The sequence below is a fragment of the Pseudooceanicola batsensis HTCC2597 genome, from assembly GCF_000152725.1.
Taxonomy (GTDB): Bacteria; Pseudomonadota; Alphaproteobacteria; order Rhodobacterales; family Rhodobacteraceae; genus Pseudooceanicola; species Pseudooceanicola batsensis.
Genome location: NZ_AAMO01000008.1, coordinates 57,672 through 284,268 on the forward strand (window position 1 = coordinate 57,672; position 226,597 = coordinate 284,268).

Annotated in this window: 201 protein-coding genes (1 of these 201 running past the window's edge); 115 read left to right on the forward strand and 86 right to left on the reverse strand. The window is 67.2% G+C overall.

From position 1 onward, the window contains the following. The 7 genes in view from OB2597_RS01645 to OB2597_RS01675 are tightly spaced (at most 27 nt apart) and all read left to right on the forward strand, a layout consistent with a single transcriptional unit that may run on beyond the window. Positions 1–1,197 carry the 3' portion of an FAD-dependent oxidoreductase gene (locus tag OB2597_RS01645; protein WP_009803763.1) on the forward strand. The gene continues 9 nt to the left of window position 1, outside the view, so the window shows 1,197 of its 1,206 coding nt (coding positions 10–1,206); the start codon falls outside the window, past its left edge; the stop codon is at positions 1,195–1,197. A gap of 27 nt (positions 1,198–1,224) precedes the next feature. Continuing rightward, positions 1,225–1,971, forward strand: coding sequence for a maleate cis-trans isomerase family protein (locus tag OB2597_RS01650; protein ID WP_009803764.1), 747 nt, complete (start codon positions 1,225–1,227; stop codon positions 1,969–1,971). Positions 1,972–1,981: 10 nt separating this feature from the next. Then, a complete protein-coding gene (locus OB2597_RS01655) occupies positions 1,982–2,893 on the forward strand; it encodes a polysaccharide deacetylase family protein (RefSeq protein WP_009803765.1) in 912 nt (303 codons plus the stop codon). After that, the gene (locus tag OB2597_RS01660) at positions 2,893–3,615 is read left to right on the forward strand and encodes a GntR family transcriptional regulator (RefSeq protein WP_009803766.1); all 723 of its coding nucleotides are present in this window, start codon (positions 2,893–2,895) and stop codon (positions 3,613–3,615) included. Before OB2597_RS01655 ends, OB2597_RS01660 begins: the two co-directional genes overlap by 1 nt. 4 nt (positions 3,616–3,619) lie before the next feature. Next, positions 3,620–5,128: an aldehyde dehydrogenase gene (locus tag OB2597_RS01665; RefSeq protein WP_009803767.1), complete on the forward strand. Its 1,509-nt coding sequence runs from the start codon at positions 3,620–3,622 to the stop codon at positions 5,126–5,128. Further along, on the forward strand, positions 5,125–5,940 hold the full coding sequence (locus OB2597_RS01670) for an SDR family NAD(P)-dependent oxidoreductase (protein ID WP_009803768.1): 816 nt from the start codon (positions 5,125–5,127) through the stop codon (positions 5,938–5,940). The genes OB2597_RS01665 and OB2597_RS01670 overlap by 4 nt, the downstream gene beginning before the upstream one ends. 8 nt (positions 5,941–5,948) lie before the next feature. Then, positions 5,949–6,824 carry an MBL fold metallo-hydrolase gene (locus tag OB2597_RS01675; protein WP_040608915.1) on the forward strand — a complete coding sequence of 292 codons (876 nt, stop codon included), beginning with the start codon at positions 5,949–5,951 and terminating at the stop codon, positions 6,822–6,824. Positions 6,825–6,834: 10 nt separating this feature from the next. On the opposite strand, the gene OB2597_RS01680 is transcribed toward OB2597_RS01675, so the two are convergent. Further along, on the reverse strand, positions 6,835–7,614 hold the full coding sequence (locus OB2597_RS01680; protein WP_202944564.1) for a GntR family transcriptional regulator: 780 nt from the start codon (positions 7,612–7,614) through the stop codon (positions 6,835–6,837). Positions 7,615–7,795: 181 nt separating this feature from the next. Between OB2597_RS01680 and OB2597_RS01685 the strand changes: the two genes are divergently transcribed. The 4 genes from OB2597_RS01685 to OB2597_RS01700 are packed head-to-tail and all read left to right on the forward strand — an operon-like array spanning position 7,796 to position 10,802. Beyond that, positions 7,796–8,530: a maleate cis-trans isomerase family protein gene (locus OB2597_RS01685; RefSeq protein WP_009803771.1), complete on the forward strand. Its 735-nt coding sequence runs from the start codon at positions 7,796–7,798 to the stop codon at positions 8,528–8,530. Positions 8,531–8,551: 21 nt separating this feature from the next. Then, a complete protein-coding gene (locus OB2597_RS01690; protein ID WP_009803772.1) occupies positions 8,552–9,412 on the forward strand; it encodes an isocitrate lyase/PEP mutase family protein in 861 nt (286 codons plus the stop codon). A gap of 17 nt (positions 9,413–9,429) precedes the next feature. Further along, entirely contained in the window at positions 9,430–10,083 is a 654-nt protein-coding gene (locus OB2597_RS01695) for an isochorismatase family protein (protein WP_009803773.1), read from the forward strand. Continuing rightward, a complete protein-coding gene (locus OB2597_RS01700) occupies positions 10,080–10,802 on the forward strand; it encodes an SDR family NAD(P)-dependent oxidoreductase (RefSeq protein ID WP_009803774.1) in 723 nt (240 codons plus the stop codon). The genes OB2597_RS01695 and OB2597_RS01700 overlap by 4 nt, the downstream gene beginning before the upstream one ends. Positions 10,803–10,905: 103 nt before the next feature. Here the strand turns inward: OB2597_RS01700 and OB2597_RS01705 are convergent, their stop codons facing one another. The 9 genes from OB2597_RS01705 to OB2597_RS01745 all read right to left on the reverse strand — a co-directional run bounded on the left by OB2597_RS01705 (position 10,906) and on the right by OB2597_RS01745 (position 29,573). Next, the gene (locus tag OB2597_RS01705; RefSeq protein WP_009803775.1) at positions 10,906–12,663 is read right to left on the reverse strand and encodes an AMP-binding protein; all 1,758 of its coding nucleotides are present in this window, start codon (positions 12,661–12,663) and stop codon (positions 10,906–10,908) included. A gap of 22 nt (positions 12,664–12,685) precedes the next feature. Beyond that, positions 12,686–15,061, reverse strand: coding sequence for an amidase (locus OB2597_RS01710; RefSeq protein WP_009803776.1), 2,376 nt, complete (start codon positions 15,059–15,061; stop codon positions 12,686–12,688). Next, the gene (locus OB2597_RS01715; protein WP_009803777.1) at positions 15,061–15,777 is read right to left on the reverse strand and encodes an ABC transporter ATP-binding protein; all 717 of its coding nucleotides are present in this window, start codon (positions 15,775–15,777) and stop codon (positions 15,061–15,063) included. Before OB2597_RS01715 ends, OB2597_RS01710 begins: the two co-directional genes overlap by 1 nt. After that, positions 15,770–16,807 (reverse strand): branched-chain amino acid ABC transporter permease, encoded by a 1,038-nt coding sequence (locus OB2597_RS01720; RefSeq protein WP_009803778.1) that lies wholly within the window; start codon positions 16,805–16,807, stop codon positions 15,770–15,772. The genes OB2597_RS01715 and OB2597_RS01720 overlap by 8 nt, the downstream gene beginning before the upstream one ends. After that, positions 16,807–17,673 carry an ABC transporter permease subunit gene (locus OB2597_RS01725; protein WP_009803779.1) on the reverse strand — a complete coding sequence of 289 codons (867 nt, stop codon included), beginning with the start codon at positions 17,671–17,673 and terminating at the stop codon, positions 16,807–16,809. Before OB2597_RS01725 ends, OB2597_RS01720 begins: the two co-directional genes overlap by 1 nt. A 68-nt stretch (positions 17,674–17,741) precedes the next feature. After that, on the reverse strand, positions 17,742–18,962 hold the full coding sequence (locus tag OB2597_RS01730; protein WP_009803780.1) for an urea ABC transporter substrate-binding protein: 1,221 nt from the start codon (positions 18,960–18,962) through the stop codon (positions 17,742–17,744). 51 nt (positions 18,963–19,013) lie between these two features. Continuing rightward, positions 19,014–20,645 (reverse strand): flotillin domain-containing protein, encoded by a 1,632-nt coding sequence (locus tag OB2597_RS01735; protein ID WP_009803781.1) that lies wholly within the window; start codon positions 20,643–20,645, stop codon positions 19,014–19,016. A 359-nt stretch (positions 20,646–21,004) separates the two neighbouring features. Further along, a complete protein-coding gene (locus OB2597_RS01740) occupies positions 21,005–26,806 on the reverse strand; it encodes a GEVED domain-containing protein (protein WP_009803782.1) in 5,802 nt (1,933 codons plus the stop codon). Between the two features lie 253 nt (positions 26,807–27,059). Further along, a complete protein-coding gene (locus tag OB2597_RS01745; protein ID WP_161601021.1) occupies positions 27,060–29,573 on the reverse strand; it encodes a hybrid sensor histidine kinase/response regulator in 2,514 nt (837 codons plus the stop codon). A gap of 405 nt (positions 29,574–29,978) precedes the next feature. Here OB2597_RS01745 and OB2597_RS01750 point away from each other — a divergent pair, with 405 nt between their 5' ends. The 5 genes from OB2597_RS01750 to OB2597_RS01770 all read left to right on the forward strand — a co-directional run bounded on the left by OB2597_RS01750 (position 29,979) and on the right by OB2597_RS01770 (position 40,972). Continuing rightward, complete coding sequence (locus OB2597_RS01750) at positions 29,979–30,599, forward strand: response regulator (RefSeq protein ID WP_040608891.1); 621 nt, start codon at positions 29,979–29,981, stop codon at positions 30,597–30,599. Between the two features lie 405 nt (positions 30,600–31,004). Next, the gene (locus OB2597_RS01755) at positions 31,005–31,517 is read left to right on the forward strand and encodes a hypothetical protein (RefSeq protein ID WP_009803785.1); all 513 of its coding nucleotides are present in this window, start codon (positions 31,005–31,007) and stop codon (positions 31,515–31,517) included. A gap of 46 nt (positions 31,518–31,563) precedes the next feature. Beyond that, positions 31,564–34,194, forward strand: coding sequence for a beta strand repeat-containing protein (locus OB2597_RS01760; RefSeq protein ID WP_009803786.1), 2,631 nt, complete (start codon positions 31,564–31,566; stop codon positions 34,192–34,194). 100 nt (positions 34,195–34,294) lie between these two features. Further along, positions 34,295–40,075 carry a DUF11 domain-containing protein gene (locus tag OB2597_RS01765; protein ID WP_009803787.1) on the forward strand — a complete coding sequence of 1,927 codons (5,781 nt, stop codon included), beginning with the start codon at positions 34,295–34,297 and terminating at the stop codon, positions 40,073–40,075. A 186-nt stretch (positions 40,076–40,261) separates the two neighbouring features. Continuing rightward, positions 40,262–40,972, forward strand: coding sequence for a lysozyme family protein (locus OB2597_RS01770; protein ID WP_009803788.1), 711 nt, complete (start codon positions 40,262–40,264; stop codon positions 40,970–40,972). 30 nt (positions 40,973–41,002) lie between these two features. Here the strand turns inward: OB2597_RS01770 and OB2597_RS01775 are convergent, their stop codons facing one another. From OB2597_RS01775 to OB2597_RS01790, 4 genes are all read right to left on the reverse strand, one after another. After that, positions 41,003–42,211 (reverse strand): cytochrome P450, encoded by a 1,209-nt coding sequence (locus tag OB2597_RS01775; protein WP_009803789.1) that lies wholly within the window; start codon positions 42,209–42,211, stop codon positions 41,003–41,005. 4 nt (positions 42,212–42,215) lie between these two features. Further along, a complete protein-coding gene (locus tag OB2597_RS01780; protein WP_009803790.1) occupies positions 42,216–42,998 on the reverse strand; it encodes an SDR family NAD(P)-dependent oxidoreductase in 783 nt (260 codons plus the stop codon). A gap of 84 nt (positions 42,999–43,082) precedes the next feature. Beyond that, complete coding sequence (locus tag OB2597_RS01785; protein ID WP_009803791.1) at positions 43,083–44,252, reverse strand: zinc-dependent alcohol dehydrogenase; 1,170 nt, start codon at positions 44,250–44,252, stop codon at positions 43,083–43,085. 13 nt (positions 44,253–44,265) lie between these two features. After that, positions 44,266–44,901 carry an SRPBCC family protein gene (locus tag OB2597_RS01790; RefSeq protein ID WP_040608892.1) on the reverse strand — a complete coding sequence of 212 codons (636 nt, stop codon included), beginning with the start codon at positions 44,899–44,901 and terminating at the stop codon, positions 44,266–44,268. Between the two features lie 153 nt (positions 44,902–45,054). On the opposite strand from OB2597_RS01790, the gene OB2597_RS01795 reads away from it, so the two are divergent. Then, complete coding sequence (locus OB2597_RS01795; protein WP_009803793.1) at positions 45,055–45,942, forward strand: diacylglycerol/lipid kinase family protein; 888 nt, start codon at positions 45,055–45,057, stop codon at positions 45,940–45,942. Positions 45,943–46,233: 291 nt separating this feature from the next. Here OB2597_RS01795 and OB2597_RS01800 read toward each other — a convergent pair whose 3' ends face one another. After that, a complete protein-coding gene (locus OB2597_RS01800; RefSeq protein WP_009803794.1) occupies positions 46,234–46,749 on the reverse strand; it encodes a sigma-70 family RNA polymerase sigma factor in 516 nt (171 codons plus the stop codon). Positions 46,750–47,086: 337 nt separating this feature from the next. Between OB2597_RS01800 and OB2597_RS01805 the strand changes: the two genes are divergently transcribed. Then, positions 47,087–47,587 carry a YciE/YciF ferroxidase family protein gene (locus OB2597_RS01805; protein ID WP_009803795.1) on the forward strand — a complete coding sequence of 167 codons (501 nt, stop codon included), beginning with the start codon at positions 47,087–47,089 and terminating at the stop codon, positions 47,585–47,587. A gap of 50 nt (positions 47,588–47,637) precedes the next feature. Here the strand turns inward: OB2597_RS01805 and OB2597_RS22025 are convergent, their stop codons facing one another. The 4 genes from OB2597_RS22025 to OB2597_RS01820 all read right to left on the reverse strand — a co-directional run bounded on the left by OB2597_RS22025 (position 47,638) and on the right by OB2597_RS01820 (position 50,374). Continuing rightward, entirely contained in the window at positions 47,638–47,793 is a 156-nt protein-coding gene (locus tag OB2597_RS22025) for a hypothetical protein (RefSeq protein WP_009803796.1), read from the reverse strand. 260 nt (positions 47,794–48,053) lie between these two features. Continuing rightward, complete coding sequence (locus OB2597_RS01810; RefSeq protein WP_009803797.1) at positions 48,054–48,323, reverse strand: hypothetical protein; 270 nt, start codon at positions 48,321–48,323, stop codon at positions 48,054–48,056. 27 nt (positions 48,324–48,350) lie between these two features. Further along, a complete protein-coding gene (locus tag OB2597_RS01815) occupies positions 48,351–49,394 on the reverse strand; it encodes a Gfo/Idh/MocA family protein (protein ID WP_009803798.1) in 1,044 nt (347 codons plus the stop codon). Further along, positions 49,391–50,374: an MDR/zinc-dependent alcohol dehydrogenase-like family protein gene (locus OB2597_RS01820; RefSeq protein WP_040608893.1), complete on the reverse strand. Its 984-nt coding sequence runs from the start codon at positions 50,372–50,374 to the stop codon at positions 49,391–49,393. The genes OB2597_RS01815 and OB2597_RS01820 overlap by 4 nt, the downstream gene beginning before the upstream one ends. A gap of 252 nt (positions 50,375–50,626) precedes the next feature. On the opposite strand from OB2597_RS01820, the gene OB2597_RS01825 reads away from it, so the two are divergent. The 9 genes from OB2597_RS01825 (at position 50,627) to OB2597_RS01865 (ending at position 60,650) form a co-directional block, all read left to right on the forward strand. Further along, positions 50,627–51,751 carry an NAD-dependent epimerase/dehydratase family protein gene (locus tag OB2597_RS01825; protein ID WP_009803800.1) on the forward strand — a complete coding sequence of 375 codons (1,125 nt, stop codon included), beginning with the start codon at positions 50,627–50,629 and terminating at the stop codon, positions 51,749–51,751. Beyond that, positions 51,748–53,733: an NAD-dependent epimerase/dehydratase family protein gene (locus tag OB2597_RS01830; RefSeq protein ID WP_009803801.1), complete on the forward strand. Its 1,986-nt coding sequence runs from the start codon at positions 51,748–51,750 to the stop codon at positions 53,731–53,733. The genes OB2597_RS01825 and OB2597_RS01830 overlap by 4 nt, the downstream gene beginning before the upstream one ends. Next, positions 53,730–54,818, forward strand: a complete 1,089-nt coding sequence (locus OB2597_RS01835; protein WP_009803802.1) for a glycosyltransferase family 4 protein — start codon at positions 53,730–53,732, stop codon at positions 54,816–54,818. The genes OB2597_RS01830 and OB2597_RS01835 overlap by 4 nt, the downstream gene beginning before the upstream one ends. Continuing rightward, positions 54,815–55,921 carry a CgeB family protein gene (locus tag OB2597_RS01840; protein ID WP_009803803.1) on the forward strand — a complete coding sequence of 369 codons (1,107 nt, stop codon included), beginning with the start codon at positions 54,815–54,817 and terminating at the stop codon, positions 55,919–55,921. The genes OB2597_RS01835 and OB2597_RS01840 overlap by 4 nt, the downstream gene beginning before the upstream one ends. Next, on the forward strand, positions 55,921–57,012 hold the full coding sequence (locus tag OB2597_RS01845) for a CgeB family protein (RefSeq protein ID WP_009803804.1): 1,092 nt from the start codon (positions 55,921–55,923) through the stop codon (positions 57,010–57,012). Before OB2597_RS01840 ends, OB2597_RS01845 begins: the two co-directional genes overlap by 1 nt. Continuing rightward, entirely contained in the window at positions 57,009–58,091 is a 1,083-nt protein-coding gene (locus OB2597_RS01850; RefSeq protein ID WP_009803805.1) for a CgeB family protein, read from the forward strand. Before OB2597_RS01845 ends, OB2597_RS01850 begins: the two co-directional genes overlap by 4 nt. Further along, complete coding sequence (locus OB2597_RS01855; protein WP_009803806.1) at positions 58,088–59,086, forward strand: UDP-glucuronic acid decarboxylase family protein; 999 nt, start codon at positions 58,088–58,090, stop codon at positions 59,084–59,086. The genes OB2597_RS01850 and OB2597_RS01855 overlap by 4 nt, the downstream gene beginning before the upstream one ends. Continuing rightward, complete coding sequence (locus tag OB2597_RS01860) at positions 59,083–59,817, forward strand: TIGR04290 family methyltransferase (RefSeq protein ID WP_009803807.1); 735 nt, start codon at positions 59,083–59,085, stop codon at positions 59,815–59,817. The genes OB2597_RS01855 and OB2597_RS01860 overlap by 4 nt, the downstream gene beginning before the upstream one ends. Positions 59,818–59,888: 71 nt before the next feature. Continuing rightward, positions 59,889–60,650 (forward strand): SDR family NAD(P)-dependent oxidoreductase, encoded by a 762-nt coding sequence (locus OB2597_RS01865; protein ID WP_050759178.1) that lies wholly within the window; start codon positions 59,889–59,891, stop codon positions 60,648–60,650. A 49-nt stretch (positions 60,651–60,699) separates the two neighbouring features. Here OB2597_RS01865 and OB2597_RS01870 read toward each other — a convergent pair whose 3' ends face one another. After that, positions 60,700–61,419 (reverse strand): BON domain-containing protein, encoded by a 720-nt coding sequence (locus OB2597_RS01870; RefSeq protein ID WP_009803809.1) that lies wholly within the window; start codon positions 61,417–61,419, stop codon positions 60,700–60,702. Between the two features lie 85 nt (positions 61,420–61,504). Further along, positions 61,505–62,050, reverse strand: coding sequence for a hypothetical protein (locus OB2597_RS01875; RefSeq protein WP_009803810.1), 546 nt, complete (start codon positions 62,048–62,050; stop codon positions 61,505–61,507). 229 nt (positions 62,051–62,279) lie between these two features. Between OB2597_RS01875 and OB2597_RS01880 the strand changes: the two genes are divergently transcribed. The 11 genes from OB2597_RS01880 (at position 62,280) to OB2597_RS01925 (ending at position 74,673) form a co-directional block, all read left to right on the forward strand. Beyond that, a complete protein-coding gene (locus OB2597_RS01880) occupies positions 62,280–62,639 on the forward strand; it encodes a hypothetical protein (protein WP_009803811.1) in 360 nt (119 codons plus the stop codon). A 16-nt stretch (positions 62,640–62,655) separates the two neighbouring features. Further along, positions 62,656–64,821, forward strand: coding sequence for an outer membrane protein assembly factor BamB family protein (locus OB2597_RS01885; protein WP_009803812.1), 2,166 nt, complete (start codon positions 62,656–62,658; stop codon positions 64,819–64,821). A gap of 116 nt (positions 64,822–64,937) precedes the next feature. Further along, a complete protein-coding gene (locus tag OB2597_RS01890; protein ID WP_009803813.1) occupies positions 64,938–65,123 on the forward strand; it encodes a DUF3008 family protein in 186 nt (61 codons plus the stop codon). 222 nt (positions 65,124–65,345) lie between these two features. After that, the gene (locus OB2597_RS01895; RefSeq protein ID WP_009803814.1) at positions 65,346–65,753 is read left to right on the forward strand and encodes a CBS domain-containing protein; all 408 of its coding nucleotides are present in this window, start codon (positions 65,346–65,348) and stop codon (positions 65,751–65,753) included. A gap of 64 nt (positions 65,754–65,817) precedes the next feature. After that, positions 65,818–66,348 (forward strand): 2Fe-2S iron-sulfur cluster-binding protein, encoded by a 531-nt coding sequence (locus OB2597_RS01900; RefSeq protein WP_009803815.1) that lies wholly within the window; start codon positions 65,818–65,820, stop codon positions 66,346–66,348. Continuing rightward, the gene (locus tag OB2597_RS01905) at positions 66,345–67,319 is read left to right on the forward strand and encodes an FAD binding domain-containing protein (protein ID WP_009803816.1); all 975 of its coding nucleotides are present in this window, start codon (positions 66,345–66,347) and stop codon (positions 67,317–67,319) included. Before OB2597_RS01900 ends, OB2597_RS01905 begins: the two co-directional genes overlap by 4 nt. Then, the gene (locus OB2597_RS01910; RefSeq protein ID WP_040608925.1) at positions 67,316–69,490 is read left to right on the forward strand and encodes a xanthine dehydrogenase family protein molybdopterin-binding subunit; all 2,175 of its coding nucleotides are present in this window, start codon (positions 67,316–67,318) and stop codon (positions 69,488–69,490) included. Before OB2597_RS01905 ends, OB2597_RS01910 begins: the two co-directional genes overlap by 4 nt. 636 nt (positions 69,491–70,126) lie before the next feature. Beyond that, the gene (locus OB2597_RS01915; RefSeq protein WP_009803819.1) at positions 70,127–73,198 is read left to right on the forward strand and encodes a CheR family methyltransferase; all 3,072 of its coding nucleotides are present in this window, start codon (positions 70,127–70,129) and stop codon (positions 73,196–73,198) included. A gap of 1 nt (position 73,199) precedes the next feature. Then, complete coding sequence (locus OB2597_RS01920) at positions 73,200–73,583, forward strand: response regulator (protein WP_009803820.1); 384 nt, start codon at positions 73,200–73,202, stop codon at positions 73,581–73,583. 267 nt (positions 73,584–73,850) lie between these two features. Beyond that, on the forward strand, positions 73,851–74,003 hold the full coding sequence (locus OB2597_RS22030; RefSeq protein ID WP_154653345.1) for a hypothetical protein: 153 nt from the start codon (positions 73,851–73,853) through the stop codon (positions 74,001–74,003). 88 nt (positions 74,004–74,091) lie between these two features. Continuing rightward, positions 74,092–74,673 carry a response regulator gene (locus tag OB2597_RS01925; RefSeq protein WP_009803822.1) on the forward strand — a complete coding sequence of 194 codons (582 nt, stop codon included), beginning with the start codon at positions 74,092–74,094 and terminating at the stop codon, positions 74,671–74,673. 36 nt (positions 74,674–74,709) lie between these two features. Here the strand turns inward: OB2597_RS01925 and OB2597_RS01930 are convergent, their stop codons facing one another. The 7 genes from OB2597_RS01930 to OB2597_RS01960 form a co-directional block, all read right to left on the reverse strand. Further along, positions 74,710–76,188, reverse strand: a complete 1,479-nt coding sequence (locus OB2597_RS01930) for an inorganic phosphate transporter (protein ID WP_009803823.1) — start codon at positions 76,186–76,188, stop codon at positions 74,710–74,712. Positions 76,189–76,212: 24 nt separating this feature from the next. Then, on the reverse strand, positions 76,213–76,689 hold the full coding sequence (locus tag OB2597_RS01935; protein WP_009803824.1) for an NUDIX hydrolase: 477 nt from the start codon (positions 76,687–76,689) through the stop codon (positions 76,213–76,215). 145 nt (positions 76,690–76,834) lie between these two features. Further along, positions 76,835–78,118 (reverse strand): TRAP transporter large permease, encoded by a 1,284-nt coding sequence (locus OB2597_RS01940; protein ID WP_009803825.1) that lies wholly within the window; start codon positions 78,116–78,118, stop codon positions 76,835–76,837. Beyond that, positions 78,111–78,638 (reverse strand): TRAP transporter small permease, encoded by a 528-nt coding sequence (locus OB2597_RS01945; RefSeq protein ID WP_009803826.1) that lies wholly within the window; start codon positions 78,636–78,638, stop codon positions 78,111–78,113. The genes OB2597_RS01940 and OB2597_RS01945 overlap by 8 nt, the downstream gene beginning before the upstream one ends. Positions 78,639–78,690: 52 nt before the next feature. Beyond that, a complete protein-coding gene (locus tag OB2597_RS01950; RefSeq protein ID WP_009803827.1) occupies positions 78,691–79,671 on the reverse strand; it encodes a TRAP transporter substrate-binding protein in 981 nt (326 codons plus the stop codon). 97 nt (positions 79,672–79,768) lie between these two features. After that, the gene (locus OB2597_RS01955; protein ID WP_009803828.1) at positions 79,769–80,650 is read right to left on the reverse strand and encodes an NAD(P)-dependent oxidoreductase; all 882 of its coding nucleotides are present in this window, start codon (positions 80,648–80,650) and stop codon (positions 79,769–79,771) included. A 40-nt stretch (positions 80,651–80,690) separates the two neighbouring features. Further along, positions 80,691–82,178: an aldehyde dehydrogenase family protein gene (locus tag OB2597_RS01960; protein WP_040608927.1), complete on the reverse strand. Its 1,488-nt coding sequence runs from the start codon at positions 82,176–82,178 to the stop codon at positions 80,691–80,693. A 359-nt stretch (positions 82,179–82,537) separates the two neighbouring features. Here OB2597_RS01960 and OB2597_RS01965 point away from each other — a divergent pair, with 359 nt between their 5' ends. The 10 genes from OB2597_RS01965 to pepT all read left to right on the forward strand — a co-directional run bounded on the left by OB2597_RS01965 (position 82,538) and on the right by pepT (position 93,587). Further along, positions 82,538–83,287 carry an ABC transporter ATP-binding protein gene (locus tag OB2597_RS01965; protein ID WP_040608929.1) on the forward strand — a complete coding sequence of 250 codons (750 nt, stop codon included), beginning with the start codon at positions 82,538–82,540 and terminating at the stop codon, positions 83,285–83,287. Continuing rightward, on the forward strand, positions 83,280–84,026 hold the full coding sequence (locus OB2597_RS01970; protein WP_238529694.1) for an ABC transporter ATP-binding protein: 747 nt from the start codon (positions 83,280–83,282) through the stop codon (positions 84,024–84,026). Before OB2597_RS01965 ends, OB2597_RS01970 begins: the two co-directional genes overlap by 8 nt. Before the next feature lie 50 nt (positions 84,027–84,076). Beyond that, entirely contained in the window at positions 84,077–85,276 is a 1,200-nt protein-coding gene (locus OB2597_RS01975) for an ABC transporter substrate-binding protein (protein ID WP_009803832.1), read from the forward strand. A 63-nt stretch (positions 85,277–85,339) separates the two neighbouring features. After that, on the forward strand, positions 85,340–86,227 hold the full coding sequence (locus tag OB2597_RS01980; protein ID WP_009803833.1) for a branched-chain amino acid ABC transporter permease: 888 nt from the start codon (positions 85,340–85,342) through the stop codon (positions 86,225–86,227). Further along, a complete protein-coding gene (locus OB2597_RS01985; protein ID WP_009803834.1) occupies positions 86,227–87,210 on the forward strand; it encodes a branched-chain amino acid ABC transporter permease in 984 nt (327 codons plus the stop codon). Before OB2597_RS01980 ends, OB2597_RS01985 begins: the two co-directional genes overlap by 1 nt. A 330-nt stretch (positions 87,211–87,540) precedes the next feature. Beyond that, complete coding sequence (locus OB2597_RS01990) at positions 87,541–88,992, forward strand: sensor histidine kinase (protein WP_009803835.1); 1,452 nt, start codon at positions 87,541–87,543, stop codon at positions 88,990–88,992. 2 nt (positions 88,993–88,994) lie between these two features. After that, positions 88,995–89,369, forward strand: a complete 375-nt coding sequence (locus tag OB2597_RS01995; protein WP_050759180.1) for a response regulator — start codon at positions 88,995–88,997, stop codon at positions 89,367–89,369. A 94-nt stretch (positions 89,370–89,463) separates the two neighbouring features. After that, positions 89,464–90,747 (forward strand): NAD(P)/FAD-dependent oxidoreductase, encoded by a 1,284-nt coding sequence (locus OB2597_RS02000; protein ID WP_009803837.1) that lies wholly within the window; start codon positions 89,464–89,466, stop codon positions 90,745–90,747. A 71-nt stretch (positions 90,748–90,818) separates the two neighbouring features. Then, positions 90,819–92,339, forward strand: a complete 1,521-nt coding sequence (gene amaB / locus OB2597_RS02005) for an L-piperidine-6-carboxylate dehydrogenase (protein ID WP_009803838.1) — start codon at positions 90,819–90,821, stop codon at positions 92,337–92,339. 9 nt (positions 92,340–92,348) lie between these two features. Beyond that, positions 92,349–93,587: a peptidase T gene (gene pepT / locus OB2597_RS02010; protein WP_009803839.1), complete on the forward strand. Its 1,239-nt coding sequence runs from the start codon at positions 92,349–92,351 to the stop codon at positions 93,585–93,587. Between the two features lie 111 nt (positions 93,588–93,698). On the opposite strand, the gene OB2597_RS02015 is transcribed toward pepT, so the two are convergent. After that, positions 93,699–94,814, reverse strand: coding sequence for a substrate-binding domain-containing protein (locus tag OB2597_RS02015; protein ID WP_009803840.1), 1,116 nt, complete (start codon positions 94,812–94,814; stop codon positions 93,699–93,701). Positions 94,815–94,909: 95 nt separating this feature from the next. Between OB2597_RS02015 and OB2597_RS02020 the strand changes: the two genes are divergently transcribed. Then, positions 94,910–95,332 carry a MarR family winged helix-turn-helix transcriptional regulator gene (locus tag OB2597_RS02020; protein ID WP_009803841.1) on the forward strand — a complete coding sequence of 141 codons (423 nt, stop codon included), beginning with the start codon at positions 94,910–94,912 and terminating at the stop codon, positions 95,330–95,332. A 197-nt stretch (positions 95,333–95,529) separates the two neighbouring features. Here OB2597_RS02020 and OB2597_RS02025 read toward each other — a convergent pair whose 3' ends face one another. The 6 genes from OB2597_RS02025 to OB2597_RS02050 form a co-directional block, all read right to left on the reverse strand. Continuing rightward, a complete protein-coding gene (locus OB2597_RS02025; protein ID WP_009803842.1) occupies positions 95,530–96,708 on the reverse strand; it encodes a CaiB/BaiF CoA transferase family protein in 1,179 nt (392 codons plus the stop codon). Beyond that, positions 96,701–96,886: a hypothetical protein gene (locus OB2597_RS02030; RefSeq protein WP_009803843.1), complete on the reverse strand. Its 186-nt coding sequence runs from the start codon at positions 96,884–96,886 to the stop codon at positions 96,701–96,703. Before OB2597_RS02030 ends, OB2597_RS02025 begins: the two co-directional genes overlap by 8 nt. Next, the gene (locus OB2597_RS02035) at positions 96,879–98,810 is read right to left on the reverse strand and encodes a TRAP transporter permease (RefSeq protein ID WP_009803844.1); all 1,932 of its coding nucleotides are present in this window, start codon (positions 98,808–98,810) and stop codon (positions 96,879–96,881) included. Before OB2597_RS02035 ends, OB2597_RS02030 begins: the two co-directional genes overlap by 8 nt. A 41-nt stretch (positions 98,811–98,851) precedes the next feature. Beyond that, positions 98,852–99,835, reverse strand: coding sequence for a TAXI family TRAP transporter solute-binding subunit (locus tag OB2597_RS02040; RefSeq protein ID WP_009803845.1), 984 nt, complete (start codon positions 99,833–99,835; stop codon positions 98,852–98,854). 62 nt (positions 99,836–99,897) lie between these two features. Further along, positions 99,898–100,353: a MaoC family dehydratase gene (locus OB2597_RS02045; RefSeq protein WP_009803846.1), complete on the reverse strand. Its 456-nt coding sequence runs from the start codon at positions 100,351–100,353 to the stop codon at positions 99,898–99,900. 12 nt (positions 100,354–100,365) lie between these two features. Further along, positions 100,366–100,845, reverse strand: coding sequence for a MaoC family dehydratase (locus OB2597_RS02050; protein ID WP_009803847.1), 480 nt, complete (start codon positions 100,843–100,845; stop codon positions 100,366–100,368). A gap of 165 nt (positions 100,846–101,010) precedes the next feature. Between OB2597_RS02050 and OB2597_RS02055 the strand changes: the two genes are divergently transcribed. Continuing rightward, a complete protein-coding gene (locus tag OB2597_RS02055; RefSeq protein ID WP_009803848.1) occupies positions 101,011–101,796 on the forward strand; it encodes an IclR family transcriptional regulator domain-containing protein in 786 nt (261 codons plus the stop codon). Between the two features lie 179 nt (positions 101,797–101,975). On the opposite strand, the gene OB2597_RS02060 is transcribed toward OB2597_RS02055, so the two are convergent. The 5 genes from OB2597_RS02060 to hmgA all read right to left on the reverse strand — a co-directional run bounded on the left by OB2597_RS02060 (position 101,976) and on the right by hmgA (position 107,671). Further along, a complete protein-coding gene (locus tag OB2597_RS02060; RefSeq protein WP_009803849.1) occupies positions 101,976–102,197 on the reverse strand; it encodes a DUF2783 domain-containing protein in 222 nt (73 codons plus the stop codon). Between the two features lie 4 nt (positions 102,198–102,201). Further along, entirely contained in the window at positions 102,202–103,830 is a 1,629-nt protein-coding gene (locus OB2597_RS02065; protein ID WP_009803850.1) for an FAD-dependent oxidoreductase, read from the reverse strand. A gap of 51 nt (positions 103,831–103,881) precedes the next feature. Further along, positions 103,882–104,832 (reverse strand): MBL fold metallo-hydrolase, encoded by a 951-nt coding sequence (locus OB2597_RS02070; RefSeq protein WP_009803851.1) that lies wholly within the window; start codon positions 104,830–104,832, stop codon positions 103,882–103,884. 114 nt (positions 104,833–104,946) lie between these two features. Continuing rightward, complete coding sequence (gene fahA, locus OB2597_RS02075) at positions 104,947–106,188, reverse strand: fumarylacetoacetase (protein WP_009803852.1); 1,242 nt, start codon at positions 106,186–106,188, stop codon at positions 104,947–104,949. Positions 106,189–106,309: 121 nt separating this feature from the next. Then, the gene (gene hmgA / locus OB2597_RS02080) at positions 106,310–107,671 is read right to left on the reverse strand and encodes a homogentisate 1,2-dioxygenase (RefSeq protein ID WP_009803853.1); all 1,362 of its coding nucleotides are present in this window, start codon (positions 107,669–107,671) and stop codon (positions 106,310–106,312) included. Positions 107,672–107,842: 171 nt separating this feature from the next. On the opposite strand from hmgA, the gene OB2597_RS02085 reads away from it, so the two are divergent. From OB2597_RS02085 to OB2597_RS02095, 3 genes are all read left to right on the forward strand, one after another. Continuing rightward, the gene (locus OB2597_RS02085) at positions 107,843–108,292 is read left to right on the forward strand and encodes a MarR family winged helix-turn-helix transcriptional regulator (RefSeq protein WP_009803854.1); all 450 of its coding nucleotides are present in this window, start codon (positions 107,843–107,845) and stop codon (positions 108,290–108,292) included. Continuing rightward, entirely contained in the window at positions 108,289–108,453 is a 165-nt protein-coding gene (locus OB2597_RS22035) for a thioredoxin domain-containing protein (protein WP_009803855.1), read from the forward strand. The genes OB2597_RS02085 and OB2597_RS22035 overlap by 4 nt, the downstream gene beginning before the upstream one ends. Before the next feature lie 425 nt (positions 108,454–108,878). Beyond that, positions 108,879–109,865 (forward strand): PAS domain S-box protein, encoded by a 987-nt coding sequence (locus tag OB2597_RS02095; protein WP_009803856.1) that lies wholly within the window; start codon positions 108,879–108,881, stop codon positions 109,863–109,865. A gap of 37 nt (positions 109,866–109,902) precedes the next feature. On the opposite strand, the gene OB2597_RS02100 is transcribed toward OB2597_RS02095, so the two are convergent. Beyond that, complete coding sequence (locus OB2597_RS02100) at positions 109,903–110,373, reverse strand: anthrone oxygenase family protein (RefSeq protein ID WP_009803857.1); 471 nt, start codon at positions 110,371–110,373, stop codon at positions 109,903–109,905. 14 nt (positions 110,374–110,387) lie between these two features. Further along, a complete protein-coding gene (locus OB2597_RS02105) occupies positions 110,388–111,017 on the reverse strand; it encodes an NAD(P)-dependent oxidoreductase (protein WP_009803858.1) in 630 nt (209 codons plus the stop codon). Between the two features lie 70 nt (positions 111,018–111,087). Here OB2597_RS02105 and OB2597_RS02110 point away from each other — a divergent pair, with 70 nt between their 5' ends. From OB2597_RS02110 to OB2597_RS02135, 6 genes are all read left to right on the forward strand, one after another. Next, positions 111,088–111,669 carry a TetR/AcrR family transcriptional regulator gene (locus tag OB2597_RS02110; protein ID WP_009803859.1) on the forward strand — a complete coding sequence of 194 codons (582 nt, stop codon included), beginning with the start codon at positions 111,088–111,090 and terminating at the stop codon, positions 111,667–111,669. A gap of 213 nt (positions 111,670–111,882) precedes the next feature. Further along, entirely contained in the window at positions 111,883–112,716 is an 834-nt protein-coding gene (locus tag OB2597_RS02115) for an arsenate reductase/protein-tyrosine-phosphatase family protein (RefSeq protein WP_009803860.1), read from the forward strand. Next, positions 112,713–113,711 carry an ArsJ-associated glyceraldehyde-3-phosphate dehydrogenase gene (locus OB2597_RS02120; protein ID WP_009803861.1) on the forward strand — a complete coding sequence of 333 codons (999 nt, stop codon included), beginning with the start codon at positions 112,713–112,715 and terminating at the stop codon, positions 113,709–113,711. The genes OB2597_RS02115 and OB2597_RS02120 overlap by 4 nt, the downstream gene beginning before the upstream one ends. Positions 113,712–113,750: 39 nt before the next feature. Beyond that, entirely contained in the window at positions 113,751–115,016 is a 1,266-nt protein-coding gene (arsJ, locus tag OB2597_RS02125; RefSeq protein WP_009803862.1) for an organoarsenical effux MFS transporter ArsJ, read from the forward strand. Positions 115,017–115,200: 184 nt separating this feature from the next. Next, on the forward strand, positions 115,201–115,632 hold the full coding sequence (locus OB2597_RS02130; RefSeq protein ID WP_009803863.1) for an HD domain-containing protein: 432 nt from the start codon (positions 115,201–115,203) through the stop codon (positions 115,630–115,632). A 181-nt stretch (positions 115,633–115,813) separates the two neighbouring features. Further along, on the forward strand, positions 115,814–117,223 hold the full coding sequence (locus OB2597_RS02135) for a pyridoxal phosphate-dependent decarboxylase family protein (RefSeq protein WP_009803864.1): 1,410 nt from the start codon (positions 115,814–115,816) through the stop codon (positions 117,221–117,223). A gap of 75 nt (positions 117,224–117,298) precedes the next feature. Here the strand turns inward: OB2597_RS02135 and OB2597_RS22425 are convergent, their stop codons facing one another. After that, on the reverse strand, positions 117,299–122,041 hold the full coding sequence (locus OB2597_RS22425) for a calcium-binding protein (RefSeq protein ID WP_009803865.1): 4,743 nt from the start codon (positions 122,039–122,041) through the stop codon (positions 117,299–117,301). A 561-nt stretch (positions 122,042–122,602) separates the two neighbouring features. Here OB2597_RS22425 and OB2597_RS02145 point away from each other — a divergent pair. The 5 genes from OB2597_RS02145 to OB2597_RS02165 all read left to right on the forward strand — a co-directional run bounded on the left by OB2597_RS02145 (position 122,603) and on the right by OB2597_RS02165 (position 130,593). Further along, a complete protein-coding gene (locus OB2597_RS02145; RefSeq protein WP_009803866.1) occupies positions 122,603–124,912 on the forward strand; it encodes a cache domain-containing protein in 2,310 nt (769 codons plus the stop codon). Positions 124,913–125,022: 110 nt separating this feature from the next. Beyond that, complete coding sequence (locus tag OB2597_RS02150; protein WP_009803867.1) at positions 125,023–125,664, forward strand: response regulator transcription factor; 642 nt, start codon at positions 125,023–125,025, stop codon at positions 125,662–125,664. Between the two features lie 80 nt (positions 125,665–125,744). Then, entirely contained in the window at positions 125,745–126,227 is a 483-nt protein-coding gene (locus tag OB2597_RS20780; protein ID WP_009803868.1) for a GbsR/MarR family transcriptional regulator, read from the forward strand. A gap of 1 nt (position 126,228) precedes the next feature. Beyond that, positions 126,229–127,482 carry an efflux RND transporter periplasmic adaptor subunit gene (locus OB2597_RS02160; protein ID WP_009803869.1) on the forward strand — a complete coding sequence of 418 codons (1,254 nt, stop codon included), beginning with the start codon at positions 126,229–126,231 and terminating at the stop codon, positions 127,480–127,482. 3 nt (positions 127,483–127,485) lie between these two features. After that, positions 127,486–130,593: an efflux RND transporter permease subunit gene (locus tag OB2597_RS02165; protein ID WP_009803870.1), complete on the forward strand. Its 3,108-nt coding sequence runs from the start codon at positions 127,486–127,488 to the stop codon at positions 130,591–130,593. A gap of 11 nt (positions 130,594–130,604) precedes the next feature. On the opposite strand, the gene OB2597_RS02170 is transcribed toward OB2597_RS02165, so the two are convergent. Further along, a complete protein-coding gene (locus OB2597_RS02170) occupies positions 130,605–131,207 on the reverse strand; it encodes a helix-turn-helix domain-containing protein (protein WP_009803871.1) in 603 nt (200 codons plus the stop codon). A 102-nt stretch (positions 131,208–131,309) separates the two neighbouring features. On the opposite strand from OB2597_RS02170, the gene OB2597_RS02175 reads away from it, so the two are divergent. From OB2597_RS02175 to OB2597_RS02200, 6 genes are all read left to right on the forward strand, one after another. After that, a complete protein-coding gene (locus OB2597_RS02175; RefSeq protein WP_009803872.1) occupies positions 131,310–132,512 on the forward strand; it encodes a substrate-binding domain-containing protein in 1,203 nt (400 codons plus the stop codon). 282 nt (positions 132,513–132,794) lie between these two features. Continuing rightward, entirely contained in the window at positions 132,795–133,559 is a 765-nt protein-coding gene (locus tag OB2597_RS02180; RefSeq protein WP_009803873.1) for an ABC transporter ATP-binding protein, read from the forward strand. After that, positions 133,556–134,260, forward strand: a complete 705-nt coding sequence (locus OB2597_RS02185) for an ABC transporter ATP-binding protein (protein WP_009803874.1) — start codon at positions 133,556–133,558, stop codon at positions 134,258–134,260. The genes OB2597_RS02180 and OB2597_RS02185 overlap by 4 nt, the downstream gene beginning before the upstream one ends. A 9-nt stretch (positions 134,261–134,269) precedes the next feature. Then, positions 134,270–135,262, forward strand: coding sequence for a branched-chain amino acid ABC transporter permease (locus OB2597_RS02190; RefSeq protein ID WP_009803875.1), 993 nt, complete (start codon positions 134,270–134,272; stop codon positions 135,260–135,262). Positions 135,263–135,269: 7 nt separating this feature from the next. Further along, complete coding sequence (locus OB2597_RS02195) at positions 135,270–136,337, forward strand: branched-chain amino acid ABC transporter permease (protein ID WP_009803876.1); 1,068 nt, start codon at positions 135,270–135,272, stop codon at positions 136,335–136,337. After that, the gene (locus tag OB2597_RS02200) at positions 136,334–137,185 is read left to right on the forward strand and encodes an alpha/beta fold hydrolase (protein ID WP_009803877.1); all 852 of its coding nucleotides are present in this window, start codon (positions 136,334–136,336) and stop codon (positions 137,183–137,185) included. Before OB2597_RS02195 ends, OB2597_RS02200 begins: the two co-directional genes overlap by 4 nt. A 16-nt stretch (positions 137,186–137,201) precedes the next feature. Here the strand turns inward: OB2597_RS02200 and OB2597_RS02205 are convergent, their stop codons facing one another. Further along, on the reverse strand, positions 137,202–137,849 hold the full coding sequence (locus tag OB2597_RS02205; protein ID WP_040608897.1) for a TetR/AcrR family transcriptional regulator: 648 nt from the start codon (positions 137,847–137,849) through the stop codon (positions 137,202–137,204). Between the two features lie 60 nt (positions 137,850–137,909). Here OB2597_RS02205 and OB2597_RS02210 point away from each other — a divergent pair, with 60 nt between their 5' ends. Genes OB2597_RS02210 through OB2597_RS02225 form a run of 4 tightly spaced genes read left to right on the forward strand, consistent with a single transcriptional unit; the run spans position 137,910 to position 141,803 of the window. Then, the gene (locus OB2597_RS02210; protein WP_009803879.1) at positions 137,910–139,226 is read left to right on the forward strand and encodes a flavin-containing monooxygenase; all 1,317 of its coding nucleotides are present in this window, start codon (positions 137,910–137,912) and stop codon (positions 139,224–139,226) included. Next, entirely contained in the window at positions 139,223–140,119 is an 897-nt protein-coding gene (locus OB2597_RS02215; protein WP_009803880.1) for a bile acid:sodium symporter family protein, read from the forward strand. The genes OB2597_RS02210 and OB2597_RS02215 overlap by 4 nt, the downstream gene beginning before the upstream one ends. Beyond that, positions 140,116–141,045 (forward strand): SDR family oxidoreductase, encoded by a 930-nt coding sequence (locus OB2597_RS02220; protein WP_009803881.1) that lies wholly within the window; start codon positions 140,116–140,118, stop codon positions 141,043–141,045. The genes OB2597_RS02215 and OB2597_RS02220 overlap by 4 nt, the downstream gene beginning before the upstream one ends. Next, entirely contained in the window at positions 141,042–141,803 is a 762-nt protein-coding gene (locus OB2597_RS02225; protein ID WP_009803882.1) for an SDR family NAD(P)-dependent oxidoreductase, read from the forward strand. The genes OB2597_RS02220 and OB2597_RS02225 overlap by 4 nt, the downstream gene beginning before the upstream one ends. Positions 141,804–141,814: 11 nt before the next feature. Here OB2597_RS02225 and OB2597_RS02230 read toward each other — a convergent pair whose 3' ends face one another. After that, on the reverse strand, positions 141,815–142,540 hold the full coding sequence (locus OB2597_RS02230) for a DnaA N-terminal domain-containing protein (RefSeq protein ID WP_009803883.1): 726 nt from the start codon (positions 142,538–142,540) through the stop codon (positions 141,815–141,817). Between the two features lie 463 nt (positions 142,541–143,003). Here OB2597_RS02230 and OB2597_RS02235 point away from each other — a divergent pair, with 463 nt between their 5' ends. After that, positions 143,004–144,347, forward strand: coding sequence for an AAA family ATPase (locus OB2597_RS02235; protein WP_050759185.1), 1,344 nt, complete (start codon positions 143,004–143,006; stop codon positions 144,345–144,347). Next, positions 144,344–145,450, forward strand: coding sequence for a ParB/RepB/Spo0J family partition protein (locus tag OB2597_RS02240; RefSeq protein ID WP_009803885.1), 1,107 nt, complete (start codon positions 144,344–144,346; stop codon positions 145,448–145,450). The genes OB2597_RS02235 and OB2597_RS02240 overlap by 4 nt, the downstream gene beginning before the upstream one ends. 319 nt (positions 145,451–145,769) lie before the next feature. On the opposite strand, the gene OB2597_RS02245 is transcribed toward OB2597_RS02240, so the two are convergent. Next, positions 145,770–146,069 carry a CcdB family protein gene (locus tag OB2597_RS02245; RefSeq protein ID WP_009803886.1) on the reverse strand — a complete coding sequence of 100 codons (300 nt, stop codon included), beginning with the start codon at positions 146,067–146,069 and terminating at the stop codon, positions 145,770–145,772. A gap of 6 nt (positions 146,070–146,075) precedes the next feature. Next, positions 146,076–146,321 (reverse strand): hypothetical protein, encoded by a 246-nt coding sequence (locus tag OB2597_RS02250; RefSeq protein WP_009803887.1) that lies wholly within the window; start codon positions 146,319–146,321, stop codon positions 146,076–146,078. 142 nt (positions 146,322–146,463) lie between these two features. Between OB2597_RS02250 and OB2597_RS02255 the strand changes: the two genes are divergently transcribed. Then, entirely contained in the window at positions 146,464–147,579 is a 1,116-nt protein-coding gene (locus OB2597_RS02255; RefSeq protein WP_040608898.1) for a zinc-binding dehydrogenase, read from the forward strand. A gap of 51 nt (positions 147,580–147,630) precedes the next feature. Here the strand turns inward: OB2597_RS02255 and OB2597_RS02260 are convergent, their stop codons facing one another. Continuing rightward, positions 147,631–148,668: a LacI family DNA-binding transcriptional regulator gene (locus tag OB2597_RS02260; RefSeq protein ID WP_040608899.1), complete on the reverse strand. Its 1,038-nt coding sequence runs from the start codon at positions 148,666–148,668 to the stop codon at positions 147,631–147,633. Between the two features lie 191 nt (positions 148,669–148,859). On the opposite strand from OB2597_RS02260, the gene OB2597_RS02265 reads away from it, so the two are divergent. The 8 genes from OB2597_RS02265 to OB2597_RS02305 all read left to right on the forward strand — a co-directional run bounded on the left by OB2597_RS02265 (position 148,860) and on the right by OB2597_RS02305 (position 157,419). Beyond that, positions 148,860–150,179 (forward strand): ABC transporter substrate-binding protein, encoded by a 1,320-nt coding sequence (locus tag OB2597_RS02265; protein ID WP_009803891.1) that lies wholly within the window; start codon positions 148,860–148,862, stop codon positions 150,177–150,179. A gap of 102 nt (positions 150,180–150,281) precedes the next feature. Continuing rightward, entirely contained in the window at positions 150,282–151,229 is a 948-nt protein-coding gene (locus OB2597_RS02270) for a carbohydrate ABC transporter permease (RefSeq protein WP_009803892.1), read from the forward strand. Between the two features lie 175 nt (positions 151,230–151,404). Then, positions 151,405–152,343, forward strand: coding sequence for a carbohydrate ABC transporter permease (locus OB2597_RS02280; RefSeq protein ID WP_009803894.1), 939 nt, complete (start codon positions 151,405–151,407; stop codon positions 152,341–152,343). Then, entirely contained in the window at positions 152,340–152,642 is a 303-nt protein-coding gene (locus OB2597_RS22225) for a hypothetical protein (RefSeq protein ID WP_009803895.1), read from the forward strand. The genes OB2597_RS02280 and OB2597_RS22225 overlap by 4 nt, the downstream gene beginning before the upstream one ends. Positions 152,643–152,645: 3 nt before the next feature. Further along, positions 152,646–153,743, forward strand: coding sequence for an ABC transporter ATP-binding protein (locus OB2597_RS02290; protein ID WP_009803896.1), 1,098 nt, complete (start codon positions 152,646–152,648; stop codon positions 153,741–153,743). Further along, positions 153,736–154,740 (forward strand): ABC transporter ATP-binding protein, encoded by a 1,005-nt coding sequence (locus OB2597_RS02295; protein ID WP_009803897.1) that lies wholly within the window; start codon positions 153,736–153,738, stop codon positions 154,738–154,740. Before OB2597_RS02290 ends, OB2597_RS02295 begins: the two co-directional genes overlap by 8 nt. 2 nt (positions 154,741–154,742) lie before the next feature. Then, positions 154,743–156,392, forward strand: coding sequence for a dihydroxyacetone kinase subunit DhaK (locus OB2597_RS02300; protein ID WP_040608900.1), 1,650 nt, complete (start codon positions 154,743–154,745; stop codon positions 156,390–156,392). A gap of 139 nt (positions 156,393–156,531) precedes the next feature. Beyond that, a complete protein-coding gene (locus OB2597_RS02305) occupies positions 156,532–157,419 on the forward strand; it encodes a LysR substrate-binding domain-containing protein (protein WP_009803899.1) in 888 nt (295 codons plus the stop codon). Between the two features lie 3 nt (positions 157,420–157,422). Here OB2597_RS02305 and OB2597_RS02310 read toward each other — a convergent pair whose 3' ends face one another. Further along, on the reverse strand, positions 157,423–158,595 hold the full coding sequence (locus tag OB2597_RS02310; protein WP_009803900.1) for a muconate/chloromuconate family cycloisomerase: 1,173 nt from the start codon (positions 158,593–158,595) through the stop codon (positions 157,423–157,425). Between the two features lie 92 nt (positions 158,596–158,687). Continuing rightward, positions 158,688–159,557: an intradiol ring-cleavage dioxygenase gene (locus OB2597_RS02315; RefSeq protein ID WP_009803901.1), complete on the reverse strand. Its 870-nt coding sequence runs from the start codon at positions 159,555–159,557 to the stop codon at positions 158,688–158,690. Positions 159,558–159,780: 223 nt separating this feature from the next. Here OB2597_RS02315 and OB2597_RS02320 point away from each other — a divergent pair, with 223 nt between their 5' ends. After that, a complete protein-coding gene (locus OB2597_RS02320) occupies positions 159,781–160,161 on the forward strand; it encodes a hypothetical protein (protein ID WP_009803902.1) in 381 nt (126 codons plus the stop codon). Next, complete coding sequence (locus tag OB2597_RS02325) at positions 160,158–160,994, forward strand: alpha/beta fold hydrolase (protein WP_009803903.1); 837 nt, start codon at positions 160,158–160,160, stop codon at positions 160,992–160,994. Before OB2597_RS02320 ends, OB2597_RS02325 begins: the two co-directional genes overlap by 4 nt. A 50-nt stretch (positions 160,995–161,044) precedes the next feature. Here OB2597_RS02325 and OB2597_RS02330 read toward each other — a convergent pair whose 3' ends face one another. Both OB2597_RS02330 and OB2597_RS02335 read right to left on the reverse strand, forming a co-directional pair. Next, the gene (locus OB2597_RS02330; RefSeq protein WP_009803904.1) at positions 161,045–161,734 is read right to left on the reverse strand and encodes a 3-oxoacid CoA-transferase subunit B; all 690 of its coding nucleotides are present in this window, start codon (positions 161,732–161,734) and stop codon (positions 161,045–161,047) included. Continuing rightward, positions 161,731–162,438 (reverse strand): 3-oxoacid CoA-transferase subunit A, encoded by a 708-nt coding sequence (locus OB2597_RS02335; RefSeq protein ID WP_009803905.1) that lies wholly within the window; start codon positions 162,436–162,438, stop codon positions 161,731–161,733. Before OB2597_RS02335 ends, OB2597_RS02330 begins: the two co-directional genes overlap by 4 nt. Before the next feature lie 104 nt (positions 162,439–162,542). On the opposite strand from OB2597_RS02335, the gene OB2597_RS02340 reads away from it, so the two are divergent. Beyond that, the gene (locus OB2597_RS02340) at positions 162,543–163,304 is read left to right on the forward strand and encodes an IclR family transcriptional regulator domain-containing protein (RefSeq protein WP_040608947.1); all 762 of its coding nucleotides are present in this window, start codon (positions 162,543–162,545) and stop codon (positions 163,302–163,304) included. Between the two features lie 60 nt (positions 163,305–163,364). On the opposite strand, the gene dctP (OB2597_RS02345) is transcribed toward OB2597_RS02340, so the two are convergent. The 3 genes from dctP (OB2597_RS02345) to OB2597_RS20785 form a co-directional block, all read right to left on the reverse strand. Continuing rightward, positions 163,365–164,324 carry a TRAP transporter substrate-binding protein DctP gene (gene dctP, locus OB2597_RS02345; protein ID WP_009803907.1) on the reverse strand — a complete coding sequence of 320 codons (960 nt, stop codon included), beginning with the start codon at positions 164,322–164,324 and terminating at the stop codon, positions 163,365–163,367. A gap of 69 nt (positions 164,325–164,393) precedes the next feature. Then, positions 164,394–165,611 carry an NAD(P)/FAD-dependent oxidoreductase gene (locus OB2597_RS02350; RefSeq protein ID WP_009803908.1) on the reverse strand — a complete coding sequence of 406 codons (1,218 nt, stop codon included), beginning with the start codon at positions 165,609–165,611 and terminating at the stop codon, positions 164,394–164,396. Positions 165,612–165,788: 177 nt separating this feature from the next. Next, positions 165,789–166,442, reverse strand: coding sequence for a GntR family transcriptional regulator (locus OB2597_RS20785; RefSeq protein WP_009803909.1), 654 nt, complete (start codon positions 166,440–166,442; stop codon positions 165,789–165,791). A gap of 175 nt (positions 166,443–166,617) precedes the next feature. On the opposite strand from OB2597_RS20785, the gene OB2597_RS02360 reads away from it, so the two are divergent. Genes OB2597_RS02360 through OB2597_RS02430 form a run of 15 tightly spaced genes read left to right on the forward strand, consistent with a single transcriptional unit; the run spans position 166,618 to position 178,712 of the window. Next, positions 166,618–167,913, forward strand: coding sequence for an SRPBCC family protein (locus OB2597_RS02360; RefSeq protein ID WP_009803910.1), 1,296 nt, complete (start codon positions 166,618–166,620; stop codon positions 167,911–167,913). 11 nt (positions 167,914–167,924) lie between these two features. Then, positions 167,925–168,272 carry a hypothetical protein gene (locus OB2597_RS02365; RefSeq protein WP_009803911.1) on the forward strand — a complete coding sequence of 116 codons (348 nt, stop codon included), beginning with the start codon at positions 167,925–167,927 and terminating at the stop codon, positions 168,270–168,272. 7 nt (positions 168,273–168,279) lie between these two features. Then, positions 168,280–168,693, forward strand: coding sequence for a cupin domain-containing protein (locus tag OB2597_RS02370; RefSeq protein WP_009803912.1), 414 nt, complete (start codon positions 168,280–168,282; stop codon positions 168,691–168,693). After that, on the forward strand, positions 168,690–168,968 hold the full coding sequence (locus OB2597_RS02375) for a cupin domain-containing protein (RefSeq protein WP_009803913.1): 279 nt from the start codon (positions 168,690–168,692) through the stop codon (positions 168,966–168,968). The genes OB2597_RS02370 and OB2597_RS02375 overlap by 4 nt, the downstream gene beginning before the upstream one ends. Then, positions 168,965–169,495 carry a nuclear transport factor 2 family protein gene (locus OB2597_RS02380; protein ID WP_009803914.1) on the forward strand — a complete coding sequence of 177 codons (531 nt, stop codon included), beginning with the start codon at positions 168,965–168,967 and terminating at the stop codon, positions 169,493–169,495. The genes OB2597_RS02375 and OB2597_RS02380 overlap by 4 nt, the downstream gene beginning before the upstream one ends. Next, positions 169,492–170,337: a dihydroorotate dehydrogenase electron transfer subunit gene (locus tag OB2597_RS02385; protein ID WP_009803915.1), complete on the forward strand. Its 846-nt coding sequence runs from the start codon at positions 169,492–169,494 to the stop codon at positions 170,335–170,337. The genes OB2597_RS02380 and OB2597_RS02385 overlap by 4 nt, the downstream gene beginning before the upstream one ends. Then, positions 170,331–171,275: a dihydroorotate dehydrogenase gene (locus OB2597_RS02390; RefSeq protein ID WP_009803916.1), complete on the forward strand. Its 945-nt coding sequence runs from the start codon at positions 170,331–170,333 to the stop codon at positions 171,273–171,275. Before OB2597_RS02385 ends, OB2597_RS02390 begins: the two co-directional genes overlap by 7 nt. 18 nt (positions 171,276–171,293) lie before the next feature. Continuing rightward, a complete protein-coding gene (locus OB2597_RS02395; protein WP_009803917.1) occupies positions 171,294–171,611 on the forward strand; it encodes a non-heme iron oxygenase ferredoxin subunit in 318 nt (105 codons plus the stop codon). After that, positions 171,608–172,621: an asparaginase gene (locus tag OB2597_RS02400; protein ID WP_040608901.1), complete on the forward strand. Its 1,014-nt coding sequence runs from the start codon at positions 171,608–171,610 to the stop codon at positions 172,619–172,621. Before OB2597_RS02395 ends, OB2597_RS02400 begins: the two co-directional genes overlap by 4 nt. Before the next feature lie 52 nt (positions 172,622–172,673). Beyond that, positions 172,674–173,192 carry a TRAP transporter small permease gene (locus OB2597_RS02405; RefSeq protein WP_084658528.1) on the forward strand — a complete coding sequence of 173 codons (519 nt, stop codon included), beginning with the start codon at positions 172,674–172,676 and terminating at the stop codon, positions 173,190–173,192. Further along, complete coding sequence (locus OB2597_RS02410; protein WP_009803920.1) at positions 173,185–174,501, forward strand: TRAP transporter large permease; 1,317 nt, start codon at positions 173,185–173,187, stop codon at positions 174,499–174,501. Before OB2597_RS02405 ends, OB2597_RS02410 begins: the two co-directional genes overlap by 8 nt. A gap of 12 nt (positions 174,502–174,513) precedes the next feature. Next, positions 174,514–175,377 (forward strand): FAD binding domain-containing protein, encoded by an 864-nt coding sequence (locus tag OB2597_RS02415; RefSeq protein ID WP_009803921.1) that lies wholly within the window; start codon positions 174,514–174,516, stop codon positions 175,375–175,377. Beyond that, positions 175,370–175,852 (forward strand): (2Fe-2S)-binding protein, encoded by a 483-nt coding sequence (locus OB2597_RS02420; RefSeq protein WP_009803922.1) that lies wholly within the window; start codon positions 175,370–175,372, stop codon positions 175,850–175,852. The genes OB2597_RS02415 and OB2597_RS02420 overlap by 8 nt, the downstream gene beginning before the upstream one ends. Continuing rightward, entirely contained in the window at positions 175,845–178,214 is a 2,370-nt protein-coding gene (locus OB2597_RS02425) for a xanthine dehydrogenase family protein molybdopterin-binding subunit (RefSeq protein WP_009803923.1), read from the forward strand. The genes OB2597_RS02420 and OB2597_RS02425 overlap by 8 nt, the downstream gene beginning before the upstream one ends. Before the next feature lie 27 nt (positions 178,215–178,241). Then, positions 178,242–178,712 carry a CoxG family protein gene (locus tag OB2597_RS02430; protein WP_009803924.1) on the forward strand — a complete coding sequence of 157 codons (471 nt, stop codon included), beginning with the start codon at positions 178,242–178,244 and terminating at the stop codon, positions 178,710–178,712. A gap of 155 nt (positions 178,713–178,867) precedes the next feature. On the opposite strand, the gene OB2597_RS02435 is transcribed toward OB2597_RS02430, so the two are convergent. From OB2597_RS02435 to OB2597_RS02445, 3 genes are all read right to left on the reverse strand, one after another. Further along, entirely contained in the window at positions 178,868–179,293 is a 426-nt protein-coding gene (locus tag OB2597_RS02435) for a universal stress protein (protein WP_009803925.1), read from the reverse strand. A 10-nt stretch (positions 179,294–179,303) separates the two neighbouring features. Beyond that, a complete protein-coding gene (locus tag OB2597_RS02440; protein ID WP_009803926.1) occupies positions 179,304–181,934 on the reverse strand; it encodes a TRAP transporter permease in 2,631 nt (876 codons plus the stop codon). A gap of 154 nt (positions 181,935–182,088) precedes the next feature. Further along, positions 182,089–183,048 (reverse strand): TAXI family TRAP transporter solute-binding subunit, encoded by a 960-nt coding sequence (locus tag OB2597_RS02445; protein ID WP_009803927.1) that lies wholly within the window; start codon positions 183,046–183,048, stop codon positions 182,089–182,091. 116 nt (positions 183,049–183,164) lie between these two features. Between OB2597_RS02445 and OB2597_RS02450 the strand changes: the two genes are divergently transcribed. After that, positions 183,165–184,496 (forward strand): aspartate aminotransferase family protein, encoded by a 1,332-nt coding sequence (locus OB2597_RS02450; RefSeq protein WP_009803928.1) that lies wholly within the window; start codon positions 183,165–183,167, stop codon positions 184,494–184,496. Positions 184,497–184,641: 145 nt separating this feature from the next. Here the strand turns inward: OB2597_RS02450 and OB2597_RS02455 are convergent, their stop codons facing one another. The 9 genes from OB2597_RS02455 to OB2597_RS02495 all read right to left on the reverse strand — a co-directional run bounded on the left by OB2597_RS02455 (position 184,642) and on the right by OB2597_RS02495 (position 193,682). Next, complete coding sequence (locus tag OB2597_RS02455) at positions 184,642–185,442, reverse strand: hypothetical protein (RefSeq protein ID WP_009803929.1); 801 nt, start codon at positions 185,440–185,442, stop codon at positions 184,642–184,644. Further along, the gene (locus OB2597_RS02460) at positions 185,435–187,168 is read right to left on the reverse strand and encodes a thiamine pyrophosphate-binding protein (protein WP_009803930.1); all 1,734 of its coding nucleotides are present in this window, start codon (positions 187,166–187,168) and stop codon (positions 185,435–185,437) included. The genes OB2597_RS02455 and OB2597_RS02460 overlap by 8 nt, the downstream gene beginning before the upstream one ends. 15 nt (positions 187,169–187,183) lie before the next feature. Beyond that, positions 187,184–188,482: a TRAP transporter large permease gene (locus tag OB2597_RS02465; RefSeq protein ID WP_009803931.1), complete on the reverse strand. Its 1,299-nt coding sequence runs from the start codon at positions 188,480–188,482 to the stop codon at positions 187,184–187,186. Positions 188,483–188,499: 17 nt separating this feature from the next. Continuing rightward, entirely contained in the window at positions 188,500–189,015 is a 516-nt protein-coding gene (locus tag OB2597_RS02470) for a TRAP transporter small permease (protein ID WP_009803932.1), read from the reverse strand. A 58-nt stretch (positions 189,016–189,073) separates the two neighbouring features. Next, on the reverse strand, positions 189,074–190,096 hold the full coding sequence (locus OB2597_RS02475; protein ID WP_009803933.1) for a DctP family TRAP transporter solute-binding subunit: 1,023 nt from the start codon (positions 190,094–190,096) through the stop codon (positions 189,074–189,076). A 34-nt stretch (positions 190,097–190,130) separates the two neighbouring features. Further along, entirely contained in the window at positions 190,131–191,132 is a 1,002-nt protein-coding gene (locus tag OB2597_RS02480; RefSeq protein WP_009803934.1) for an alpha-ketoacid dehydrogenase subunit beta, read from the reverse strand. Then, positions 191,132–192,151 (reverse strand): thiamine pyrophosphate-dependent dehydrogenase E1 component subunit alpha, encoded by a 1,020-nt coding sequence (locus OB2597_RS02485; RefSeq protein WP_009803935.1) that lies wholly within the window; start codon positions 192,149–192,151, stop codon positions 191,132–191,134. Before OB2597_RS02485 ends, OB2597_RS02480 begins: the two co-directional genes overlap by 1 nt. Beyond that, on the reverse strand, positions 192,148–192,963 hold the full coding sequence (locus OB2597_RS02490) for an IclR family transcriptional regulator (protein WP_009803936.1): 816 nt from the start codon (positions 192,961–192,963) through the stop codon (positions 192,148–192,150). Before OB2597_RS02490 ends, OB2597_RS02485 begins: the two co-directional genes overlap by 4 nt. 134 nt (positions 192,964–193,097) lie before the next feature. Then, on the reverse strand, positions 193,098–193,682 hold the full coding sequence (locus OB2597_RS02495; RefSeq protein WP_009803937.1) for a LysE family translocator: 585 nt from the start codon (positions 193,680–193,682) through the stop codon (positions 193,098–193,100). Between the two features lie 384 nt (positions 193,683–194,066). Between OB2597_RS02495 and OB2597_RS02500 the strand changes: the two genes are divergently transcribed. Next, positions 194,067–195,302, forward strand: coding sequence for a M24 family metallopeptidase (locus OB2597_RS02500; RefSeq protein ID WP_009803938.1), 1,236 nt, complete (start codon positions 194,067–194,069; stop codon positions 195,300–195,302). 24 nt (positions 195,303–195,326) lie between these two features. Here OB2597_RS02500 and OB2597_RS02505 read toward each other — a convergent pair whose 3' ends face one another. Beyond that, positions 195,327–195,797 carry an Lrp/AsnC family transcriptional regulator gene (locus OB2597_RS02505; RefSeq protein ID WP_009803939.1) on the reverse strand — a complete coding sequence of 157 codons (471 nt, stop codon included), beginning with the start codon at positions 195,795–195,797 and terminating at the stop codon, positions 195,327–195,329. 174 nt (positions 195,798–195,971) lie between these two features. Here OB2597_RS02505 and OB2597_RS02510 point away from each other — a divergent pair, with 174 nt between their 5' ends. The 4 genes from OB2597_RS02510 (at position 195,972) to OB2597_RS02525 (ending at position 200,352) form a co-directional block, all read left to right on the forward strand. Further along, a complete protein-coding gene (locus OB2597_RS02510) occupies positions 195,972–197,405 on the forward strand; it encodes an aminotransferase class V-fold PLP-dependent enzyme (RefSeq protein ID WP_009803940.1) in 1,434 nt (477 codons plus the stop codon). 75 nt (positions 197,406–197,480) lie between these two features. After that, the gene (gene dctP, locus OB2597_RS02515) at positions 197,481–198,500 is read left to right on the forward strand and encodes a TRAP transporter substrate-binding protein DctP (RefSeq protein WP_040608902.1); all 1,020 of its coding nucleotides are present in this window, start codon (positions 197,481–197,483) and stop codon (positions 198,498–198,500) included. Between the two features lie 7 nt (positions 198,501–198,507). Continuing rightward, positions 198,508–199,059 carry a TRAP transporter small permease gene (locus OB2597_RS02520; protein ID WP_009803942.1) on the forward strand — a complete coding sequence of 184 codons (552 nt, stop codon included), beginning with the start codon at positions 198,508–198,510 and terminating at the stop codon, positions 199,057–199,059. Positions 199,060–199,062: 3 nt separating this feature from the next. Further along, positions 199,063–200,352 carry a TRAP transporter large permease gene (locus tag OB2597_RS02525; RefSeq protein ID WP_009803943.1) on the forward strand — a complete coding sequence of 430 codons (1,290 nt, stop codon included), beginning with the start codon at positions 199,063–199,065 and terminating at the stop codon, positions 200,350–200,352. A 33-nt stretch (positions 200,353–200,385) separates the two neighbouring features. Here OB2597_RS02525 and OB2597_RS02530 read toward each other — a convergent pair whose 3' ends face one another. From OB2597_RS02530 to OB2597_RS02575, 10 genes are all read right to left on the reverse strand, one after another. Beyond that, a complete protein-coding gene (locus tag OB2597_RS02530) occupies positions 200,386–201,024 on the reverse strand; it encodes a hypothetical protein (RefSeq protein WP_009803944.1) in 639 nt (212 codons plus the stop codon). A 277-nt stretch (positions 201,025–201,301) separates the two neighbouring features. After that, entirely contained in the window at positions 201,302–201,661 is a 360-nt protein-coding gene (locus tag OB2597_RS02535; RefSeq protein ID WP_009803945.1) for a response regulator, read from the reverse strand. Beyond that, positions 201,658–203,655, reverse strand: coding sequence for an ATP-binding protein (locus OB2597_RS02540; protein ID WP_009803946.1), 1,998 nt, complete (start codon positions 203,653–203,655; stop codon positions 201,658–201,660). The genes OB2597_RS02535 and OB2597_RS02540 overlap by 4 nt, the downstream gene beginning before the upstream one ends. Further along, complete coding sequence (locus OB2597_RS20790) at positions 203,655–204,590, reverse strand: response regulator (RefSeq protein ID WP_050759182.1); 936 nt, start codon at positions 204,588–204,590, stop codon at positions 203,655–203,657. Before OB2597_RS20790 ends, OB2597_RS02540 begins: the two co-directional genes overlap by 1 nt. Positions 204,591–204,601: 11 nt before the next feature. Continuing rightward, the gene (locus OB2597_RS02550) at positions 204,602–206,011 is read right to left on the reverse strand and encodes a glycosyltransferase family protein (protein ID WP_009803948.1); all 1,410 of its coding nucleotides are present in this window, start codon (positions 206,009–206,011) and stop codon (positions 204,602–204,604) included. After that, on the reverse strand, positions 206,008–207,924 hold the full coding sequence (locus OB2597_RS02555; protein ID WP_009803949.1) for a glycosyltransferase family 2 protein: 1,917 nt from the start codon (positions 207,922–207,924) through the stop codon (positions 206,008–206,010). The genes OB2597_RS02550 and OB2597_RS02555 overlap by 4 nt, the downstream gene beginning before the upstream one ends. 6 nt (positions 207,925–207,930) lie before the next feature. Beyond that, the gene (locus OB2597_RS02560) at positions 207,931–209,871 is read right to left on the reverse strand and encodes a cellulose biosynthesis cyclic di-GMP-binding regulatory protein BcsB (RefSeq protein WP_009803950.1); all 1,941 of its coding nucleotides are present in this window, start codon (positions 209,869–209,871) and stop codon (positions 207,931–207,933) included. Beyond that, on the reverse strand, positions 209,868–210,233 hold the full coding sequence (locus tag OB2597_RS02565) for an Hpt domain-containing protein (RefSeq protein ID WP_161601022.1): 366 nt from the start codon (positions 210,231–210,233) through the stop codon (positions 209,868–209,870). The genes OB2597_RS02560 and OB2597_RS02565 overlap by 4 nt, the downstream gene beginning before the upstream one ends. Positions 210,234–210,413: 180 nt before the next feature. Next, positions 210,414–211,055: a response regulator gene (locus OB2597_RS02570; protein ID WP_009803952.1), complete on the reverse strand. Its 642-nt coding sequence runs from the start codon at positions 211,053–211,055 to the stop codon at positions 210,414–210,416. An 11-nt stretch (positions 211,056–211,066) separates the two neighbouring features. After that, entirely contained in the window at positions 211,067–213,286 is a 2,220-nt protein-coding gene (locus OB2597_RS02575) for a two component system sensor histidine kinase (RefSeq protein WP_009803953.1), read from the reverse strand. Between the two features lie 352 nt (positions 213,287–213,638). Here OB2597_RS02575 and OB2597_RS02580 point away from each other — a divergent pair, with 352 nt between their 5' ends. Continuing rightward, the gene (locus OB2597_RS02580; protein WP_148234645.1) at positions 213,639–214,145 is read left to right on the forward strand and encodes a hypothetical protein; all 507 of its coding nucleotides are present in this window, start codon (positions 213,639–213,641) and stop codon (positions 214,143–214,145) included. Between the two features lie 206 nt (positions 214,146–214,351). Continuing rightward, entirely contained in the window at positions 214,352–215,584 is a 1,233-nt protein-coding gene (locus OB2597_RS02585) for a porin family protein (protein WP_161601023.1), read from the forward strand. Between the two features lie 166 nt (positions 215,585–215,750). On the opposite strand, the gene OB2597_RS02590 is transcribed toward OB2597_RS02585, so the two are convergent. The 7 genes from OB2597_RS02590 to OB2597_RS02620 are packed head-to-tail and all read right to left on the reverse strand — an operon-like array spanning position 215,751 to position 221,674. Continuing rightward, entirely contained in the window at positions 215,751–216,278 is a 528-nt protein-coding gene (locus tag OB2597_RS02590; protein ID WP_009803956.1) for an NADPH-dependent FMN reductase, read from the reverse strand. A gap of 16 nt (positions 216,279–216,294) precedes the next feature. Then, positions 216,295–217,608, reverse strand: coding sequence for a TRAP transporter large permease (locus tag OB2597_RS02595; protein ID WP_009803957.1), 1,314 nt, complete (start codon positions 217,606–217,608; stop codon positions 216,295–216,297). Further along, on the reverse strand, positions 217,605–218,171 hold the full coding sequence (locus tag OB2597_RS02600) for a TRAP transporter small permease subunit (protein WP_009803958.1): 567 nt from the start codon (positions 218,169–218,171) through the stop codon (positions 217,605–217,607). The genes OB2597_RS02595 and OB2597_RS02600 overlap by 4 nt, the downstream gene beginning before the upstream one ends. A gap of 15 nt (positions 218,172–218,186) precedes the next feature. Continuing rightward, positions 218,187–219,266, reverse strand: a complete 1,080-nt coding sequence (locus OB2597_RS02605; RefSeq protein ID WP_009803959.1) for a C4-dicarboxylate TRAP transporter substrate-binding protein — start codon at positions 219,264–219,266, stop codon at positions 218,187–218,189. 24 nt (positions 219,267–219,290) lie between these two features. Further along, positions 219,291–219,689 (reverse strand): YciI family protein, encoded by a 399-nt coding sequence (locus tag OB2597_RS02610; protein WP_009803960.1) that lies wholly within the window; start codon positions 219,687–219,689, stop codon positions 219,291–219,293. A gap of 24 nt (positions 219,690–219,713) precedes the next feature. Beyond that, the gene (locus OB2597_RS02615; protein WP_009803961.1) at positions 219,714–220,859 is read right to left on the reverse strand and encodes a CaiB/BaiF CoA transferase family protein; all 1,146 of its coding nucleotides are present in this window, start codon (positions 220,857–220,859) and stop codon (positions 219,714–219,716) included. A gap of 11 nt (positions 220,860–220,870) precedes the next feature. After that, positions 220,871–221,674 (reverse strand): citryl-CoA lyase, encoded by an 804-nt coding sequence (locus OB2597_RS02620; RefSeq protein WP_009803962.1) that lies wholly within the window; start codon positions 221,672–221,674, stop codon positions 220,871–220,873. Between the two features lie 131 nt (positions 221,675–221,805). Here OB2597_RS02620 and OB2597_RS02625 point away from each other — a divergent pair, with 131 nt between their 5' ends. The 4 genes from OB2597_RS02625 to OB2597_RS02640 all read left to right on the forward strand — a co-directional run. Next, entirely contained in the window at positions 221,806–222,669 is an 864-nt protein-coding gene (locus OB2597_RS02625) for an intradiol ring-cleavage dioxygenase (RefSeq protein WP_009803963.1), read from the forward strand. 4 nt (positions 222,670–222,673) lie between these two features. Further along, a complete protein-coding gene (locus tag OB2597_RS02630; protein WP_009803964.1) occupies positions 222,674–223,477 on the forward strand; it encodes an IclR family transcriptional regulator domain-containing protein in 804 nt (267 codons plus the stop codon). A gap of 64 nt (positions 223,478–223,541) precedes the next feature. Beyond that, complete coding sequence (locus tag OB2597_RS02635) at positions 223,542–225,059, forward strand: amidohydrolase family protein (protein ID WP_009803965.1); 1,518 nt, start codon at positions 223,542–223,544, stop codon at positions 225,057–225,059. Positions 225,060–225,629: 570 nt separating this feature from the next. Continuing rightward, positions 225,630–226,597 (forward strand): IS30 family transposase (locus OB2597_RS02640; protein ID WP_009803966.1); only part of this gene is annotated, 968 nt, incomplete at its 3' end.

Sequence of the window (226,597 nt, forward strand, 5' to 3'; positions counted from 1 at the left end):
AAAACCGAGCAAGTGCTCATCGTTGGGGCGGGGCCTGTCGGACTGGTCGCTGCCGCGAGCCTGGCAGACGCCGGAATCGCCGTGACCATCCTGGAACGCAGCGACGCACTTCCGCAGGACTTGCGCGCCTCTACCTTCCATCCGCCGACGCTCGACATGCTGGATCGGTTCGGCGTCTCGGAGACGCTCGTGGCGCGCGGGCTCGTCTGTCCGAACTGGCAGTTCCGCGACCGGAACGAGGGAATCGTCGCCCATTTCGACCTGTCCTTGCTGAAGGGCGAGACGAATCATCCATACCGCCTGCAGTGCGAACAGTGGAAGCTGACCGAGGCGATGCGCGCACGGCTCGAAGAAAGCGGCGGGGTCGAGATGATCTACGGCGTGACCGGACAGAGCGTGACGCAGGATGACGAGGGCGTGACCCTCGTCTACACCGACGCCGATGGTGCGGAACACGACATCGCGGGTCGCTACCTCATCGCGTGCGACGGCGCGCATTCCAACATGAGGAAGTCCCTGGATATCGAGTTCGAGGGCCTGACGATCCCCGAAATCTTCCTCTCGATGTCGACCCATTTCGACTTTGCCGAGGCCATTCCCGATCTGGCCCCGATCGCTTATCTGACCGATCCCGAGGAGTGGGCGGTGCTGCTACGGACGCCGTCGCTGTGGCGCGTTCTGCTGCCGACGGACCCGTCGATGTCCGAGGAAGAGATAAAATCGCCCGCTCTCATGGAAAAGCGGCTGCAGAAACTTTGTGCGAAGGACGGCGCCTACGACGTTGCCCATGCCACGGCCTATCGCGTGCACCAACGCGTGGCCAAGGAATATGTGAAGGGCCGGGTCTTCCTGGCCGGCGACAGCGCGCATCTGAACAACCCGCTTGGCGGCATGGGCATGAACGGCGGCATCCACGATGCGATCAATCTCATAGACAAGCTGGTACCGGTCTGGCGCGGCGAGGCCTCGGCCGACACGCTCGGTCGGTATGAACGCCAACGCCGCCAGGTCTGCATCGACACCGTTCAGGAACAGTCGATGCGCAACCGCAAGATGATGGCCGAGAACGATCCGGCGGCCCGCCAAGCCTATCACGACGAGTTGCGCGCCATCGCGGCGGATCCGGTGCGCCACAAGGATTATCTCATGCGGTCGTCGATGCTCCAGTCCCTCAAGGACCTGGAAAACGTCGCCTGAGCCCCCCCGACAAGAGAGGATACTGACATGACAGATACACTTGGCTACCGCATGAAATTCGGGGTCATCGCGCCCTCTACCAACACGTCGGTGCAGCCGGAATTCGACGACATGCGGCCCGTCGGCGTCACCAACCATTTCTCGCGCATCCTGATCCCCGACATGCCGGTGCAGAACGACGAGGACTTCAACAACCTCGTCATGGGGATCCGCGCCGCCACCATGGACGCGATCGATGCCGTCAAGACCTGCTCGCCCGGCGCGCTGGTCATGGGGATGTCTGCCGAAACCTTCTGGGACGGCAAGGAACGCGCTGACAAGTTGCAGGCCGAGATCATCGAACGCGCCGGAATGCCCGTGGCCATGGGGTCGGATGCCTGCATGAACGCGCTCAAATGCTTCGGTGACATCAAGAAGATCGCCGTCATCACCCCCTACATGCCGGTCGGTGACCGGCAGGTGGAACGCTATTTCACCGACTGCGGCTACGAGGTGGTGCAGGTGAAGGGCCTGAAGAGCCCAAGCCCCATGCTGATCGCGCACGAAACGGAAAAGACCCTGCGCGACGCCATCATCGAGGTCAACGATCCGTCGGTCGAGGCGATCATCCAGGCGGGCACCAACCTGGCCTGCGCCCGCGTCGCCGAAAAGGCGGAATTCTGGCTCGACAAGCCGGTGCTCGCGATCAACACGGCGACCTACTGGCACGCCCTGCGGATGAACAATATCGAAGACAAGGTGCAGGGATTCGGCACGCTTCTGTCGCATCACTGAGGACCGGACAATGGAATACGACTTCGTCCCCATGCCCGACCGCCAGCCGCTGATCTGGCCGGACAACAAGCGCCTGGCGATCATCCTGACCATCAACATGGAATACTGGGATCCGGTCCAGGCCAGCGACAAGCCTTATTATCCCGGCGGCCCCGGGATCGTGGGCGGCAACCTGCCGGGGAACGTCTACGACAACCCCAACTTCACCTGGCGCGAATACGGACAACGGGTCGGGGTCTGGCGGATGCTCGACCTGTTCGACGCGGAAGGTGTGCAGGCGTCGTGTACGATGAACGCCAAGATGGCAGTCGAACGCCGCGCCGTCGTCGATGCCGCAAAGGAACGCGGGTGGGAAATCGTGCCGCACAACTACGTGCAGGACGAATTGCTGACCGACTACATGTTCGACGAGACGAAAGAACGCGACGTGATCCGTCGCACCCTGGACATCTACGAACAGACCGTGGGCAAACCCGCCAAGGGTTGGCTGTCCTCTTCTCTGCGCTCGACGCTGAACACGATCGACATCCTCGCCGAGGAAGGGCTCTATTTCATCACCGACCTTCTGAACGACGATCAGCCCTACATGGTCCGGACCCGCTCCGGCAATCCGATGGTCTCGGTGTCCTATACCTCCGAGGTCAATGACTTCAGCTTCCTGCGGCAGGGACTGACCGTCGAAACCGGTTTCGCGATGTTCAAGGAACAGTTCGACTGGCTCTACGAAGAGAGTGCGACAAGCGGGCGGTTCATGAACATCGGCCTGCACCCCCACGTGATCGGCCAGCCGTTCCGGATCCGGGCGCTGCGCGACTTTATCCGGTACGCGAAGGGTTTCGAGGGGGTATGGTTCGCCAATCGGGAGGAGATTGCAGATTGGTACCTGAAGACGCACGAAAGCCACATAACTCCGAAGGCGTGATGCTGGACGACCTCTCCACTCCGGCCGAAGGGCTGAGCGAAACCCTGTCGCTGGACGGGATCGACCGTCCGGCGGACCGGGCCTACGTGGGCATTCGGCGGGCCATCCTGTCCGGTGTTCTGAAAGGCGGGGCACACCTGGGTGAAGAGGCGCTGGCCAGGATGACCGGCACCAGCCGTACCCCGGTGCGCGACGCGCTGCGCCGTCTCGTCGGCGAAGGACTGGCCCGCGACGAGGGGCGGTCGCGCTTCGTGGCCGAGTTTCCCTACGAGGAGGTCGCGGTCATCTTCGACATCCGCGCCCGGCTCGAAGGCTATGCGGCGCGGCTGGCGGCCGCGTCGGTCACCCAGGCCGAACTCGACGAACTGGCGCGACTCGTGCACGAGATCGACAATTTGGCGGGACCCGACGGCACCTCGACCCGGATCCAGGAATTCGCGCGGCTCAACAACGCCTTCCACGCGCAGATCCTGACCGCGACGCGGTCGCCTCAGATGCAGAACCTGTCGGCTCAGGCCACCGCGATCCCGCTGGAACTGATCAAGCAGTTCGTCTGGTCCCAGGCCGTCAATATCGAACGCTCGAACCGCCAGCACCGCGACATTCTCGATGCCCTGACCGCGCGCAACGCGAACTGGGCCGAAAACATCATGTCCGCGCACATCCTGTCGACCAAGCCGACACGGACCGACGGGACCTGGACAGACGACAAACAAGGATGATCCCGTGAAAGACACCCGAACCGGGCTTGACGCCGCACCGAAGACAATCACCGGCTTCGTCGCCGGCGCGTTCGTTCCGGAGACCGGAGACGCCATACCCGTGACCGACCCGGCAACGGGGCGGGAAGTCGCGATTCTGCGCGAAAGCGATGCCGATCAGGTCGACCGCGCCGTCGCCGCCGCCCGTGCCGCCTTTCCGGCCTGGTCGCGCACGACGGTGGCCGACCGGCAGCGCGCATTGATGGCGATCCACGACGCCATCCTCGCGAACGCGGATGAGCTGGCGCGCCTGGAAACGCTCAACACCGGCATCCCTCTCGGCCAGACGCGGACCATGCACATCCCCCGGGCGGCGCAGAACTTCCGGTTCTTCGCCGAATTCATCAATCAGGACAACGGCGAAGTCTTTACCCAGGAACCGGGCTACATGAGCCTCGTGACCCACGAGCCGATGGGCGTCTGCGCGCTGATCGGTCCCTGGAACATGCCGCTCGGTCTGACCGCAATGAAGATGGCGGGGGCGCTGGCCTTCGGGAACACCTGCGTGGTCAAGCCTTCCGAGATCACCCCGCTCACGCTGGCCCGCCTGTTCGAAATCCTCGCGGCGTCGGGCGCCCTGCCCGAGGGCGTGATCAACCTGGTCAACGGGCGCGGCCATGTGACGGGCACGGCCCTGTCGGGGCATCCGGACATCGACATGGTCTCTTTCACCGGCGGCACCGAAACCGGCGCCCGGATCCTGACCGCGCTGGCCCGCGGCATCAAGGGCGGGGCGATGGAACTGGGCGGCAAGTCGCCTTCGATCGTCTTCGACGACGCCGACCTCGATCGGGCGATCGACGGGGCGATGCTCGGCAGCTTCATGAACAACGGCCAGATGTGCCTGGCCGGCAGCCGTCTCTTCGTGCAGCGCGGTGTCGCGGACCGCTTCATCGAGGCGTTCACCGACCGCACGCGCGCGCTGCGCATCGGCGACCCGTTCGACCCCGCCACGGAAGTCGGACCCATGATCAACGAGGCCCAGCTGAAGCGGGTCGAGCGGTTCGTGGCCTCGGGACTGGAAGACGGGGCGGAGCTGATTGCCGGAGGCGCGCGCCATGAGGCCCTGCCCGATGGGTTCTACATTCAGCCGACCGCGATGATCGCACAGTCCAACGCGCTGGCGATCTGCCAGGAAGAGATTTTCGCCCCCTTTGCGACCATCCAGATCTTCGACGACGAGGAAGAGGTGGTCGGCCGTGCGAACGACAGCATCTTCGGACTGGTCGGCTACGTCTGGACCCGCGACCTCGAACGGGCGTTCCGCCTGTCGCGCGGGCTGCAGACCGGCACGGTTCTGGTCAACACGCCGATCATGCGGGACCTGCGCACCGGTTTCGGCGGTATCCGGCAATCCGGCATAGGGCGCGAAGGTGCCAAGGGGTCGCGCGCCATGTTCACCGAGATGAAGTCGACGATCGTCGCACTGGAGAAACCCAACCTGCCGCGCATCGGTTTGGGGGGCGGAGCATGAGCCATCCATCGCTTGAAGATCGCGTCGTGCTCGTCACCGGCGCCTCTCGGGGGCTCGGGCGGGAAATGGCGCTGGAGCTGGCCGCGGCGGGCGCGCGACTCGTCGTCACCGGCAGCGCCATGTCGGACGCGCTTCGCGATGTCGAAGCCCAGATCGCCCCGGACCGCGTGCTTGCGATGGCCGCCGATGTGGCGGACCCCGCGGCCGCTCGCCGGGCCGTGGCCGAGGCAGAGGCCCGGTTCGGCCGGGTCGACGTGCTGATCAACAACGCCGGGCGCGGCATGCGGCTGGTAAGCGAGACCTTCAACACCCGGCCGACCCGTTTCTGGGAAACGGATCCGCAAGCATGGGCGGACATCGTCTCGGCGAACCTGAACGGGGCGTTCCACATGGCCCGGGCGGTCACCCCCGGCATGATCGACCGCGGGTTCGGCAAGATCCTGAACATCTCGACCTCCGCCCAGACGATGATCCGTCGCGGCTACGCGCCCTATGGCCCCTCGAAGGCAGGGCTCGAGGCGGCCTCGCGAATCTGGGCGCAGGATCTCGCCGGGACCGGCGTGGACGTGAACATCTATCTGCCGGGCGGCGCCGCCGACACGGATCTGCTGCCGCCCGGCCCGGAGAAGAAGGGGGCGGACGGCAACCTCCTGTCTGCCGATATCATGCGGCGGGGCGTCCTGTGGCTGTGTTCGGACCTGTCGAACGGAACCACGGGGGGCCGCTTCATCGCCCGTTACTGGGGCGATACGGCCGACGAGACGGAAAACTCTCTGGCGGCGCGCGATGATGGCGTGCTCTGGCCGGTATGAGGGCCAACATGCTGACCTTCGGCGCCGCCCGCATCGACAAGATCACGGACCTCGACCCCTTCGTTCTGCCCGCCACGCTGTTGCTGCCGGGCCGCGACCTGTCCGAACTGCAGGGGGAAGCCGCGCTGCTGTGCCCGCATCATGTGGACTTCGATGCCGGGACACTGCTGATCAGCGTCCACTCGTTCCTGCTGCGGGTCAACGGGCTGAACGTGCTGATCGACACCTGCGTCGGCGAATGCAAACCCCGCCCCCGACGCGCCGACTGGGACAACCGCCGGGCCACCGGATACCTCGAGCGCCTCGCGAAGGCCGGTGTCCGACCCGAAGACGTCGACATCGTCATGTGCACGCATCTGCATGCCGATCATGTCGGCTGGAACACACGGCTGGAGGACGGGCGCTGGAGACCCACCTTCCCGAACGCGCGATACGTGATGGGGCTGCACGAACTGGAGCACTGGCAGGCGGAAGAAGCCGCGGCGCCCGGCGCCCACAACCATGCCGCCTTTGCCGACAGCGTGCTGCCGATCGTCGAGGCGGGTCTTGCCGAAACGGTCACCGATGGTTTCAGCCTGTCACAAGGCATGGACATCATTCCCCTGCATGGCCATTCCCCAGGACAGATCGGGCTCGTGCTCGAGGGGGGTGGCAACGGCCGGGCGGTCTTCTGCGGCGACGCGATCCACAGCCCCGTCCAGGTGTTCCGCCCGGACTGGAGCAGCGGCTTCTGCCATGACCCCGCCCAGGCGGCCAAGACACGGAAAGACCTCCTGGAGCGTGCGGCCGAGGAAGACCTGCTCCTGCTCCCGGCTCATACCCGCAGCGCCTATGGCTTTCGCATCCGCAGAGATGGAAACGGCCATCGCCCGGTGATGGTCTGACGTGGGGCCGTCAATCGCGCATGTGTCTGCGCCGCACGCGGGTGCGATAGGTCATCCGGTCCGAGGGGTGCCAGTTGACCGAAGCGATCAGGACGCCGCGCGCCGTGATGTAGCGCCGCAGCAGTTGGAGCGACAGCGCGCCTTCTGCCAGACCGATCGCGCGCGATACCTGCGGCGGCATGGGCAGGGCGCGGATCTCCTGCTCGGCTTCGATTATCGGCTCCTGCGAGCGGGTCTCCAGCAGGTCGAAGAACGGGCCGTTGTAATCCGCGAAGGCCGGCACATGATCGCGGAACCGTTCCGGGACGTAGCTTTGGATGAAGCACAGCGGCCGGCCGCCCGGAGCGGTCCAGCGGACGCCCTCGACCCGGATCCAGCGCTCGCCCTCGACGACGGGACCACCCTCGCCGCCGATGCGCTGCGCGAGATCGGCGTCCAGCTGGACCTCCTCGCTGCCCAGCACGACCATGTAGGTATCGACGGCGATCTGGAAAAGCTCCTGAAGCGTCTCGAATGACTGATAGTACCCGCTGGTCGGCTTGGCGGTCAGGACACGGGTGCCCATGCCCTGCCGCCGTTCGACGTACCCTTCCTGCGTCAGATTGCGAAGGGCCGAGCGAATGGTGAACCTGCTGGTATCGAATTCGGCGGCCAGCTCGATCTCCGTCGGCATGAGCGACCCGACGGCGTATTGTCCGTGTGCGATGCGATCCTGGAGCGCGCGCTGGATACGGACATATCTGGGCACATCGCCCCCGGATACCTGCATACCGGAATTTTCGCTGCTCACTACCATTCTCCCTATGAACCGAAACCGTGTCGCCATAGTCGCCGAATATGGATCATGTCCAGACGGTTCGAAAATGTCGTGGCGTTTTACGACCTTTTTAGGGACTCCGAGGCGAATTGGTGTGGACAAATATCTCCGCGACTGCCAAGTCTTCGCTCGAACCCCTCCCGGATGATCGACCATGCCGACCCGCCACGTCTCTGCCTATTCCTACCGCGCCAAGCTGGGCCTGATCGTACCGCCGACGAATACGGTGAACGAAGCGGAATGGGCGCAGCTGATGCCCGCGGGCGTGACATTTCACACGCACCGGATGCCGCTGCACGGTGCCGGGCAGGACGAGGCGTTGATGGCGGATCTTTCCGCCTCCGTCGCGCTGCTGGCCCAGTCCGGCGCGGATGCCGTCGCCTATGCCTGCACGGCCGGAAGCATGACCGTGCCCGCCTCCCGTCTGCCCGAGGCGGCAACCGGTACCACGGGACATCGCGTCCTGACCACCTCGGCCGCGCTGATCGAAGCGCTCCGGGCGCTCGGGGCGGAGCGGATCTCCATCGCGACGCCCTATGCGCAGGCCGTGAACGACCACGAGGTGGAATTCCTGTCGGCCCACGGGATCGAAACCCTCGCGATTGCCGGGCTGGGCATCGGCTCGGGCGGCCCGCACGAGTTCGTGCAGATCGCCCGGACGCCTCTGGAGGAGGTCCGGAAACATGCCGTCGAGATCTTCGATCCTGCAAGTGACGCGCTGCTGATCGCCTGCACCGATTTCCCCACCCTGCCCCTCATTCCCGATCTCGAAGCCACGCTTGGCGTCCCTGTCGTCACCTCGAACCAGGCGACACTCTGGGCCATGCTCCGCGCCGTCGGGATCGGGGATCACCTGCCCGGGGCCGGACGGCTTTTCGCCGAACACTGATACAGAAAGAAAGGACATCCCATGCCTGACGCATCCATCCGCAAAGCCCTCAAGAACGGCGATTTCGTTCTCGCCCCCGGCGTTTTCGAACTGATCTCGGCGCTGATCGCCGACCGGGCGGGCTTTCCCGCGCTCTACGTGACCGGCTACGGAACCGTCGCCTCGGCCCTCGGTCTGCCCGATGCCGGCCTTGCGACCTATTCCGACATGCTCGACCGGATCTCCCTGATCTGCGAACGCACCAACACGCCGGTAATCGCGGATGCCGACACCGGCTACGGCGGGCTGCTGAACGTCGCGCACACGGTGCGCGGCTACGAACAGGCCGGCGTCACGGCGATCCAGCTGGAAGATCAGGAATTTCCCAAGAAGTGCGGCCATACGCCGAACCGGCGCGTCGTACCGCTTGAAGACATGGTCAAGAAGATCGAGGTCGCGGTCGACAACCGCCGGTCCGACGATTTCCTCATCATCGCCCGCACCGACAGCCGCACCGGGCTGGGCATCGACGAGGCGATCCGGCGCGGCAAGGCCTTTGCCGAGGCCGGCGCCGACGTGGTCTTTGTCGAAAGCCCCGAGAGCGAGGACGAGATGAAGCGTATCGCGGACGAGATCGATGCGCCCCTCTTTGCCAACATGGTCAACGGCGGGCGGACGCCCCTCCTCTCGGCCGATCGGCTGAAAGAGCTGGGCTTCTCCATCGCGATCCACCCCGCCGTCGGTTTCCTTTCCATGGGAGCCGCCCTCGAAAAGGCCTATGCCGATCTCAAGCAGAACGGCGAGACGACGGATGCCGTCGAACTTTACGATTTCGCCAGGATGAACGAGGTCATGGGCTTCCCGGCGGTCTGGGAATTCGAGAAGAAGTACGCGCAGGTCTGATCAGGGAGCCACCAGCGATGAGCAATCTCCAGGAAAACTACGCCAAGGCCTATTCCAACAAGTCGGGCTATGGCCGGCGCCCCGCGCTGGTGCTGATCGACTTCGCGCATGCCTATTTCGATCCCGACTGCGTCCTCTACGGAGACGAGGGCTGCAAGGCGGCCCTCGTTTCAGCGCTTCGGGTACGCGAGGCGGCCCACGCTGCCGGAGTGCCCGTAATCCTGACCGAGGTGACCTATCAGAAGGGTCTCGGCGGGCGCGACGGCGGACGGTTCTTCGAAAAGGCCCTGCCGCTGCAATCCTTCATGGAAGGCGAAAGCACCGCCCGCTTTGCCGACGGCCTCACGCCGCGCCCGGACGAGCTGGTGGTCTCGAAGCAGTATCCATCGGCGTTTTTCGGGACTTCCCTTGCCTCCACCCTCACGGCGGCGGGGCATGACAGCGTGATCCTCACGGGCCTGACCACTTCGGGCTGCGTCCGCGCGAGCTGTGTGGATTCGATGTCGCACGGCTTCAAGACGATCGTGGTGGCCGATGCCTGCGGGGACCGGCACAAGGATCCGCACGACGCCAACCTCTTCGACATGAACGCCAAGTACGCCGACGTGGTCTCCGAGAAGGACATCATCGACTACCTCGGCTCGCTCTCCGGATCGGCAGCCGCGGAATGACCGGTCGCCGTATCGCGCTGGTCGGGGGCGCCGGCGGCATCGGCCGGGCCCTTGCCGCGGACCTCACGGACCTCGGGGACGAGATCATCACCCTCGATCTCGCCGGCTCCCTGGATCGGCACGGGGTCGCAGGGGGCGTCGCCATCGACGTCACGGACGAAGACAGCGTATCGCGCGCGTTCGCCTCGCTCGACGGGCCTGTCGACGGCGTCGTGAACCTCGCGGGATACAACTCCGATCTGACGGCGATGGCCGAAATGGGCACGGATTATTTCGACGATATCCTGAACGCCAACCTGCGCGGCGCCTTTCTGGTGGCGCGCACGGCCATTTCCCGGCTGGCCGAAAACGGCAGCATGGTGAACATCGCCTCCGGCCTGGCGTCCCATGTCCGCCCGGGCTATGGCGCGTACTCGGCGTCCAAGGCAGCGGTGATCGCGATGACCAAGACCATGGCGCTCGAACTGGCACCGAAGGTCCGCGTCAACGCGGTCGCGCCCGGGCTGGTCGACACCGCCTTTCTCCGCGGTGGTACGGGCCGATCCGAGGAAGACGGCGAAAGCATCGTCGACCTCGAGGCCTATAAGGCGATGATTCCCCTTGCCCGCGTGGCCACCCCCGCCGACGTGACCGGTCCGATCCGGTTCCTGCTGGGACCGGACAGCGGATACATGACGGGCCAGGTGCTTTGGGTGAACGGCGGTGGATACATGCCGTGAGACGCCGCCGCGGCGACGACCGCTTTCGGCATGCTCCCACGATATATCCCGGTTTTGCGAGGCCCCTGATCCCCGGGCCACGCGACGGAGAGCCCGGCTTTGCTCAGGGCCGGCCCTCCTCCTTTATTGCCTCGACCATGCGATCCCGCATGACGAATTTCTGCGGCTTGCCGGTGATGGTCATCGGGAACTCCGGCACCAGCCGGATGTGACGGGGAATCTTGAAATGCGCGATCTGGCCCGTGCAATACGCGCGCAACGCCTCGGCTTCGAGCGTCGATCCCTCTGTCGCCACGACCCAGGCGCAGACTTCCTCGCCCAGCCTCTTGTCGGGGATACCGAAGACCTGGACATCGCTGACCTGCGGATGCGACATCAGGAATTCCTCGATCTCGCGCGGATAGATGTTCTCGCCCCCGCGGATGATCATGTCCTTGACCCGGCCGGTGATGGTGCAGAACCCCTCTTCGTCGATCACGGCGAGGTCTCCGGTGTGCATCCAGCCGTCCCGGATGGCTTCGGCTGTCTTCTCCGGCTCCTCCCAGTAACCCTTCATCACCGAATAGCCCCGCGTGCAGAGTTCGCCCTGCGTGCCGGGGGGCACGATCGCCCCGACCTCGTCCACGATCTTGACCTCCAGATGCGGATGCACGCGGCCGACGGTTTCGCAGCGGCGCATCAGCGGGTCGTCGACAAAGCTCTGAAACGAGACGGGCGAAGTTTCGGTCATGCCGTAGCAGATCGTAACCTCGGACATGTTCATGCGGTCGTTGACCTGGCGCATGACCTCGACCGGGCAGAGCGCACCGGCCATGACCCCGGTTCTCAGCGACAGCAGGTCGCGCGGCTGCCGGTCGAGTTCCGCCAGCATCGCGACGAACATCGTGGGCACGCCGTATAGCGCCGTGCACCGTTCCGCGCTCACCGCGTCGAGCGTGGCGACCGGATCGAACGCCTCGCCCGGAAAGACCATCGCTGCCCCCTTGCTGACCGCGCCCAGCACTCCCATCACCATGCCGAAGCAGTGATAGAGCGGCACGGGGATCGCCAGCCGGTCGTTTTCGGTCAGCCGGATCCGGTCGGTGACGAAGCGGGCGTTGTTCAGCACGTTGTAGTGCGACAGCGTCGCGCCCTTGGGATGGCCTGTCGTGCCCGAGGTGAACTGGATGTTGATCGCATCGTCGGGCTGCAATCCCCGGTCGATCTGCGGCAGGCGCAGTTGCTGGGCCGGTCCGCCTAGGGTCGCCACCTCGTCGAAGCTCCATGCGCCCGGCACCTCGTCGCCCATGACGATGACATGCCGGAGCGAGGGCACCTTCGCCGCGTGCAGGCGGCCCTTTTCGGCCTTCTCCATCTCGGGCGCGAGCGACCGGACCATTCCGAGGTAGTCGGAGGACTTGAAGGACCGCGCCAGCACCAGCGCCTTGCAGCCCACCTTGTTCAGCGCATAGTCCAGCTCGGCCAGGCGGTAGGCGGGGTTGATGTTGACCAGCACGACCCCGATCCTGGCGGTGGCGAACTGCGTCAGCACCCATTCCAGCCGGTTCGGCGACCAGATCCCCAGCCGGTCCCCCTTTTCGAGCCCGAGGGCGAGGAACCCGGAGGCCAGTTCGTCCACCGCGCGGTCCAGATCGTAATAGCTCAGCCGTCTGCCGGGAAAGATCAGCGCGTCGCGCGGACCGTAGGTCGAGACCGCGTCGCTCAGCATCTGGGGGATCGTGGCATAGACGAGCGGCGGCGCCGAGGGGCCCTGGACGTAGGACCGCCCCTCGCGCGGGGCGAGATCCGCAGGATCGGATGCCGTGCTCTCCGTCCCGAAGGTCCGGATGCGCCCCGCCATGCTTTCGTTCAGGATGGTCATCCCTTGTCCTCCTCAGATGACGTCACATGTCGCGCCAGTCGCCCGATTGCTCGAAGGCGTGGGCCGCCTGATAGATCTTCATCTCACCATAATTCGGTCCGACAAGCATCAGCCCGATGGGAAGCCCTTCGGACAGGCCGCATGGCAGGCTCATTGCCGGCAGGCCGCCGTTGAAGGGCGCGGTGTTCGCCGTCATCTCGAACGCCCGCTGGACATAGAGGCTGAGCGAGCAGTCGGCGGGGGGATGCGGCTGCGGCTTGACCGGCAGGGTCGGCAGAAGCAGCAGGTCGTACTGCTTCAGCGCGGCGAGGTAGCGGTCGTTGCACTTGCGCATGATGTTCTGCGCCTTGCCGTAGAACCGCCCGCGGTATTGCCGCTGCGCGTGTTCGCCCACGAACATGCAGGCCTTGAGCGAATGGCTGAGCTCATCCGCGCGGTTCTTCCACTGCGACATGTGGTCGGTCATCGACGGCAGGAACAGCCCCTTGTAGTTGGTCCCGGTGGAATTGCCCCACATCATCCCGTCCTGAAGACCCTCGAGGGTGATCGCGGTCCAGGCATCCATGGCGGTGTGATGCTCGGGAACCGAGACGTCCTCGACCCGCGCGCCGAGTTCGCGGAACCGCTCGGCCGCCTGCAGGACCTTCTGGTCCACGTCCGGTTCGGAATTGGGATGGGCGAAGCCTTCCTTCAGGATGCCGATCCGCAGGCCATGCGCACCGCGTCCGAGCGCCTCGGTATAGGAATAGACCGTCGGATTGTACTGCCGGGGGTCCAGCCCGTCGGGACCGGCCAGCACCTCGAGCAGCAGGGCATTGTCCGCGACGGTCTTCGTCACCGGGCCGAGGTGGTCGATGGTCTGTTCGATCGGCATCGCGCCGGTATAGGGAACGAGGCCATGGGTCGGCTTCATCCCGTAGACGCCGCAGTTGGACGCCGGGATCCGCACCGATCCGCCCTGGTCGCCCGCGATGGCCATGTCGACCTCGTCCGCCGCCACCAGCGCCGCCGAGCCCGAGGACGAGCCCCCCGCCATGTAGCCGCGCTTCCAGGGGTTGTGGACCGGTCCCTTCGCGTTCGTATGGGACCCGCCCGACAGGCAGAAGTTCTCGCAATGCGCCTTGCCCGCGATGATCGCGCCCTCGTCCAGCATCCGGGTGACGATGGTGGCGTCGATCTCGGGCGTGTAGCCCTCCATGATCGAGGACCCGTTCATCAGCGGCACGCCGGCCAGGCAGATCGTGTCCTTCAGCGCGATCCGCTTGCCGCGCAGCTTGCCGTCGGGGGCGCCGCGCACCTCGGTCTTGACGTACCAGGCGTTGAGCGGGTTCTCCGTCGGGTCCGGGTGATAGCCGGGCGACCGGGGATATCGCACCTCGGGCAGGTAGTCCGGCATCGCGTCCAGCCGGTCATAGGACTGCATGAAGGGTTCGATGATCTCGGTGTATTCCAGCAGGTCCTCGTCCGAGAGGGACATGCCGAAGCGGTCTGCCATGGCGCGCATCTGCGAGAGGGTCGGGCGTTTGATGGTCATGGCGGTCACCTTGAGCGGTTGCGGGGGCGGAGGCGTCTCCGGCCCGGGTCTTTGCGAAATCTTCGGATCGGAAGAGGTTGGGCCGGACGGCCGCCCCCGGGCCGCGGCGGGCGCCGGGCCGCCCTGCCGGGTGCCGCGCGCGCCGAAGCCCAGCAGGGCATCCACCCGGCTCCGGTCGCTCAGTTCCGCGCGGCTCAGCGTTCCGGTGACGCGGCCGCGTTCCAGCACCAGCACCCGGTCCGACAGGTCCGCGATGAAGTCGAAATTCTGTTCCACCAGCAGGATCGAGAGGCCGCGGGTCTCGCGAAGGTGCAGCAGCGTCTCGGCCATCTCCTCGATGATCGAGGGCTGGATTCCCTCGGTCGGCTCGTCGAGCAGCAGGAGGTCCGGGTCGCCCATCAGGCAGCGGGCCAACGCCAGCAGTTGCTGCTCGCCCCCCGACAGCGCGCCGCCGTCACGATCCAGCAGACGCGTCAGGCGGGGAAAGTCCTTCAGGACGCTCTCCATCACCTGCGCCTCCGAGCCCGCGCCGGTGTCGTGCCAGGCAAAGCGCAGGTTGTCGCGCACCGACAGCTGCGGAAAGATGCCCCTGCCCTGCGGCACGTAGCCGATCCCCATCCGGCCACGGTCGCTCGGCGCGGCGCGGGTGATGTCGGTCCGGTCGAAGCGCACCTCGCCCGCGGTGGCGGGCAGGAACCCCATCAGCGTCTTCAACAGGGTGGTCTTGCCCATGCCGTTGTGGCCCAGCACGCCGACCACCTCGTTCTCGGCGACCTCCAGGTCGATGCCGTAGAGGATCGGCACGCGGCCATAGCCGCCCGACAGGCCCCTGGCGCTCAGCAATGTGGTCGTGTCGTCGCTCATCACGCCTTCTTTCCAAGGTAGACGCGGCGCACCGTTTCATCGGTCATCACGCGATCCACGTGGTCTTCCATCAGCACGGCACCCTGGTGGAACACCGTCACCACCTCCGCGATCGAGCGGATGAACTGCATGTCATGCTCGACGATCACCACCGCGGCCGAGCGCCGCATCTCGTGGATGATGGCGGTCATCCGGTCCACATCCGCCGCGCTCAGCCCCGCCGCCGGTTCGTCCAGCAGCACCAGCCAGGGATCGGCCACCGCCACCAGGCCCAGTTCAACCCGCTGCCGTTCGCCATGCGCCAGCCGGCCCAGCTCGGTCCGCGCGATCGGCCCGAGGGCGAGGCGGTCGATCATGTCCGCCGTCCGCGCCCGCGCCTCGGAGACGTCGAAAAAGCGGCGCGCGGCCAGCCAGATGTTTTCGTGCACGTCCAGCGCATCCATCACGTTGGGCGTCTGCGTCTTGATCCCCACGCCGAGCGAGGCAACCTGATGCGGCAGCCATCCCGTAACGTCCTGTCCGCGCATGAAGACATGCCCCTCGGTCGGCGTCAGCAGCCCGGTCACGCACTTGAAGAAGGTCGACTTGCCCGCGCCATTCGGTCCGATCAGGCAGCGCAGCTCGCGCGCCTTCAGTTTGAAGTCCACGTTGTCGCTGGCGGTGACGCCGCCGAAGCGCATGGTCAGGCCGGCGGTTTCCAGAACGGTCTCAGCCATGCCGTGCCCTCCGCATCCGGCGCACCGGACGGCGACGGCCGAACGCGCCCACGCTGCCCTGCCAGAGCGATGCGATGGCCGGCACCAGACCGCGCGGCAGGAACAGAACGAAGATCACCAGCACAAGCCCCATGATCAGCGTGTTGTCGATCATGCTCTGCTGGCCCAGCACGAATTCCAGGTAGGCCAGTCCCGCCGCGCCGACGACAGGCCCAAGCCGGGTGCCGAGCCCGCCGACAATGCACCAGATGATGATCTCGGCCGACTGGCCCAGGGAAAACAGCGTCGGCGTCACGATCTCGGCCCAGCTGGCGAACAGCGCGCCTGCCAGCCCCGCGATCGCCGCGCCGATGGCAAAGAGCACCGTCTTGCGCGCCGCCACGTCATAACCCATCAGGGCCATCCGGGTCTCGTTCTCGCGAATGCCGACCGCGATCCGTCCGAAGGACGACCGCAGCAGCCAGGTGACCAGCAGGAAGACGATCACCAGCGCCACGGCGCAGACGTAATAGAGCGCATCGCCCCAGATGTAGGCCCCCGGATCGCCCGGCACGTTCAGCGTCTGGAAACCGGGGATGCCGTTGAACCCGCCCAGCCGCGCCTCGCCGATCACGTATTGCGGCCCGGCGGTCGAGTTGATGAACTTGAACAGGATCAGCGTCACAACCAGCGTGATGACGCCCAGGTAGACGTCCGTCAGCCGGCCGTAGAACATCATCGCCCCGAGCAGCAGCGCGAAACCGGCAGTCAGCAGCACCGCCAGGATCATCGGCAGGGTGCTTTCCCCGATGTTCACCGCCGAGATCGCATAGATATAGGCCCCGAGGCCGAAGAAGGCGGCCTGCCCGAAGCACAGGATTCCGCCGAAGCCCCAGATCAGGCCGAGGCTCAGTCCCAGCATCCCGTAGATGACCAGCACGGTCAGCGTATAGGTTCCGATCAGCAGCGGCATCGCCGCGATCAGGATGGCGGCGACGACAAGGGTCAGGATCACCTCGCGGGCGGCAGAGCGGGTTGCGGAACCGCCCATCACAGTTTCCCCCTGAAAAAGCGGCTGGTGATGCCCTGCGGCATGGCCCGCAGCAGGATCACCGCGGCGATCAGCAGCGCGACTTCACCGATCACGGGCGATATGGCGAAGGTGAAGACCTGGCTGACGAAGCCGAAGGTCGTGGCCGAGGACACGAGCCCCGCGATCAGCGACGGCCCGCCCGCGATCACCGTGATGAAGGCCTTGGCGATATAGGCGCCCCCGCTCGTCGGGACGAGCCCGACCAGCGGCGCCAGGATCGCCCCCGCCAGCCCCGAGAGGGCCGAGCCGCAGAAGAAGGTGGCCATGTAGATCCGGTCGGGGCTGTAGCCCAGGGCCGCCGCCATGTCCGACCGCTGCATCGTGCCGCGCGCGATCAGCCCCGCCCGCGTGCCCCGGAAGAGCGCGTAGAGCGCGATGACCAGCAGGATCGCGACCACGATGATGAAGAAGTTGTATCCGTTGATCTGGTAATCGCCGACGGCGAAGCCCGCGATCGGGGTCGAGATGCCCGTGGTCGTGTTGCCGAAGATCATCGTGGCAAGCCCGATGAACATCAGGCTCAGCCCCCATGTCGCCAGCATCGTGTCCACCAGCCGGCCGTAGAGGTGCCGGATCACCAGCCTCTCGACCACCAGGCCGATCAGCCCGACGATCAGCGGCGCGATCACCAGCATGGCGACGAAGACATTCACGCCCAGCCCGACCGCGGTGATCGTGGCGTAGCCGCCCATCATCATGAATTCCCCGTGGGCGAGGTTGATGACCTTCATCATGCCGAAGACCACCGCCAACCCGGCCGAGATCAGCACGAGCGACGCGACGGCATAGAGCATCTCAACGAGGATGACGAAACTGATATCCATGACGGCCTGCTATGGTTTGCCGGCGGGGCGACCCGGGCCGCCCCGCCTGTCGGACGTGGGGGACGCGATCAGATCTGGATCTCGTACTGCTTGTTGTCGTCCGGGTTCTCCTGAAGGTTGCAGACCGCCTGCGTATCCAGCGGCTCGACCTGGTTCAGCGTCTCGACGACCGTCATGCCCTGGTCCTGAACCTCCATGATATGGACGTCCAGCGTGGCGTGGTGGGTCTGCGGATCGATGGCGATGTTCCCCGCCGGCCCCACGATCGACACGCCCGTCTCGAGCGCCTCGATCACCGGCATGCGGTCGGTCGTACCCGCCGTCCTCACGCCCTCGGCCCAGAGCAGGATGCCCTGGTAGGTCGAGACGGCCAGTTCGTGGATGGCGGAGGTGTCGCCGTAGGCCTCTTCCCACTTCGCCTTGAACGCCTTGTTCTCCGGCGTGTCCAGCTCCTGCGAATAGTTGTAGGCCACCATGATGCCGTTGCCCTCTTCCGCCGTCAGCACCTTGTGCTCGTTGCCCACGCCCATGGTGGTCGAGGCCAGCGCGATCTTGTCCTTCATGCCCGCGGCGGCCCATTGGCGGAAGAACGACAGATGCGCGCCCCCTACCAGCGGCGCGACCACGAGGTCGGGCGCCGTCTGCTGGATCTTGGTGATGGTCGAGCCGAAGTCCGACACGTCCAGCGGGAAGAAATCGGTCGCCACGACCTCGCCGCCGTTGTCCTCGACGAACTTCTTGATCCAGCGCGCGGTGATCTGGCCATAGTTGTAGTCGGCGGCCAGGATATGCACCTTGGGGCCGGACTTCTTCATCGCGTAGGGCACCAGCACCTCGACCTGCTGGGTCGGTGTCACGCCGGTGACGAAGATATTGCGGTCGCAGACGCCGCCCTCGTACTGCACGTTGTAGAAATAGAGCGTCTCGGACCGGCGCATGGTCTGGCGGATCGCCTCGCGCGAGGCCGAGAGGATGCCGCCATGCACCACGTCGACCTGGTCCTGCCGTGTCAGCCGGTTGGCGTATTGCGAATAGAGCGCCATGTCCGACTGCGTGTCATAGGCCTTCACCGCGACCTCGCGGCCCAGCAGCCCCCCGGTCGCGTTGATCTCGGCCACCGCGAGCCGCATCGCCTGATCCATCGGCTTGCCGTAGGCGTCGAAATTGCCCGAGGTATCGAGGATCGAGCCGAGCGTGATCGTGTCGGCGGCCAGCGCGGCCCCGGGCAGCAGCGCGGCGGTTGTCAGGGCAGCGGTGCCGCCAAGGAATTCTCTCCTTTTCAGAGACATGGTCATGTCCTCCGTTGTTGGGTGTCGGGATGGTGGAACGGTGACTTCAGGTCACTCTTTGCCTTTGGGGTTCACGTCCTTCGGCTCTTTCGGGCCGGGCCCGTCCTTGCCTTTGATGCGGTTGGCGTAATCGGCGGTTCGCCCGGCGGTCGGCACGTCGAAGTCCAGCCCGATCTCCTCGCCCATCTGCTTCATCGCGGGCAGGCGCACCGCCATGCCGAGGATCTGGTCCATCGCGGCCCCGAAGGCCCCGTCGACCCCCTCGCCCGCGCCGGAACCGCCCCCGACCCCTCCGATCTGATTGATCCGGATCGAGTCGATCTTTTCGACGGGTTTCATCATCTGCGTCATGATTTCCGGCATCCTGTCGAGGCGGCGCTCTTCGAGGCGCATCCGGATCACCGCATCGCTCAGCGCGTTCTCGGCGTGGTTCAGCGCGGTCCGGCCGGCGGCCTCTGCCTCCATCGCGGCCTTCTCGGCATTGGCGGCGGTGGTCCTGGCCGAGGCATCGGCCTGCGCCTTGGCCAGCAGCGTGCCGACATCGCTCTTCACCCGCGCATCCTCCAATTCGATGTCGCGCTCCTGCTTCATGCGGGCGATCTCGCGTTCACGTTCGGTCACGGCCCGGTCCTTCTGGCGCTGCACGCCTTCGGCGGCGAGAATGACCTTGGCCTTGGCCTCTTCCTCCTCGGCCTTGGCCTGGGCTTCCTTGGCCCGGGCCTGCGACAGACGGATGTCGTTGTCGATCTTGGCTTCTTCCAGTTCCAGCAGCGCCTTCATTTCAGCGCGACGCAGCGCCTCGTCGTTCGCCACCTGGGCGGACCTTGTCTCGCGCTCCTGTTCGATCCGGGCGGTCTCCGAGGCCCGTTTCGCCTCGGCGCGGGCGGCTGCCGAGCGGCTCTCCGCCTCGGCCTCGAGTCGCGCCAGGTATTCCTGCTGACCGATCTCGGCCTCGCGCTCGGCCCGCTGCAGTTCGATCTGCCGCTGGTGCTGGGCCAGCCGGTGCTCGCGCAGGGCGGTTTCCGTCGTCGTCTCGACCGCGATGCGGGCCTTGCGCTCTTCCGCCACCAGCTCGGCAAGCCGCCGCATTCCGCGGGCATTGAAGGCGTTGTTCTCGTCGCGCTGGCTCAGATCGCTCTGATCGACCGACACCAGCGACGCCGAGACCAGCTCAAGCCCCATCCGCTCGGCCTGAGTCCGCACGATCTGGGCAACCTCGTCGCAAAAGCCCGCGCGGCCAAGGTGAATGTCGGCCAGTGACCGGGCCGCCGCCGCCGTCTGGATCGCTCCGGCAAGGGTGCCGCCCAGCACCTCCTCGAAAGCGTCGCCGCTGCGGGCGATCCTGTGCCCGAGCGTCTGCGCCGCGGTGGCGATGCTCTTGGGGTCAGACCCGACGCGGACCTCGAATTCCATCATGATGTCGGCGCGCAGCTGATCGCCCGTCAACACCGACTCGCGCCCGGTGCGGGCCACCTCGATCGCCGCAGTCTGCATCGAGACGCGCTGCAGCTGGTGCACGATCGGCAGGGCCAGACAGCCGCTGTCCGTCAGCACGCGGCGCCCGCCCATCCCGGTCCGGACAAGGGCCGTCTCCAGCGTCGCCTTGGCGTAGAATTTCTGCAGAAACCAGATCGCGACAGCCAGCAGGATCGCGAGAATGATGAACGCCGAAATCCAGTACAAGGCCTAACCCTCCGCTGCTGTCACGACCGCAAAGGCGGCGCGACTCTATGGTTTTCCCGATGGTGTCGAGTTTTATTTTCATTTTCAAGTAATTTGTTTGAAATGGAAAATACTTTGATTTTCGACACGTTTTCAGCGCCTTGTAGAAACCGGATCGCCAAGCATCCACCCGCGAGCTTGGATAACCGAGACGTTTTTCGGTGCGCGAGGTCGGCTTGGTGTAAGCCTAGGTCGCCTCGGCCTCGTTGGACGATCGGTCGAACTCAGGCTCACGCGCTTGCCCGCTCGGCGCCCTGAGGAGCAACCGCCGGGGCACATTTCTGCGCAAGGAGAGCGCGACAGTGGGGCGCTGTGTCTGATTACGGCGCGATGGTGACCCTGAAGGCGACCACGCCCCTGGCCCCCGGGGAAAAGAAGCCGTTGCATTGCCAGCTCAGATAGCCCGAGTAGCCTGCGACATTCGTCGCGGGGGTGACGAGGTCGCAGGAGACGCCGTCGGCGATCGTCTCCGGCGTGACCACGGGGGCGGCGAGTTCCGTGTAGGCCGGCGTCCGGTCATGGACCTGGATGTCGGTCGCGGGACGCGTCCCGGTGTTTTCGAGGTAAATACGGTACTCCAGCACATCACCCGCCGCTGCGCCGTTCGAAATCCCCTCGGGCGTTCCCTGGGTCAGGTTGCGCACCGTCTTGGTCAGGGACAGGGTCCCGAGGCCGGCTTCGACGGTCAGCCGGTCGGTGTTCACATGGCTCTCGCCCAGGCCGATGCCGGTATAGCTGGTCGCCGCGTTCAGGTTGAAACTGTAGGTCGCGCCCTGCCCCAGCCCCGACGAACTGGAAACGCGGGCGATGATGCAGTGAAGCGTGTCGGGACCGGTCGCCAGCGGCCCGCTGATCGGCTGATCGCCGCTGCCGTCGCAGGAGAGATCGAGAAACAGGGCCGTACTGAACCCGCCGGCGGTACCGGACCGTTCGTTGTCCACCGAGAACGTTACCGTCCCCGGCGCATCGGCCAGATATTCGTGCTTCAGCGACACCACCTGACCGGGCCGGATCGCGGTTTGCTGGTCCCTGTTAAGACGCGCGCCGCGGATCACGCCCACGTCGATGTTCGGATAGGGCGTGTCGGGCGCGGGGGTGAAGGTGAAGGTCCCGTCCCGGGCGCCGGCATTGGCAAGACCCGGCAGCGCCTGCGGGGTTTCCGATACCACGCGGACCCCGTCCTGCGGCCGGACCGTGACCGTCACCGCCTGGGAATAGCCGGCCGGCAGCGTCAGGCTCCAGCTTCCGTCCGCCGCGACTGCGGGAGTGTCGATCAACGTTCCGGTATTGTCGAACACCTCGACCACGGCCGCGCCGATGCCCGCCTCGGTTCCGCCCTGCAGGCCGTCATAGGCCGTCGCATCTGCACCGTTGTCCAGAAAAACCCGGCCGGAGAGCCGACCGCCTGCGCCGGAGAGGGCCACCGTCACGCTGGCCTCGTCATCGTCGGCGACGCCGTCGCCCAGGTCATCGACGAGCGCACCGGTTCGCGGGCTGCTGTCGGGATCGCGGCGATCGGATGCGGTGATCTCTGCCGTATTCGTGTGTTCGCCCGTCTCCTGCATCGTCATGCGGATCGTCAGCGTTTCGCTGTCGCCAACGGCCATATTCCCCAGTGTCCAGAGCCCGGTGCCCGGGTCATAGCTGTCGCCCAGGGCGGCAGCATCGTCGGAGACATAGGCGTAACCATCGGGGATCAGGTCGATCACGGTCACCCCGGTTGTATCGGAGGGCCCGTCATTGGTGACGGTCAGCACAAGGTCCAGCGCCTCGCCGGCGCTGGCGCTGGCGGCAGTCTGTCCGTCCGAGGCCCGCAGGATCTGCGCCGCGATGGATAGGTCCGCGCCGCTTTCCGCAAAGCCGAAGTCGGTGCCGCGCCGGGTGCTGCCGGCCGCGACGCGCAGGCCGGTATAGGGGTTGGCGGTCACCAGTCCGAGCTCTTCCGGAATGTCTGGATCGGCGGTGTCGACCTCGACGCGATAGGTGGCCGAGGCGCTGAGGTCGTCGGCCCGGTACGTCCCGTCACCGGCGCTGGCGACGGATACCACGAAGCTGTCGTCGCCGGTGTCTTCAGGCGTGCCGTTGTCGTCGAACACCGACACGCTGATCGGGCTGAGCGCCGGGTCGCCGACGGTCAAGCTCAGCGTTCCGTCGCGATCTTCATAGATCGTCCCGGCCAGCGCGCCGTTGGGCGGGAGCGGACCGAGCGTGGAGGGGCAGGCCACGCCGTCGTTGCGGGCCTCGTCCGAGCCTGACAGAACGGTGATCAACTGGCGCTCGCCCGTGCCGTCGCCGCCGATGCCGACATCGACCTCGTATATTTCGTTGCTGGTATTCTGGTTCACGTACATCCGCCCGAAACGATCGAACCACACGGCACCGTACGTTTCGGTCCAGATCGCCGGCCCGAATTCGACGGGGATCCGCGAGCCGGGGGTGCCACCGGCGGGATCGAAATAGAACATCCTGCCGGTGATCTGGTTCACACCGTAGATCATGCCGTCGTTGGGGTTGAAGGCGACGTCGGCAGGATCGACCGGGGCGGTCAGAGTGATCCGCCCGGCATCCGCCGGATTGGCGGGATCGGTCAGGTCGACAAGCTGAAACGCGCTCGTGCCGGCCACACGGTAGATCATCACGCCGTTCGACAGGATATCACCGGCGGAGGTGCCCGTCGCGGCAGTGGCCGGCAGACTGCCGACAATCTCGAACCGACCCTCGCTGTCGAGCCGCACCAGATCGCGCGATGCCTCTGCTACCGCATAGAACAGCCCGTCGAGGGCATTGTAACCCCATCCACCGTCATGGGTCGCCCCCGCCGGATCGCCGATATCGCTGACGGTGATCGCATACCCGCCGGCACCGTTCTCGCTGAAGGCAAGCCGCTGCAGCTGGCTGTCGATCCGCGCCACGCGGTAGAGCGTGCCGTCGCAGGCGAAAGGCACCGCCCCTGCCGACAGCAGGACCTGGTAGTCCTCGACTTCGCCGTCGAAGTTGAGGCCGTCGAACGGATCGTTCGTGAGCGCACTCGAGGTGGACCAGCGCAGGCGTGCGAAACTGTAGCCGCTGGTGATGTCGGCAGGGACCGGTACGTTCAGAACGATCTGGTTGTTGAATACGCCGTCCTGGTCCCCTGCCCCGCCGTCGCGGACATTGGTGGCGACCTGCTCTGCCGGGTCGAACACCCCGTTCTGATTGAAGTCGATCCAGAGCTGCAGGTTGGTGATGCCTTCGGACACGGGGATCCCGAGATCGTACTGAATGCCCAGCGTCTCGCGCGTCTGCACCGTGATCTGCTGAAGCGTGCCGGCCTCCATCACCGGCATGACGGCGACCGAATCCTCGTCGTCGCTGCCGGCGAGGTCATCGGCGTCGGCCCGGTCGCTGTTCTGCGGCGCGATCTCGCTGTCTGGCGGACCGGCGCCGAGGTAGATGTCGGGCACGATTGCATGGCGCGGGTCGCCGTAACTGGCCGGCGCATCGCCCCTGTCGACGAAATCGGCGGCGGCGATGACGAGCGAGTAATCCTCGACTTCGCCATCGACCGCGAAGCTGCCGACGTTCAGTCCGGCCTCGCTCGAATAACGGAAACGGGCGAAGGTGGTGGAGGTGGTCGCGTCGGACGGCACGCTCACGTCGACCTGGATCACCCCGTCGCCGGCCACGTTGTCGTCATTGGTACCATCATCGCGGCGATCGCCGGCGATGCGCTCTCCGAAGGTTTCCTCGAACAGGCCGTCACCGTTGAAATCGATCCAGGCCTGGAGATAGCCATCGCCCGTCACCTCGACGTTCACGGTGGAAATCGCGCCCTGTGTCAGCACCGGGAAATCCACCGCGTCCTCGTCGTCGAGCCCCACCAGATCGTCTGCCGTTGCGGTGGAATCCGATTGCGCGATCAATTCGGAATCCGGAGCCGCCGTGCCGAGATAGACCGCGGGATCCAGCGCCAGCCCGTGCGACGGTGTGAGATAGCTGATCGGCGCATCGCCGAAATCCAGGCCGATGCCGTCGAAGACCGCGATCAGCACCTGCGCCCGGTCGCAGTCCGTCGGGTTCAGCGCATCGCAGATCTCGTATTCGATGGTGTAGACCCCGGCCGAGACACCGCTGGGCACCACAACGCGCCCCTCGTCCAGTCCCGAGGTGTCGATATACGGCACCGGATCGCCCGCGTTCGGAGGGGTCGCGGGACTCAGCACCGTCAGATCGGCGGTGGCGGGGGTGGCGGCCAGCCCGTTGATCGTGTCGTTGGCATAGACCTCACCCGCCGTGCCGCCCGCCAGGGTGTTGATCGGAGAGCTGGTATAGTCGTCGTCATCGGCGATCACCGTGGTCGAGGTCTCGGTGATCGGGCACAGCAGGATGTTCGATCCGCGATAGCCGGTGTCGGTCTCCGAGCCGGTGAAGCCATGCACGAACCGCGCGCTGGCGAAGGTCGGAAATTCATAGGTCACGAAGTTGTCGAAGGCGGATTGATTGGGTTCGTCATACCAGTTCGCCGGATCCCCGAAGCGCGCGGGATCCATGGCGACCGCGGTGCCACCAGTCGGGAATCCGGTGATTTCGGTGGTGTTGAAATGCGTGATCGCCGCCGTACCGTCGAGGAATCCGACCACGTCGCTGGAATCGTGATCGGACTGCTTGCTGTCCACATCCGTCTGCTGGACGATCACGCCGTTGAACCGGCTCTGGTCGATCGGCTCGCCCAGAGGGTTGGCCGGAGTGGCCGTCCCGTCCTTTGTCAAATTGATCCGGTAGATGATGTGCGAGTTCCGGGCGGGAAACATCGTCGCTTCGATGCCCGAGGACTTGAGGTTCGCGCCCGTCGCGTCCGAGATGGTTTCGATCCGCATCACCACATCGATCGGATTGCCCGCCCCGTCGGTGGCGACATCGTCGAAAAGGAAGGTGTCGCCGACCGCGAGCGCGCCTGCGGTGCCCGTTCCCGCAAGCTGGGTGCGGGGTTTGTTCAGGATCGGCTGCGGCGTGCAGGTCAGGGGGCCCGGGGCCGGCACGATGCTGGTCACGACGGTCGAGTTGGAACTGTTGGACTGGAGCCGCGAAACGAAACCGGTGCCGATCGTGCCAATGCCGGCCGTGGCCGTGGTCTCCAAGCTGCCCGTCAGCATGTCGGCCGCGGTCACGGTGTAGGTGGCCGTGCAGACCACGTCGCCACCGGGCGCGACGGGGCCGCTGATGGCGGGACAGGTCACCGTGCCCAGCCTGCTGTCCTCGATCACCACATCCTGACCGGGGTTGAACGGCAGGCGGCCGTTGTTGCGGACCGTGTAGGTGTAGGTCAATGTCTCGCCCTCGAACCCGGTTGCCGGGGTCACGGACCGGGTGAGGCCGATGCTCTGGTCCACGTTGAAATTCGCATCCCCCAGAACCGCGATCCCCCGCGCCGCAGGATCGTAGGAAAAGCTGAAGCGCACGTTGCCGATGGATTCGTCGTAATAGATGTCGGCCGTCGAGGTATCGTCGGGAAAGGTCGCCCGGACCGTGCCCGTGTCGTCGTTGTTCGATGTGGGCGAAACCGTGGGGCCGTCGATGAAGAGACACTGGGCCTGGTTCGTGCCGAGCTGCCCGGTGTTTCCGGACCCGAGCGCCGGTCCGATCACGAAGGTCGGTGTCGCCGAGACCGCCGAAAGCGTGGGGTTCCCGTTGTCGCCCGTCACGGTGACGAAGTCGCATCGGTCGGTGGCGGTATTGTTGTCCGAGGCGTCGATGTCGAGAATGTCCAGCACGAGGCCATCGACAGGAAAGGCCACGCCCCCGGAACTGAAGCTCAGGCGGGTGCCGGCCGTGGCATCCCCGACCCTGCCCTGACCCGAAGGTGCATCCGAGATCAGGACCAGCGCGTCGACGTTACCGCCAAAGATCGGCACGTCGTCGGGCGAGGTGATGCCGGCCCCCGAGGTCAGGCTGCCTGCCATGAAGATGCGCGCGTCGATCTCGAATCCGTACTGGTCCCGCAGCGTGTAGTCGAGCGGCCCGAAGGACCCTGCCGGCCAGTCGAGCGCATCCCAGTCGAGATTGAAGCTCCCTGCTTGGCCGACTGTCGCCCCCGCCACGAAGAGGGCGGTGGCGGCGAAGGAACGGATCGTCTGTCTGATCATGCGCAACTGGACCTTTTCCCTCTCTGGGCAACTCGCTTCACGGAAACCGGACCCACGAACCCGCCGAGAGGGACGTCGGGCGGGACGTCGCAGTAGCCCCGAACCCTGGCCACTGCGCGGTCGTCGCAAAACGGTGCCACTTCCAATAGACCCTATTGCTTTCGATTGCGTTTACCGGGCCGCGGGGAACCGCAAGCCGCCGTCGCTGGCGGCGGTGCGCGACCCCCGGAGGCGTGGCGGCCGCACCGCGACGCTACTGGAGGATCCGCTGCCGCCAGGCGAACTGCGTGCGCTCCCAGATGATCGGGATGTCCTGCACCAGCGTCATCGCCGCCTCTGTTTGACCGGTCTTGCACGCGGTTTCGATCTCCTGCAGCACCGCGTGCATCCGGCGCGCCCCGAACATGCCGCACATGCCGGCGATGGCATGCGATCGGGTCTGGATGTCGTCGCGGGTTCTGGCATCCGTCAGGGACGGCAGTTCGTCGTTCATCTTGTCGATGAGCGTCGCGATGCGTTCAGTCAGCCGATCCCGGCCGAGGACATCCAGAAGCTGGGAGATCTGGGCGCTGTCGATGAATTCCGCGGAGGCCGCGCTGCCCGAGGGGAGTGCCGGAGCGGAATCCTCGGGCGGGGCGCCGTCGATCCCGTCGAGAACCTGTCTCAACTCGGACATCTTGACCGGTTTTCGCAGAATTCCGTTCATTCCGGCAGCGGTGAATTCATTCCGTTCATGCGGCAATGCATGCGCCGTGAAGGCGATGATGGTTGCGCCACGGTTCGGCCCGTCGCCGGCGCGGATCGCCCGCGTCGCCTGAACGCCGCTTGTGCCTGGCATCGAGATATCCATCAGGATCGCGTCGAACCGATGGCGCGAGGAGATCGCTATGGCCTCCTGCCCTCCGGAGGCGAGTTCGGCGGAATGGCCGAGACGACCCAGCATCGCCGAAAGCAGGTCGCGGTTAATTTCGTTGTCGTCGACCACGAGCAGACGGAAGGGCCCGGCCCCCCCGAAGCTCTGGCCATCGGACGGGACAGGAAGAACCGCCGCCGCCTCGGCATAAACGGCCGGAATGTCGAACCAGAAGGCCGACCCTTCGCCGAGCTCCGAGGTACAGCGGATCTCGCCCCCCAGACTTTCGACGAGTCGGCGCACGATCCCCAGGCCGAGCCCCGTGCCGCCGGTGCGGCGTTCATACCGATTGTCCAGCGATACGAAATCCTCGAAAACCCTGGAAATCTGTTCGGCCTCGATGCCTTTGCCATTGTCGGTCACCCGGAACTCGATGCGGTCTGCCGTGCCGGAGTTCCGGACGGGGCCGACCTTCAGCGTGACGTCGCCACCGGGCGAGAACTTGATCGCATTGCTGATCAGATTGACCAGTATCTGCTGGATCGCGCGGGGGTGAGAGAGGACCGGCCGGTTCCCGAGGCCGCTTCGGTCGAAATGCAGGCGCACGTCGTTGGTGTGCGCCAGAGGCTCCATCATGTCGATCAGATCCGAGGTCAGCGCGCTCAGATCGCAGGGCACAAGGTTGCGGCCCGACGCGCCGGTCTCGATCTTCTCGATCGCGAGCACGTTGTCGATGTGCTCGAGAAGGATGTCGCCAGAGCTGGTCGCCGCGTCCAGGTATCTCCTCTGTTCGCGGTCGAGGGGGGTGTCCCCCAGCAATTGCAGGGCCGAGAGCACGCCGTTCAGCGGCGTCCGCATCTCATGGCTGACCATTGCGAAGAAACGGGATTTCTCGCGATAAGCCTCGAGCGCGGCTTCGTGCGCCTCGACCAGTTCGGCCTCTCTCTCCTTTTTTTCGGTGATGTCGCGGATGTAGGCCACGAAGATGGTCCTTTCCTCGGACCGGCTGATCGAGATCGAGACCTCGCCCGGAAAGGTGCGCCCGCTGCGGTCCAGCATCGTGAATTCATGCCGGCCGGTTTCGGCGAAGGTCGTCTCGCCCGTTTCGCGGAACCGCTGCAGCGCCTTTTCCTGCTCTCCCCGCCGGTCGGCAGGAAGCAGGGTTTCCAGAAAACTTTCGCCGATCACCTCGTCCCGGGTGAAGCCGAATATCGCCTCGGCCGACCCGCTGTACTCACGGATGTCGCCTTGGTCGTCGATGACCAGAACGGCGTCCAGCGAGCCTCTCAGCGTCGTCTCAAGTCCGCGCCGGATCGTCTCGGCGGCCTGGGTGGTGCGTTCTACGGTCCGGGCCTGGCGGTGAAGTCGCGCGATGCTGCGGGCGAGCGCGAGGGTCACCGACAGAACCACCAACACCAGCAGTTCGAGCATGGTGATGAGACGCTGCCGTTCCTCTTCGGCAGTGTCGGCTGAGGCCGAGATCGCGTCGCGCGCGATATCGCCGGGCAGACCGCCCAGCGTCGTGAGCCGGGTCTGCAGGTCGTCCAGGCCGGCCAAGAGAGCCTCGTCCGAACCGCGGAACAGGGCGACCTCGTCGTCCAGTCCCGACCGCAGCCGGGCGCCGCCGGGATCGGTTGCGCCAAGCCCCTCCATCTCCTCGATCAGCGAGGCGCGGCTGTAGAAAATGTCGAATTGCTTGCGCAGGTCGTCCAGAGCCGGGGGGCCAACCTCACGCGTCTGGTCGATGGCGCGATCCAGCCTGAGATAGTCCCCTTCGAGCTGGAAATAGGCCCAGGCCTCCGCGTCATGACCGGCCCGCGCCAGATCGCCGATCCGGCTCCAGACATCGAGCACGAGGAAGCCGGCCAGAGCCATCCCCAGAGCGATGGCCGGCACCATGATCTTTCTGTACAAGCTCCTGTCCCCGGTCATGCGGGCCTCCGGCCAGATGCCGTATTCATGGTCGGAAAGGTTCAACACTACCTTAACTCCTATCGGATCATCGGCCGGACCGACCGGAAGTGGCGGAATTCGGATCGACAATTCATGCCGTTGGCATCCAAAGGAATGATCCCGTCCCGCCTGTTTCGCAGGCCGCGTCGCGCCATGATCTCACTCCTCAGACAGGTTATGATTCCCCGAGATTAGATCGCCACGCCGAAAAAATGGCATGGGCATGCGGTTGGCCGACATATCCGTACGTATGGATTAAACTCTTAAGTATTCGATCCGTGACTTGAATGCCTGCGCTGCCGTACATGGGGGCAGCTTGACGCCCCCCCGGCGCAAGACCGGGTTGAACAGATCGGAGGTTTTCCCATGTCCTTGAGGGTTCTTATTGCAGATGACCACGACATGGTGCGCGAGACGATCGCGATGTTTCTCGATTCCGACGGCACCACCACCACCAAGGCCACCAGCAACCTGGCCGAGGCCGTCGAGGTCATCCGCACGGGGGAGCCGTTCGACCTCGTCCTGCTCGACTACTCCATGCCCGGGATGAAGGGGTTGGAGGGTTTGAAGGCCGTCCTGGAGATCAACGAAGGACGTCCCGTCGGGCTGCTCTCGGGGACCGCCACCCGTCTCATCGCCGAGCAGGCGATGGAGATGGGCGCCACCGGCTTCCTGCCCAAGACACTGCCCGCCAGGTCTCTGATCAATGCCGTCCGCTTCATGGCCGCGGGCGAGATTTATGCGCCCGTCGGATTTATCTCGGGCAAGGAGGATACAGAGGAGACGGATTTCGAACGGGATCTGTCGCAAAGGGAAAGACAGGTGCTGCGTGGTCTGATGTGCGCCAGATCGAACAAGGAGATCGCCCGGGACCTCGAGCTGCAGGAAGTGACAATCAAACTGCACGTCAAGACCCTCTGCCGCAAGCTCGACGCGAGAAACCGCACCGACGCCGCCATGATCGCCCGCGACGCCGGGTTCAGATAACCGCCATTCCGGCTGACAGAGCCTTTCGGACCCGGTGGCCCTTGCCGCCGGGTCTTTCCCTTTGTCGATGTCATCGCGGTTTCTTCGGCCGTACACGCACACTCCCGAAATGAAGTACGGCACACCTGCCGAGAATCCAGGCGTTAATTACAAATCGTCCGTATTTAAGCTAAAACTGGCCAGAGCGCCACATTAATTCCAGAGCCCTCTCTTGACGACATTACCCTGGCTCTTCGGTAGGAAACGTATCCAATAGGTTATTTCCATGCCTACCTGGTTTCATTCTTAGCCTTCTGGGCGACTGAAAAAACAGGCTTCCCCGTGGAATATCGGTTCATGGCGCGCCATTTCGGCGTGCGCTGAACGCAACCGCCGGATTCGTCCGGCCAATCAGGGAAGACAGCAATGTTCAACTACCTCCCCAGGATTACCCGCATCATTCCGGCGGTCATTGCCAGCTCGCTGCTGGGTGCCGCCGCGCAGGCCGACGCGCTGACCAGCAACTTCTCGTATCGCATCGTGCAGCCGGCGGCGGATGGCGGCGAGGAGCTCATCGAGAGGTCCTCGGTCCGGCCCGGCGAGGTGATCCAGTACCGCATTCGCCACGAGAACGTATCCGACGAGGGCCTGTCGGGCATCGTGGTGATGGCGCGGGTTCCGCAGGGCGCATCCATGACGTTCGGCGCCCAATCGACCTCGGTTCCCGCCGTTTTCGAGGTTCAGGCCGAGATGGACCCGGAACAGGACGGGCTCGAATGGTCGAGCCTCCCCGCGATGCGCCGGGTCGCCGGGGCCGACGGCCGGATGACCCAGGAGCCGCTTCCCGAATCCGAAGTGACCGCCGTTCGGTGGGTCCTCACCGAACCCCTGCCCGCGGGGGAAAGCGCACTGAACACCTATCGCGTGCGCGTGAACTGAACGCCCTTCAATCCCCTGCACAAGGTGCAGAACAAGGAGACCTGACATGACTTTCCCCTACCTGCGATCGGCGAGCGTGATCGCCCTGACGGCCGCCATCGGCACCGCGGTCTACGCCGCGCCCGAGGCGGGCTCGGTCATCGGCAACCAGGCCGTCGCGACCTACACCAACTCCAACGGCGACACGATCACCGTCACCTCGAATACAGTGGAAACCGTGGTGCAGCAGGTGGCCGGCGTCACGCTGACCTCGGACAACAGCGAAACCATCGCCCCCGGCGGCAAGGCCTTTCTGCCGCATATCATCACCAACGACGGCAACGGTCCCGACGCCTTCGGTCTGACCGCTGTCGAGAACAATAGCGGCGCGCTGGATACGACCGCGCTGGTGATCTATCCGGACGCCAACATGGACGGGGTGGCCGACAGCGCGACGCCGATCACCGACACCCCGACCCTGGCACCGGGCGAACAGTTCGGCATCGTGATCGAAGCCTCGGTGGCCTCGACCGCAACCGGATCGGACACCATCCTGGTGACTTCGGTCTCGGCGCTGGACGGGACGATCTCGGACACCAACACCGACACGCTGACCGTCTCGAACGACGCCATCGTGGAACTGATCAAATCGATGACCGCCGATGCCGCATCAGGCGGCAACCCCGGCATCGTCGATGCCGGCGACACGGTCACCATCACCCTCACCTACTCCAGCACCGGCCTCGCGGCGGCGAACAATTATGTCGTGCAGGACGTACTGGACGGCAACCTCGTCTATGTCCCCGGCTCGGCCCGCTGGTCGGACGCCGCCGTCCCGCTGGACGACAACAACGCCACGACGGCCGTCGATGCGACCAACGGTGGCGGCGACACCATCGCCTGGGACTATGACGACGCCCAGACGGTGAACTTCACCCTGTCCTCGGTGGGATCCGGCCGTTCGGGAAGCGTGACATTCCGGGCCGTGGTCGCCAATACCGCGAATGCCGGCCTCGTCACCAACACCGCCACGCAGGAGGTGAACGGCACAGCCTTCCCGCCATCGAACACCGCCTCGATCATGGTGGACAACCAGTACCAGATCGCCGTGGCCGACACCGCCATCAACTCGGACGGGACACCGAACGGTGCCGTGACCTCCGCCACGGATGACGACGCTGCCAGCAACGATATCGTTACCGAAACCGGCGATGTCTACCAGGGCGGCACGATCCGTCAGGAATTCGTGCTGACCAACCTCTCGAACGAGGCGGACAGCCTCCAGCTGGCCGTGTCCAACGTCGATTTCCCGGCCGGCACGACCTTCCGGTTTGTCGGCGCGGACGGCGTGACGCCGGTCGTCGGGTCGGTCGGGCCCCTGGCCATCGGCGAAAGCACCCGCGTCACCCTGGTCGCGACGCTGCCGACCGATGTGGCGCCGACGGCGACCACCAACTACACCGCGACCATCACCACGACCTCAGACGGTTCGGGCGTCACCGATACCTCGACCGCAGAATTCTCGGGCGCGGTGCTGGCGGCCTCGGTCGATCTCGAGAACGCCATTCTGGGTCAGGAAGGCGACGGCGCGAACCCCACCAACGCGGGCAATCCCTGGGTTACCCGCAACGCAGATCCGGCTGAGCCCGTCGTGTTCGACATGCTCGTGCAGAACGAAGGGCCGGTGGCCGACAGTTACAACCTGTCCCTGGCACAGCCGCTGCCCAGCGGCTGGACTGTGGAGTTCCTGTTGCCTGACGGCACATCCGCGACCAATACCGGCACCATCCCCTCTGCGGGAAGCCGGGCGGTCCAGGTGGTCGTGACCCCGGCGGACGGCGCCGCACCCGGCGACACCCCGGTGGAAATCGCGCTGGTCTCCTCGGTCTCGGGACAGGGCGACAGCATCCTCAACCGGATCACGGTCAACGAGATCTACAACGTCGGGATCATCGAGGACCAGAGCGTTCAGGCCGCGCCGGGTGGTGTCGTCGACATTCTCCATACGGTCACGAACACCGGCAACGTGGCGATCACCGAAGGGGCGATCACCGAAAGCGGATTGTCGAATTTCTCGGGGGCCATCATCTGGGACCAGAACGGCAACGGCGCGATCGAACCCTCCGAACCGGTGATCGACAACTTCAACGATCTAACCGACGGCCTGGGGGTCGGAACGAACGGGCTTGCACCGGGTGACAGCTTCTCGCTCATCTATCGGGTGCAGACGCCGTCGACCGCGACGACCGGGGTACCCGAGGTCGGGACCGTGGCGCTCGCCACATCGCTCAACGGTGCCACGGCGACCGATGCCGACGCTGCGGACAACGCGGTCGAGGACCGGATCGTGATCATCACCGGCGACATGACGCTGACCAAGTACCAGTACATCGACGCCAATTGCGACGGCACGGTCGGCACCTTCACCAAGAACCGCGAAAATGTCGAACCCGGACAGTGCATCCGCTATCTGATCGAAGCCGAGAACACCGGGTCCGCCGCTGCGGATGCCGTGACCATCTCGGACGCGGCCCCGGCCTATACGGCCATCACCAACTGCGGCGGCGCCTGTTCGGAAACCCTGTTCCCGGGCACCAGCACCGCCACCGTCACGCCCTCCAGCATTTCCAGCGACCATGGTTCGGTCCTGCCTGGCGGGTTCGCAAGGCTCGAGTTCACCGTCCGCGTGAGCAACTGAGCCTGACCGGGCGCCTTCGGGATTTCTCCCTCATCCACCCGAGGGCGCCCATTTTCTTCCCGATTTTTTCCCCGAGCCGGCAAGCCAGAGGAGCAGGCTGATGCGCAGTTTTCTTCCCCGCCTCGTCAGGGTCGCCGCAGTTCTGGCCTATCCTTCCCTGCCTGCGGTTCTTCTGTCGATGCCCACCCTTGCGCAGAGCCAGGCCCCCGCCGGCATGATCATCCGCAATGTCGCCGAAACGACGTATTTCAACACGGCACTCGGCATCGTCGAAACCGTCAGATCCAACCCGGTCGAAGCGACGGTCTCCGCGGTCTACGACCTGACCGTACAGGGGGTTTCCGATCTTACCCTCACGCGGGGCGCCATTGCCCGCTACCATTTCGACGTGACGAACACCGGCAATACAGCGGTGGATGTGGCGATGCGCCTGACAGATAGCCAGGCCGCGGAGTTGATCCGTGACCGACGTCTCTTTGTCGATATCAACTCCAACGGCACGATCGACGCGAGCGATGAGCCGCTGACCATGGTGGCCAGCGCGGTTTTCGAGCCCGGTGAGACACGACATCTGATCTACGAATTCACCGTCTCGAACCTGGCAGAGCCCGACGATCGGCTGGAATCGACGCTGATCGCCGAGCTTCTGCCCGCCTCGGCAGGGGACCAAGGCTCCCAAGTCCCACCGAGCGTCGTCGCCAGTTCCGCCGGCCCGGCACCGTCCGAGACGGCTTTCGGCGTCACCCGGATCGTTACCGGAACCGTCGAGCTGGAAAAGTTCCAGGCCGTGCGGACCGCGCCCGGTGCGGCTGACACGATCATCGAATACGGCCTGCTCTTGCGGAACAATTCCGAAACGCCCCTGTCCGGCGCCACTGCAACCGACCGCTCTGCACTGAGGATCGACGGCAGCGCCGTCAACGGGATCATCCTTCGCGACGAAATTCCGTTGAACACCGTGTTCGAAACGGTCGTGGACAGCGGCGGAACCGTGCCGATCTACCATCGCCGCGGCGACGCGGAAGAGGAGTATTCCAGCCGCCCGCCCGCTCCGGAGCAGGTGGATGCCATCGCCTTTTTCGTGGCTGGCGTGCCCGTCGGGCAATCCGTCGACCCCCGGTTCACCGTGCGGGTGCCCGATGTGCTGGGCAGCGTCGACATCGCAAACACGGCGGAAAGTTTCCTGGACGGCACCCTGTCCGCAGCCGGTGTGCGGTCGAATACCACCCTTTATCAGCGGGATCGCGCGACCGGGGGACGGTTGACCTTTGTCGATCCGGCGACTGCGACCGACGCCGCCACGGCGTCGCCCGGCACCGACACCAGCCTGCACCTGACGTCCGCCTCCTGCAATCTGACCGCAACCGCGGACCGGGTGACGATCTCGATCCGCAGCACCTTGACCGGCGATGTCGAGACGCTGTCCGCCGTCGAGACAGGCGCCAACACGGGCCATTTCGTCACCGCCGCGCTGCCGCTGACACGGATGGGCGGTGCGGTTCCGGGAGATCAGGTCATGGCGACCGAACCGGGCGATCGGCTGATCGCCGAAGCCAGCTGCGGCCCCCATGCGCTTGGCGATGTCCTGCTGGTCGATCCCGGCAACTTCGTCTTCGATTCGCTCAACAACGCGCCGGTCGAGGGTATCTCCGTCGCCCTTCTGAACGGCGTCACGGGCCGGGAGGTGGGTCGCACCGTCACGGATGCGCGGGGCTATTTCACGTTCGGTACCGTCGCCGCGGGCGAGTATCGGTATGCGGTGCTTGACGCGCCGGAATGGGAGTTCCCGACCGTCCGCGCCGCGTTCCCGGGATTCGGCCGCATCGTGGCCGGTGCGGGCCGCGGCAATGCATTCACCCATGGGGGCGGCGCGCTGGTGGTCTCGGACATTCCGGTCGATCCGCACTACCCGATGCCGCTGTCGATCAGCAAACGCGCCGACCGGGATCAGGTCTCGCATGGCGAATTCATGGAATATACCCTCACCCTGACCAACAACATGCACCAGGCCCTGGTCGCGGCCGAGCTTCTGGATCGCGCGCCCTTCGGGGCCGAACTGGTCGCGGGGTCGGTGCGCCTGGATGGCGAGGTTCTGGGCGATCCACGCCGCTCGGCCTCGGGCGACCTGATTCATGATCTCGGCACGATCGGCCCCCTCTCCAGCCGGGAGTTGAGCTATGTGCTTCAATTCACCGCGGCCGCCCGCGAGGGACGAAACGAAAACGCCGCAATCCTGGCCGGACGTCAGGCGGGCACGGGGGTCCTGCGCCAGTCGGTCGTCGCGCGCTCTGTCGTGCGGCTGGGCAACTCCGGCGGCGTCTTCGCCCGCGAGGGCACCGTCGTCGGTTCGGTTTTCATGGATTGCGACGGCAACGGGATCCGCGGTGATCACGACGAGCCGGGGATCCCAGGGGTGCGGATCGTCACCCAGGAGGGGCTGTCGGTCGTCACCGATATCGACGGCAAATACTCCCTCTACGGTCTGCGCCCGGTCACCCATGCTCTGGTGGTGCAAAACGAAACCCTGCCCGCGGGCACCGCTGTTCGCGTGACCCGCACCAACGATCTGCGCCGCGGCGGTTCGCGGATCGTGCCGCTGCGGCGGGGAGAGATGCGGGCCGAGCATTTTGCCGTGGCCGCCTGTTCATCCGCGGCCATGGCGGAAGTCGAGAAACGCAAGCTGCGCTTCCGGGAACACTCCGGTCCCCGCTCGCTGACCGCCGCCGACCTGCCGATCGAGGCCTCCCGCGCGCCCGCCCGGTCGTCGCGCAGCGAAAGCGGCATCGCGACCACCACCCAGCTGACCCCGCGCATGGTCTCCGGAACCGGCGCCGAACCCGCGCCGTCGCTGCAGGAAAGCTCGGCCGCGTCGGTTCGTCGGCAGCCACTCGAAACGGTCGTGCGGACGCTCGACAATGCGCCCGGCTTCGTCGATCTGGAGGAGGGCCAGACCCTGCCCCGCCGCAAGCTGAACGTGCGCATCAAGGGCAAGGCGGATCTCGCGCTGTCGCTGCTGGTCAACGGCAAGGCGCAGGGCGCGGACCGGGTGGGCGAACGCAGCACCTGGGACAAGCGCAACGTGCAGGCGCTGGAGTTTGTCGCCGTGTCGCTGCAGCCCGGGCCCAACAGCCTGACCCTGATCGGCCGGGACAGCTTTGGCATCGAACGCGTGCGCCAAGAAATCGCCGTCACCGCGCCCGGCGATCCGGCCCGGTTGGAAATCGTGGTGGCCGACAGCGCCCCCGCCAACCCCGCCTCTTTCGTGCCGGTCGTCGTTCGCGTGCTGGACGCCCGGGGCCTGCCGGTTCCGGCCTCGGGGACGGTCACGCTTGGCACGCGCAGCGCCACCTGGGACGTCACCGACATCCGCCCCGGCGTACCCGGCATCCAGGCCTATATCGACAACGGAGAAGCGACCTTCGCCCTGACCCCGCCGCAGGTCTCGGGACCCGATCTGCTGACGGTCTCGGGCTCTTTCGGGAAGGCCGAGGCCCGGATCACCTTTACCCCCGATCTCGAGGAACGGTTGATGGTCGGCGTCATCGAGGGCGCGGTGGCCTTGGGCGGCGGTGGCGCGAACGTCTTGCCGCAGGGCCGGTTCAGCCACTTCGAGGACACGGCAGAGGGCCTGCGCGGCGAGCTCTATCTCAAGGGGGCGATCCGGGGCGATGCCCTCCTGACGTTGCGCTACAGTTCCGATCGAGACACCGAGGACAGGCTGTTCCGCGATATCCGGGGCGATGAATACTACCCCGTCTACGGGGACAATTCCGAACGCGGTGCCGATGCCCAGTCCTCGGGCAACCTTTTCGTCAAGGTCGAACGGGGCCGGTCCTACATGCTCTACGGCGATATCGCCATCGAACCGGAATCCAGCGCCTTCAGGCTGGACGGTCTGCGGCGCATGACCACCGGCACCAAGGCGCACTGGGAGAACGACCGGGTCTCGGTCACCGTCTTCGCCGCGCGCACCGCCCAGGAACAGCGCATCGTCGAGTTCGCCGGTCGCGGCGTCTCGGGCCCCTACGACCTGGATCTCGGCGCCTATGTCGACGGATCGGAACGGGTCGAGATCCTGGTGCGCGACAGGCGCAGCGGCACTGTCCTGTCCGCCACGCCGCTGCGTCGCGGCACCGGCTATCTTCTGGACTTCTTCCGCAACTCGATCACCTTCGACGAGCCGGTGCGCCAGGCCGATCCCGAAGGCAACCCCGTCTCCGTCCGTATCACCTACGAGCTAGAGGAGGCCGGGGCCGAGCGCTACTGGCTATATGGAGGAGAGGTCAGCTACGCTCTTTCCGACGCAACGACGGTCGGCGCCCGCACTGTCCATGCCGACGCCCCGCGCGGCAATCCGGCACGCGAGAGGCTGCAGTCCGCCTACATCCGCCACGATCGCGGCCCGGGCGGCGTCTGGGAGGCGGAAGTGGCGCGGTCGGAGGACGCGCAAGGTGCCACCGGCATGGCGGCCCGGCTAAGCTATGATTATGTCTCGGAAACCGAACGGCTGCGGCTGGAAGCGATCCATGCCGAGGTGAATTTTGTGGCCCGTGGCGGCAGTGCGAGCGCGGGCAAGACCCGGGTCAGGCTGGAATACGGGCTCAAGATCGACCGGGACTCCGATCTCGCGGTCGCGGCCGAGTGGACTCGGGACCGGATCGGCAAAACCGACCGGCTGATCGTCGACGGCCTCTATTCACAGCGGCTGACCGCAAACCTGCGCGCCGAACTGGGCGCAGAATACGAGATGGCGCGGCGCGACGGCGCGATCAGCGACAGCGCGGCATTGATCCTGGGCGCACAGTGGACCCCGCAGGACCGGCCGAACACTTCGATCGAGGCGCGCCTGCGCTATCCGCTGGGCGGCCGCGACCGTGCGCCGGAACTAACCCTGGGCATGTACCGCGAGCCCGAGCAGGGGTGGCGCGCGTATAACGAGGTCCGGCTGACCTTCCGCGACAAGATCCTGTTCTCGGATTCCCGTCTCGGCTTCTCCTACCGGCCGGCCGATTGGCTGACGGGCCGGACCGAGTTCTCGCGCGGGGTCGGTAAGGACGATACCAGAATGCACCACGCGCTGTCCTTCGCCTGGGCGCCGAGCGAACGGGTCGCGGTCGATCTGGACCTCGAGCATACCAGGCTGGTCGAAACCAACGAGGCCCTGCTGACCTCGATCGCCCTCGGCGGAAAATGGGCCTCCTCCGACGGGGTCTGGGTGGGCGATGCGGATCTCGAGGCGACCTTCGAGCCGTCCGGGCAGACCTATTATGCCGGTATCGGTCTTGCCGCCGAACTGAGCGACGACGTCACGCTTCTGGCCAGAAGCCGCCTTGCGCTGGACCACCGCGACGGCAATCGTCACGCCCGCATGAGAACGCGCGCGGGGGTGGCCTATCGTCCCGTCTCCGACCCGCGGCTGGACGTTCTTGCCTGGTACGAACATCGTCTGGAACAGCGGGCGGGCCGCAGCGAGTCGCATCTGTGGCCGGTCGATGCCGCCTACGAGGCGACAGATGACCTTCGGCTGAACGGCAAGTATGCGGGTCAGTACAATCGCTATCGTTCCAGCTCGGGCACCTCTGCCGCCTCTCTGACGCAGCTGCTTCAGGCGGGTCTGAATTACGAGTTCATGGACGACCGGTTCCAGGTCGGGCTGAATGCGGCGCATCTGTGGGATAACGCCGGACATTCAGCCACCGGCTTCGGCGCCGAGATCGGGTTCTCCCCGAGCGAGGGCACCCTGCTTTCCCTGGGCTACAACCGGGTCAACCGCCGGGTTCCGGGCATGACGGGCCTCTATCAGGACGGGTTCCACATCCGCTTCACGGTCCTGCTCGACACTTCGCTCTGGTCGCGGCTGGACGGTTTCCTGGACGGCTGAGGCCGGTCCGGCCGTTCGGCCCCTATCCCTCAGAAGATCTGCGCGACCGATACCGAAGGGGCCCCTATGCCTTCCGGCAAGCCTCTTATCCTTTCGAGGCGTCCGGGTGCCTTCCTGCGACGGTGCCGGCCCGGCAGCAGACGGTCAGAATGCCGATAGAAGACTGGAGTCACATGGAGATTCGGGATGATGACGAAGGCAAAACTGGCGCTTGCCACGCTGATCTGTCTGGCTGCCGGCCACCCCGCCCAGGCACAGAGCCTGACCAGCACCAGAAACGCTTCGCCCGAGGCGGTCAGCTTCCTGCTTTTCCCGCCGGGACCGGCCGACCGGATCCGCCTGGCCGTTCCGGCTCCTCGATCCGTCAAAGCCACAGGTGTCGCCCGACGTTCGGTGGTATTCACCGGAACCCCAGCACGCAAGCTCAAGCAGCTGATCGGCCATGTGGATGCGGGCAGAATGGATTACGACGCGGTGCAACATGGCGCCCGGATCCGCCCGGCCCGCCGCCCAACCCGGATGACCATTCGAGAAATCTTCGACTGGATAGACCGTACGCCGGGCCAGCCGCACGCCATCGGCCGGTATCAGTTCATCCCCCCGACGCTGCGCAGCGTCGTGCGACAGGCGGGCGTCGGCGTGGATACCGTCTTTTCGCCCGAGGTCCAGGACCGGCTGGCCGATATCCTGCTGGCCGATGCCGGTTTTCATGAATTTCAGAGTGGTCAGATAGCACGTAAACGCTTCATGGAAAACCTCGCCCGCATCTGGGCCGCCTTCCCCACCTCGACCGGCCGGTCGCATTACCACGGCATCGCCGGCAACCGCGCCGTCATCAGCTGGCAGGAATTCGAGATGCACATGCGGCAGATATTTCAGTCGTCGACGGGGGCGTGATCGCAGCGGGACCGTGCGGCGCGGCACGGCCTAGGCGGGGGCGATGCGCATCCCGTCGGCGGGCCATGGGGGAAAGCGGCGGGTGGATATATCCAGGTCCTGCGGCGGCACCCGATAGCCCATGGAAGTCAGGGCCAGTATCGCCTCGGTGAGCAGGGCCATCGTCAGCCACTCGCCGGGACAGCGGTGGTCGAGGTGATAATCGCCGCCGCCCTGCGGGACCAGACGATCCGCCCGGGGGTCGCGATGACGGTCCGGCCGGAAGTCCCCGGGCGCGGGCCAGGCGGCGGAATCGTGGTTGGTGCCGTAGAGATCGAGAAGCAGCCAGTCCCCTTTCGCGAAGGCGGTGCCGCGCCAGTCGAAGGGCTGAAGCACGCGACCGCCAATGACCGGAAAGAAGGGATAGACGCGGCGGACCTCCTCGCCGAGCCGGTGCGCGTCGTCTTCGCCAACCGGTCCGGCCGGCGCCATGTGCACGTGCAGCGCATGCGCAGCGAAGACGACAAAGCGGGCGACGGCCACGATCGGCCTCAGCACGTTCAGAAGCTCGACCCCGGCCACGTCATCACGCAGCGCCTCGCCATCGGCATCCCGGTGCCGCGCGATGCGGGCGATCACGCTGTCGCCGCCGCCGCTCCGAGCCGTAAGGATCGTCTCGCGCGCCCAGCGTTCCGACCGGGCCCGCAGCCAGCGGGCGCGCAGATGCGACGGGCCGAGGCCGCCCGCCCCCTCGATCATCGCCGAGAGCTCTTCCGCGCGCTGCGCCACATCCGTTCCCTCGGGATCGATGCCGGACCAGCGCAGGGCCACGCGCGTCATCACCGGGGGAAGTTCGTCGCGGAGCGCGACGGTGCGGCCCCGCCATCCATCGGCAGCCGTCTGCCATTCCTCGGCCAGCAGGCGGCGGGCTTCGCCCAGCCTGTCGTCGCCCATCATGTCCATGAAGAGCGCCTTGCGCACGCGATGCGCCGACCCGTCCAGCGTCTGGACGCTGCCACGATCCTGCAGAAGCGCCACGACGCTGGCCGGCATGGCGCCGCGCCGGGTCATCCGGCCGGGACGATAGAACGCCCGCACCGCCTCGGGTCCGCGCATGCACGTCACCGGACGCAGCATGAGCCGCGTGCGGAATGCGGGCGCGCCGACCCTGTCGCAGCCGTTGCCCACAAAGCGATACCCCTCGCGGAAAAAGGCGAGCGTGCTGTCGACGCCGGGCAGGTCCGGGATGCCGGACGCCACGTGGTCAGCCCTCTTCCGGTTCCGCCATCCGGCGGTGCATCTGCGACAGCACCGTGTCGGGGAGAAGTCCGGAAAACGTCGCCTGCACCTTGTTCATGAAGCCGGTGACCACGCCGCTCTGGCCCTTCATCATCGCGTCATACCCCTTGCGCGCCACCATGGCCGGATCGTCCTTGTCGTCGTCCTTGCCGACGGGGGTGTCCTCCATGTCGGCGCGGTCGAAGAACTCGGTCTCGGTCGGGCCGGGCATCAGGCAGGTGACGGTGACGTCGCTCTCCTTCAACTCGTTCCGCATCGCGTAGGACAGGCTGTCGAGATAGGCCTTGGTGGCGTTGTAGACCGCGTGGAAGCTGCCCGGCATGAACCCCGCGATCGACCCGGTGACGAGGATCCGCCCGGTGCCCTGCCGCCGCAGCTTGCGACCCATACCGTGCAGCAGTTCGGTCGTGCCGGTGACGTTGAGGGCGATGACCTTGTGGATGTCGTCCAGATCCTGGTCGAGAAAGGCATCGCCGAGCCCGACACCGGCATTGGCGAAGAAATAATCCACGTGCCGGTCCCGGACCGTGTCGAGCAGCCGGGTCACACCGTCACTGCTGCCGAGGTCGGCGATCAGCGTATCCACCTCGGCGCCATCGGTCCGCAGGGTGCCGGCCACCGACTCCACCTCGGTCTCGTTGGCGACCAGCAGCAGATCGTGGCCCTCCTCGGCGCAGATGCGCGCCAGTTCGAGGCCGATGCCGGTGGAGGCTCCGGTTATGATGGCAAAGCGTTTCGTCTCGGTCATGTCGCGGGTCCTTCTGTTGCGGGGATCGGACGCACGCCGGCGCCGGACCACGACATGGCGCGGCCCGGCACCGGCATGAGCGTCTCAGGGGGTCAGGACCACCTTGGTCCATTCGTCCTGGCGGGAGTGGAAGTTCTCGTAGCCGCGCGGCGCCTCTTCCAGCGGCAGGCGGTGCGAGATCAGGAAGGTGGTGTCGATGTCGCCTTCCTGGATGCGGCGCAGCAGATCGTGGCTGTACTTCTGCACATGCGTCTGACCGGTGCGCCATTGCAGCCCCTTTTCCATGAAGGCGCCGGTCGGGAACTTGTCGAGAAAGCCGCCATAGACACCGGGCATCGAGATCCGGCCGCCCTTGCGCACCGCCATGATGGCCTCGCGCAGGACATGGCCGCGGTCGGCGCCGATGCCGACCTTCTGCTTGACCGTGTCCACCACGTTGTCCGGCGCCATGCCGTGGCTTTCCATTCCCACGGCGTCGATCACCGCGTCGGGACCGATGCCGCCGGTCATCTCGCGCAGCGCCTCGAGCACATGGGTGCGGCGATAGTCGATGACCTTGGCACCCAGCTTCCGGGCGAGGTCGAGCCTGTTGGGGTAGTGGTCGATGGCGATGACCTGGTGCGCGCCCATCAGAAGCGCGCTCTGAACCGCGAACAGGCCGACCGGACCGCAGCCCCAGACGGCGACGGTGTCACCCTCTTCGATGTCGCAGTTCTCGGCCGCCATCCAGCCCGTGGGCAGGATATCCGACAGGAACAGCACCTCCTCGTCGGAGGGCCCGTCGGGGATGACAATCGGTCCGACATCCGAGAACGGCACCCGGACGTATTCCGCCTGCCCGCCGGGATAGCCGCCGGTCAGATGCGAATAGCCGAAGAGACCTGACAGCGCCTCGCCATAGAGCGGCTCGGTCAGGTCCTGCTTCTCGGCCGGGTTGGAATTGTCGCAGGCCGAGTATTGCTGCTTCATGCAGTGAAAGCATTTCCCGCAGGAGATGGTGAAGGGCACCACCACCCGCTGGTCCTTTTTCAGGGTGCTGTCGCGCCCGGTTTCCACCACCCGTCCCATGAATTCATGGCCGAGGATGTCGCCGTTCATCACGCCGGGGATGACCCCGTCGTAGAGGTGCAGGTCCGAGCCGCAGATCGCGGTGGCGGTGATCTCGATGATCGCGTCGCGCGGATTGACGATCTCGGGATCCGGGACCGAGTCCACCCGCACGTCGTGTTTTCCGTGGTATGTCAGTGCACGCATTGTGCTGGCCTCCTCAGTCGGACGAGCGGTTGCGCGCGGTGGCAACCTCTCCGGTTTCCATCAGCATCTTGAATCGCTTCATCTCGCGGCGGCCCTGGACGCGGGGTTCGCGTTGAAAGAGCTTGGCGATCAACTGTCCGGCCGCGCCCGCGGGCGGGACGTAGGCGACGATCGCCTCGACCTCGGTGCCGCGGTCGGCGGGGGCGTCGCGGAACATCACCTTGCCCTCGGTGTCGATGTCCGAGCCGTCGACGGATCGCCAGGCGATCTCCTCGTTCTCGCGATCCGCGACGATCTCGGTCCGGATCCGGTACGAGGCGCCGCCGGGGCCGCGGATCGTCCAGAGCGAGGCTTCGCCATCCGGCACAACGCTGTCGACGTTGTCCATCACCTGGGCGAGGTTCTCGAAGTCGCGCCAGAAAGTATAGAGTTCGGACCGGGGCCGGTTGATCGTCACGCTGCGGCCGGAAACGGCGTAGTCCCCATAGCGCGACTGGCGGCTGGTCCGGCCCGGCGCGCTGTCGGGATGGCCCGGCAGGCTCCTGCGCTCCTTAATGCGGGAATACGCGGTGTAGACCAGCAGCCCCGCGCTGGCAGCGAGCAGAATGTCCGGCAAGGCCACTCCGGCTCGGGTTCGGGAATGTCTCATGTCGTGTCTCCTTGATCCTTGCCGGTAACCGGCCGTTGCCGGAGATGTTCCCGGCGCGGTGGTGCAGGCGGCAAATCTCCGGTGCGGCTGACCATTCGGGAACAATCGTGCAACCGGCCGGTTTCCGGGCCTTGCAGACGCAAGGAGAATCTCATGACCGTTGACACGCGCCGGCCGGCCCTCAGGAACGCCCGCACCGCGCTGGTGATCCATGACGAGGCGGCAGGTGGCATTCCCGCCGGGGAACTGGCGACCGGGGCGAACTTTCTCGGGTTGCATATCGAGACGAAGCGCGCCGAGGAGGATATCGGGGATCAGGACGGGCACGGGGATTTCGACCTTGTCATCGTCGCCGGCGGCGAAGACCTGTTTCACGAGACGGCCGGGCGATGGCTGGGCCGGGACAAGCCTCTTCTCTTCGTTCCCGCCGACCCGGATTGCGCCACCGCCCGCTTCCTCTCTCTGCCGCGCCGTGTCGAGGACATGTTCGAAAGCCTCGCCACCTGGCCCGGAGTGACGATACGGCCGGGGCGTATTCGCGGGGCCGGAGGCGAGACCACGTTCTGGCGCTCGGCGGGTCTCGGCGCGCTGGCGCAGGTCATGCAGGACGCCAAGCCGGATGCCGTCGCCGCACTGGCGGACACGGTGGCCGCGATCCCGGCGGGCGATGCCCGCCTTCGCGTCGACGGCGACCGGGTCGAGGGCAGATGGCTGATGCTCGAATGTCTTGTGCAGCCCGAGCCGCTGCCGCAGCTTCCGCTCGTGCCCGAGGCGATGCCGGGCGACGCGCTGCTGCACCTCTTCGCGCTGCCCGAGGACAGCCGCGAGGCGATGATCGACTGGATGCTCGCGCCCGACGGCCTGCCGCCGGGACGGATGATAGCGGGGCGCGAGGTCGAGGTCGAGGGATGGTCCGGACCCTGCCATGCCGACCTGGCACCGTTGCGGATGGACTCCTCCGGCCGGTTCGCGGCCGGATTATCACCCGAGACGGTCATTGTACTGGCCCCCGTACCGCGACCACGGAACCTGAGCGGATGAGGCATCCCGAAAGGACCGTTCCGACCAGACGCAAGGAGAGGTGAACGCCCGGCGCGACGGAGCCAGCCGTTTCAGGCGCGGTCTCCCGCTCTCCGGTCGTTCGATGAACACAGCAGCCTTTTCCGAGCGCGGCGCGAAACGCCGCCTCGGAAAGTGTATGGGCGCAGCGCCTGTCAGGCGACGCCCGCGGTCGGGATGAAGACCAGAGCCTTCAGATCGAACGCCAACCCCTATCCCGAACAGGGACATTCAGCGCAGGCGGTTATCACACGGCAACATGCTTCTGCGGCGTCACACCTCGCGGTCGCCCAGATCCTCGATGATCATCGCCCGCGCACGGTTCACCCGGCTCTTCACCGTACCCATGGCGACCTCGCAGATCTCGGCGCTCGTCTCGTAGCTTTCGCCGAGCATCACCACCAGGATGAACATCTCGCGGTAATGAATCGGCAGGCGGTCGACGGCGGCCATCACCTCGTTGCCGCGGATGGACCATTCCTGCGTGGGCGCGGTCCATGGGTTGGAGGAGACGCAATCCTCGTCCCCCGGGCGCTCGCGTCCGGATTTCACGCGACCGTTGTAGAAGGTGTTCCGCAGGATGGTGAAGAGCCAGGCCCGCAGGTTGGTGCCCTGCCGGAATTTTTCCCTGTGCCGGATCGCCTTGAGCAGCGTCTCCTGAACCAGATCGTCGGCTTCTTCGGCATTGCGCGCCAGAGAGCGCGCAAAGGCCCGCAGCGCGGGTATCCACTCCACCGTTTCCTCGGGGTCCAGACAGCCCGCTTCCTCGTCCGTTTGGTCTATTCGCATCGCGCCTCCAACATGCGCCGCCACACACGCATTCCGCTCAGCCGAAGCCAAGGTTTCAGGGGACGCCATTGATCCGAGCGCCTTCGGCGTCCCGCGTCACTCGATACCTGCCCGGGGTCTCGCGCCATGCGCGCCGTGGTTATCGCCCCTGCCCGACTGACGCCAGCAAGCAGCGTCCCAATGGACAACTACATGCGGCGGGCATGGTTCCAGTGGCTCCGTCCGCTCGCGTCGATACGCGAAGAAATGCCGGCGGGAACAAACCCCGGTCCGGTGCGGTTCAGGGAGTTCACGACGGCCACCCGGCCGGACAGCTCACAATCGGAAGGAGTTTGAAATGGCACTGTTCTCGAAGGACATCACCTCGAAACACGATCTCTTCCTGCATACGATGCGGGACATCTACTATGCGGAGAAGCAGATCGAGAAGGCCCTGCCCAAGATGATCTCGAAGGCCTCGGACGGGCCGCTTAAGGAAGGCTTCGAATCCCACCTCGAGGAAACCCACGGGCACGTGAAACGGCTCGAGGATGCGTTCAAGGCGCTCGGCGAAGAGGCCAAGGGTGTCGAATGCCCGGCCATCGACGGCATCATCAAGGAGGCCGAGGAAGTCGCCGGCGAGGTCGGGGACCAGGAGGTGCTCGACGCGGCTCTGGCAGCGGCGGCGCAGGCCGTGGAGCATTACGAGATGTCGCGCTACGGCACGCTCATCGCGTGGTCGAAGGAAATGGGCCACGACGAATGCACCCGGCTCTTCGAATCCACGCTGGAAGAGGAAAAGGCCGCCGACAAGAAACTGACCGAAGTGGCCGAAAGCCGGCTGAACAAGGCTGCTTGACATCGGCTGGCAGGCCTCTCGCCCCGCCAGGGGCCTGCCCCCCGCGCCGGTCAGCCCTGATCGCGCAGCAGCCGCTGAAGTTCCCGCGCGAGATCGAGAAGCCGTTCAGGCGTTTCCTCGCGCTCGATCGCCTCGAGCTGTTCCCGGAGGGAGGCCTCGATCGGCGCTCCGGTTACGGGACCGGCGCCCTTCTCTTCGTCTTTCATCCCGACTGCCCTTCGCCTGTACGGTTCTGCGTCTCGACCGGCCTCCGGAATGGATCGCAAAGGGGTCGGCGGAAGAGACACTGTATCACGATCCGACTGGCAGAGAATGCCGGGCGGGCTGAGGGGCGATCAATTTTCCGTTGTGTTGTGCAGAAAGCAACGCCCCGCCCATGCGAAAATGTATCGGGTCTCGGGGGATGCGGGCCCCCGCAGCTCCGGCGAAACCGGCCGGTCCTGCGGGGACAGGGCGAACCACGGTCCTATCCGTCGCTTCGGTCGACGAACTTGTTGAACCGGCTGGTCTGCCCGTCCTCGGTCATGTCCTGGTGGAGGAAGGCCAGGTCCCGCTGCTCGAAGATGCTGAAGAAGTCTTCCCAGTTAATCGGTTCGAGGCTCTCGTCCTTCGGCTCGAAGTCGATCCGTAGAACGCCCCCCTCTCCGGTATCGCGCACGCGGGCCGGTGTGCCGCCCCGCGCCTCGACCCATTTGCGGATCACGTCATGATCGGTGGTGCTTGCTGCTTCGCTCATGGTTCTCTCCTGGTCGTGATGTTCCGGTCAACGTCGCCCGGCACGACCCGTTCCCGAGGCGCCCGTTCCCGAGGCGTAGATCGCGTCGAGCGTCCGCGCCACGGTGACAAGGCGTTCGCATTCGGGGTCGTAGCCCTCGCCGCGCGCGAGACGGCCGAGCCAGTCGACCGCCGCGCGGGCGCCCCAGTCGTCCGGCGGCGCGGCCAGCAGGCGGGTCTCGCAGCCATCGTGGCGCCAGGCCTCGAAATCGTAGAACGAGCCGCCGGTATTGGTCACCGTGACCCCGCCTTTCGTGCCGTAGAACTCGCAGCGGATCACTGCGTCGCAGCCCGCCGGGAGGTTCCAGGAACAGGCGAGGCGGACGGGAATGCCCGTCTCGGTCTCGAGCGTCGCGAGGGCGAGGTCCTCGACCCCGTCGCCATCGGGCTCCAACGGCTGTCCGCCGCGCTTGAGGCTCGCCGCTCGGCACTCGACCTCGGGCCAGTCGAGCAGCCAGAGCGCGAGGTCGACCAGATGCACGCCGAGGTCGATCAGGCAGCCCCCGCCCGACAGCGACCGGTCGCGGAACCAGGGCTTGTCCGGGCCATAGGCGTTGTGGAAGGTCAGGTCCACGGCATAGATCTCGCCCAGCCCGCCGTTTCGGATCTCATCGGCGATGGCCCGAACGGCGGCGGTATGGCGATAGGAAAGATCCGTGGCCAGCAGCCGGTCCGCCTGGCGCGCGGCGGCGACGGCGGCGGCGGTTTCCTCGGCGTTCCGGCCGAGCGGCTTCTGACAGAAGACCGCGGCACCGCTTTCGAAGGCCTGTATCGTCTGGGCTGCATGAAGCGCCGATGGGGTGGCGATCACCACGCCGTCGGGCTTCAGCTCCAGGATCTCGTCGAGCGAACGGCCCCGCTGCGCAAGCGAGGCGATGGTGCCGCTCTGAGCCACGGCTTCGGGATCGAGATCCGCGAAGGCGAGGATCTCGCCCATGCCCGTCGCGGCCATGGCTTCCATCCGGTTGCGCCCGATCCAGCCGAGACCGAGAAAGCCGAGCGTCGGGCGGGACAGCGTGACATCGTCCCTCATGGCATCACCACCACCGCCTTGACGAAACCATCCGGCTTGTCGCGCGTGGCGTCCAGCGCCGCGCCGAGGCGGTCCAGCGGGTATTCGTGCGTCAGCAGCTCCTCGGTGGTCAGAACCCCCTCGTCCACGAGGCGCATGGCCTCCTGCATGGCGGCCAGGTTGGTGGCCCGGTCCCGCACATGGGCGTTCGCGATCTCGAAGGCGCGCCAGTTCCAGAGCTGCATGTTCACCTGCCGCGGCCCGTCCTGATGATAGCCCGCGATCACGAGGCGGCCGCTTTCGCGCAGGATCTCCGCGGCCATGTCCAGCGGCCACTGATAGCCGGTGCATTCGACGACCACGTCGCACCCCTGCCCGCCGGTCAGCGTGCCCAGCTTTTCCAGAACCTCGCCGTGGTCGGCCATCGCCACCACCTCCGCCGCGCCCATTCCGGCCGCGAGGTCCAGGCTTTCCTGCCGTCGCGAGATCGCGATGACCCGCGCGCCCGCCCGGGTCGCCAGCTGCGTCAGCACCGCCCCGAGAAAGCCGATGCCGATGATCGCCACGGTGTCGCCCGGCTCGACCCGCGCGGCCCGGAAGATCGAGACCGCGCATCCGAAGGGTTCGGCCGGCATGGGCCGATCCCCGAGGGCGGCCGGAATCGGCAGCGCGGCGTCCTGCGCCACGACCTCGTGCGTCGCGAAACTGCGGCCGCCGAAGACCGCCACCCGCTCGCCCAGCCGGTCGTGCGGCACGCCCGCGCCGAGCGCGTCGACGCGCCCCCAGCCCTCATGGCCCAGCTCGCCCGGGGGGAGGGGGAACTCCATCCACTCCGGCCCCGACCACGGCCCGAGGTTCGAGGCGCAGACGCCGCATCCCTCGAGCCGCACCCGGACCTCGCCGGGTCCGGGCTCCGGCAGCGGCTGCTCCGTCATCTCGACCTGTCCCGGCCCGATCACCTGCGCGGCCAGCATTCTCGTATCCAGTCGACCTCCGTCCATCCGGTCCCTCCTTGGTATCAGTCAGCTGCGGCAACCGGAGGCGCGCGGAAATGTTCCTGATCTTCTTCAACCCCCGCCTGCCCTGCACCCCGCGCGCGCGGGAGAGAGCAAATTCTCGCGGGTGGAAGTCATTGATGTCACGGAAGAAGAAGCTGCTCCTCGGATTTTCGCGGCTATCTGTAGAAAAACATTGGGAACAATCCCCGGAAGCTCCTGTTCTCGGAAGCTGTGGAAGCAGGAACGGAGACCACCATGGCGAATGTCCTTGTCACCGGAGGGTGCGGATTCATCGGACGGCACGTCGCGGCGGAGCTGATCGGGGCCGGTCACGGCGTCCGTCTTTACGACGCGATGATCGAACAGGTGCACGGCGCGGCGGATGCCGGCCCGAGCGCGGACATCCCCCCCGAGGCCGCAGTGATCCGTGGCGACATGCGCGACGCGCCGCGGCTGGCCGAGGCGCTGCAGGATTGCGATGCGGTGATCCACCTTGCCGCCGAGGTCGGCGTCGGTCAGTCCATGTACGAGATCGCGCGCTACGTCGGCGCGAACGACCTGGGCACCGCGGTCCTGCTCGAGGCGATCGCCGCGCAGCCGGTGCAACGTCTCGTCGTCGCCTCGTCGATGAGCATCTACGGCGAGGGTTACTACGCCCTGCCCGACGGACGCCTCTATGACGGCGCGCGGCGGCGCAAGGCGGATCTGCGCGCCGGGACCTGGCAGCCCTCGGGGCCCGAGGGCGAGGCGCTCGAGGCCGTGCCGACGGACGAGACCAAGCGCCCCGACCTCGCCTCGATCTACGCGCTGACCAAGTACCAGCAGGAACAGGCGGCGCTGATCTTCGGGGCGGCCTACGACCTGCCGACGGTGGCGCTGCGTCTGTTCAACGTCTTCGGCGCGGGACAGGCACTGTCGAACCCCTATACCGGCGTTCTCGCCAACTTCGCCTCGCGGCTTGCCAATGGCGAACGCCCGACCATCTTCGAGGACGGCCAGCAGCAGCGCGACTTCGTGCATGTCCGCGACGTCGCCCGCGCCTTCCGCCTCGCGATGGAGGCCGAGCCCGGGGCGGTATCGGGCGAGACCTTCAACATCGGCTCGGGCCGGTCCTACACCATCGAGCGGATCGCGAGCCTCCTGGCCGAGGCGATGGACCGCGCCGACCTCGAACCGGAGGTGCTGGGCCGGTTCCGCGCCGGCGACATCCGCAACTGCTTTGCCGATATCGGCAAGGCACGCGACCGGCTGGGCTTTGCGCCCGAACACCGGCTGGAGGACTCGCTCGGCCCCTTCGTGGACTGGGTCCGCCGCTCTCCCGCCGTCGACCGCGGCAGCCAGATGCGCAGCGAACTGGAAGAGCGGGGGCTGGTGTCATGAGCCAGTTCGGTTTCGTCGAATGGTTCAGGCCCGGCGACCGCGACCGGGTCGAACAGGTGATGCCGATGCTCGAGGCGACGGGCGCGGCCTGGCTGCGCACCCACCTGTCATGGGCCGACTACCACGCGCCGGGCGGCCGGGAATGGTACGACTGGCTGCTGCCGCGGCTGGCGCGGAACATCGAACTGGTGCCCTGCATCCACTACACCCCGCCCTCGCTGTCGCGCACCGGCAAAAGCTCGGGCGCGCCCAAGGTGCTGAAGGACCTCGCCGACTTCTGCGACACGGTGATGACCGACTACGGCGCGCATTTCGAACATATCGAGCTGTGGAACGAGCCGAACAACCTGCTGGATTACGACTGGCGCGAGGATCCGGGGTTCGAACTCTTCTGCGAGATGCTGGACATGGCCGCCCATTGGATCCGGGAACGCGGCTGGAACCCGGTGCTGGGCGGCCCCTGCCCCTTCGATCCCTACTGGCTGGACCTGATGGGCCAGCGCGGGATCCTGTCCTACATGCACGCGGTCGGCTTTCACGGCTTCCCCGGCACCTGGGACAGCGAGGAAGGGTCGTGGTCCGGCTGGGACATGCACCTGGGCGAGATGCGGACGATCCTCGACCGGCACAATCCGAAATCCGAGATCTGGATCACCGAGACCGGGTATTCCACCTGGCGCAAGGACGAGATGGAACAGGCCCGCCGTTTCGTCCAGGCGCTCGACGCCCCGGCCGAGCGGATGTTCTGGTACGCCTGGCAGGATCTGCAGCCGCACGTCGCGGTGCAGGAGGGCCTCTGGTTCGACCCCCGGCACTATCACCTCGGCGCGCTCACGGCGGACCGGCAGCCCAAGCTGCTGGCCCGGATGCTGCGCGAGGGCGGCGTGACCCGCCTGCGCGACGTCACGCGGCTGTCCGCGCCCGCCGCGCTTGACGGGGTCCGGCCAGTGGTCGTCACCGGCGGCGCGGGCTTCATCGGTTCGAACCTGACGGAGAGCTTTCTTCAGGAAGGCCGCGACGTCGTGGTGCTGGACAATCTCTCGCGCCCGGGGGTGGAAGAGAACCTCGCCTGGCTCAGCGCCCGGCACGGTGATCTGGTCCACCCCGCCCCGGTCGATCTGCGCGATTCACAGGCGCTGAGCGACAGCGTCAAAGATGCCTCAGCCGTCTTCCATCTCGCGGCGCAGACGGCGGTGACAAGCAGCCTCGACGCGCCGGTGGACGATTTCGACATCAACGCCCGCGGCACGCTGAACCTGCTCGAGGCGGTGCGCGCGACGGAACGCGAGGTGCCGGTGCTCTTCGCCTCGACCAACAAGGTCTACGGCGCGCTGGCCGATCTTGAGGTGCGCGACCGGGACGAGGTCGTGGTGCCCGCCGAACAGCGACACCTCGCCGGCGTGGACGAGACCCGCCCGCTGGATTTCTGCACGCCCTACGGCTGTTCCAAGGGCGTGGCGGATCAGTACGTGCTGGATTACGCGCGCAGCTATGGTCTGAAGGCCGCGGTGCTGCGCATGTCCTGCGTCTACGGCCCCCGCCAGTTCGGGACCGAGGATCAGGGTTGGGTCGCGCATTTCCTCATCTCGGCGCTCAAGGGCGAGCCGATCACGATCTACGGCAGCGGCCGGCAGGTGCGCGACCTTCTCGAGGTCTCCGACGCCGTGGCCGCCTACCGGCAGGTTCACGCGCGGATCGGAGACCTCTCGGGCCACGCCTTCAACCTCGGTGGCGGCGCGGAAAACGCTGTCAGCCTGCGGCAGGTCCTGAACGAGATCCCGCGCCTTACCGGCATCACGCCCGAGGTGCGGCACGGCCCCTGGCGGCAGGGCGACCAGCCCTGGTTCGTCGCCGACACCTCGGCACTGACCGCGGCCACCGGGTGGCATGCCCGCACCGGATGGCGTGACGGGCTGACCCGTCTCGCCTCCTGGCTGAGCGAGAACCGCGTGCGCTCGATCGAGCGGAGCATGATCGCATGAGCCTCCGCATCCTGATGACCCTCGACGCCGTCGGCGGCGTCTGGCGCTACGCGGTGGACCTCGCCGCCGCGCTGGCCGAAGAGGGGTGCGAGATCGTCTTTGCCGGCTTCGGTCCGGAACCGGACACCACGCAGCGGGACGAGGCGCGCGGCATCGGGCCGCTGGAATGGGGCGCGGCACCACTCGACTGGCTGGCCTCGGGTCCCGGTGACCTGGACGGGGCGCCGGGATGGCTGATGCAGGTGGCCGAACGCCACGGCGTCGATGTCCTGCATCTCAATCAGCCCACGCTGGCCGCGGGATTGCGGGGCAGGACGCCCTGTGTTGCGGTCACTCATTCCTGCCTCGCCACCTGGTTCGGAACAATGGAGGGCGGCGCGGTCCCCGGCCCCCTGCGCTGGCAGGTCGAGATGACGCGGGCCGGACTGGCCAACGCGCATCACGCCATCGCACCCTCTGCCGCCCACGCCGCGCTTGTCCGGCGGGTGTATGGTCTGGCGGATGTCGCGACTGTCCGCAACGCCAGCCGCTCTCCCCTGCTGTCGCCCGGCGACGGCGATGGACATGTGACGGCCGCGGGGCGGTGGTGGGACCGGGCCAAGAACGGTTTTGTTCTCGACCGGGCGGCGGCGCTGACAGACGCACCTTTCGTTCTGATCGGCAGTGCCGACGGCCCCGACGGGCAGCGCTTTGCCCCCGCCCATCTGCCCCCGCCCCGCGCCCTGCCCCATGGCGAGACGACCGAGCGGATCGGGGCGGCGAGCCTCTTCGTCTCGCCCTCGCTCTACGAGCCTTTCGGCCTTGCCGCGCTCGAGGCGGCGCGCGCCGGCCGTCCGCTCCTGCTGGCGGACATCCCGGTCTACCGCGAACTCTGGGAGGGCGCCGCGCGGTTCTTCGATCCGCAGAACCCCGCCGACCTCGCGCAGACCGTCGACGCGCTTCTGGACGCGCCGGACGACCGCCTCGCCCTCGGGGCGGCGGCGCAGCGGCGGGCGCTGCGCTACGGGCTCGCCGAACAGGCGGGTGCGATGCTGGAGATCTACAAGGAGGCCACGGCCCGCGCGCCGCTGGACATGGTGCCATGAACTTTGCCTTTCTCACCCATTCCCTGGTGTCCGACTGGAACCACGGCAACGCGCATTTCCTCCGCGGCGTGATGCGCGCGCTCCAGGTCGAAGGCCACAGCTGCACCGCGCTGGAACCCCTCGACGGCTGGTCCCGCAGCAACCTGATCGCCGAGCGGGGCGAGGCGGCGGTCGAAGCATTCCACGCCACCTTTCCCGATCTGCATACCATCAGCTATGGCGGGTTCGACGAGATCGCGGACGTACTGGAGGGGATGGACGTCGTCGTAGTCCACGAATGGACGGATCCGCAGATCGTCTCGGCCGTGGGGCGGCTGCGCGCGCGCGGTGCGACCTTCCGGCTGCTCTTTCACGACACGCATCACAGGGCCGTCACCGCCGATGCCGAAATCCGGTCGCTCGACCTGTCCGCCTATGACGGGGTGCTGGCCTTCGGCGAGGCCCTGCGCCAGCGCTACCTCGCGGCGGGCTGGGGCGACCGCGTCTTCACCTGGCACGAGGCGGCGGACGACAGCGTCTTCCGCCCCCTGCCCGACCTCGGGGCCGAGCGTGACCTGATCTGGGTCGGCAACTGGGGCGACGGCGAGCGCTCCGGGGAACTGATGGAGTACCTCGTCCGGCCGGTGGCCGAACTGGGCCTTTCGGCCACGGTGCACGGCGTGCGCTACCCGGACGAGGCGAAGGCGGCGCTCGACGGGGCGGGCATCGACTATGCCGGTTCGATCGCGAATGCCGACGTCCCCCGCGCCTTCGCCCGCCACCGCGTCACCGTCCATGTTCCGCGCCGGCCCTATGTCGAGGCTTTGCCCGGCATCCCCACCATCCGCCCGTTCGAGGCCCTGGCCTGCGGGATCCCGCTGATCTGTGCCCCGTGGAACGATGCCGAGGGGCTGTTCCGGCCGGGCACCGATTATCTCACCGCGTCGGACGGCGCGGACATGAAGCGCCGCCTGCGCGACGTGCTCGCCGATCCGGCCCTGGCCCAAGAGCTTGCCCGCAACGGGCTGGAACGCATTCGTGACCGCCACACCTGCCGCCACCGTGCGGCCGAACTGCTGGGCATAATCGATGCCGTTAGCGGCGCGAAAAGGGAGATCGCCTGATGAAACGGATAGCCTTCTATGGGTCGAGCCTTCTGTCCTCGTACTGGAACGGCGCCGCCACCTATTACCGCGGCATGGTCCGGGCGCTGGCGTCGCACGGCTGGACCGTCACCTTTTACGAACCCGACGTCTGGGACCGCCAGAAGAACCGCGACATGGACCCGCCCGACTGGTGCCGCGTGGCGATCTGGCAGCCCACGGACGAAGGGCTGCGCACCGCCGCGGGACAGGCCGCCGAGGCGGATGTGGTGATCGTCGCCTCGGGGATCGGACACGCGGACGACGCCCTGCGGCGCGAGGTGCTGAACCGCGCCGGACGTAATGCGCTGAAGATCTGGTGGGATGTCGATGCCCCCGCGACCCTGGCCGAGATGCGCGGCGCTGCCGGTCACCCGCTGCGGCGCGACCTGCCGGAATTCGACATCGTGCTGACCTATGGCGGGGGACGGCCGGTCATCGACGGCTACCGCGCCCTCGGAGCCCGCGACTGCGTGCCGATCTACAACGCGCTGGACGCGGCGACGCATTTCCCGGTGCCCCCCGATCCGCGCTTCGCCGCCGATCTCGGGTTCCTCGGCAACCGTCTGCCCGACCGCGAGGCGCGGGTGGCCGAGTTCTTCCTGAAACCCGCCGCCGCCCTGCCTGACCGCCGCTTCCTTCTGGGCGGCTCGGGATGGGACCCGGCGGCGCTGCCCGACAATGTCCGGGCCGTCGGCCATGTCGGAACCGGCGATCACAACGCCTTCAACGTCACCCCCCGCGCGGTGCTGAACATCGCCCGCGACAGCATGGCCGAGGCCGGGTTCTCACCCGCCACGCGCGTCTTCGAGGCCGCCGGCGCCGGGGCCTGCCTGATCACCGACGCCTGGAAAGGAATCGAGATGTTCCTGAAACCGGGACGCGAGGTGCTGGTGGCGCGTGACGGCGACGAGGTGGCCGAGATCCTGCGCGGCCTGTCCAGTGACGATGCCCGCCGCATCGGAGAAGCCGCGATGGCCCGCGTCCGCGCGGACCACACCTATCAGAACCGGGCCGAGGAGGTGACGGCCCTCTTCGACCGCATGGCGCAGCACAGGGAGTTGCAAGCATGACCAGACCGCTCGACATCGTGATCTTCGGCCTGTCCCTCTCCTCCTCCTGGGGGAACGGACACGCCACGACCTATCGCGCCCTGCTGCGTGGCCTGGCAGCCGAGGGGCACCGGGTGCTCTTCCTTGAGCGGGACGTGCCCTGGTACGCCGAGCACCGCGACCTGCCGGACCCCGATTTCTGCGAGTTCGCGCTTTACGGGTCCCTGGACGACCTGGGCCAGTGGCGCGAGCGGATCGCACGGGCGGATGCGGTGATCGTCGGATCCTATGTTCCCGACTCGATCCTGCTTCTCGACCGGCTCGCGGATCAGGTGCCGGGGCGGCTCGTCTTCTACGACATCGACACGCCGGTGACGCTTGCGGCACTGAAGACCGACAGCGCGGAATACATCGCGCGGCGGCAGCTGCCGGAAATCGACCTCTATCTGTCTTTTGCCGGAGGGGCCGCGCTGGAACAGCTGCGCGGTTTCGGGGCGCGCAAGGCGGCGCCCTTCTACTGCTCGGTCGATCCCGAGCGCTACGCCCCCGTCGACACCGACCTCCGCTGGGACCTCGGCTATCTCGGCACCTACAGCGACGACCGGCAGCCGGGGCTCAAGGCGCTGCTGCTGGAACCCGCGCGGCGCCTGCCGGAATGTCGGTTCGTGGTCGCCGGCTCGCAATATCCCGACGACATCGACTGGCCGCTGAATGTCGAGCGGATCGACCATCTGCCGCCGCCGGACCACGCCGCCTTCTACAACGCGCAGCGCTTCACCTTGAACCTGACCCGGGCGGCGATGCGCAGCGTCGGGCATTCCCCCTCGGTCCGTCTGTTCGAAGCGGCGGCCTGCGGCACGGCGATCCTGTCGGACCGCTGGCCGGGGATCGAAGAGGTGCTCGCGCCCGGCGAGGCCATCACGATCGTCGATACGCCGGATGACATCGCCGCCGCGCTTCAGATGCCGGAAAACCGGCGCGAGCGGATGGCCCGCGCCGCGCGCGACAGCGTGCTCGGCCATCACACGGGCCGCGCCCGCGCCCGCCAACTGGCGGCCATGGTCCGCGACCTGCCCGTCAGGACGGAGGTTCCGGCATGAACGTTCAGCACCTACCCCAGACCGCGCTCGTCGCGGGCGGCGCGGGATTTCTCGGCTCGCATCTCTGCGACGAGCTGCTGGCCCGCGGCCTGCGCGTGATCTGCCTCGACAATTTCCACACCGGGCGGCGCAGCAATGTCGCGCCGCTGTGCAACGACCGCCGGTTCACCCTGATCGAGGCGGACGTCACCGATGCCCGCCTGCCGGACCAGCCCGTGGACTGGGTGTTCAACCTGGCCTCACCGGCTTCGCCGCCGCACTACCAGTCGGATCCGGTGCGCACGATGATGACCAACGTGGTCGGCACCGGCAACCTGCTCTCCTTCGCGACGCGGGCCGGGGCGCGCTATCTCCAGGCGTCGACCAGCGAGGTCTACGGCGATCCCGAACTGCACCCGCAGCGCGAGGACTACTGGGGCCACGTCAACCCGATCGGCAAGCGCGCCTGCTATGACGAGGGCAAGCGTGCGGCGGAATCCCTCTGTTACGACCATTTCCGCGCCGGCAGCCTCGACGTGCGGGTCGCGCGGATCTTCAACACTTACGGCCCCAGGATGCGGTCGGACGACGGCCGCATCGTCTCGAACCTGCTGGTACAGGCCCTCGAGGGGCGCGAGATCACGGTCTACGGCGACGGCAGCCAGACGCGCAGCTTCTGCTATGTGTCCGACCTGGTGCGCGGGCTGATCGCGCTGATGGCGGTGGACGAGACGCCGGAGGGGCCCGTGAACCTCGGCAACCCGCAGGAGGTGAGCGTGCTGGATCTGGCCCATCATATTCGCAAGGCGCTCTCCTCGAGTTCGTCCATCACCTTCAAACCCCTGCCGTCGGACGACCCGAAACGGCGGCGGCCCGACATCACCCGGGCGAAATCGCTTCTCGACTGGACGCCGAAGGTGCCGCTCGACGAAGGCCTGGCCCGCACGGCCGCCTGGTTCGGCGTGCCCGGCCACCGTGTCGCCCAACCGGAAGAACTCGCGAGGCCAGCAGAATGACGACATTGACCGACAGGATCGAGAACCTGGCGCCGTGGTTCCACAACCTCCGCCTCGACGGGATCGAGACGGCGCCGGACCATCCGCTGGGCGATTACCCGGCCTTCAAGTGGGACGGCTTCCGCCATGTCATCCCCGAGGATCTGAGCGGGCAGACCGTGCTCGACATCGGCTGCAACGCCGGTTTCTACGCCATCGAAATGGCCCGGCGGGGCGCCGAGAAGGTGGTCGGGATCGACAGCGATCCACGCTACCTCGCGCAGGCGAAGCTCGCCGCCGAGGTCGCGGGGGTCGAGCTGGAGCTGCAACAGATGTCGGTCTACGAGGTCGGCCGACTGGGGATGCGCTTCGATTTCGTGATCTTCATGGGCGTACTCTATCACCTGCGCCACCCGCTGCTGGCGCTCGACCTGCTCTGGGAGCATGTGGTCGGCGACCGCCTGCTCTTTCAGTCGATGCAGCGCGGCAGCGACGAACAGGCAGAACCCCAGCCCGACTACCCGTTCGAGGACGAAAGCCCCTTCGCCCGCGAGGACTGGCCGCGGCTGCATTTCCTCGAACATCGCTACGCCGGGGACCCCACCAACTGGTTCGTGCCGAACCGCGCCGCAAGCGCCGCCATGCTGCGCAGCGCCGGTTTCCGGATCGAGGCGCAGCCCGAGCCGGAGGTCTTCCTCTGCCGGCGGGGCGACCGTCCCGAGGCCGTGGATCCGCCGCCCCGGATCGGCTGAGGCGTGGCAGCAGGAACATGCGGCGCAGCTGCCGGTTTCCGGGTCTGCACCCGGACAAACAGGAGACCGGAATGAACCGTTTCGAGAACAAGACCGTCATCGTGACCGGCGCCGCCTCGGGCATGGGCCGCGCCACGGCCCGCCGCTTTCTCGAGGAAGGCGCGCGAGTGGCGTGCGCCGACCTTCCCGATCAGCTGGAACAACTGCCCGGCGATCTGGAATGCGACAGCGCCCTTAGGTGCCCCACCGACGTGTCGGACAGCGACCAGGTCGATGCGCTGGTCGACCGGACGGTCGAGACCTTCGGCGGGCTCGACGTCATCGTGAACAATGCCGGGCAGCTTATCGGAGGGGAGATCGGCGAAGTCACGAACGAGGACTGGCACAAGGTTTTCGCCACCGACGTCGACGGCGTCTTCTACGGTTGCCGCGCTGCCCTTCCCCATCTGGAACGTTCCGGCGGCTGCGTGGTCAACACCGTCTCGGTCTCGGGCCTGGGCGGGGACTGGGGCATGAGCCCCTACAATGCCGCCAAGGGCGCGGCCGCGCAGCTGACCCGCGCGCTGGCGCTCGACTTCGGGCGCAAGGGCGTGCGGGTGAATGCCGTCTGCCCGACGCTGACCCGCACGGGAATGACGACCGACGTGGTCGCGGACGAGGAGATGGTGGAGAAGTTCCGCGAGCGCATCGCCCTCGGCCGCTATGCCGAGCCCGAGGATGTTGCGGCGGTCATCGCCTTTCTCGCCAGCGATGACGCGCGGTTCGTGACCGGGGTCAACCTGCCGGTCGACGGGGGCCTGATGGCCTCGAACGGCCAGCCGCCCCAGGCCTGAGAGCCCGGTACCGAAGGGCGCCGCCGGAGGCTCCGGCGGCGCCGGCCCGTCACACGGTGCCCGGCTGCCGGGCGGTCTCTGCCGGCCGGATGCGCAGGTTGTTCTGGACATGTACGATGCCGCTGATGGTGTCGGCGCAGTCTTCGGCCCGACGCTTCGCCCGGCGCGAATCGACATGCCCGTCGAGGGTGACCTCCCGTTCCTTCACCGTCACCTCGATCTCGCTGGCATCGACCGCGCTGTCGTCGGTGAGGCGGTCGTTTACGTCCTCCTCGATCCGCGCGTCCGACCGGGTATAATTGCGGGGTCCGCGGCCACGATGGTCCTCTTCCCGGCGCCGCTCCGCATCATCGTCGCCGACCCAGGACGAGACCTCGTCCGCCGCCTTGTCGAAAAAGCCGCGACCGCCCCGGGGACCGCCGTCGCCATAGCCGATGCCGGGCCGCCGGTCATAATCCCGGGTCCGCCAGTATTCGTCCGGCCCTTCGTCCCGCGGCGCCGAATATCCCGCGTGGAGGGGGCGGCGAAGCGGATAGTCGTAGGGCCGGGGCCATCCGGCGGTGACGGGCGACGCCTGCGGCAGATCCATCCGATCGCCGACCGGGTCATCCCACTGGTCACGGTCATCGGCGCTTTCGTAGGGGTCGCGACCGCGCCGGCCCGGCGGAGGCCCGCCGAAGCGGTCGCGGGGCGGAACGACGTCCCGCGGGTCCCAGTCGGCGCGGGCCCGGGGATGGTGGTCGGGATTGCGGGAAAATCGTGGTGCCATGATCTCCTCCTTTCGGGGTTGGATCACGGAAACCGGGACCGGGCGACTAATGTTCCCGGCCCCGCCGCCGCGGGCATACCGCCGCCTACAGGTCGTCCACCACGATTGTCACGTCGTCGGTTCCGGCGGTTTCCCAGGTCAGAACGTCCTCGGCCGCATAGCCTTCGCTCTCCAGGGCGCGCACGGCGAATATGTTCAGCCCGATCTGGCTGCGGATGTCGGCGATGATCTCTCTGTTCTCGCGCAGAACCTCCCTGAGGCTCTGAGCGTGGTAATCCTGCGTCCCCTCCAGGTCGCTGACCGGAAGAATGTGGACCTCGGCGACCGTTTCGAGGTGCGCCAACGGGTCCTGCGGAACTGCCGTCTTGCTCCGCACGCTGTCGATGACCGCCTGCATGTCGTCGAACATCTCGCGCGAGGGGTCGGGCTCCGGGCCGCGTTCCGCAGTCTCTGAATTTTCCTGCGCCGCGTCTTCCGGCGGGGTGGGGACCACCTCTTCGACGACCTCGCCGCGCGGGATTTCGATGTCCGCCGGCTCCTGCGCCTCGATGTCCTGCTGCGTCTGAGCGGCAACGGCCGTCCCGATCGCCAGGGTGCCGAGTCCAGTCAAGAATGTCGTAGTGAGCTTCATCACGTTCTCCCGCTTCCGATGCGAATTCTGCCTTCGTGAAAAGAACAGGGTAGCAACGGCAAATGTTCCCCGCCCCGCGTGAGGCCAGCGACTTATCTGCCGCCCGCCACCGGGAAATCCGGGTCCGCCCGAAAGATCGCGCAGCTTCTGGAACATGCGCGGCCCGCAACTGTTCCACCCAGTGAAGCGGATCCGCTTCACCTTCCGTCAACGCACACGGAGTTCCGGCATGACCACCACTGAAGCTTCTTCGCCCCCGGCATCCCGCAACATCGGCGTCCTGATCCTGGGATGGATCTGCGTCCTATTCGGTCTCGTCATCCTCGCGGGGGGGATCTGGCTGATCGCGCTCGGCGGCTCCTGGTACTATGCGCTGGCCGCCATCGGGCTTCTGGCCACCGGCCTGATGCTCAACCGCCACAGGATCGAAGCGGTGTGGATCTACCTCCTGACCTGGGTCGGCACGCTCGCCTGGGCCTGGTGGGAGGTCGGGGCCGACTGGTGGGCGCAGGTGCCGCGGCTCGTCGCGCCCACGGTCATCCTGGTCCTCATCCTGATCTGCATTCCCGCGCTCAAGAAACGCGCCTGACGTACCGGAGGAAAACATGTCGCCCATCCTGTTCCGCCTCGCCCTGACAGCCACCCTCGCCGCCCCCCTCCCGCTTCTCGCGCAGGAGACCACACCCGACAGCGACGCGCCGCCACAGCAGCAGGACGAGGCGCCAGCTGGGGCCGACCCGGAAACGACCGCCGCGCCGCAATCCGACGCGGGCGAGGCTGCGACGGCAGAGCCGGCCGACACCGCCGACAGCGAACCGGTCGCCTCGGTGGTCGAACCGTCCCAGACCCGGGTCGCGGCCGAACAGAGGCAGGTCGGGGTGGACTGGCCCTTCTACGGCGGCGACGCGCAGGCCACCCGCTATTCGCCGCTCGACCAGATCACCCCCGAGAATGTCAGTCAGCTCGAAGAGGTCTTCACCTATCACACCGGCGACCTTCCCGAAGGCACCGCCGAGGGCAAGTATTCGCCCGAAACGACCCCGCTCAAGGTGGGCGACGACCTGCTCATGTGCTCGGCAATGAACATCCTGATCTCGGTCGATGCCGCCACCGGCGAAGAGAACTGGCGCTTCGATCCCGGGGTGCCCAACGACGCGATCCCCTATGGCGCAAGCTGCCGGGGCGTGGCGATCTACACCGCGCCCGACATGGCCGATGACGCCCCCTGCGCTACCCGTGTCATCCAGGGCACGCTGGACGCCAAGCTGGTCGCCGTCGATGTGGCCACCGGCGCCCCCTGCGAGGATTTCGGCGAGAACGGAACCGTGGATCTGTGGCAGGACATCGGCGCGCGCGTGCCGGGCTGGTATGCGGTGACCGCACCGCCCGCCGTCGTGCGTGGCGTCGTGGTGACTGGCGCGCAGGTCAAGGACGGCCAGGCCGAGGATGCGCCCTCGGGCGTGGTCCGGGGCTACGACGCCATCACCGGCGAACTGGCCTGGGCCTGGGATCTCGCCGCGCCCGAGGCGAACCGCGACGGCCCGCCCGAGGGCGAGGTCTATACCCGCGGCACGCCGAACATGTGGACCGCGGCCACCGCCGACGAGGAACTGGGCCACGTCTATCTGCCGCTCGGCAATTCCTCGGTCGACTACTACGGATCCAACCGCTCCGAGGCCGAGAACGAATTCGCGACATCGCTGGTCGCGCTCGACGCCACCACGGGCGAGGAGGTCTGGCATTTCCAGACCGTCCGGCGCGATGTCTGGGACTACGACCTGGGCAGCCAGGCCACGCTGCTCGACTGGCAGGGCACCCCGGCGATCCTGCTGCCGTCGAAACAGGGCGACATCTATATTCTCGACCGCGAGACCGGAGAGCCCCTGACCCCGGTCGGGGAGCTGACCGACCTGCCGACGGGCGATATCGAGCCCGATTACATCTCGACCACGCAGCCGATCTCGGAGTGGCACACGCTTCGCAAACCGCCGCTGGAGCCGAAGGACGCCTGGGGCTTCACTCCGATCGACCAGCTCTGGTGCCGGATCCAGTTCCACCGCGCAAATTACCAGGGCTTCTTCACCCCGCCCTCTTCCGAACGGCCCTGGATCCAGTATCCCGGCTACAACGGCGGGTCGGACTGGGGCTCGGTCGCGGTGGATACCGAACGCGGCATCATCATCGCGAACTACAACGACATTCCCAACTACAACCGGCTGGTGCCGCGCGACGAGGTGACGTCGCAGCCGATCCACAAGCAGGAGTCGGGGGGAGATTCCGGCACCAACGCCGAAGGCGCCGCCGACCCGCAAGAGGGTGCGCCCTACGGCATCTCGGTCAACGCGGGCTGGCGATCCTCGCTGACCGACATGCCCTGCTCGGCACCGCCCTACGGCGGGATCCGGGCCATCGACCTGGAGACCGGGGAGACCCTGTGGGACCGTCCGCTCGGCACCGCGCGGCGCAACGGGCCCTTCGGCATCCCCTCGATGCTGCCCTTCGACATCGGCACCCCGAACAACGGTGGCTCGGTCGTGACCGCCAGCGGCCTCGTGTTCATCGCCGCCGCGACGGACAACCTGTTCCGCGCCATTGACATCGAAACGGGCGAGACCTTGTGGTCCACCGTCCTGCCCGCCGGGGGTCAGGCGAATCCGATCACCTACGAGGTGGACGGCCGGCAATACGTCATGGTCACCGCCATGGGGCACCACTTCATGGAGACGCCCGTGGGGGACGAGGTCATTGCCTGGGCCCTGCCCGAGGAGTGACCTCTGGCGCCCGATCCGGGCCTGCCGGGCCGGCGGCGCGGGAACATCTCCGCCGCTTGCCGGTTCCCGCTGCATCCCGGGCATGTCGCCCGGGGCGCAACGCTTCGGAGACCGAGATGCCCGCGAAATCGAAAGCCCAGCAGAAGGCGGCCGGGGCCGCCCTGTCCGCCAAGCGCGGCGAGACGAAGGTGAGCGACCTGCAAGGCGCGGCCAAGGATATGTACGACAGCATGTCCCAAAGCCAGCTGGAAGACTTCGCCGAAACCTCGCGCAAGGACAAGCCGGGCCACGCCTCGGATTGAGCGGCGTCCTGCCCCGAGAAGCGCCGCGCCGATCCTCATGGGGTCCACCGTCCCGCACGGCGGCCACCGGCCCTCCCCTCGTGCGGCGCCTTGACGACACGCCGGGTCGTCCGCCGCCTTTTTTATCACGCGGCCGGCTACGACCCTCTGCGAACCGAACGGGCGGAACAAACCTGCCTGCCCGCGGTTCTCCGGAGGACGCAGCACAAAGGAGGCCACGCCTTGCAGATCTCCGAGATCACGTCCCGCGATCCGGTCACGCTGTCGCCGGATCGGACGGCCCGCAACGCCTCCCCGCTGGTGGACCGTGCCGGGTACGGCTTTCGTCCTGGCGGCAGAGACGATCGCCTGGCCGGGGTGCTGGCCGACCGTGGCATCGCCCTCGGGGGCATCGGCCGGCGACACCGCCCCGGCTGTCCGCTGCGCGACGCGAGGACCGCCGACGCCCGCTATTGCACCGATGCCGACGACGCCGGGACGGCGGCCCGCGACATAGCCGAACTGCAGGTCCGGCAGGGGCGCACCGTCGACGTCGCCTCGCTCGGCGCCCGGGCGGTGTGCCACGACGGCGGCACGGCCGAAGTGGCGCTCGGGGGTCTCTCGCGGCCTGGCGGCGCACGTACCAGCTGACAATTCCGGCCCCGCCGGCACGCGACCCAGGCGGGGCCTTTCTCGATCCACAGGAGCCATTTCGATGCAGATATCCTTCACGGTGAACGGCACCCGCCAGGACATGGAGCTCGACCCACGGGTCACGCTGCTGGACGCCTTGCGCGACCATCTCGGCCTTACCGGGTCGAAGAAGGGGTGTGATCACGGACAATGCGGCGCCTGCACCGTCCTCGTCGAGGGACGGCGGGTGAACGCCTGCCTCAGCCTCGCCGCGATGCATGAGGGCGAGGAGATCACCACGATCGAAGGCATCGCCCAGACCAGCCCCGACACCGCCGCCACCCTGCAACAGGCGATGATCGACTACGATGGGATGCAGTGCGGCTATTGCACGCCCGGGCAGGTCTGCTCGGCCGTCGGCATGCTGAGCGAGGCGCGCGAGGGCTGGCCCAGCCATGTCACCGAGGACCTGGACGCCCCGCTGGAATTGACCCGCGACGAACTGACGGAACGGATGAGCGGCAACCTCTGCCGTTGCGGCTGCTATCCCGGCATCGTCAAGGCCATCCGCACGGCAAGCGAGGCGCGGACCTCGGACAGCGAGGCGGCATGAGACCTTTCGATTTCACCCGACCCGACGATCTGGAGGGCGCTTGTGCCGCGGGCTTCACCGAAGGGGCCACCTTCATCGGCGGCGGCACCAACCTGATCGACCTCATGAAACTCGAGGTCATGGCCCCGGCCCACGTCGTTGACGTGACCCGCCTCGGCCTCGACCGGATCGAGGACGAGGGCGATGGCCTGAACATCGGCGCCACGGTGCGCAACGCCGATCTTGCCGCCGATCCCCGCGTCCGGCGGCGCTACCCGGTGCTGTCGCGGGCGCTGCTGGCCGGGGCCTCCGGACAGTTGCGCAACCGCGCGACGACCGCCGGAAACCTGCTCCAGCGCACCCGCTGTCCCTATTTCCAGGACCGCGACAGCGCCTGCAACAAGCGCACGCCCGGCGCCGGCTGCGCTGCCCTGGGCGGCGAGGTGCGCAATCACGCGATCCTCGGCACGTCCGAACATTGCATCGCGTTGCATCCCAGCGACATGGCGGTGGCGATGCGGGCGCTCGACGCCGAGATCGAGGTGCGCGATCCCGAGGGCGGGATGCGGAGCATGGACCTCGACCATTTCTACCGCCTGCCCCGGGACACGCCGCATATCGAGACGCGGTTGGAACCCGGCGACCTGATCACCTCCGTCCGCCTGCCCGCCCCGAAGGGCGACCGGCAGATCTATCGCAAGGTGCGTGATCGCGCCTCCTATGCCTTCGCGCTGGTGTCGGTCGCCGCCGTGCTGCGGATGGAGGGCGGAAAGATCGCCCATGCGGCCGTGGCCTTCGGCGGGATCGGCACCGAGCCGTGGCGGGATATCGAGGTGGACGCGATGCTGACCGGCGAGACCCCCTCGGACAGCCTGTTCGACAAGGCCGGCGAGGTGCTGGTGCAGGGCGCCGATGTGCAGGACGGCACCGCCTTCAAGGTGCCGCTGGTGCAGCGGGTGCTCAAGGACGTATTGTGGAGGGCCGTGGCATGAGCGTGCAACTGAAGGTAGACGACCGCGACACCGGCGAGGTGACGCAGAACGTGCTGGGCCGCGATACCGAACGGCGCGACGCGCGGCAGAAAGTGACCGGCCGCGCCACCTACGCGGCCGAGATCCGGCCCGAGGGCCTGGTGCATGGCGCCCTCGTCCGGGCGCCCGGCATGGGTCGCGTGGAGCTTGCCAACCGCGCCGAGGTCGAGGCGATGCCGGGCGTTCTCATGGTGCTCAGCGACGCCCGCATGATCCGCAACGCCGCGCAAGGCGCTGCGGGCGAAGCGCCGGTGCAAGGGGTCGAGACGGCCGCCTATGTCGGGCAGCCAGTGGCGCTGGTGGTGGCCGAGAGTTTCGAAGCCGCCGCCCATGCCGCCCGCACGCTCACGGTCACCTGCGAGGGCGCATCGAACGAGATCGACCCCGAAAAGGTCGAAATCGCCGAGGACGACACTGACGAGACGGCGCAGGGCGATCTGGAGGCGGCACTACGGGAGGCCCGCCACGAAATCGACCGCACCTACACGACGCCCTCCATGCACTCCGCCGCGATGGAGCCGCATGCGGCACTCGCGGAATGGGACGGCGCGCGCCTGACCGTGCGCGCCTCGCTCCAGATGTTGCGCTACAACCGGGCCGAGATCGCCGATTGCCTCGGGATCGACACCGAGAACGTGCGGCTTCTGTCGCCATTTGTCGGCGGCGGATTCGGCTCGAAACTGGGGATATCCGCCGAAGCCGTGGCGGCAGCGCTCGCCGCGCGCGAACTCGGCCGCCCCGTCCGCGTCGTGCAACACCGCCGGAGCGTGTTCGAGGTGAACACCCGCCGCTCGGAAACCACCCAGCGGATCCGGCTCGGTGCCGACGCGGAAGGCAGGCTGGACGCCATCGGACACGAGGCGCTGGTCTCGAACCTGCCGGAAGAGGATTTTTCCGAACCGGTGCTCCAGGGCACCCACTTTGCCTATGCCGCCCGGAACCGCCTGCTGGTCCAGCGCACCGCCCGGATCCACCGGCCCGCCGCCGGGTCGGTCCGCGCCCCCGGCGAGGCGGTCGGGATCACCGCCTTCGAGATCGCCATGGACGAACTGGCCGACGAGGTCGGCATCGACCCCGTGGAACTCCGGCTGGCCAATATCCCCGAGAAGGACCCGGAGAGCGACGTCCCCTTCTCGTCCCACATGCTCGCCGAGACGCTGCATGACGGCGCCGCCCGCTTCGGCTGGGCCGACCGCCCCCGCGCCGCCCGCCAGCGGCGCGAGGGGGAATGGTGGATCGGCAGCGGCATGGCCGCCTGCTTCCGCGTCAACATGATGATGCCCGCCGAGGCACGGGTGCGCCTGACGGCCGACGGCGCGATCGTGGAAACCGACATGACCGATATCGGCACCGGCAGCTACTCGATTCTCGGACAGATCGCGGCCGAGGCGCTCGGCCTGACAGCGGAGGGGGTCGAAGTCCGGCTGGGCGATACCGATTTTCCACCCGGCTCGGGCAGCGGCGGCTCTTTCGGCGCGGCCTCCACCGGCACCGCCGTCTGGCTCGCCTGCGCCGAGATTCGCACGGCGTTGGCCGGACGGATGGACTGCGAGCCCGGCGAGTTGACCCTGCGCGAGGGAACGGTGCAGTGCGGCAACCGCTCCCGCCCGCTGGCCGAACTGCTGAACGGCGAGACGCTGACCGGCCATGGCGAGGTCGAGCCGGGCAAGGCCGAGGACAAGGTCCGACAGGCCACCTTCGGCGCCTGCTTCGCCGAGGTGGCGGTCAGCGACGTGACCGGCGAGACGCGCCTGCGCCGGATGGTCGGCAGCTTCGCCGCCGGTCGCATCCTGAACCCCCGCACCGCCCGCAGCCAGGCGCAGGGCGGGATGATCTGGGGCACCGGAATGGCCCTCACCGAGGCGCTGCTCCACGACCGCCGCGACGGTCATGTGGTGAACCGCGATCTGGCCGAATACCACCTCCCGGTTCATGCCGACATCCCCGAGATGGACATCGCGCTGCTCGAGGAGAGCGATCCCTGGGCCGGACCGCTCCATGCGAAGGGGATCGGCGAACTGGGCATCTGCGGCTCCGGCGCCGCCGTAATCAACGCCATCCACAACGCTTGCGGCGTCCGTGTCCGTGACCTTCCCGCCACGCCCGACCGGGTGCTGGGGGGGCTGTCGTGACCCGGTGGCGATAGCGACCCGGGCGCGGCTGTCCGCCCCGGGCATCGCCCGCGTCACCACGGTGAACCTCTTCTGCGCCGCCGACTGTGCGGGCTTGGGAACCTCCGCGCGGCGGATTCGCGCGTGCGACCGCAGCGGCAGGCCTGCCGGCGCGCGAACCGAAGGCGGGCCATGGGTTCCCGCTGAACGCGCTCTGGTGGCTGGCAATAATTGTCGGCCTCGCCACCTGGGTCTCTTCGGGCTGCAAACGGAGCCGTCGCTCCTTGCGGTGGAATTCAGAGCAGCGCGCCTTTACGGGAACCCCGAGGGCCGTCGTTTGTCATCAGGGAAGGCTGTAGCAAAAGGGGGGCTTTGATCCCGGGCCGCATCCCGTTAGGCTTCCCCTTTCACCGAATGGTCCGAACCGCCCGATGACCGAAAAGACGACCCCGGCACCGAACATCCGCTCGACCGCGACCTCGGCGCGCAGCTGAACGCGATCCGGCAGGAAAAGGTGCCGGAGCGGCTGCATAACCTCGCGCTGGACCTGCAACGACGGCTGCGGCAGGACCCGCCCGAGAACTGAACCTTTCCGGCGCGACGGTGCTGGAACATTGGACGGCCGCACAGGTTGTCGGCCGCAGCAACGGAGGACCCATGGCCGCAGCGCGCACCTTCCCGGTGGTCGGCATCGGCGCATCGGCCGGCGGGCTCGAGGCGTTGACACAGTTCCTGTCGACGGTGCCCGAGAATGCGGGCCTCTGCTTCGTGGTCGTCACCCACCTCGCCTCAGGGCGAACCTCGTCGCTGCCCGAATTGCTGGCCCGCGACAGCAAAATCCCCGTCACCGCCATCTCGGATGGCGACAGGCTGCAACCGGATCACGTTCACGTGCTGCCGCCGGACGCGATCGCCACGGTCGCCGACGGCCGCCTGCGGCTGACCCCGCAGACCCCGGACAGACCCGAGCGGCGGCCGATCGACATTCTCCTCGGCTCGATGGCAGAATCGCTTGGCGAATACGCCGTCGGCGTGATCCTGTCGGGCCGGGACGGCGACGGCACGCTGGGGCTGAAGGCCATCAAGAGCGCCGGGGGGCTGACCCTGGCGCAGGTGGCGGACGGCTCGGCGCCCGCCGTCGACGAGATGCCGGAAAGCGCCCGTTCGGCCGGCATCGTGGATCTGTCCCTTCCCGCCGAGGAAATGGCGCCGCGCCTCGCCGCGCTGGTTGCAGATTTCGGCAAGCTGGGCCAGCTCGAGAGCGCGGGGCAACCGGACGACCTCGGCGACCGGCTTCCCGAGATCGCGGCCATTCTCGAACGTCACTCCGGGCATGACTTCTCGGGGTACAAGCCCGCCACCTTCCTGCGCCGCATCCGGCGGCGGATGCAGATCGTTCAGTCGGACTCGGCCGAGGATTACGTCGCGCGGATGCGCGCCTCCTCCGGCGAACCGGCGGCCCTGTTTCGCGACCTGCTGATCGGCGTCACCGCCTTCTTCCGGGATCCCGAGGCCTTCCGCACGCTGAGCAGCCGGGCGCTGTCGGAGCTCGTCGCGGCCGAACCCCGCCGCGAGGTCCGCGTCTGGATCCCCGGCTGCGCCACGGGCGAGGAGGTGTATTCCATCGCCATGCTCCTGCGCGAGGCCGCGGACGACCTCGCCGAACCACCCCGGTTCCGGATCTTCGCCACCGATATCAACGAAGCGGCCCTCTCGGTCGCCCGCGCGGGGCGCTATCCCCATGCACTGATGAGCGGCGTGAGCGAAGAACGACGCGCGCGCTTTTTCCACCGCGACGGCGAAGGCTGGCAGGTGCGCAAGGAGCTGCGCGAGGCCTGCGTCTTCTCGCCCCACTCGCTGCTGCGCGACCCGCCCTTTTCGCGGATGGACCTGGTGTCCTGCCGCAACCTGCTGATCTATTTCGGCCCCGAAACGCAGCGCAAGGTGCTGCCCGCCCTGCATTACGCCCTGCGGCCCGGGGGGTTCCTGTTCCTCGGAACGGCCGAGGGGATCGGCAGGCACGACCACCTGTTCGAGACGGTGGACAAGCGCCAGCGCCTGTTCCGTGCCCGCGAGGGGCGCCGCCGCGCCATGCCCTCTGCCGGAGATTTCGACGGCCTCGGCCCGACGTCCCGCGCCGGGTCCTCTCCGCCGCTGCGCCACGCGGTCGAGGCGCGGGTGCTGGAACGCTACGCGCCACCGCACGTCGTCGTAGACGGCGATGGCGAGGTGCTGCATTTCTCGGCACGCACCGGCCGATTTCTCGAAGCGCCCGCCGGCCTGCCGAGCCGCAACCTGATGTCCATCGCCCGCCGCGGTCTGCGCGCCGACATCTCGGCGACCCTGGCCGAGACGCAGCTGACCGGCCGCCCGGCGCACCGCACCGGCCTGGTGATGGCCGAGGAGGACGAGGACGGCCCGCCCCGTCCCGTGTCGATCACCGCCGAGCCGCTGACCATTGGCGGCGACAGCCCGCAGTTCCTCGTCCTCTTCACCCCGGCGCCCGAGCCGCCCGAAAGCGACGGCAGCGACGCCCCCGCGCTGACCGCGCATCTCGAGGCGGAGCTTCGCACAACGCGCGACCGGCTCCAGACCTCGACCGAGGAATACGAGACTGCGCTCGAGGAACTCAAGGCCACCAACGAGGAACTGCACGCGGTCAACGAAGAGGCGCAGTCCACCAACGAAGAGCTTGAGGCCAGCCAGGAGGAGATGCAGTCCCTGAACGAGGAACTGGCCACCATCAATGCCGAGCTTTCGGACAAGATCGAGGGGCTCGACCGTGCCAACGCCGATCTTCAGAACCTCTTCGACAGCTCCCGCGTGGCGACCGTCTTCCTCGACCATGACCTCACGATCCGCAACTACACACCGACGGCCTCGACCTTCTTCAATCTTCGTGCGGCCGATGTGGGGCGGCCCCTGACGGATCTGGCCAGCCGCCTCGACTATCCCGAATTCTCCAGCCACCTCGCGCAGGTGCTCGAGACCGGGAAGCAGGTCGAGCATCAGCTGTCGCGCGATGCCGACGGCCGGCACCATGTCGCCCGGCTGTTTCCCTACCGTTACGGTGACGACAGCATCCGCGGCGTGGTCGTGACCTTCCTCGACGTAACCGGCCTGGCCGAGGCGGAGGCGCGGCAGGAGGTGCTGATCTCGGAACTCAACCACCGGGTGAAGAACATCCTCGGCGTGGTGGTCAGCGTCGCCACCCGCACGCGCCAGTCCAGCGACACGTTCGAAGGCTACTACGAGGTGCTTCTCGGGCGGCTCTACGCGCTCGGCCGGTCCTACGGGATCCTGTCGAAACGCAACTGGGTTTCGGTGGGGTTGAAGGACATCGTCGCCCAGGAAGTGCAGGCGCACGGGCCCGAGCGATTCGACATCGACGGCGAGGCGGTGATGCTCGACCCGATGCGCAGCCTCGCCCTCGGCATCGTGCTGCACGAGCTGATGACAAATGCGCTGAAATACGGCGCGCTGTCCGATGCCGAGGGTCGGGTCGCGATCACCTGGCGTATCGAGGCGGACACGCTGGTGCTGGACTGGACCGAGAGCGGCGGCCCCAAAGTCGCCCCCCCGCGCGAGGGGGGGTTCGGCCTCAGCCTGATCGAAGGGCAGATCGGCTATCAACTGGGGGGCCGCGTCGAACGTAAGTTCGCACCCGCTGGTCTGACCCTGCGCCTGCATGTACCCTTGACGAACACACCAGCCACGAAGGAGGAATGACATGGCTCTTGTCCTGCTGGTCGAGGACGAATGGCTGATCGCCCAGGACCATGCCGCGGTCCTGCGCAATGCCGGGCATCAGGTGGCTGGCCCCTTTCGCGACAGCGATACCGCGCTGGCCGAGATTTCGGCCGCGCCGCCCGACCTTGCCCTGCTCGACGTCCGGCTGGATCATCACACCAGCATTCCCGTGGCCACCGAGCTGAAGGAACAGGAGATTCCCTTCGCTTTCGTGACCGGGCTGGAGGGGGCCGACATTCCGGACCAGTTCGATGACGTGCCGCTCTTGGCCAAGCCCGTGGGGCCCGAGCATCTTCTGGATGTCATCGCCCGGTTGCGGGACGACCCGTCCCGCCGCAGGTCGGGGCAGTCATCCGGAACCTGATCCTTCTCTGCGGCGCTGCCGATGCTCAGCGAAACCCTGCCGAACCCCAGGCTCGCGCCTCCGCGCGTATTCATCCCGCCCTTGCCGCCCATGGCCTCGGAACATTTGCAGGCGGACCCTGTTCCGAGGGTGAACGGAGCCCGTAACCGGCCGGGCGACCGGCGGGCGCCGACCGGAGCCATCCGGCTGGTATTGAGGGTCGGGAGGGTGATCCACTCCGCGCCGGGCCACGTAACCCGGGTATATTGAACCAGCGGTGCAATGCCGATGACCGATAACGACGAGCGAGAGCGCCGCGCGCGGCGCGCCGAGGCCGAGTTGAAGGCGCAGCTGAACGCGATTCGGCGCGAGAAGGTGCCGGAAGGTCTTCTGGCGCTCGCGCGGCAGTTGCAGGCGCGAGTATCTGCACAACGCGGTTGAAACGCGCGGGGCATTGCCGATAACTGCCGGCTCGCGGCTTGCCCGGAAAAGAGCCTGTGCTATCCTAAAGCCCATGCTCCGAGCCGAAATGGATAAGGGCGCCCTGCGCGTGCTGGTTGTCGAGGACGATTTCCTGATCGCATCGACTCTTGCCAGCGATTTGCGGCGTCTGAACGCCACTGTCGTCGGTCCCTTCGCCGATATTCACGATGCGATGCAACATGTCGGGGATGTGGACGCGGCGATACTCGACGTGCGGATCCGGGACGAGATGGCCTTTCCCGTCGCCGACTGCCTGCTCAACAGCGAAACGCCGTTCCTGTTCTACAGCGCCTACAACGGCGGCGCGATTCCGGGCCGGTTCGGCAATGTCGAATTGTTCAGCAAACCGACGAGCGGCCAGCGCCTTCTGCATCACCTACGCGCCCGTCGTGAGGCGGTACGCCCCGCGCCGCAGACCGATGTCGCCGCCGCTCTGCCGCCCCTCCGGCTCGAGGCGCGGCGCCTGATGCACGAAACCGAGGCGGCGGACCGGCTGGCCGAAGCCGCGCTGCGGCGGGCCATCGCCAGCCGGCTGCCCCTTCCGGATGAGCAGCGCGACCTCGAAGCCTGGCTCATCGACCTGCTGCGGGACGAATATCGCCGTAACGGCGCACGGCTGATGACCTGACATCGCGGCACCGGCCCGGCCTGGCGCCGCCTGACGTCAGGAGATCAGCGACAACACCCAGTAGCACAGACCCGAGAGCACCGCCGCCGCCGGCACCGTCACCAACCAGGCCGCGACGATGGTGAGGAAATGGGACCGGCGCACCAGCTTGCGGCGCCGGCGTTCCTCTCTCGGGATCTGCTGGGCGGGCGGTCGGTTCTCATGGGCCAGCCGGGCGCGTCGTTCGGCGTGCCATTCGCGGAAAAAACCGACACCGAACACCGCGCCGACCGCGATATGCGTCGAACTGACCGGCAGGCCCAGCCACGACGCGGCGATGACCGTGACCGCGGCCGACAGCGCCACGCAATAGGCGCGCATCGGGTTCAGCTTGGTGATCTGTCCGCCGACCATGTGGATCAGTTTCGGGCCGAAGAGCATCAGGCCGACCGAGATGCCCAGGGCCCCGATGAGCATCACCCAGACCGGGATGGCCACCTCGGCCGCGGCCCCGCCGGTCTCCTGCGCATAGACGATGGCGGCGAGGGGGCCGACCGCATTCGCGACGTCATTGGCGCCGTGTGCAAAGGACAGAAGCGCGGCGGAAATCACGAGAGGGAGCCGGAAGAGGATCTTGAGCGAGCGGTTCCGGTTCTCGAGCCCGCGCGACTGCCGCCGGATCAGCGGTGCGGCGGCGACGGCGCAGAGCACACCCGCCGCACCGCCGATGATCAGCGCCGTGCCGAGGTCGATGGACATCACCCGCTTCAGCCCCTTGAGCGCCAGGTAGCTCGCGAAGGCGGCGACCATCAGGCCGATCAGGACCGGGACCCAGCGTCGCGCCGCTGCGATCTTGTCCTCGACATAGATGACCTTCCACTTGATGAAGGCCAGCACGGCGGCCGCGAAGATCCCGCCGAGCGCGGGGGAGATCACCCAGCTGGCCGCGATAGCGCCCATGGTGGGCCAGCTGACCGCACCGAGCCCCGCCGCCGCGATCCCGGCGCCCATGACGCCGCCCACCACGGAATGCGTGGTCGAGACCGGGGCGCCGATATAGGTGGCCAGGTTGACCCAGAGCGCAGCCGAGAGAAGCGCGGCCATCATCGCCGTGACGAAGACGCGCCCGTCGGCGAGGCTTTCGGGCGCGACGATCCCCTTCGAGATCGTGTTCACCACGTCGCCCCCGGCCAGAAGCGCGCCGGCGCTCTCGCAGACCGCCGCGATGGCGATGGCGCCCGCCATCGAGAGGGCGCGCGCCCCGACCGCCGGACCCATGTTGTTGGCCACGTCGTTGGCGCCGATGTTCAGCGCCATGTAGGCGCCGAAGGCCGCCGCGACGATGACGAAGATCGAGCCCGGCGTCTGACCGACGATCAGCCCGGCGGCAAGCGCGGCCACGGCCACGAAAAGCAGCGACAGACCCACCCCGATGAGCGGGCGCGCGGCATACATGGTCGCCGTTTCCAGCCGCGACAGGCGGTTGAGGTCACGGTCGAGGGTCTGCCAGCTGTAGGAGCTGTCCGGGTCGCTCATGGGTCTGCTCTTCCTGGAGGCATCCTATCGGGAGGCGCCGGTCAGCACGGCGTCGATCCCGGCAAGAAGATCTTTCAGTTCGGGCTCGTCCACCGCCTCGGCCGCCTCTTGCGGCGGCATCCAGCGACGGTCGCGCCGGCCGGCCTCGGGATAGTCGTCATAGAGGCTCATCGTATCGATGGCGTAGACATCCACGTCCGTCGGCACCGGAATGCCGCCGCGAAGGCGCTTGTCATAACGGTAGCGCCCGACATGCCGGGGCTCGTCCCCGCGCGGCTTGACGCCGGCCTCTTCCCAGGCTTCCTCGAGCGCGACACCCTTGGCATTGAAGCCGGTCTTGGGCCAGCCCTTGGGCAGGATCCAGCGCCGCGTATCGAGCGAGGTGATCAGCAGCACCTGCAGTTCGTCGTGATCCCACCTGTAGCACAGGGCCGCCACCTGATAGCGTGACGGCCGTCTCAGCAGCGGCTGGATGTAGTCTGACCAGAATAATTTCAGCATCGGCTCACTTCGGGATCCCGGTGATGCATAGACTTTCACCTACTCGATCTCAATGCACTTCGGCCGAACTCTGTTCCCCCGAGGCCCCGACAACCGCTCGCACCGGCGCGAATGCGGATGCGGTTGCGGGTCCGGCAGGGGTTCCTCAGAATCCGCTGATGCGCGGCAGCCAGGTCGACAGCGCCGGCACGAAGGTGATCAGAAGCAGCGCCGCCCCGAGCGCGAGGAAGAAGGGCGGCATCTCGCGGACCAGGGTCGAGGGTTTCAGGGAGACGGTCGAGGAGACGACGAATATCAGGCTGCCGACCGGCGGCGTGGTCAGTCCCAGCGTGAGGTTGACGATCACAATGACGGCGAAGTGGTTCGGGTCGATCCCGAGCGCAAAACTGATGGGCGCGAGGATCGGCACGAGGATCATCACCCCCGGCAGCGGATCCATGAAGAGCCCGAACCCCAGCAGGAGCACGTTGACCGTGAGCAGGAAGACGATCGGCGAAAGCTCCCAGGCGATGATCGTCTCGGCCAGGAACTGCGGAACGCTTTCGATGATCAGCACCCAGGCGAAGGCGCGGGCCGCGCCGAGGATCAGCAGCACGGCGCCGGAGGTCAGAGCCGCGCGCAGCACGATCCCCGGCAGATCGGCCAGCCGGAGCGAGCGATAGACGAACATGCCGACGAACAGAGCGTAGAACACGGCGATGACCGAGGCTTCGGTCGGGGTGAAGATTCCGAAACGGATGCCGCCGACGATCAGGATGACGAGGAACAGCGCCGGCAGGGCATAGAGCGCGATGCGCGCGATCTCGGCCAGGGGCGGCATCGGCGCGCCCGAGGCATAGTTGCGCCGGCGGCTGATCCGGGCGTTGGCGATCAGGACCATCGCCGTGATCAGCAGCCCCGGCAGGACGCCGGCCATGAAGAGCGAGCCGACCGAGACCTCCTGATCCTGCATGGCGTAGATGATCATGGTGATCGAGGGCGGGATGATCGGGCCCACGACGGCGCTGGCGATGGTTAGCGCGCCGGCATAGGGGCGGTCGTAGCCGCCCTTCTCCATCATCCGGATCATCATGGTGCCGGGGCCCGCCGCATCGGCCAGCGCGCTGCCCGAGATGCCGGCGAACATGGCCGAGCTGATCACGTTGGCATGACCCAGCCCGCCGCGCATGTGCCCGACGAAGGACTGCGCCAGCCGCAGGATCGCCAGCGTCACGGCGCCGCCGGTCATGATCTCGGAGGCGAGGATGAAGAACGGCACGGCCAGCAGCGGAAAGCTGTCGAGACCCGAGAACATCTCCTTGACCACGACGAGGTGCGGGTAGCTCGAGGCGAGGCTGATCGCTGCGAAGACCGAAATGGCCATGGCGAACGCCACCGGAATGCCGAGCGCCAGCAGCAGGAACAGCGCGGGAAAGAGGATCTCAGCCATCGGCGCCGCCGGGGAGAGTGTTGTCGTCGGTATCGGCGGTCCCGAGGGGCTTGTATGTCCCTGCCAGGATGAAGGGGCGCGCGATCAGCAGCAGGTGCAGGATGAGCAGCGTGAAGCCCACGGGCATGGCGGCATAGACGTAGAGAAAGGGCAGCCGCAGGGCGGGCGTGACCTGATACTGCATCCGCTGGGCGTACTGCCAGCCGACATGCACCATGAACCCGAAGAAGATCAGCAGGATCACGACAATCGCCGCCCGCAGCAGACGGTGGCCGGTGCGCGGCAGGACATCCTGCAGGTTGGTGATGGCGACGTGGCCGCCGACCCGCAGGATGAGACCGGCGCCCGAGAACGTCAGCCAGATCATCAGATAGCGCGCCGCCTCGTCCGCCCATGGCAACGAATGCGAGGTCAGGTAGCGCAGCGAGATGTTGTATCCGACGATGAGCGCCATCGCCGACAGCATCAGGATCAATGCCCAGCCGTTCAGCGCGACGAACAGGTTTTCCAGCCGTTTCACGCGGCGCCCCCGGAACGAGCGCCGGCGCCGCGGGGGCGCCGGCGGGTCGCCTTCACTCGAAGTTCACGATCGAGTCCACAAGGGCCTTGTTGTAGGTCTTGTAGTACTCTTCGTAGGCCGAGGTGATCGAGCTCTGGAACTCGGACTTTTCATCGGCCGACAGTTCGTTGACCTTCATGCCGCGCTCTTTCAGCGTCTCGACGCCGGTGGTTTCCACGTCGTCGACATAGGCGCGCATCGCGGCGACGGCCTCGGTCGCGCCCTTTTCGAAGGCGGCCTTCTGCTCGTCCGTCAAACCTTCCCAAAACGGTTTCGACACCAGCAGCATCGCGGGCGAATAGACGTGGCCCGAGAGGGTCAGGTATTCCTGCACCTCGTCCAGCTTCACCGAGACGATCACCGACAGCGGGTTTTCCTGACCGTCGATCACGCCCTGCTGGAGGGACGAGATGACCTCGGGCCAGGCCATCGGCGTCGGCGCCGCGCCCATGGCGTTGAAGGCGGCCAGGTGGACCGGGTTCTCCATCGTGCGGATCTTGAGGCCCTCGACATCGGCAGGCGTGTGGATCGCATTGCGGTTGTTGGTGATGTGGCGGAAGCCCTGTTCGCCCCAGGCCAGACCGTGCAGGCCGACATCGTCGAACTTGGCCAGGATTTCCTGCCCGATCTCCCCGTCCAGCACGGCGCGGGCGTGTCCGAGATCGCGGAACAGGAAGGGGATGTCGAAGACGCCGGTGTCGGGCACGAAGTTCGCCAGCGTGCCGGAGGAGACGATGGTCGCCTCGATGGTGCCGAGCTGAAGGCCCTCGATCACCTCGCGCTCACCGCCGAGGCCGGAGGAGGGGAAGTGGTTGAATTCGAAATCGTCGCCGGTTTCGGCCGTCACGACCTCTTCCAGTTTCGCCGCGGCGACGCCGTAATGGCTGTCGGGCGCGAGAGCATAACCGATCTTGACTTCGGTCTGCGCGAGCGCCGGCAGGCCGAGTGCCACAAGGAAGCCGGCCGATGCCAGCCCACGGATAACGAACGTCATGGATTTCCTCCCAATGAATGCCGTAATTTGCTACACAAGCGTCTTTCCTTAGACAACCCCGACCGGACCTGTCCGCGCGGCATCACGGGCGCGGCGGTCAGCCTTCGGGATCGCGCCGGAACAGGCTGACCAGTTCCGGAACATAGGCATCGCCGCGCCCGGCCTCGACCGGCTGTGCCAGCGCTGCATGGACGCCGTCGGCGATGGTCGTTCGGGCGCCGGCGGCCTCGGACATCACCCGGTAATAGCCGATGTCCTTCTGCGCGTTCGACACGAAGAAGGGCAGCCCCTCGCGGTCGCCCTGGGTGATGTAGGGCGCCAGCCGGTCCAGCGCCGCGCTGGCGCCGCCGCCACCGGCCAGCACGTCGACGAAGACCTGCGGATCGACGTCCGCGTCGGCGGCCTGCGCCGCGGCTTCGGCGAGAAGGGTCATGAACCCGACCGAGACATAGTTGTGCAGCAGCTTGAGCCGGTGCCCGTGGCCGAGCGCGCCGACGTGGTCCACCCGTTCGGTGAAGGAGGCCAGCACGGGCCGGACCCTGTCGAGCACCTCGGCCGCGCCGCCCGCGAGCAGGTTGAGCGTGCCCTCATGCGCATGTTTCGCGGTGCGCGTCATCGGCGCGTCGATATAGTCGCCGCCCGCCGCACGCACCGCATCGGCCATGCGCAGGGTCGTCTCGGGCAGGGAGGTGGAACAGTCCACCACTACCGCGCCGGCCCGGAGCGCCGTGGCCAGCCCGCCTTCGCCTGCGACGATGGCCTCGACCTGGGGCGAGCCGGTGACGCAGAGGATCACGACGTCCGACACCGCCGCGACCTCGGCCGGGGTGGCGCAGGGCGTGCCGCCCAGGTCGCGGATCTCGTCGGTCGGCTGATTGCCCGGGTGGTCCAGGAAACTGAGGCCGAATCCGCCTCGCGACAGAACGTTGCGCGCGATGCCGTGGCCCATGAGGCCGACGCCGATGATGCCGACATGCATGATGATCTCTCCTGTCCTGGTGCCGTGGCGCGATCCGGTCTCAGTCCGCGTTGATCCAGATCGCCTTGGTGTCGAGGTATTCTTCCATGTGCTCGGTCCCGCCTTCGCGGCCGTAGCCCGACATCTTCATGCCGCCGAAGGGAACCGCCGGGTCGATGGCGTGGTACATGTTCACCCAGACCGAGCCGGCCCTGAGCCGGTGCGCCAGCTTGTGCGCGGTGCCCAGGTGGGTCGAGAAGACGCCGGCCGCCAGCCCGTAGGGCGTCGCGTTGGCCCGCGCGACGACCTCGTCGAGCGTGTCGAAGGGCATGGCCGAGATCACGGGCCCGAAGATCTCCTCGCGCGCGACGCTCATCCCGTCGGTGACGCCGCCCAGAACCGTCGGCTGGAAGAAATGCCCGCCCTCGAGCCCCGCGCCGGTCGCCCGGCCGCCGCCGGTCAGCACCTGCGCGCCCTCTTCGGGGCCGGAGGCGAGGAAGCCGGCGATCCGGTCCGCCTGACGGGCCGAAATGATCGGCCCGATGTCCGTGCCGGTGTCGATGCCGTGCCCGATCCTGAGCGATGCGGCGTATTCGGCCACCCGCCGGGTGAATTCGTCATGGATCTCGCGCGCGACGAAGAGCCGCGAGCCGGCGATGCAAATCTGGCCGGAGTTGGCGAAGACCGCCATCGCGGCGACCGGGACCGCCTTTTCGATATCCGCGTCGCGGCAGACGATCACCGGGCTCTTGCCGCCCAGTTCGAGTGAAACCCGCTTGAGTGTGCCGGTCGCGGCGCGGGCGATGGCCTGGCCGGTGGCGGTCGAGCCCGTAAAGACGATCTTGTCCACGTCCGGGTGTTCCGCCAGCGCCGCGCCCGCCTCGGCGCCAAGGCCCGTGACGACGTTCAGCACCCCCTCGGGCAGCCCCGCCTCCTGCATCAGGCGGGCGATCATCAGCACGGTGAGCGACGCCTCCTCGGAGGGTTTGAGCACGACGGTGCAGCCCGTGGCGATGGCCGGCGCGATCTTCCAGACCGATCCGGCGATCGGGGCGTTCCAGGGGATGATGGCCCCCACCACGCCCACGGGTTCCCGCACCGTCTGCGAATAGATCTCGCCCGGGAAGGAATTGGGAATGGTCGCGCCGTGGATGGCGACGGCCTGCCCGGCGTAGAACCGCAGCATCCCCAGCACCCGGCGGCTGTTGGCCAGAGTGCGCTGTATCGGCATCCCCATGTCGAGCGTGTCGGAGAGGCAGAGATCTTCCCACTCGGCCTCGAACCGCTCCGCGATGCGCAGCAGCAGGGCCTGCCGCTCGAACGGGGTCCATTTCGACCAGGACCCCTCGAAGGCACGGCGCGCGGCAGAGACGGCCGCGTCGACATCGGCGGCGCCTCCGCGCGGCACCGTGGCCAGCAGGCTGCCGTCGGCCGGATTGCGCGCCTCGATCACCTCGCCCGACCGGGCCTCGCACCATTGGCCGCCGATGAACATCCGGCGAAATCCGCCGTCGTAAAGAGCCTCGGCCTCAGCGTTCCAGTCCTTCATGTCGCCGTTCCCTTGCGTGATCTGCCTTTGCGTCGGACCGGTGGCCATTCGGGTGTCGGCGCGTGACGACCGGTCGCGCGGTCTGTCTACACCCGCGGCTTCGCGGAACGCCAGTCCATTGCGCCCCCCTCGCGGCCGCCGCGGGATCGGTCGGCATGATCCGCGACGGCGCACGATTCAGAACCATTGGACAACCGCGTCGGGTGCGTTAAGTCTGTGAGGGACCGACGCGAGTTGACAACAAAAATGCCGGCGCCTACCGTCCGGCCAACATACTCGTGAGTATTTCTTTTGGCCCTGGGAGGAGGTCGAAACGTGACATCAGAATTGCGCGGACGAACCATGCCTTGGCGATCGGCATGAGTGCTATGCTGCAGGCCTCCGGCCTGACGAAAGAGTTCAAGGGGTTCGTGGCGGTCAACAACGTCGACCTCACCGTCGAACGTGGCACGATCCATGCGCTGATCGGGCCCAACGGTGCGGGCAAGACGACCTGTTTCAACCTGCTGACCAAGTTCCTTCAGCCGACGCGGGGCACGATCACCTATGACGGGCGCGACATCACGTCCCTGTCCGCCGCGGACATCGCGCGGCTCGGGCTGGTGCGGTCGTTCCAGATCTCGGCGGTGTTCGACGATCTGACCGTGCTGGAAAACGTGCGGATCGCGATGCAGCGCCGGCGCGGCGATTCGTACGATTTCTGGCGCTCGGAGGTCCTGCTGGCCCAGTACGACGACGAGGCGCGCGGCTATGTGGAAAGCGTCGGGCTCGGCGACTTCCTGAACCACCGCGCGGCCGAACTCTCCTACGGCCGCAAGCGCGCCCTCGAGATCGCGACGACGCTGGCACTTGAGCCGGACATGCTGCTGCTGGACGAGCCGATGGCGGGCATGGCGCAGGCGGACGTGGATCGCATCTCGGCCCTGATCAAGCGGATCAGTGAAGGTCGGACGATCCTGATGGTGGAACACAACCTGTCGGTCGTCGCGAACCTCTCGGACCGGATCACGGTGCTGGCCCGCGGCGAGGTTCTGGCCGAGGGGGACTACGACACTGTGTCGAAATCGCCGGAGGTGATCGACGCCTATATCGGAGCCGGTCATGACTGACGCGACGACCATGGAAACGCGGACCGAAACCGGAACGCGGGACGCGCTTCTCGAAGTCAGCGGATTGGAGGGCTGGTACGGCGAAAGCCACGTCCTGCATGGTGTGGATTTCCACGTGAAGCAGGGCGAGGTCGTGACCCTGCTGGGCCGCAACGGCGCCGGCAAGACCACGACGATCAAGGCGATCATGGGCCTGCTCGACAAGCGGCGCGGGTCGGTCAAACTGGGCGGACGGGAAACCATTTCGCTGCAGGCGCGCCACATCGCCCGGATGGGAATCGCGATCTGCCCCGAAGAGCGCGGCATCTTCTCGTCGCTCTCGGTCGAAGAGAACCTGCACCTGCCGCCGAAGCTGGCCGAGGACGGGCTGTCCACCGACCGTATCTTCGAGCTGTTCCCCAACCTCAAGGAACGTCGCCGCAGCCAGGGGACCAAGCTGTCGGGCGGCGAACAGCAGATGCTGGCCATCGCCCGCATCCTGCGCACCGGGTCGAAGTTCCTGCTGCTCGACGAACCGACCGAGGGCCTCGCCCCGGTCATCGTGCAGCAGATCGGCCGCACGATCTCGGCCCTCAAGGAAGAGGGGTTCACCATCGTGCTGGTCGAGCAGAATTTCCGCTTCGCGGCCTCGGTCGCGGACCGGCACTACGTGGTCGAGCAGGGACGGGTCGTGGACATGATCCCCAACCACGCGCTCGACGCGAATATCGAGAAGCTTCACGCCTATCTGGGTGTGTGACAAAGGAAACCGGCGCGGATGAACTGCGTCCTACTGGGAGGAGAAGACACATGATCAAGAGAACGGCACTGATGACGGTGGCGGCCACGGCGCTTGCAGCGGCCCCGGCCCTCGCCACGGACGTGAAACTGGGCGTGCTGAACGACCAGTCCGGCGTCTACGCGGACCTGTCTGGCGAAGGCTCGGTGGTCGCTGCCCGCATGGCGGTCGAGGATTTCGACGCCGAGAGCAAGGGCATCAACGTCGAGATCATCTCGGCCGACCACCAGAACAAGCCCGACATCGCCTCGAACATCGCGCGGCAATGGTACGACCAGGACGGCGTCGACGTGATCCTCGACGTGCCGACCTCGTCCACGGCGCTGGCCGTGGCGGACGTGACCGCGGAATTCGACAAGATCTTCATCAACTCGGGGGCCGCGACCTCGGACCTGACGCGGGGGAATTGCCAGCCGACCACGATCCACTGGACCTACGACACCGCGTCGCTGGCCAACGGCACCGGCAAGGCCGTGACCGATGCGGGCGGCGACACCTGGTTCTTCCTGACCGCCGACTATGCCTTCGGCCATGCTCTGGAACGTGACACCACGGCAGTTGTCGAAGCCAACGGCGGCGAGGTCCTGGGATCGGTCGCGCATCCATTCCCGGGCACCGACTTCTCGTCCTTCCTGCTCCAGGCCCAGGCCTCGGGGGCCAAGGTGATCGGCCTGGCGAATGCCGGCGCGGACACCGTGAACTCGATCAAGCAGGCGGCGGAATTCGGCATCGTGCAAGCGGGCCAGAAGCTGGCGGGTCTGCTGCTCTTCATCAACAACGTGCACTCGCTCGGGGCCGAGACGGCGCAGGGCCTGCAGATGACGACGGCGTTCTATTGGGACATGAACGACGAGACCCGCGAATTCAGCGAACGCTTCCAGGCCGAGATCGGGGCGCCGCCGTCGATGGTGCAGGCAGGCGTCTATGCCGGCACGCTGCATTACCTGAAGGCGGTCGAGGCCGTCGGCAGCAACGATTCCTCCGCCATCGTCGCCAAGATGAAGGAGATGGAGACGGACGATCCGCTCTTCGGCAAGGGCTACATCCGCAAGGACGGCCGCGTGATCCACGACATGTACCTGATGGAGGTGAAGTCGCCGGATGAATCCACCGGCGAATGGGACCTGCTGAAGCAGGTGTCGACCATCTCGGGTGAAGACGCCTTCCTGCCGATGGAAGAGGGTGGCTGCGAATTCGCGCTGGCCGACTGATCCGACACGGGGGACGCGGCGGGCTGACCGTCGCGTCCCGACCAATTCTTTCCGGGGACAGACATGTTCGAACTTCTGGGCGTACCGCCGCAGGTCCTGATGGGGCAGTTGCTGATCGGGCTGATCAACGGCTCGTTCTATGCCGTGCTCTCGCTCGGCCTGGCCGTGATCTTCGGACTGCTCAACATCATCAACTTCACCCACGGGGCCCAGTACATGATGGGCGCCTTCGTCGCCTGGATGCTGCTGAACTATCTCGGCATCGGCTACTGGCCCGCGCTCGTCCTCTCGCCGCTCGTGGTGGGGGCCATCGGGATCGTGCTGGAACGAACGATGATCTCGCGCCTCTACAAGCTCGACCACCTGTACGGGCTGCTTCTGACATTCGGGCTGGCGCTGATCATCCAGGGGCTGTTCCGCAACTACTACGGGGTCAGCGGCCTGCCCTACGCCATCCCGCCCGCGCTGCAGGGTGGTCAGAACCTCGGGTTCATGTTCCTGCCGAACTATCGCGGCTGGGTGATCGTCGCCTCTGTCATCGTCTGCTTCGGGACGTGGTTCATGATCGAGAAGACGCGCCTCGGCGCCTATCTCCGGGCCGCCACCGAAAACCCCGAGCTGGTCGGCGCCTTCGGCATCAACGTGCCGCGGATGATCACGCTGACCTACGGTTTCGGTGTCGGCCTAGCCGCCTTTGCCGGTGTGCTCGCCGCGCCGATCTATTCGGTCAACCCGAACATGGGGGCCGATCTCATCATCGTCGTCTTCGCTGTCGTGGTGATCGGCGGCATGGGCTCGATCATGGGGGCGATCCTGACCGGGTTCGGCCTCGGGATCGTCGAGGGGCTGACCCGCGTCTTCTATCCCGAGGGCTCTGCCGTCGTCATCTTCGTGATCATGGCCATCGTGCTGATGATCAAGCCTGAAGGCCTGTTTGGAAGTTCCACCTGATGTCCACCACCGAGAACACCACCAAGGCCGCGCTTCCCGCCATGACGCATACGGTAGGCATGCCGCGGCATCAGAAAATCATCTTCGTCGTGCTGCTGGCGGTGCTGATCGCGCTGCCCTTCATGGTCTATCCCGTCTTTGCCATGAAGGTGCTGTGCTTCGCGCTCTTCGCCTGCGCCTTCAACCTTCTGCTGGGGTTCGGCGGGCTGCTGAGCTTTGGCCATGCCGCCTATTTCGGCATGGCGAGCTATGTCTGCGCCCATGCCGCCAAGGTCTGGGGCCTCACCCCGGAACTGGCCATCCTGACCGGCACCGCCACCGCCGCGGTGCTGGGGCTGGTGATCGGATCCCTCGCCATCCGGCGGCAGGGCATCTATTTCGCGATGGTCACGCTCGCCTTTGCCCAGATGGTCTATTTCTTCGCCCTCCAGGCCGAGTTCACCGGAGGCGAAGACGGTATCCAGTCGGTGCCGCGCAACGATCTCTTCGGGCTGTTGCCGATGAAGGACGATCTGACCTTCTACTTCTTCGTGCTCGCCATCACCTATGGCGGCATCCTGTTCATCTACCGGATCACCCATTCCCCCTTCGGTCAGGTGCTGAAGTCGATCCGCGAGAACGAGCCGCGGGCCGTGTCCCTGGGCTACCACGTCAACCGGTACAAGCTGATGGTCTTCGTCCTGTCGGCCACCTTCGCCGGGCTGGCCGGTGCCACCAAGAGCCAGGTGTTCCACCTCGCGTCGCTGACCGACGTGCACTGGACGATGTCGGGCGAAGTGGTGCTGATGACCCTGCTGGGCGGCATGGGGACCGTCCTCGGGCCCATCGTGGGCGCCGCGATCGTCGTGACGATGCAGAACTACCTCGCCTACCTCGGAGCGTGGGTCACGGTCATCCAGGGCTGCATCTTCGTCATCGGCGTGCTGCTGTTCCGCGAAGGGATCATCGGCGTCCTGTCCCGGATCCTGAAAAAGCCGCTCTGAAAGCGCGCGCCGCAGCGCCGGACCGCACGGGAAGGCATCCGGCCGCCAGAGGGCCGGGTCGCCCGTCCCGCGCTTTTGCTGCGAACGGGTCCCAGGCTGGTGCAAGATCCGCTTGCGCCGAAAGAGGCGCTTGCAAAGCGGATTTTTCTCCGAGGAATGCCACTACGCGCTTGCCATACTCTATTTTAACTCCATGTTCTGCGGAGAAGAATTGGTCGGCCCGACCGGCGCCGGCGTTCCGGGATGCGAGACATCGCAGAGACGGGTTCAGGGGCCATTTGCCCGATTTAGAGGACCTGGTGCGGGATTAGCTGCGCAGGAGAGATTGATATGGTTGACACCTCCGAAACTCTAGAAGCCTGGCAGTTGCGCGACGCGGTCTTCGAGGCCGCGCCGCATTGCTATCTGGTCCTGAACGCGGAGTTGACCATCATCGACGTGAACCAGCAGTATCTGGATCTGACGCGGACACGGCGCGAGGACCTGGTCGATGTCCCGATGTTCGACGCCTTCCCGGACAATCCCGCGGACCCGACGGCGGATGGGGTGCGCAACCTGCGACTGTCGCTCGAAACGGCGCGCGCCACCGGTCGGCCGCATGCGATGGCGGTGCAGAAGTACGACATCCCGCTCCGGGGGCCCGAGGGCGGATTCGAGGAACGCTATTGGAAGCCCCTGAACACCCCGGTCCTGCGCGAGGGCGAGGTCGTGGCGCTGATCCACCACGTCATCGACGTCACCGAAGAAACGATCTTCCGGCGGGATCAGGCGATCCGCCTGCGATCCGCGCAGCGGCTCGACGACCTCGCGTTCTGGGAATACGACCCGCGCACCGAGACCACCGTCGTCTCGCGCGCCTTCGCCACCATGCTCGGCCTGCCGGAGCGTGAAGGAACAATGCCCGCGCGGGAATGTTTCACCCGGATCGACGCCGACGACCGCGCGGATGTTCAGGGGGTCTTCGACCAGGTCATGGACGCGCCCGACCACACGACCATTGCCTTCACGCACCGTCTCGTTCTGCCGGACGGCAAGGCGCGGTGGCTCTCTTCGCACGGGGAACTCGTCCGGGACCACCGGAACGCCCTGCCCCGTTTCGTGGTGGTGAGCATGGACATAACCGGATCCAAGCAGCGAGAGGAGAAGCTTGCCGAAGCGCTGGACGAGCGAGACGGCCTGCTCGCCCAGAAAGAGGCTCTTCTTGCCGAGGTGAACCATCGCATCAAGAACAGCCTTCAGCTCGTGTCCAGCATCCTCAACACCGACGCGCACAGGTCCGGCGAAGGAGAGGTCCGCGAACGGCTCGAGCGGGCGGCGGCGCGGGTGCAGGCGGTGACTTCGGTGCACGAGATGCTCTACCGGTCGAACGAGGTTACGACCGTCTCCTTCGGAGAGTATCTCCACAGGTTGTGCGCCAACCTCGCCTCTGGGGACGCCGGCACCGCCGGATTGGACATACTCTGCGAGCCGACCGAGGTGAAATTGCCGGCCGACAAGGCGATCCCGCTCGCTCTGATCGTGAACGAATTGACGACGAACGCCGTCAAACACGGTCTCGCGGGTGCCTCGGCCGGGGTCATCAAGGTCGCGACCCGTCTCGAAGATGACGAACTGGTGCTCGAAGTGACCGACAACGGAACAGGAAAGGTAGAAGGCGCTCAAAGGGGGATGGGAACCCGCATCATCGACGGGCTTGTCAAACAGCTCGCCGCCTCCATGAGCACGGGTCCGGCCGAACCGGGGTATCGGGTGGTCATCCGGGTGCCGCTGAAAACGAAATGAATTTGCGCGTTCTCATCGTGGAAGACGAGTTCTTGATTGCGCTCGATCTTCAGGATCAGGTCGAGGCCCTGGGCCACACCGTGACCGGCGTCGCGCGCGACGTCGAGAGTTGCAAGAGAGCGGCGCAGGAGCAACCGCCCGACATCGCGCTGATGGACCTGCGCCTGGCGGACGGCACGTCCGGTATCGATGCGTCCCGCTGGCTCTACGACGTTCAGAACGTCCGGTGCATCTTCATCAGCGGCAATCTGGATGACGAAACGCGCAAGGTCCTGGCCGCGGTCGAGCCGCACGCCTTCCTGGGCAAGCCGATCCTGCAGCACCAGCTCGCGCAGGAGCTGGCGAAGTGTGTCAGCGAATTCCGTGTCAGCGACTGAGACGCGCTGATCCGGACGGCGTCCCGAACCTGCAAGACGCTGATTGCAGCTTGGCCTCTGGCGGAGGCCGGCGGACTGCGGCTAGCATCCGGACATGATGAGCGACGGCACGAACAAGGCGATCTCGGGCAATCTCTGGCAGGCGACGGCGGGGCAGCTTTCCGAGGCGCACGTGGATGGCCTGGCGGGCCGTTACGATCTCGCCGTGATCGGCGCCGGCTATACCGGATTGTCCACCGCTCTCCACGCCGCACAGCAGGGGGCGTCGGTCGTCGTGATCGAGGCCGAAAGCATCGGGCACGGCGGATCGGGTCGGAATGTGGGTCTGGTCAACGCCGGGCTATGGCTGCCGCCGGGCGACGTGGCGGCGCGCCTCGGAGAGGCTGCCGCCGAGCGTCTGTCCGGCAAGCTGGCGGAGGGGCCGTCGCTGGTCTTCAACCTGATCGAGACGCATCAGATCCGGTGCGAGGCTGTTCGCAACGGCACGCTGCACTGCGCGCATTCGCCGGGCGCGATGCGCGAACTCGACCGGCGGCACGGGCAACTGACGCGAACAGGCGCGCCGGTCGTCCTGCTGGACGCGGCCGAGGCGCGGCGCCGGGTCGGGTCCGACAAAGTGCACGGCGCGCTCTTCGATCCACGCGCCGGCACGATCCAGCCGCTGGCCTATGCGCGCGGCCTGGCCCGTGCGGCGCGGGCGGCGGGGGCGGTCATCCTCGAAGGCGTGCGGGTGCGGGACGCCCAGCATGACGGAGAAGCCTGGCGCCTGATGGCGGGCCGGCGGGAAATCCTGGCCGACGCATTGATCGAGGCGACGAATGCCTATGGCGGGGACCGGGGTCGTTTTGCCCCGCTGCATTTCTTCCAGATGGCCACCGATCCGCTGCCGGAGGCGAAAGGCCGCGGGATCCTCCCCGGCGGAGAGGGCTGCTGGGATACCGCGCTGGTCATGTCGGCCTTTCGCCGGGACCGCGACGGGCGGGTGATCGTCGGCGGAATCGGCAGCCTCGACCATGGCGCGGCCGCTGTCCACCGGGCCTGGGCGCGGCGCAAGCTGGGCGCGCTTTTCCCCGAGCTGGCGGGCACGCCGCTCACCCATGGCTGGAGCGGGACGATCGCCAGCACGGCGGATCATCTGCCGCGCATCCGGCGGCTCGGGCCGCGCGGATACGCCGCCTTCGGCTATTCCGGGCGCGGCATCGGGACCGGAACAGTCTTCGGCCGCGACCTTGCCCGCGCCGCCCTGACCGGCTGCGAGGAGGACCTGCCGCTCGAACCGGTCGAGGGGCAGGCGGAAAGGTTCGGGCCGGCCCGGGGCCTCTGGTACGAAAGCGGCGCGCTGGTCGCCCACGCCCTCGGTCTCGTCACGGGTCGTTAGGGCAATCTGGACCTCGGATGCCCCCCGGCATTAGGGTGCGGCCAAACCACGACAGACAGAAGAGGTCCGACATGACGCGACAGAGCCTGAGCGAGATCACCCGTACCACCATGTCCGCCTGCGGCTCGGGGGTGGCGCTCGACCATGACGGGGGCATGGAGATCGTCTCGCCCGTCGACGGCAGTGTCGTGGCGCGCCTCGCCACCGATGACGCGGACACGACCGGGGCCGCCATCGACAGGGCCTCGGCCGCGTTCCGCGCGTGGCGGATGGTGCCGGCCCCGCGTCGGGGCGAACTCGTCCGGCTCTTCGGCGAGGAACTGCGCAAGTCGAAGGAGGACCTGGGCCGCATGGTTTCGATCGAGGCGGGCAAAAGCCCGTCCGAGGGACAGGGCGAGGTGCAGGAGATGATCGACATCTGCGATTTTGCCGTCGGTCTGTCGCGCCAACTCTACGGCCTGACCATCGCGACGGAGCGGCCGGGCCACCGGATGATGGAAACCTGGCATCCCCTCGGCGTGGTGGGGATCATCACCGCCTTCAACTTTCCCTGCGCGCCCTGGTGCTGGAACTCGGCCCTCGCGCTGGTCTGCGGCGATCCGGTCGTCTGGAAACCGTCGGAAAAGACCCCGCTGACGGCACTGGCCTGCCAGGCTGTCCTGGACCGGGCCATCGCACGGTTCGGCGACGAGGCGCCCGAGGGGCTGAGCCAGGTGCTGGTCGGCGGACCGGAGGTCGGCACCGCGCTGGTCGAAAGCGAGAAGGTCGCGCTGATCTCGGCCACGGGATCGACCCGGATGGGGCGGATCGTCGGTCCGAAGGTGGCAGAGAGGTTCGGCAAGTGCATCCTCGAACTCGGCGGGAACAACGCCGGGATCGTCTGCCCCTCGGCCGATCTGGACATGGCGCTGCGGGCGATCGCCTTCGGCGCCATGGGCACCGCCGGACAGCGCTGCACGACGATGCGACGGCTCTTCGTGCACGAGGACATCTACGACCAGATCGTGCCGGCCCTGAAAAAGGCCTACGGCTCGGTCACCATCGGCAATCCCCTGGAAACCGACGCGCTGGTCGGACCGCTGATCGACGGCGCGGCCTTCGAGGGGATGACCGCCGCACTGGACGAGGCGCGATCGCTTGGCGGCACCGTGCACGGCGGCGGGCGCGAAGACGTCGGGGCCGAGGCCGCCTACTACGTGCGGCCCGCGCTGGTCGAAATGCCCAGCCACGAGGGGCCGGTCCTGCGCGAGACCTTCGCGCCGATCCTCTACGTGATGAAATACAGCGATTTCGACCGGGTCCTCGAGGATCACAACGCCGTCGGCGGCGGCCTCTCCTCCTCGGTCTTCACCACCGACCTGCGCGAGATGGAGACCTTCCTCTCCGCGCGCGGCTCGGACTGCGGGATCGCCAACGTGAACATCGGCACCTCGGGCGCCGAGATCGGCGGCGCGTTCGGCGGCGAGAAGGAGACCGGCGGCGGGCGCGAAAGCGGCTCGGACGCCTGGCGCGCCTACATGCGGCGGTCGACCAACACGATCAACTATTCGCGCGAACTGCCGCTGGCGCAGGGCGTCGTCTTCGACATCTGAGAGGCCCTCATGAACCACGATCCGGAACTCGAGGAGCGGCTGGTCCGCTACTGCGCCGTCGACACCCAGAGCAATGCCGACAGCCCGACCGCGCCCTCGACGGCCATCCAGTACGACCTGCTGCGGATGCTCGAGCAGGAGCTGACCCACATGGGCGTGCAGGATGTGGAGCTGACCGATTACGGCGTCGTGCTGGCGACGATCCCCGGCACCGCGCCCGGTCCGACCATCGGCCTGCTCGCCCATGTGGACACGGCCCCGCAGTTCAACGCGACGGGCGTCAAGCCGCGGGTCATCAGGGGCTACAACGGCGGCGACATCACCTATCCCGACGACCCCGAGCTGGTGCTCTCGCCCGAAAACAGTCCCTATCTCATGGAAAAGCTGGGGCACGACATCGTCACGGCCTCGGGTCTCACTCTGCTCGGCGCCGATGACAAGGCCGGCGTGGCGATCATCATGACCGCCGCGGCGCACCTGCTCGCAAATCCATCGATCCCGCACGGGCCGGTCCGCGTGGCCTTCACCCCGGACGAAGAGATCGGGCGCGGCGTCGGCCCCGAGCTGACCCGGGATCTCGCAGCGGATTTCGCCTATACGTTCGACGGCGGACGGGTCGGCGAGATCGAATACGAGAGTTTTTCGGCCGACGGTGCCGAAATCGTCGTGACCGGCGTTTCGATCCACCCGGGCTTTGCCAAGGGCAAGCTGGTCAACGCCGCGCATCTGGCGTCGCGCATCGTTTCGATGCTGCCGCAGTCGGCCATGGTCCCTGAACTGACCGAGGGGCGCGAGGGGTTCATCCACGTCACCGACATGGAGGGCGGTTCCTCGGAGATGCGGATCAAGCTGATTCTGCGCGACTTCGAACTCGACGGGCTGGAGGAAAAGGGCGAGATCGTGCGCAAGGTTTGCGATGCGGTGCAGGCGTCCGAGCCGCGGGCGCGCATCCGCTGTCACATCGCGCCGCAATACCGCAACATGCGCTATTGGCTGGAAAAGGACATGACGCCGGTCGACCTGGTGCGCGATGCTGCGGTTTCCCTCGGGCTCGAGCCGGTCTCGGTCCCGATCCGCGGCGGCACCGACGGATCGCGCCTGACCGAATTCGGCGTGCCGACCCCGAACCTCTTCACCGGAATGCAGAACATCCACGGCCCCCTCGAATGGGTTTCGGTGCAGGACATGGCCATGGCGACCCGGCTGTGCGTGGCGCTTCTGGAGAAGGCGGCGTCGGATCGGGCGTGACCGGACCCGGGCCATGGCGACTTGGCGCAGTTCGGAAGCGGCGCGTCAACGGAAGGACGGACAACTCGCCGCGGCGACCGGCGCGGCACAGGCCTGTCGTTTCTGGCGTTCTTACAAAGGCTTGAAGTCGCTGAACCGCAACCCGTCCGCCCGCGCAAGGTATACGGACGGGCGTTCGGCGCCGGGCCGGTGCGACGTGCGGCGCCCGCTGGCATAACGCACCGCGGGCGCGTTCCCCGTCGAGCACGTCCGCCAGAGGTCCCCGTGATCCAGCAGCATCGCCGCCAGGTAGTGCATTCCCTCGTAAGTCGACTGGCCCAGGGCGTTGAGCGTCGGCGCAAAGTCACCATGCAGCGCGTGATAACGCTCCTTGAAGGCGGCGTTGCATTCGGTCGCGAGCCCGCCGAAATACGACGACACGGCGAACAGCCGCTCCAGGTTGCCCGCCCCGCAGGCCATCAGCCCGTTCTCTTCCATCGCGCAGGACAGCCGGACGATCTTGCGGTGCAGTTCCATCCGGCCGAACATCCGGTTGAAGTTGACCGCATCCTGACCGACCAGAGACACCAGCACCGTATCCGCACCGGAAGCATCCAGCTCTTCGAGCACGGTTTTCATGCAGGGAAGACCGAAGGGCAGATACCTCTCCATCACGACGTCGACGTCATAGGACTTGAGATAGCTCTTGGCATAGGAATGCGACGCGCGCGGCCAGACATAGTCGTTGCCGATCAACGCCCATTTGCGGGGCGAATGCGTCTTCTGAAGGCGGGCGATGGCGGGGCCCAGCTGTTCCTGCGGCGTCTCGCCGATGGCGAACAGGCCCGCGGTGGTCTCGCCCCCTTCGTAGAGAGGGGTGTAGATATAGGGGACGCGCTGGCGGACCACCTTGGACAGGCGCTGCCGGATCGCGCTGATATGCATTCCGACAATCGCGTCAATGGCCCCCAGTTCGATCAGGTCGTTGACGATCTCCTCGATCGGCTCCGCCGCTTCGAACGCCGCGTCGATCATGATCAGCTGAACGGGGCGCCCGTCGATGCCGTTCGCACGGTTGAGCTCCTCGACAGCCACCTGCGCGCTCGAGATGCAGGAGGGGCCCCAGATGCCGGCCGAGCCGCACATCGGGATCAGCAGCGCGACCCGGAAGGCGTCGGTTCTCGGGCGCAGACCGCCACTGCGGAAATCCGCAAGTTCCAGAGGCATGGCGATGACGTTCGCCGACAAGTCCAGTCCTTCCCCGAGGTCGCTTATTGCCGACATTGCAATTGAAATTACTTTCCAAGTCAAATAAATTGAACATGTCGAGACCGGAACGATCAATGTCTGCACAGCAAAAGCACTTTGAACAGCACCTGTCCTACGCCCTGGCCGCGGCGCATCGGACGGTCAGCAACTCGCTGTCCGAACGCCTGAAGAAGCATGGCATGAAGATCGAGGCCTGGCGCGTCATGGAATGCCTCGACGCCGGCGACCGCCTGACCATGGGCCAGCTGGCGGAACAGGCGCTGGTGAATCCCTCGACCCTCAGCAAGCTGGTGGACCGGATGGTCCTCGACGGTCTGGTGCACCGCAAGGTCGCCGAAGGCGATCACCGGCAGGTCAACCTGCTGCTGACCTCGCTCGGCCGGGCGCGGATGATCCGGATCCGGCAAGAGGTCGACGAACAGGACCAGACGCTGACAAGCCTGCTGGACGCCGATTCCCTGCGACAGCTGCGCGACGTTCTCTCGAAACTCTGCTGAAATCGCGTCTCTGCAATGCCGGCGCCCCTGCCCGGTCCTCCGCGGTGTGCGACGGGTCGTGCGCCCTTAGGAGCGTCTCGGGCAGGAAACTGCACGCCCCGCTGCGGGGCTTTTGCGATCATCGGCACGACCTCCGCCGGCAGGGCGAACGGCTGCATCCGAGGACCGGCGTCACATCCGGCGGACAGGCGGGCGCCCTACCCCGCCGCCTCCGGGGCCGCCACGGCGCCTTCTCCGATCAGCCGGGCGATGTCGCTTTCGGTCAGGCCGGCATCTTTCAGGACGTCGGTGCTGTGCTGGCCCACCTCCGGACTTGCCGCCGACAGGCGCGGGGCGCCGGGCACGGCGGGCACCGGCACCTGCCCCACGACGGGATGATCGAGCCATTCGAAAGAGCCGACCGCCGAAACATGCGGGTCCGCGAAGTAATCCGCATAGCTGTTCACGACCGAGTTCATGACATCGGCCTCGGACAGCCTCACGGCCCAATCGCGCGAATCCCGTTTCGCGAACGCCTCGATCAGAAGCGCGTTCAGCTCGTTCTCATGCTCGAGCCGGTCGACGGCGGTGCGGAACCGCGCCTGACCCGGCAGGTCATCGAGGCCCAGCACCCCGCAGAGCGTCGCAAAATGGTCGTCGCGCATCGTGGTGATGTTGATCTGCCCGTCGCGTGTCGGAAAGGCACCGACCGGAGCATACAGGTTGCCCGTCTCGCCCTTCTGAAGGTGGTATTCGATCATCTTCGGGGTCTGGAAGGCGGCCGCGGACTGCATCAGGCTGCAATCGATCCACCGGCCCCGGCCGAAGCGCAGCCTGGCCACCATCGCCATGGCGACGGCGTTGCAACCGTAGAGCCCCGTCATCACGTCCATCGCCACCATGCGCGCCCGCTGCGGCACGCCCTCCGAACTCGCGTTCATCGTCATCCAGCCGGAAAAGGCCTGTATGACGGCGTCGGTGACAGGACGGTCCACATAGGGCCCCTGCTGTCCGAAACCGGAGATCGACAGGTAGATCAGTTCGGGATTGTCGCGGGAAAGGTCCTCCCACGACAGGCCGAACCGGCCCATGACCCCGGGTCGGAAGGCTTCGGCCACGATGTCGGCCGTGCTGGCGAGGTCCCGAACCGCCGCCCGCGCCTCCGGGTTCTTGAGATTTATGGCCAGGCTCTTCTTGCCGCGGTTGAAGGCGATGGAATGCGCCGTGTGACCGTCGTACATGCGACCCAGCGTCCGGCCCCAATCTCCGGCCAGTGGCTCGACCTTGATCACCTCGGCGCCGTGCATCGCCATCAGCTGCGTGGCATGCGGACCCGCGACCCCGGCCGTGAAGTCGAGGACGCGCATCCCCGAGAAGGCACCTTCCATGTCAGTCATCGGTCTCACCTCCGTTGCGCCGCGTCAGCCGCAACCATGCCACCGCCCCGACGCTGAAGACCGCGACGAAGCCGAGATAGGGCAGGAAATGGCGAAAGTGCAGGCCCAGCCAGGCCGGCACCACGACGATCGCCAGCACGACCAGAAAGCTCGCCCAGTCCAGAACGAATCTACGCACCGACCCTCTCCTTTCCCCCTGCCCCGCCGCGCACCCGCAGCCAGAGCGCGGCCAGTATCACGGCCGCCACCGTCATGCTCTGCCATGTCGGCACGATGAAGAGAAGCGCGGTTCCGCCCAGCAGCACACGTTCCCAGGCCGCCAGTATACGGCGGAAGAACCCCTGCACCGCCGCCGCCAGGCAGACGATGCCGATGGCCGCCGTCGTGCTGTCGAGGAGGATCCTGTACCACGACCCCTCGAGCAGCAGGCTCGGCGTGTAGATGAACATGAAGGGGATCATGAAGGATGCGATACCCACCTTCACCGCCTCGATCCCCGTCGACCACGGATTCGACCCGGCGATCCCCGCCGCCGCGTAGGTCGTCAACGCCACCGGCGGCGTCACGCCCGAGAGGCAGCCGAAATAGAAGATGAAGAGGTTCGCCGCCATGACCGGCGCCCCCATCGAGGTGATCGAGGGCGCGACCAGCGCGGCCAGCGTGATGTAGACGATGGTCGTCGTCATCCCCATCCCCAGGATCACGCAGACGATCGCCGTGATGATCAGCGCCAGCGCCAGCTTGCCGTCCGCCAGCAGCGTCACGGCGCCCGAGACGCGACCGGCCAGCCCCGACAGGTCCATCGACCCGATGATGATCCCCGCCGCCGCGCAGGCCATGACGATCGGGATCGTCGCCCGGATCCCCGTCTCCAGCCCGGCGCAGAGGTCGCGGGGCGCAAGCCGCGTCTCGGCCCGGAACAGGGTCACGATCACCGTCAGCACGAGCGCGGTCGCCCCCGCGATCATCGGCGTGAACCCGAACAGCAGGAACCCCACGATGGCCCCGAAGGCGAAGAGGATGGGCCAGCCCCGGCGCAGGGTGATCCAGGCGCTCGGCAGGTCCTTGCGCGGCACCCCCGTCAGCCCGACCCGCTTCGCCTGGAAGTGGATCATCGCCAGGATCGAGATGTAGTAGAGCAGCGCCGGGATGGCCGCCGCCAGCACCACGTCGCGATAGCTCGATCCGGGAATGTACATCGGGATGATGAAGGCCGCGGCACCCATCACCGGCGGCACGATCTGCCCCCCGTTCGAGGCCATCGCCTCGACCGAGGCGGCGAAGCGCGGATTGAAGCCCGAGCTCTTCATCAGCGGGATGGTAAACGACCCGGTGGTGACGACATTCGCCGTCGTGCTGCCCGACAAGGTGCCGTAGAGCCCCGAGGCGAGCGAGGCCGCCTTGGCCGCGCCGCCCGACATCCAGCCGGTCGCGGCATAGGCCAGGTCGGTAAAGAAGGTCCCCGCCCCCGACCGCACCAGAACCGCGCCGTACATCATGAAGATCACGATGAACGAGGACGAGACCGCGATCGGCACCCCCAGCATCCCGTCGAGGTCCACCGTCAGATACCCGATCAGCGACGAGAACCGCGTCGGCGCGGCCAGGAAGATCGACGGGAAGTGATCCGAATAGAGCGCATGGAACATGAAGAGCGCGGGCAGGATCACGAGGGCAAGGCCCACGGTCCGCCGCACCGCCTCGAGCACGAGGAGCACGAGGATCGTCCCGCTGATCACATCGCCGCGTTCCGGAAAGCTCGACCGCGAGGCAAGCGCATCCACGTCCTGCATCCGGTAGAGGAAAACCCCGACCGCGCAGGTGATCAGCGCCATGTCGATCACCGTGGTCCAGCGCAGCGGCTCCCGCCATCCCGACCGGCCGAGCGGGTAGAACAGGAAGGCCAGGACGAGGAACAGGGTGATATGGGTCGTGCGGTGGCGGAACGCCTCCGCCGTGCCGAAGAGCCCGCCCAGAAGGTGATACATCGCGGTTCCGAGGGAAACCGCGATGATCAGGGCGACCAGCCAGGTCGGGACGGGCAGCGCCTGTCCCGACGCGAAGGCATCGGTCGCGGTATCCTTGTCTTGTCTGTCCGCCACGTGCGCGGTTCCCTATGCCAAGGCCGGGGGCTGCGGGCGCATCAGAATGCGCCCTGCTCCTCCAGGTATTGCTGCGCGCCGGGATGGAACGGAATGACCCCGTCCTTCAGCCCGGTCGTGGCATGATCCACCGACAGCGACGGATCCGCACCCATGAATTTCTTCAGGTCCGCATCCTCGTAGAGGATCTTGGTCAGTTCGTAGACCACGGCATCGGGCACGTCCTTGTTCACAAGGAAGATCGACCACATGGTCGGCACCGGGAAGCCGCCCGCGCTGCCCTCGTAGGGATCGGTCGGATAGGTCATCTCGACATAGGCACCCGCCGGGGTCAGCGTCGGCAGGATCCGGTCGACCTCGTCCTGGGTATAGGGCACGATCCGGATGCCGGGCTGCTCGTTCAGCTTCAGCAGAAGCGGGCTGGGCGCCGAGGCATAGTACATGAACGCATCGAGCCGCCGGTCGGCCATCATGTTGGTGACGTCGCCGAAGCCGAGGTACTGCATCTGCCCGCCGTTCTCGGCCAGGCTGTCCTCGTTGATGCCGAACTGCTCGAGGATCTGCATGGCGATCGCGGCCGTGGACCACTCGCGCTTGCCGGGGCTCACGACCTTGCCCTGCAGGTCCTCCATCGACTCGATCCCGGCGCCTTCGCGGGCGACGGCGTGCAGATAGGCGGGATAGAAGGTGCCGACCACGCGCGCGTCCTGCCATTCCCGGTCAAAGCTGCCCTCGCCGTTCCAGGCCTGGATCGAGGTGGGCGAGAAACTGAAACCCATCTGGGCATCGCCCGAGCTGACCAGCTTGTGGTTCACGTTCGACCCGCCCGGCACGTGGCTGACCGCCATCTCGGGAAAGGCCTTGCCCAGCTTGTCCGCCAGCTGTGTGCCGAAGGTGTGCCATAGCCCCCCCGGCGAGGTGGATACGATCTTGAAGAATTTCGGCACGTCCTGCGCCATGCCCATGGCGGGCAGCGCCGCCATGGCCAGGGCCAGCGCCCCGCGTCTGGTGAACTTGGCAATCATTTGTCTTTCCTCCCTTTGGTTGATCCTTCCCCCGGCCGGCCGGACCGCGATCCGACCGCTCCTCAGCCGGGGATCGTGTCCCGGAATTCGGCCAGCGCCTGGCCGGTGGCGACGGGCTCGCCGTCCTGGTTCTTCACCACGACGTCGAACTGGACCCAATGCCCGCTGTCCGTGGGGTTCTTGCGGCTGACCGTCGCCTCGGGCGTGATCGTGTCGCCCAGCTTGACCGGCTTGATCCAGCGGGTCTCCAGCCGCCGGTGATAGCCGCCGCGCGGCACCAGCCAGTCGGTCAGCGTCCGCGTGATCAGCGCGAAATTCTGCATCCCGTGCATGATGACGCCGCCGAAGTGGGTGCCGCCGAAATCGTTCTTCTCCATCCAGTCCGGATCGAAATGCAGCGGGTTGTAGTCCAGCGAGGCGTCGCCGAAATCCTGGATCGTGTCGGTCGTGACCGTGAACGGCCGCCCCTCGACGATGTCGCCGGGCTGAACCTTGTCGAAGTTTTCCTGTGCGCTCATGGTACTTCCTCCTCAGACCGGCCGGATCGTCTGGCCGCGGCCGGTGCAGACGACCTGCCCGTGCTGGTTGGTGAACAGGTTCTCGTGAACGGCGAACAGCCGGTCCTTCTTGATGAACTTGTCCAGCGCGGTGCCGCGCATCTCGATCGTGTCGCCGGGCCGGATCGGTACGTTGTAGTACCAGTTCTGGCCCGCGTTGATCGTGCCGGGCGACCGCATCCAGTCCTTCGAGGTGGTGCAGGCGAACATCAGCAGGATGTGGATCGACGGCGGCGCCACGATGCCGCCGTAGGGCGTGGACTTCGCATAGTCCTCGTCGAAGTAGAGCGGATTGTCCTCGCCGACCTTGCGCGCGTAATCCTGGATGATCTGCTTGGTCAGCGTCACGGGCCGCGTCTCGCGCAGCTCGCCCGGAACGATCATGTCCCAGGTCGCCCGGTCGGTGACTTCCTTCCAGAAGTCGGTTTCGAAATCTTCGCCCATCACGTTCATGCGCGACTGTCCTCCCTTGCAGAAAAGTTTGCTATGCGAACAAAGGATGCTGCATTCAAACAAGTTGGATTGACGGTGAGGTCTGGATGCGTCACCCGTCAACACGTGGAAACCGGGCGACGGCCCATTTCGCTGCGTTTGTTTGAATAGGAAACAGGAGGTCCGATGTCCGGGACCGAGCCCTCGAACACCTACGCCCAGACCTTCGCACGCGGTCTCGCGGTCATCACCAGCTTCGACGAAGGCTCCCGCGTGCTGACCCTGACCGACGTGGCCGCCCGGACCGGCGTCACCCGCTCCACCGCGCGCCGGCTGCTGCACACGCTGGTGACGCTGGGGTATGCGGCGACCGACGGAAAGCACTTTTCGCTGACCCCGAAGATCCTGGACCTGGGCTATGCCTACCTCGCCTCGTCCGAGATCTGGCGTTTTGCCGAGGCCGACATCCAGGCCCTGGCCGCCCGGGTCGGTGAAAGCTCGTCGATCTCGGTGCTGGACGGGCATGACATCGTCTATGTCCTGCGGGTGCAGACGCAACGGATCCTCAAGAATTCGCTCAACGTGGGAAGCCGCGTGCCGGCCCATGCGATCTCCATGGGTCGCATTCAGCTTGCCATGCTGCCGGACCGCGAGCTGCGGCAATACCTCGACACGGTCCGTCTCGAGCCGTTCACCCCCTGGACGATCACCGAACCCGACCGCCTGCGCACCGCCCTCCTCCGCGACCGAAAGCAGGGGTGGTCGATGGTCTACCGCGAATTGGAAGAGGGAATCGCCGGTCTCGCCGTGCCGATCTGCGCGGCGAACGGGCGGGTGATCGCGGCAGCGAACGTGTCGCTTGCACCCGTGCGATTGAAACAGCCCGGACGGCAGGACGACCTGATCGCCGCGCTCAAGGAGACTGCGGACACGATTCAGCGTCGGTTGATCGAGGGGCAGGTTCCCGTGTGACTTTGCGGATCCCTTCGCGACGACACCGCTGACTACCTGCGGCCCGAGGTCCTGTCCGCTCGACCTTGGCTAGGCCCGATCGGTGTAGGGGCGCGGCACAGAGCGCATGGCTTTTCGCATCACCCCCCGCGGCGGCTCCCTCGATCACCGCGACCCGGCGACCCGCATAGCGAAGCGTCTCAGCCGACATCGCCGGCGCCCGGGGCGTCCCGGACCGACAGCCGCGCTGCGCTCATCGCTTCGGAGAGGACCGCCCGGTCGCCGATGTGGTTCGCCAGCAGCAGGATCAGCCGGGCGTTCAGCGCGGCGCTGTCCTCGTCCGACAACCCCTCGTGAGAGCGGATCAACTCGGCATAAAATTCGTCGGGACCCTCGATATTCGGTTTTGTATTCAACGGCATGGTCTCATTCCCTTCCGCAGACCCGGCGCAGCGCGGCGCGCACGGCGGTCTCGTCGTAGCTGTCCCAACGGGCGACCACGTGCTGGTCGGGACGGACAAGGTAGACGGCGCTTCCCGTCGCGCCGAGGTAGCGCGCGGCCAACGCGCCGGTGGGGTCCTCGGCGGCCGAGGTCGCCACGCGGTGCACCGTCACGCCACCCTCGCTCACGCGATCCGGCGCCTCGGCGTCCACCGTAAGCAGGACGAAGCCGTTGCCCAGACTGCCCAGCAGGAACCGGTTTCCGAGCGGCGCATCCGGACAGGGGCTGCCGGGACGGGTCCGCTCCGGCCCGTCGGTCAGCGCGTCCTCGCCTGTCAGCGACAGGCCGTCATAGGTACAGGGCACCGAGAGGCGGCCCGAGTTCACCAACGGACGAGCAAAGTCGAAGCGCTCGGCCAGGTACAGCACCGCATTGCGGAAGATGTGGCTCGTCCGTGACTTGGGCGTGATGAAATCGGTGGCGCGGGTCGAGTTGAGGATGTTCTCGTCCGCGCCGCAGGCGCGTTCCTCGTGATAGCTGTCGAGCAGCCGGTCCGGCGCCTCCCCCCGGATCACCATGCCCAGCTTCCAGCCCAGGTTGTCGACGTCCTGCATGCCGGAATTGGCCCCGCGCGCGCCGAAGGGGCTGACCTGATGGGCGCTGTCACCGGCAAAGATCACCCGGCCATGGCGGAACTGCTTCATCCGGCGGCACTGGAAGGTGTAGATCGAGGTCCAGACCAGCTCGTATTCCACATCCCCGCCCAGCATCGCGTCGAGCCGCTTGCGCACGTTCCCTTCCTTCAGTTCCTCCTTGCGGTCGACGTCCCAGCCGATCTGGAAATCGACCCGCCAGACGTCGTCGGGCTGCTTGTGCAGCAGGGTCGAGGCGCCGGCCTTGTGCGACGGTTCGAACCAGAACCAGCGCTCGGTCGGGAAGCTTTCGCTCAGCATCCGGATGTCGGCGATCAGGAAGCTGTCCTGAAAGACCCGCCCGTCGAAATCGAGCCCCATCATGCCCCGCACGGGCGATCCCGCCCCGTCGGCCGCGACCAGCCAGTCGGCGAGGATGGTGTAATCCCCCTCAGGCGTGGCGATGTTCAGGACGGTGTGATCCTCCTTCACCTCGATGCTGTCGACCCGGTTCCTGCCGCGCAGTTCGATCGGCGCGCCCCGGGCTTGCGCCTCGCGGACACGCTCGACGAGGAACTTCTCGAAATAGGGCTGCTGGAGGTTGATGAAGGCCGGAAACCGGTGGCCGTCCTCGGGCAGGAGGTTGAACTCATAGACCTTGCGGTCCTCGTGGAAGACCTTGCCGAGGTTCCAGACCACACCCTTGTCCAGCATCGGCTGCGCGCAGCCATAGCGGTCGGCGATCTCGAGGCTGCGCTTGGCGAAACAGATCGCGCGACTGCCCTGCCCGATCCCCTCGTGATCGTCGAGCAGCACCACCGGGATGCCCTGCAGCCCCAGATCGAGCGCGGTGGCGACCCCGATCGGGCCGCCACCGACCACCACGACGGGGTGGCGCACCGGTGTCGGTGCGTTCTGGTCGGCCGAGCGCTCGTAGGGGTAGAGCCTGAAGGCCAGTTGATAACGGTCATCCAGTGGCATGATGATCTCCTCCTCGCGTCCGGCGCTCCTCAGGGTTGGGTCGACCCCGCCCTACCCCTGCAGGTCGGCCCACATCTCCTGATCTCTCTCGGCGGTCCAGATCCGCGGCGTGTCGATGCCGCGGGCCTCGTCGAAGGCGCGGGCCACGTTGAACGGCAGGCAATGTTCGTAGATCGCGTAATCGGTGAACTTCGGATCGCATTCCGCGCGCACCACGTCCCAGGCCTCCTTGAGCGTTCCGCCCCGGGCGACGACCCGGGCCACGGGCTTGTAGGTGCTCTCGACGAAATCGGCGGTATTGGCGATGGCGCGGGCCACCATCTCCTCGCCCACCAGGGCATCGCCGCGCCCCGGGGCGATGGATTTCGGCTCGAAGGCCGCGATGTTGGCCAGCGTCTCGGGCCAGTCGGCGAAATGGCCGTCGCCGCAGTAGCAGGCCGAGTGGTATTCCACGATGTCGCCGGTGAACATCACCTCCTGGTCCGGCACCCAGACCACCGCGTCGCCGGCGGTATGGGCGCGGCCCAGCTTCATGATGTCGACGCGGCGCTTGCCGAGGTAGACGGTCATGCTCTCGCTGAATGTCGTGGTGGGCCGCGTCAGGCCGGGGATTTCCTCGTGCCCCTGGAAGAGGCGCGGAAAGCGCCCGAACTCGCTGTCCCAGTCCTCCTGCCCGCGCTCTTCCACCATGGCCGCGGCCACGTCCGACATGATGACCTCGCGCGCGCCATAGGCGCTGGCGCCCAGCACACGGACCGCGTGGTAATGTGTCATGACCAGGTGGCTGATCGGCTTGTCCGTCACCTCGCGGACCTTCTCGATCACCATCCGGGCGAGGCGCGGCGTGGCCTGGGCCTCGACGATCATCACGCTCTCGTCGCCGATGATCACGCCGGTATTCGGATCGCCCTCGGCGGTAAAGGCGTAAAGCCCCTCGCCCACCTGCGTGAAGCTGATCGTCTTCTCTTCCATGTCGCCCGCAGATGCGAATGCCTTTGCCATGCTCTGTCCTTCCAGTCGTTTCCAGTCATCGTGCCCCGGCCCCGCGCCGGGGCCTCCCCCGCTCTCGTGCCGAAACGCCACGGTGGAGTCCCGGCGCGGGGGCCGGGACGCCGTTCAGCGCGCGTATGGGTCCTTTAGCGCCGCGATCACGGTGCCGGTGCAGTCGCCAAAGCCCACGCGATAGCCGTCGCCCCGCGCCGCGCCGCGCAGGGTCAGGGTGTCGCCGTCCTCGAGAAAGCTGCGGGTCTCGCCCCCGGGCAGCTCGATCGGCTCGCTGCCGGACCAGCTCAGTTCCAGCAGCGAGCCGCGGCTGTCCTTCGCGGTGCCCGAGATCGTGCCCGACCCCAGCAGGTCGCCGACGCGCATCGGGCAGCCGCTGGTCGTGTGATGCGCCAGCTGCTGCGCGGCGGAATAGTAGAGTTCGCGGAAATTCGTGCGCGAGATCGTCGCCTCCGCGCCGCCTTCCGGCGCCAGCGCCACCTCGAGCTCCACGTCGTAGATCATCGGCCCCGGCTCCTGCAGATGGGGCAGCAATTCCCGCTCGCGCTCGGGCGTCGACGTCCGGAACGGCTCCAGCGCGGCCTTCGTCACGATCCACGGGCCGATCGTCGTCGCCGTCGCCTTGGCCTGGAACGGCCCCAGGGGCTGGTACTCCCAGGCCTGGATGTCGCGCGCCGACCAGTCGTTCAGCAGCACGTAGCCAAAGATCATGTCGTCGGCCTCGGCGACGCTCACCGGCCCTTCCGAGGGCTGGCCGACGATGGCGCCGATCTCCAGCTCCATGTCGAACCGCCTGCAGGGGGCAAAGACCGGCAGGTCCGCCTCCGGCGCCTTGAGCTGGCCCCAGGGCCGCCGCACATCTGTGCCCGAGACCACCACCGACGAGGCGCGTCCGTTGTAGCCGATCGGAATCGACAGCCAGTTGGGCGGCAGCGCGTTCTCCGGTCCGCGGAAGATCGAGCCGACGTTGAAGGCATGGGTCCTGCCGGCGTAGAAATCCGTGTACTCCGCCACCGTGATGGGCATCAGCAGCCGCGCCTCGGCCATCGGCACCAGCACCACCTGCGCCCGGACCTCGCTGCCCTCCGACAGCAGATCCGTCAGCGCGGCGCGCAGCTCCGCCCAGGCCGCGGGCCCGAGCGCCATGAAGGCGTTCCAGTCCCTTCCGCCAAGCGCCGCGCCATGCGGCAGCAGCCCGGCCCGCGCCGCCGCGGCCACGTCCAGGATCATGTCCCCGATCGCCACGCCCAGCCGCGCGCCCGCGCCGTCGTCGAAGACCCCGCAGGGCAGGTTGTTCAGCGGAAACCCGGTCTCGGCCGAATTCGCGCTCTCGACCCAGCTCTTCAGAAGCGGCATGGCTCCTCCTCTTCCTGCGCAGTCCGCCGGCCGTCGCGCCCCGCCCCTGCTTCATCTTGCCGGAAATACTCCGGGGGTGAATTGAGCCGCAGGCTCAAGAGGGGGCGGCGCCCCCTTCCCCTCACTTCTTCCCGGGCGTGCCGTCGAACTTCTTTTCCAGGCTGTCCCAGCAGTCGATATAGTCGTCCTGCAGCGGCGCTTCCTCCGCCGCGAACCGCGTCAGGTGCTGCGGGAAACGGGTCTCGAACATGAACGACATCGTGTTGTCCAGCTTGTGCGGTTTCAGCTCCGCATTCGACGCCCCCTCGAAAGCCTCCCGGTCCGGCCCGTGCGGCAGCATCATGTTGTGAAGGCTCATGCCGCCGGGCACGAAGCCCTGCGGCTTGGCATCGTACTGGCCATAGATGTTGCCCATCAGTTCCGACATGACGTTCTTGTGGTACCACGGCGGGCGGAACGTGTCCTCGGCCACCATCCAGCGCTCGCGGAACAGCACGAAGTCGATGTTGGCCGTGCCCTCGACCCCGCTCGGCGCCGTCAGCACGGTAAAGATCGACGGGTCCGGGTGATCGAAGAGGATCGCGCCGACCGGGCAATAGGTCTTGAGGTCATATTTGACGGGGGCATAGTTGCCGTGCCAGGCCACCACGTCCAGCGGCGAATGGCCAATCTCGCACTCATGGAACTGGCCGCACCACTTGATCGTCATGGTCGAGGGCACCTCGCGGTCCTCGTAGGCGGCGACCGGTGTCTTGAAGTCGCGGCGGTTGGCCATGCAGTTCGCGCCGATCGGACCCCGGCCCGGCAGGGCGAACTTCTGGCCGTAATTCTCGCAGACGAAGCCGCGCGCCGGACCGTCCAGCACCTCGACCCGGTAGACCAGTCCGCGCGGCAGGATCGCGATCTCCTGCGGTTCGAGGTCGATGACCCCCAGCTCGGTGCAGAACCGCAGCCTGCCCTCCTGCGGCACGACCAGCAGCTCGCTGTCTGCGGAATAGAAATAGGCGTCCTGCATCGAGGCGGTGACCAGGTAGACATGCGCGGCCATGCCGGTCTGGGTGTTGACGTCGCCGGCCGTGGTCATCGTGCGCATGCCGGTCAGCCAGGTCAGCCGCTCCTCGGAATGCGGCACGGGATCCCATCGGTACTGCCCCAGCGAGGTCACGTCCTCGACCACATGCGGCGCGGATTTCCAATAGGGCAGGTCGATCCTCGCGTAACGCGAGGAATGCTTGACCGAGGGCCGGATGCGGTAGCACCAGGTGCGTTCGTTCTGATGCGACGGCGCGGTGAAGGCGGTGCCCGACAGCTGTTCCCCGTAGAGGCCGTAATTCACCTTCTGGGGCGAGTTCATGCCCTGCGGCAGCGCGCCTGGCAGCGCCTCGGTCTCGAAATCGTTGCCGAAGCCGGGCATGTAGCCCTCGTGCGTGCCGGTGGTGTCGGTCGCGCGGATCATGCCGTTGGGAAGCTCGTGCCTGGTCATCTCGGATCCTCCCGAATGTGCCGCCCCGGAAACAGCGGAACGGTCTGAATCGATGACCCGAATAAATGTTGCATATGCAACGGTGTCAAGGAGATCGTTGCAACCGCAATGATAACGCTTGCACCCCGCCTCTCCGCCGTCCGATATTCCCCGGGACCGAAAGGACCCGCGATGAAAGAGGATCTTCCCCCCCTGCCCGAATTCGACCTGTACGGGTTCACCCCCTACAGGCTGGCCGTCGCCGCCAAGCGCACGAGCGAGGAGCTGGCGCGCCAGTACCGCGAGCGGTTCGGCATCTCGATCCCGGAATGGCGGGTGCTGGTGCATCTGGCGCATTCCGGCAAGGTCTCGGTCCGCGACATCGAGGCCCGGGTCGCGATGGAGAAATACGAGGTCTCGCGGGCGGCCAAGCGCCTGCGCGAGGCGGGGCTGATCGAGCGCAGGGAAAACCCCGACGACCGGCGGCTCGTCATCCTGAGCCTGACCCCCAAGGGGCGGCAGATGATGGCCGAGCTGCTGCCGCTCGCCCAGTCGCACCAGACGGCGCTCGAGGCCCGGCTAGGCGCGGCGTTCGACCAGCTCGAAGCGGGGCTGGAAGCGTTGCTGAAAGAAACCGAGTGATCACGCTCTATGATCGCTGGCGGGCGTCGGCGACCTACCGGGCGCGGACCGCCCTCGACCTCGCCGGGCAGGACTGGGCGACAGTGCCGGTCAATCTGCCTCGGGCCGAGCACGAGGGCGACGCCCATCTCGCCGCAATCCGCAGGGCCCCGCTCCCGTGATCAAGATCGACGGACCGGCGCTCGCCCAGTCGTCAGCCCTCGTGGAACATCGCGACGTGACCCAAGGGCCGGGCTTCTGCTGGCGGACCCCGCCGCAAAGGCGCATGTACGAGCCTGCGCCCCACGCCATCGCCCTCGATCCGGACACTACGCCACGATCAGTCGCGCCGCCCCCGTCGACGGCCACCGGCTGACGTGCCTCCCCGAGGTATCCGACCTCTTTTCTCGCAAGCATCTCCGTGGAAAAGCCGCCTTCCTTCGCCGCGTGCGCCCCGGTCGCCGGCGCGTGCCGTCCCGAGAAAGCACCCGCACAGGCACCATTCCGCACCTGAACGGAAAAGTCCCTTGGCCTCGGTACGGGGGGCCGCTTAAATGCGCACCGGGATCGGAGCGAGAGCGACAGGTCCATTGGTGAAGGACAGGTGATGCAGACCTTGGATAACTCGGACAATCTGAACGCTTATCTTGCCGCGATCGTCGAAAGCTCGGACGACGCGATCATCACCAAGAACCTCAACAGCATAATCCGGACCTGGAACAAGGGCGCCGAACACCTGTTCGGATACACTGCCGAAGAAGCCGTCGGTCAGCCGATCATGATGCTGATCCCCGACGATCGGCAGCACGAGGAGGTGGATATCATCGACAGGCTTCGCCGGGGTGAACGTCTCCAGCATTTCGAGACCATCAGGAAACGCAAGAACGGCACATTGGTGCCGATTTCCCTGACCGTGTCGCCGGTCCGCAATGCCTCGGGCGAGGTGATCGGCGCCTCCAAGATCGCGCGCGACATCACGCAGCAACGCGAGGCTGCCGAGCAGCAGAGCCTACTTCTCGCCGAGATGCGGCACCGGGTGGGGAACTGCTTTGCGGTCGCGGGCAGCCTCATCACGGTGACCGCGCGGCAGGTCGAAACCCCGCAGGAGCTTGCTTCGCGGATGCGGGAACGGCTGATGGCGCTGTCCTCGGCGCACCGGCTGGCCGTGATCGACCCCAGGGGGCAGTCCGGCGGCGGCACCTCCCTGCAGAGCCTCGTCCATTCCATCGTCGAACCCTTTGCCGGCCACCAGGACCATGACCTCGAGATCGAGGACCTCCGGGTCGCGTCGGAAGCGCTGACTCCGATCGCACTGATATTCTACGAACTCTGTACGAACGCGACGAAATACGGGGCGTTTCACCAGGACGGCGGCGGCCTTTCGGTGAAGGCCGGCCGCCGGGGCGACCGGTACGTCATCGACTGGCACGAGCGCTGCCCCCTCGATCCTGACGCGGTGAAGGCCGAAGGTTTCGGCACACGGATGTGCGACGGCGTGGTCCGGACCTCGCTCGGCGGCAGCATTACCCGCCGGTTCGAGCCCTCGGGACTTGCCGCCACCATCGACCTCGACCTGGCCAGCCTGGAGGCCTGAGCCGGGCGGATGAACCTCCGCCCGCGCCCTCCGCATCCTAGACCAGCGTCGCCGCGGTCAGCCACAGCAGCGCGGCAAGGACGGCGGCACCGGTTCTCAGGTGGTTCAGCCCGGTCCAGCGCCGCGCGTAGCGGGGCCAATAGTCCGCCAATCCGCGGGCATCCCCCTCCAGCGTTTCGAGCCGCTTGTTCATCGGCACGTTGCCCACCCCCGTGATCCCGACGACGCCGAGGAAATAGACCAGCCCGCCGGCCGCGACGAGGGCAGGCGCCGCCCCTCCGCTCTGCCACAGGGTCAGAAGGGACAGGGCGAGGGACCCCGGCAGAAACCCCATGAGCAGGACCATGAAGACCGAGCGATAGACGGTCCGGTTCAGCCCGATCATTCCGGCCGCGCCACCGGTGCCCGGCGCCAGCACCAGCCCGCGCATGACGAAATCGGAAAAGCTCAGGAATACGCCGGCCACCAGCGCCATCGCCAGACCGCAGACAAGAAGCAGCCATGTCATTGCATCGCCCTCCGTCAGCTCGACAGGCCGACGGCGCGGCCCAGATAGCGGCGTTCCGCCACCTGGCGGGACAGGAAGCGGGCCAGGTCGGCGCGCGCAATCCTGAGGTCCAGCCCGCGCGCCCCGACCGAGAGATCCTCGATCACCGGCCGGCGGGTGGCGGCGTCGGTAAAGGCGCCCGGCCGGACGATCGTCCAGTCGAGCCCGCTGGCCCTCACCAGTTGTTCCTGCAACTCGTGATCGCGGAACACCGGCGCCAGGAGCGCGCCGAACATCACCCTCTTCCACCAGAAGTTCAGGTTCGACCAGCTGTCCCCCGCGCCGAGCGTCGACTGGCAGACAAGGCGGCGCACCCCGTGCGCCTGCATGGCGTGGATCACGTTCATGGTCCCCCCGGACCGGATCAGGCTCTTGCGGGACATCCCCGCGCCCAGGGTGACGATGACCGCGTCGTGACCGGCCACGGCGGCGTGAACCTCCTCCGCCTGCATGGCGTCGCCGGCGACGAGGCTCAGCGCGGGATCGGACAGGCCCAGCGTCTCGGGCCTGCGGGCGAAGGCGGTCACGGCATGGCCAGCCTTCAGCAGTTCTTTCACGGCGAGGCGCCCGACCGAACCGGTGGCTCCGAATACGATGACTTTCATAGGTGGTCTCCTTGGTTTACTTGACAGCGCGTAAAGTTGACATCGTGTCAATAGTCCGCAACTTGACGCCATGTCAAGAGATCAGATCAGCACCAAGTCCCGCATTCTCGACACCACCTGGAGCCTTCTGGAAACCGGGAAGAGCGCCGTGCGCATGTCCGATATCGCCAAGGCGGTCGGGATCAGCCGCCAGGCCCTCTATCTGCATTTTCCCACGCGGGCCGAGTTGCTTGTGGCGACGACCCGGCACATCGACGACGTCAAGAACGTGGAGGCCCGGCTGGAAAAGAGCCGATCCGCAACCACCGGCATCGATCGTCTGCATGCCTTCATCGAGGCTTGGGGCGGGTACATTCCCGAGATCATCGGCGTCTCGGCCGCGCTGCGGGCCATGCGCGACGCCGAATCGGCAAAGGCATGGGACGACAGGATGCAGGCGGTCCGGCACGGATGTGAGGCGGCCGTGCGCGCCATTGCCGAGGACGGGCGGCTGAAGCCGGAACTGACGCAGAGGGACGCGACCGACCTGCTCTGGACGCTTCTTTCGGTCGAGACCTGGGAACGGCTGGTACGGGACTGCGGCTGGACGCAAGATCGATACGAGCAGACCATCAAGGACCTCGCCGAGGCCGCGCTGGTCGCGCGAGGCTGAGCGGCGGCCGCGGTTCCGGGCGTCGGATTGTGCGGCGTTCGCGGTGCAGGCGTCGCGACATCCGCCTGCCCTCGAACGTCGCGCGGGCGGAAGGCGCCCGGCGGCACTGCCGGGCGGCTTCCCTGAGACCGGAACGCGGTTGGCTGGCCTCAGTCCCGACAGCGTCATCAAAAGTTCACTTGCCATTGCTGCTTTTTCATATATCCGCGAATTATGGAAAGAGACGTTCCCGATCAGCTGACCGCCCTCGGTCACCCGCACCGCCTGGCGGTCTTCCGGCTGCTGATGCGCCGCTATCCCGACCGCGTGCCGGCGGGTGAACTGGCTGCGGCACTCGGCATCAAGGCCAGCACCATGTCCGCCTACCTCGCGACGCTCCAGCGCGCGGGGCTGGTCGGGCCGGAGCGGGTCGGGACTTCGCTGCTCTATTCCATCCGGATGACACGGGTGCAGGAGATGTTCGACCATCTCTTCCTAGACTGCTGCCGCGGCCGGCCCGAAATCTGTCTGCCAACGCCCGGGGGTCCTGGACCGATGACCGAACGCAAGTACAACGTGCTTTTCATCTGCACGGGCAATTCCGCCCGCTCGATCTTTGCCGAAACCCTCCTGCGGGAGCTCGCCGGCGACAGGTTCGACGCCTGGTCCGCCGGCACCAAGCCCCGGTCCGAGCTCAATCCGTTCGCGCTCAAGGTCCTGCGCGACAAGGGGCACGACACTGCGCCCCTGCGGGCCAAGCATGTCTCCGAGGTTTCGGGGCCGGTCGCGCCCGCCTTCGACTTCGTCTTCACCGTCTGCAACCAGGCCGCGAACGAGGATTGCCCGGCTTGGGAGGGGCAGCCGGTCAACGGTCACTGGGGAATGCCGGACCCGGTCAAGGCCGAGGGGACGGAGGCCGAGATCAGCCTGGCCTTCCAGCATGCCTATGGCGCGCTCAAGCGGCGGATCGAGGCGTTCGTCGCGCTGCCGGTCGAGAGCCTGGACCGCATCGCGCTGCAATCCGCCGTGGACGAGATCGGCCGCACATCACAGGAGACATCCGCATGACCACCTATGCCCTGAACGGACTGGGCCGGATGGGCAAGCTCGCCCTCAGGCCGCTGCTGGACCGCGGAGCCGAGATCGCATGGATCAACGACGCGACCGGCGATCCCGCGATGCATGCGCACCTTCTGGAATTCGACACGGTGCACGGGCGCTGGCCGGCGGACTTTGCGCATGACGAGGAAAGCGTCACCATCGACGGAACCCGCATCCCCTTCGTCGGCACGCGCGAGCTGGCGGAATTGCCGCTCGACGGGGTGGACGTGGTGATCGACTGCACCGGCGCCTTCAAGACCGAGGCCCGGCTCGCCCCCTATTTCGACGCGGGCGTCCGCAAGGTCGTTGTCTCGGCTCCGGTCAAGGACGGTCCGACCGCCAATATCGTCATGGGGGTGAACGACGAGACCTACGATCCGGCCCGTCACCGGATCGTCACGGCCGCCTCCTGCACGACGAACTGCCTCGCTCCGGTGGTCAAGGTCATCCACGAGAACCTGCGCATCCGCCACGGGTCGATGACCACTATCCATGACGTGACCAACACCCAGACCATCGTCGACCGCCCCGCCAAGGACCTGCGCCGCGCGCGGTCGGCGTTGAATTCGCTGATCCCCACGACCACCGGCTCGGCCACGGCGATCACGCTGATCTATCCGGACCTCGAGGGCCGGCTGAACGGCCATGCGGTCCGCGTGCCGCTGCTGAACGCATCGCTGACCGACTGCGTCTTCGAGGTGGAGACGCCCACCACCGCGGAGGAGGTCAACGCGCTGTTCCGGGCGGCGGCCGAGGGACCGCTCAAAGGCATCCTCGGCTACGAGGAACGGCCGCTGGTCTCGGCGGACTATACCAACGACGTGCGGTCGTCGGTCGTGGACGCGCCGTCGACCATGGTGGTGAACGGCACGCAGGTGAAGATTTACGCCTGGTACGACAACGAGATGGGCTATGCGCACCGCCTCGCCGATGTGGCGCTGATGGTGGGAAAGACGCTCTAGGCCCCGTTCCGATCCAACCATTCCGCGAGGCCTCCCGCCATGACCGACCGCCCGCAGGGCCTGTCTGCCTACATCGCCGTCACCGCCGCCTACTGGGCCTTCATGCTCACCGACGGCGCGCTGCGGATGCTGGTGCTGCTGCATTTCCACACGCTGGGGTTCACGCCGGTGCAGCTGGCCTACCTGTTCATTCTCTACGAGGTGGCGGGCATGGCGACGAACCTCGCCGCCGGCTGGATCGCCGCGCGGTTCGGGCTGACCTCGACGCTCTATGCCGGTCTCGGCATCCAGGTGGTGGCCCTGCTGGCACTCGCCCAACTCGACCCGGGATGGGCCGTCGGCGCTTCGGTTGCCTTCGTGATGTGCGTGCAGGGGGCAAGCGGGGTGGCCAAGGATCTGGCCAAGATGTCCTCGAAATCCGCGGTCAAGGTGCTGGCGCCGGCCGAAGGCGGCGGGCTCTTCCGATGGGTCGCGGTGCTGACCGGCTCGAAGAACGCGGTCAAGGGTTTCGGCTTTCTGCTGGGGGCGGCCCTGCTGGCGACGGCGGGATTTGTCTGGGCGGTCCTGGGCATGGCGGTGGTCCTCGCCGTCATTCTTCTGGCGGTGGCGGTCTTCATGCCCGCCGGCCTGCCCCGCGGGCGCAAGGACGCGAAGTTCTCCGAGGTCTTCTCGAAATCGGCCAATGTGAACTGGCTCTCGGCGGCGCGGGTCTTTCTGTTCGGTGCGCGGGACGTCTGGTTCGTCGTGGGGATCCCGATCTATTTCTACGCCGTCCTGTCGGATGGCACCGAAGAGGGCAACCGCGCGGCCTTTTTCATGATCGGCACCTTCATGGCGGTCTGGATCATCCTCTACGGCGCGGTTCAGGCCGCGGCGCCCCGGTTGTTGCGCGCCGCGCATCGCCCGGAGAGCGAGCTGATCCGGGCGGCGCGGGGCTGGGCGGCCGCGCTGTTCCTGGTGCCCGCCGCGCTGGCCCTGGCGGTCCTGCTCTCCCCCGGGCCCGAACCCTGGCTGACCGCGACGCTGGTCGCCGGGCTTCTGGCCTTCGGGGCGGTGTTCGCGGTGAATTCCTCGCTGCATTCCTACCTGATCCTCGCCTTCACGCGGTCCGAGCGGGTCACGATGGACGTCGGGTTCTACTACATGGCGAACGCGGGCGGGCGGCTGATCGGGACGCTCCTGTCCGGCCTGACCTACCAGCTTGCCGGTCTGCCGCTCGTCCTCGGCACCGCTGCGGGCATGGTGGCGCTGGCGGCGCTGATCTCGGGCCGTCTGACGGACCGCCCGCAGGGAGCACCGGCCTGACGGGACCGAGCATCCGGTCGCGGTCCCCACGCGGGCCAAGGCAATGTCCGGGCGCTCGCTGCCGACCCGCGTGCAGGAAATTCCGCAGACCCGGGTGGCGGCCCGCCCTCCGCCATCTAGATGTAGTCCGTGGGTATCGGCTTCGCTGCCGCCGCCCCGCAACAGACGGCTGGAAGGGATCGAAATGGGACAGATCGGCAAGGCATTCGAACTCGCCCTCGCCGCCCATGCGGGCCAGTCCGACCGGGCGGGGGCGCCCTACATCGGTCATGTCGCCCGCGTCGCGGCCAGCATACCGGACGGACCCGATGCCGAAACCGCGCAGGTCGTCGCGCTGCTGCACGACGTGGTCGAGGATACGGATGTGACGCTCGAAACCATCGAGAGGGAATTCGGCCCCGGCATCGCCGCCACGGTCGATGCGCTGACGCATCGCGAGGACGAGCCCCCCGAAGATTACCACGCCCGGATCAAGGCGGACCCGCTCGCCATCACCGTCAAATGCGCGGATCTCGAGGACAACTCCGATCCCGCGCGACTGGCGGTCCTGCCGGACGTGACCCGGAAGCGCCTCGAGCAGAAATACGCCGCGACCCGCGCCGCTCTCGAGGAGTGAGCGGGCCCCGGCGACCGGCCGGGACCGCGACCCGCGCACCGAACGGGCCTCGTCGCATCCGACACCACGCGCCGCGCTCGACCTGATCGGGTTGACCGGCTATGCCGGCGATACCGGCTACGGGGTTTGCCCGAGGCCACGCGGATCAACGCGCCCCGGGGCGCGGGAGGCAGAGCAGAGCATGACACCCGAAGACTTCGAAAGCTGGTCGCGACGGGCCGCCGACTGGGGCGCGCGATACCGCAGGACACTGGGCGACCGCCCGGTCCGCGCCCGGACGGACGCGGGCGAGATCTATCGCGCCATTCCCGCCGAGCCGCCGCAGACCGGCGAGGAGATGGCGGCGATCTTCGAGGATTTCGAGAACATCATCCTGCCCGGCATGACCCATTGGCAGCATCCCCGGTTCTTCGCCTACTTCCCCGCCAATGCAGCCCCGGTCTCGGTCGTGGCGGAATACCTCGTCACGGCCATGGCCGCGCAGTGCATGCTCTGGCAGACCTCGCCCGCCGCGACCGAGCTCGAGACCCGGATGATGGAATGGCTGAGGGACGCGGTCGGCCTGCCCGGGACATTCTCGGGCGTGATCCAGGACAGCGCATCCTCGGCCACGCTGGCGGCGATGCTCGTCATGCGGGAACGTGCGCTGGACTGGCAGGGCAACGTCAGGGGCCTGGCCGGCGGCCCGGCCCCGCGCGTCTACTGCTCTGACCAGGTGCACAGTTCGATCGACCGCGCGGCCTGGGTCTCGGGGATCGGACAGGACAACCTGATCAAGCTTCCGGCAGAGGCCTCCGGCGCGATGCCGCCCGACGCGCTGGACGCCGCGATCCGCGCCGACTTCGCCGCCGGGCACAGGCCCGCCGGGGTCGTGGCCTGCGTCGGCGGCACCAGCACCGGAGCGAGCGATGACATCCGCGCCGTGGTCGAGGTCGCGCAGCGCCACGCCCTCTACGTGCATGTCGATGCCGCCTGGGCCGGGGCCGCGATGATCTGCCCCGAGTTCCGCGACATCTGGGCCGGCGTCGAGCAGGCGGACTCCGTCGTCTTCAACCCGCACAAGTGGCTGGGCGCCTCCTTCGACTGTTCCGCCCATCTCGTCCGCGATCCCGAGACCCTGGTGAAGACCCTCGCGATCCAGCCCGAATACCTCAAGACCCACGGGCAGGACGGAGTGATAGACTATTCGGAATGGTCGATCCCGCTCGGCCGCCGGTTCCGCGCGCTCAAGCTGTGGTTCCTGCTGCGGTTTCACGGGCTCGAGGGGTTGCGCGGCATCATCCGCGATCACGTCCGCTGGTCCGGCAATCTGTGCGAGCGCCTGCGCGCGACCGAAGGCGTCGAGATCGTCACCGAACCGGCGCTGTCGCTCTTTTCCTTCCGCCGCGCCGGTGCGACCGACGACGAGACCATCGCGCATCTGCGCACGATCAACGACGAGGGCCGCATCTATCTGACCCAGACCCGGGTCGGCGACCGCATCGCCATCCGCTTCCAGGCGGGCAGCCATGCCATGACCGAGGCGGATACAGGTATCGCCTACGATGCCATTCTCGATGGATTCGGCCTGTCGGCAGGGACCGCTGGCTGACCGCCGCGCCCCCGCCCTTCCGGCGATACGGCTCTTCCGGTCGCGGGGCCATCCACCGGATGGCCCCGCCCGTGCTCAGACCAGGAAATCGCTCGCGTCGATATCCGACGGCGAAAGCGACGCCCCGAAGAGGTGTATCGCGTCGGTCGAGACGCCGTTGAAGTAATCCAGCCGGACGCCCTGCGCCGTGTCGACCTCGGTAAAGCTGGCATGGGTCAGGCCCGAGCCGCGCAGGTCGATCTTGTCGTAGTTGTCCTGCCAGTCGAGGATGAGGTCGCGGCCGAAGCCTACGGCGTCGAAGACGAAGACATCCGCGTTCCCGCCACCGAGCAGGAGATCGTTGCCGAGCCCGCCCTTGATGGTGTCCTCGCCGTAAAGCCCTTCGAGCCGGTTCACCTGATCATCGCCCGTCAGCGTGTCGCCCGCATTCGAGCCGATGACGTTCTCGACGTTCACGAGCGTGTCGCCCTCGGCCGCGAAACCCGAACCGGTGCCGGCCGCGAGGTCGATCTGCACGGACGAGGTGTTGGCATAGCGCACCGTGTCGATCCCCGCACCGCCGTCGATGCTGTCGGCGCCGGTTCCGGCGTTGATCGTGTCGTCGCCGTTGCCGCCCATGATCGTCGCGGCACCGCCATAGTCGATCAGCAGGTCGTCGCCGCCGGCACCTTCCAGGATCGGCGCGGTACCACCGCCGACCAGCTCGTCGTCATGCCCCGAGCCGATGATCCGCTCGACATAGATCAGGCGGTCGCCCTCGGCCGTCCCGCCCGTACCGACCCGGTAGATCCCGACGTTCACGCCGACGGCGCTGTCCTGGTAGCTCGCCGTGTCGATGCCGTTGTAGCCGATGATCGTGTCGGCCCCGAGGCCGCCGCGCATGTGGTCGTCGCCGCCGATGCCTTCGATCAGGTTGTCCTGACCGTCCCCGATGATGGTGTCGGCGTTCTGCGACCCCACCACGTTCTCGATGCCGAAGAAGGTATCGCCTTCGGCCTGGCCCCCCGTCGCGATGTTGGCGGCAAGGTTGATCTGCACCGCGGCCGAGGACGCGTAGCGGACGGTATCGATCCCCGCTCCGCCGGTGATGGAATCGGCGCCGTCGCCCGCGTCGATCACGTCATCTCCCGAGCCGCCGTCGATCGTGTCGTTGCCGGCCCCCGAGAAGAAGGTGTCGTCGCCCTGCAGACCGTTCAGCTGGTTCGCCGTGCCGGTGCCGATGAAGAGGTCACGGAAGTTCGAGCCGATCGCATTCTCGATGTTGATCAGCACGTCCCCCTGCGATGCGCCGCCCTCGCCGGCGGACCCGCCGAGCGAGATGCGCCGCGCGCCCGAGGCGGCGCTTTCATAGGTGACCCAGTCGTCGCCGGCACCGCCGTTGATCACGTCGGGGTTGGACCCGCCGTCGATCGTGTCGTCGCCATTGCCGCCCAGCAGGCTGTCCGCTCCGAGCCCGCCGTCCAGGATGTCGTTGCCGCTGCCGGCGGTCAGGGTGTCGTCGCCGGTGCGCCCGAAGAGCGAGATCGCACCGCTGCCCGTGGCCGTGAAGGTATCCGCGACCGAGGTTCCGAGGACCCGGTCCACGTTGACGGCCGTGAGATCCGCACCGAGCGTGCCGCCGCTGCCATCGCCCTCGTTCGTGTCCGTGTTCAGTTCGAAGGTGGCCGCGACATCGATGAACTCACCGAAGTCGAGATCCGCGGAGCCGGTTCCGTCGCCGTTGTTCAGGGCGACGAGATCCATGGTCGTCGCGTTCCGGAGCAGCGCGAAACCGAAGCCCGCCGACTGGTTCAGCAGGTTCAGCGTCGCGTCGTCGGTCAGGGTTCCCAGATTCGAGAAGTTCACCACGCGGAAGCTGTCGCCCGCGGTCAGGAAACCGTTGCGGACGTCGATGTTGACCGTCATGCCGGCTCCGAACGAGACGTCGCCGTTCGCGAAATCGATCCGGCCCCCCTGGCCCGTCGCCGCGTCGATCAGCAGGTTGATCGATCCGCTCTCGGCCACGAAATGGCCGGTGATCGATGTCACGCCGCCGGCGAGGATATCCCATTCGCCACCCGCGATCCCGAAACCGGACCCGGTGGCTGTCACACTGGCGTCGCCGGTGACGAGCGTACCCCCCTGCCCGATGGCGATGATGCCGGCCGACAGAGCGCCGCCATTGGTGATGGTCAGCTGGCCGTCACCACTCCCGGTCAGTTCGTCGTTGACGATCTCGTCGCCGCCGACCACGACCGCGTCCATCCCCGAGACCGAAGAGCCGGTTCCGTCGATCAGGGCCGTCGCCGTATCGATCCGGTTGCCCTGCCCCACGGCGAAGGCGCTCGAAACCCCGGTCGGAGCCCCGTCGAGCTGGCCGCCGCCGTCGGTGAAGCCGATCGTGCTGCCCGACAGCACCTCGAGGCTGGCGCTGGTCGAGATATCGTAGCCGACCGACACCAGCGCCGTCATCCCGGCAAGGTTCAGAGCCGAACCGTTGGCCAGCGAGACCGAGCCGTTAGCTCCGCCGGTTCCGAAATCCGTCCCGATGCGGAAGGTCACGTACTCGCTCGCCGAACTGACGTTCAGCGTCGATCCGTCGACGTCCAGCACGCCGGTCGATCCGTCCCGTCCGACGTTGAAGTAGGCCGCGCCCGCAGCCCCGGTGGCCGCCATGTTCATGGTCGCGTTCGTGAGGTTCAGCGTGCCGCTGTCCGCCTGCCAGTTGCCGACGTTCGCATAGACGCTCCGGCCGGAATCGAGAACTTCCAGCAGGCCGCCGTTCGCGACCGATACCGTCCCGGTCGAACCGCCCGCACCGCGACCGATCGAGAACCCGCTATCCATCGGATCCCCGTAGAGCGGATCGCTGGCGGAGCTTCCCGTTCCCGAGAACCGCAGTGTCGAATTGTCGACTGTCACGGTGGCCGATCCGCCGTCGCGTCCGAAGCTGGCATAAGCGCCGTAGCCGGAGTTGAACTCGAGAAGGCTGCCGTTCGTCAGGCTGACATTCGCGGTACCTTCCCGGCCCATGTTGGCGCCGCTCCAGGCCACCGCGTTGAAGGTCAGGCTGCCGTTGTCGAGGTTCAGGTTGCCGATGCCGCCGCTGCGTCCGAGGTTGAAGAAGGTCTCCAGCCCGGAGCTGTTCACCGTCATGGTCGAACCGGTGATGTTCAGGGTGCCGTTCGACCCGGCCTCCCGGCCGACACTCAGGCCCGAGAAACCGGTGGCGTTCATGACGGCGGTCGATCCGTTCAGGAACTCCAGCAGCCCGGTGCCGGACTGGCGGCCGACATTGACGTTGAATTCGTCGCCCGCGTCGACCTGCCAGGTCGCGTTGTTCAGCCGGAGCACGCCGTTGCCGCCGGTTCCGATGTCGTTGAAGGCATCGTCGGCCGTGTCCTGGTCGATGGTCGCGCCGGTCGTCACCTCCATGGTGCCCATGCCCGGGCCCGTGCCGAAGTCGGCACCGACGATGATCTGCGACCGCTGCGTGCCGTTCACCTGCAACAGCCCGCCGCTCTGGATCAGGGCCGTCCCGACGGCCTGTTCGATGCCCGCCTGGAACCGGGCCTGCGTCGCGGCCGTGATCGATGTGGTGCCGCCGGTCTGCGTGAAATCGCCGGTTCCGCCGCTGACACCGCCGGTCCCGGCCGTCAACCGTGCGCCGGCGTTGGTCGAGGCAACCGTCAGGGTGCCGGAATTCGTGAGGCCCCCGACGCCGCCGTCGACACCCAGTTCGAAATCGACATCCGCGTTGACGGATGAGACCGACATGGTGCCGGTGTTGTTCGCCGTGCCGGTGCCGCCTTCGCGCCCGAGGCTGACGTACGTGTACTGGTTCGTACTGGAGACGGTCAGGTCGCCGGCATTGACGATGTCGCCCGAGCTCAGCGCATCGCTCCGGCCCAGCTGAAGCGCCGCGCCCTCGACCCCGGTGATCATCGCCGATCCCGTGACGCCGATGTTTAGGGCCCCCGTGCCGCCCGCGCGGCCGATGTTCATATAGCTGTCGCCGACATCGTTGCGGATCACGAGCTCGGACCCGCTGTTGACGTTGAACGTGCCGTCGCTGCCGGAATAGCGGCCGATGGTGCCGCCGGCCGACAGGTTGTTGTACCCGATCACGTTGAACGAGGCGTTGTTGGTCAGCGTCGCGGTCGCGGTGCCGTCACGGCCGATATGGAAATAGGCTTCGGATCCGCCCGTGCCGAGGACGTTGATCGTGGAGTTGTCGACGTTGAGCGTACCTGTCCCCGCCGTGCCCGATCCGTAATCCGCACCGAGCGCGATGCCGACGAAGTCGTCCGCCCCGCCCGAGGCGCTCGACAGGGTGAGGACGGAGCCGTTGTTGAAATTGGCCGTTCCCGTCCCGCCGTCCCTTCCGATCTCGAGCGCCGCGCCGGTGCCGTTGATCGTGACGGTGGACGCATCCGCCGAGAACGTGCCGGTGCCTCCGTCAATCCCGACATCGATGCCCTCGTGATCACTGTCGGGGCTGTTGGCGGCACCTGCCGTATCCTGGATCGTCAGTTCGGCGCCGGCCAGCAGGTTGAAATCACCGATGCTGCCGCTGTCGCGCCCGACCTGGATATTGGCGCGGAGCGAGGCGCTCCCGTTGGCGTCCAGCGTCATCGCGGAACCCGTGCCCGAGATCGTGACCTCGCCGTCGCCCCCGTTCACGCCGACCCGGACCCGGGGTTCCGCCGCCGTGTTGCTTGCGAGAACCGGAAGCACGGAGCCGCCATCGATCGTGATGGTACCGGTTCCGCCATCCCCGTATCGGTAGAAGCCGTCAACAGAATCTTCCGAAAAAACACCGGTCCGCGTAATGCCCATGTCGTCCCCCTAGGGTATATCGTGCCCGGTCGCGCCGATCAGGAAGCGCGACGGTCAATGTGGTAAAATTTTGCCTTTTTGTTGCTCTTGATGTGGCGCAGCCAACTTAAAATAAACCGTTGATATGTCCAACGGATTTTTCAGCCCTTGCCGCGCCCGAGGCAGCGGGATCTGCCGCGGAGACGCGCCTGCCCCAAGCAGTGTTGACGTTCCGGCAAGCAGGCGCCCCTGCAAGAACCCGGAATTGCAACCGGCGCCGAGGGGGGATCCCCGACGCCGGCGCTTTGAAATGCACTATATAGCGCCTCACTCACTTGCGCTGCAAAATGGCTCTCTGAAACCGAACTTTCCCAACACGCGTCAACGGGACCTTGGCGCGTATTTTATGGAAGGCAGGAAAAGGTTTGCACAGAACGGCACCGTCGGGAATGCGCGTCATTGCCTGGGCAATGTTGCCTATGCTCCGCACCCTCCGCAGAGTTGCCTTGCATCCCCGATTGTGGAACTCATGCAGGGCGCGGCAGGGGCGATGACCGGCCGCGGCGGCGGATGCGGGGGGACATGCGGAATTCACTGGGGGCATTGCTGGCGATCGGCCTCGCCGGCCTGCAGTTCGTCGCGGTCCTCGCGGTGGTCTTCTCGTCCTACGTCACCTCGGAACGCGCCCTGCTGAACCACGCCCGCGACCTGCTCAGCGACGTCGGCACCAACACCATCGAACACTCGCGCGGGTTCCTGGGACCGGCCCGCGGCGCGGCCGAACTCTCGGCCCGGCTGGCCGAGGACCGGGTGATCGCCAGCGACGTCCCCGAACTGCTCGAGCAGCTGCTCTTCCAGCAGCTCCTGCTCGCCCCGCAATTCGCCGGCGTCTACCACGGCGGCGAGGACGGGGAATTCGTCTATGTCATGCGCTCGGAGGGGCCGGCCCCCTTCCGCACCAAGATCATCCGGGTCGAGGACGGCGTCCGCACGACCGAGCTGATCTGGCGCGACGACGACTTCAACGTGGTCGAACGGCGGATGGATCCCCTCGACACCTACGACCCGCGCAGCCGGCCCTGGTACATCCGGGCGCGCGCGGAGCTCACGACGATCTGGACCGACCCCTACATCTTCTTCTCGTCGCAGCAGCCGGGCATCACCCTCGCCTCGCCGGTGATGGACGGGCCGGACGCTGTGCGCGGCATCGTCGGCGTCGATATCGAGATCAGCGAGATCTCGGAGTTCCTGGCCCGGCTGCGCATCGGTTCGACGGGCCGCGCCCTGATCATCCACGAAAACGGCGACGTCATCGCGCACCCCAACCGCAGCCTGCTCAAGACGCAGGACGCCGACGGCACGCTGCGCTTCGTCGACATCGCGCAGTTCGAGGATCCGATCGCGCGAGAGGCGTTTTCCGACCTGGTCGCGAACGGCGTGATCCCGGTCGAACACGAGATGCTGTCGCAGTTCTCGTTCCGGAACGAGACCTATGTCTCGGTCGTGATGCCGCCGATCAGCGACAACCTGCCCTGGACCATCGCCGCCTACGCGCTCGAGAGCGACTTCACCGAGGTGATCAAGCAGAACCGGCGGAACAACTTCTGGATCGCCGCGCTGGTGGCCGCGATCACCGGGCTCTGCGGGCTGGCCCTCGCCAACTACATCTACAAGCCGGTCCGCGCCTTCGCCGTTCGCTCCGCCCTCATCTCCCAGGGTGAACTGGACCCCTCGGAACCGCTGCCCAAGACCTATCAGGAGCTGGAGAACGCCAACCGGACCCTGATGCAGCAGATCGCCGCCCGCCGCGAGACCGAGATCGAATATGGCCGCACCTTCGGCCTGTCCTCGCACGGGATGGCCCAGATCGAGGCCGCGACCGGTCGCTTCCTCCGCGTGAACGACAAGATCTGCGAGATCACGGGCTATTCCGAGGACGAACTGACGCGGATGGCGCTGGCCGATCTGGTCCACCCGGACGAGCCGCTGTTCCTGCTGTCGGACGGCCACGGGGAAGACGCCCCGCGCGCCTTCAACCACGAGATGCGCTGCCTGCGCCGCGACGGCGCGACGGTCTGGACGCTGGTCAACGCCATCCTGATCTTCAATCAGGAGGGCAAGCCGATCCACTACGTCCTCACCATGGACGACATCACGCCCGCCAAGCAGACCGAGGACCAGATCGCCGAGCTCTCCAAGGACCTGTCGAACCTTTCGCGCGACAACACGATGGGCCAGGTCGCCGCAGGGCTCGCGCACGAGCTGAACCAGCCGCTGACCGCCATCGCCCAGAACGCCGACAGCGCGCTGTATTCCGTCGACCAGATCGCCGGCGACCACGACGGGCTGCGCCAGACGCTCGAGGAGATCGCCGAGCAGTCGATGCGCGCGGGCGAGATCATCAAGGCCCTGCGCAGCTTCATCCGGCGCGACGAAGGGATCCGCACCGACTTCGACCTTGGCGAGCTTGTCGAACAGACCAAGCGGCTCGTCATCGCCGAGGCCCGGGCCGCCGGGGCGACGATCGAGGCCGATCTCGCCGATCTTCCCCCCGTCCATGCCAACCGGATCCAGATCGCCCAGGTGCTGGTGAACCTGTTGCGCAACGCGGTCGAGGCCGTGGCGGACTGCGAGTCCTGCGACCGCCGCGTCCTCGTGCGGGCCGAACGGCAGGGCGACCAGGTTCTGGTCGCGGTCGAGGACACCGGGCCGGGCGTCGATCCCGGCATCAGCCTGTTCACCGAATTCGAGACCACCAAGCCGACCGGCATGGGGCTCGGCCTGTCGATCTGCCAGTCCATCGTCCACGCCAACGGCGGCCGGCTCTGGCACGAACCGGCCGAGCCGCAAGGCGCCCGCTTCTGTTTCACCGTGGCCGTCGGCCCGGCGTGACAAAAATGTGCAGCCGCGCCGCCAACTGGCCGGAGGGGCGCGGCTTCCCTTGCCGGATCGATCGGGTAAGGTATGCAGGATGAGACCGCTATCGGAGTTTTCGGCCGTACATGCCTGACAGCAAACCCTTGGTTTTCGTCGTCGACGACGATCAGGATGTGCGTACCTCGCTGTCCCGTGCCCTCGACCAGCGCGGCATGCAGGTCGAGACCTTTCCCGCCGCGGAAGCCTTTCTCGCGGCCTATGACGGCGAGCGGCCCGCCTGTGTGGTGCTCGACTACGGCATGCCCGGCATGAACGGACTCGAGCTTCTCGAGGTGCTGAACCAGCGGCAGCTCCCCCTCGGTGTCGTATTCATCACGGGTCACGGCGGCGTGCCCGAGTCGGTCCAGGCCATGAAGGGCGGCGCGGTGGACTTTCTGGAAAAGCCGTTCCGGCAGCCGGTCCTGATCGAGCGCATCCAGGCCGCGCTCGACCTCGCCGATTCGCGCTACGGATCGTTCGTGACGCATCGCGACCTCAAGGCCCGGTTCGACCGCCTCACCGCGCGCGAAGAGGAAATCGTCTCGCATGTGGTGGCCAATCCCGCCGAGGTGTCGAGCAAGGAGATCGGCAATGCCCTCGGCATCAGCCCCCGGACCGTCGACCATCATCGCGCGCGCATCCTGGAAAAGCTCCAGGTGAAATCCCTGGTCGAACTGATCGACCTGGTCACCCGGCTCCGGTTCGCCGACGGCTCCCGCCGCCTGTAGGACGTGACGTCAGCGACCCGGGGCGCCTTGACCCCGGATCGTTCAGTTCATATTGAACGTTACGAACAAAAAGGCCACCCATGACCCCCTCGCCCGAAGAGCAGTTCATCGAGACGCTCGGCCTGATCTTCCAGGCCGAAGGCGTGCCGCGCATCTCGGGCCAGGTCCTCGCCTACCTCGTCCTCGCGGGCGATTCGCGCAGCCTGACCGAGATCGCGCAGGCGCTCGGCGTTTCCAAGGCCTCGGTCTCGACCAACGTCCGCCAGCTCGAGGCGCGCGGGGCGACCGAACGCGACAGCCGCATCGGCTCGCGGCAGGATCTCTGGCGGGCGGTGGCCGACCCGCATCACCGCGTCCTCGGCACCATGGCCGAGCGGTTCGACCGCAACGCCGACCGCATGCAGGACATCGCCGCCGGCTTCGCGGGGGACCCCGACAAACAGCAGAGGGTCGGCGCATTCGGCGACTTCTACCGCCAGTCCGCAAAATTCCTCCGGACGTGGTTCGACGCCGTCGGCGACGGATCCGAGCCGGGCGACATCATCAGAAAAGCGAACGATTGAGATGACCGAGACACCGAAGGACCCGCCCAAGCCGGACTGGGCGCTCACCAATCGTGAACGCAAGGCCCGGACGGCCCGCGCCGAGGGAGGCAAGCCGCCGCGCCGCCGCTGGCCCTGGGTCGTGCTGGGCCTCGCCCTCCTCGCGGCGGCCGGCGCCTACGGCCTGCGCCAGGGCCTGATCGAGCTGCCGGCTCAAGAGATGGCGGCCACGCCCGACCCCGAGGACCAACCCCCCGCGCCAGAGGCCGCGCCCGACACGGTCATGCAGCTTCTGCCGCGGGAACTGACCGAGGTCGAGCGCATGACCCTCCAGGACACCGTGCGCATCACCGGCTCGCTCTCGCCCGCCAATCACCTCGGCATCCCGGCCGAGGTCTCGGGCCGGGTCGACGAAGTGCTCAAGCGCCCCGGCGACGCCGCCGACGAGGGCGAGGTGCTGGTCCGGATCGACATCGAGACCCTGCGCAACCAGCTGGAACAGAGCCGTGCGACGGCCGACGCGACCCGCGCGCAGCTGGAATTCGCCCGCTCGCAGCTGGAACGGACCGAAAGCCTGGTGGATCGCGGCATCGCCGCCTCCTCGACGCTCGACAGCAACGTCGCCAACGTGCAGCAGCTGCAGTCCAACCTGGCCGCGCTGGAACGGCAGGTCGCCACCGCCGAACAGGCGCTCGACAAGGCGACGATCACGGCGCCCTTCTCGGGCATGATCTCGCAACGCAACGTCGATCCGGGCACCTATGTCGCGCCCGGCACCGCGCTGATGACCCTGGTCGACATCACCTCGCTCGAACTCGAGGGCGCGGTCCCCGTGCTCTATGCCCCGCGGATCCGCACCGGCCAGACCGTGACGATCACCGTCGAGGGGCTGGGCGCTCAGAGCTTTTCCGGCACGGTCGAACGCATCGCACCCGTCGCCGCCACCGGCACCCGGATGCTTCCCATCTACGCGACCTTCGGCAATGACGACGGCACGCTGCGCGGCGGCATGTTCGCCTCGGGCCGGCTCGTGCTCGGCGAAAAGGCCGATGCGATCGGCATCCCCCGCGACGCCCTGCGCGAGGACGACGAGGGCCGCTTCGTGCTGCGGATCGAGGGCGACAGGGTCGAGCGCCAGCCCGTCACCGTCGCGCGCATGTGGGACCGGGGCCGGATGGTCGAGATCTCCGAGGGGCTCGACCCCGGCGACACGATCGTCTCGGCCCCGCTGGAACGGCTGCACGACGGCATGCAAATCGCCGTGGTCGGGGGCTGACCGATGTTCCTGACCCGCATTTCCGTCAGCCAGCCGGTCTTCGCCACGATGGTGATGGTCGCGATCTTCGTGATCGGCCTGTTCTCCTACCAGCGGCTGCCGGTGGAACAGCTTCCCGAGGTCGATTTCCCGGTGGTCGCCGTGGTGACCTCCTATCCCGGCGCCACGCCCGAAGCCGTGGAATCGGACATCATCGAAGTGATCGAGGACAGCGTCTCGACCCTGTCGGGGATCGAGACGATCTCCTCCACCGCGCAGACCGGTTCCTCGATGGTGCTGATCCAGTTCCAGCTCGAGGTCGACAGCTCGGTCGCCGCGCAGGACGTGCGCGACCGCATCGCCCAGATCCAGGGCGCGCTGCCCGACAATGCCGAGGATCCGCAGATCCTGCGCTTCGACCCGTCCGAGCTGCCGATCATCTCGGTCGGCATCTCTTCGGACCGGTACGACACCGGCACGCTGACCGCGCTGGCCGAGGACCAGCTCGCCACGCGCCTGTCGAACATTCCCGGCGTCGGCCGCGCCTCGGTCGTGGGCGGCGTCCCGCGCGAGGTGCATGTGCTGATCGACCCCGACCGCCAGTCAGCCCTAGGCATCGGCGCCTCCGAGATCGCCGCCGCCCTCGCCGCCGAGAACACCGACCTGCCCGCCGGTTCGGTGACCGAAGGCGGCTCGAAACAGTCGGTCCAGGTCGAGGGCCGGATCCCCGCCCTCGCCGATTTCGAAGAGATCATCATCGCCCGCCGCGGCGGCTATCCGATCCGGCTGGGCGACGTGGCCACCGTGGGAACCGATCTCGCCGAACAGACCAGCCTCGCCATGCTCGACGGCGAACAGGCGCTCGCCGTCGACATCGTCAAGACCCAGGGCGCCAACACCGTCGCCGTGGCCGAGGCCGTGCGCGAGGAGATCGCGGCCCTCTCGCAAGAGCCGCTCTATGACGGCATCGACCTCGAGATCATCCGCGACAACGCCGTGCCTGTGGAAGACAGCTTTCACTCCGTGCAGTCCATGCTGCTCGAGGGCGCGCTGCTCGCCACCGTGATCGTCTTCCTGTTCCTGAACTCCTGGCGGTCGACCGTGATCACCGGGCTGACCCTGCCGATCTCGATCATCGGCACCATGGCGGCGATCTACTTCCTCGGCTTCACGCTGAACATGATGACGATGATGGCCCTGTCGCTCTCGATCGGCATCCTGATCGACGACGCCATCGTGGTGCGCGAGAACATCATGCGCCACCTGCACATGGGCAAGGATCACCACACCGCCGCGCTCGAGGGCACGAACGAGATCGGCCTCGCCGTGCTGGCCACCACCCTCTCGATCATCGCCGTCTTCCTGCCCGTGGCCTTCATGGAGGGCATCCTCGGTCGCTTCTTCCTCCAGTTCGGCATCACCGTCTCGGTCGCGGTCCTGATCTCGCTCTTCGTGTCCTTCACGCTCGACCCGATGATGTCCTCGGTCTGGTACGACCCCTCGGCGGACCCGAACGTGAAACGCGGCCCCCTCGGCCGGCTGGTCCACCAGTTCGAACGCTTCTTCGAATGGCTCGGCCGCCGCTACCGGGGCCTGCTCAGGGTCGCCCTGCGCTGGCGCAAGACCACGCTGATCACCGCGCTCCTCATCTTCCTCGGCGGGCTCGGGCTCTTTCCCTTCGTCGGCGCCGAATTCGTGCCGCCCGCGGACAATTCGGAGATGCAGATCGACCTCGAGATGCCCGTCGGCACGCCGCTGGAACGCACGGCCGAGAAGATCGCCCAGGTGGATGCGATCCTGCGCGACTTTCCCGAGGTGACCGGCACCTATGCCACGGTCAATTCCGGCACGAACTCGGGCGAGAACAACGCCGCAATCGTCGTTCGCATGACCGACCCCACGGAACGCGAACTCACGCCGACGACCCTCGCCCCGACGATCCGCGACGCGCTGCGGGCGGTGCCCGGCGCGCGGTTCCGCGTCGGGCCTCCGGGCGCCTTCGGCTCGGGCGTGGCGACCCCCGTCGAGGTCAAGATCTTCGGCGAGGATCTCCAGGTCCTCACCCGCCTCTCGCGCGAGCTGGCGGAGAGCCTCTCCGCCACGCCGGGCTTTGCCGATGTCCGCACCTCGCTCGACGATCCGCAGCCCACCATCGGCATCCGCATCGACCGCGACGCGGCCTCCGACCTCGGAGTCTCCCTCTCGCAGGTCGGCAACGCGCTCTCGCCGATGATCGCCGGGCAGACCGTCTCGGAATGGACCGCGCCCGGCGGCGACAGCTATGACGTGCTGCTCCGCCTCCCCGAGGGGGTGCGCAACGACCCCGGGCGCCTCGGCTCGCTCCCCGTGGCCTCCAACGCCGACGGCTCGGGCCTCGTCCGGCTCGACCAGATCGCCACCGTGGAACAGTCCCGCAGCGCGGGCGAGATCACGCGCGAGGATCGCGAACGCTCGGTCCAGGTGACCGCGGGGCTCGAGGGCATCGACATCCGCGCCGCGCAGCCGCTGATCCAGCAGGCCATCGCCGATCTCGACCTGCCGCCCGGCTACCGCACCGGCTTTGGCGGCGACAGCGAACAGATCGCGGAATCCGGCGCCTCGGCCGCCGCCGCGCTGCTGCTCGCCGTGGTGTTCATCTACCTCGTGCTCGCCTCGCAGTTCGCCAGCTTCGTGCAGCCCCTCGCCATCATGTCCTCCCTGCCGCTGGCGCTGATCGGTGTGATGGCCGGGCTGCTGGTCGGCGGCTCGACCCTGAACATGTTCTCGATCATCGGCTTCATCATGCTGATGGGGCTCGTGGTGAAGAACGCGATCCTTCTCGTGGACAACGCCAACCAGCACCGGCGCGGCGGCATGAACCTCTTCGACGCGCTGGTCGAGGCGGGGACGATCCGGTTCCGGCCGATCGTCATGACGACGCTGGCGATGATCTTCGGGATGCTGCCGCTGGCGCTGAACATCCACGGCGGCTCGGGGCAGAACGCGCCGATGGCCCATGCGGTGATCGGCGGGCTGATCTCGTCCTCGCTGCTGACGCTGGTGGTGGTGCCGGTCCTGCTGACCTATGTCGACGGCTTCCTGCGGGCGATCCGCCCCCTCCTGCCCCGCGCCCCCGACGACAGCCACGCCTGAGCGGGGCGGGATCACTCGCCGCTGCGCGACACCACGTGATCCGACCCGATGCCGCCCAGCGAATGGAACAGCCCGCTGGAATTGCTCACCCCGAACTTCTTGAGCAGCTTGGCGCGGTAGACCTCGACCGTGCGGTGCGACAGCTCCAGCTTGATCGCGATCTCCTTGCTGGTCAGCCCGTCCGACAGATGCGAGATGATCTCGCGCTCGCGGCGGGTCAGCGGGATGTAGGGGCGGGTCTCGCTGAGGTCGGCGAAACTCCAGACCGCGCGCATCAGCGGCTCCTCGGGCGTGAAGGAATGGCCCCGCACGCGGCACCAGAAGAGCGTTCCCGACTTCTTCGCCATGATGCGCTCGTCCCAGTAGGTGTTGGTCTCGCGCAGCTGGCGCACGCCGCGGTCGCGGATGTTCACGAACTCCTCGTCCGTGGGATAGAGCATCGCGAAGACCTGGTTCCGCAGCTCCTCGACCCCGTATTCGAACATCTCGGCGAAGGCCCGGTTGCAGTCGCGGATGACCCGGTTTTCGGTGATGACCAGACCTACGGGGGCGTATGCATAGGCCAGCTCCGCGAACTCCCCGCTGCGGTAGGCGTCGTCGATACGTGTTTTCACAATATTGCCCTGCGGTCCGAGTGAGGTGATCCTGAGGCGCAAGGTAGGGCAGCCGGTGCATGGAGTGCAACGGCGCGCCCCCTGCCATAACGGGAGGATATCATGAATATCATCAAGCGACTTGTCGCGGGCATCGCCTTTGGTGCCGTGGCAGCAACCGGCGCCGCGGCGCAGGACCCGATCAAGATCGCCCTGATCCACGGGCTGTCCGGCTCGGCCTTCGAGGCCTTCTCGAAACAGGCGCAGACCGGGTTCGAGATGGGGATCGAATACGGCACCGACGGCACCGGCGAGATCAACGGCCGGCCGATCGAGATCATCACCAAGGACACCCAGTTCAAGCCCGACGTGGCCCGCGCCGTGCTGGCCGAGGCCTATGGCGACGACGAGGTGCTGCTGGCCGTCGGCGCGACCTCTTCGGGCGTGACCGTGGGGATGCTGCCGATCGCCGAGGAATACGAGAAGATCCTGATCGTGGAACCGGCCGTGGCCGACAGCCTGACCGGCCCGGACAGCAACCGCTATGTCTTCAAGACCTCGCGCAACTCGTCGATGGACATGCAGGCGCAGGCACTGGCGCTGCAGCCGGACGAGAACCTCGTCGTGGCGACCCTGGCCGAGGACTACGCCTTCGGCCGTGACGGCATCGAGGCTTTCAAGTCGGCGCTCGAAGGCACCGGCGCCGAAGTGGTGACCGAGGAATACGTGCCGCAGGGCACCACCGACTTCACCGCCTATGCCGAGCGGATGTTCAACGCGCTCAAGGACCGCGAGGGCCGCAAGGTCATCCTGATCTACATCGCCGGCGGCGGCGACGCGCCGGGCAAGATCCAGGCCATGGACCCGTCCCGCTACGACATCGAGATCTCCATGGGCGGGCACATCCTGCCGGTCCTGCCGACCTACAAGCGGTTCCCCGGCATGGAAGGCGCGGTCTACTACTACCACGAGGCCTTCGACAATCCGGTGAACGAATGGCTGGTCAAGGAGCACAAGGCGCGCTTCGACAGCCCGCCGGACTTCTTCACCGCGGGTGGCATGTCGGCGGCGCTCGCCGTGGTCAAGGCCCTCAAGGAGGCGCCGGACTACGAGACCGAGACCCTGATCGAGACGATGGAAGGCATGTCCTGGGACACGCCCAAGGGGCAGATGACCTTCCGTCCCGAGGATCACCAGGCGCTGCAGGACATGCTGCACTTCAAGATCCGCGTCGATGACGCCGTCGACTGGGCGATCCCGGAAAAGGTCCGGATCATCCCGGCGGACGAGATGGACATCCCCGTCGGCCGCAACAACCAGGACTGAGCCCTCCCGGGTCCCGGCCCCGCGCCGGGACCACGCGGAACCCTCGGGCACCCGTCCGTCCCGGCCCCCGCGCCGGGACCCCGCCCCACAAGCGCCGCCCGGAAACGCCTGCGAGGCACGTCCGGGGGGCCGGGGGCAGACGGGGGCTATCCTGCGCTGCCGGATCCCCTCGCGGGGGTCCGGGGCGCGCGCGGAAGCCGCGCAACCCCGAACCGGCGGTTGCCTGGCACAACGGGGTCCCGGCGCGATGGCCGGGACGCGACAGATCGGACAGCAGACGACATGACCACACCTTCCCTCGTCACCCGGGACCTGACGATCCGCTTCGGCGGGCATGTCGCGGTCAACGCGGTCTCCTGCGCCTTCCACCCGGGAGAGCTGACGGTGATCGTGGGCCCGAACGGGGCCGGCAAGACGACCTATTTCAACCTGATTTCCGGCCAGCTCACGGCCTCCTCCGGCACGGTCGAAAAGGACGGGCAGGAGATCACCCGTCTGTCGCCCTCGGCCCGCGCCCACCACGGGATCGGCCGCGCCTTTCAGCTGACCAACCTCTTCCCGCACCTCACCGTGCTGGAGAACATCCGCCTGACGGTGCAGGCGCGCGCGGGTCTGGGCTGGCACATGCTGCGCCCCGTCTCGCATTACCGCGAGCTGGCCCGGAAGGCCGAGCACTATCTCGAGGCCACCCGCCTCACGCCGCTGGCGCATCAGACCGCCGCGAACCTGCCGCATGGCGACCAGCGCAAGCTCGAGGTCGCGCTGCTGATGGCGATGGAGCCCGACATCTACATGTTCGACGAACCGACCGCCGGGATGAGCCTCGATCACGCGCCGGACGTGCTGGACCTGATCCGGGGGATCAAGGCCGACCGATCCAAGACCGTGCTGCTGGTGGAACACAAGATGGACGTGGTGCGCGCCCTGGCCGACCGCATCATCGTTCTGCACAACGGCGAACTGCTGGCCGACGGCCCGCCCGAAGAGGTGATGTCGAGCCAGATCGTCCGCGACGTCTATCTCGGAACCTCGGAGGGCGCGGCATGAGCCTTCTGTCCCTGAAATCCGTTCGGACCGATATCGGCCAGTACGCCGTACTGCACGATGTCAGCTTCGAGGTGCCCGAGGGCGGCGTCTTCGTCCTGCTGGGCCGCAACGGCGCCGGCAAGACCACGACGCTGCGCTCGATCATGGGGCTCTGGACGCCCTCGCCCGGGTCGATCACCTTCCGCGGGCAGGACATCACCGCGATGCACACCGCCGACATCGCCCGGTTGGGCATCGCCTACGTTCCCGAGAACATGGGGATCTTCGGCACGCTGACGGTGGACGAGAACCTGGTCCTCGCCACCGCGACGGGCCGGATCGACCCGGACCGCCTGAAATGGGTGCATGGCCTCTTTCCGGCGCTGGAGACGTTCCGCGACAAGCAGGCCTGGAGCCTTTCGGGCGGACAGAAGCAGATGCTCAGCGTCGCCCGGGCCATCATCGAGCCGCGCGACCTGATCCTGATCGACGAGCCGACCAAGGGCCTCGCCCCCTCGATCGTCGACGCCATGGCCGAGGCCTTCCGCGAGATCGCGGAGACCAGCACCATCCTGCTGGTGGAACAGAATTTCGGCTTCGCGAAGAAGCTGGGCCGCGACATGGCGGTGATCGACGACGGGCGGGTCGTGCACGCCGGATCGATGGCAGAGTTCGCCGCCGACCGGGCACTGCAGGACCGGCTTCTGAGCCTGTCGATGTGAGGGAGTGAGATGGACGCGATAAGCAACACATTCGAACGGCTCGGCGGGGTCAACCTGCTGCCCATCCTGCTGGCCGCGGTGGCCTTCGTCCTGATCGGCGCGCCCTCGTCCTGGGTCACGCTGACCGTGGCGGGGCTGGCCATGGGGATGATGGTCTTTCTCATGGCCTCGGGGCTCAGCCTCGTCTTCGGGCTGATGGACGTGCTGAACTTCGGCCATTCGGCCTTCGTCAGCTTCGGCGCCTTCGTGGCGGCGACCGTACTGGCGGGGCTGTCGGGGTGGCTGGCCTCGGATTCGGTCGCGCTCGGCTCGCTGGCGCTGATCCTCGCCTTCACGGCGGCGATCCTCTTCGGCCTCGTGGCGGGCTGGTTCTTCGAGACCGTGATCATCCGACCGGTCTACCGCGACCACCTGCGCCAGATCCTGATCACCATGGGCGCGATGATCGTCGCCGAACAGACGATCCTCGCCTTCTGGGGCGGCACGCCGTTCTCGGTGCCCCGCCCCTCGTTCCTTGAAGGGGCCTGGATCATCGGGGACGTCAGCATCGAGATCTACCGCGGCTTCGCCTTCGTGCTCGGCCTGATCGTCTTCGTCGGCCTCTATTTCGTGCTGAACCGCACGCGGATCGGCCTGCTGGTCCGCGCCGGGGTCGAGGACCGCGAGATGGTCGAGGCGCTCGGCTTCCGGATCGACCGGCTGTTCATCGGGGTGTTCATGCTGGGCTCGGCCCTCGCCGCGCTCGGGGGCGCGATGTGGGCGGGATACGAGACGCTGATCACACCCGCGCTCGGCGCGGAGCTGATGATCATCGTCTTCATCGTGGTCATCATCGGCGGGCTGGGCTCGATCGAGGGCACGCTGCTGGGCGCGCTCCTCGTGGGGCTGATGTCGAACTATCTCGGCTTTCTCGCGCCCAAAATGGCGCTGGCGTCGAACATGATCCTGATGGTGGCGATCCTGCTGTGGCGGCCGAACGGCCTGCGGCCGGCTGTGAAGTGAGGGCATGATGGAAAGAACCACAGGGGAAATCGCGGTCAAGCTGGTGGTCCTGGGGATCGGGGCGCTGCTGCTCTTCGCGCCGTTCCTGTTCCAGGACGTCCGCTCGCTCGAGGTGGCGGCGCGGATCTGCATCTTCGTCGTGCTGGTGGCAAGCTATGACCTGCTGATCGGCTATACCGGGATCGTCAGCTTCGCGCATACCATGTTCTTCGGTTTCGGGGCCTACGGGGCCGCCATCCTGCTCAAGGCCATGGGTCCGGGCTGGACGCCGGTGATCCTGGGCGCGCTGGCGGGGGTGGCGGTGTCGCTGGTCTTCGCCGTGGCCATCGGTCTGCTGTCGCTGCGGGTCAAGGCGATCTTCTTCGCCATGATCACCCTGGCGGCGGCCTCGGTCGTGCTGGTGCTGGTGTCGCAGCTAAGCCAACTGACCGGGGGCGAGGACGGGATCACCTACCGCGCGCCGGACGTGTTCAAGCCGGCGACCAAGATCCTGACGGATGCCGACGGCAAGGTGCTGCGCATCTTCGACGTGCGCATCAACGGCAAGCTGGCGGCCTATTACTTCGTCTTCTTCACCTCGCTGATCATGTTCCTGATGCTGCTGCGCTTCGTCGGCTCGCCGCTCGGCACGGTGCTCAAGGCGATCCGCGAGAATGAAGGCCGGGCCGAGGCGATCGGCTATCGGGTCGTCGCCTACCGGACCTTTGTCTTCTGCCTCTCGGCGGTCTTCGCCTCCCTCGCAGGGACGGTCTATGCGGTCTGGCTCAAGTACACCGGGCCGGACACGGCGCTCAGCTTCGCGATCATGATCGACATCCTGCTGATGGTGGTGATCGGCGGCATGGGCACGATGTGGGGCGCGGTGATCGGGGCGGTGCTGATGATCATGGCACAGTACTACCTGCGCGACCTGATGGGCGCGGCCTCCGAGGCGCTGCACGGCCTGCCCGTCCTGCCGGAACTTCTGGCGCCGGACCGCTGGCTGTTCTGGTTGGGGATCATCTTCATCCTGCTGGTCTACTTCTTTCCCAAGGGCATCGCCGGGACGGCCATGGCGGCGGGGGCGCGGCGATGACCGGGCCGCGGTTCAGCTTCGTCCCGGTGATGGATCACGAGATCCACGTCACCGAATGGGGCGACCCGACGGCCGAGCCGCTGGTGATGTGGCACGGACTGGCGCGGACCGGGCGCGACTTCGACGAAATCGCCGAGGCGCTGTCGGACCGGTATTTCGTCATCTGCCCCGACACCATCGGCCGCGGCCTGTCGACCTGGTCGCAGGATCCGGAGGGCGAATACTGCGTCGAGGTCTATGCCGGGATCGCGGTCGACCTGATGGATCACTACGGGATGGAGCGTGCGGCCTGGCTGGGCACCTCGCTCGGCGGGCTGATCGGGATGCGGCTGGCCTCCGGGCCCCATGCGGACCGGCTGTCCTGCCTGCTGATCAACGACATCGGCCCGGAAGTCCCGCAGGAAGCCATCGACCGGATCGTGACCTATGTCACGGATCAGCCGGTCTTTGCCCGGGTGCGCGAGGCCGAGACATGGCTGCGCGCGGTCTACCGCCCCTTCGGCCCGGCCGACGACGCCTTCTGGCGGCGGATGGCCCGCACCTCGGTCCGGCGGCTGCCCGACGGCGGGCTGACGCTGCACTACGATCCGCAGATCACCGTCCAGTTCACCGCCTCGGCGGACGAGCTGACAAGCTGGGACCGCTACGCCCGCATCGCCCTGCCCTGCCACGTCCTGCGCGGCCACGACTCCGATATCCTGCCCGCAGGAATCGCCGACCGGATGGCCTCAAGCGGGCCCGCGCCGGGCGTGACCGAGTTCGACTGCGGCCATGCGCCGAACATCTCGCGCCCGCAGGACATCGCCCTGGTGCGCGGGATCCTCGCCGACATGCTCGGGACCGGCTGACGGCCGCCAGACCCGCTCAGGCCATCAGGCCGGCGGCGCAATACCGCACCAGGTGCGCCATCTGCTCCTCCTCGGGGGCGTCGCCACCGCCAAGGGCGGCGATCCGGTCCTGCGTCGTCAGCAGCGCCAGCATGGCCGAGACCGAAAAGACGAACCCCTCGGCCACCCGCCTCCGCGCCGTCTCCGGCACCTGCTCCATGATCGCGGCGAGGAAAAGCTCGGCGGTCGGGTCGAAGCACTCGGCCGAGATGCTCCGCCACCGGTCGTCGGCCGACACGAAGGCGACGAGGCGCGCATAGCTGCGCCAGCCCGGATCCGCGCGCGAGAGATCGAAAAAGGGCCGCATGAAGGCGGCAAGGATCGCCTCCAGCGTCGGCCCGCCCTCCGCCCGCAGCCGGTCGAGCGCCTCGAGCCGCGCTTGCGACAGCGGCCCGGCCCGGCGGGCCACGGTGCGGTGGAACAGTGCCTCCTTGCCGCCGCCGTGATGATGGATGGTCCCCACGGGCTCGCCCGCCTCGGCGGCGATGTCCCGGATGGTGGCGCCGTCGAATCCGCGCGCGGCAAAGACCGCCTCGGCCGCGTCCAGAACCCGCTTGCGGGTGGCCAACGCCCGTTTAGACGGTGCGCGTTTCCTTGTGATCTCAGTGGCTTGACCGGTCGGCATGAAAATATCTTGCCTTATTTTGAACATCTGTTCAAGCTAACGGCGCAAAGGGAGGACCAGATGACCAAGACGCCGGACCGGCTCGCCCTGATCGGGGCGGGACCCATGGGCCTTGCTGCGGCCAAGCTGCTGAAACAGCACGGGATCGACTTTCAGGGCTTTGAACTGAACGCCGGCGTCGGCGGCCTGTGGGACATCGACGGCCCCCGGTCGACCATGTACGAGACCGCGCATCTGATCTCGTCCAAGCGGATGACCGAATTCACCGATTTCCCGATGCGCGACGAGGTCGCGGAATACCCCTCGCACCGCGAGATGAAGCGGTATTTCCAGGACTTCGCCCGGCACTTCGACCTCGAACGCCACTACCGGTTCGGAACCGAGGTTCTGCGCTGCGACCCGCTCGGCGCGCCGGGCGAGGGGTGGCGCATCACCTGGCGCGACCGCGACGGCGAACGGACCGAGGACTATGCCGGTCTGCTGATCGCCAACGGCACGCTCAGCACGCCCAACGTCCCGGGCTTCCGGGGCGACTTCACGGGCGGGATCATCCACTCCTCCGACTACCGCACCCCCGACCAGTTCGCCGGCAAGCGCGTGCTGGTCATCGGCGCGGGCAACTCCGGCTGCGACATCGCGGTGGATGCGATCCACCACGGCACCTCCTGCGACCTCTCGATGCGGCGGGGCTATTACTTCGTGCCCAAGTACGTGTTCGGCAAGCCCGCCGACACGCTCGGCGGGGCGATCAAACTGCCGATGGCGCTGAAACGGATCGTCGACGGGGCGATCCTCAGATGGTTCGTCGGCGACCCGCAGAAATACGGCTTTCCCAAGCCCGACTACAAGCTTTACGAAAGCCACCCGATCGTGAATTCCCTGGTGCTCTACCACGCGGGGCACGGCGACATCACGATCCGCCCCGACATCGACCGGTTCGACGGCGACACGGTGCATTTCACCGACGGCAGCAGTGCCGAGTACGACATGATCCTCCTCGCCACGGGCTACAGGCTGGACTACCCGTTCATCGACGACGCGCTGCTGAACTGGCAGGGCGACGCGCCCCACCTCTATCTCAACTGCATGCATCCCGAGCGCGACGACCTCTTCGTCCTGGGCATGGTCGAGGCCTCGGGTCTGGGCTGGCAGGGCCGGCACGAACAGGCCGAGATGGTCGTGCGCTACATCGAGGGCCTTCGCGCCGGGTCGTCCGAGGCCCGGGCCCTGCAGGCGACCAAGGCCGGCGGCTATTCCCGCGCGACCGGCGGCATGTCCTACATCGACCTGCCGCGCATGGCCTACTACGTGGACAAGGCGACCTATCGCAAGGCGGTCAACCGCTGGATCGCCCGGCTCAAGGGCAGCGCGGCATGATCGACGACGCCATCCTGAATTTCTCGCCCGGCTCGCTGACGCTTCTCAACGGCATCCTTGCCGTGGTCATGTTCTCGATCGCCATCGACCTGCTGCCCCGCGACTTCCGGGCGCTGGCGAAGGGGCCGAAACCCCTGCTCGTCGGGCTCGCCTCGCAGTTCCTCGTCCTGCCGGTGCTGACCTTCCTGCTGGTGCTGGTCGTGCAACCGCCGGCCTCGGTCGCGCTCGGCCTGATGCTGGTCGCCGCCTGCCCGGGCGGCAACATCTCGAACTTCATCACGCACCGGGCGGGGGGCAATGCCGCGCTCTCGGTCTCGATGACCGCTTTCGCCACGGTCGGGGCGATCCTCCTCACGCCGCTCAACATCGCCTTCTGGGGAAGCCTCTACGACCCCTCGGCCGCGATCCTGCGCGCCACTTCGATCGACCCGGTCCGCATCGCGATCACCGTGGGCCTGATGCTCGTCCTGCCGCTCGTCCTCGGCGTGACGCTGAACGCGCGCCGGCCGGACCTGACGCGCAAGCTGCGCCGGCCGCTGCAATGGCTCTCGATGGCGATCTTCATCGCCTTCATCGTCGTCGCGCTGGCCGCGAACTGGGCGCAGTTCCTGGCCTATGCCGGGGGTATCGCCGGGCTCGTCGTCCTGCACAACGCCCTCGCGCTCGGCGGCGGCTATGCCACGGCGACCCTGGCGCGGCTTTCGCCGTTCGACCGGCGCGCGGTGACCATCGAGACCGGCATCCAGAACTCGGGCCTGGGCCTCGTGCTGATCTTCGGCTTCTTCGGAGGCCTGGGCGGCATGGCCGTCGTCGCGGCCTTCTGGGGCATCTGGCACGCGATCTCGGGCCTGGTCCTCGCCGGCCTCATGGCCCGGACCGAGGCCCCGCGATGACCCGCATCCTGATCACCGGCGCCGCCGGCATGGTGGGGCGCGCCCTCGCCGGGGCGCTGCCGCCCGCAGAGGTCGTCGCCACCGATCTCGCTCCCGGCGCCCTGCCCCGCACGGTCCGGTTCCGCCGGATGGACGTCACCGGCGCCGACCCCGACGCGGTCATCGGCGCGGAACGCCCCGAGGTGGTCGTCCACCTCGCCTCGATCGTGACCCCGCCGCCCGGCATGACCCGCGACCAGGCCCGTGCGGTGGACGTGACCGGCACGCGCAACATCCTCGCGGCCTGCGTGACGCATGGGGTGCGGCGGCTGGTCGTGACCAGTTCCGGCGCCGCCTACGGCTATCACGCCGACAACCCCGTGCCCCTGACCGAGGACGCGCCCTGCCGCGGCAATCCCGAATTCGCCTATGCCGACCACAAGCGCCGCGTCGAGGAGATGCTGGCCGAGGCCCGCCGCGACCATCCCGCGCTGGAACAGGTGGTGCTGCGGGTCGGCACGGTGCTGGGCGCCGGGGTCGACAACCAGATCACCGCCCTCTTCCACCGCAGACGGCTGCTGGCCATCCGCGGCAGCGACAGCGCCTTCGTCTTCATCTGGACCCGCGACCTCGCCCGGATCGTCGCCCGCGCCGCGACGGACGGCCCGCCCGGCATCTTCAACGTGGCCGGCGACGGCTGGCTGACGGTGGACGAGCTGGCGGCGAAACTGGGCAAGCCGGTGCTGCGCCTCCCCGCCTGGGGTCTCAAGGCCGCGCTCGCCCTGGCGCGCCCCCTCGGGCTGACGCAATACGGCCCCGAACAGGTCCGTTTCCTGCAATACCGGCCGGTGCTGGCCAACGACCGGCTCAAGACGGTCTTCGGCTACACGCCCGAGCTGACGTCCGAACAGGTGTTCGATCTCTGGCGCAAGGAGGCCCGGCCATGAAGACAGCGGTGATCTCGGGCGGCAACGGCGGGCTCGGCCGGGCGCTGGCGGCGCAGCTGGAGGCGCAGGGCTGGCACTGCGTGCTGATGGATCGCGACATTGCGGGCCTCGCCGCGTCGGACAGCCGCACCCCCGTCGCCGTGGACCTGACCGACGGGCCGGCCCTCGCCGATGCCAGCCGGCGCATCATCGCGGACCGGCCCTCGATCGACCTGGTGATCTACAACGCCGGTGTCTCGCAGATCGGCCCCTTCGCCGAGACGGACCCCGCCAGTCACCGCCGCGTCTTCGAGATCAACTATTTCGCGGCGATCGGGATGGCGCGCCATTTCCTCGCCCCGCTCCGCGACAGCGGCGGCACGCATCTCGCGATCTCGTCGGTCGCGGGCTTCGCGCCGCTGCACAACCGCACCGCCTATGCCGCATCGAAACATGCGCTGCAGGGCTTCTTCGCCTCTCTGCGCTCGGAAGAGGCGCCGTTCGGCGTGCGCTGCCTGATCGCGGCGCCCAGCTTCGTGGCCACCAACATCGGCAATCCCGCCCGCACCGAGGACGGGATCCTGCGCCCCGGATCCGCCGCCGACGGCATGGACTACATGACCCCCGAGGACGCGGCGGCTGAGATCCTGCGCGGCGTGGACCGCTCGCGCGAGTTCATTCCCGTCGGCCGTGTCGCCCGGCTCTCCTCCTGGCTGATGCGACTGTCCCCCGCCCTCTACCAGCGGGCGATGCGTCGCAACATCAGCGGCCGGGGATAGCCCCCGGGCGCTCAGCCGCCCGCCCCGCTCCAGGTCACGTCGACATCGCGGAGCGAGGGGTCGGCGGCGATCACGCTCACCAGCAGGCGCGGCATGAAATGCGTGCGCACGTAATCGGCCACGAACCGCGAGGGCGCGACAAGCGTCAGGACACCGGCCTCGCATTCCGCCGGCACCAGGTTGGCGAACCAGGCGTTGAAGATCGCCGGATCCTGCGCCGCCAGCCGTTCGGCCGCGCGGGCCCAGGGTGTGCCCTCGCCCCCCTGCCCCGCCGGGTGGCGCTGGAACGGCACGACATTGTCGACCGCGGTTGCCGGTTCCGGCACGTCGCTCATGCGGGCGGTGAAATCCGGGCCGACCGCATCCCAGTGCGGCACGGTCTCGCGCAGGACGGCGTCGAAGACGATCCGGTGCTGCGCGACCCGTCCCCGCGCGGCCGGCACCGCGACGCTGACCCAGCCCCGCGCCCGCATCGCCGCCATCTCGCGCTTGGCGGTGCGGTCGGTCACCCCCCACATCCGCGCCAGTTCCTTCTGGCCGACGGCGAAGCTCTCCAGCCGCCAGTTGAACCGCGCCGTGACGACCAGCGACAGCCGCAGCGCGAGCCGGGCAACCTCGGCATCGCCCCGCGCCGCCGTCACCAGTAGCGCGGTGAGAATGTCGTACTTGAATGAGGACGCGCCCGGCCCCGTCGTCTTCCTGCGCGTGCTCAGAGCGCCGTCCGGCCCTGTCTGCATAACTGCCCCGTTCACCGTCCTGTGGTCGTCTGCCTCTCGGGATGCCCGTCTTGTGCAGGCCCTGTCTGAACGCTTTTCCCGATCTTGTGGTGATTAGCGTTGAATGCGGAGGAGTTGTCAAGGATTCGCGTCACTTGCGGCCCGATCCTCATATCCAATTCAAATGAATCCGGTATGTGAATGGTATTGGGGGACGCCCTGGATGTCCCCCGATCGGGCCTTGATGTCCCCTCAAAGGGATGGGGTCGCCTTCCGGGTGTCCCCCCAATGATGGTCCCTGTTCCGCGGTTTCGGCCCGTCGTCCGTGGCGCCCCGATTCGGCCGCGGGCGTCCCCTTATCCGCAGATAAGGCTGCCTGTGGCGCCCCTGCTCCGGTTCCAGCCCCACTGTAATTCCATCTCGACAAAAAAGGCAAATTGGGCGTAAATCCGGAAAAGCGCAGAATTTACGTTTGAGGTGCATCGTGCTGACACATACCGACCTTCGGGATATCCAGACCCGCTCGCTCAAGATGCAGAGCTGGATCCGGCAACAGACCTTCTCGCCCGAGAACCGCAAGACCCTCCGCCGCTTCTCCTCGTGGGAGGTGTCCGAGCTGATCCTGGGCCTGAACCAGAACACGTTCCGCGGCAAGATGGCCGCCGATCCGAACCTGCCCGCGGGAACGGTCGAGCCCGAGGGCCGGCAGCGCTGGTTCACCCTGGAAGAGGTCAATACCCTGCGCCGCAAGATCAAGCAGCGCGGCAAGGGGCTGATGCCGAAGCGCCCTGCCGGCCGGGCCTTCCGCACGGCGATCGCGAACTTCAAGGGCGGTGCGGGCAAGTCGACCGTGGCGCTGCATTTCGCCCATGCCGCCGCGCTCGACGGCTACCGGGTGCTCTGCGTGGATTTCGACCCGCAGGCGACGCTCAGTCACTCCATGGGGCTCACCGATGTCAGCGAGGAGCGCACCGTCTGGGGCATCATGGCCCGCGATCTCATCCGCGAGACGGAAGGGCAGAACGCCGCCCCCCGGGGTGCCGCGTCGGGGGCCGCCCTGCCCCTCCGGTCCCTGCCCGCGTCGATCACCGGGCTGGGCATCCAGGATCTGCGGGTCAGCGACTTCATCCAGCCGACCAACTGGCCGACCATCGACGTGATCCCCTCCTGTGCCAACGCGGCCTTCGTGGAATTCGCCAGCGCCCAGTACCGGCACCTCAATCCCGAATGGTCGTTCTTCGCGGCGGTGAACCGGTTCCTCGACCAGCTGCCCGAGGACCAGTGGGACCTCGTCTTCTTCGACTGCCCGCCCGCCATCGGTTATCAGTCGATGAATGCGGTCTTCGCGGCGGACATGCTCTATATTCCCTCGGGCCCCGGCTATTGGGAATACGACAGTACCACCAGCTTCATCGGCCAGCTGTCCGAGGCGCTGGAGGATCTGGCCTACGGGTTCGAGGGCAGCTTATCCGCGGATAAGGTCACCCTTCCCAAGGCGTTCCACGACGTGCGGTTCCTGTTGACCCGGTACGAGGCGGGCAACGATCTGCACCGCGCGATGTTCGAAGCCTTTGGCAAGGTCTTCGGTGACAAGATGGCGCAACAGCCGATCGAGATGACCCGCGCGGTCGAACAGTCCGGCCGCTTCCTGTCGTCGATCTACGAGATGGATTACCGCGACATGACGCGCGAGACATGGCGCCGGGCGCGGGCCAGCTTCGACCGGGCCTATGCCGAGTTCAAGGGCGTGATGCTGCCGCACTGGGAGACGTTCGGCGAAGGCACCTTATCCGCGGATAAGGTCGCGCTGGAAAGGAGTGAGGGATGAGCCGCAAGAGACGCATATTCGACATCGACCTGCCCGAGGAACCCGAGGCCCCGGCCGCGGCGCCGGAGCCTGTCGCCGACGCGGGCGCGGCGCGGCGCGGCCCCATGGCCAGCGCCATCGCCGAGAATGCCGAGGCGCTCAAGGCCCGGCGCAGCACGGTCGAGGCCATCCGCGAAGAGAACGACGCGCTGGCCCATGAGTACGTCGCGCTGCGCGATGCGGGTCACGTGGTCAAGCCGGTGCCGCTGGACCAGGTCCATACCTACATGCTGGTCCGCGACCGTATCCCCGGGGAAGACGAGGAACTGGCCGAGCTGATGACCTCGATCCGCGAACTGGGGCTGTCGAACCCGATCCGCGTGATGCCCCGGCCCGATGGCACCGGCTATGAGCTGGTGCAGGGGTTCCGCCGGCTGAGCGCCTACCGGCAGCTGCACGAGGAAACCGGCGATGCGGCCTGGGGCGAGATCCCCTCGCTCGTCATGCCGGGAGAGCCGGATGTGGCGGGGCTCTATCGGCGGATGGTGGACGAGAACGTGATCCGCAAGGACCTGTCCTTTGCCGAGATGGCCTATGCCGCGCAGAACTACGCGGCCGAGCCCTCGACCGAGGCGGAGGATGTGGGCGAGGCGGTGGCGGCGCTGTTCCAGTCGGCGCCCTATTCCAAGCGCAACTACATCCGCAACTTCGCCTTCCTGCTCGAGAGGCTGGGGCAGGACCTGGCCTATCCGACCGCGATACCCCGGGCGCTCGGCGTGGCGCTGGCGCGCGAGATCAAGGAGCGGCCCGAGATCGTGGGCCAGATCCGCGATGCCCTGACGGATTGGGAAGGGCGCAGCATCCGCGACGAGCTGGACGTGCTGCGGCGCTTTACCGGGCAGGGCGATCCCGAGGAAGACGCCGCGCCGGTGCCGCGCGCCAAGACCTCTGGCGGGACGGGCGGCCGGACCAAGACCACCTTTCACATCCAGAGTTCGGCCGGGCAGGTGAAGTGCACCGCCGGCCCGGGGCGGCTGGAGATCCGGGTGGAGCGCGACTTTTCCTCCATCGAACGGGCGCGGCTGGAGCGCGCCATCGCCTCGCTGATCGACGGGCTGGGCTGACCTTATCCGCGGATAAGCTCCGACGTTCCCTCTGTCGGCGTCGCCCAGGCGGGCGGCGCCGATTTGCGTTTCGCGGGGGTGCGTGTGGCTGGTTTCGCTGCGGCAAGCGGGGCAGGGCGGGGGCGACCTTATCCGCGGATAAGGTGGGGCGCCATGGCTGTCGATCAGGCTCGAACATGCAGCTTAGGGACTGATACGGGGCTGACCCCCGGCCGCTGATGCGACGGGTTCACCGTCCATTCCCGAACGGCGCGGGGGGCACCGGCCAAGGGCGTTCATGCAGTCTCTGATCAGCGGTTCTGGGATGAATTGTGCCGGGTCAGAAGCCCGAGACCAGCAGGTCCACGGCCATGACGATCTCGTCCCGCCAGGCTTCGGCGCTGCCGACCGCGCGTCCGATCTCGCTGGCGGGGAGGGCGATCAGCTGGGACATCAGGATGACATGCGGCCGGCCGTCCAGATCGAAGGCGATGTGCAGCTTGGGCACCAGCCGCCCCCAGGCGTCGCGGGGCAGGACGGGCGCGCAGAGGATATAGGGCGTCTCGGCCCCGATGTCGGTCTGGACACGGCAGATGAGGTCGAGCCCGTCGCGGGTCCGGTGGATCGTGCCCTGCGGCATTGCCGATCAGAGCCGCCGGAACCGGGCGAGGGTGGGGCCAGCGGTCTCGAGATGCGCGGCCTCGTCTGCGAGGCCCGCCTTGGCCGAGGCGATCCAGGCGGCGCGTTCGCGGTCGGCGCGGGCCCGGGCGAGGCCATCGTCGATGCAGCCGCGCACGACGTCCGAGATCGACATGCCCCGCGCCCGCGCCTCTTCCTCGAGGGCCGATTTGCGGGCCTCGCCGATGTTGCGGATGTTCAGTGTCGAGGTCATGGCGGGCGTCCCTGTCCGGCTCGGTTCTGGCAGCTATACGTAGTGCATTACGCTCTGCATTACAAGCCGCGGCGGCTGGACGGCGGCGGCCACCTGCGATCTAACGCGGTGAAAGAGAGTCACCACAGCACGCGAGGACAGCATGAGCAGAACCGGCAGAGAACTGAGATCGACACTCGAGGCGGACGGCACGTTGCGCATCACGCTCGACACCGTCGAGGTGCCCGAGCCGGGCGAGGGCGAGCTTCTTGTGCAGGTCGAGGCGGCGCCGGTGAACCCCTCGGACCTGGGCCTGCTGCTCGGCCCCGCCGACATGGACACGCTGAAGGCCGGGGGCACGGACGGGGCGCCGGTGCTCACCGCGCAGGTGCCCGAGAAAATCCTGCCCGCCCTGAGCGGCCGGATCGGCAAGTCGATGCCCGTCGGGAACGAGGGCGCGGGCGTCGTCATAGCCGCGGGGGCCGGGCAGGAGGAGATGGTCGGCAAGCGCGTGGCGATGATCGGCAGGGCGATGTATGCCGATTTCCGGCTGATGCGCCCCGAATCGTGCATCGTGCTGCCCGAGGGGGCCAGCCCGGCGGATGGTGCGGCGTTGTTCGTGAACCCGCTGACCGCGCTCGGATTTGTCGAGACGATGAAGGCGGAGGGGCACAAGGCCATGGTTCATGTGCCTGCGGCCTCGAACCTGGGACAGATGCTGGTGAAGATCTGTCAGGCCGACGGCATCGGGCTGGTCAACATCGTCCGCAGCGAAGAGCAGGTCGACCTGCTGCGCGGCCTCGGCGCGCGCCACGTGGTGAACAGCAGTGCCGACAGCTTCCGGGCGGACCTGACCGAGGCGATCGCCGCGACCGGCGCCACCCTGGCCTTCGACGCCATCGGGGGCGGAGAGACCACGAGCACCATCCTGAACGCGATGGAGGCCGTCGCCGCACGCGATATGGACGAGTATTCGCGCTATGGCTCGGACGTGCCGAAACAGGTCTACATCTACGGGTCGCTCAGCACCGAGCCGACCGTGCTGAGGCGCGGTTTCGGGTTCACCTGGAACGTGGGCGGCTGGCTGCTGTTCAACTTCCTGCGCGGGGCCGAGCCGGCGGTGGCGCAGCGGATGCGCGAGCGCGTGGCCGCCGAGATGACCACGACCTTCGCCAGCCACTACACCGCGACGATCAGCCTGGAAGAGGCGCTTTCGCCCCAGATCGCCGCCGCCTACCAGAAGAAGGCCACGGGCGAGAAGTACCTGATCCGGCCCTGACGGGCGGGGCGGCCCGTGCCCGGCGCGGCTGCCGGCCGGGGCAGGGCGCGGTCAGCCGGTTGCGTGGCCCAGGTTCTCGCGGATCAGGATCTCGATCCGGATCTCCTCTTGCGAGGCGAGCGGTTCGCGTCCGTCGCAGCGTGAGCGGAGCACCCGGATCGCGCTGCGCACCAGGTGGCCGGGGTTCTGCGCGATGATCGCGTCGAGCGTCCCGGCCCGCAGCATCTGTTCGTTGAACGAGGTCCTCTCGTGGGCGATGGCCTGCCGGCCGGCAAGGTGGCCGGCGCGGTCGATGGCCTGAAGGGCGATGCGCGTCTCGGAGCTGAGGACGTAGACGCCCACGATGTCGCTGTAGTTGGAGAAGAACGCCCGCACGATGCGGTCGGTGCGCCCGGGGTCGCCATGGGTCTCGAGCGAGGGCAGGGCCTGGAGGCCGGGATAGTCGCGCGTCAGCACGGCATCGAAGCCCTGGCGGCGTTCGAGATTGTCGCGGGCGTTCATCGTGTCGGCGATGACCAGGATGCGGCCCGGGCGGTGCGCGCAGAACTTGCCCATGAGGCGCCCCGCGGTGGCGCCGGCGGCATTGTTGTCCACGCCGACGAAATCGAGCCGGCGCGCGCCGGGCTGGCCCGAGACGAACTGCACGACCTTCACCCCGCGTTCGATCAGCCGCATCGTGGCGTCGCGCACCTGGGGCGTTTCGGGGGCCATGATCGCGATGCCGTCGGCATCCTGCGGGCCGATCCCCGAAAGCAGCGCGGCGATCTGGTGCGGGTCGTTCCCGAGTACCCGGCGATGGCGCACCTCGGTGTGTTCGCCGGCGAAGGCGACGCGCGTCTCCTCGATCCGGTCGACGAGGGTGTCGAGGAACTGGTCGCCGCTGCTGGGCAGCATGAATTCGAGCCGGTAGCGCCGCCCCCGGGCGAGGTTCGCGGCCGAGATGTTGCGCTCGTATCCGATGCGCCGGATGGCCGCGTTCACCGCCTCGACGGTTTCCGCGCGCACCCCGGGACGCCCGTTGAGGACGCGGTCCACGGTCGCCAGGCTGACGCCGGCCGCTTTTGCCAAGTCCTTGGTAGTGGGGCGCATTTTTGCTGTCCCTGGGGCTTTGTCCGGGTTTCGGGGCGGGCTTCACTTAGCGGGGTTTGGCCGCTGAATGCAAATACTTTGAGGTACGCACCTCAAAATTATGTTGCCATGAGGCACGTGCCTCATCTAGCGTTGCGGCAGGGATGAGTCGTGGCGGAGGAGCCGCGGCCGAACATGGGAGGACATTCCAGATGAAAATGCGCGGACTAATGCTGTCGGCCGCGGCCGGGGCGCTGATCGGGGGCGCTCAGGGCGCGGTGGCGGACGAGCTGACACTGTGTTGGGCGGCCTGGGATCCGGCCAATGCGCTCGTTGAGCTGTCGAAGGATTTCGAGGCCGAGTCGGGCCACACGATGTCGTTCGAATTCGTGCCGTGGCCGAACTTTGCCGACCGGATGCTGAACGAGCTCAACTCGGGCGGTCAGCTCTGCGACCTGATGATCGGCGACAGCCAGTGGATCGGCGGCGCGGCGGAAAGCGGCCACTACATCAAGATGAACGACTTCTTCGAGGAGCAGGGCATCACGATGGATGATTTCCTGCCCGCGACCGTGACCGGCTATGCCGAATGGCCCAAGGGGACGCCGAACTACTGGGCGCTGCCCGCCTACGCCGACGTGGTGGGCTGGACCTACCGCAAGGACTGGTTCGAACGTGAGGACGTCCGGGCGGATTTCCAAGAGGAATACGGCCGCGAGCTGACGGTGCCCGAGACCCAGGCCGAGCTGATGGAGGTGGCCAAGTTCTTCCAGGGCCGCGAGATCGACGGCCGCACCGTCTATGGCGCCGCGATCTATACCGAGCGCGGATCCGAGGGGATCACCATGGGCGTGACGAACACGCTCTACAACTACGGGTTCGAGTACGACAATCCGGACCAGCCCTATGACCTGGCGGGCTATGTCAATTCGCCCGAAGCGGTCGAGGGGCTGGAGTTCTACAAGGAGCTCTATGACTGCTGCACGCCGCCGGGCTCGTCCGACTGGTACATGTCCGAGAACATCGACGCCTACAAGTCGGGGCAGGTGGCGCTCCAGATGAACTTTGCCTTCATCTGGCCGGGGGTCGAGGCCGATCCGAACGTTGGCGGCGGCAAGTCCGGCTATTTCGCCAACCCCGAAGGGCCGGGCGGGCATTTCGCGCAGCTTGGCGGGCAGGGGATTTCGGTCGTGTCCTATTCCGACAGCCAGGACGCGGCGCTGGAATACATCAAGTGGTTCGCCCAGCCCGAGATCCAGCAGCGCTGGTGGGACATGGGCGGTGCCTCGGCGATGAAGTCGGTGGTCGAGGCGCCGGGCTTCGCGGACAGCCAGCCCTATGCGCAGACCTTCCTCGATTCCATGGCGATCGTGAAGGACTTCTGGGCCGAGCCGGCCTATGCCTCGCTGCTGCTGGCGATGCAGGACCGCGTGCACGACTACGTGATTGCCGGCAACGGCACCGCGAAGGAGGCGCTGGACGCGCTGGTCGAGGACTGGACCGAGGTCTTCGAGGACGAAGGCAAGCTCTGATCCGCACCGGGCGCGCCGCCGCGCGCCCGCCATCCACCCCTGCGCGGAGCGGGACGCGATCCGCCGCTCCGCGCCAACCGAAAACGACCCGAGGCAAGGCACATGTCCAACTCAGCGATAGAGCGCGCCGCAGCGGCCACGCCGCCGGGTGTGGCCCGGAAGATCCGCGGCCTCTCGGACCGGGCCATCGCCTGGATCTTCGTCGGCCCGTCGATTTTCCTGCTGCTGGCGGTGAACATCTTTCCGCTGATCTGGACGATCCGGCTGAGTTTCACCAACTACCGCGTCAACCGTCCCAATGCCGAGGTCCAGAACGTGGGCCTGCGCAATTACGAGCGTATCCTGACCGATACCGACATCTGGGAGACGATGCAGGCCACGGCGCATTTCCTGTTCTGGACGATCGCCCTGCAGGTGCTGTTCGGCTTCGCCCTGGCCTGGCTGATCAACAAGAAGTTCCGCGGCGACAACTTCTGGACCACGGTGATCGTGCTGCCGATGATGCTGTCGCCCGCGGTGGTCGGCAATTTCTGGACCTTCCTCTATCAGCCGCAGATCGGTCTGTTCAATTACGTGGTGGGGTTCCTGTCGGGCGCCGATCCGTCGAGCTTTTCGATGATCGGTGAGGTCTCTCTCGCGCCCTGGGCCATCGTCATCGTGGACACCTGGATGTGGACGCCCTTCGTGATGCTGATATGCCTCGCCGGGCTGCGATCCATCCCGACCTCGATCTACGAGGCGGCGGAATGCGACCGCGCCTCGCCCTGGCGGCAGTTCTGGACGATCACCGTCCCGATGGTGCTGCCCTTCCTGATGCTGGCGGTGCTGTTCCGGGGGATCGAGAATTTCAAGATGTTCGACCTGGTGGTGCAGCTGACCGGCGGGGGGCCGGGATCGACCACCGAGCTCACCTCGATCAACCTCAAGCGCGAGGCCTTCGAGAAGTGGCGCACGGGCTATGCCTCGGCCTATGCGATCATCCTCTTCGTGACGGTCTTCGGGCTCGCCTCGATCTACGTGAAGGCGCTGAACAAGGTTAAGGAAAGATGAGTGATTTCTCCGTCACCGCCGCGGTTGCTCCGGGCCTGACCCGGGGCCCCGCCGCCGATGCCCCCGCCGTCGGGCTAGGGGTCCCGGATCAGGTCCGGGACACGCGCCGCGCCCCGGGCATGCCCCGGGGCCTCCCGGTGCCGTCCTTCACCACCTCGACCCCGGAGGCACGGGCATGAGCGATTTCTCCGTCACCGCGGCCTCGCGCCCGCAGAAGTGGATCGCCGGGATCCTCGTGATCGGCTATGCGCTGATCACCATCCTGCCGCTGCTGTGGATCATCGCCACCGGGTTCAAGTCGCCCTCGGACGCCATCGCCTATCCACCCAAGATCGTGTTCGAGCCGACGCTCGAGGGCTATGTGAACCTCTTCACCACGCGTACCCGGCAGACGGCGGAATTCCTGGCCGAGAACCCGCCGCAGACCTGGTACGAGGCCATCGTGGCGAAATACGACATGACCATCGTCGGCCCCTCGCGGTTCGGCGAGCGGTTCATGAACTCGGTCATCATCGGCTTCGGATCGACCTTCCTGTCGGTCTTCCTCGGGACCCTGGCGGCCTACGCCTTCTCGCGCTTCCGCATCCCGCTGAAAGACGATCTGATGTTCTTCATCCTCAGCACGCGGATGATGCCGCCGATCGCCGTGGCGATCCCGATCTTCCTGATGTTCCGCTCGCTCGGCCTGTCCGACACCCATGCCGGGATGATCATGCTCTATACCGCGGTGAACCTGTCGCTCTCGGTCTGGCTGCTGAAGGGGTTCATCGACGAGATCCCCCGCGAATACGAGGAGGCGGCGCTGATCGACGGCTATACCCGGTTCCAGGCCTTCACCAAGGTGGTGCTGCCCCAGGCGGCCACGGGCATCGCCTCGACCGCGATCTTCTGCCTGATTTTCGCCTGGAACGAGTATGCCTTCGCCGTGCTGCTGACCTCGGGCACCGCGCAGACCGCGCCGCCCTTCATCCCGACGATCATCGGCGTGGGCGGGCAGGACTGGCCGGCCGTCGCGGCCGGGGCCACGATCTTCCTGCTGCCGGTCGTCGTCTTCACCATCCTGCTGCGCAAGCACCTGCTGCGCGGGATCACGTTCGGAGCCGTCCGCAAATGACCCATTCGCCCTTCGATCCCGACGAGAGCCTGACCGAGACGCAGAAACGCCGCGAACGCGCCGGCGTGCCGCGGCCGGAGGTCGAGGACACCCGCGGCGAGCCGTCTCCCGGCTACCGCGCGCATCCCGCCGCCCGCATCTTCGTGCGCGGCCCGTGGGAGATGGCGGCCTCGATCCTGATCGGGCTGGGCGTGGTGATGATGATGCAGCCCTGGGTGATGGTGGCCTTCACCTGGTCCTTCCTCGTGACGCTGACGGGAACGGTGATGTTCCTGATCGTCAGCCATTTTCCGGAGTAGGCCATGGCCCAGATACGGATCGAGAACCTGCGCAAGGACTTTGGCGACTTCAACGCCGTCAAGTCCTCGACCTTCACCATCGAGGACGGAGAGTTCTTCATGCTGCTCGGCCCCTCGGGCTGCGGCAAGACCACGACGCTGCGGATGATGGCGGGGCTGGAGCTGCCGACCAGCGGCGAGATCTACATCGACGGCGAAGAGGTGGGGGGGCGCCGCGCGAGCGAACGGGACATCGCCTTCGTCTTCCAGATGTTCGCGCTCTACCCGCACATGAACGTGCGCCGGAACATCGCCTATCCGCTGCGCAGCCAGGGCGTGTCGCGGACCGAGACGAAACGCAAGGTCGAGGAGATCGCCCGTCTGCTGGGCATCGAGGACATCCTCGACACGCCGGTAGGCGGGCTTTCGGGCGGGGACCGGCAGCGGGTCGCGCTCGGCCGGGCCATCGTGCGCGAGCCGAAGGCCTTCTTCATGGACGAGCCGCTCGGCGCGCTGGACGCCGAGTTCCGCGAGCACATGGCCGAGGAGCTGCGCGCCCTGCACGACCGGATGGGCGCGACGACGGTCTACGTCACCCACGACCAGCTGGAAGCGATGCAGATGGGCGACAAGATCGTCGTGATGAACCATGGCGTGGTCGAGCAGTTCGGCGTGCCGCAGGATCTCTACGACTGGCCCGCCTCGCTTTTCGTGGCGGGGTTCCTCGGCTCGCCGCCGATGAACGTGCTGCAGTTCGACGGCGCGGTGAGCGAGGGCGCGGGCGCGCTCGAACTGGGGGGCACCTCGGTCACGATGCCGGTGACGCGCGAGGGCGCGCGCGGGCGTCTCGCGCTCGGGGTGCGGCCGGAGCATGTGCATCTCGACAGCGACTCCGGCTATCGCGGGCGGGTGATCGCGACGGAGTACCTGGGCACCACGCAGATCGTCACGCTGGCGGCCGAACATGGCGAGGTCAAGGCGCGCATCCCTTCGGACATCCGCGTGGCCGAGGGCGAGACTGCCGGCCTGCGCTTCGACGCGCGCAAGGTGTCCGTCTTCGACGTCGAGACGTCCCGCGCGCTGCGTTCTGCCGGGAACGAGGAGGTGCTGAACCATGGCTGAGGTGACCCTGCACAACATCACCAAGCGGTTCGGCGCGACCACGGCGCTGGACGGGGTCAGCATGACCGTGCCGGACGGCAGTTTCGTGGTCCTGCTGGGGCCGACGGGCGCGGGCAAGACCACGACGCTGCGCCTGATCTCGGGGCTGGACCGGCCGGAATCGGGCGAGATCGCCATCGGCGGGCGCCCGGTGGCCGATCTGACGCCGGCGCAGCGCAACGTGGCCATGGTGTTCCAGCAGTACTCGCTCTACCCCCACATGACAGTGCGCGAGAACCTGGCCTTTCCGCTGAAATCCCCCATCCTGCGCACGCCGGCCGACGAGATCGACCGCCGCATCGGCCGGGTGGCCGAGATGCTGCAGATCTCGCACAAGCTGGACAACAAGGCGACGGCGCTGTCGGGCGGCGAGATGCAGCGCGTCTCGATCGGGCGGGCGCTGGTGCGCGATCCGCAGGTCTTCCTGATGGACGAGCCGCTGAGTTCGCTCGACGCCAAGCTGCGCTCGGATCTGCGGGTCGAGCTCAAGTCGATCCAGCAGGAGGCGCGGGCGACCTTCCTCTATGTCACCCACGACCAGGTCGAGGCGATGACCATGGCCAGCCACGTGGGCGTGCTGGAAAAGGGCCGGCTGGTGCAGTTCGGCACCCCGCGCGAGGTCTACGAGGACCCGGTCAGCATCCATGCCGCCGGACGCCTGGGCCTGCCGCGCATCAACATCGTTCCCGCCGACCTCTTCGGCCCCGCGCCCGAAGGCGTGGAATGGATCGGCCTGCGACCCGAACAGATCCGGCAGGGCGAGGGGCCGCAGGCCGAGGTGGTCCGGGTCGAACATCTGGGCGACCAGACGCGCCTGCACCTGTCCTTCCGCAACCACGACCTGGTCACGGTGACCGATGCCCATACCGAGCTTCGGGCGGGCCAGATGCTTTCGATCCGTCCCGAGAACCCATTCTATTTCGACGCCTCCGGCGCACGCACCCATCGAGGGAGATGACGATGACCCTGTTCATGAACAGCAAGGAAGACCTCGTGAACCAGGCCGTGGACGGGATGATCGCCTGCTCCGGCGGGCGGCTGGCGCGGCTGGACGGCTATCCGCACATCCGCGCCGTGGTGCGCGCGGACTGGGACCGGAGCAAGGTGGCGCTGGTCTCGGGCGGCGGGTCGGGGCACGAGCCCTCGCACGCCGGGTTCCTCGGGCCGGGGATGCTGACGGCGGCGATCTGCGGCGACGTCTTCGCCTCGCCCTCGGTCGATGCGGTGCTGGCGGGGATCCTGGCGGTGACGGGGCCGGCGGGCTGCCTGCTGATCGTCAAGAACTATACCGGCGACCGCCTGAACTTCGGTCTGGCGGCCGAGCGCGCGCGGGCCTTCGGGCTGAACGTCAGCATGGTGGTGGTCGATGACGACGTGGCGCTGCCCGATCTGCCGCAGGCGCGGGGTGTGGCGGGCACGCTCTTCGTTCACAAGATCGCCGGGGCGGTCGCCGAGGGGGGGGCCGATCTGGCCGCGGTGACGGCGGCGGCGGAGAAGGCGATCGGGCGCATCCGTTCGATCGGCATGTCGCTCGATACCTGTTCGGTGCCCGGCGCCCCCAAGGACGACCGGATCCCCGAGGGCAAGGCCGAACTGGGTCTCGGCATCCATGGCGAGGCCGGGGTCGAGCAGGTGGATTACGTCGATGCCCGCACCGCCGTCGCCATGATGGCCGAGAAACTGTCGAGCCTGATGCCCGCCGGCACGAAACATGTCGCCCTGCTGAACAACCTCGGCGGTGCCTCGGTGCTGGAAATGCAGGTGCTGGCGCACGAGCTGGCGCGCTCGTCCATCGCGGACCGGCTGGGCTGGGTCGTGGGCCCGGCCTCGATGATGACCTCGCTCGAGATGCACGGCTTCTCGATTTCGGTCTTCCCGGCCGAGGAGGAGGAGTTGGCCGCGCTGCAGGCCGCCACGCCCGTCGCGGCCTGGCCGGGGGTGAACGCGCTGACGCCGGTGGAGGTCCGGGAACTGCCCGACGGGCTGCGGCCGATCCAGCCGCTGCCGTCGGATCATCCTGCCACGCGCGACTTCCTGACCCGCTGCTGCGAGATCCTGATCGCGGCCGAGGCGGATCTGAACGCGCTCGACGCCCGCACCGGCGACGGCGATACGGGCACCACGCTTGCCACCGCGGCGCGGGCGCTGATCCAGGCGATGGACCGGCTGCCGCTGGCCGATCACACCCAGCTGTGCCGAGCCATCGGGCAGGAGCTGAGCCAGACCATGGGCGGCTCGTCGGGCGTCCTTTTGGCGATCTTCTTCGCCGCCGCCGGGGACGCGGCCTCGAGCGGAGTGCCGATGCGCGAGGCCCTGCGCACCGGGCTGGACCGGATGCAGGAGGTCGGCGGCGCCGAACTGGGCGACCGGACGATGGTGGACGCGCTGCACCCGGCGCTGACCGCGCTGGACGAGGGCGGGATCGACAGGGCGGCGAAGGTCGCGCGCGAGGGCGCGGATGCGACCGGACAGATGCTGCGCGCCAAGGCGGGGCGGGCGACCTACATCAACCCCGAGCAGCTGAGCGGCCAGAACGATCCCGGCGCCGAGGCGGTGGCCCGGCTGTTCGAGCAGCTGTCGGCGGGGGCGGACCAGCCCGCGACCACCTGATCTGTCCCGGGCGCCGCGACTGCGCCCCGGTGCGGGTTCCCCGCCGGCCGGGGGCGGATGACCCGGGCGCAGGGTTGCCGCACGGGGGCTGTCACGAGTATGGTCGATCGGCTTGCGATACCTTTTCGGAATGGCGCCGATGGAGCTGCGGAGACTGAAATATTTTCTCGCCGTCGCGGACGAACTGCATTTCGGCCGGGCGGCCTCGCGGCTCGGCATCGCGCAGCCGCCGCTCAGCCGGCAGATCGCCGCGCTGGAGGCCGATATCGGCGCGCGGCTCTTCGACCGGAGCCGGAGCCAGATCCGTCTGACGCAGGCGGGCGGGGTTCTGGAAGGCCATGCGCGGCAACTCGTCGATCGTCTTGAGTCGGCCTACAAGGAGACCCGCCTTGTCGGGGCAGGGGGGGCGGGGCGGCTGAGGGTCGCCTTCGTCGGCTCGGCGTCGCACGGGGTACTGCCCAGCCTGATCAAGTCCTACCGCTCGCATTATCCGGATGTCGAGCTGGCCCTGTCGGCCATGAACAACGCCGCGCTGCATTCGGCGCTGGTGCAGCGCGAGATCGACATCGCCGTCGCGCGCCCCGAGCTGAAGGACGAGGAGTTGCGGCGTGAACCGCTGGAGCGCGAACCCCTGATCCTCGCCGTGCCGGACAATTCCGACCTGGCCACACGGGCAACGATCCGGTTCGCCGACCTGGGGGACCAGGCCTTCGTGCTCTATCCCCGCCGCCCGCGGCCGAGCTATGCGGACTTTGTCCTCGACCTGTGCCGGCAGGCGGATTTCGAGCCCGCCGCGCTGGAACTCGCGCAGGATTACCAGACGGCCATCGCGCTGGTGTCCGTGGGGGTGGGCATCTCGGTCGTGCCGGAAAGCGTCTCGCGGACGACCCGCCCCGGCGTGTTCTTCCGGTCCTACGAGGGGCCGAACCCCGGGACCGGGCTGACGATCCATGCGCGGCGCGACAACCAGTCGAGGCAGGTGCTTCAGTTCCTCGAGGTCGCGCAGCGGTTCGTGCGCGGACGGTAGAGGTCAGGCCTTGCGGGTGGCGTCGCGCAGCACGTCCCTGTCGACGGCGATCCCGAGGCCCGGGCCGGAGGGCATGAGGATGTGAAAATCCTCGTAGACGAGGCCGGCCGAGGTCAGGTCTGTCTTGAGGATCCGCGGGCCGAAATGTTCGCAGCCCCATTCGAGCGTCGGCAGGGTCGAGAAGACGGCCATGTGCGCCGCCGCCCCGATGCCGCTTTCGAGAAGGCAGCCGCCGTAGAGTTCCATCCCGAAGGCGCCGGCGATCCCGGCGGCGCGCTTCAGTTCCTGCAATCCGCCGGATTTGACCAGCTTGAGGGAATAGACGCTGCCCGAGGCCGCCGTGGCGTTCTGAACCAGCTCCTGGTTCGTGAACGCGGCTTCGTCGGTCATGATCGGGATCGCGCTGCGGGCGGCGATGCGGGCGGTGGCGGCCAGCTGGCCTGGGTGGAGCGGCTGCTCGATCAGCGCGACCCCGAGCTCGGCCAGTTCGGGCAGATAGCGGATGGCGGTCGCCTCGGACCAGCCCTGGTTCACGTCGACGACCATCTCGGTGCCGTCGGGCATCGCGGACATGATCCTGCGCAGGCGCACCATGTCCTCGGCGGGGCTGTGGAACCCCAGCTTGATCTTGAACCGCCGGTGTTCCCGGGCGGCGAGCTTGGCGCGCGCCTCTTCGATCTCCTGCTCGGCATCGCCGGAGGCCAGCGCCCAGAGAACCTCGGTCCGGTCGCGGACCTGCCCGCCGAGGAACGCGGCCGCGGGCAGATCGAGCGTCTTGCCCGCCGCATCGTAGAGCGCGGATTCGACCGCGGCACGGGCCGAGCTGTTGCGGCTGACCGCCTTCTTCATCCGCATCGCGTTCGCTTCGAAGGCGAGCGCGGGCTGGCCGATCAGCACCGGCGCGATGTAGGTGTCGATATTGGCGCGGATCGCCTCGACGCTTTCCTCGGACCAGCGCGGGCCGCCCAGGGTCGAGGCCTCGCCGTATCCGACCGCGCCCGAGGCCAGCTTGGCCTCGACGATGACGTAGGATTGATGCGTGATCTCGGTGTTCGACAGCTTGTGCCGGCGCGTCGTGATGCAATCGACGATGCGGGTCTCGATGGCGTCGATCCGCGTGTCGCGCTGTGCGTCCTTGGCAATCTCGATGACGGCTGCCGTCGGGGGCGTGGGCATTCGGGATATCCTTTCGCGCGGGGGCCGGGGCCTGCCGCGCCGGGGGGCATGTCGGGCGCATGCGGAGAGACCCCGCATGCGCCGGTGTCGCGTTACTCGGCGGCCATCGCGACGGCTTCGTCGGCGAGGGTGAAGTCGAACCGGACATAGAGGTCGGTGCCCATCTCTTCGGTCGCCTTCGAGAAGTCGCCGATCAGGTCTTCCTTGACCGCGAAGACCGCGTCGTTGTCGAGGTAGTCGGACGAGGCATCGTAGAGTTGCGAGACCAGCGTGCGGTAGCCGGGCTTGGTGATCATCACGTGGATGTGGCCGGGGCGCATGGTGTGGTGACCCATGTAGGAGATCATCTCGCCCGCGGTCCAGTCGGACGGGATGGGGTAGGGCACGGGCCGGATCGCGCGGTAGCAGTAATAGCCGTTCTCGTCGGTCTCGAACCGGCCGCGCAGGTTGTATTCCGGCTGCTCGGGATCGTGGTTCTCGTAGAGGCCGTTCGGCGCGTCCTCCCAGACGTCGAGCACCGCCTGCGCCACCGGCTTGCCGTCGGCATCCTTGACATAGCCGTCGATGAAGACGGTTTCCTCGTTGTCGAAGTGCTTCTGGACGATCGAGGCGCCCTGCGGCAGCACCGGCGCGTTCTCGCGGAAGAAGGGGCCGAGCACCGTGCCGGTCGTCTCGCCGTTGGGCGTGGGGTTCGAGAGCATGTCGACCAGAACCTCGACGCCGAGGATGTCGGAGAGCAGGATGAATTCCTGCCGCTTGTCGGAACAGACGGCACCGGCGCGGGCGAGGAAATCGCAGGCCTTCATGAACTCGTCGCTGCTCAGGTTCACTTCCTTGCAGAACGCGTGCAGGTGACGGACCAGCGCGGTCATGACCTCCTTCTGGCGGGCGGGCACGTCGTTCGACGCGCCGATCGAGTCGACGACGACGTCGGTGACATTGTCTATGGTAACGTTACGCATGGGGCTTCTCCTCCTCAGGTGGGGCGTTCGCGGCGGCGTTTTCGCCGGGCCCCGTCTTGGTCCGCCGGAGAGTGCACCGCCGAACGGTCTTCAGGAAGCCGTGCGGGGGGTATTGCGCGATACCCGAAAGGTTTCACGGTGCCGTCTTGCGGTGCGTTAAGGTATTGGCGAAGACCGGGAGGCGCGCGGGCCGCGCGGCGCATCGGGACGAGGAGGTCACGCGATGATGGAACGAATGAGGCGTATCCAGGCGATGCTGGATGCCGCGCCGCACCTGCACCGGCTGGGGGCGCTGTTTTCGGAGACGGTGCTGATCAAGGTGGACGGAGACGAGTTCTACCTGGTCTTCGACAAGGGCCGGATCGACCGGGTGGTCGAGGGGCCGTCGAAGAAGACGCCCTACCGCTTCGGTTTCATCACCGACGGCGCGGCGCTGGAGGAATTCTGGACCGCGACCCCCGCGCCCGGCCTTCACGACATCTTTGCCATGGTCAAGATCGGACGGGCCGAGATCGTCGGCGACATGCTTCTGCTCGTCCGGAACCTGCGGTTCTTCAAAGAGGTGCTGGCGTTGCCGCGCGCGCGCCGGGAGGCAGTGGAATGAGTATCGAGCAGATCACCGGACGCTATGTGACCGTCGAGGCGGCGGGGCGTCGCCAGCGCATCTATTTCGAGGAGGCCGGGCAGGGGCGGCCGGTTCTCTGCCTGCACACGGCGGGATCGGACACGCGCCAGTGGCGCCACATCCTGAACGATCCCGAGATCACCCGGGGCAATCGCATCATCGCCTTCGACATGCCCTGGCACGGCAAGAGCCTGCCGCCCGAGGGGTTCATGACGGAGGAATATCTGCTGACGACCGAGGCCTACATGGAAACGGTGCTGGCCGTGGTGCGCGGGCTGGGCCTTGACCGTCCGGTTCTGGCGGGGGTGTCGATGGGCGGGCGGATCGCTTTGCAGCTTGCCGTGCACCATCCCGACGCCTTCTCGGGGTTTCTTGCCATAGAGGCCAGCGATTTCCAGCCCGCCTGGTACGACATCGACTGGTTCCAGCGTCCCGACGCCCATGGCGGAGAGATGGGGGCAGCGCTGGTCTCGACCAACATCTCGCCCCATGCCCCCGAGGCCGAACGGGCGAACACGCTGTGGATGTTCATGCAGTCGGGGCCGGGCGTCTTCCGCGGCGATCTGAGCTTCTACACCCGGGACGACAGCCTCGTGGGGCAGCTTCACCGCATCGATACGGCACGGACCCCGGTGCATTTCATCGTCGGCGCCTATGACTTCACCTGCACGCCCGAGGATGCCCGGCGCACGGCGGACCAGGTGGCGGGGGCGACCCTGGCGGTGATGGACGAGGTCGGCCATTTCCCCATGAGCGAACATCCCGAAGCCTTCCGGCCGTTCTTTGTCGAGGGGCTGGACCGGATGCCGTGACCGCTGCCGGGCCGGGGCGGCGCCATCGCCCCGGCCCGGCCCGGCACGTGTCAGGCCAGTTCGGCGGGGCAGACCAGGTCGTTCACCGCCCCGTCCGTATGGAGCTGGGCGCCGGTCAGGGATTGCAGATCGTCCATCGGGATCGCGGGGATCTTCTCGCGCAGGACGAAGCGGCCCTCTGCGACATCGACGACCGCCAGCGAGGTGTAGATGCGCGTGACGCAGCCCACGCCGGTCAGGGGCATGGTGCAGCTCTCGACCAGCTTGGGGTCGCCCTTCTTGGTGACGTGATCCGTGACCACCGCGATGCGCCGCGCCGACTGCACCAGGTCCATCGCGCCGCCGACGGCGGGAATGCCCCCCTTGCCGGTCGACCAGTTGGCGAGGTCCCCGTTCTGCGCGATCTGGTAGGCCCCCAGGATCGCCACGTCGAGATGCCCGCCCCGCACCATCGCGAAACTGTCGGCATGGTGGAAGAAGGAGGTACCGGGCTTGAGCGTGATCGCCTTTTTCCCGGCGTTGATGAGATCCCAGTCCTCGTTCCCCGGCTCCGGCGCCTTGCCGAAGTCTAGAACTCCGTTCTCGGTGTGGAAGATCGCCTGTTTCCCCTCGGGCTGGAACTGCGCCACCATCTCGGGAAAACCGATGCCGAGGTTCACATAGGCCCCGTCCTCGATGTCCTGAGCGGCACGCCAGGCGATCTGTGCGTTCGAAAGCTTGATCTGGCTGATGTCGATCATGGGTACACGGCCTCCGCCCGGTTCAGTTCTTCTTCCTGCGCGGGGTTGGCGATCTCGACCAGGCGGTTGACGAAGATCCCCGGCGTGATGACGTGTTCGGGGTCGATCCCGCCGAGCGGCACGAGGCGCGAGACCTGCGCGATCGTGGTCGTCGCGGCCATGGCCATGACCGGATTGAAGTTCCGCGCGGCCATCCGGTAGGTCAGGTTGCCGTGGCTGTCGCCCAGCTCGCCCTTGATCAGCGCGACATCCGCCTTGAGCCAGCGTTCCTGCACGTAGGCGCGGCCCTCGAAGATCTCGACCGGCTTGCCCTCGGCCACCTCGGTGCCGTAGGCCGTTGGCGTGTAGAAGGCGGGGATCCCCGCGCCGCCCGCGCGGATGCGCTCGGCCAGGGTGCCCTGGGGCACGATCTCGAGCGCGATGCGGCCGGCCTTGTAGGCCTCGACGAAGACGCTGGGATCGGCCGAGCGGGGGAACGAACAGATCAGCCTGTCGACACGGCCCTGTTCGATCAGCGCGGCCAGGCCGACGTGGCCGTTGCCCGCGTTGTTGTTGACGACGGTCAGGTGCCGGGCCCCCTGGTCGATCAGCGCGTGGATCAGTTCGACCGGCGCGCCCGAGCCGCCGAAGCCGCCGATCATCACCGTCGCCCCGTCCGGGATCTGCGCGACGGCCTCGGCGGCGGTCTGAATGGTCTTGTCCATGTCAGGTCCTCCTTCGGCATCGGGGGTAGGATGCGGGATCGGAGCGGGCCACAGAAATCGTGCGCATATTGACCTTTGTTCAGATTCTGTCATGGCTTGTGCGCATGATGAACAAACCGACCGACCATATCGCTTCGCTGGCCAAGGGCCTGCAGGTCATCGAATGTTTCGGCGCCGAAACACCGCGCCTGACCATCACCGATGTCGCCAGGCGGACGGGGCTGGACCGTGCGACAGCGCGGCGGTGCCTGCTGACGCTGCACCGGCAGGGCTATGCCGAGTTCGACGGCAAGTTCTTCACCGCCACGCCCCGCATCCTGCGGCTGGGAATGGGCGCCCTCGCCGCGCTGCCCCTGCCGCAGCTGGTGCAACCGTGGCTCGACCAGCTGTCGGAGCGGATCGGGGAGTCGACCTCGGTCTCGATCCTAGACGAGACCGAGATCGTCTATCTCGCCCGCGCGGCACAGCGGCGGGTGATGTCGATCGGTCTCATGCCCGGATCGCGGCTGCCGGCCCATTGCACCTCGATGGGCCGGGTGTTGCTGGCCGCGCGTCCCGAGGCCGAGGCGGCGGCGCTTGTCAGGCGGTCCGATCTGTCCCCGCGCACGGCCTACAGCCTCACTGACCCGGACGAGATCATGGAGCGCGTCCACCGCGTCCGGCGCGACGGCTATGCGGTCATCGACCAAGAGGTCGAGATCGGCCTGCGCTCGATCGCGGTGCCGTTGCTGGACGTGCATGGCGAAGTGGTCGCGGCGCTGAACATCGGGCTGGCCGCGACCCAGGCGAGCGCCGGGGAGCTTGTCGACCGCTTTCACGGATCGCTCGTGCGGGTTCAGGCGGGGCTCAGGCGGGTGCTGGCCTGACGGCATGGAAAAGCTGCCCCGGGGGAACCGGGGCGGCCTGATCCCTCGCGGTGAGGCGTGTCAGCTTTCGGGGGCCAGAAGCGGGCGCAGGCGTTCGATCTCGGGGCTGAGGGTCTCGAGGTCCTTCCAGTAGATCGCAGTCGCCGTTTCCCGGAGTTCCGGCCCGGCGTCGAACGAGGCCACCCCGGCGGCCTCCTGCGCGGCCAGTTCGGCCTCGGTCTTCTCGGCGCTCCACTCGACCATCATCTCTTCGAACCAGGCGGTGGTCTCGTCGACGATGCCCTGCTGCTCTTCGGTGAGCGAGTCGTAGGTGTCCTTGTTCATCAGGACGTTGATGATGACGTTGTAGAAGCCCGGATCGACGCGGACCGCTGTCATGTCCATCCAGCCCATGTCGCCGATGCCCCACAGGGCCCAGCCATAGCCGTCGACCGTCTTGCGCTCGAGCGCGGTGAAGATGTCGGGCGCCGGGATCGGGGTGTTGTTCACGCCGAGTTCGTCGAAGATGAGGTTGTAGGTCGTCTGGCCGCGCAGGCGCATGCCGTCGAGATCGCCGAGCTCCTCGATCTCCTTGGTCAGGAAGATGTGAAACGGCACGCCGTCGCCGTAGGTGGTGACATAGGTCACGCCCATCTTGTTCTGCGCGATCTCGTCGAGCGCGGCATAGGCGCCGGTCTCGCGCTGTTCGGCCACCGACAGCGGGGTCAGCGACTGCGCGTCGGCCTCGACCATCTGGCCCTTGTAGTAGGACGGGGGCAGGGCGGCCATGTCGAGCACGCCGTTCGAGACGGCCGTGGCGAGTTCGGTGGCCGGGACGGCCTCGGGTCCGCCGACGATGCGGATCTGGAGCACGCCCTCGCCGATCTCGTTCAGGTGGTCGGCGTACATCTGGAACGGCGCGCCGTAGGTGGTGTGCGGCGGCACGAAGACGCCCGCGCGCAGCGTCAGTTCCTCGGCCGTGGCCGGGGCCGTCAGGGCCATCGCGCCGACCAGGGCGGTGGACATCAGTTTCATGTTCATGTCGTTTCTCCTGTTGGTAATACGGACCCGTTTCCGGGTTTCTGTTGATCGCGGGTTCCGGGTTTCGAACTACGCGAGTTTCTTGAGCCGAACCTCGGGGTCGGCAAGGCTTTCGTCCAGAACGTTGGCCTTGTTCCGCACGAGCGTTTCCAAAAACCGGCGATCCCGTCCGTTGTCGAACAGGACCCCGCCCGCGAGGACGCCGTCGCAGGTCCAGAACAGGCACGAGCCCTTTTCGCCGGGCACGCCGCGCGCCACCTCGCGGGCGGTCTCGGTCCAGTTGCCGACGACCTGCACGTTATGGCCCAGCTGATCGGTCCACATCCACGGGACCTCGGCATGTTCGGCGGCTTCGCCGGCGATGGTGGCGGCGATGGCCTGCGGCTGCCGGTCGGCATTGCGCCAGGTTTCCAGCCGCACGTGGGCGTCGAAATGGGGGTTGAAGCTCTCGGCCACGTCGCCCGCGGCATAGACGTCGGGACAGCCGGGGACGCGGCCGCTCGCATCCGTGAGGATTCCGCCGGCGGGGCCGATCGCCGCCGGGGGCGCAAGCTGCGTGTTGGGAGCCATGCCGATCGCGGCGAGTACCACGTCGGCCTCGAAAGCGCCGCGATCGGTGTGCACGAGATAGCCCTCTCCGGCCTGTTCGACGGACTGAACGGCGATGCCGGTCCGGACATCGGTGCCGTTTTCCCGGTGCCGGCCTGCGAGCCAGTCCGAGGCGGTCGGCGGCAGGATCCGCGCCATGATGCGAGGGCCCGCCTCGAGCACGGTCACCCCGATATCGCGGTCGCGCGCGGCGGCGGCCACCTCGAGCCCGATGACGCCGCCACCGATCACGACGACCCGCTTCGCGGTCTCGAAGGCGCGCGACAGCCGGCCGCAATCGTCCATGTTGCGCAGGCCGATGCAGAGATCGCCGCCCGGGATCGGCAGATCGCGCGAGCGGCCGCCGGTGGCAAGCACGAGCGCAGCGAAGGCGATCGTTCCGCCCGATGCCGTCGTCGCGACCCGGTCGTCATAGTCGATGCGGGTGACGGGATCGCCCAGCCTCAGCTCGACATTCGGCGCGGCGAGGACCTCGTCCGGGCAGAGCGGGTCCGCGTTCTCGGGGTCGAAGGCTTTCAGCAGGTCCTTGCTGAGGGGCGGGCGGTCGTAGGGGGCGTGCGGTTCGTCGCCGGCAAGGATCACCGGCTGCGTGACCCCGTGGCCGATCAGCGCCCGCAGCGTGCGGGCCCCGGCCTGTCCGGCGCCGACGATCAGAATCGGGAGCTGAGCGTGGTCCATCTGGATCTGCCTCTTCGCCTGTTCGGTCGTGAATACGGTATACGGTATACACTAATCCTGTCAACGATGGCGCGCGCCGGCCCGAGGCGACCGGAAAGACGCTTGTTTCCAAGAGGCGAACGGCCCGCGCGACGAGGTGCGCTCGGCGCACGGACAGCCCTGCTCCGCCGTCAGCCCTCAGCCCTCGGCATCGGAAAATTCGAGAAAGGAATCACGGGCCTTGGTCAGCAGGCGGCCCTGGATCTCCGACGCGGCCTCGGCGTCTCCGGCTTCGAGGGCATCGGCCAGTTCGAGCATCCCCTCGGCCGACATGCGCCGCCAGTCCGCCTGGCCCAGGGTGCTGACGCGGACGAAATGGATGGAATCCTCGTACTGCTGGATTGCATCCACCAGCGCCCGGTTGCGGACCTTGCCGAGGATCAGTTCGCGCAAGCGCCCGTGGGACGAGATATAGGCCCCGCTGTCCCGGGAGTCGGCGACCTCCTTACGGATCTTCGCGGCCATCTTCTTCAATTCGCCGGGAGAGGTGTCGCGCACCATCGAGGCGACCGCGTGGGGTTCGAGCAGCAGGCGGATCTCGGTGACGTCGATGACCTGCTGGCGCGACATGCGGGGGAGCCGATAGCCCCGCGCAGCCTGCGACAGGAGACCGTCCTGTTCGAGCATCGCGAGCGCCTCGCGCACCGGGGTACGTGATACGCCGAGTTCATCGGCGAAGGTCCGTTCGTAGAAGCGCGTGTCCTTGTCGAATTCGCCGCTGGTGATCCGTGAACGGAGATTTTCGTAAACCTGCTGGCGCAGGTCGACGGCCCGGACAATCGACTTCGACATCGTGGCTTTCCTCGCAAATCCGCCATTCGCGCCCCCTGAGCGACCGCTGCATGGGGGCGTTCCGGTCATCACCCTCTTGGTATTGGTGGTTTGTCCCCGCAGGTCAACACCCGGAAATTTTGGCTTGCGCGATCCTAAATAGTGTATACGGTATACGCTAAATCAGGAGGACACCATGACAGACAAAGCCAGACTCCACGATCGCTATCCCGAACTGGGTCGGTGCAACCTTCCCGTCGCTCCCTATATCGATCCGTCCTATTGGGAGGCCGAGAAGAAGTATCTTTTCAAGAAGACCTGGCTGCACATCGGCCGTGTGGAGGAGCTTCCCCGGAAGGGGTCCTACATGGTGCGCGACATTGCCGCGCTCGATGCCTCGATCGTCATCGCGCGGGACCGCTCGGGTCAGATCAACGCGTTCCACAACGTCTGTTCGCACCGTCTGAACAAGGTCGCCTACGAACCCTACGGCACGACGCGCAAGTTCTTCTGCAAGTTCCACGGCTGGGCCTACGATCTCGACGGCTCGCTCTCGGGGGTGCCGGACGAAAAGTCCTTCATGGACGGGTTCGACAAGGCCTGTCACGGCCTGTCCAAGGTCTCCTGCGACGTCTGGCAGGGCTTCATCTTCATCAACATGGACCCGGAGCCGGCGCAAACGCTGGCCGAGTTCATGGAGCCGATGTACGGCGGCCTCGACGGCTATCCGTTCGAGAAGTTCACGGCCTGCTACGGCTGGACAGCGGTGGTGGACTGCAACTGGAAGCTGGCGCTCGACGCGTTCCAGGAAACCTATCACGTGGGCTATGTCCACGGGCGGTCCATCGCGGATTCGCTCGAAAAGGACGAAGAGGGCAACCTGCATCCGATCGACGGGCTCTGCGGGGACGTGCATCGCCGGCTGTCGATCGCCGGCAATCCCAACACCGTCTACGGCAACCCGCAGGCCGCCACGAGCGGCGCGACGGAAAGCTCGGTCTCGGGCAGTGCCGACATCGGCAAGCGGATCGCGGGCAAGGCGCTGGCCGCCGGGGCAGGGGGCACCAAGATCGACCTGTCGAAGGTGAAGCTGCCCGAGGCGCTCAACTGGACCAATCACCCGCACTGGGCTTTCGACATCAACGTGGTCTTTCCCGACTTCTACCTGTCGTGCCGTCCCAACTATTTCCAGGCGTACAATTTCCGCCCGATCGCGCACAACAAGACGCTGTTCGAGGCGCGGGTCTATTACCCGGAAATGAAGACCGCGGGGGGACGGTTCTACCAGGAATACATGAAGGTCACGCTGCGCGACGTGCTGCTCGAGGACCTGGGCACGCTCGAAATGACGCAGTCGGCCGCCGAGACCGGCGCCAAGAAAGAGATGGTGATCAACGATTTCGAACTGATGGTCCGCCATCAGGCCGTGGTCGTCGACAGGATCATCAATGATGGCCTCGCCGCAGACGCGGCCGCGCAGGCCGCAGAGTAAGGAGCGATAGAATGGCAGAGCTTCCGCAGAAATTCGCGGCGCTGTCCGAGTGGGACGCATGGTGCCTGGCGACCGAAACCGAGCGCAACGCGCGTCGGGTGAAGAGCAGCTTCGAGGACATCTCGGCCTTCGCGCTGGCGATGGAGCCGCATGTCGAGGAGATCTGCGCCCATATCGACGCGGCGCAGGCCGAGGGCGATCTGGACGCGCCGACCCTGAATCTCTTCTACCTGCTTCTGTCGTTGGCCGAGGTGGCGCCCGCCATCGAAAGCTACGACCCCGAGGTGGAAGTGGTGGACGGCTACGAATCCAAGCTCTTCGCGCCGGAAGAGCGTCACCCGCTCCGCCCGGCGATCTGAGGGCGGCATGGCGAAGTGTCAGATATTCAGTTTCGACAGTGACCTGCGCGAGGTCGTCGAGGACGGTCTCTACATGCAGGCCGTCGTCGGCGAGGCGCTGAGCGTCGGGGTGGTGAATTTCCGCGCCGCGAGGGGTGCGGATATTCCGCCGAAATCCCACGCGCATGGCGAAGAGGTGACGCTGCAGCTGCGCGGCGGCTGCACGGTCAACCTGGGCGAGGACGTGGATGCGCCCGAGGGAGCGGTCGAGCTCGAGGAAGGGGTGGTCATGGTGATGCCCGCAGACCGGTACCATTCCGGTGTCAACCGGTTCGACGACGAAGGGATGTGCCTGCGACTGAACGTGGTGACGCCGCCGCGCGAGGAATACGGCAAGTCCGGGGAGACCAAGGTCTACTATCCCACGGGGGACAAGGCATGAGCGATTGCGTCACCTACACCACCGACATGGGCAGGACACCCTTTGCGGCGGCCGGGGACGAGCTGGCCGTGGACATGCGTTGGGTTTCGGAGCCGATCGGGGCGCATACGGCCGGCGAAGAACTCGTCGCGCTGATCGAGGGGACCGGGCGGCTGACCTGCGACGGCGAGGTTCATGACCTTGCCGGGGGGCAGGGCGTGCTGATCCCCTCCGGGGCCGAACGGTCCTGGCAGTTCGAGGCGCCCGCGCTCCTGTATCGGGTTTTCCTGAAATGAGCGAAACGGCCGCCCTTTCGGAGCGTCTGACGCGGCTCGAGGATCGCGAGGCCATCCGCGACCTCATGCAGCGTTACGCGCGGGCGGCGGATGCCAAGTACGCGCCCGATCTTGCGCGCCTCGATGCAGAAGCGGTGGCCCGCGCGGCGGCGGAACAGGCGGCCTGCTTCGCCGAGGATGCGGAATGGGACGTCGCAGGCTTCGGCGGGCCGCTCAAGGGGCGCGCGGCGATCGGGGCATTCTTCGAGACGAGCCCGTGGGACTATACGCTGCATCACTATGTCTGTCCCGAGATCGGGCTGGACGGCGACACCGCGCAGGTGCGCTGGCGCCTGATCGAACTGGGCTGTCCCGAAAAGACCGACCGTGTCGTCCTCTTGTCCGGCGTGGTCGAGCAGACCTGCCGGCGGACAACCGAAGGGTGGCGCATCGCGTCGATGAGATTTCAAGTGTTGCAGGAGGTCGAGCTCGCGGAGACGCGCGATGCCGTCACCTGTCTCGTACCGAGGAAAGGACAAGCAGCATGACCATGACTGCGACCGCCCAGGCGGAGGCGCCCGCGGGCCGTTTCCCGAGAGCGGAAAACAGATGCCGTGTTGTGTCGAACGACCCGGTCAACGCCGAGTACCGGCTGTTGCTGGTGGAGGCGCCGGCCACCGGTCTCACGGCCTACGCGGGGCAGTTCTTCCACCTGCTGTGTCCGACCACCCACACCGATCAGCCCTTCCTGCGCCGCCCGATGAGCATCTACCGGATCGACCGGGAAAACAGGCGGCTGGGCTTTCTCTACAAGGTCACCGGCAAGGGCACCCGCGCGCTGATGACGCTTGGGCCGGGCGACGAGCTGAACGCCACCGGCCCTCTGGGGGTCGGATTCGACCTGCCGGCCGGAACGCAGCACGTGGCCATGGTGGCACGTGGCGTCGGCCTGGCCACCCTGGCCCCGCTGGCCAGGTTCGCCGCCGAGCGCGGGGCCAGAGTGACGGCCATCCTCTCGGCCCGCGCGCCCGACCTGCTGATGTCGCGCGACGAGCTCGAGGCGGCGGGTGCCGGGGTGATCGAGGTGAACGACCTCGACGGCACCTCGAAACCCGAGGATGTCGCCGACAGGCTGCGCGAGATTCATGCGGAGGTCCCGATTGACTTCATGGCGACCTGCGGCTCAAACCGGCTGTTGGGTCTGACCCGCGGCCTGTGCGCGGAGTGGGGAATCCCCGGCCAGGTGGCCGTCGAGGCCTTCATGGGGTGCGGTCTGGGCATGTGCTTTGCCTGCGTGGTCCCGGTGCGCGACGCCGAGGGCAAAGAGGAAATGAAGCGGGTCTGCTACGACGGCCCGGTGTTCAGCGTCAACGAGGTGACGACATGGTAGACCTTTCCGTGACCGTCGGCGGCGTGCGCATGAAGAACCCGGTCATGCCCGCCTCGGGATCGATCGCCGAGGGCATGGCCGATGTCGTCGATCTGGGCCGGCTCGGGGCGATCGTGCTCAAGACCATCACGCCGGACCTGCGGCAGGGGGTCAAGCCGCCGCGCGTGGTGGAATACACCGATGCGACGCTGTTTTCGATCGGGATCCCGTCAAAGGGACCGGATTACCTGCTGAACCATACGGTGCCGTTCTTCGACAAGTTCGGTCCGCCGGTGATCGCCAGCATCTCGGCCGACACGGTCGAGGATTTCGGCAAGCTCGCCGGTTATATCACCGATCCGCGCATCGCGGCGATCGAGGCCAACATCTCTTGTCCGAACCTGCGCGCCCACGGTCGCGCCTTCGGGATGGATCCGGTCGCCAGCGCCCAGGTGATCACGGCGATGAAGGCCAACACGACCCTGCCGATCTGGGCCAAGCTGACGCCCAACGTGGGCGACATCGCGGAAATGGCGCGCTGCGTCGAAGGGGCCGGGGCCGATGCCGTCATCACGGCCAACGCGATCCTCGGCATGGCGATCGACGCCGAAACCATGACGCCGCGCCTCGGCAACGTGGTCGGCGGTCTGACCGGCCCGGCGGTGAAACCCGTGATCCTGCGCATGGTCAACCAATGCGCCGAGGCGGTGAAGATCCCCGTCATCGGCTGCGGCGGCATCGCGACGGGCGAGGACGTGGTCGAGTACATGCTGGCCGGAGCCTCTGCCGTTCAGATCGGCACGACGAACTTCGTTCATACCTCTGCGATGGAACAGAGCATCGACTGGGTCGCGGATTACTGCACACGGAAGGGCATCGCCCGCGTGTCGGACCTGACGGGGGCGCTCATGCTGCCCGGCGATCAGCCGTCCGAACAGCGCGGCGCGGTGGCATTGTGACGGATGAAGGATGACCTGATGAGCACGAGCTGGACCACACTCTGCGGCGCGGACGATCTGCCCGACGGCGAGGCCCGGGCTTTCGAGATCGGAGAGGCGCGCCTGTGCCTCGTCAACGATGCCGGGTCCTTCTTCTGTGTCGACGATCTCTGCACGCATGGCCGCGCCTTCCTGTCCGAAGGCTATTGCGACACCGAAGACTGCGTCCTCGAATGCCCGCTGCATGGCGGCCTGTTCGACTACAAGTCCGGCGAGGCCTGCGGCGATCCGGCCGAGAAACCGGTCAGGACCTACCCGGTGCGCATCGAGGACGGCCAGGTGCAGGTGCGGCTGTGAGCGCCCCGTGCCGTGTCGCCGTGATCGGTGCCGGCGGCACCATCGCGATGGAGGGGGCGCATCCGTTCGACTGGGTCGACTACGGCGATACCGGTCGGATCAATCCCGTCGACAGGATCGTCGAGGCGATGGACCTGGGCCTCGACGGGATCGCGCTGGAGCTCGTGCCGTTCCGGATGCTTCCCTCGACGGGGATTACCGTGGAGGACTGGATCGACCTCGCCGCCAGGGTGAAGGAACTGGACCGGCAGAACAGCATTGCGGGGATCGTCGTCACGCACGGGACCGCGACGCTGGAAGAGACCGCGTTCTTTCTCGAGGCGACCTGCGCCGCGACGAAACCGGTGATCCTCTCCGGGGCGCAGAGGCCGCCCAACACCGCGGCGAGCGATGCGATGGTGAACCTGCGCGCGGCGATCTCGGCCGCCACTCAGGCCCCGGCGGGCGTCTACGCCTGCATGAACGGCCAGCTCTTCGCGGCCTCCGATGTGAGCAAGACCTCGAATTTCGCGCTCGACGCCTTCGAGGCGCCCGAGTTCGGGCCCCTCGGCCGCATCGAGGCGGACGGCACCCTGTTCATGGCCCGCCCGCCCGTTCCGGCGCGAAGGATCCTCGCCCTGCCGGAAGGCGCGGTTCCGCGCGTCGACATCGCGCTGTCCTATTCCGGTTCCGACGGCGCCGCGATCCGCGCCCTGACAGCCGCCGGGGCGGCGGGTCTCGTGGTGGCGGGCATGCCGCCGGGCCGTGCGGCGCCCGGTGACCGGGCCGCCATGCTCGAGGCCGTCGCCGCGGGTGTCGTGGTGGTGCAATCGAGCCGCGCCCTGCGCGGCGGCGTCCCGGTGCAGCCTTATAACCGGGCAGACGGCATCCTGGGCGGTGGCGCCTTGGGCGTTCAGAAGGCCCGCATCCTGCTCATGCTGGCGCTGGCTTCGAAATCCAGCGCCGCCGACATAGAAGACCTACTCCAGACCTGGGGACGCCTCGCGCCCACCCCGGCAGGAACCGACTGAGATTCCGCAAGAGGATCCGGTCCGGCACCCACCCACCACGGAGGTTTGAAAGGTGTCCTTGGGACGAATTTACGAGAAGATCCTGCTGGGGCTCGCGATCCTGGGGGGCCTCCTGCTGGTCTTCCTCGTCGTGGTGATCGGCGGAGAGGCGATCCTGCGCCTGTTCAACATCGGCCTGATCCGGGGAAGCGTTCAATTTTCGGAATACGCCATCTTCAGCCTCGCTATGCTTGCCGCACCATGGCTGCTCTACCACGACGGTCATCTGCGGGTGACGGTGGTTCTCGACAACATGGGGCCGAGGGTACGGGCGCGCGCCCTGCTTCTGACCGACTTCATCGGTCTCGCCGCCTGCGCCGTCACGCTGCGGTATGCCGTCGATGTCCTGATCGGCTCTTTCAGGAGCGGTCAGCTCATATTCAACGACGTGGTGGTGAGCGAATGGCTGCTGCAATGGCAGGTGCCGCTGGCGCTCGCGCTGCTCGCGGTCGAGTTCATCCGCCGGATCTACCTGGCGCTCGGCAAGCCGGTCGAACGCACCGCCCTGACAGGAGCCCGAGACAATGCCTGAGTGGATTTTCGCGATCTCGCTGATGTTCGGCAGCGTCCTGTTCCTGCTGATGCTCGGCGTGCCGGTGGTCTTTTCGTTCCTCGCCGTGAACATCGTCGGCGCGCTGATCTTTCTCGGCGGCGAGATGGGCCTGACCCAGATGGTGCGCAGCATGCGGTCGACGGCCGGGCAGTATTCGCTGGTGCCGATCCCCCTCTTCGTCCTGATGGGCGAGATTATGTTGCAGACCGGCATGGCGCAGAAGTCCATCGACGCCATCGACCGCCTGATCAGCAAGGTGCCGGGCCGCCTGTCGATCGTCGCGGTCCTCGGCGGCACGGTGTTCTCGTCCCTCTCCGGCTCGACGCTGGCCAATGCGGCGGTGCTCGGCCGGACGCTGTTCCCGCAGATGAAGGACCGGGGCTATTCCTCGACCATCGCCATCGGCCCGATCCTCGCCGTCGGCGGCATCGCCATGCTGATCCCGCCCTCCGGGCTCGGCGTCCTGCTCGGGTCGCTCGCCCGGATTTCGATCAACGATCTGCTGATCGCGGCCATCGTGCCCGGCGCGCTCATGGCCTTGCTGTTCCTGGGCTATATCGTCCTCCGGTGCCGCATCAGCCCCGAGATCGCCCCGCCGTATGACGGACCGGTCCTCACGCTGCGCGAGCGTATCCTGCCGATCTTCACCCATGTCGTTCCGCTTCTGGGGGTGTTCGTGGTGGTCGTCGGCTCGATGTTCGCCGGAATCGCGACGCCGACGGAAAGCGCGGCGCTTGGCGTTCTCGCCACGCTGGTCGCCGCCGCGGCCTACCGGACCCTCTCGATCCGGGCGATGGTCCTGTCGGTCAGCGAGACGCTCAAGTTCAGCGCGATGATCCTGCTCATCATCTGTACCTCCGGCACCTTCTCGCAGATCCTCGCCTTTTCGGGGGCGACGCAGGAGATGTCGCAGATCGTCACCAGCGCGGGCGTGTCGAACACGATGCTCGTCATCTTCATGCTGGGCATCCTCGTGTTCCTGGGCTGCTTCATGGACCAGGTGTCCATGATGATGCTGACGCTGCCGATCTTCATGCCCATCGTGGCCACGATCGGCGTCGATCCGGTCTGGTTCGGCGTGCTGATGCTGATCGCGCTGGAAATCAGCCTGACGACGCCGCCCTTCGGCCTTCTGCTTTTCCTGATGCAGAGCGTCGCGGACCGGCCGCTCGCCATGACGACGATCTACAAGTCCGTCCTGCCGTTCCTGCTGCTCGAATTTGCCGTGCTCGCCCTGCTGCTGTTCCTGCCGGGCACGGTCAGCTGGCTGCCCGATCTGATCCGATGACGACGTGAGACGATGAAGAGTCCCGATTTCTCCTACGTGCGGGCCACGTCCCTCGACGAGGCGCTTGCGATGCTCGCCGACAGTGAGGATGCCGTGATCCTTGCCGGCGGCCAGAGCCTGGTGGCCGCGCTGAACCTGCGGCTCCAGGCACCCGAACTGGTGATCGACATCAACCACATTCCCGGGCTCGACCGCATCGAGCTGGCGGAGGGGAAGCTCCGCATCGGTCCGCTGGTGCGACACGCACAGCTCATGGCGAGCGCCGAGGCCGCGCGGGCCCTGCCGTTGATCGCCCAGGCCCTGCCCCATGTCGCCCATCCGGCGATCCGCAACCGCGGCACGACCTGCGGCAGCCTGGCCTATGGCGATCCTGCGGCGGAAATGCCCGCCTGTGCCGTGGCTCTGGACGCGACCCTGGTTCTGGCCAGCCGGGACGGCACGCGCGAGGTTCCGGCCCGCGATTTCTATGACGGGCTCTACGAAACCCGGCGCGCGCCGCATGAGATGTTGATCGAGGCGCGTTTTCCCGCCGCCCCCGAGGGCGCGCGCGCGATGTTCGCGGAACTTGCCGTGCGCCGGGGCGATTTCGCATCCCTCGGGCTTGCGGGGCAGCTGCACCTCGACGCGGGCGCCATCGCCGCCTTCGACCTCGTCGCCTTCGCCTCGGAACCGGCGCCGCATCTTCTGACCGGGGTGGCGGAGCTCGCACTTGGACAGAGGCCGGATGCCCGGCTCGCCGCCGATCTGGCGCAGGCCGTCGCCGAGGCGGTGGACCCGCTGGAGAGCCCGCTCGCCACCCCCGCGATGCGCCGCCGACAATACCGCGCTCTGGCCGAACGCTGCCTGCGCGATGCGATGGAGCTTGCCGATGCCTGACGACCTGATCCGCTTCACCCTCAATGGACGCCGCATCGCGGTGCCCTCCACACGCGGCCACCTGGGCGATCTCCTGCGTCACGAACTCGGCGAAACCGGCACGCACATCGGCTGCGAACACGGTGTGTGCGGCGCCTGCAACGTCGTGATGGACGGGCGCGTCACCCGCTCCTGCCTGACGCTCGCGGTGCAGGTCGATGGGGCCGAGATCGAAACCATCGAACATGCGGGAAACGATCGGTGCGGGGCCGCGCTTCAGGACGCCTTCGTGGCGCGCAATGCCTTCCAGTGCGGCTATTGCACCCCGGGGATGATCATGACCGCGCGCGAGCTCTTGTCCGAGAATGCCGCCCCCGGGCGCGCCGAGATACGCGATGCCATCTCGGGCAACCTGTGCCGCTGCACCGGGTATCAGGCGATCGTCGAGGCGATTTCGGACGCGGCCGAAGCGCTGCGGGAGACGGCCGATGACTGAGTTGGCCAATAGCGGGATCGGCGCGCCGCTGCCGCGGGAAGGGGCCCGCCGCCTGGCCGAGGGGCGCGGACGTTACGTGGACGACATCACGCTGCCCGGCCTGCTCCACATCGCCTTCGTGCGCGCGCCTTTCGCGCATGGCCGCCTCCTGGGGATCGAGACCGACGACGCGCTGGAGGTCCCCGGTGTCGTTGCGGTGATCGATGGCAGGCGGCTTGCCGAGATCTGCGCGCCGTTCGACACCAACCCGCCGGGCGTGCCCGGCCATGCCTCTGCCCCGCAGCCGCCGCTGGTCGTGGACGAAAGCTGTTTTCAGGGCGAAGCCGTCGCCGCCGTCGTTGCCGAGAGCCGGGCCGCCGCAGAGGACGGGGCGGAACTGGTCTTCCTCGACTGGGACGAACTGCCCGCGGTCTGTTCGATCGAAGATGCGCAGGCGGAAGACGCCGCACCGGTACATACCCGCTTTTCCGACAATCTCTCGCTCCGTCACCGGTTCGGGGCCGAAGATGTCTCGGAGGCCTTTCACGGCGCCGCCCATGTGGTCGAGGCCGATTTCAGCTTCGGGCGTCAGACCGGCGTGACGCTCGAGCCGCGCGGCATCGTCGCGCACTGGGATCCCCGCACCGAAGAGCTCGAGGTGTGGCAGTCGCACCAGGTGCCGTGGCAGATGCGCGAAGTCTACGCCCGCCAGCTGGGCCTGTCGCCGCAATCCGTGCGCGTCACCGCGCCGGACGTGGGCGGCGCCTTCGGGCTCAAGCTGCATGCCTATGCCGATGAACTGGCGGCGGTGGCGGTGTCCCGGCTGCTGGGGCGCCCGGTCAAGTACATCGTCGACCGGCTGGAGTCCTTCACCGCGGACGCCCATGCGCGCGAAGCCCGGGCGAGCTGTCGGATGGCGGTGGATGCCGAGGGGCACATCCTGGGGATCGACGCGGTCGTCGACGCGGGTTTCGGCGCCTACGCGATGCATCCGCGCGGCAGTTTCGGCGAGGCGATGCAGGCGGCGCAGATGATCGGGGCGCCCTACAGGGTCGGGGCCTTCCGGGCCGAGGTGCGCGGATGGCGGCAGAACAAGGCGCCCAGCGGGGCCTACCGGGGCGTGGGGCAACCGATTGCCTGCGCCATCACCGAGGAGATGATCGACCTGGCCTCGCGGGCCGCCGACATCGATCCGGCCGAGATGCGCCGCATCAACTATCGACGCACTCTGGACGAGGGCACGCGGGCGACGCAGGCGGGGCTGGTCGTCGAAGAGCTTTCGCTCGACGCCTGCCTGGACAAGCTGCTGGAGGCGATGGACTACACCGCGCTCCGGTCCGAGCAGGCGGCGCTGCGCGCGAAGGGGATCTATCGCGGCATCGGGCTGGCCAGCTTCGTCGAACTTACAGGCGTCGGGGCGGGGCTCTACGGGCCGCTCGGGCTGACGGTCGCCGCGAACGAGGCCTGCCGCCTCACCCTGCAACCGGACGGCAGCCTGACCTGCGCGACGAGCGTCACCGATCAGGGGCAGGGCACGCTGTCCGCCATCGCCCAGCTGATCGCCGGGGAGTTCGGCATCGCACCGGAGGGCGTCCGGATGGTGGCCGGTGACACCGGGCGAACGCCCTATGGCGGTGGCGCCTGGGCCTCGCGCGGGATGGCGCTTGGCGGCGAGGCGGCGAAACGCGCCTGCGCAAGGCTGCGGGACGGTCTTCTGGAGCTCGCCGCCGGGATCCTGCAATGCGAGCCCGAGGCGCTCCGCTTCGAGCAGGGCGAAATCATCGGGCCCAAGGGGGCCTCGGGTCTGGACCTCGCCGAATTGGCGGCGCTTTGTCATTACCGGCCCTACGACAGTCCGACCGGACAGGTCCCCCCGATGACGGTCGAGGAAAGCTTCGTGCCTGCTGCATTGCCCTATATCGCCAGCAACGGGGTCCATGCCGTTCATCTGGAGGTCGACCCCGAGCTCGGCACGGTGGATCTGCTGGGATACTGGGTGGTGGACGACTGCGGCACCGTCGTGAACCCTCTGCTGGTCGACGAACAGCTGCGCGGCGGCATCGTGCAGGGCATCGGCGCCGCGCTTTACGAAGAGTGCCTGTATTCCGAAGACGGCCAGTTCACCAACGGCACCCTGGCGGATTACGTGGTGCCGATGGCGGGCGAGATGCCCGACATCTTCGTCGAACACGTCTCGACGCCGACACGGGCCACCGGGCTTGGCGCCCGGGGCGTGGGCGAGGCCGGAACGGTCGGCGGGCTGGGCGCCGTGCGCACCGCCCTGGGCGATGCGCTCGTGCCGACCGGCGCGCGCGTGTCGCAGCAGCCGTTCACCCCCGGCCGTGTCCTTGCCGCGATCATGGCGGCCGAAGACGCAGAATAAGCACCGCAACCAGCAGGAAGACCAGCCATGGAAATGCAAGACAGCCGCATCATCGCCGCCCCGCGTGAGACCGTGTTCGAGGGGATCCTGAAGCCCGAGATGCTCAGGGCCTGCATCCCCGGCGCCGAGGACGTGACGGGTTCGGCGGAGGACGGGTTCGAGGCCGTGGTGGTGCAGAAGGTCGGACCGGTGAAGGCCCGCTTCAAGGGGGCCGTCACGATCGAGGATGTCTTGCCCGGCACCTCGCTGCGCCTCGTGGGCGAGGGCAAGGGCGGCGCGGCGGGCTTTGCCAGGGGCGCGGCAACGGTCACACTGGCCGACCACCCCGAGGGCACGGAACTGACCTACGCGGTCGATGCGAAGGTGGGGGGCAAGATCGCCCAGCTCGGCTCGCGCATCATCGACGGCTTTGCCAGGAAGATGGCGGATCAGTTCTTCGAGCGCTTCAAGACCGAGCTGGAGGGAGCGCGTCCCGTCGCCCCTTCGCTGGAGGACTGAACGCAGGGTCCGGAGCCTGCTAGTGCGTGTCACGGCCAGGTCATGAAGGCCTTAGCCGATCGTTCGGCGGACGGTTCGCGACGGGTGCGCTGGCGCAGTGCGCGTGCTGCACCAGAGCATGGATCCGGACCGGCACATCTGAGGGGCGTGCAGCCCTAGCGGACCACCAGCACCGCCTGTTTCGCGTGGCGCACCACGCGGGCGGCATTGGGACCGACGAGGTAGTCGCGCAATTCGGGCCGGTGCGCGCCGACGACGATGGCATCGGCGCCCAGCTTGTCGGCCTTGCGGATGATCTGGTCGTAGACCGTCCCCTGCGAGACGTGAAGCCCGGCGATCCCGGCCCCCGGCATCGCGCCCTCGGCCCAGGTGCGGAGGGCGGTTTCGGTCTCGGTCCGGACCTGTTTCGCATGTTCCGGGCCGAAGGCCGATCCGACGAGGTTGAAGCCCATGTCCGGAACCACGTTCAGCACGTGAAGCTCGGCGCCGCACATGCGGGCGAGTTCCAGGCCGTGATCGGCGGCACGCTGCGCGCCCGCGTCGTCGTTGATGTCGACGGCGAGAAGGATCTTGTTGAACATGGCGGTCTCCTCAGAAGGCGGGCTGCGTGGCGCGGCGGCGCTGGAGCAGCACGACGCCGGCCAGCAGGATCAGGGCCGGAATGAAGAACAGCTCTTTCGGCATCCTCTCGTTCTCGACCGCGACCGAACGGATCACCACCGGACTGTCGGCGTAATAGTCGTATTCGATGCCGATGGATTCGAAATGCGGCGTGCCGGGGAAGGGTTCTTCCAGAAGCAGTCGGTCGCCTTCCTCCATGACGGTCAGCCCCTGATCCTCGAGTGCGGCCATCGCGTCGCCCGAGACGCCCGGCACGACGATCGTGGTGGGCCGGGTCTCGCCGGTGTCGAAATCGGGGCCTTCGATGGTCAGCCTGACGTCCTCGCCGTCCGCGGCGGTGGCCATCAACTCGATCGCTTCGGGTCCGCTGGCGCGGGCATAGCGCTCCGACACCTGGTCGAGGAAGAAGCCCGGCCGGAACAGCATGAAGGCGATGAGCAGCAGCGCCACGGTTTCCCACCATTTCGATCTGGCGATGAAATAGCCCTGCGTCGCGGCGGCGAAAAGCAGCATGGCGAGCAGGGCGATGAAGAAGACGAAGATCGCCTTGAACAGGCCGACGTCGATCAGCAGCAGGTCGGTGTTGAAGATGAAGAGGAAGGGCAGGAGAGCCGTGCGGATGTCATAGGCGAAACCCTGCACGCCCGTCTTGATCGGGTCGCCGCGGCTGATGGCGGCGGCGGCATAGGCGGCAAGGCCGACGGGTGGCGTGTCGTCGGCGAGGATGCCGAAGTAGAACACGAACATGTGGACCGCGATCAGCGGCACGATCAGACCCGCCTGCGCCCCGACCGAGATGATCACCGGCGCCATGAGCGAGGAGACGACGATGTAGTTGGCCGTCGTCGGCAGCCCCATCCCGAGGATCAGCGACAGGACCGCGACGAGGACGAGCAGGATGATCAGGTTGCCGCCCGAGATGACCTCGATCACCTGGCCGATGACCTGATGCGCGCCGGTGAGGCTGATCGTCCCGACGATGATGCCGGCGGCCCCGGTGGCGACGCCGATGCCGATCATGTTGCGTGCCCCGAGGATCAGGCCGTTGACGAAATCGCCCCAGCCGGCGCGGAATTCATCGCCCGCGTTCCTGCCGCGGAACATCGCCTTGATGGGTCGGTGCGTCAGCGCGATGATGATCATGAAGATCGTGGCCCAGAAGGCTGAGAGGGCAGGAGAGAGCCGGTCGAGGTTCTCTGTCCGCACCATCAGGTTCCAGACCAGGATGAAGATCGGAATGGCGAAATAGAGCCCGGCGATCAGCGTGGGCGTCAGGCGCGGCGCAACCGGCGGGCCGTCGGTGCCGGTGTCGGTCTCGAGCTCGGGATAGCGCGCGGCGACCGAGAGCAGGAAGATGTAGAGCACCGCGACCAGCGCCACGGCGGCATAGACCGAGTCGCCCATGATCGGGTCGAGGAGCGCCCGCAGACCGATCATCAGGAAGGACAGGATGCCGAGCAGGATGAAGCCCGACAGGAACAGGATCAGGATCATGATGACCCCGATCCGCCGGCCCGGCTTCTCGAGCCCCTTCAGCCCCATCTTGAGGCTTTCCAGATGCACGATGTAGAGCAGCGCGATGTAGGAGATCACGGCCGGCAGAAAGGCGTGCTTGACCACGTCGATATAGGGAATGTTGACGTATTCGACCATGAGGAAGGCCGCGGCCCCCATCACGGGCGGGGTGAGCTGGCCGTTGGTTGAGGATGCGACCTCGACCGCGCCGGCCTTTTCGGCCGGAAAGCCGATCCGCTTCATCAGGGGGATGGTGAAGGTGCCGGTGGTCACGGTGTTGGCGATGGACGAGCCCGAGATCATCCCGGTCATCATCGAACTGAGCACCGAGGCCTTGGCCGGCCCGCCGCGCAGGGCGCCGAGAAGCGCGATGGCGACCTTGATGAACCAGTTGCCGCCGCCCGCGCGGTCGAGCAGGGCCCCGAACAGCACGAAGAGGAAGATCATCGTCGTCGAGACGCCGAGCGCCACGCCGAAGACGCCTTCTGTCTGCATCCAGTAGTGGCCGAGCGCCTTGGAGAGAGAGGCGCCGCCGTAGTTGGTGATGTTGCGCGCCCATTCCGAGTAGCCGCCGAAGAAGGCGAAGGCGATGAAGCAGGAGGCGATGATCACCAGCGGCAGCCCCAGCGAACGGTAGACCGAGATCATCAGCACCGTCATGCCGATGCAGGACATGACGATGTCGGAGGTGCTCCAGAGCCCCGGGCGGCCGGCGATCTCGAAGCGGAAGACCACGAGATAGAGACAGGCGGCGACGCCCAGCACCACGAGGGCCCAGTCGTAGGCGGGGATGCGGTCCTTGGGGGCCGAGGAGGTCAGCGGAAAGGCCAGCGTCGCCAGCATGATCGCGAAGGCGAGGTGCACGAAACGCGCCTGCGCGACGATATTGGCGAAAAGCCCGATGCCGGTCGCCTGCCCGAGGAACGCGGGCAGCTGCGACGCGATGTAGAGCTGGAAGAGCGACCAGGCGATGCAGGTCCCGATGATGAGCTGCGCCTGCCACCTGGCGGCGGGATTGCGTGCGCCGGTATCGGCCTCGGCCACCATGTCGTCGGCCGTGCGGTCGGTCGAAGGCTGATCCACCATCCCTTTCGTCCCCCTGTCTGTTGTTGTCATTCGGGGTCTTTGCGAACCCCTGCGTCTTGTTCTGGCGGCGGTCCGGCCCTCGGGGGCCGGCGCCCTGTCCGGGATCGAGAGGCGAAGGCGGCGGCCGGTTGCCCGCCGCCGCCCCGTCGTCCGGTCAGTCCATCAGGCCGAGTTCCTTGTAGGCCCGTTCGGCGCCCGGATGCAGCGGGGCGCTGAGCCCGTCCTTGACCATCTGCTCGGGTTCGAGATTGGCGAAGGCCGGGTGAAGCTGCTGGAAGTCCGAGATGTTCTCCATCACCGCCTTGGCGACGACATAGACCGTGTCCTCGGGGATGTCGGCACGGGTCACGAAGGTCGCCCCGACGCCGAAGGTCGTGGTGTCCTCGTCATTGCCCTCGTACATGCCGCCGGGGATCGTGGCGACGCGGTAGTAGGGGTTGTCGCCGACCAGCTGGTCGATCGGCTCGCCCTTCACGTCGATCAGGTCGACGTCGCAGGTGGTGGTCGCCTCCTGGATGGCGGCGGCGGGGTGGCCGACGGTGTAGATCATCGCGTCGATATTGCCGTCGCAGAGCTGCTGCGCCATTTCCGAGCCCTTGTATTCGGTCGCCAGGGCGAAATCGGACATGGAGATGCCGAAGGCTTCCATCACGACTTCCATCGTGGCGCGCTGGCCCGAACCGGGGTTGCCGACATTCACGCGCTTGCCGGCGAGGTCTTCGAAGCTCTCGATGCCGGAATCGCTGCGGGCGAGCAGGGTGAAGGGTTCGGGATGGACCGAAAAGACGGCGCGGATCTCGGGGAAGGGGTTGTCCGAGAACTTCGAGGTGCCGTTGTAGGCGTGGTACTGCCAGTCGGACTGGGCCACGCCGAATTCGAGCTCTCCGGCCTTGATCGTGTTGATGTTGTAGACCGAGCCGCCGGTCGATTCCACGGCGCAGCGGATCCCGTGTTCCTTGCGGGACTTGTTCACGAGACGGCAGATGGCGCCGCCGGTCGGATAATAGACGCCGGTCACGCCGCCGGTGCCGATCGAGATGAACTCCTGCGCGCCGGCGGCTCCGCCGATCCCGATGCCGAGAGCGGCCGCTGCGGCAAAGATGCTGTGTTTCATTTCAATTCTCCCTGTAATTCCAATCGCGACCATTTGAGTCGATACTGCAAGTAGACTGTGCAGAATCGGATTGGGCAAGTGCTGCCCGGAAAACAGGCAGTCGGACGGGGCCGGGCATGTCGCATGTATTCGCCAGAAACTCCCGCTCGCATCCGCCGCGCGTCTCGCACGGGGAGGGGTGTTACCTGTTTGATGAAACAGGGAAATCCTATCTCGACGGGTCCGGGGGCGCGGCGGTGTCCTGCCTTGGTCACGGCGATGCGCACGTGGCCGGGGCGATCCGCGACCAGCTTGAGAAAGTTGCCTTTGCGCATACCGGCTTCTTCACCTCCGACCCGGCCGAGGCGCTGGCGGACCGGCTCTGCACGCTCGCACCCGGAGAGCTGGACAAGGTCTATTTCGTCTCGGGCGGGTCCGAGGCGATGGAGGCCGCGCTGAAACTGGCGCGGCAGTATTACCTGGAGATCGGCGAAGAGGGGCGCAGCCGGATCATTGCGCGGCGGCAGTCCTATCATGGCAACACGCTCGGCGCGCTGGCCACGGGCGGCAATGCCTGGCGGCGCGCGCCGTTCGCTCCGCTGCTGATGGAGACGTCGCATGTGGCGCCCTGCCATGCCTACCGCGGGCAGGAGGCGGGAGAGACGGCCGACGCCTATCGCGACCGGCTGGTGGCGGAGATCGAGGCGCGGATCCAGGCGCTCGGCGCCGAGACGGTCATGGCGTTCGTGGCCGAGCCGGTGGTGGGCGCGACCCTTGGCGCGGTGCCGGCGGTGCCCGGCTATTTCCGTGCCATCCGCGAGTTGTGCGACCGATACGGGATCCTGATGATCCTGGACGAGGTGATGTGCGGCATGGGGCGGACCGGCACGCTTTTCGCCTGCGAGCAGGAGGGGGTGAGCCCGGACATCCTCTGCATCGCCAAGGGGCTGGGCGCCGGTTACCAGCCGATCGGCGCCATGATGTGCAGCGGCCATATTCACGAGGCCGTGGCGAAGGGCAGCGGCTCCTTTCAGCACGGTCACACCTATGTCGGACACCCGGTCGCCTGCGCCGCCGGCCTCGCCGTGCTGGAGCGGCTGGTGGACGACCGGGTGCTGAACCGGGTCGCACCCGCCGGCGACCGGCTGCGCGCCGCGCTCGAGGACCGTTTCGGACAGCATCCGCATGTCGGCGACATCCGGGGCAGGGGGCTGTTTCTGGGGCTCGAACTCGTGGCGGACCGCGACACCAAGGAACCGCTGGATCCCGGGCTCAAGGTCCATGCCGCGGTCAAGGCGGCGGCCTTCGACAAGGGGCTGATCTGCTATCCCAGCGGCGGCACGGTGGACGGCAAGAGGGGCGACCACGTCCTGATCGCGCCGCCGTTCATCGTGAGCGACCACCACATCGAAGAGCTGGTCGACAAGCTTTCGGCCGCGTTCGGAGCCGTTCCCGCGCTGAACGGCTGAGCGGGCGCGGCGCCGTCGCGTCTTGCGACCACGGGCGAGGGCTTCGCGCTGCAACCGCTGGGTTGTCGGCGACACGGGGACGGGGGATCGAGGTCCGGCCGAAGACGTCGTACCGCACCTGGATAACCGGCGGGCGCCGTGCCCTTCACATATCGAGAAAACGCGCCACGAGGTCCGAGGCCGGCAGGCCGGGTCGGGCGCCGAGATCGCGCGCCGGCCGGTTGGCGGCCGAGACCACACCGTCCTGCCAGCTCGAGCGCGCATCGCCGATGCGGGCGCTGTTGGCCGCGACCGTCGCGGCCGCGATGCCGCGTTGTTCGAGCGGGGCAAGCCGGCCCGTGCCCGGCCCGCCGCCCGCGTCGTTGAAGAGCGCGAGGCGGGCGTCGACCTTCAGCGCGTTCCGCGGGTCGGTGCCGAAGAGCGCGCCGTGCGAGCCGGTGACGATCACCGCGCCCTCGTCCTCCGGTCGCACGAGGCTGGCCGAGTCGATCAGGACCAGGGGGCGGCGGGCCGCCGGCAGGTGAAGGACGTCGCGCGCCTCGGCGACCTCGGGGCAGGGGCCGTGGCGCTCGGGGGCGGCCGCGAGACGCCGCGCCGCCTCGCGGCAGGGCATTCCCGGGCGGAGCCCGCAGGCGGCGGCCTGGGCATTGGCGTGCGAGATGCGGCCCCGGTCGAGCATCCGTTCCGCCTGTCCGATCGGTGCGCTGGCGTGGTCGACCGCGGCGGCGGCCAGGCCCAGCCTTTCCAGCCAGGCAAGGCCGCCGATCCCGGCCTCGTCCAGCCCGACGCCCGCATCGTGCAGGATCACCGCGCGACATCCCGATCTGCAGGCCAGCCAGGTGGCGTAGGTGCCGCCGTGCGAACCGGAGACCACCACCCGGCCGGCCGCGTCCGGCCCCAGCCGGGTCACGCTGTCGGCAAGGACCGGGCCGTCCGGATCAGGCAATCCGGTCGCCTTTCTTGACCTGGGCGGCACGGCTGTCGGCCGCCGGCAGCATCTTGCCCGGGTCGCGGGTCACCACGACGTCCAGAACGGTCGGGCGGCCCGGCTCTTTCAGCGCTTGCGACAGGGCATCGGCCAGCTGGTCGGGTTTCTCGACGCGGATCCCGCGGCATCCCAGGGCTTCGGCGGCGGCGGCGTAATTCGTCTCGGCGAGGTCGCTGGACTGGTACGCGCCTTCGCCGTACATCAGGTGCTGAAGGGCTTTGACGTAGCCCGAGGCGGCGTTGTTGACCACGATGATGGTCACCGCGAGACCCATGCGCCGCGCGGTCTCGAGCTCGCCCAGCACCATGTTGAACCCGCCGTCCCCGGTCAGGGCGACCACGGCGCGATCGGGCGCGCCAAGCCGCGCTCCGATGGCCCCCGGGAGGCCGTAGCCGATCGAGGCGAAGCCGCGGTCGGGCACGAAGCCGCGCCCGGCCTGGGGCTGATCGTAAAGCAGTCCGCCCCAGTGCGCCGCGAATCCGCCGTCGGCGATGAGGATTGCGTCGGACGGCAGGCTCTTGTTGAGTTCCCCCATCAGTCGGCCCATGGAAACCGGGATCTCTTCGCTTTCCAGCCGTTCGCGTGCCTTTTCGCGCCAGGCGTCCATCCGGCGCCCCAGATCGTCCACCCAGTCCTGCCGCGCTTGCGGCACCTCGCGGTCCCGGAGGGCAGAGGCGAGATCCCGTATCCCCTCGCGCGCGTCGCCCCAGAGCGGAAGGCTGGGCAGGTAGGTGCGCCCGATCTCCTCGGCGACGCAGTCGAGGTGGATCACCGTCTTGCCGGGCGCGGGAACGGTGTAGCGCTTGGTGGCGATCTCGCCGAGCTTGCACCCGATCACCAGAAGGCAGTCGCTTTCGGCGATCATGTCGTTGGCGATCCGGTCGTAGCGCCCGAAGAGGCCGGCGGAGACGGGGCTTGTGCAGGCGACCGCCCCCTTGCCGCTCATGGTATGTGCGACGGGGATGTTCTGTGCCTCGGCGAAGGCCTGGAGTTCCGCCGCTGCCCGCGACAGGTGGATGCCGCCCCCCGCGAGGATCAGGGGCTTTTCCGCCGCCGCCAGCATGTCGGCCGCCTGGGCGAGGCCTTCGGAATCGGGCCGGGTGCGCAGGGCGGGCGCGGCCTCGTAACGGCCGACCGCCACGAGATCCTCGTCCGAGAAGCCGTGCGTGCCATGGGCCACGTCCTCGGGGATGACCAGCGCGACGGGACCGGGGCGGCCCGTGGTCGCGACGGTGAAGGCGCGCCGCACGAGTTCGGGGATGCGCGAGACACTCTCGGCGCGGAGCAGTTCCTTGACGGCGGGGCGCAGGATTTCGGCCTGCCGCGCCTCCTGGGTCATGTTCTTCCACGAATGGGCGCGGTGCGAGTCCCCGACGATGGCCACCAGCGGGCTGCCGGCGTTGAGCGCCTCGACCAGGCCGGTGACGAGGTTGGTCGCGCCGGGCCCGAGCGTCGCGTCCACCACGCCGACGCGCCCCGTGACCTTGGCGTAGGCGTCGGCAGCGAAGACGCCGCAGCGTTCGTCGTTGATGAGGTTGTGGTTCAGTCCCAGCCGGCGGGCGGCGTCGTAGAAGGGAAGGAGCTGGAAACCGCCCATGCCGAAGATCGGACCCGTGTTGTGGGCCTGAAGCATCCGGGCCAGCGCCTCGCCTCCGGTCATCTCGTTCTGGAATTGCTGGTTCATAGTGCCCTCTTCAAGTCAGTTGATGCGATAGCCCAGAACCCGCGGCAGCCAGAGCGAGAGTTCAGGGAAGATGACGACCAGTCCGAGCGCCACCAGCATGCCGAGAAGCAGCCAGCCGACCCAGCGGAAGGTGCTTTCGAGCGGCGTGTCGGCGATCTTGGAGGCGACCATGAGATTGACCGCCACCGGGGGCGTGAACTGGCCCATGGCGACGAGCATGGCCATGATCACCCCGAACCAGACGAAGGACCATTCGAAGGCCTGCACGATAGGGACCAGCAGCGGCACCGCGATCAGGTAGATGGACACCCCGTCCAGCACCATGCCCGCCAGGATCAGGACGATCATCAGGAAGATCAGGATCACCCATTCGTTGTCCGAGACGGACAGGAGCGCGGCGGTCGTGGCATCGAATGCGCCCATGGTGGATCCCGCCCATGCGAAGAGACCGGCAAGCGAGATGATGACCATCACCACGCCGGAGATCTTTGCGCTGGTGGCGAGCACGGTATAGATTTCGCGCAGCCCCATGGTCCGGTAGAGGAACACGCCCACGATCAACCCGTAGGTGACGGCGACCACGGCCGTCTCGGTCGGGGTGAAGAGGCCCGACCGCAGTCCGCCGAGAATGATGACCGGGGCCATCAGGCCGGGGATCGCGCGGCGAAAGCTGGCCCAGAAGGGCGGGCGGTTCGGGTCTTCGTCGATGCCGAAGTTGTGCTTGCGGCTGAGAAGGAGCGCGGGCACGGCGACGGCCAGCCCCACCAACAGGCCCGGCACCATCCCGGCGGCAAAGAGCGCACGCAGGTCCATGCCCGGGACGATCACCGAATAGACGATCATCGCCACCGAAGGCGGGATCAGGATCGCGGTCGAGGAGGAGGCGGCCACGACGCTCGCGGTGAAGCCGCGGGGATAGCCCGCCTTCAGCATCGAGGGCAGCATCACCGTGACCACCGCGGCGGCGTCCGCCGGGCCGGACCCGGACATGCCCCCCATGATCAGGCAGACGAGGACAGCCACCAGCGCCAGCCCGCCGCGACGCGGGCCGATGATCGCCTGGGCGAATTCGACCAGGCGCGCGGCGACGCCGGAGCGTTCGAAGACCATGCCGGTCAGGATGAAGAGCGGGATCGCGATCAGCGGATATTTCGCGATGGCCGCGTAGGTGTTGGGGCCGATCATGCCCAGGGCGGTCAGGTCGAGCCCGGCCAGGATGCCGACCGCGCCGGCAAAGCCCAGGGCGACCGCGATTGGCGTGCCGATCAGCATCAGGCCGGCAAAGCTCAGAAGGAGAAGCAGATTGGGATCCATGTGCGTGTCCTGTCCGTTCAGCCCGGGCGGAAGAGTTTGGCCCAGCCGCGGCCCAGCACGCGGAGGATGATCGCCACCGACAGCAGGGGCAGCCAGATCGTGTAGAGCCAGACCGGATTGCCCAGCCCCGGCGAAGTCTCGCCCCAGTACCATTCGTCGTAGGTGACCCGACCGCCGTACCAGACGATCATCGAGAACATCGCGGTGGTCACGGCAAGGGTCACCACCTCGGCCAGCCAGCGCAGCCGCCGGGGAAAGCGCTCCACGAAGAAGGTGATGCGAATGTGTTCGTTCGTCGCGAAGGCCGCCGAGGCCCCGACGAAGGTCATGAAGACCAGCAGGAAGACCGAGAATTCCTCGGTGAAGGCGAAAGAGACGTTGGTGGCATAGCGTACCACGACATTGGCAAGCGAAATCAGACAGATGGCTGCCAGCGCCGCCGCTCCCAGGGCCTCTTCGATCCGCACCGGAACGCGGGCGTGGTCGGCGCCGGTATCCGTGATACCGGGATCCTCGGGGTCATGCGCGCTCATGGGGAACTCCTGCTCGGGGACGGGGCGGCCGGCGATGCGCGGCCGCCCCGGAACGGTTTCAGCGGTTCGCGATCGATTCCTCGGCCATCTTCACGAGATCCGCGCCGATGGTGTCGGTCCATTTCTCGTAGACCGGGCGGGTGATGTCGACGAAGGCCTGCCGCTCTTCTTCGGTGAGGCTGACGACGTTGACGCCTTTCGAGCGGATGTCATCGAGAAGGCTCTCGTCGCCGTCGGTCAGCCCTTCGCGCGCGACGTCGATGCCGTGCGCGCCCGCTTCGATCGCCGCCTGCTTGAGGATCTCCTGGTCCTCGGCGGTGAAGCTGTCCCAGACCTCCTGGTTGACGGCGAAGATCAGCGGGTCGGCGACGTAGTGCCAGAGGGTCACGTTGTCCTGCCCGAGCTCATGCATGTTAAGCACCGAGTAGATGGTCAGCGGGTTCTCCTGGCCATCGACGGCGCCGGTGGTCAGCGCGGGCTGCGCGTCGGCCCAGCTCATCTGCGTGGGGTTGGCCCCCATGGCGGTGAACATGTCGTTGTAGATCGGCGAGCCGACCACCCGCATCTTCAGCCCTTCCATGTCGGCGGGCGTGCGGATCTCGCGCTGCGAATTGGTCACCTCGCGGAAGCCGTTTTCGGCCCATGCCAGCGGCACGACGCCGTTTTCGCGGAGGATCTCGAAGATCCGGTCTCCGACCGGTCCCTGCGTCAACGCGTCGAGCGCGGCGTAGTCGGGCATCAGGAACGGCATGGAGAAGAGGTTGAGCTCTTTCACCTGCGGCGACCAGTTGATCGTCGAGCCGACAGCCATGTCGATGATGCCGCGGCGCATCGCGGTAAATTCGCGCGTCTGGTCGCCCTGCACGAGTTGGACGCCGGGATAGACCTTCATGTTGATCCGGCCGTCGGTACGGTCCGCGACGAGTTCGACCCAGCGTTCGGCGGCGATCCCCCAGGGGAACGGCGCCGGCACCACGGTCGAGACGCGGTATTCCTCCTTGTAGTCCTGTGCCTGCAGGGGCGCGATGCCGAGCGTGGCCGCTGCGGCTGCCGCTGCCATGAGCGTCTTGACCATATTCATCTTGTGTCTTCCTCCCTTGGTTTGGTGACGGCGCCTACTGGCCCGCCGGTACCCGAGACGGGCTTGTGCGGGTCATGCCCACTACCGCCTCGACGATCTCGTCCTTGCTCACGCGGACCCGGTCCTCCAGCGGGGGCGCGTATGCCACGGGGATCCGGGGCGCGCCCAGTCGGCGCACCGGCGCCTCGAGGCGATCGTGCAGCGTTTCGGCGACGGTCGCCGCGATCTCGGCGCCGAAGCCCGCCACCGACACCGCCTCCTGCGCGACGAGCAGCCTGCCGGTGCGCTCGACCGAGGCGAGCACGGTGTCGCGGTCCCAGGGCCAGAGCGTGCGCAGGTCGATCACCTCGACCTCGATTCCCCGCGCCGCCAGCTCCTCGGCGGTCTCCAGGCTGGCGTGGCGCATGGCCGACCAGGTGACCAGCGTGACGTCCCGGCCCGCGCGGGCGATCTCGGCTTTGCCGAGCGGCACCAGATGCTCGTCCTCGGGCACCTCGCCCTCGAACCCCCAGAGGTTCTTGTGCTCCATGTAGACGACGGGGTCGTCGCACCGGATCGCGGATTTCAGCAGGCCGAGGTTGTCGGCCGGGGTCGATGGCGCGACCACCACGAGCCCGGGGATGTGGGCGTACCACGCCTCGAGCGACTGCGAATGCTGCGCGGCCGACGAGCGCCAGATGCCGATCGGTTCGCGCACGACGAGCGGCACGCGCATCTGACCGCCGAACATGAAGCGGGCCTTGGCCGCCTGGTTCACCAGTTCGTCCACGGCGCAGAGGGCGAAGTCCGAGAACCGCATCTCGACCACCGGCCGGGTGTCCGTCATCGCGGCACCGACGGCGGCGCCCATGATGCAGGCCTCGGAGATCGGCGTGTCGACGATGCGCTCGTCGCCGAATGTGTCCTGCAGGCCGCGATACTGTCCGAACACGCCCCCGCGCCCGAGATCCTCGCCCAGGGCCCAGACCCGTTCGTCGCGCTGCATCTCTTCCCGCAGGGCCCTGTGTCCGGCCTCGAGATAGCTGGTATTTGCCATCAATATGCCCTCTCTGCCGGGTTGCCGATATCCTGGACATCCGCGAAGGCCTGCGCCGGATCGGGCCATTCGGCATCCCTGGCGCGGGCGTAGACGTCCTGCATGTACTGTTCGGCCTCGGTGCGCTGCTGCTGCATCCGAGCCTCGTCCACCCCGGCGAGGCGCAGGGCGCCTTCCAGCCGGGCGATCGGACAATGGGCGCGCCATTCCTCGACCTCCGCGGCATCGCGATAGGTGGCCGGGTCGACGGCGGTATGGCCGGTCATCCGGTAGGTGCGGCACTGCAGGAAGCGGGGTCCGCCGCCCTGGCGGATGGCGTCGATCGCGGTGCGGGCGGCCGCATCCACACCCAGCACGTCGTTGCCGTCGACCTCTTCGGCGGGCAGTCCGAGGCTTTCCGCGCGGGCCACCGCGCCCGGACCGCCGGTCAGCGTGCGGGTCCGCGTGGTGGCGGAAAAGCCGTTGTCCTCGCAGACGAAGAGCACGGGGAGGTCGTAGACCCTGGCCCAGTTCAGCCCTTCCAGGAATGGCCCGCGGTTGATCGCGCCGTCGCCGAAGATGCAGACCGCGATGTCGTCCGAGCGGCGCATCTTCAACGCATGGGCCGCGCCCACACCGATGGTGATGTTGGCGCCGACAACGCCGTTCGCCCCGAGCATGCCGACGCCGAAATCCGCGATGTGCATCGAGCCGCCCTTGCCGCCGCAGGTGCCCTCTGCCCGGCCGAAGAGCTCCATCATCATGGCCAGGGGATCGGCCCCCTTGGCCAGGGTGTGGCCGTGACCCCGATGGGTCGAGAGCAGAAGGTCCGCCTGCCTGAGGTTCGGGCAGATTCCCGCCGCTACCGCCTCCTGGCCGATGGAGGGGTGGATCGCGCCGAGCACCAGCCCTTCGCGCTGCGCCTCGATCGCGGTTTCCTCGAACAGCCGGATCTTCCACATGAGCGACAGGACCGGCAGGAGCCGTTCGCTGTCGAGGTTCGCCGAGGTCTCTTCCGCCCGGGCCGCGTTCTGGGTCACGACAATTCCTCCCTTGTCTGCTCTGCGCCGGTTTCGTCCGGCCGGTTGGTGGCGAGCATCCGGCTGAGCCGGTCCGCTTCGCTGCGGAGCGCTTCGGCCAGTTCGGCGCGGCGCGCCTCTTGCATACGCTCGCGTATGGCTGCGATGGACAGGGCCGCCACGGCCTTTCCGGTCTCGTCCAGCACGGGCACGCCGACCGCGGCCATGGCGCCGACGATGTAGCCGTCGTTGAAGGCGTGGCCGGTGGCCCGCGTAATGCGGATCATGTCGCGCAGCCTGTCGGCCGCGAACCTCTCGAAGGGGCTGCGCGCGGCATGGTCGTCACGAAGGATGCGCGCGATCTCGGCCTCGTCCTGGAACGCCAGGAGCGCCAGAGACCCGGCCCCCACGCCGAGGGGCCGGCGATCGCCTACGTCCAGCGTGAGGGTCCGGATGGGATAGTGGCCGGTCGACCGATCGACGCAGAGCGCCTGGTCCCCATCCCGGACGGAAAGATACACGGTGTCGCCGGTGCCTGCCGCCAGCCGTGCCAGGGCCGGGCGCGCCATGTCGACGATCTGGAAGCGTCGGGCCGCGGCGCCCAGCACGAAGAGTTCGTATCCGAGCGCGTAGCGTTTCGAGGCGGTGTCGAGTTCGACGAACCCAACGTCGAGGAGGCCGTGCAGCAGCCGGTGCGCCGTCGCCTTGCCCAGCCCGACGGCCGCCGTCACGTCCGCCAGCCGCAGGCCCTCGGACGGGCCGGACGCGAGCACGCGAAGCACGCTTGCCGCGCGGTCTATGGTCTGGACCGATGCGCCCCCGTTTTCCGGCATGCCGGAACCCCTTCTCCTCCCCGTCCGGATCGCTCCGGATTTGTTCCGCTGAATGGAACGTTTCGGATGCTATTTTGGAACACGGGGGTCTGTCAACCATCATGAGGCGGTTGCCGGAAAACCGAACCGGGCCGTCAGAGGAAGACCAGGAACGCCGACAGGGCGAGCATGGCCGCCATGGTGCCGTTGAAGATCCTCCATAACCGTGGAGAGGTCAGAAGGTAGACGAGCAGCGAGCCCGCGAAGGACCAGAACAGGCAGACGAAGAGGTTGATGCCGGAAAAGGCCGTCGCCAGCCGGGCAGCCTCGCCCCAGGGGGACAGCTCGGCCGGGTATCCGGCCGCGGCGGCGAGAGCGATGGCCCAGACCTTCGGGTTGACCCACTGGAAGAGAACCGCGCGGGAGAAGCTCCAGGGCGTGTCCCCGGCCGTGGCGTTCTGCGCGCGGGCGGCCGTGAGCAGCTTGTAGGCCATGTAGAGGATCCAGCCACCGGCCGCCAGTTTGAGGACGAGGTTGACCGCGGGGGCCGCCAACAGCAGCGACCCGATCCCCAACCCGGTGAGGCCCGAGGTGATCCCGACACCCGCCGCCACGCCCAGCACGTGCGGAATGGTCGCGCGGAAGCCGAAGCGTGCCCCGGATGCGGTCAACAGGATGACATTGGGCCCGGGCGAAAAGAGGCCGGCGAAGACGAAAGCGTGGAGCGGGTCGAAATACATGACCGCCGACTGTCGCGCCAACCGCGCTCCTGTGCAAGCGGCGCGCGGCGAGACGTCCGGAGCGGAGCGTGGCTGCCGGCACTGCACCGGGGGCCGGGCACGGGAGGCGAACCGCCTCGACACCGGCACGGGCAGGGGAAGTTCCGCAGGGGCGAGCGATTTCGGCACGCCGGACGCTGCCCTCGGTCTATGGGTCGCACCCGGGGAACCGGAGCGGCCAAAAGGCCGGCCCCGCCGCCGACGCGACACCCCGGACCCGGGTCGGAGACCCGGGCCCGGCCTTGCGCCTGTACCGGCCCGATCCAGCGACGGGAGCGGTCGGTTGACAGGGCGGGGTTTCATCGACCTATTGACCCCGGAACTGGCAGGCGACGGGGGCACTTCATGGCATATCTGAACCGCGAGGCGGCACAACGCCTGATGGAGGCGGAGGGGCTGGAGGCACTGATCCTCTTCTCGGCGGAAGCCTTCGCCCATGCGACCGGTGCATCGCCGGGCGTCGCCACCATGTGGCGACGGGAAGGGGCCGTCGCGGTGCTGGTGCCGGCGGATGCCGCCGTGCCGGAGACGGTCGTGGTGAGCGATCTGTTCGCGGCCGGACTGCGCCGCGAGAGCCATATCGAGGACATCCGCGAAAGCCCGATCTGGGTCGAGGCGATGACGCTTGGCGATGCCGACCCGGATGCGCCGCTCGCCCCGTCCTTCGCGGGGGTATGGGAGGCGGACGGCAGGCCCGCCGGCAACGCGCGCCCCGAGACCTTCGATCCGGCCGTCTGCTACGGGCACCTGCGCGACGCGCTGGCGGAAAAGGGGATGCGGGATGCCCGGGTCGGGGTCGAGTTCACGGCCGTCTCGGCGCGCGGCTATCCGGAACTCTCCGCCGCGCTTGCCCCCGCGCAGCTGATCGACGGGACGGACATCGCGCGACAGCTGCGGGCCGTAAAGGCGCCCGAAGAGATCGCCCTGCTGCGGAGTGCGGTGCAGGTCGCGGAAACCGGCATCGAAGCGGTGCGGGACGCCATCGCCGCCGGCGTGTCGCGCAACGATCTGGCGGCGGTCTGGTCGGAGAAGGTCGCCGTCACGGGGGCGGAAACCCCGATGACGGGCGCCTGGGAATATATCTCGGTCGGCCCCGACCCCTGGGGCGGCAATGCCGTCGCCACGCCGGGTGATCTGGTCAAGGTGGATGTGGGCTGCCTGATGCGGGGCTATACCTCGGACAGCGGGAGGACCTTTGTGGTGGGATCGCCGCGCCGGCTCCAGACCGAGCTGCACGCGGCACTGATGGCCGGTTTCCATGCCGGTTTCGATCTGCTGCGCCCCGGTGTCCCCCTGTCCGAGGTGCATCGCGCGGCGCAATCCGCGATCCGCGCCAAGGGCCTGACCGGCTACAGCCGGGGGCACTTCGGCCACAGCCTCGGGACCGGGCCGGGCAGCGAGGAGTGGCCGTTCATCTCGGCCCGGGCCGAGACGCGGATCGAAAGCGGCATGGTGCTGGCCTTCGAATGCCCGATCTACGTCACCCGCCTGGGCGGCATGATCATCGAGGACCAGGTCGAAATCACCGAGGACGGGCCGGTTTCGATGAACCGTCTGCCGCGTGATCTTGTCGCCTGCTGAGAGTTTGCAGCCCCGGGGGGCAGCCTATGTTGCGGCGGGTCCGAGGTCGGGCAGGCGGTCCTCCAGCATGGTTTCCATCGCGAAGTAACCGGTGATGGTCTCGAGCTCGGTCCCGGTGGTCAGCTTGCGATAGACCTGGTCGTATCCGGCCATGCCCCGGGTCACGATCTTAAGCATGTAGTCCCAGTCGCCGCCGATGCGGTGCATCTCGACGACCTCGGGGATGCGCGCCACGTGGTCGCGGAAACGCTCGGCCCAGTCGAGCGAATGGTGGCGCGTCCGGATCATCGCGAAGACGGTGAGATCGAACCCCAGGCCCGCAAGGTCGATGCGGGGGCGGCTTCCCTTGATGATACCAGCCGATTCCAGGCGCTTCAGCCGCCGCCAGAGCGCATTCTGCGACAGGCCGATCCGGTCCGCCAGCGCGCGTTGAGAGGCCGAGGCATCCGCGTGCAGCGCCATCAGCAGTTTTTGATCCATGCGGTCGATCTTCATCGCTGTTCCTTGGTCGCCCTTCCAGTGTGCGCATGTGTCATATGCCACGGTCTGAGGCGCCTTGTCGATCAAATGCACCAAAACCTCGGTGAATATGGCGAAAGAATGTGAAGCATTCGCGAGATGCGGTTGTTATTTTCCTTGCGACGAAGGCCCCGATAAAAGGACATCAGAATGTCGGCAGATCTTTCCCCGCTGGCCCGGTTCGAAGAGCAGCTGCGCGCGAAGCCCGATCCCCGCAAGGCGCTCGGGGCCGGGCTGATCGGTGCGGATCACCGGATCGAGACGCCGGAGGGGGCGAAACGGCTGGTCTATGCCGATTACGTCGCCTCGGGGCGCGCGTTGGCGCAGGTCGAGGACTTCATGCGCGACGAGGTCTTGCCCTACTACGCCAACACCCATACCGAGTCTTCCTTCTGCGGGGCCTATTCCACCCGGCTGCGAGAGGCGGCCCGCGCGAGGGTCGCGCGCCACTGCGGGGCCGATGCGCGGGATCACGCGGTGATCTTCGCCGGCAGCGGGGCGACCACGGGGCTGAATCAGCTCGTGCATCTTCTGGACCTGCCGGGATCTCTGGCGCGGGGCGAGACGGTCACCGTGCTGACCGGGCCCTACGAGCATCACTCCAATCTCCTGCCCTGGCGCGAAAGCGGGGCGCGGACCGAAGAGATCGACGAGGCGCCCGAAGGCGGCCCGGACATGGACAAGCTGGCCCGCGCGCTCCGGCGCCTGTCGGGAGAGGGCCGGGTGATCGTCGCCATGAGCGCGGCGGCCAACGTCACCGGCATCTGCGCGGACGTGGCGGCGGTGACGGCTCTGGTCAAGAGCCACGGCGCGACCATGGTCTGGGACTACGCGGCCGGTGCCCCCTACCTGCCGATGACCATGACGCCGCAGGGCCACGAGATCGACGCGATGGTCTTTTCCCCGCACAAGTTCATCGGCGGACCCGGGGCCAGCGGCGTTCTCGTCCTGAGGCGTGACGCGGTCCGGAGCACGAGGCCCTACCGCCCCGGCGGGGGGACGGTCGCCTTCGTCAACGGCAGACATCACGATTTCCTTCGCGATCTCGAGGAGCGCGAGGAAGGCGGCACCCCCAACATCGCCGGCGACATCCGGGCGGCGCTGACTATGATCGTCAAGGACGTGATCGGCCAGGATCACATGACCGCCCGCAACGCCGCGCTGACGGCGCGGGCCTTCGCGGCCTGGGGCGACGAACCCGCCATCGACATCCTCGCGCCGGGCCACCGTGACCGTTTGCCGATCTTTTCCTTCACCATCGATGCGCCCGGGGTGACGGCCGCGGAGGTCACAGCCGCGCTGTCACGGCACCACGGTATCCAGGCCCGGGGGGGATGCGCCTGCGCGGGGCCCTATGCGCACCGGCTCCTTTCGATCGGGGCGGAACGGTCGGAGGAACTGCGCATCGCGATCAAGGAGGGGCGGACCGACGAGAAACCGGGCTTCGTGCGCCTGAACTTCAGCGTCCTGATGTCGGATGACACGGTTGACTACATCATCGCCTCCGTCACGCGCCTTGCGCGCGACTACCGGGCCCGCGCGCCTCGCATCGGAGATCGCCACGTCTGTCCCGCGACGGCTTGACCCCGCTTCGACAAAACAAAATAAAGGTGGGGAAACGGCTCCGCGCGTGTTCGAGCGGCGGACCCAACAGGAGAGATGACATTGAGACATTTTCTTAAAGGAACCGCGGCGACGCTGGCCGCCAGTGCGATGCTGACCGGCCCGGCGCTTGCCGAGGAATGGCGCTTCAACAACTTCCTGCCCGAGACGCGGCCGGAATCGGCGCAGATCGAGCAGTTCGCCCAGGACGTGAACGAGGCGCTCGCCGACCGGGATTTCTCTATCGAGGTCTATCACGGCGGCTCTCTCGGTCTGCCGAACACCGACCTGCTGCGCGTGGTGCCGACCGGCGCCGTCGAGATGAGCCTGATGTGGGCGAACTACCTCGGCCGGGATGCGCCCGAGCTGGGATCCGTCTTCGTGCAGGGCGCGATCAGCACCGTCGAGGAACTCAAGAGCGTCCTGCCGGTCGCGCAGGAGATCTACGCCGAAGCCTATGACGAATGGGACATCACCACCGTCGGCTTCGTGGCCATCCCGACGCTGTCGGTCTCGGTCTTCTGTCGCGACGAGCCGGTGAACACGATGGAGGGCCTGCGCGACGTCAAGCTGCGGGTCTGGGCGCGCGAACAGGTCGAGACCTTCACCCGGCTGGGCGTCGCCGCGCAGATCATCCCGCAGGAGGACACCTATGTCGCGTTGCGCACCGGTGTCGTCGACTGCGCGCTGTACCCGGCGCTCTATGCGCACACGATCTCGCTGCAGGAGGTGACGAACTACGCCTCGTTCCTCTATCCCATGGCCTCGGCCCCCTACACGATCGGCGTGCAGGACGATCTCTGGGAATCGACCGATCCCGAGATCCGCGATGCGATCACGGCGGCGGCGGACGATCTGTGGGAGCGGACCAACCAGTACGACGCGGATATCGAGAACGAGATGGCCGCGCGCGAAAAGCTGGCCGAGCAGGGGATCGTCTGGGGCGATGACTTCCCCGATGCCGACCGCGAGCAGTTTGTCGAGGCCGTGTCCGAGACCTGGAAGATGCTGGCCGAGGAGGCGGGCGGAGAGGCGCTCGACTACCGCGAGCGGATGCTGACGGCCCTGGGACGCTAAGCCGCCTGTGGCGCAGTTCCGTCATCACTATGCGCGGGGGCTGGACCGTCTGGCCCTTGCGCTGGCCCTGTGCGCCTCGCTGTGCATGGTGGCGATTGTCGGCCTGGTCACCACGAGCGTGATCATGCGCCGCTTTGCCGGCACGCCGCTGCATATCACCGAGGACGTGGTGGGCCTTCTTCTGACCGCGATGCTGTTTCTCGGGCTGCCGCTGGTGACGCTCCGGGCGCAGCATGTGCGCGTCTCGATCGTCTCGAACGCGTTGGAGCCGCGGTACGGCGGTGCCGTGCATGTCGCGGCCATGCTGGTCGGTCTCGTGTTCTTCGGCTGGATCTTCATCAAGGCGCTGCCCTGGCTCGAATTCGCCTGGAAACGGAGCCTCAGGACCGAGACGGCGCGCCTGCTTCTTTATCCATGGATGGCGGCGCTGCCGCTGTCGGTGGGGCTGACCTGGGTGATCTTCGCCTCGCGGCTCACGGGCCTGCTGGAGCGCGAGCGCTACGTCTCGCTCTCGAAACTGCCGAAGGTCGCGTCGGACACCCCGGACACGGGTGGCTGAGCGATGTTCTGGTCCTCGCTGATCGGTATTCTGGTGGCCAGCGCCGCCACCGGCGTCGCCCTCGGAGCGGCGCTCGGCCTGACCGGGCTGTTCCTGTTGCAGGTCTATTCCAACGGCGCCACCGGGCTGGCCGTGGATGCGATCTGGAACGTGTTCAACTCCTTCACCCTCAGCGCCGTGCCGCTGTTCATCCTGCTGGGGGAGATCCTGTTGCGCAGCGGGGTGAGCAACCGCGCCTACGCCGCCTTCGCCCCGGTCTTCAGCAAGGTGCCGGGCGGTCTGCTGCACACGAACATCGCGGTCTGCACCATCTTTGGCGCGGTCAGCGGCTCCAGCCTGTCGACGGCGGCGGCTGTCGGGTCGGTCGCCTACCCGGAGATGACGCGGCGCGGCTATGACAAGGACGTCATCGTCGGCAGCCTTGCGGGCGGCGGCACCCTGGGCCTGCTGATCCCGCCCAGCCTGTCGTTCCTGATCTTCGGCGCCCTGACCGAGACCTCGATCGGGCGGCTCTTCATCGCGGGGATCGTGCCGGGCCTGATGATCGGTCTGGCCTTCATGATCTACGTGGTCATCAAGGCGCTGCGCCACCCGCATGTGGCGCCGCGCCCCGACAGGCATCTGCCGCTTGGCTCGGTGCTGCGGGGGCTGGGACAGGTCTGGCCGCTTCTGCTGCTGATCCTCGCCGTGATCGGAAGCATCATCGGCGGGCTGGCCACACCGACCGAGGCGGCCGCCCTCGGCGTCGTGCTGGCGACGCTGATATCGTTCATCTGGGGGGACCTGACGCTCAAGGCGCTGCGCGAGGCGATCTTTCACGCGACGCTTCTTTTCGCCGCCATCGGGTTCGTCGTGATGGGCGCGACGATCCTGGCGCAGTCGGTCAGCATTCTCGGCGTGGCGCAGCAGATCCTGAACGTGGTGGCGGACAGCGGCCTGGATCGCTATACGATCCTGCTTCTCGTCGTGCTGATCTACCTGGTGCTGGGGTGTTTCTTCGACGGTCTCTCGCTGATGATCATGACCCTGCCGGTGGTGTTCCCGCTGCTGGTCGGCCTGGGATACGATCCGATCTGGATCGGCGTCATGATCACCATCGTGATCGAGATCGGTCAGGTCACGCCACCGGTCGGTCTGAACCTTTCGGTGCTGGCCAGCCTGACCAACAACGAGGTCAGCCTGGGCCGTGTCGCGCGGGCCACTGTGCCCTACTGGATCATTCACCTGCTGGCGATCGCCGTTCTCACGATCTTTCCCGCCATCGCCCTGTTCCTGCCGAACCTGCTGTTCTGATCGGTTCGTGCCGGCGCCCGGAGCGCGAGGCTTTCAGAACGTCGTCCACATGCCCAGCTTGACGGCGGTCGTGCGGTTGCGGAATTCGTGAACGAGGCCGAGTTCCAGGAACAGGGTCTCGGACAGTTTCACCACATGGGACGGCGCGATGGCGAGGGTGCTCCGGCCCGACGAGGGGGCGGAATACTGCAACTGGACCACGGAGAGCGCGCCGCTCGCATGATTGACGCCGAAGGTCGCGTCGATCTTGCCCAGCCCCGCGCCGGTCCCGTAGAGCGCATAGCTCGCATCCAATCCGACCCATCCGTTGCCCCAGGGGGCGTCGTAGGACCGGCCCCAGGCCAGGCCCGGGCGCAGGGCGGCGGTGAGGCCGGCGGCGGTTTCGACTGCGCCAAGGCCCAGTTCGAAGGCGGCGGCGCTTCTGCCGGTGGAAAGGGGGGTGCGGAGGAACAGAAGACCCGAGGTATCGCCGCTGGCCAGGTTGCGCCCCGCATCCACCCCGATCGTGAGCCGCCCGGTCAGGCCGTATTCGTAGAACAGCGAGGCGTAGGTGCCGAAGTCCGGCCCCTTCGCGGTCGATTGTACGGAGAACGAGAGGAAGGAGCGCCCCTCTTCCCGCAGCCAGGCATCGGCCTGGGCCGCGGGTGCCGCGACGAGCAGCCCAAGGGTCACACCGGCGGCCGGCAGACACGCGGCGATGGCGCGCGCGAGCCTGCGGGGCCGGTGCCTCGAATCAGGGTTGCTGCCACACCGCAAGCTCAGGCCCTCCCGACAGAGTTTTCCGCCGCGCGCCGCGAATATTGCCCCGGCCCGTCGGACTTGTGGGCTGCCCCGGAGGCCGCCGCGCGTCGCAGCACCGCCAGCGGAGGACCCGCGGGAACCGGATCGGCCGGGGGACCAGAGGCGGGGGAGGGGCATCATGGCTTCTCTCGCGTAGGAGCGGCGGGTTTCAGGTCAGAGACCGGATATATTCCGCCAGTTTCAGCGGCTTGAAGGGCTTGTGCAGGATGTGGTCGGCGCCGAGCGCGCGGAACTCGGCCTCGGACTCGGCCGAGGTGCGGGCGGTGCACATGACGATGATGGCATCGCCCTGATCGGCATTGGCCCGGGCGGCGCGCAGCACGTCCAGCCCGTCGGGCGGCGGCATCATCACGTCCAGAAGCATCACGTCGAAGGTCTGCGTCGCCAGCAGTGACATCGCTTCGGTACCCGAGGCGGCGAACGTCGCTTCGATATCGGGTTCGGTCATGATCGCCAGTTCGATCAGTTCCCGGATGTCGGCCTCGTCATCGACGAAAAGTACGTTCATGGGTCCTTCTCTGCCTCGCTTGTCCCGCGGTCGAACCGGATGCGGAAGGTCGTGCCGCTGTCACACGCCCCGTCGGCCTGCGCCCTGGTCTCGATCGTGATCTCTCCGCCCTGTCGCTGGACCAGTTCGCGCGTGATCGCAAGACCGAGGCCGGTCCCGCTGGCCTGCACGTCGCGGCCATGGATCGGCTTGGTGAACCGGTCGAACAGCCGGTCCAGCGCGGCCTGGGGAATGCCGGGACCGGTGTCGGTGACGTAGAGCGAGACGGCCTTGTCCGTGACGTCGGCGCCGAGGTTCACCACGCCGCCCGGGGGCGAGTACTTGATCGCGTTGGAGATCAGGTTGGCGAGGATCTGCTGCAGGCGGACCGGATCCAGCATCAGCACCGGATCCTCGTGATCGGGGAGGGGGTTCACGCGGATCGTCACATCGCGGCTGAGCCCGTAGCCCGCGTTGGTGGCCGAGGCCTCGGTCAGGGCCTGGCCGACGCGAACCGGTTCGCGTGCGATGGACAGCTGCTGCTGGTCGATGGCCTGCAGGGTCAGGATGTCGTTCACCAGAACCAGGAGCCGTTCGGTATTGCGCGATGCCATCGAGACGAGCTTGGCCGCCCCCTGCGGCAGCGTGTCCCCGAAGCGGTCACCCAGCAGGTCCAGCGCGCCGGAGAGCGAGGTCAGAGGCGTGCGCAGTTCGTGGTTCACCGAGGTGACGAACGCCATGCGGGCTTCGGCGAGCCGCTCCTGTGCCGAGATGTCCTCGAGCATGCAATAGGCGATCTCCGCCCCGTAGAGCTTGAGTTTCTTGACCCGGCACTGCACGGCCTGCCGCTCGTCCTCGCCTTCGCCCGGCGGCAGGTCGAGCCGGAAGGTCGCGGTGCCCTCGGGGATGACCGGCAGGGGCGGAATGCGATCGCGCAGGCGCCGGACCGCGGTGTCGTCGTCCCGGGCGCCGAGGAATCGGCGCGCGACCAGGTTCGACCGGCGCAGCGTGCCGGTATCGTCGAAGATCACGATGCCGTCGCCGACGTTCTCGAAGATCGCGTCGAATTCCCTCTGGGCGGACTTTATCTGCAGCCGGTCCCGTTCCGAGCGTTTCAGGCCCTCGGCCAGCAGCACCGAATGGCGGCGCGCGCGGATTGCCGACATCAGAACGGTGAAGAAAAGCGCGAGCGCAATGATACCGAAGGCGATGGTGCGTTCCCAGTAGCCGCGCATGACCGCCGCGCGGTCGCGGCTGACGTGTATTTCGAGACCCAGGCCAGGCAGGGCGCGGCTGGCCATCATCTGCGCGCCCGAGCCCCCCTCCGCGGTCTGACGATTGGCAAAGGCGGTCTCGCCGTTGGCGGTCACGATCCGGACCCGCATGTCCGGCGCGACCTCCTGCAGGGAAAGCAGGCTCGCATAGTAGTCCTCGCCGAGGGACGAGGCGATGACGCCGCGAAGTTCGCCGCTGCTGCTGAGCACGGGCCAGGCGATCGGCGTGACCCGCCGCCCCGACCCGCGGGAGGTGATGGGCACGCCGACCGTGAACGCGTCGCGCGCCAGGGTGACGGCGGTCTGGAAATAGGCCCGGTCGCCCAGGTTCATGCCGACCAGGCTGGCGGCCGTAGACCAGAGCACGGTGCCGGAATTGTCCAGCAGGACGAGGCTGTCGACCTGTTCGATCTCTTCCACCGCGCGTTGCAGGCGGCGCCCGTAATGCGCGTCGATGTTGTCGGCATATCGGAAGGGCAGATACGAAATGTCGTCGATCAGGGACCACATCTCGAGGTTGGCGACGGCCAGCGAGGCCTCAAGCGACTGCTCGAACAGCTCGGCGAAGTGCCGCAGCTGCTGATGCGCACGCGCGGCGGTGCGTCGCTGGTCCGCCAAAGCGAGAAGGACCATACCGCCGATGAAGATCAGCGTGACTGCAATCATCAGCAGACGGAACACCCATCTCGATCGCTTGTCCGGGATGTATTCGGTCTGGAGAAAATAGTCGGAGCGGACCATCAGCGCGCGCCGACGGCGTCGTGCACGACATGGATGCGGGCCTCGGTGTCTCCGACCAGTCGTTCGGCCATCTGGATCCCCCGCACGAGGACCTCTCCCGGGGTCCGCCCGCCCGGCGGCAGCAGCACGGCACTGAGCGAGAGAGGCAGTCGCGTCCAGCCTTCGCGGATCGAGAGGCTGGCCCCCGCGACCGCGTCGATGAAGCCTTGCGCGGTGGTTCGCATGTCCTGTTCCGTGCTGTCGGGCATGGCCAGGCAGAAGAGATCGCCCTCCCAGTGGCAGAACAGGGCTCGGGCGGGAACGGGAACCGCGCCCAGAAGGCCGGCCACGCTCCGGTAGATCGTGGGCAGATCGCCGGAGGGGTGATCCGCCGTTTCGGAGAGGCCGTTGATCCGCAGGACGATCTGGCCCAGCCGGTGATGCGCCGCGGGCGGGATGGCGAGCAGCGCGGCCTGATAGCCCGCCTTGTTGCCCAGCACCTCGGCCAGCTCGGCGATGGCCGCGCCGTCGCCTCCGCCACGGCGTCCGGCGCTGGCACGGCGGCGGTCCATTTCGGATTTCAGCCGCAGGCAGCTGCGCATCCGCGCCTGAAGCTCGACCCGGTTGAAGGGCTTGGTGACATAGTCGTTGGCCCCGGCCATGAAGGCATGCTGGAGCGTGTCCATGTCGGTCCGGCTGGTCAGCATGATGATCGGCGTGTCGGCCCAGTCCGTCAGCGCCCGGATACGCGCGCAGAGTTCCACGCCGTCGATCTCGGGCATCATCACGTCCAGCAGGATCAGATCGGCCCGGGCCGTCCCGGCCGAAAGCGCCTCGAGCGCCTCGTTCGAGCTGAGGAAGCTGACGACATCCTCGTAGCCGATATCCGAAAGGGCGGCGCGGATATATTCCTGCGCGATGTCTGAATCGTCCACGGACAAGATGCGGTGTGCCATCGGCATATCCCTTACAACTCCGTCTTCTCGAATACACGCCAGCGGCCGTTCTCGTAAATCTCGTTGTAGCCGGAAAGGCGGTTCCGGGCGAGAGACGGGAAGCGGCGCAACACCCTGTCGGAGACGGCCCGACCTTCGGCGACCTGCGGCACGAGAATATAGCGGGTCTGCGGCAGCCCCCCCTCGAGCGCCCAGTCATAGGCAGGCTGGCCGGCGATCACGAGCCCGCCGATATCCCCCAGTGCGGTGACCATCCCGGGGTTGCGCTCGACATCCAGCAGGATGCCGCTGCGGCCGGAGAGAAAGGCCGCCGCCTCCTGCGTGGGGCCGTCGGCGCCCGTGCCGCGCCCCGCGACCGCGAGGGCCCAGGCGCGGGTTTCCTGGACGGCGGTCGTGCGCATGACCAGCACGGACTGCGCAAGGCCGAAAGCCAGAAGCGCGATGACGACGGGGACGCGCAGCGCCCCGCTCGGCCAGAACCGCAGGCCGGTGACCACCACACCCAGCATCGGTGCGATGGCGATGAGAGGGTCCCCCTCGACGTTCAGCCCGAGGTTCAGCGCATAGGCGCCGCCGACCGTGCCCGCCGCCGCGATCAACGGCATGAAGAGCCCCGGAGTCGGCAGGTTGCGGAGCGCGGCGACGAGGGCCACGGGGACGAGGCCCGACAGGATCATGAGGTGTTCCGTCAGGGGCACGGCCTCTGGTGTTTCGAGAAGCTGCGGCACCAGCGCGCTGTTGAAAATCATGCTGACGAAGAACAGCGACCCGACGGCCGCCGCCACCGGGTAGAACATCGCGAAGAGGTAGCCGGTCGAGGATGCGGCGATCATGCTGGGCCGCGCCGCGACGATCAGGAAGGGCAGGGCGCCGAGGCTGATCAGAAGCCCGTAGCTGTCGGACAGCGCCACGATCATCAGCCCGACCGCGACCTTCATCATGTCCGGGGCGTTTCCGGTGAGCCTGAGGTGGACGATACCGCGGGCGAAGAGCCAGGTGCCGAGGATGGTCAGCATGGTCTCGGGCCCGTCGGCGAGGGCGCGCAGGAAGAACGGGTTCAGGCCGAGCAGGGCCGTGGCGAAGAGGCTGGCCCCGACGCGGAAGGTTCCCATCTGGCGGAGGTTGTCGAACCACAGCAGCAGGATCATCGCCCCGAGCGCGGCCGACAGCAGGAAGGGCACCGGAACGGCATGGTCGCCGGGCAGCGACTGGAGCGCCAGCGTGAGCGCGTAGGGCAGCGGCGGGTAGAACGCGTCGGAGGCGGTGAACTGCCCCGGCCCGTCGATCTGGACGATGGCCTTGGCCCAGAGTTCGGTCACGTCGGCAGAGGTGAACCCCTGAGCCTCGGTCCAGCCGAGCCAGAGCAGGAGCGCCAGGAACAGCGGCAGCGCCGCCGCGAGCCATCCGGCCGCGCGGGTCATGGCCCGGTCTCCGGCATCGGAGCGGCGGCGAGCGCCTCGGGTCCGCCCGCCTTCGCCTCGGCCAGTTCGCTGGCGGTGTGCTTTGACAGGCCGTGTTGCGTCTTTTCCCAGTAGAACGGGTTCGAGATCAGCTGCCAGAGCGCCTTGTAGGCGGCCACGGTCATCAGCACCCAGTAGCCCACCACCGTCACGCCCCATGGCGCGAGGTCGGTCCAGCGGCGCCGGAAGGGCGCGACCATCGTCAGATAGATCAGCAGCCCGTTGCCCGCCAGCAGGTTGACCAGCGACAGATAGAGCACGGGCAGCGGGAAGAAGGGCTCGATCGCGGCGGCACCGAAGATCATCCAGAGCCCGAAGATGGCCCAGAACACCGGGTTCAGCAGGCCCGAGAGGATGGTGCCCCCGATGAAGAAGACGAAGCCGAAGACCCCCGCCGCTCCGACCGAGCGCCACAGGTGCACCGGCCGGCGCGAATGCACCAGGAAGGTCTGCATGTAGCCCTTGATCCAGCGCGAGCGCTGGCGGATCCAGTTGGGGATCGAGACATTCGCCTCTTCGTAGGTGGTGCTGTCGATGACGCCCACGCGATAGCCCTTCTGGGTGAGGCGGATGCCGAGGTCGGCATCCTCGGTCACGTTGAAGGGATCCCAGGCGTTGAGGTCGCGCAGCACGTCGATGCGGAAGTGGTTCGAAGTGCCGCCGAGCGGGATCGGCACGCCCATGCGCTCCAGCCCCGGCAGCATCAGGTCAAACCAGAGCGAGTAATCCAGCGTGAACATGCGCGTCAGCCAGTTTTCCCGCGCGTTGTAGTAGTTGAGGCGGCACTGGATGCAGGCGGTATCGGGCGAGGATTGCTGGAAGGCGGCCACCACCTTGCGCAGCTGGTCCGGCTCGGGTTTGTCCTCGGCATCGTAGATCACCAGGAAATCGCCCTGGGCGTAGCGCAGCGCGAAGTTGCAGGCCTTGGGCTTGGTCTGCGGATGCGAGGGCGGCACGCGCACGATCTCGAACACCCCTTCGAGGTCGAGCCGCTCGGCCGCCTCGATCGTGTCGTGGTCGCCTTCTTCCAGCACGATCTTGATGTCGAGCTTGGCCAGCGGATAGTTCAGGTTGCGCAGGGCCTGGGCGAGGATGGGCAGCACCTCGGGTTCGCGGAACATCGGCACGAGGACGGTATAGACGGGCAGGTCCTCTTCGCGCAGGAGCGCGGCCCCGGCGGCGATCGCCCGCGACGAGGTCTCCTGCGCGGCGCCTCCGATCCAGACCAGCAGTCCCTTGAACAGGAAATTTCCGGTATAGAAGACCGTCAGGAAGATGTTCAGCGCGATCAGAGTGGGCACCGGCGCAAAAGCCACCCCCGCGAGCAGAACCGACAGCAGCACGTAGAGAACCAGGATCTGCGGCGGTGTGACCACCTGCTGCGCGGACATGTCCGGATCCTGTTCGGCCAGAGCGAAGACGGCATCGTGGGAGTGCCGGTCGCGGAACGCCTTCTGCAGGGCGGCCGAGATCTGCAGATGCGTGGCCACGACGATCCGGCTGCGGGGGCCGTAGAGGTCGCGGATATGCAGCAGGGTGCGCGGGCCGGGGCGCGAGGTGGCCACGGTGATCGTGCCGTCGCTCTCGTGCAGGGGAAGGGTGCTGAAGCGGTTCATCACCGCGGGATCGTAGCGCCGGACCAGTGTGTCATCGGCGGGATCGGCCTCGAGGTCCACCAACGGCAGATCGTGGTAGATGGCGATCTGCTCATAAAGGTCCTGCAGGGTGATCCACCGCCGTGCCAGAAGCACCTGGACCAGCGAGACGTTCCATCCCTCGGCCAGATCCTCGGCCGCGACCAGCTGTTCGGCCGACAGCGCGCCGCGTTCGAGCAGCAGCGTCCCGATAGCATCGCTTTCGGCGTCCAGCGGCATCCGGGATCAGGTGCCCGGGCCGCCGCGCCGGGCGCGGTAGATGCGCTGGAAGACGATCAACACGATGAGCGTCAGCAGGACCCAGGCGCCGCCGACGACCCAGGGCCGGTACTTGGCCAGAAGCTGCGAAAGGCTGGTGCGATCGGGATACCGGACCTCGAGCACCGGGTTCGTCCGGGCCGAGGTCGAGACGATCACCCCGTCCTGTCCGATCAGGGCCAGATCGCCCCGGTCGAGGATCAGCGGCGTCTCGGCGCTCGGGGCAGGGGCGGGGCCGGTGCCGGGCCGCAGCCAGAGGCCGTCCTGCCCGCCGCGGGTGACGATCTGGGCCACGCCGAGGCGCTCCAGCGCCGCGCCGGCGAACATGACCTGCCCGTCGGTGTCGCGGATCTCGACCCGGCCCTCGTCGAAGGTGACGGCGGGTTCGCCCTCACCCGGGCTGGTGGCGGAGATGACGAAAAAGGGGAAGCCCGGTTCCAGCGCGGCGACATCCGTGCGCGGCAGGATGGGGGCCCGCTCGGGAATCATGCTGCCCGCGACGCCCGCGATCCACGGCAGCGCCTCGTCGAAGTCCAGCCCGAGCGCGGGATCGAGCACCACCTGCACGCCCGCGCCGAAATCCTGCCGCAGGGCGAAGAAATGGCCGTCGGGCGCGTTTGCATCGGTCAGGCGCAGGACACTTCCCGGCAGGATCTGCGCCGGATAGCCCTGCGGCTTAAACCGACATTCCCCGCCCGAGGGCTGCCGCTGGATCGAGACCCGCAGCTGGTTGTCGCGCCCGATCAGCCCGCGCGGCACGTCGAAGGACAGCCGCTGCGGATCGCCGTCGGGCAGCGGGCGGTTCCCGAGCAGGGTCTCGTTCAGATAGACCGACGCGGTGGCGCCCCGGCCTTCGGCATCCAGCGCCGCCGCCACCATCAGCTCGACGGCGGCGACCGTCTTGCCCGGCGGCAGGTCCGAGGACTGGAAGGGGACAAGAACGTTTTCGGTGGAAACGACCTGACGCGGGGTCAGATCAGCGCTGAGCGCGGCGAGTGGAAGCACATCCGGCGCTGGCGCGGCGTCGCCGACGGCCATCGTGACGGTGGTTTCCGCATCGGCCAGGCCAGCCCATTGCGAGGTCAGCTGCCACAGTCCGACCTGCGGATCCGTGCCCCGGATCCGAAGCTCGGGGAAGGGGGTGCCGGATGTGACCTGCATTTCGCTCGCGGCGCCGGAGGTCGCCGTCTCCAGCGTCAGCGCGCCTTCTTCCCAGGCGGAGCCGTCGGACGGATCCGCCGGGCCGACCCGCATACCGCCCGCTTCCGCGTCGAAAAGCGCCGCCGCCCGTGTGACCGCCGCGAGAAGGGCGGGGGACGGCGCCTCGGGCAGGATCAGCCGTGTCTGCGACGGGCGGAACCCGGCGAACAGCGCGGGCGAGCCGATTTCGGTGGGATCGAGGTCCAGCGTCACCGCCGAGTCGGGCGCGATGTCGACGAAGTCGCCCGAAGCGCGTTCGTCGACGCAGACCCGGTCGGTGAAGGCGCCGGAATAGGTCAGGCCGAGGGTCAGGAAACCGCCGGAGACATCACCGGGCCGGATGGCGACCGGCAGGCTGATGGTGTCGGCCGCATTGCCGAGCGCCCGGCTGGCCACGGGCCGTCCGCCGATCGAGACCTGGAGATACCGGTCCACCGGAACCGTCGCCCCGTGGGTGATCTCAAGCGTGACAGTGCCGCCGCGCAGGGGGGTGGTGTCGGGAACCGGCACGAAGAGGGTAGCCTCGCCCGACAGCTGGCGGAAGGACAGGCCGTCGGAGTACCCGAGATCCGCCAGAGTGATGCTGCGGGTCACGCCCTCGGCCGGAGCGGCAACGGCGACGGGCGCCGTCTGCTGCCCCGATGACTGGGCAAAGGCGGCGAGCGGCGCCAGCATCAGCGCGCCGAGAAGCATCCTGCTCTGGATCATGCGGTATCGGTCCTGTTTTTGGTATGCGTCCTGTCCGCGGTCGCTTGGATATCGAAGAGTGCGGCCTCGATGAGGAACAACTCCTCCCGATTGAAGGGGCTGTTCCGCACATCCGCCTCTTCGGCGATTTCCAGCGCACGCCGGACCGAGGTCTCGATCTCTGCCAGTTCGAGCATCGCGGCGCTGCCGGCCATGTCATGCAGCAGCCGGTGCACCTTGCGCAGCTGGGTTTCCCTTCCGTCGGTGGCCTCGGAGCTGCGGGCCGCCTCGCGAATGGCCTCCAGCCGCTCGGGAAGATTGGCGACAAAACGGGCGCGCGTCTTCTGGACGCGCTGCTCGAATAACCTCTCTCTCTCGGCCAAGGCGATCACCTATTCCTGTGATTTCACGTCCGGAACCTCCTACGACAGTAGGAGGAATTGGGACAGAAATAGGGCATGATCACATTTACACGGATTTGTGTATAGCCAATGCGCAGCGGGCCGGCACCGAAGGGATCCGTCGTCTGCCACCGTGGCGTTGCCCCCGCCCCGGATTTCCTGTCAGTCGTCCTCGCGCAGACCGAGCCGTGTGGCGTGCCAAGCCGCTTCCGCGCGCGACGAGATGCCCAGTTTGCGATAGGTATCCTTGACGTAGCCCGCCACGGTCGAGACGGCGATGCCCAGTTCGGCGGCGACCTCGGCGTTCCGCAATCCGCGTCCGATCAGGCCGAGGACCTCGCGTTCCCGGTCGGTCAGGGCCGCGTCTTGGCCGGTCAACGGGCCGGTGAGGCGGAAATGGTGCATGATCCTGCGGGCGATGGCGGGAGAGAGAGCCGGGACGCCGTCCATGATCTGGCGCAGCTGACGGATCAGGATCGCCGCCGGCTGCTCCTTGAGGAGATAGCCATCCGCCCCCGCCGACAGCGCCGAGACGACGGTGGCGTCATCCCCCATCACGGTGGTGACGATGCAGAGCGTCTCTGGCGCGGTGGCCTTCATCCGGCGCAGCACGTCCAGACCGGATCCGTCGGGAAGACCAAGGTCGATCAGCGCCAGGTCGAACCCGGGGCCCGTGTGGCCATGCGCCTCGCGCAGGGAGGCTGCGGTCTCGATATCGACCTCGCCATATGCCTCCCGCAGGAGGTCGCCCAGCCAAGCGCAGGTTTCGGCAATGTCTTCGAGTATGAATGCGCGCATGACCATGATGACATCTCTTATTCGGCCGCGTCGCTGAGCAGGGTGTCCTCCTCCGCTCCTGCAGCCAAGGGGATGGACAACCGCAAGAGGGTGCCACGCCCCTCCGCCCCGGGCGAGACAGAGAAATCGCCGTCCCAGGCTTCGGAGCGGGACATCAGGTTACGCAACCCGTTGCCGTTGCCTCGTGCGCTTTCCAGCGAGCCGGGCAAGCCCCTGCCGTCGTCGCCGATTTCGAGGATCAACCACCCTTTTCCCGCAGAGGCGGGCATGCTGATCCGGACCCGGGCCACTGCCGCCCCGGAGTGACGCAAGATGTTCCCGATGCCTTCGCGGAGGGAGGATCGGATGGCATTTACCACGGGCGGCGCCGCCGTCATGTCCGGGATATCCTCATCGTCCCATTCGAGCCGTATATCCGCCGCGGCGAGGTATTCCGACATCTCGGCCCGCAGGTCCGCCAGCAGGGCGCGGAGCCCGGTAGGGCCGCCAAAATTGTTCGACACCATTTCTCGCAGGTCGGTCAGGGCCTGCCGGATCAGGGCATTCTTGCGCAGGGTTTCCTGCGAGTGGAGCGCGCCCAGAAGCTGAACGCCGACATTGTCATGCATGTCACGATTGATCCGCTGACGTTCCTGAAGCGCGCCGGCCTCGTAGGCGCGGCGGCGTTCGATGAACTGGGCCCCGATCCTCAGGATGTCGCGGACCTGGTCGAGGTCGCGGGCCGAGAACAGCCGGCGGCCCCGGTGCGGCCAGCTGATGCGCAAGTCGGCAATCCCGTCGAGGCCGGGCACTTCCATCACGCCCCCGTTCTCGAGCAGTCGTGGCGCCTCGACCCTGGCGGGTGCGTCCTCGATATGGAGCGGCTGGAAAAGTCGCTCCAACAGCTCGCCGAACCGTTGCTTCTGCATGGTCCGGTCGCTGGACAGCGCGAAGCTCGACACCATGTCGAACAGCTCGGAGGAAGTCATCGTCCGCCGGCCACTGAGCACGCGGGCCAGCACGTCGCGGGCGGGCAGGTAGATGAAGGCCACCGCCAGCAGCGCGATGGAGAAGGCCGGGATCCGTTCGAGCGAAACGCTGTAGATGAGCACCGCGTCAAGGGCCAGCAGAAGTGCCACGCCGCCGCCGTAGAACAAGGCGCGGAAGGCCCAGAACTCGAGGTCGAACAGCCGGTAACGCGCCACGCCCAGGGCAAGTCCGAGGTAGACCAGCAGGAACAGGGCGAAGGCATGGCTCTGACTGATCTTTGGTTGGAAACCGAGCGCCTGCGGAAGCGCGATCAGGCTGACGAAGCTGCCGGCGCCGATCGTCACCGACAACCCGAACCAGCGCAGGGCGGCCCTCTGCCGAGGATTTCCCCGGGTGGCGACGATCTGGCCGATCGCGCCCAGCAGGATCCCCGACATCAGCACCACGGTCGGCAGGTGTATCGCCAGCGCGGGGGTCCCGGTCACACGCAGGAAACTGGCGAGCGTCCAGGCGCCGAAGACGGTCGTGACCGCGCCGGGCACCCAACTCGGCAGGTACCGGGCCGGGTAGACGAGAAACAGGTTCACCATGCCGATGCCGAAGACGAGGGCACCGGCGGAATTGAACGCCGAAGCCCATTCGAACGCGCCCTCGGACAACGGCAGCGCGCGGCTGGAGTAGAGCGCTGCCGCATGGGAGGCGACCATCAGGCCCAGCCCCGCAACGGCGAGGTAGCGCGCCCCCGGCTCGCCCCGTCGGATCGACAGCACCCAGCCCCCCAGAAGGCCGCTCACGATGCCGACGGCAAGCTGCATCCAGAAGGTGAAGGGAAGATCCCCGACCGGGCGCGACGGGGCCGCGGTGATCCGGACCGACCGCTCGGCCCCGTGCGAGAGGACCGCGACCTCGACGGGTCCGGCCTCGAGCATCTCGTGCAGACGTCCCTGTTTTTCGAAGAGGGCCTCCATGTCGGCGATCGTCGGAAGGCCGTCGGGTTCCTCGATCAGATCGGCGGGAACGAGGGAGAGGCCCGGACTGACGGCGCCGGCGGGACGCATCGACAGGATGCGGGCCCCGGGCGTCAAGTCGTCGCCGGGGGCGCCCGGCTGCACGGACGCCACGACAACGGCGTCTTCGACCGGAACGAGCCGCACACCGATCCAGGGCTGCGCCAGGGCCAGGGCGACGATGAGGACCGCCGAGGCAAGCGACAGGAGGCCGAAGAGATAGACGCTCGGTTTCAGATGCGCGATCGCCTTCATGTTCATCGCCAGTCTCCTCCGCCGATCCGCCGGCTGCGAAAGTCATCCATGGAAAAATGCCTTCAATCAACAATTTGCTGTCCCCCCTGAATAGGGGGGCGACCGAAATCCGCCAATGCTTAAGAACATTCGCACTCCCGGGTCACGGCACCCGGACCAAGGATGGAGCATCGGGATGATGAAGAATTTCAAGATTGTGGTATTGGCACTGTGCGCGCTGCCGATTGCGGCATGTTCTCCCAAGCCTGGCGGAGGCGGAGGAGGAACCGCGGGCACCGGCAACCCCGGTGGCACGCTGAGCAGTTCGGGATATCAATCGGCGCTCAGCGCGGTTCAGGGGCGCGGCCCGACATCCGACATGCCGACCACGATGAATGCCACCTTCACCGGCGCGACGCGGCAGGATCTGCGTGAGACCAACGGCGGCGCGATCGTCGGCGAGATGATGGCCGACCTCGAACTGACCGCCAACTGGACCGATGGTCAGAGTACGAACCCCTGGTCGGGCAAGGCCGACAATTTCCGCGGGTCGATGAACGGGCAGGACTATACGCTGACCGGCGAACTGACCGTGGCCGCAGCCGAAGCCAAGAGCCTGACCTCCACGATCGGACGGAGCGCGAATACCATTGCCCTGCCCACGGGCGGCACGACGACCGTCGCGACGGGCGCGGCCGCGGTCAATCTTGCCGGCGATGTCGATGACGGCAGCGGCACCCCGCACGAGGTGATCATGTCGCTCGGCGGGTCCTTCTTCGGTCCGCAGGGCACGGCCATCAGCGGACCGGCGACGACCCAGGGTTTCCGGGCGGGAGGGGTCCGGTCCGATCTGATTGCCGCCGGCGATTATTACGTCGAGCGATAAGCAGATGTGGTCCCGGCGTGCATCGTGAGGCGACGGGGCCGCCACGCAGCCTGTGCATGACTACCGAATTTTCAGTGACGTTCTTGTTTTCCCGGTACCTAGGCTGCCTCGACCAGCGCCGGAGGGCCCTTCGGCGCTGGTCAACCATCCTTGCCTGCCTGACCCTTCTGTCCTTGGGTCTGCCGACTCTATCGCAGGCCGAGACAGTGCGAGCCTCCGGCCCCTATGACCGTGCCCTCGCGCATGCACGGGCCGGCCAGCTTTTCCAGGCCCTTGCCGTGCTCGATGGCTGGCGCCCCACTGGCATCGCCGGGCAGGAGCAGCGCTTGTGGGGACAGGCGACGATCCTGCGCCAACTCGGTCGGACCGATCTTGCGCTGCCGCTGCTGGAACGGCTGGTCGCGCGCCGGCCGGACGTCGCGCGGTTCCGGATCGCTCTTGCCGAAGTTCTGGTGGACGCCGGGCAGACCGAGCGGGCGCGCCTGCATCTGGACGAATCCCTTGGCGGCATCGCCTCGGACGTGGATCAGAGCCGTGCCCGGAAACTGCTGACGGCGCTGGACACGAAAAAGACCTTCAGTGGCCATTTCAACCTGTCCTTCGTGCCTTCGACCAACGCCGCCCAGCAGACGAACTCCCGTACCGTCACCATCGGCGGCCGCGATTTCGTGATTGCCGACAGCGCGCGCAAGTCACCGGCGATAGGGCTGGCCCTCGACCTCGGAGTGCAGGCGGTGCCGCAGATCGGTCCCCGCACGCGTCTGCGCTTTGGCCTGTCCGCCGATGCGCGTGTCTTCGACGACCGCGCGCGGGACGATCTGACGCTGAGAGCCGAGGTCGCGCTGCGCTATGAACCCACACCATCGCTCGCGCTGGAGGTCGGCACGACCTACACGCGCCGCTGGCTTGACGGGACGGGCTATTCCCGCGCGCCGGGTCTCTTTTTCGGGGTCTCCGCCTATCCCGATGCACAAAGCCGGTTGCAGGTGGTGGCGAGCCTCGACGAGCTTCGACACGAGACCGCGACGGGGCTCGACGGACAGCGCTGGCTTGCCGCCGTCTCCTATACCCGGGCGGTCACGCCGCAATTGCAGCTGCGGGCCAGTCTCGGTGCCGAACACATGGGAGCGGCGGCCCCGAGTTCTGCCTATCGTGCGTTTTGGTCGGGGATCGGCATGAGCTATTACTTTCGGGGCGGGTTGCGGCTGGGCGCCGATGCGTCGCTGCGCCGTGCCAGCTACAACGGCGTCTCGCCGCTGTTCGGCAAGCAGCGCCGCGACACGCAGTTCCGGGCCTCGATCGAAGCCTCGCACAGCCGTTTCAACCTGTCCGGATTTGCGCCGGTCATGGGGGTGGACTACACCCGTCGCGCGGCGAACATCACCGTCTACTCCTATGACGAGTTCAGTGCGAGGGTCGGCTTGACGAAACGGTTCTGAGGCCACCTCGCACGGCCGGCTGCTTTTGCGTCCGATGCGCGCCGGCTGAGGAGCAGCCTTACTCAGGGCCTCCGGCCGTCGCCCCATGCCGCACCGCCCTCTCGCTTGCGGAGAGGTGCGCAATGTCGGCCCGACCCCTCCCGCCACGCGCGTGCTCGGCGCCCTGTCAGCCGCAGGTCGCAACGAAGCCGGCGAGCGCCTCCTCCGCAAAGTCCAGGACGGTGTCGTCTTTCAGAATACCATCCTCGACCTTGGTGTTGGCCATGGTCACGATGATTTCCTTGCAGGGATAGATCACTGCGAGCATTCCGTTGAGAATGTATTTCAGATGTGCCTGTGCCCGCACGCCGCCAAGCGCGCCGCCGGATGTCGTCACAACAAGGCATGGCTTGCCCTTGAAGACTGACTCGTATGCCGGGCGCGAGGCCCAGTCGATGGCGTTCTTCAGCACGCCCGGCACGCTGTAATTGTACTCGGGCGTGACGAATATCACGCCGTGCGCCTTGCGCACCTCCTCGATGAAGGCCGCCACCTCCGCATCGTCGGTCACGTCCGCGTTGTAATGCGGCAGCACGCCGGGATCGGCCGTGGTGCAGGTGGTGCCCTGGGGCAGGCGTGCCGCCAGCGCGCGCGCCGTCGCACGGGACGAGGACGCGGCCCGGAGGCTGCCGGGGATCATCAGGATATGGGTCATGGAAACTCCATTGCGATCAGAGCCGTGCGAGCCAGGTCGAGATCGGCGGGAAGGCGATCAGGACCGCCAGTGCGACAACCATGGCAAGGACGAAAGGAAAGGCCCCGCGGAAGATGTCGCCGACGGAAAGGTCCGGGTCGTCGATGGCGGATTTGATCGTGTAGACCGAGAGGCCGAATGGCGGCGTCAACAGGCCGAGTTCCACCGCGACGACAGTCAGCACGCCGAACCAGATCAGGTCGAAACCGGCGGCCTCGGCCACGGGCAGCGCGATCGGCAGGACAATCAGCATGATCGAGATGGAGTCGATCAGGCAGCCGAGGATGACGATCAGCACGAGGTAGAAGATCAGGAAGCCATACGGTCCGATCGAGCTGTCGAGAAAGAACGCGGCAAGCTCGCGCGGCACGCCCGACAGCGCCAGCATCCGGGAAAAGAACGTGGCGGCAAGGATCAGGAACAGGACCGAAACGGTGATCTGTCCGGTCTCGACCATGAGGTTCCAGAGCGTGCGTTTGGGCAGCGACCGCCGCAGCACCGCGATGACCAGAGCTCCGGCCGCCCCGGCCGCGCCCGCCTCGGTCGGGTTCAGGAATCCGCCGTAGAGCCCGCCCAGGACGACCAGCATCAGCGACAGGATCGGCACCGCCTTGCGCAACACGTCCCCGAGCGAGAAATCCTCGTACGTCGCGTGGTCGTCGGGGGTGTCGAAGACGAAGCCCTTGCGCTGTTTCGCCAGCAGCAGGATCGTCGCGGCGAAGATCACCGAGAGCAGCAGCCCGGGACCGATCCCCGCAAGGAACATCCGCCCCACGGACTGTTCGGCCAGGACGGCGTAGACGATCATCAGCAGTGAGGGCGGGATCATCATTCCCAGCACCGAGGAGCCGGCGACCACGCCGGTCGCGAATTTCTTGGAATAGCCGTGTCGTGTCATCTCGGGTACGGCCACGCGCGAGAACACGGTGGCCGAGGCGATCGAGATCCCGGTGATCGAGGCGAAGACGGCATTGGCAAACACCGTGGCGATGCCCAGCCCCGCCATGACCCGCCGCAACATCTTCTGAAAGACGTCGAACGTGTCCTTGCCCACGTTCGAAACCGTGACGAGCAGCCCCATGAGCACGAAAAGCGGCACGACCGCGAAGAGATATTCGCGCAGGGAGTCGTTGCCGACCGCCCCGAGCATGCGCAGCGCCACGACATCGTTGCGGATCATCGAGACGCCAAAGAAGGAAACGCCCAGCATGGCGACCCCGATCGGCATGCCGAAGTAGATCAGCACGACCAGTCCTCCGACGGCGGTGTATCCGATCTCGATTGGACTCATCGTATGGTCTCCCCGATCCCCGCGGTGGCGCGGGCCGAAACGATGGCGCGCGCGATGAACTCGAGCGCGGCGGCCGTCAGACCGACGAGGATGAACAGGCGGAACGGCCAAGTGGGCAACGTGCCCAGCCCCGGGGTTCCGATGAACTCGCCCCGCGACCAGTCGGTCGAGAGGACGTCCAGCGTCGCCCAGGCCATCAGGCCCACCATCGCTGCCCCGACGAGCGAAAAGACGACCTCGAGCGCGGCGCCGGCGCGCGGCCGGGTGCGCCGCAGCGGATCGATGAAGAGACCCGCGCGGGCCAGCCTGTCCGCGCGAACCGTGGCCGCGAACTGCAGGCAGACGATCATGACCAGAAGCAGCGCCCCCAGTTCCGAAACGAGGGGCAGGGAAGCCCCCATGCCATTCCGGGCCACGATGTCGGCGCAGATGATCAGCATGAGCCCCGCGATCAGCGCCGTACCGAGCGCGGCAAGCGCGTTGACCACGCCTCCCCAAAGCCGCGCCGGCAGGGAATGGCGGCGTGGGTCGCCGCCATTCGGTTCGATGTCAGGATGCGTCACGTCGGGATCCCGCGATCAGAGCTCGTCGTCCCAGGCGCGCACCGGTTCTCCGCCGCGTTCGCGCACCCCGTCGATATAGGCCTTCATGAATGCGCGCGCGGGCGTGCCCCTGGCCTCGAGATCGTCGGCCCATTCCTTGGCGATATTGGGCATCGCGTTCACCCAGGCCTCGCGGTCTTCTTGGCTCATGTCGGTGATCTCGACCGGCGGGTTCTGATCGGCCCCGGCCTCCACCATCTTTTCGAGTGCCATTTCGTGGCGTTCGTTCAGATCCCTGCCGTGGCTTTCGGTGTAGTACTCACCGGCCTCGATCATCGCCTCCTGCACCTCTTCGGGCAGGGCGTCCCAGCTGTCGCGATTGATCGCAACGGCGCCCGAAAAGGCCACGCCCATGTCGACCCGCGTGATATGCGGCGCGACCTCGTAGATCTTGGCCGGCAGAACGCCAAGCGCCAGCGACAGCACCCCGTCGGACACGCCCGTCTGGATGTCGGTGTAGAAGGTCGTCAGCGCGCCATCCACCGCGTTGGCCCCGGTGCCGCGCAGCCAGTTGCCCAGCACGCCCGGCGCCGAGAGTTTCATCCCGTCGAGATCCGCGAAGCCCGAGATCGGTTCCTTGGTATAGACGTCGTAGCTGTCGGTACCGGTGAAGCCCAGAACCTTCAGATTGTATTGTTCCCACTCGTTGCGGAAGGCTTCGTTCGTCTCGAACAGTTCGGACATGACCTCGAGCTGGAGCGACGCATCCGCAGTGGTGAAGGGCGCGTAGGACGAAGCCTGGCTCATCGGCAGCTTGGCCGGCTCGAGAAACGAGAAGACCCAGCCGATGTCGGTGATCCCCTGCTCGACGGAATCCAGCGTGGCATTCGCCTTGTAGAGCTGGCCGCCGAATGCCTCGTTCCACTCGATCTGATAGTTGCCGCTTTCGGCAAGGATCTCATCGGTGCGGGCCATGAAGTGGGTCTTGATCATCCCCACCCAGGGGATCACGGTCGGGTGGCTCGAGGCCACCGTCAGGTTGATCGTCTCCTGCGCGAAAGCCGCGCCGGGCAGGCTGAGTGCGCCGACGAGCGCGGTGCGAAGCATAAGGTTCATTGTTTCTCCTCCCTTGGAAATTTTTCAGGCGATCCCGAAACTCTGGCTCGACATGTCGAGCCGGACCGTCATGGTTCCTTCGTTGATCATCCACGGGCGCACGCGAAACTCCCGCGCGCCCGCCTTGTGCATGGGATCGCTTTCCGCGATCCGGATCGCCACCGCGCGCGACTCTGCGCGGATGACAACCATGCCTTCGCCCTCCCAGCTTTCCTCGTCATCGGTCCACATGGGGCCGGCGGAATAGAGGATGCCGTCCTTCTCCAGCTGCACCTGGAACGCCAGGTGCTCGTCGAGATGTTCAAAGACCGGGCCCATCCCGTTCACCGGCGTCGTGAAAATCGCATAGAGCTGCATTTGCAGCATGGCCTTGCTGGCGTTCTTCACGTCCCCGGCCGGTACGGATTTCAGGAATTCGTTCACGTCTGGTTTTCCTCTCGCCCGCAGCTATCCGGCCCTGCGCCCGGCGATCTCGGCGCGGATCTCCGCGCCGTGCTCGTCCAGCTGCGGCGGGGCCTGCACATCGGTTTCCGCGACGCCGTCAAAGTTGTAGGGCGGCCGCACGGTGGTGAAGGTGCCGATCTCGGCACTCGGCGCGCTGACCTTGATGCCGAGATGCTGCGCCTGCGGATCCTCCAGCGCCTCGGAACTGTCGTAGGCCGGCGAATACGGCACCTCGTTCTCGCGCAGCCGGTTACACCACTCGTCACGGGTCTTGCTGGCGAAGACAGGGGTGAAATGCGCGATCAGCTCATCCTGGTGTTCGATCCGCTGCACGCGTTCGTTGAAGCGCGGATCGTCGTTCAGCTGCTGCTGCCCCGTGGCCGCAAGCAGCCCCTCCCAGAACTTTTCCGGACTGGACAGGTGGAAGGCGATCCACTTTCCGTCGGCGCATTCGAAGGTGTAGCTCTGCGATACGGCCGGGCGCGACAGCGGGCCCATGACCTCCCCAACCGAGAAATAATGCGTGAAGCTGTCGAGATTGAAGTGGCACATCGCCTCGAGCATCGAGATGTCGATACGCCGCCCTTCGCGGCTCTTTTCACGCTCGAGCAGGGCGGCGAGGCACGCCATGGCGGCATATTGCCCCGTGACCGCATCGGCGATGGCCGGACCGATCACGCGGGGGTTTTCGGGCGGGGTCAGCAGGCGCAGATAGCCGCTGGCGGCCTGCGCCACCGAATCGTAGACCGGCCGGTTCTTCGCCGGCCCGGTCGCGCCAAGGCCCGAGATCGCGCAATAGACCAGGCGCGGATTGATCCTGCGCAGTTCCTCCTCGCCCGCGCCGAGGCGTTCGGCGACGCCCGGCCGGAAGTTCTGGATGAAGACATCGGCGGTCTCGATCAGGCCGTGGAAGACGGCGAGGTCGTCGGCATCCTTCGTGTCCAGCGCGATCGACCGCTTGTTGCGGTTGTAGGTCTGGTAATGCGGAGAATAGAGGCCCCCCTTGAAGGCCCGGAACGGATCGCCCGTGCCCGGACGTTCGACCTTGATGACATCGGCGCCGAGGTCGGCGAGGTGCATCCCGCAGGCCGGGCCGGTGATGTAGGTGCCGAGTTCGACGACCCGCACGTCCTTGAGGATCTTGACCATGACGTTGCTCCTCAGCCCTTCTGTTTCGACGACGTCGGGCCGTCGTAGGTGATCGCCTGATCGGCCACGTTCGACATGATGAAGCCGATGGAGCGCAGGCTTTCCTCGTACAGATGCGCCGAGAGGCCTGCCGCGCGGGCCAGCAGCGGCACGGCCTTCACCGCCTGCAGCGGGAAGCCGGCATCGAGGATCGTGGCGGGGATCGCGCCGGACACGTTGATCGGCAGCGGGCGGCCCGTGATCTCGGGCGCGTGCCGGCCCAGGATGCGCAGGCAGTCCACGTATTTGCCGCTCACCCCGATCTCGTCGGCAAGCGACAGAAGAACATTGGCCCGCGGGTCGCCCGTGTTGTGCTGGGGATGGCCCAGCCCGGCGACCTTCTTCTTCGCGGCCGCCAGTTCCCTGAGGCTGGCGATGGCAGCGGTCTCGACATCGGTGCCGTCGGTCTCGGCCTTGTCGAGAACCTCCTGCAGGTAATAGGCAGCCGCTTCGGACGACCCGGCCACGACGCTGCCCATGCCGAGAAGCCCCGCCGACATGGCGCCCTGCCAGGCGTCCGGCCCCGCGGCCAGCGTCATTCGCGCCGCCTGGACCGATGGCACAAGCCCATGTTCCGCGATGGCGACAAGACAGGCGTCCATCATGCGGCGCTGTGTTTCGGTCGGGCGTTCGCCGAGTACGAGCAGCCAGAAGTAGTCGGTAAAGTCTATCTTCCCGATCAGTTCGTCGCACAGATCAAGGCCGCGCACGGTGATGCTCTCGGCGTCCGATGTCGCTATGGCCGTGTAGCTCTGGTCTTGTTTTCCGATGCGCATTCCGTGTCCTTTTTTCGCATAGCGAAGTTTTTTGCTCTTGCCGAAAGAGTATGAGACGGATTACGGTTACGTCAAGCATGATTGTTGCGGGTCGCAGACTCGCTCCGCAACGAACGCAAAGGGAGGTCGCGATGCGCGATATCAATCAGTACAAGATCACCGAAGCCGTGAAGGAGAGCTTCGCCACCGAGCCCGGCAGCCGGTTCGAGCAGCTGCTGCACGGGCTGATCGAGCATCTGCACGACTACACCCGCGAGAACGGCATTACCCATGACGAGTGGATGCGGGTTCTGATGTTCCTCTACGACTGCGGAAAGATTTCCACGCCCGAGCGGCATGAATTCATTCTGCTTTCGGACGTTCTGGGCTTTTCCGCGCTGGTCGACATGATCAACACGCGCGGCGGGGCGACGGAAGGTTCGAACCTGGGGCCCTTCTACCTCGACAACGCGCCCGAGAAGAAGCTGGGCGCCGATCTCTCCGAAGGGCGCGACGGGGCCATCGTGCTGGTTCACGGCAAGGTCACCGACACGCTGCACAAGCCCCTGCCTGGCGCGATCGTCGACACCTGGCAGGCCGACGGGGCGGGTACCTACCCGATCCAGGAACAGGATCAGGGCCAGGACAAGATGGACCTGCGCGGCAAGTTCACCACCGATTCGGAGGGCCGCTACTACTACACCACCGTGCTGCCCAAGCCCTACACCGTCCCCTATGACGGCCCTGTCGGGGAATTGCTGCGCGCCGGCAACCGCCACGCGTGGCGCGCCGCGCACCTGCACTACATCGTCCGCGCCGAAGGCATGGCCGATATCACGACCGAGGTCTTCTTCGAAAACACCGAGTACATCGACAACGACGCTGTCTTTGGCGTCCGCAAGTCGCTCATCGCCAAGGTTCAGCCTGTGCGCAAGGCCGATCAGTTCGAATACGAGCTTGACGTAAGGCCGGATGCTGTCTTCGAGTTCGACTTCGTGCTCGCACCGGAAGGCTGATCATTTGACTAAACCCGCCGACAAACCGACCGAATTCGTGGACAGCCTCGCCAAGGGGCTGGCCATTCTGGAGAGCTTCGACGCCTCCCGCCCCGAGATGACTCTCAGCGAGGTCGCCAAGACCGTGAATCTGTCGCCCGCGGCCGCGCGGCGCAGCCTCATCACGCTGGAACATCTCGGGTTCATCGGACGGAACGGCAAGCGGTTCCACCTCACGCCGCGCATCCTGACGCTCGGCTCGTCCTTCTACGCGGCGACGCGGATCGAGGAGGTGCTGCAACCCGAGTTGCGCGGGCTGATCGAAAAGTTCGGCGACGCGTCCTCCATCGGCACACTGGACGGACATGACGTGATCTATATCGCCCATGTCTCGGTCCAGCGGGCGCGACGCGCTTCGGCCAATGTCGGCGCCCGGTACCCGGCCTTCGCCACCTCCATGGGGCGCGTCCTGGTCGCGGGCATGACCGACGAGAAACGACGCGCCTGGCTGTCCGACCTGCGGGCCGAGCGCCTCACCTCGAAGACCTGTATCGATCCGTGCCGCCTGGGCGAGGAAATCGAGAAGGTCCGCGAGAACGGCTATGCCACCACGGTCGATCAGCTGGACTACGGCATCACCGCCATCGCCGTGCCGGTCCGCAATGCCGAAGGGGACACCGTCGCGGCGCTGAACAGTTCGGGTTATACCGGGCTGGTGACGCCCGAGCAGCTTGTCGAGGAACGGCTGCCCGAACTCCGCGCCACGGCATCCCACATCGCGCATCAGATCACCCGGTACCCGGTCCTCGGATCGGTTCTCGCCCCCTGATCCCGGGAGGGGATCGGCCGGGGGCGCCAAAACCTGACACATCCATTCTGGAGGAGAGAAGACAATGTGCAGACTATGCGACCCCCGGCGGCCCAAGCTGCCTTGCCCCACGCGGCGAGATTTCCTGAAGGCCAGCACCGTTGGCGGCGCCGCGCTGGTCGCGGGTGCCACGCTCGGCACGGCGGCCTCGGCGCAGTCCGCCGCCGAGAGTACCATTCCCGAAGGCATGGGAGAGGCCGGCCACCGCACGCTGATCCGCGGCGGCGTGGTCCTGTCGATGGATGAGGGTGTGGGCAATTTCGCCACGGGCGACGTGCTGATCGAGGGCGGCAACATCGTCGAGGTCGCCGCGCGCATCGACGCGCCCGACGCCACCGTCATCGACGCCGCCGGCAAGATCGTCATGCCGGGCTTCATCGACACTCACCACCACCAGTTCGAGACCGCCCTGCGCAGCCAGCTGGCGCACGGGATCCTGATCAACGACGGGCGCGAGGTCAACGCGACCAACTACTACGAAACCATCCTGCAGAAGTTCTCGATGGCCTACCGCCCCGAGGACGTCTACATCAACGAGCTTTTCGCGGGCATCGCCCAGCTGGATGCGGGCGTGACCACGGTGATGGACGTCAGCCAGATCCACCACAGCCCGGAACATTCCGACGCCGCGATCGAGGGTCTCGCCGATGCGGGCCGCCGCGCCGTCTTCGGCTATTTCGAGGGGCACGGCGACCGCACGCAATATCCGCAGGACGCGCGCCGCATCAAGGAGCAGTACTTCGCTTCGGACGACCAGCTTCTGACCATGGTCATGGGCGGCGAAATCTACCTGCCCGGCTACGAGACCGCGTGGTCCATCGGCCGCGAACTCGGCATTCCGATCGCGCTGCACGTGGTGGGCACCTTCGGCATGGCAGGCACTTTCGACCAGCTGGCCGAAGCCGGCGAGTTCGGCGAGGACAACATCTTCATCCACATGACCGGCATGTCCGACATGGCATGGCAGCGGGCGGCGGACGCCGGTGCGCACGTCTCGCTCGCCGTGCCGATCGAGATGCACATGCGCCACGGCACTCCGCCGATCCAGAAGGCGCTCGACCTCGGCATGTCGACCTCGCTGTCGTCGGACGTGGAGTGTACCATGACCGCCGATCCCTTCACCCAGATGCGGGGCCTCATCACCCTGCAGCGGATGTTCGTCAACGAGGCCGCGCTTTCCGGCGCCACCGACTACCCGGCCCTCATGCAATGCGCCGACGCCCTGCGCCATGCGACCATCGAGGGGGCGAAGGGCCTCAAGCTCGATGCGGTGACGGGCAGCCTGACCCCCGGCAAGGCAGCCGATATCGTGCTGCTGGATGCCGAGGCGCTGAACGTCGCGCCTCTCAACAGCGCTGCGGGCGCGGTGGTGACCCTGATGGAGCGCTCGAACGTCGATACCGTTCTCGTCGCGGGCCGGCCCAGGAAATGGCAGGGTCAGATGGTCGGCTTCGACATCGCCCGTCTGCGGGACGAACTGACCGCGAGCCGCGATTATCTGTTCGAAACAGCGGGCGTCGAGCGGGACCTCTTCGCCCTCTGACCAGCGTGGACAGCGGCCATGCCGGTCAGCGTGGCCGGTACCATTCCCTGCGGACAATGTACTCCGGACAATCCGCAACGGGCGGCCGCGGTCCAGTTCAGAATGCTTCGACAAGTGCGAAGAGCCTGCGACCCGAGAGGGGTGTCCGGATCGATCGCGACCGTCTTGAAGAAGTGAAGACATGGACTGGCGGTGGTCGCGGCGCGGTGGTCGCGGCGCGGTGCGGGACACGGGGCTCTGCACGGCTCTTGCTCCCTTGCTTTGGATTCCGAAAACAACGTCTGCTTCGGACGGATGTAGCCCGGCGCGATCCCGATGGCGTTGCCCGAGGGAAAGACACTCGACGAACCCGCGATGCCGACCGCATTCGCTATCGATATCGCATTCAGCGGACAAACTGCCTTGCCCTGACTCGGACAGCTTCTACCCCATAGAGCTGAGCGACCGGGTTCGGGAACGGGCGCCGATCTCACATAATTCTGCTTATGCGGACGAACCGTTCTGGTTGGGCACATTCTAAACTGGGTTGCGACAAATCCCCTATCTTGCTGAAAAGCAAGGAGACGGAAGATGGCCCACACGGAACTGGATCTGCGTGAGCGACGCGTGATCGAGGACATGCTGAATGCGACGATGCCGGTAAGCAAGATTGCGGTGGAGCTTGGCCGTCATCGGTCGAGCGTGTATCGCGAGATCAAGCGCAACCGCTTTGCCGACGATGAGCTGCCGTATCTGAACGGCTACTATGGCATGGTCGCGCAGAAGGCCGCCCGCGACCGGCGGGCCAGGCGACGCAAGCTCATCCGGTTTCCGGAGCTGCGGAAAGCGGTGATAGCTCAGATGATGGAGGGTTGGTCGCCAGAGCAGATCGCCGGTCGCCTCCAGTTTGAAGGCCGGAGACCGCGCGTCAGCGACGAGACGATCTACACCTACGTCTTCGGCCCCGACGGCCAGTCGGCAGAACTGGCACGCCACCTGCCCAGCCGTCGCAAGAAGCGGCAGCCGCGATACGCTCGCAGGCCGAGTGGCCTTGTTTTCCCGCCGGACCGCTCGATCCATCAGCGCCCCGATCACGTGAAAATCCGCGAGACGTTCGGCGAATGGGAGGGTGACCTGATGATCTTCGAACGCGCCCAGGGCAATGCCAACATCGCCTCTCTGGTCGAACGCAAAACCCGCTTTGCCGTCTTGTTCCGCAACAACGAAAGGAGCACGACACATCTGATGAACCGGCTGATGACGGTCATGGAACCCCTGCCCCAGCCTGCCCGCCGCTCGATCACTTTTGACCGCGGGATCGAGTTCCGGAACTGGCGCAAACTGGAGCCCGGTATCGGCACCGAGGTCTGGTTCTGCGATCCACAGGCACCTTGGCAGAAAGGTTCCGTCGAGAACCTGAACAAGCGGGCGCGGCGCTACCTGCCACGGGATACGCCCGTGGCGGCGCTCTCAAATCGCAATATGAGGGCGATTTGCGACCGCCTGAACGGAACCCCCAGGAAGTGCCTCGGATGGCGTACGCCAACCGAAGCATTCAG

Excerpts from the sequence above, each read along its gene's own strand:
- OB2597_RS01650 (WP_009803764.1), top strand. The coding sequence starts at position 1,225 with ATGACAGATACACTTGGCTACCGCATGAAATTCGGGGTCATCGCGCCC.
- OB2597_RS01655 (WP_009803765.1), top strand. The coding sequence starts at position 1,982 with ATGGAATACGACTTCGTCCCCATGCCCGACCGCCAGCCGCTGATCTGG.
- OB2597_RS01660 (WP_009803766.1), top strand. The coding sequence starts at position 2,893 with ATGCTGGACGACCTCTCCACTCCGGCCGAAGGGCTGAGCGAAACCCTG.
- OB2597_RS01670 (WP_009803768.1), top strand. The coding sequence starts at position 5,125 with ATGAGCCATCCATCGCTTGAAGATCGCGTCGTGCTCGTCACCGGCGCC.
- OB2597_RS01675 (WP_040608915.1), top strand. The coding sequence starts at position 5,949 with ATGCTGACCTTCGGCGCCGCCCGCATCGACAAGATCACGGACCTCGAC.
- OB2597_RS01685 (WP_009803771.1), top strand. The coding sequence starts at position 7,796 with ATGCCGACCCGCCACGTCTCTGCCTATTCCTACCGCGCCAAGCTGGGC.
- OB2597_RS01690 (WP_009803772.1), top strand. The coding sequence starts at position 8,552 with ATGCCTGACGCATCCATCCGCAAAGCCCTCAAGAACGGCGATTTCGTT.
- OB2597_RS01695 (WP_009803773.1), top strand. The coding sequence starts at position 9,430 with ATGAGCAATCTCCAGGAAAACTACGCCAAGGCCTATTCCAACAAGTCG.
- OB2597_RS01700 (WP_009803774.1), top strand. The coding sequence starts at position 10,080 with ATGACCGGTCGCCGTATCGCGCTGGTCGGGGGCGCCGGCGGCATCGGC.
- OB2597_RS01705 (WP_009803775.1), bottom strand. The coding sequence starts at position 12,663 with ATGACCATCCTGAACGAAAGCATGGCGGGGCGCATCCGGACCTTCGGG.
- OB2597_RS01710 (WP_009803776.1), bottom strand. The coding sequence starts at position 15,061 with ATGAGCGACGACACGACCACATTGCTGAGCGCCAGGGGCCTGTCGGGC.
- OB2597_RS01715 (WP_009803777.1), bottom strand. The coding sequence starts at position 15,777 with ATGGCTGAGACCGTTCTGGAAACCGCCGGCCTGACCATGCGCTTCGGC.
- OB2597_RS01720 (WP_009803778.1), bottom strand. The coding sequence starts at position 16,807 with ATGGGCGGTTCCGCAACCCGCTCTGCCGCCCGCGAGGTGATCCTGACC.
- OB2597_RS01725 (WP_009803779.1), bottom strand. The coding sequence starts at position 17,673 with ATGGATATCAGTTTCGTCATCCTCGTTGAGATGCTCTATGCCGTCGCG.
- OB2597_RS01730 (WP_009803780.1), bottom strand. The coding sequence starts at position 18,962 with ATGTCTCTGAAAAGGAGAGAATTCCTTGGCGGCACCGCTGCCCTGACA.
- OB2597_RS01740 (WP_009803782.1), bottom strand. The coding sequence starts at position 26,806 with ATGATCAGACAGACGATCCGTTCCTTCGCCGCCACCGCCCTCTTCGTG.
- OB2597_RS01750 (WP_040608891.1), top strand. The coding sequence starts at position 29,979 with ATGTCCTTGAGGGTTCTTATTGCAGATGACCACGACATGGTGCGCGAG.
- OB2597_RS01755 (WP_009803785.1), top strand. The coding sequence starts at position 31,005 with ATGTTCAACTACCTCCCCAGGATTACCCGCATCATTCCGGCGGTCATT.
- OB2597_RS01760 (WP_009803786.1), top strand. The coding sequence starts at position 31,564 with ATGACTTTCCCCTACCTGCGATCGGCGAGCGTGATCGCCCTGACGGCC.
- OB2597_RS01765 (WP_009803787.1), top strand. The coding sequence starts at position 34,295 with ATGCGCAGTTTTCTTCCCCGCCTCGTCAGGGTCGCCGCAGTTCTGGCC.
- OB2597_RS01770 (WP_009803788.1), top strand. The coding sequence starts at position 40,262 with ATGATGACGAAGGCAAAACTGGCGCTTGCCACGCTGATCTGTCTGGCT.
- OB2597_RS01780 (WP_009803790.1), bottom strand. The coding sequence starts at position 42,998 with ATGACCGAGACGAAACGCTTTGCCATCATAACCGGAGCCTCCACCGGC.
- OB2597_RS01785 (WP_009803791.1), bottom strand. The coding sequence starts at position 44,252 with ATGCGTGCACTGACATACCACGGAAAACACGACGTGCGGGTGGACTCG.
- OB2597_RS01790 (WP_040608892.1), bottom strand. The coding sequence starts at position 44,901 with ATGAGACATTCCCGAACCCGAGCCGGAGTGGCCTTGCCGGACATTCTG.
- OB2597_RS01795 (WP_009803793.1), top strand. The coding sequence starts at position 45,055 with ATGACCGTTGACACGCGCCGGCCGGCCCTCAGGAACGCCCGCACCGCG.
- OB2597_RS01800 (WP_009803794.1), bottom strand. The coding sequence starts at position 46,749 with ATGCGAATAGACCAAACGGACGAGGAAGCGGGCTGTCTGGACCCCGAG.
- OB2597_RS01805 (WP_009803795.1), top strand. The coding sequence starts at position 47,087 with ATGGCACTGTTCTCGAAGGACATCACCTCGAAACACGATCTCTTCCTG.
- OB2597_RS22025 (WP_009803796.1), bottom strand. The coding sequence starts at position 47,793 with ATGAAAGACGAAGAGAAGGGCGCCGGTCCCGTAACCGGAGCGCCGATC.
- OB2597_RS01810 (WP_009803797.1), bottom strand. The coding sequence starts at position 48,323 with ATGAGCGAAGCAGCAAGCACCACCGATCATGACGTGATCCGCAAATGG.
- OB2597_RS01815 (WP_009803798.1), bottom strand. The coding sequence starts at position 49,394 with ATGAGGGACGATGTCACGCTGTCCCGCCCGACGCTCGGCTTTCTCGGT.
- OB2597_RS01820 (WP_040608893.1), bottom strand. The coding sequence starts at position 50,374 with ATGGACGGAGGTCGACTGGATACGAGAATGCTGGCCGCGCAGGTGATC.
- OB2597_RS01825 (WP_009803800.1), top strand. The coding sequence starts at position 50,627 with ATGGCGAATGTCCTTGTCACCGGAGGGTGCGGATTCATCGGACGGCAC.
- OB2597_RS01830 (WP_009803801.1), top strand. The coding sequence starts at position 51,748 with ATGAGCCAGTTCGGTTTCGTCGAATGGTTCAGGCCCGGCGACCGCGAC.
- OB2597_RS01835 (WP_009803802.1), top strand. The coding sequence starts at position 53,730 with ATGAGCCTCCGCATCCTGATGACCCTCGACGCCGTCGGCGGCGTCTGG.
- OB2597_RS01840 (WP_009803803.1), top strand. The coding sequence starts at position 54,815 with ATGAACTTTGCCTTTCTCACCCATTCCCTGGTGTCCGACTGGAACCAC.
- OB2597_RS01845 (WP_009803804.1), top strand. The coding sequence starts at position 55,921 with ATGAAACGGATAGCCTTCTATGGGTCGAGCCTTCTGTCCTCGTACTGG.
- OB2597_RS01850 (WP_009803805.1), top strand. The coding sequence starts at position 57,009 with ATGACCAGACCGCTCGACATCGTGATCTTCGGCCTGTCCCTCTCCTCC.
- OB2597_RS01855 (WP_009803806.1), top strand. The coding sequence starts at position 58,088 with ATGAACGTTCAGCACCTACCCCAGACCGCGCTCGTCGCGGGCGGCGCG.
- OB2597_RS01860 (WP_009803807.1), top strand. The coding sequence starts at position 59,083 with ATGACGACATTGACCGACAGGATCGAGAACCTGGCGCCGTGGTTCCAC.
- OB2597_RS01865 (WP_050759178.1), top strand. The coding sequence starts at position 59,889 with ATGAACCGTTTCGAGAACAAGACCGTCATCGTGACCGGCGCCGCCTCG.
- OB2597_RS01870 (WP_009803809.1), bottom strand. The coding sequence starts at position 61,419 with ATGGCACCACGATTTTCCCGCAATCCCGACCACCATCCCCGGGCCCGC.
- OB2597_RS01875 (WP_009803810.1), bottom strand. The coding sequence starts at position 62,050 with ATGAAGCTCACTACGACATTCTTGACTGGACTCGGCACCCTGGCGATC.
- OB2597_RS01880 (WP_009803811.1), top strand. The coding sequence starts at position 62,280 with ATGACCACCACTGAAGCTTCTTCGCCCCCGGCATCCCGCAACATCGGC.
- OB2597_RS01885 (WP_009803812.1), top strand. The coding sequence starts at position 62,656 with ATGTCGCCCATCCTGTTCCGCCTCGCCCTGACAGCCACCCTCGCCGCC.
- OB2597_RS01890 (WP_009803813.1), top strand. The coding sequence starts at position 64,938 with ATGCCCGCGAAATCGAAAGCCCAGCAGAAGGCGGCCGGGGCCGCCCTG.
- OB2597_RS01900 (WP_009803815.1), top strand. The coding sequence starts at position 65,818 with ATGCAGATATCCTTCACGGTGAACGGCACCCGCCAGGACATGGAGCTC.
- OB2597_RS01905 (WP_009803816.1), top strand. The coding sequence starts at position 66,345 with ATGAGACCTTTCGATTTCACCCGACCCGACGATCTGGAGGGCGCTTGT.
- OB2597_RS01910 (WP_040608925.1), top strand. The coding sequence starts at position 67,316 with ATGAGCGTGCAACTGAAGGTAGACGACCGCGACACCGGCGAGGTGACG.
- OB2597_RS01915 (WP_009803819.1), top strand. The coding sequence starts at position 70,127 with ATGGCCGCAGCGCGCACCTTCCCGGTGGTCGGCATCGGCGCATCGGCC.
- OB2597_RS01920 (WP_009803820.1), top strand. The coding sequence starts at position 73,200 with ATGGCTCTTGTCCTGCTGGTCGAGGACGAATGGCTGATCGCCCAGGAC.
- OB2597_RS22030 (WP_154653345.1), top strand. The coding sequence starts at position 73,851 with ATGACCGATAACGACGAGCGAGAGCGCCGCGCGCGGCGCGCCGAGGCC.
- OB2597_RS01925 (WP_009803822.1), top strand. The coding sequence starts at position 74,092 with ATGGATAAGGGCGCCCTGCGCGTGCTGGTTGTCGAGGACGATTTCCTG.
- OB2597_RS01930 (WP_009803823.1), bottom strand. The coding sequence starts at position 76,188 with ATGAGCGACCCGGACAGCTCCTACAGCTGGCAGACCCTCGACCGTGAC.
- OB2597_RS01935 (WP_009803824.1), bottom strand. The coding sequence starts at position 76,689 with ATGCTGAAATTATTCTGGTCAGACTACATCCAGCCGCTGCTGAGACGG.
- OB2597_RS01940 (WP_009803825.1), bottom strand. The coding sequence starts at position 78,118 with ATGGCTGAGATCCTCTTTCCCGCGCTGTTCCTGCTGCTGGCGCTCGGC.
- OB2597_RS01950 (WP_009803827.1), bottom strand. The coding sequence starts at position 79,671 with ATGACGTTCGTTATCCGTGGGCTGGCATCGGCCGGCTTCCTTGTGGCA.
- OB2597_RS01955 (WP_009803828.1), bottom strand. The coding sequence starts at position 80,650 with ATGCATGTCGGCATCATCGGCGTCGGCCTCATGGGCCACGGCATCGCG.
- OB2597_RS01960 (WP_040608927.1), bottom strand. The coding sequence starts at position 82,178 with ATGAAGGACTGGAACGCTGAGGCCGAGGCTCTTTACGACGGCGGATTT.
- OB2597_RS01965 (WP_040608929.1), top strand. The coding sequence starts at position 82,538 with ATGAGTGCTATGCTGCAGGCCTCCGGCCTGACGAAAGAGTTCAAGGGG.
- OB2597_RS01970 (WP_238529694.1), top strand. The coding sequence starts at position 83,280 with ATGACTGACGCGACGACCATGGAAACGCGGACCGAAACCGGAACGCGG.
- OB2597_RS01975 (WP_009803832.1), top strand. The coding sequence starts at position 84,077 with ATGATCAAGAGAACGGCACTGATGACGGTGGCGGCCACGGCGCTTGCA.
- OB2597_RS01980 (WP_009803833.1), top strand. The coding sequence starts at position 85,340 with ATGTTCGAACTTCTGGGCGTACCGCCGCAGGTCCTGATGGGGCAGTTG.
- OB2597_RS01985 (WP_009803834.1), top strand. The coding sequence starts at position 86,227 with ATGTCCACCACCGAGAACACCACCAAGGCCGCGCTTCCCGCCATGACG.
- OB2597_RS01990 (WP_009803835.1), top strand. The coding sequence starts at position 87,541 with ATGGTTGACACCTCCGAAACTCTAGAAGCCTGGCAGTTGCGCGACGCG.
- OB2597_RS02000 (WP_009803837.1), top strand. The coding sequence starts at position 89,464 with ATGATGAGCGACGGCACGAACAAGGCGATCTCGGGCAATCTCTGGCAG.
- amaB (WP_009803838.1), top strand. The coding sequence starts at position 90,819 with ATGACGCGACAGAGCCTGAGCGAGATCACCCGTACCACCATGTCCGCC.
- pepT (WP_009803839.1), top strand. The coding sequence starts at position 92,349 with ATGAACCACGATCCGGAACTCGAGGAGCGGCTGGTCCGCTACTGCGCC.
- OB2597_RS02020 (WP_009803841.1), top strand. The coding sequence starts at position 94,910 with ATGTCTGCACAGCAAAAGCACTTTGAACAGCACCTGTCCTACGCCCTG.
- OB2597_RS02025 (WP_009803842.1), bottom strand. The coding sequence starts at position 96,708 with ATGACTGACATGGAAGGTGCCTTCTCGGGGATGCGCGTCCTCGACTTC.
- OB2597_RS02040 (WP_009803845.1), bottom strand. The coding sequence starts at position 99,835 with ATGATTGCCAAGTTCACCAGACGCGGGGCGCTGGCCCTGGCCATGGCG.
- OB2597_RS02045 (WP_009803846.1), bottom strand. The coding sequence starts at position 100,353 with ATGAGCGCACAGGAAAACTTCGACAAGGTTCAGCCCGGCGACATCGTC.
- OB2597_RS02050 (WP_009803847.1), bottom strand. The coding sequence starts at position 100,845 with ATGAACGTGATGGGCGAAGATTTCGAAACCGACTTCTGGAAGGAAGTC.
- OB2597_RS02055 (WP_009803848.1), top strand. The coding sequence starts at position 101,011 with ATGTCCGGGACCGAGCCCTCGAACACCTACGCCCAGACCTTCGCACGC.
- OB2597_RS02060 (WP_009803849.1), bottom strand. The coding sequence starts at position 102,197 with ATGCCGTTGAATACAAAACCGAATATCGAGGGTCCCGACGAATTTTAT.
- OB2597_RS02065 (WP_009803850.1), bottom strand. The coding sequence starts at position 103,830 with ATGCCACTGGATGACCGTTATCAACTGGCCTTCAGGCTCTACCCCTAC.
- OB2597_RS02070 (WP_009803851.1), bottom strand. The coding sequence starts at position 104,832 with ATGGCAAAGGCATTCGCATCTGCGGGCGACATGGAAGAGAAGACGATC.
- fahA (WP_009803852.1), bottom strand. The coding sequence starts at position 106,188 with ATGCCGCTTCTGAAGAGCTGGGTCGAGAGCGCGAATTCGGCCGAGACC.
- hmgA (WP_009803853.1), bottom strand. The coding sequence starts at position 107,671 with ATGACCAGGCACGAGCTTCCCAACGGCATGATCCGCGCGACCGACACC.
- OB2597_RS02085 (WP_009803854.1), top strand. The coding sequence starts at position 107,843 with ATGAAAGAGGATCTTCCCCCCCTGCCCGAATTCGACCTGTACGGGTTC.
- OB2597_RS02095 (WP_009803856.1), top strand. The coding sequence starts at position 108,879 with ATGCAGACCTTGGATAACTCGGACAATCTGAACGCTTATCTTGCCGCG.
- OB2597_RS02100 (WP_009803857.1), bottom strand. The coding sequence starts at position 110,373 with ATGACATGGCTGCTTCTTGTCTGCGGTCTGGCGATGGCGCTGGTGGCC.
- OB2597_RS02105 (WP_009803858.1), bottom strand. The coding sequence starts at position 111,017 with ATGAAAGTCATCGTATTCGGAGCCACCGGTTCGGTCGGGCGCCTCGCC.
- OB2597_RS02110 (WP_009803859.1), top strand. The coding sequence starts at position 111,088 with ATGTCAAGAGATCAGATCAGCACCAAGTCCCGCATTCTCGACACCACC.
- OB2597_RS02115 (WP_009803860.1), top strand. The coding sequence starts at position 111,883 with ATGGAAAGAGACGTTCCCGATCAGCTGACCGCCCTCGGTCACCCGCAC.
- OB2597_RS02120 (WP_009803861.1), top strand. The coding sequence starts at position 112,713 with ATGACCACCTATGCCCTGAACGGACTGGGCCGGATGGGCAAGCTCGCC.
- arsJ (WP_009803862.1), top strand. The coding sequence starts at position 113,751 with ATGACCGACCGCCCGCAGGGCCTGTCTGCCTACATCGCCGTCACCGCC.
- OB2597_RS02130 (WP_009803863.1), top strand. The coding sequence starts at position 115,201 with ATGGGACAGATCGGCAAGGCATTCGAACTCGCCCTCGCCGCCCATGCG.
- OB2597_RS02135 (WP_009803864.1), top strand. The coding sequence starts at position 115,814 with ATGACACCCGAAGACTTCGAAAGCTGGTCGCGACGGGCCGCCGACTGG.
- OB2597_RS22425 (WP_009803865.1), bottom strand. The coding sequence starts at position 122,041 with ATGGGCATTACGCGGACCGGTGTTTTTTCGGAAGATTCTGTTGACGGC.
- OB2597_RS02145 (WP_009803866.1), top strand. The coding sequence starts at position 122,603 with ATGCGGAATTCACTGGGGGCATTGCTGGCGATCGGCCTCGCCGGCCTG.
- OB2597_RS02150 (WP_009803867.1), top strand. The coding sequence starts at position 125,023 with ATGCCTGACAGCAAACCCTTGGTTTTCGTCGTCGACGACGATCAGGAT.
- OB2597_RS20780 (WP_009803868.1), top strand. The coding sequence starts at position 125,745 with ATGACCCCCTCGCCCGAAGAGCAGTTCATCGAGACGCTCGGCCTGATC.
- OB2597_RS02160 (WP_009803869.1), top strand. The coding sequence starts at position 126,229 with ATGACCGAGACACCGAAGGACCCGCCCAAGCCGGACTGGGCGCTCACC.
- OB2597_RS02165 (WP_009803870.1), top strand. The coding sequence starts at position 127,486 with ATGTTCCTGACCCGCATTTCCGTCAGCCAGCCGGTCTTCGCCACGATG.
- OB2597_RS02175 (WP_009803872.1), top strand. The coding sequence starts at position 131,310 with ATGAATATCATCAAGCGACTTGTCGCGGGCATCGCCTTTGGTGCCGTG.
- OB2597_RS02180 (WP_009803873.1), top strand. The coding sequence starts at position 132,795 with ATGACCACACCTTCCCTCGTCACCCGGGACCTGACGATCCGCTTCGGC.
- OB2597_RS02185 (WP_009803874.1), top strand. The coding sequence starts at position 133,556 with ATGAGCCTTCTGTCCCTGAAATCCGTTCGGACCGATATCGGCCAGTAC.
- OB2597_RS02190 (WP_009803875.1), top strand. The coding sequence starts at position 134,270 with ATGGACGCGATAAGCAACACATTCGAACGGCTCGGCGGGGTCAACCTG.
- OB2597_RS02195 (WP_009803876.1), top strand. The coding sequence starts at position 135,270 with ATGGAAAGAACCACAGGGGAAATCGCGGTCAAGCTGGTGGTCCTGGGG.
- OB2597_RS02200 (WP_009803877.1), top strand. The coding sequence starts at position 136,334 with ATGACCGGGCCGCGGTTCAGCTTCGTCCCGGTGATGGATCACGAGATC.
- OB2597_RS02205 (WP_040608897.1), bottom strand. The coding sequence starts at position 137,849 with ATGCCGACCGGTCAAGCCACTGAGATCACAAGGAAACGCGCACCGTCT.
- OB2597_RS02210 (WP_009803879.1), top strand. The coding sequence starts at position 137,910 with ATGACCAAGACGCCGGACCGGCTCGCCCTGATCGGGGCGGGACCCATG.
- OB2597_RS02215 (WP_009803880.1), top strand. The coding sequence starts at position 139,223 with ATGATCGACGACGCCATCCTGAATTTCTCGCCCGGCTCGCTGACGCTT.
- OB2597_RS02220 (WP_009803881.1), top strand. The coding sequence starts at position 140,116 with ATGACCCGCATCCTGATCACCGGCGCCGCCGGCATGGTGGGGCGCGCC.
- OB2597_RS02225 (WP_009803882.1), top strand. The coding sequence starts at position 141,042 with ATGAAGACAGCGGTGATCTCGGGCGGCAACGGCGGGCTCGGCCGGGCG.
- OB2597_RS02230 (WP_009803883.1), bottom strand. The coding sequence starts at position 142,540 with ATGCAGACAGGGCCGGACGGCGCTCTGAGCACGCGCAGGAAGACGACG.
- OB2597_RS02240 (WP_009803885.1), top strand. The coding sequence starts at position 144,344 with ATGAGCCGCAAGAGACGCATATTCGACATCGACCTGCCCGAGGAACCC.
- OB2597_RS02245 (WP_009803886.1), bottom strand. The coding sequence starts at position 146,069 with ATGCCGCAGGGCACGATCCACCGGACCCGCGACGGGCTCGACCTCATC.
- OB2597_RS02250 (WP_009803887.1), bottom strand. The coding sequence starts at position 146,321 with ATGACCTCGACACTGAACATCCGCAACATCGGCGAGGCCCGCAAATCG.
- OB2597_RS02255 (WP_040608898.1), top strand. The coding sequence starts at position 146,464 with ATGAGCAGAACCGGCAGAGAACTGAGATCGACACTCGAGGCGGACGGC.
- OB2597_RS02260 (WP_040608899.1), bottom strand. The coding sequence starts at position 148,668 with ATGCGCCCCACTACCAAGGACTTGGCAAAAGCGGCCGGCGTCAGCCTG.
- OB2597_RS02265 (WP_009803891.1), top strand. The coding sequence starts at position 148,860 with ATGAAAATGCGCGGACTAATGCTGTCGGCCGCGGCCGGGGCGCTGATC.
- OB2597_RS02270 (WP_009803892.1), top strand. The coding sequence starts at position 150,282 with ATGTCCAACTCAGCGATAGAGCGCGCCGCAGCGGCCACGCCGCCGGGT.
- OB2597_RS02280 (WP_009803894.1), top strand. The coding sequence starts at position 151,405 with ATGAGCGATTTCTCCGTCACCGCGGCCTCGCGCCCGCAGAAGTGGATC.
- OB2597_RS22225 (WP_009803895.1), top strand. The coding sequence starts at position 152,340 with ATGACCCATTCGCCCTTCGATCCCGACGAGAGCCTGACCGAGACGCAG.
- OB2597_RS02290 (WP_009803896.1), top strand. The coding sequence starts at position 152,646 with ATGGCCCAGATACGGATCGAGAACCTGCGCAAGGACTTTGGCGACTTC.
- OB2597_RS02295 (WP_009803897.1), top strand. The coding sequence starts at position 153,736 with ATGGCTGAGGTGACCCTGCACAACATCACCAAGCGGTTCGGCGCGACC.
- OB2597_RS02300 (WP_040608900.1), top strand. The coding sequence starts at position 154,743 with ATGACCCTGTTCATGAACAGCAAGGAAGACCTCGTGAACCAGGCCGTG.
- OB2597_RS02305 (WP_009803899.1), top strand. The coding sequence starts at position 156,532 with ATGGAGCTGCGGAGACTGAAATATTTTCTCGCCGTCGCGGACGAACTG.
- OB2597_RS02310 (WP_009803900.1), bottom strand. The coding sequence starts at position 158,595 with ATGCCCACGCCCCCGACGGCAGCCGTCATCGAGATTGCCAAGGACGCA.
- OB2597_RS02315 (WP_009803901.1), bottom strand. The coding sequence starts at position 159,557 with ATGCGTAACGTTACCATAGACAATGTCACCGACGTCGTCGTCGACTCG.
- OB2597_RS02320 (WP_009803902.1), top strand. The coding sequence starts at position 159,781 with ATGATGGAACGAATGAGGCGTATCCAGGCGATGCTGGATGCCGCGCCG.
- OB2597_RS02325 (WP_009803903.1), top strand. The coding sequence starts at position 160,158 with ATGAGTATCGAGCAGATCACCGGACGCTATGTGACCGTCGAGGCGGCG.
- OB2597_RS02330 (WP_009803904.1), bottom strand. The coding sequence starts at position 161,734 with ATGATCGACATCAGCCAGATCAAGCTTTCGAACGCACAGATCGCCTGG.
- OB2597_RS02335 (WP_009803905.1), bottom strand. The coding sequence starts at position 162,438 with ATGGACAAGACCATTCAGACCGCCGCCGAGGCCGTCGCGCAGATCCCG.
- OB2597_RS02340 (WP_040608947.1), top strand. The coding sequence starts at position 162,543 with ATGATGAACAAACCGACCGACCATATCGCTTCGCTGGCCAAGGGCCTG.
- dctP (WP_009803907.1), bottom strand. The coding sequence starts at position 164,324 with ATGAACATGAAACTGATGTCCACCGCCCTGGTCGGCGCGATGGCCCTG.
- OB2597_RS02350 (WP_009803908.1), bottom strand. The coding sequence starts at position 165,611 with ATGGACCACGCTCAGCTCCCGATTCTGATCGTCGGCGCCGGACAGGCC.
- OB2597_RS20785 (WP_009803909.1), bottom strand. The coding sequence starts at position 166,442 with ATGTCGAAGTCGATTGTCCGGGCCGTCGACCTGCGCCAGCAGGTTTAC.
- OB2597_RS02360 (WP_009803910.1), top strand. The coding sequence starts at position 166,618 with ATGACAGACAAAGCCAGACTCCACGATCGCTATCCCGAACTGGGTCGG.
- OB2597_RS02365 (WP_009803911.1), top strand. The coding sequence starts at position 167,925 with ATGGCAGAGCTTCCGCAGAAATTCGCGGCGCTGTCCGAGTGGGACGCA.
- OB2597_RS02370 (WP_009803912.1), top strand. The coding sequence starts at position 168,280 with ATGGCGAAGTGTCAGATATTCAGTTTCGACAGTGACCTGCGCGAGGTC.
- OB2597_RS02375 (WP_009803913.1), top strand. The coding sequence starts at position 168,690 with ATGAGCGATTGCGTCACCTACACCACCGACATGGGCAGGACACCCTTT.
- OB2597_RS02380 (WP_009803914.1), top strand. The coding sequence starts at position 168,965 with ATGAGCGAAACGGCCGCCCTTTCGGAGCGTCTGACGCGGCTCGAGGAT.
- OB2597_RS02385 (WP_009803915.1), top strand. The coding sequence starts at position 169,492 with ATGACCATGACTGCGACCGCCCAGGCGGAGGCGCCCGCGGGCCGTTTC.
- OB2597_RS02390 (WP_009803916.1), top strand. The coding sequence starts at position 170,331 with ATGGTAGACCTTTCCGTGACCGTCGGCGGCGTGCGCATGAAGAACCCG.
- OB2597_RS02395 (WP_009803917.1), top strand. The coding sequence starts at position 171,294 with ATGAGCACGAGCTGGACCACACTCTGCGGCGCGGACGATCTGCCCGAC.
- OB2597_RS02410 (WP_009803920.1), top strand. The coding sequence starts at position 173,185 with ATGCCTGAGTGGATTTTCGCGATCTCGCTGATGTTCGGCAGCGTCCTG.
- OB2597_RS02415 (WP_009803921.1), top strand. The coding sequence starts at position 174,514 with ATGAAGAGTCCCGATTTCTCCTACGTGCGGGCCACGTCCCTCGACGAG.
- OB2597_RS02420 (WP_009803922.1), top strand. The coding sequence starts at position 175,370 with ATGCCTGACGACCTGATCCGCTTCACCCTCAATGGACGCCGCATCGCG.
- OB2597_RS02425 (WP_009803923.1), top strand. The coding sequence starts at position 175,845 with ATGACTGAGTTGGCCAATAGCGGGATCGGCGCGCCGCTGCCGCGGGAA.
- OB2597_RS02430 (WP_009803924.1), top strand. The coding sequence starts at position 178,242 with ATGGAAATGCAAGACAGCCGCATCATCGCCGCCCCGCGTGAGACCGTG.
- OB2597_RS02435 (WP_009803925.1), bottom strand. The coding sequence starts at position 179,293 with ATGTTCAACAAGATCCTTCTCGCCGTCGACATCAACGACGACGCGGGC.
- OB2597_RS02440 (WP_009803926.1), bottom strand. The coding sequence starts at position 181,934 with ATGGTGGATCAGCCTTCGACCGACCGCACGGCCGACGACATGGTGGCC.
- OB2597_RS02445 (WP_009803927.1), bottom strand. The coding sequence starts at position 183,048 with ATGAAACACAGCATCTTTGCCGCAGCGGCCGCTCTCGGCATCGGGATC.
- OB2597_RS02450 (WP_009803928.1), top strand. The coding sequence starts at position 183,165 with ATGTCGCATGTATTCGCCAGAAACTCCCGCTCGCATCCGCCGCGCGTC.
- OB2597_RS02460 (WP_009803930.1), bottom strand. The coding sequence starts at position 187,168 with ATGAACCAGCAATTCCAGAACGAGATGACCGGAGGCGAGGCGCTGGCC.
- OB2597_RS02465 (WP_009803931.1), bottom strand. The coding sequence starts at position 188,482 with ATGGATCCCAATCTGCTTCTCCTTCTGAGCTTTGCCGGCCTGATGCTG.
- OB2597_RS02470 (WP_009803932.1), bottom strand. The coding sequence starts at position 189,015 with ATGAGCGCGCATGACCCCGAGGATCCCGGTATCACGGATACCGGCGCC.
- OB2597_RS02475 (WP_009803933.1), bottom strand. The coding sequence starts at position 190,096 with ATGAATATGGTCAAGACGCTCATGGCAGCGGCAGCCGCAGCGGCCACG.
- OB2597_RS02480 (WP_009803934.1), bottom strand. The coding sequence starts at position 191,132 with ATGGCAAATACCAGCTATCTCGAGGCCGGACACAGGGCCCTGCGGGAA.
- OB2597_RS02490 (WP_009803936.1), bottom strand. The coding sequence starts at position 192,963 with ATGCCGGAAAACGGGGGCGCATCGGTCCAGACCATAGACCGCGCGGCA.
- OB2597_RS02495 (WP_009803937.1), bottom strand. The coding sequence starts at position 193,682 with ATGTATTTCGACCCGCTCCACGCTTTCGTCTTCGCCGGCCTCTTTTCG.
- OB2597_RS02500 (WP_009803938.1), top strand. The coding sequence starts at position 194,067 with ATGGCATATCTGAACCGCGAGGCGGCACAACGCCTGATGGAGGCGGAG.
- OB2597_RS02505 (WP_009803939.1), bottom strand. The coding sequence starts at position 195,797 with ATGAAGATCGACCGCATGGATCAAAAACTGCTGATGGCGCTGCACGCG.
- OB2597_RS02510 (WP_009803940.1), top strand. The coding sequence starts at position 195,972 with ATGTCGGCAGATCTTTCCCCGCTGGCCCGGTTCGAAGAGCAGCTGCGC.
- dctP (WP_040608902.1), top strand. The coding sequence starts at position 197,481 with ATGACATTGAGACATTTTCTTAAAGGAACCGCGGCGACGCTGGCCGCC.
- OB2597_RS02525 (WP_009803943.1), top strand. The coding sequence starts at position 199,063 with ATGTTCTGGTCCTCGCTGATCGGTATTCTGGTGGCCAGCGCCGCCACC.
- OB2597_RS02535 (WP_009803945.1), bottom strand. The coding sequence starts at position 201,661 with ATGAACGTACTTTTCGTCGATGACGAGGCCGACATCCGGGAACTGATC.
- OB2597_RS02540 (WP_009803946.1), bottom strand. The coding sequence starts at position 203,655 with ATGGTCCGCTCCGACTATTTTCTCCAGACCGAATACATCCCGGACAAG.
- OB2597_RS20790 (WP_050759182.1), bottom strand. The coding sequence starts at position 204,590 with ATGGCACACCGCATCTTGTCCGTGGACGATTCAGACATCGCGCAGGAA.
- OB2597_RS02550 (WP_009803948.1), bottom strand. The coding sequence starts at position 206,011 with ATGACCCGCGCGGCCGGATGGCTCGCGGCGGCGCTGCCGCTGTTCCTG.
- OB2597_RS02555 (WP_009803949.1), bottom strand. The coding sequence starts at position 207,924 with ATGCCGCTGGACGCCGAAAGCGATGCTATCGGGACGCTGCTGCTCGAA.
- OB2597_RS02560 (WP_009803950.1), bottom strand. The coding sequence starts at position 209,871 with ATGATCCAGAGCAGGATGCTTCTCGGCGCGCTGATGCTGGCGCCGCTC.
- OB2597_RS02570 (WP_009803952.1), bottom strand. The coding sequence starts at position 211,055 with ATGGTCATGCGCGCATTCATACTCGAAGACATTGCCGAAACCTGCGCT.
- OB2597_RS02575 (WP_009803953.1), bottom strand. The coding sequence starts at position 213,286 with ATGAACATGAAGGCGATCGCGCATCTGAAACCGAGCGTCTATCTCTTC.
- OB2597_RS02580 (WP_148234645.1), top strand. The coding sequence starts at position 213,639 with ATGCCGACCACGATGAATGCCACCTTCACCGGCGCGACGCGGCAGGAT.
- OB2597_RS02590 (WP_009803956.1), bottom strand. The coding sequence starts at position 216,278 with ATGACCCATATCCTGATGATCCCCGGCAGCCTCCGGGCCGCGTCCTCG.
- OB2597_RS02595 (WP_009803957.1), bottom strand. The coding sequence starts at position 217,608 with ATGAGTCCAATCGAGATCGGATACACCGCCGTCGGAGGACTGGTCGTG.
- OB2597_RS02605 (WP_009803959.1), bottom strand. The coding sequence starts at position 219,266 with ATGAACCTTATGCTTCGCACCGCGCTCGTCGGCGCACTCAGCCTGCCC.
- OB2597_RS02615 (WP_009803961.1), bottom strand. The coding sequence starts at position 220,859 with ATGGTCAAGATCCTCAAGGACGTGCGGGTCGTCGAACTCGGCACCTAC.
- OB2597_RS02620 (WP_009803962.1), bottom strand. The coding sequence starts at position 221,674 with ATGCGCATCGGAAAACAAGACCAGAGCTACACGGCCATAGCGACATCG.
- OB2597_RS02625 (WP_009803963.1), top strand. The coding sequence starts at position 221,806 with ATGCGCGATATCAATCAGTACAAGATCACCGAAGCCGTGAAGGAGAGC.
- OB2597_RS02635 (WP_009803965.1), top strand. The coding sequence starts at position 223,542 with ATGTGCAGACTATGCGACCCCCGGCGGCCCAAGCTGCCTTGCCCCACG.